The organism is Spirosoma liriopis (assembly GCF_023196085.1).
GTDB classification, from domain to species: domain Bacteria; phylum Bacteroidota; class Bacteroidia; order Cytophagales; family Spirosomataceae; genus Spirosoma; species Spirosoma oryzicola.
Genome location: NZ_JALPRF010000003.1, coordinates 747,726 through 978,411, shown reverse-complemented (window position 1 = coordinate 978,411; position 230,686 = coordinate 747,726). Strand labels below are relative to the sequence as shown.

The 230,686-nt window shown below is 50.9% G+C and carries 198 protein-coding genes (1 of these 198 running past the window's edge); 94 read left to right on the top strand and 104 right to left on the bottom strand.

What is annotated here, in order from left to right; all coding sequences use genetic code 11:
• Nucleotides 1-497 precede the first annotated feature (497 nt).
• The 3 genes from M0L20_RS21030 to lptC all read left to right on the top strand — a co-directional run bounded on the left by M0L20_RS21030 (nt 498) and on the right by lptC (nt 3,172).
• Nucleotides 498-1,268, top strand: coding sequence for a type III pantothenate kinase (locus M0L20_RS21030; RefSeq protein ID WP_232558564.1), 771 nt, complete (start codon nt 498-500; stop codon nt 1,266-1,268).
• Nucleotides 1,225-2,541, top strand: a complete 1,317-nt coding sequence (gene bamG / locus M0L20_RS21025) for a BamG family beta-barrel-assembly machinery protein (RefSeq protein ID WP_232558563.1) — start codon at nt 1,225-1,227, stop codon at nt 2,539-2,541. Before M0L20_RS21030 ends, bamG begins: the two co-directional genes overlap by 44 nt.
• 91 nt (nt 2,542-2,632) lie before the next feature.
• A complete protein-coding gene (gene lptC / locus M0L20_RS21020; RefSeq protein ID WP_248478902.1) occupies nt 2,633-3,172 on the top strand; it encodes an LPS export ABC transporter periplasmic protein LptC in 540 nt (179 codons plus the stop codon).
• 109 nt (nt 3,173-3,281) lie between these two features.
• On the opposite strand, the gene M0L20_RS21015 is transcribed toward lptC, so the two are convergent.
• The 10 genes from M0L20_RS21015 to M0L20_RS20970 all read right to left on the bottom strand — a co-directional run bounded on the left by M0L20_RS21015 (nt 3,282) and on the right by M0L20_RS20970 (nt 12,821).
• A complete protein-coding gene (locus tag M0L20_RS21015) occupies nt 3,282-3,704 on the bottom strand; it encodes a c-type cytochrome (protein WP_248478901.1) in 423 nt (140 codons plus the stop codon).
• The gene (locus M0L20_RS21010) at nt 3,701-4,396 is read right to left on the bottom strand and encodes an SCO family protein (protein WP_248478898.1); all 696 of its coding nucleotides are present in this window, start codon (nt 4,394-4,396) and stop codon (nt 3,701-3,703) included. The genes M0L20_RS21015 and M0L20_RS21010 overlap by 4 nt, the downstream gene beginning before the upstream one ends.
• Nucleotides 4,335-4,793, bottom strand: coding sequence for a viral A-type inclusion protein (locus M0L20_RS21005; RefSeq protein WP_232558559.1), 459 nt, complete (start codon nt 4,791-4,793; stop codon nt 4,335-4,337). Before M0L20_RS21005 ends, M0L20_RS21010 begins: the two co-directional genes overlap by 62 nt.
• Nucleotides 4,794-4,856: 63 nt before the next feature.
• A complete protein-coding gene (gene recN, locus M0L20_RS21000; protein ID WP_248478896.1) occupies nt 4,857-6,530 on the bottom strand; it encodes a DNA repair protein RecN in 1,674 nt (557 codons plus the stop codon).
• Nucleotides 6,531-6,651: 121 nt separating this feature from the next.
• Nucleotides 6,652-7,566, bottom strand: coding sequence for a type IX secretion system protein PorD (gene porD / locus M0L20_RS20995; protein WP_248478894.1), 915 nt, complete (start codon nt 7,564-7,566; stop codon nt 6,652-6,654).
• On the bottom strand, nt 7,563-8,813 hold the full coding sequence (gene coaBC, locus M0L20_RS20990) for a bifunctional phosphopantothenoylcysteine decarboxylase/phosphopantothenate--cysteine ligase CoaBC (RefSeq protein WP_248478892.1): 1,251 nt from the start codon (nt 8,811-8,813) through the stop codon (nt 7,563-7,565). Before coaBC ends, porD begins: the two co-directional genes overlap by 4 nt.
• A gap of 85 nt (nt 8,814-8,898) precedes the next feature.
• A complete protein-coding gene (locus tag M0L20_RS20985) occupies nt 8,899-9,204 on the bottom strand; it encodes a DNA-directed RNA polymerase subunit omega (protein WP_232558555.1) in 306 nt (101 codons plus the stop codon).
• 60 nt (nt 9,205-9,264) lie between these two features.
• Complete coding sequence (locus tag M0L20_RS20980; protein ID WP_232558554.1) at nt 9,265-10,158, bottom strand: outer membrane protein assembly factor BamD; 894 nt, start codon at nt 10,156-10,158, stop codon at nt 9,265-9,267.
• A 126-nt stretch (nt 10,159-10,284) separates the two neighbouring features.
• Nucleotides 10,285-10,944, bottom strand: a complete 660-nt coding sequence (locus M0L20_RS20975) for a T9SS type A sorting domain-containing protein (protein WP_248478890.1) — start codon at nt 10,942-10,944, stop codon at nt 10,285-10,287.
• Nucleotides 10,945-11,039: 95 nt separating this feature from the next.
• Nucleotides 11,040-12,821, bottom strand: coding sequence for an OstA-like protein (locus M0L20_RS20970; protein ID WP_232558552.1), 1,782 nt, complete (start codon nt 12,819-12,821; stop codon nt 11,040-11,042).
• A gap of 32 nt (nt 12,822-12,853) precedes the next feature.
• On the opposite strand from M0L20_RS20970, the gene tilS reads away from it, so the two are divergent.
• The 3 genes from tilS (at nt 12,854) to M0L20_RS20955 (ending at nt 17,609) form a co-directional block, all read left to right on the top strand.
• Nucleotides 12,854-14,230, top strand: coding sequence for a tRNA lysidine(34) synthetase TilS (gene tilS, locus M0L20_RS20965; RefSeq protein ID WP_248478889.1), 1,377 nt, complete (start codon nt 12,854-12,856; stop codon nt 14,228-14,230).
• A 231-nt stretch (nt 14,231-14,461) separates the two neighbouring features.
• Entirely contained in the window at nt 14,462-16,750 is a 2,289-nt protein-coding gene (locus M0L20_RS20960; protein WP_248478888.1) for a carboxypeptidase regulatory-like domain-containing protein, read from the top strand.
• Nucleotides 16,751-16,880: 130 nt separating this feature from the next.
• Nucleotides 16,881-17,609, top strand: coding sequence for an SDR family NAD(P)-dependent oxidoreductase (locus M0L20_RS20955; protein ID WP_248478887.1), 729 nt, complete (start codon nt 16,881-16,883; stop codon nt 17,607-17,609).
• A 59-nt stretch (nt 17,610-17,668) separates the two neighbouring features.
• Here M0L20_RS20955 and M0L20_RS20950 read toward each other — a convergent pair whose 3' ends face one another.
• From M0L20_RS20950 to M0L20_RS20925, 6 genes are all read right to left on the bottom strand, one after another.
• Complete coding sequence (locus M0L20_RS20950; RefSeq protein WP_232558548.1) at nt 17,669-17,854, bottom strand: hypothetical protein; 186 nt, start codon at nt 17,852-17,854, stop codon at nt 17,669-17,671.
• Nucleotides 17,855-17,963: 109 nt separating this feature from the next.
• On the bottom strand, nt 17,964-18,479 hold the full coding sequence (locus tag M0L20_RS20945; protein WP_248478886.1) for a DinB family protein: 516 nt from the start codon (nt 18,477-18,479) through the stop codon (nt 17,964-17,966).
• A gap of 179 nt (nt 18,480-18,658) precedes the next feature.
• Nucleotides 18,659-21,610, bottom strand: coding sequence for a glycosyltransferase family 117 protein (locus tag M0L20_RS20940; protein WP_248478885.1), 2,952 nt, complete (start codon nt 21,608-21,610; stop codon nt 18,659-18,661).
• Between the two features lie 154 nt (nt 21,611-21,764).
• Nucleotides 21,765-22,646: a bifunctional 5,10-methylenetetrahydrofolate dehydrogenase/5,10-methenyltetrahydrofolate cyclohydrolase gene (locus tag M0L20_RS20935; RefSeq protein ID WP_248478884.1), complete on the bottom strand. Its 882-nt coding sequence runs from the start codon at nt 22,644-22,646 to the stop codon at nt 21,765-21,767.
• A 98-nt stretch (nt 22,647-22,744) separates the two neighbouring features.
• The gene (locus tag M0L20_RS20930) at nt 22,745-23,245 is read right to left on the bottom strand and encodes a DUF4385 domain-containing protein (protein WP_232558544.1); all 501 of its coding nucleotides are present in this window, start codon (nt 23,243-23,245) and stop codon (nt 22,745-22,747) included.
• Nucleotides 23,246-23,291: 46 nt separating this feature from the next.
• Nucleotides 23,292-23,927 (bottom strand): pyridoxamine 5'-phosphate oxidase family protein, encoded by a 636-nt coding sequence (locus tag M0L20_RS20925; protein ID WP_232558543.1) that lies wholly within the window; start codon nt 23,925-23,927, stop codon nt 23,292-23,294.
• A gap of 237 nt (nt 23,928-24,164) precedes the next feature.
• Here M0L20_RS20925 and M0L20_RS20920 point away from each other — a divergent pair, with 237 nt between their 5' ends.
• Both M0L20_RS20920 and M0L20_RS20915 read left to right on the top strand, forming a co-directional pair.
• Complete coding sequence (locus tag M0L20_RS20920; RefSeq protein WP_248478883.1) at nt 24,165-24,908, top strand: SOS response-associated peptidase; 744 nt, start codon at nt 24,165-24,167, stop codon at nt 24,906-24,908.
• Nucleotides 24,909-25,053: 145 nt separating this feature from the next.
• Nucleotides 25,054-27,720: a TonB-dependent receptor gene (locus M0L20_RS20915; RefSeq protein ID WP_232558541.1), complete on the top strand. Its 2,667-nt coding sequence runs from the start codon at nt 25,054-25,056 to the stop codon at nt 27,718-27,720.
• A gap of 66 nt (nt 27,721-27,786) precedes the next feature.
• Here M0L20_RS20915 and M0L20_RS20910 read toward each other — a convergent pair whose 3' ends face one another.
• On the bottom strand, nt 27,787-28,707 hold the full coding sequence (locus M0L20_RS20910) for an ROK family protein (protein WP_232558540.1): 921 nt from the start codon (nt 28,705-28,707) through the stop codon (nt 27,787-27,789).
• 257 nt (nt 28,708-28,964) lie between these two features.
• Between M0L20_RS20910 and M0L20_RS20905 the strand changes: the two genes are divergently transcribed.
• From M0L20_RS20905 to M0L20_RS20885, 5 genes are all read left to right on the top strand, one after another.
• A complete protein-coding gene (locus tag M0L20_RS20905; protein ID WP_248478881.1) occupies nt 28,965-29,432 on the top strand; it encodes a redoxin domain-containing protein in 468 nt (155 codons plus the stop codon).
• An 81-nt stretch (nt 29,433-29,513) separates the two neighbouring features.
• Entirely contained in the window at nt 29,514-30,278 is a 765-nt protein-coding gene (locus M0L20_RS20900; RefSeq protein ID WP_248478879.1) for an SAM-dependent methyltransferase, read from the top strand.
• A gap of 208 nt (nt 30,279-30,486) precedes the next feature.
• Nucleotides 30,487-31,080 (top strand): TetR/AcrR family transcriptional regulator, encoded by a 594-nt coding sequence (locus M0L20_RS20895; protein ID WP_232558537.1) that lies wholly within the window; start codon nt 30,487-30,489, stop codon nt 31,078-31,080.
• Nucleotides 31,081-31,106: 26 nt separating this feature from the next.
• Nucleotides 31,107-31,634 (top strand): SDR family oxidoreductase, encoded by a 528-nt coding sequence (locus tag M0L20_RS20890; protein WP_248478877.1) that lies wholly within the window; start codon nt 31,107-31,109, stop codon nt 31,632-31,634.
• Complete coding sequence (locus M0L20_RS20885; protein ID WP_248478876.1) at nt 31,616-31,978, top strand: Rossmann-fold NAD(P)-binding domain-containing protein; 363 nt, start codon at nt 31,616-31,618, stop codon at nt 31,976-31,978. The genes M0L20_RS20890 and M0L20_RS20885 overlap by 19 nt, the downstream gene beginning before the upstream one ends.
• Here M0L20_RS20885 and M0L20_RS20880 read toward each other — a convergent pair.
• From M0L20_RS20880 to M0L20_RS20870, 3 genes are all read right to left on the bottom strand, one after another.
• Complete coding sequence (locus M0L20_RS20880) at nt 31,964-32,833, bottom strand: YitT family protein (protein ID WP_232558535.1); 870 nt, start codon at nt 32,831-32,833, stop codon at nt 31,964-31,966. The two genes, M0L20_RS20885 and M0L20_RS20880, sit on opposite strands and share 15 nt — an antisense overlap.
• A 194-nt stretch (nt 32,834-33,027) precedes the next feature.
• A complete protein-coding gene (cysK, locus tag M0L20_RS20875) occupies nt 33,028-33,936 on the bottom strand; it encodes a cysteine synthase A (RefSeq protein WP_248478875.1) in 909 nt (302 codons plus the stop codon).
• 111 nt (nt 33,937-34,047) lie between these two features.
• The gene (locus tag M0L20_RS20870) at nt 34,048-34,893 is read right to left on the bottom strand and encodes a serine O-acetyltransferase (protein WP_232558533.1); all 846 of its coding nucleotides are present in this window, start codon (nt 34,891-34,893) and stop codon (nt 34,048-34,050) included.
• 238 nt (nt 34,894-35,131) lie between these two features.
• On the opposite strand from M0L20_RS20870, the gene M0L20_RS20865 reads away from it, so the two are divergent.
• Together M0L20_RS20865 and M0L20_RS20860 are read left to right on the top strand one after the other, a co-directional pair.
• A complete protein-coding gene (locus M0L20_RS20865) occupies nt 35,132-36,433 on the top strand; it encodes a PQQ-dependent sugar dehydrogenase (RefSeq protein WP_248478874.1) in 1,302 nt (433 codons plus the stop codon).
• 80 nt (nt 36,434-36,513) lie between these two features.
• Entirely contained in the window at nt 36,514-37,506 is a 993-nt protein-coding gene (locus tag M0L20_RS20860; RefSeq protein ID WP_248478873.1) for a ComEA family DNA-binding protein, read from the top strand.
• Between the two features lie 61 nt (nt 37,507-37,567).
• On the opposite strand, the gene M0L20_RS20855 is transcribed toward M0L20_RS20860, so the two are convergent.
• Nucleotides 37,568-38,368 carry an LOG family protein gene (locus M0L20_RS20855; RefSeq protein ID WP_232558530.1) on the bottom strand — a complete coding sequence of 267 codons (801 nt, stop codon included), beginning with the start codon at nt 38,366-38,368 and terminating at the stop codon, nt 37,568-37,570.
• A gap of 265 nt (nt 38,369-38,633) precedes the next feature.
• On the opposite strand from M0L20_RS20855, the gene rpiB reads away from it, so the two are divergent.
• On the top strand, nt 38,634-39,068 hold the full coding sequence (gene rpiB / locus M0L20_RS20850) for a ribose 5-phosphate isomerase B (RefSeq protein ID WP_248478872.1): 435 nt from the start codon (nt 38,634-38,636) through the stop codon (nt 39,066-39,068).
• A 74-nt stretch (nt 39,069-39,142) separates the two neighbouring features.
• On the opposite strand, the gene M0L20_RS20845 is transcribed toward rpiB, so the two are convergent.
• The 4 genes from M0L20_RS20845 to M0L20_RS20830 form a co-directional block, all read right to left on the bottom strand.
• Entirely contained in the window at nt 39,143-40,357 is a 1,215-nt protein-coding gene (locus tag M0L20_RS20845) for a pyridoxal phosphate-dependent aminotransferase (RefSeq protein WP_248478871.1), read from the bottom strand.
• A 42-nt stretch (nt 40,358-40,399) separates the two neighbouring features.
• Nucleotides 40,400-40,885 (bottom strand): lipocalin family protein, encoded by a 486-nt coding sequence (locus M0L20_RS20840; protein ID WP_232558527.1) that lies wholly within the window; start codon nt 40,883-40,885, stop codon nt 40,400-40,402.
• Between the two features lie 76 nt (nt 40,886-40,961).
• On the bottom strand, nt 40,962-42,002 hold the full coding sequence (locus tag M0L20_RS20835) for an MBL fold metallo-hydrolase (protein WP_232558526.1): 1,041 nt from the start codon (nt 42,000-42,002) through the stop codon (nt 40,962-40,964).
• A gap of 3 nt (nt 42,003-42,005) precedes the next feature.
• Nucleotides 42,006-42,488, bottom strand: coding sequence for a methylated-DNA--[protein]-cysteine S-methyltransferase (locus M0L20_RS20830; protein ID WP_248478869.1), 483 nt, complete (start codon nt 42,486-42,488; stop codon nt 42,006-42,008).
• Between the two features lie 71 nt (nt 42,489-42,559).
• Here M0L20_RS20830 and M0L20_RS20825 point away from each other — a divergent pair, with 71 nt between their 5' ends.
• Nucleotides 42,560-44,044 carry a glycine--tRNA ligase gene (locus M0L20_RS20825; protein WP_248478867.1) on the top strand — a complete coding sequence of 495 codons (1,485 nt, stop codon included), beginning with the start codon at nt 42,560-42,562 and terminating at the stop codon, nt 44,042-44,044.
• 98 nt (nt 44,045-44,142) lie between these two features.
• Here M0L20_RS20825 and M0L20_RS20820 read toward each other — a convergent pair whose 3' ends face one another.
• A complete protein-coding gene (locus M0L20_RS20820) occupies nt 44,143-44,541 on the bottom strand; it encodes a LytR/AlgR family response regulator transcription factor (RefSeq protein WP_232558523.1) in 399 nt (132 codons plus the stop codon).
• Nucleotides 44,542-44,776: 235 nt separating this feature from the next.
• Nucleotides 44,777-48,781 carry a hybrid sensor histidine kinase/response regulator transcription factor gene (locus M0L20_RS20815; RefSeq protein WP_248478865.1) on the bottom strand — a complete coding sequence of 1,335 codons (4,005 nt, stop codon included), beginning with the start codon at nt 48,779-48,781 and terminating at the stop codon, nt 44,777-44,779.
• 155 nt (nt 48,782-48,936) lie between these two features.
• Here M0L20_RS20815 and M0L20_RS20810 point away from each other — a divergent pair, with 155 nt between their 5' ends.
• The 7 genes from M0L20_RS20810 (at nt 48,937) to M0L20_RS20780 (ending at nt 55,667) form a co-directional block, all read left to right on the top strand.
• Nucleotides 48,937-49,374 carry an SRPBCC family protein gene (locus M0L20_RS20810; protein WP_248478864.1) on the top strand — a complete coding sequence of 146 codons (438 nt, stop codon included), beginning with the start codon at nt 48,937-48,939 and terminating at the stop codon, nt 49,372-49,374.
• 201 nt (nt 49,375-49,575) lie between these two features.
• Nucleotides 49,576-50,823: a dicarboxylate/amino acid:cation symporter gene (locus M0L20_RS20805; RefSeq protein WP_232558520.1), complete on the top strand. Its 1,248-nt coding sequence runs from the start codon at nt 49,576-49,578 to the stop codon at nt 50,821-50,823.
• A gap of 103 nt (nt 50,824-50,926) precedes the next feature.
• Entirely contained in the window at nt 50,927-51,364 is a 438-nt protein-coding gene (locus M0L20_RS20800) for a chromate transporter (protein ID WP_232558519.1), read from the top strand.
• A 165-nt stretch (nt 51,365-51,529) separates the two neighbouring features.
• Nucleotides 51,530-52,441, top strand: a complete 912-nt coding sequence (locus M0L20_RS20795; protein WP_232558518.1) for an ABC transporter ATP-binding protein — start codon at nt 51,530-51,532, stop codon at nt 52,439-52,441.
• Nucleotides 52,442-52,536: 95 nt separating this feature from the next.
• The gene (locus M0L20_RS20790; protein WP_232558517.1) at nt 52,537-53,856 is read left to right on the top strand and encodes an ABC transporter permease; all 1,320 of its coding nucleotides are present in this window, start codon (nt 52,537-52,539) and stop codon (nt 53,854-53,856) included.
• Between the two features lie 92 nt (nt 53,857-53,948).
• The gene (locus tag M0L20_RS20785; protein ID WP_248478863.1) at nt 53,949-54,584 is read left to right on the top strand and encodes an ABC transporter ATP-binding protein; all 636 of its coding nucleotides are present in this window, start codon (nt 53,949-53,951) and stop codon (nt 54,582-54,584) included.
• Nucleotides 54,585-54,590: 6 nt separating this feature from the next.
• Nucleotides 54,591-55,667: a hypothetical protein gene (locus tag M0L20_RS20780; protein ID WP_248478862.1), complete on the top strand. Its 1,077-nt coding sequence runs from the start codon at nt 54,591-54,593 to the stop codon at nt 55,665-55,667.
• Nucleotides 55,668-55,727: 60 nt separating this feature from the next.
• Here the strand turns inward: M0L20_RS20780 and M0L20_RS20775 are convergent, their stop codons facing one another.
• On the bottom strand, nt 55,728-57,170 hold the full coding sequence (locus tag M0L20_RS20775; RefSeq protein WP_248478861.1) for a purple acid phosphatase family protein: 1,443 nt from the start codon (nt 57,168-57,170) through the stop codon (nt 55,728-55,730).
• Nucleotides 57,171-57,453: 283 nt separating this feature from the next.
• On the opposite strand from M0L20_RS20775, the gene M0L20_RS20770 reads away from it, so the two are divergent.
• Nucleotides 57,454-58,272, top strand: coding sequence for a hypothetical protein (locus M0L20_RS20770; RefSeq protein WP_248478860.1), 819 nt, complete (start codon nt 57,454-57,456; stop codon nt 58,270-58,272).
• 49 nt (nt 58,273-58,321) lie between these two features.
• Here M0L20_RS20770 and menB read toward each other — a convergent pair whose 3' ends face one another.
• Nucleotides 58,322-59,146, bottom strand: a complete 825-nt coding sequence (gene menB / locus M0L20_RS20765) for a 1,4-dihydroxy-2-naphthoyl-CoA synthase (RefSeq protein WP_232558512.1) — start codon at nt 59,144-59,146, stop codon at nt 58,322-58,324.
• Between the two features lie 73 nt (nt 59,147-59,219).
• Nucleotides 59,220-59,678, bottom strand: coding sequence for a DUF2452 domain-containing protein (locus M0L20_RS20760; protein WP_232558511.1), 459 nt, complete (start codon nt 59,676-59,678; stop codon nt 59,220-59,222).
• 133 nt (nt 59,679-59,811) lie between these two features.
• Here M0L20_RS20760 and M0L20_RS20755 point away from each other — a divergent pair, with 133 nt between their 5' ends.
• Genes M0L20_RS20755 through M0L20_RS20745 form a run of 3 tightly spaced genes read left to right on the top strand, consistent with a single transcriptional unit; the run spans nt 59,812 to nt 62,160 of the window.
• On the top strand, nt 59,812-60,240 hold the full coding sequence (locus M0L20_RS20755; RefSeq protein WP_232558510.1) for a QcrA and Rieske domain-containing protein: 429 nt from the start codon (nt 59,812-59,814) through the stop codon (nt 60,238-60,240).
• A gap of 36 nt (nt 60,241-60,276) precedes the next feature.
• A complete protein-coding gene (locus tag M0L20_RS20750; protein WP_248478858.1) occupies nt 60,277-61,386 on the top strand; it encodes an AMP-binding protein in 1,110 nt (369 codons plus the stop codon).
• Nucleotides 61,387-61,419: 33 nt separating this feature from the next.
• Complete coding sequence (locus M0L20_RS20745) at nt 61,420-62,160, top strand: hypothetical protein (protein WP_248478856.1); 741 nt, start codon at nt 61,420-61,422, stop codon at nt 62,158-62,160.
• Between the two features lie 24 nt (nt 62,161-62,184).
• On the opposite strand, the gene M0L20_RS20740 is transcribed toward M0L20_RS20745, so the two are convergent.
• Nucleotides 62,185-62,835, bottom strand: a complete 651-nt coding sequence (locus tag M0L20_RS20740; RefSeq protein ID WP_248478854.1) for a class I SAM-dependent methyltransferase — start codon at nt 62,833-62,835, stop codon at nt 62,185-62,187.
• A 165-nt stretch (nt 62,836-63,000) separates the two neighbouring features.
• Between M0L20_RS20740 and M0L20_RS20735 the strand changes: the two genes are divergently transcribed.
• On the top strand, nt 63,001-63,408 hold the full coding sequence (locus tag M0L20_RS20735) for a hypothetical protein (protein WP_232558506.1): 408 nt from the start codon (nt 63,001-63,003) through the stop codon (nt 63,406-63,408).
• A gap of 36 nt (nt 63,409-63,444) precedes the next feature.
• Here the strand turns inward: M0L20_RS20735 and M0L20_RS20730 are convergent, their stop codons facing one another.
• The 4 genes from M0L20_RS20730 to M0L20_RS20715 form a co-directional block, all read right to left on the bottom strand.
• Entirely contained in the window at nt 63,445-65,766 is a 2,322-nt protein-coding gene (locus M0L20_RS20730; protein ID WP_248478853.1) for a glycoside hydrolase family 65 protein, read from the bottom strand.
• 174 nt (nt 65,767-65,940) lie between these two features.
• Nucleotides 65,941-66,549, bottom strand: a complete 609-nt coding sequence (locus tag M0L20_RS20725; protein ID WP_262923970.1) for a nucleotidyltransferase family protein — start codon at nt 66,547-66,549, stop codon at nt 65,941-65,943.
• 113 nt (nt 66,550-66,662) lie between these two features.
• Entirely contained in the window at nt 66,663-67,439 is a 777-nt protein-coding gene (gene truA / locus M0L20_RS20720; RefSeq protein ID WP_248478852.1) for a tRNA pseudouridine(38-40) synthase TruA, read from the bottom strand.
• Nucleotides 67,440-67,678: 239 nt separating this feature from the next.
• On the bottom strand, nt 67,679-68,902 hold the full coding sequence (locus tag M0L20_RS20715; RefSeq protein ID WP_248478851.1) for a helix-turn-helix domain-containing protein: 1,224 nt from the start codon (nt 68,900-68,902) through the stop codon (nt 67,679-67,681).
• A 122-nt stretch (nt 68,903-69,024) separates the two neighbouring features.
• On the opposite strand from M0L20_RS20715, the gene M0L20_RS20710 reads away from it, so the two are divergent.
• Nucleotides 69,025-70,455, top strand: coding sequence for an aldehyde dehydrogenase family protein (locus tag M0L20_RS20710; protein WP_248478850.1), 1,431 nt, complete (start codon nt 69,025-69,027; stop codon nt 70,453-70,455).
• Nucleotides 70,456-70,554: 99 nt separating this feature from the next.
• Here the strand turns inward: M0L20_RS20710 and M0L20_RS20705 are convergent, their stop codons facing one another.
• A complete protein-coding gene (locus tag M0L20_RS20705) occupies nt 70,555-70,962 on the bottom strand; it encodes a DUF4332 domain-containing protein (RefSeq protein ID WP_248478849.1) in 408 nt (135 codons plus the stop codon).
• A 203-nt stretch (nt 70,963-71,165) separates the two neighbouring features.
• On the opposite strand from M0L20_RS20705, the gene M0L20_RS20700 reads away from it, so the two are divergent.
• On the top strand, nt 71,166-74,111 hold the full coding sequence (locus tag M0L20_RS20700; RefSeq protein ID WP_248478848.1) for a TolB-like translocation protein: 2,946 nt from the start codon (nt 71,166-71,168) through the stop codon (nt 74,109-74,111).
• Between the two features lie 48 nt (nt 74,112-74,159).
• Here M0L20_RS20700 and M0L20_RS20695 read toward each other — a convergent pair whose 3' ends face one another.
• The 4 genes from M0L20_RS20695 to M0L20_RS20680 form a co-directional block, all read right to left on the bottom strand.
• A complete protein-coding gene (locus M0L20_RS20695; RefSeq protein WP_248478847.1) occupies nt 74,160-76,268 on the bottom strand; it encodes a TonB-dependent receptor in 2,109 nt (702 codons plus the stop codon).
• 150 nt (nt 76,269-76,418) lie between these two features.
• Nucleotides 76,419-77,306 (bottom strand): cation diffusion facilitator family transporter, encoded by an 888-nt coding sequence (locus M0L20_RS20690; protein ID WP_232558498.1) that lies wholly within the window; start codon nt 77,304-77,306, stop codon nt 76,419-76,421.
• A gap of 133 nt (nt 77,307-77,439) precedes the next feature.
• Complete coding sequence (locus M0L20_RS20685; protein WP_248478845.1) at nt 77,440-79,326, bottom strand: heparinase II/III domain-containing protein; 1,887 nt, start codon at nt 79,324-79,326, stop codon at nt 77,440-77,442.
• A 133-nt stretch (nt 79,327-79,459) separates the two neighbouring features.
• The gene (locus M0L20_RS20680; protein WP_248478843.1) at nt 79,460-80,542 is read right to left on the bottom strand and encodes an L-dopachrome tautomerase-related protein; all 1,083 of its coding nucleotides are present in this window, start codon (nt 80,540-80,542) and stop codon (nt 79,460-79,462) included.
• Nucleotides 80,543-80,712: 170 nt separating this feature from the next.
• Between M0L20_RS20680 and M0L20_RS20675 the strand changes: the two genes are divergently transcribed.
• A complete protein-coding gene (locus M0L20_RS20675; RefSeq protein ID WP_248478842.1) occupies nt 80,713-81,747 on the top strand; it encodes an SMP-30/gluconolactonase/LRE family protein in 1,035 nt (344 codons plus the stop codon).
• Nucleotides 81,748-81,899: 152 nt separating this feature from the next.
• On the opposite strand, the gene M0L20_RS20670 is transcribed toward M0L20_RS20675, so the two are convergent.
• The 3 genes from M0L20_RS20670 to M0L20_RS20660 all read right to left on the bottom strand — a co-directional run bounded on the left by M0L20_RS20670 (nt 81,900) and on the right by M0L20_RS20660 (nt 85,240).
• A complete protein-coding gene (locus tag M0L20_RS20670) occupies nt 81,900-82,613 on the bottom strand; it encodes a CPBP family intramembrane glutamic endopeptidase (protein ID WP_248478841.1) in 714 nt (237 codons plus the stop codon).
• A 234-nt stretch (nt 82,614-82,847) separates the two neighbouring features.
• A complete protein-coding gene (locus M0L20_RS20665) occupies nt 82,848-84,143 on the bottom strand; it encodes a TraB/GumN family protein (protein WP_248478840.1) in 1,296 nt (431 codons plus the stop codon).
• A 164-nt stretch (nt 84,144-84,307) separates the two neighbouring features.
• The gene (locus M0L20_RS20660) at nt 84,308-85,240 is read right to left on the bottom strand and encodes a LytR/AlgR family response regulator transcription factor (RefSeq protein ID WP_232558492.1); all 933 of its coding nucleotides are present in this window, start codon (nt 85,238-85,240) and stop codon (nt 84,308-84,310) included.
• Nucleotides 85,241-85,314: 74 nt separating this feature from the next.
• On the opposite strand from M0L20_RS20660, the gene M0L20_RS20655 reads away from it, so the two are divergent.
• From M0L20_RS20655 to M0L20_RS20640, 4 genes are all read left to right on the top strand, one after another.
• Nucleotides 85,315-85,965, top strand: a complete 651-nt coding sequence (locus tag M0L20_RS20655) for a 7-carboxy-7-deazaguanine synthase QueE (RefSeq protein WP_248478839.1) — start codon at nt 85,315-85,317, stop codon at nt 85,963-85,965.
• Nucleotides 85,920-88,001 (top strand): OmpA family protein, encoded by a 2,082-nt coding sequence (locus tag M0L20_RS20650; protein ID WP_248478838.1) that lies wholly within the window; start codon nt 85,920-85,922, stop codon nt 87,999-88,001. The genes M0L20_RS20655 and M0L20_RS20650 overlap by 46 nt, the downstream gene beginning before the upstream one ends.
• A gap of 181 nt (nt 88,002-88,182) precedes the next feature.
• Nucleotides 88,183-89,139: a thioredoxin-disulfide reductase gene (gene trxB / locus M0L20_RS20645; RefSeq protein ID WP_232558489.1), complete on the top strand. Its 957-nt coding sequence runs from the start codon at nt 88,183-88,185 to the stop codon at nt 89,137-89,139.
• Between the two features lie 86 nt (nt 89,140-89,225).
• On the top strand, nt 89,226-90,296 hold the full coding sequence (locus M0L20_RS20640) for a peptidoglycan DD-metalloendopeptidase family protein (RefSeq protein WP_232558488.1): 1,071 nt from the start codon (nt 89,226-89,228) through the stop codon (nt 90,294-90,296).
• A 67-nt stretch (nt 90,297-90,363) separates the two neighbouring features.
• Here M0L20_RS20640 and M0L20_RS20635 read toward each other — a convergent pair whose 3' ends face one another.
• Nucleotides 90,364-92,928 carry a bifunctional glycoside hydrolase family 9 protein/polysaccharide deacetylase gene (locus M0L20_RS20635; RefSeq protein WP_248478837.1) on the bottom strand — a complete coding sequence of 855 codons (2,565 nt, stop codon included), beginning with the start codon at nt 92,926-92,928 and terminating at the stop codon, nt 90,364-90,366.
• A 276-nt stretch (nt 92,929-93,204) separates the two neighbouring features.
• Here M0L20_RS20635 and M0L20_RS20630 point away from each other — a divergent pair, with 276 nt between their 5' ends.
• On the top strand, nt 93,205-94,419 hold the full coding sequence (locus M0L20_RS20630) for a PQQ-dependent sugar dehydrogenase (RefSeq protein WP_232558486.1): 1,215 nt from the start codon (nt 93,205-93,207) through the stop codon (nt 94,417-94,419).
• Between the two features lie 60 nt (nt 94,420-94,479).
• On the opposite strand, the gene M0L20_RS20625 is transcribed toward M0L20_RS20630, so the two are convergent.
• A complete protein-coding gene (locus tag M0L20_RS20625) occupies nt 94,480-95,604 on the bottom strand; it encodes a glycoside hydrolase family 18 protein (protein ID WP_248478836.1) in 1,125 nt (374 codons plus the stop codon).
• Between the two features lie 266 nt (nt 95,605-95,870).
• Between M0L20_RS20625 and M0L20_RS20620 the strand changes: the two genes are divergently transcribed.
• The 3 genes from M0L20_RS20620 (at nt 95,871) to M0L20_RS20610 (ending at nt 98,602) form a co-directional block, all read left to right on the top strand.
• Nucleotides 95,871-96,527, top strand: coding sequence for an FISUMP domain-containing protein (locus tag M0L20_RS20620; protein ID WP_248478835.1), 657 nt, complete (start codon nt 95,871-95,873; stop codon nt 96,525-96,527).
• 334 nt (nt 96,528-96,861) lie between these two features.
• Nucleotides 96,862-98,028 carry a glycosyltransferase family 4 protein gene (locus tag M0L20_RS20615; protein ID WP_248478834.1) on the top strand — a complete coding sequence of 389 codons (1,167 nt, stop codon included), beginning with the start codon at nt 96,862-96,864 and terminating at the stop codon, nt 98,026-98,028.
• A 139-nt stretch (nt 98,029-98,167) separates the two neighbouring features.
• Nucleotides 98,168-98,602 carry a VOC family protein gene (locus M0L20_RS20610; protein ID WP_248478833.1) on the top strand — a complete coding sequence of 145 codons (435 nt, stop codon included), beginning with the start codon at nt 98,168-98,170 and terminating at the stop codon, nt 98,600-98,602.
• Nucleotides 98,603-98,797: 195 nt separating this feature from the next.
• Here M0L20_RS20610 and M0L20_RS20605 read toward each other — a convergent pair whose 3' ends face one another.
• On the bottom strand, nt 98,798-99,100 hold the full coding sequence (locus tag M0L20_RS20605; RefSeq protein ID WP_232558481.1) for a hypothetical protein: 303 nt from the start codon (nt 99,098-99,100) through the stop codon (nt 98,798-98,800).
• A gap of 142 nt (nt 99,101-99,242) precedes the next feature.
• The gene (locus M0L20_RS20600) at nt 99,243-100,475 is read right to left on the bottom strand and encodes a multidrug effflux MFS transporter (RefSeq protein WP_248478832.1); all 1,233 of its coding nucleotides are present in this window, start codon (nt 100,473-100,475) and stop codon (nt 99,243-99,245) included.
• Nucleotides 100,476-100,685: 210 nt separating this feature from the next.
• Between M0L20_RS20600 and M0L20_RS20595 the strand changes: the two genes are divergently transcribed.
• A complete protein-coding gene (locus tag M0L20_RS20595; protein WP_248478831.1) occupies nt 100,686-101,465 on the top strand; it encodes an arylamine N-acetyltransferase family protein in 780 nt (259 codons plus the stop codon).
• 79 nt (nt 101,466-101,544) lie between these two features.
• Here the strand turns inward: M0L20_RS20595 and M0L20_RS20590 are convergent, their stop codons facing one another.
• The 7 genes from M0L20_RS20590 to M0L20_RS20560 form a co-directional block, all read right to left on the bottom strand.
• Nucleotides 101,545-103,422, bottom strand: coding sequence for a M1 family metallopeptidase (locus M0L20_RS20590; RefSeq protein WP_248478830.1), 1,878 nt, complete (start codon nt 103,420-103,422; stop codon nt 101,545-101,547).
• Between the two features lie 216 nt (nt 103,423-103,638).
• Nucleotides 103,639-104,277 carry a YciE/YciF ferroxidase family protein gene (locus tag M0L20_RS20585; protein WP_232558477.1) on the bottom strand — a complete coding sequence of 213 codons (639 nt, stop codon included), beginning with the start codon at nt 104,275-104,277 and terminating at the stop codon, nt 103,639-103,641.
• Nucleotides 104,278-104,348: 71 nt separating this feature from the next.
• Nucleotides 104,349-107,264, bottom strand: coding sequence for a T9SS type B sorting domain-containing protein (locus M0L20_RS20580; RefSeq protein ID WP_248478828.1), 2,916 nt, complete (start codon nt 107,262-107,264; stop codon nt 104,349-104,351).
• A gap of 321 nt (nt 107,265-107,585) precedes the next feature.
• Entirely contained in the window at nt 107,586-108,284 is a 699-nt protein-coding gene (locus tag M0L20_RS20575; protein WP_248478826.1) for a DUF4097 family beta strand repeat-containing protein, read from the bottom strand.
• A 23-nt stretch (nt 108,285-108,307) separates the two neighbouring features.
• Nucleotides 108,308-109,087: a DUF4097 family beta strand repeat-containing protein gene (locus M0L20_RS20570; protein ID WP_248478825.1), complete on the bottom strand. Its 780-nt coding sequence runs from the start codon at nt 109,085-109,087 to the stop codon at nt 108,308-108,310.
• A gap of 118 nt (nt 109,088-109,205) precedes the next feature.
• Complete coding sequence (locus M0L20_RS20565) at nt 109,206-110,000, bottom strand: HEAT repeat domain-containing protein (protein ID WP_248478824.1); 795 nt, start codon at nt 109,998-110,000, stop codon at nt 109,206-109,208.
• The gene (locus M0L20_RS20560; protein ID WP_248478822.1) at nt 109,984-110,502 is read right to left on the bottom strand and encodes a GFO_1088 family ECF-type sigma factor; all 519 of its coding nucleotides are present in this window, start codon (nt 110,500-110,502) and stop codon (nt 109,984-109,986) included. The genes M0L20_RS20565 and M0L20_RS20560 overlap by 17 nt, the downstream gene beginning before the upstream one ends.
• Nucleotides 110,503-110,699: 197 nt before the next feature.
• On the opposite strand from M0L20_RS20560, the gene M0L20_RS20555 reads away from it, so the two are divergent.
• Entirely contained in the window at nt 110,700-112,430 is a 1,731-nt protein-coding gene (locus M0L20_RS20555; RefSeq protein WP_248478821.1) for a hypothetical protein, read from the top strand.
• 26 nt (nt 112,431-112,456) lie between these two features.
• Here M0L20_RS20555 and M0L20_RS20550 read toward each other — a convergent pair whose 3' ends face one another.
• From M0L20_RS20550 to M0L20_RS20535, 4 genes are all read right to left on the bottom strand, one after another.
• On the bottom strand, nt 112,457-112,927 hold the full coding sequence (locus tag M0L20_RS20550; RefSeq protein WP_248478820.1) for a lipocalin/fatty acid-binding family protein: 471 nt from the start codon (nt 112,925-112,927) through the stop codon (nt 112,457-112,459).
• Nucleotides 112,928-112,941: 14 nt separating this feature from the next.
• On the bottom strand, nt 112,942-114,168 hold the full coding sequence (locus M0L20_RS20545; RefSeq protein ID WP_248478819.1) for a DUF5009 domain-containing protein: 1,227 nt from the start codon (nt 114,166-114,168) through the stop codon (nt 112,942-112,944).
• 12 nt (nt 114,169-114,180) lie between these two features.
• On the bottom strand, nt 114,181-115,296 hold the full coding sequence (locus tag M0L20_RS20540; RefSeq protein ID WP_248478818.1) for a family 20 glycosylhydrolase: 1,116 nt from the start codon (nt 115,294-115,296) through the stop codon (nt 114,181-114,183).
• Between the two features lie 89 nt (nt 115,297-115,385).
• Nucleotides 115,386-116,711, bottom strand: a complete 1,326-nt coding sequence (locus M0L20_RS20535; protein WP_248478817.1) for a DEAD/DEAH box helicase — start codon at nt 116,709-116,711, stop codon at nt 115,386-115,388.
• A gap of 76 nt (nt 116,712-116,787) precedes the next feature.
• Here M0L20_RS20535 and M0L20_RS20530 point away from each other — a divergent pair, with 76 nt between their 5' ends.
• The 4 genes from M0L20_RS20530 (at nt 116,788) to M0L20_RS20515 (ending at nt 120,703) form a co-directional block, all read left to right on the top strand.
• Nucleotides 116,788-118,116 carry a DEAD/DEAH box helicase gene (locus tag M0L20_RS20530; RefSeq protein WP_248478816.1) on the top strand — a complete coding sequence of 443 codons (1,329 nt, stop codon included), beginning with the start codon at nt 116,788-116,790 and terminating at the stop codon, nt 118,114-118,116.
• A gap of 43 nt (nt 118,117-118,159) precedes the next feature.
• Nucleotides 118,160-119,302 (top strand): DEAD/DEAH box helicase, encoded by a 1,143-nt coding sequence (locus M0L20_RS20525; protein WP_248478815.1) that lies wholly within the window; start codon nt 118,160-118,162, stop codon nt 119,300-119,302.
• A gap of 129 nt (nt 119,303-119,431) precedes the next feature.
• A complete protein-coding gene (locus M0L20_RS20520) occupies nt 119,432-120,139 on the top strand; it encodes a YMGG-like glycine zipper-containing protein (protein ID WP_232558464.1) in 708 nt (235 codons plus the stop codon).
• 108 nt (nt 120,140-120,247) lie between these two features.
• On the top strand, nt 120,248-120,703 hold the full coding sequence (locus M0L20_RS20515) for a YybH family protein (RefSeq protein ID WP_232558463.1): 456 nt from the start codon (nt 120,248-120,250) through the stop codon (nt 120,701-120,703).
• Nucleotides 120,704-120,964: 261 nt separating this feature from the next.
• Here the strand turns inward: M0L20_RS20515 and M0L20_RS20510 are convergent, their stop codons facing one another.
• Nucleotides 120,965-122,287 carry a PQQ-dependent sugar dehydrogenase gene (locus M0L20_RS20510; protein WP_248478813.1) on the bottom strand — a complete coding sequence of 441 codons (1,323 nt, stop codon included), beginning with the start codon at nt 122,285-122,287 and terminating at the stop codon, nt 120,965-120,967.
• Between the two features lie 206 nt (nt 122,288-122,493).
• Between M0L20_RS20510 and M0L20_RS20505 the strand changes: the two genes are divergently transcribed.
• The 3 genes from M0L20_RS20505 (at nt 122,494) to M0L20_RS20495 (ending at nt 128,339) form a co-directional block, all read left to right on the top strand.
• Nucleotides 122,494-124,653 (top strand): hypothetical protein, encoded by a 2,160-nt coding sequence (locus M0L20_RS20505; RefSeq protein WP_248478812.1) that lies wholly within the window; start codon nt 122,494-122,496, stop codon nt 124,651-124,653.
• 636 nt (nt 124,654-125,289) lie between these two features.
• Nucleotides 125,290-126,543, top strand: a complete 1,254-nt coding sequence (locus tag M0L20_RS20500) for a DUF819 family protein (RefSeq protein ID WP_248478811.1) — start codon at nt 125,290-125,292, stop codon at nt 126,541-126,543.
• 32 nt (nt 126,544-126,575) lie between these two features.
• A complete protein-coding gene (locus M0L20_RS20495; protein ID WP_248478810.1) occupies nt 126,576-128,339 on the top strand; it encodes a purple acid phosphatase family protein in 1,764 nt (587 codons plus the stop codon).
• A 211-nt stretch (nt 128,340-128,550) separates the two neighbouring features.
• Here M0L20_RS20495 and M0L20_RS20490 read toward each other — a convergent pair whose 3' ends face one another.
• The 3 genes from M0L20_RS20490 to M0L20_RS20480 all read right to left on the bottom strand — a co-directional run bounded on the left by M0L20_RS20490 (nt 128,551) and on the right by M0L20_RS20480 (nt 133,447).
• Nucleotides 128,551-129,951 (bottom strand): FGGY-family carbohydrate kinase, encoded by a 1,401-nt coding sequence (locus M0L20_RS20490; protein WP_248478809.1) that lies wholly within the window; start codon nt 129,949-129,951, stop codon nt 128,551-128,553.
• An 81-nt stretch (nt 129,952-130,032) separates the two neighbouring features.
• On the bottom strand, nt 130,033-131,307 hold the full coding sequence (locus M0L20_RS20485; protein ID WP_248478808.1) for a sugar isomerase: 1,275 nt from the start codon (nt 131,305-131,307) through the stop codon (nt 130,033-130,035).
• Between the two features lie 19 nt (nt 131,308-131,326).
• Nucleotides 131,327-133,447 (bottom strand): bifunctional aldolase/short-chain dehydrogenase, encoded by a 2,121-nt coding sequence (locus tag M0L20_RS20480; protein ID WP_248478807.1) that lies wholly within the window; start codon nt 133,445-133,447, stop codon nt 131,327-131,329.
• Nucleotides 133,448-133,679: 232 nt separating this feature from the next.
• On the opposite strand from M0L20_RS20480, the gene M0L20_RS20475 reads away from it, so the two are divergent.
• Nucleotides 133,680-134,573 carry an alpha/beta hydrolase gene (locus M0L20_RS20475; protein WP_248478806.1) on the top strand — a complete coding sequence of 298 codons (894 nt, stop codon included), beginning with the start codon at nt 133,680-133,682 and terminating at the stop codon, nt 134,571-134,573.
• Between the two features lie 189 nt (nt 134,574-134,762).
• Here the strand turns inward: M0L20_RS20475 and M0L20_RS20470 are convergent, their stop codons facing one another.
• The 4 genes from M0L20_RS20470 to M0L20_RS20455 all read right to left on the bottom strand — a co-directional run bounded on the left by M0L20_RS20470 (nt 134,763) and on the right by M0L20_RS20455 (nt 141,580).
• Nucleotides 134,763-135,728 carry a YihY/virulence factor BrkB family protein gene (locus tag M0L20_RS20470; RefSeq protein WP_232558454.1) on the bottom strand — a complete coding sequence of 322 codons (966 nt, stop codon included), beginning with the start codon at nt 135,726-135,728 and terminating at the stop codon, nt 134,763-134,765.
• 354 nt (nt 135,729-136,082) lie between these two features.
• The gene (locus M0L20_RS20465) at nt 136,083-137,414 is read right to left on the bottom strand and encodes a TolC family protein (protein WP_248478804.1); all 1,332 of its coding nucleotides are present in this window, start codon (nt 137,412-137,414) and stop codon (nt 136,083-136,085) included.
• Nucleotides 137,415-137,426: 12 nt separating this feature from the next.
• Nucleotides 137,427-140,513 carry an efflux RND transporter permease subunit gene (locus M0L20_RS20460; RefSeq protein WP_248478802.1) on the bottom strand — a complete coding sequence of 1,029 codons (3,087 nt, stop codon included), beginning with the start codon at nt 140,511-140,513 and terminating at the stop codon, nt 137,427-137,429.
• On the bottom strand, nt 140,510-141,580 hold the full coding sequence (locus M0L20_RS20455) for an efflux RND transporter periplasmic adaptor subunit (protein WP_248478800.1): 1,071 nt from the start codon (nt 141,578-141,580) through the stop codon (nt 140,510-140,512). The genes M0L20_RS20460 and M0L20_RS20455 overlap by 4 nt, the downstream gene beginning before the upstream one ends.
• A 160-nt stretch (nt 141,581-141,740) precedes the next feature.
• Here M0L20_RS20455 and M0L20_RS20450 point away from each other — a divergent pair, with 160 nt between their 5' ends.
• Complete coding sequence (locus tag M0L20_RS20450; RefSeq protein ID WP_248478798.1) at nt 141,741-142,364, top strand: TetR/AcrR family transcriptional regulator; 624 nt, start codon at nt 141,741-141,743, stop codon at nt 142,362-142,364.
• Nucleotides 142,365-142,385: 21 nt separating this feature from the next.
• Here M0L20_RS20450 and M0L20_RS20445 read toward each other — a convergent pair whose 3' ends face one another.
• Nucleotides 142,386-143,006, bottom strand: a complete 621-nt coding sequence (locus M0L20_RS20445) for a cysteine hydrolase family protein (RefSeq protein WP_248478796.1) — start codon at nt 143,004-143,006, stop codon at nt 142,386-142,388.
• 291 nt (nt 143,007-143,297) lie between these two features.
• Here M0L20_RS20445 and M0L20_RS20440 point away from each other — a divergent pair, with 291 nt between their 5' ends.
• On the top strand, nt 143,298-143,654 hold the full coding sequence (locus tag M0L20_RS20440) for a hypothetical protein (protein ID WP_248478794.1): 357 nt from the start codon (nt 143,298-143,300) through the stop codon (nt 143,652-143,654).
• Nucleotides 143,655-143,906: 252 nt separating this feature from the next.
• On the opposite strand, the gene M0L20_RS20435 is transcribed toward M0L20_RS20440, so the two are convergent.
• The gene (locus M0L20_RS20435; protein ID WP_232558447.1) at nt 143,907-144,068 is read right to left on the bottom strand and encodes a lmo0937 family membrane protein; all 162 of its coding nucleotides are present in this window, start codon (nt 144,066-144,068) and stop codon (nt 143,907-143,909) included.
• A gap of 161 nt (nt 144,069-144,229) precedes the next feature.
• The gene (locus M0L20_RS20430) at nt 144,230-144,988 is read right to left on the bottom strand and encodes a DeoR/GlpR family DNA-binding transcription regulator (protein WP_232558446.1); all 759 of its coding nucleotides are present in this window, start codon (nt 144,986-144,988) and stop codon (nt 144,230-144,232) included.
• 368 nt (nt 144,989-145,356) lie between these two features.
• On the opposite strand from M0L20_RS20430, the gene M0L20_RS20425 reads away from it, so the two are divergent.
• From M0L20_RS20425 to M0L20_RS20380, 10 genes are all read left to right on the top strand, one after another.
• Nucleotides 145,357-148,422: a SusC/RagA family TonB-linked outer membrane protein gene (locus M0L20_RS20425; protein ID WP_248478793.1), complete on the top strand. Its 3,066-nt coding sequence runs from the start codon at nt 145,357-145,359 to the stop codon at nt 148,420-148,422.
• Nucleotides 148,423-148,430: 8 nt separating this feature from the next.
• Complete coding sequence (locus M0L20_RS20420; protein WP_248478792.1) at nt 148,431-149,951, top strand: SusD/RagB family nutrient-binding outer membrane lipoprotein; 1,521 nt, start codon at nt 148,431-148,433, stop codon at nt 149,949-149,951.
• A gap of 121 nt (nt 149,952-150,072) precedes the next feature.
• Nucleotides 150,073-152,373: a glycoside hydrolase family 20 protein gene (locus M0L20_RS20415; protein ID WP_248478791.1), complete on the top strand. Its 2,301-nt coding sequence runs from the start codon at nt 150,073-150,075 to the stop codon at nt 152,371-152,373.
• Between the two features lie 57 nt (nt 152,374-152,430).
• Nucleotides 152,431-154,077, top strand: coding sequence for an alpha-L-fucosidase (locus M0L20_RS20410; protein WP_248478790.1), 1,647 nt, complete (start codon nt 152,431-152,433; stop codon nt 154,075-154,077).
• An 81-nt stretch (nt 154,078-154,158) separates the two neighbouring features.
• Entirely contained in the window at nt 154,159-154,647 is a 489-nt protein-coding gene (locus M0L20_RS20405; protein ID WP_248478789.1) for a RidA family protein, read from the top strand.
• 111 nt (nt 154,648-154,758) lie between these two features.
• Nucleotides 154,759-155,982: an aminotransferase class V-fold PLP-dependent enzyme gene (locus tag M0L20_RS20400; protein ID WP_248478788.1), complete on the top strand. Its 1,224-nt coding sequence runs from the start codon at nt 154,759-154,761 to the stop codon at nt 155,980-155,982.
• A 70-nt stretch (nt 155,983-156,052) separates the two neighbouring features.
• A complete protein-coding gene (locus M0L20_RS20395; protein ID WP_435531843.1) occupies nt 156,053-157,333 on the top strand; it encodes an amidohydrolase/deacetylase family metallohydrolase in 1,281 nt (426 codons plus the stop codon).
• A gap of 247 nt (nt 157,334-157,580) precedes the next feature.
• Nucleotides 157,581-158,060 (top strand): RidA family protein, encoded by a 480-nt coding sequence (locus M0L20_RS20390; RefSeq protein WP_248478785.1) that lies wholly within the window; start codon nt 157,581-157,583, stop codon nt 158,058-158,060.
• A complete protein-coding gene (locus M0L20_RS20385; protein ID WP_248478783.1) occupies nt 158,060-159,175 on the top strand; it encodes a D-TA family PLP-dependent enzyme in 1,116 nt (371 codons plus the stop codon). The genes M0L20_RS20390 and M0L20_RS20385 overlap by 1 nt, the downstream gene beginning before the upstream one ends.
• A gap of 180 nt (nt 159,176-159,355) precedes the next feature.
• Complete coding sequence (locus tag M0L20_RS20380; protein ID WP_248478781.1) at nt 159,356-160,426, top strand: dipeptidase; 1,071 nt, start codon at nt 159,356-159,358, stop codon at nt 160,424-160,426.
• A 61-nt stretch (nt 160,427-160,487) separates the two neighbouring features.
• Here M0L20_RS20380 and M0L20_RS20375 read toward each other — a convergent pair whose 3' ends face one another.
• Nucleotides 160,488-161,063 (bottom strand): RNA polymerase sigma factor, encoded by a 576-nt coding sequence (locus M0L20_RS20375; protein ID WP_248478779.1) that lies wholly within the window; start codon nt 161,061-161,063, stop codon nt 160,488-160,490.
• Nucleotides 161,064-161,299: 236 nt separating this feature from the next.
• On the opposite strand from M0L20_RS20375, the gene M0L20_RS20370 reads away from it, so the two are divergent.
• The 6 genes from M0L20_RS20370 to M0L20_RS20345 all read left to right on the top strand — a co-directional run bounded on the left by M0L20_RS20370 (nt 161,300) and on the right by M0L20_RS20345 (nt 168,466).
• The gene (locus M0L20_RS20370; RefSeq protein ID WP_248478777.1) at nt 161,300-161,839 is read left to right on the top strand and encodes a heme NO-binding domain-containing protein; all 540 of its coding nucleotides are present in this window, start codon (nt 161,300-161,302) and stop codon (nt 161,837-161,839) included.
• Nucleotides 161,836-164,682, top strand: a complete 2,847-nt coding sequence (locus tag M0L20_RS20365; RefSeq protein WP_248478775.1) for a PAS domain S-box protein — start codon at nt 161,836-161,838, stop codon at nt 164,680-164,682. The genes M0L20_RS20370 and M0L20_RS20365 overlap by 4 nt, the downstream gene beginning before the upstream one ends.
• Before the next feature lie 3 nt (nt 164,683-164,685).
• The gene (locus tag M0L20_RS20360) at nt 164,686-165,378 is read left to right on the top strand and encodes a LytR/AlgR family response regulator transcription factor (protein WP_232558432.1); all 693 of its coding nucleotides are present in this window, start codon (nt 164,686-164,688) and stop codon (nt 165,376-165,378) included.
• Nucleotides 165,379-165,511: 133 nt separating this feature from the next.
• On the top strand, nt 165,512-167,134 hold the full coding sequence (locus tag M0L20_RS20355; RefSeq protein WP_248478773.1) for an NADP-dependent glyceraldehyde-3-phosphate dehydrogenase: 1,623 nt from the start codon (nt 165,512-165,514) through the stop codon (nt 167,132-167,134).
• Nucleotides 167,135-167,194: 60 nt separating this feature from the next.
• The gene (locus M0L20_RS20350) at nt 167,195-168,217 is read left to right on the top strand and encodes an ABC transporter ATP-binding protein (RefSeq protein WP_248478771.1); all 1,023 of its coding nucleotides are present in this window, start codon (nt 167,195-167,197) and stop codon (nt 168,215-168,217) included.
• 60 nt (nt 168,218-168,277) lie between these two features.
• Nucleotides 168,278-168,466, top strand: a complete 189-nt coding sequence (locus tag M0L20_RS20345; RefSeq protein WP_232558429.1) for a hypothetical protein — start codon at nt 168,278-168,280, stop codon at nt 168,464-168,466.
• Between the two features lie 69 nt (nt 168,467-168,535).
• Here M0L20_RS20345 and M0L20_RS20340 read toward each other — a convergent pair whose 3' ends face one another.
• The 11 genes from M0L20_RS20340 to mnmA all read right to left on the bottom strand — a co-directional run bounded on the left by M0L20_RS20340 (nt 168,536) and on the right by mnmA (nt 179,314).
• Nucleotides 168,536-169,498, bottom strand: a complete 963-nt coding sequence (locus M0L20_RS20340; RefSeq protein WP_232558428.1) for an AAA family ATPase — start codon at nt 169,496-169,498, stop codon at nt 168,536-168,538.
• 93 nt (nt 169,499-169,591) lie between these two features.
• Nucleotides 169,592-170,974 (bottom strand): peptidylprolyl isomerase, encoded by a 1,383-nt coding sequence (locus tag M0L20_RS20335; RefSeq protein WP_232558427.1) that lies wholly within the window; start codon nt 170,972-170,974, stop codon nt 169,592-169,594.
• A gap of 123 nt (nt 170,975-171,097) precedes the next feature.
• Complete coding sequence (locus tag M0L20_RS20330) at nt 171,098-173,461, bottom strand: peptidylprolyl isomerase (RefSeq protein ID WP_248478770.1); 2,364 nt, start codon at nt 173,459-173,461, stop codon at nt 171,098-171,100.
• A gap of 138 nt (nt 173,462-173,599) precedes the next feature.
• A complete protein-coding gene (locus M0L20_RS20325; protein WP_248478769.1) occupies nt 173,600-174,292 on the bottom strand; it encodes a putative manganese transporter in 693 nt (230 codons plus the stop codon).
• A 13-nt stretch (nt 174,293-174,305) separates the two neighbouring features.
• Nucleotides 174,306-174,644, bottom strand: a complete 339-nt coding sequence (locus M0L20_RS20320; protein ID WP_248478768.1) for an avidin-fold protein — start codon at nt 174,642-174,644, stop codon at nt 174,306-174,308.
• Between the two features lie 21 nt (nt 174,645-174,665).
• Nucleotides 174,666-175,733: an agmatine deiminase family protein gene (locus tag M0L20_RS20315; protein WP_248478767.1), complete on the bottom strand. Its 1,068-nt coding sequence runs from the start codon at nt 175,731-175,733 to the stop codon at nt 174,666-174,668.
• A 53-nt stretch (nt 175,734-175,786) separates the two neighbouring features.
• Entirely contained in the window at nt 175,787-176,467 is a 681-nt protein-coding gene (locus tag M0L20_RS20310; RefSeq protein WP_232558422.1) for an HAD family hydrolase, read from the bottom strand.
• A gap of 42 nt (nt 176,468-176,509) precedes the next feature.
• Nucleotides 176,510-176,761: a hypothetical protein gene (locus M0L20_RS20305; RefSeq protein WP_248478766.1), complete on the bottom strand. Its 252-nt coding sequence runs from the start codon at nt 176,759-176,761 to the stop codon at nt 176,510-176,512.
• Nucleotides 176,762-176,859: 98 nt separating this feature from the next.
• Nucleotides 176,860-177,546, bottom strand: coding sequence for a 3-keto-disaccharide hydrolase (locus tag M0L20_RS20300; RefSeq protein WP_232558420.1), 687 nt, complete (start codon nt 177,544-177,546; stop codon nt 176,860-176,862).
• Nucleotides 177,547-177,584: 38 nt separating this feature from the next.
• Nucleotides 177,585-178,172, bottom strand: coding sequence for a DinB family protein (locus M0L20_RS20295; RefSeq protein WP_248478765.1), 588 nt, complete (start codon nt 178,170-178,172; stop codon nt 177,585-177,587).
• The gene (mnmA, locus tag M0L20_RS20290; protein ID WP_232558418.1) at nt 178,172-179,314 is read right to left on the bottom strand and encodes a tRNA 2-thiouridine(34) synthase MnmA; all 1,143 of its coding nucleotides are present in this window, start codon (nt 179,312-179,314) and stop codon (nt 178,172-178,174) included. Before mnmA ends, M0L20_RS20295 begins: the two co-directional genes overlap by 1 nt.
• 220 nt (nt 179,315-179,534) lie before the next feature.
• On the opposite strand from mnmA, the gene M0L20_RS20285 reads away from it, so the two are divergent.
• From M0L20_RS20285 to M0L20_RS20270, 4 genes are all read left to right on the top strand, one after another.
• Nucleotides 179,535-180,386, top strand: a complete 852-nt coding sequence (locus tag M0L20_RS20285) for a sugar phosphate isomerase/epimerase family protein (protein WP_248478763.1) — start codon at nt 179,535-179,537, stop codon at nt 180,384-180,386.
• A gap of 116 nt (nt 180,387-180,502) precedes the next feature.
• Nucleotides 180,503-181,123: a phosphoribosylanthranilate isomerase gene (gene trpF, locus M0L20_RS20280; RefSeq protein ID WP_248478761.1), complete on the top strand. Its 621-nt coding sequence runs from the start codon at nt 180,503-180,505 to the stop codon at nt 181,121-181,123.
• Between the two features lie 189 nt (nt 181,124-181,312).
• Nucleotides 181,313-181,777, top strand: a complete 465-nt coding sequence (locus M0L20_RS20275; RefSeq protein ID WP_232558415.1) for a PspC domain-containing protein — start codon at nt 181,313-181,315, stop codon at nt 181,775-181,777.
• A 66-nt stretch (nt 181,778-181,843) separates the two neighbouring features.
• Nucleotides 181,844-182,866, top strand: coding sequence for a toast rack family protein (locus tag M0L20_RS20270; protein WP_248478759.1), 1,023 nt, complete (start codon nt 181,844-181,846; stop codon nt 182,864-182,866).
• Between the two features lie 114 nt (nt 182,867-182,980).
• Here M0L20_RS20270 and M0L20_RS20265 read toward each other — a convergent pair whose 3' ends face one another.
• From M0L20_RS20265 to M0L20_RS20230, 8 genes are all read right to left on the bottom strand, one after another.
• On the bottom strand, nt 182,981-183,433 hold the full coding sequence (locus M0L20_RS20265) for a hypothetical protein (protein WP_232558413.1): 453 nt from the start codon (nt 183,431-183,433) through the stop codon (nt 182,981-182,983).
• A 9-nt stretch (nt 183,434-183,442) separates the two neighbouring features.
• Complete coding sequence (locus tag M0L20_RS20260; protein WP_232558412.1) at nt 183,443-183,907, bottom strand: hypothetical protein; 465 nt, start codon at nt 183,905-183,907, stop codon at nt 183,443-183,445.
• A 69-nt stretch (nt 183,908-183,976) separates the two neighbouring features.
• Nucleotides 183,977-184,549, bottom strand: a complete 573-nt coding sequence (locus M0L20_RS20255; protein ID WP_232558411.1) for an RNA polymerase sigma factor — start codon at nt 184,547-184,549, stop codon at nt 183,977-183,979.
• A gap of 90 nt (nt 184,550-184,639) precedes the next feature.
• On the bottom strand, nt 184,640-185,593 hold the full coding sequence (locus tag M0L20_RS20250; RefSeq protein ID WP_248478757.1) for a transketolase family protein: 954 nt from the start codon (nt 185,591-185,593) through the stop codon (nt 184,640-184,642).
• 30 nt (nt 185,594-185,623) lie between these two features.
• Nucleotides 185,624-186,481 (bottom strand): transketolase, encoded by an 858-nt coding sequence (locus tag M0L20_RS20245; protein ID WP_232558409.1) that lies wholly within the window; start codon nt 186,479-186,481, stop codon nt 185,624-185,626.
• Nucleotides 186,482-186,555: 74 nt separating this feature from the next.
• Nucleotides 186,556-187,005 (bottom strand): thioredoxin-dependent thiol peroxidase, encoded by a 450-nt coding sequence (bcp, locus tag M0L20_RS20240; RefSeq protein WP_232558408.1) that lies wholly within the window; start codon nt 187,003-187,005, stop codon nt 186,556-186,558.
• 68 nt (nt 187,006-187,073) lie between these two features.
• Nucleotides 187,074-188,993 carry a M23 family metallopeptidase gene (locus M0L20_RS20235; RefSeq protein ID WP_248479163.1) on the bottom strand — a complete coding sequence of 640 codons (1,920 nt, stop codon included), beginning with the start codon at nt 188,991-188,993 and terminating at the stop codon, nt 187,074-187,076.
• 237 nt (nt 188,994-189,230) lie between these two features.
• A complete protein-coding gene (locus M0L20_RS20230) occupies nt 189,231-189,842 on the bottom strand; it encodes a fumarylacetoacetate hydrolase family protein (RefSeq protein ID WP_248478756.1) in 612 nt (203 codons plus the stop codon).
• A 202-nt stretch (nt 189,843-190,044) separates the two neighbouring features.
• Between M0L20_RS20230 and M0L20_RS20225 the strand changes: the two genes are divergently transcribed.
• A complete protein-coding gene (locus tag M0L20_RS20225; protein WP_232558406.1) occupies nt 190,045-190,881 on the top strand; it encodes a M48 family metallopeptidase in 837 nt (278 codons plus the stop codon).
• Nucleotides 190,882-190,944: 63 nt separating this feature from the next.
• Here M0L20_RS20225 and sucC read toward each other — a convergent pair whose 3' ends face one another.
• Complete coding sequence (sucC, locus tag M0L20_RS20220; protein ID WP_232558405.1) at nt 190,945-192,162, bottom strand: ADP-forming succinate--CoA ligase subunit beta; 1,218 nt, start codon at nt 192,160-192,162, stop codon at nt 190,945-190,947.
• 175 nt (nt 192,163-192,337) lie between these two features.
• Here sucC and M0L20_RS20215 point away from each other — a divergent pair, with 175 nt between their 5' ends.
• Nucleotides 192,338-192,997, top strand: a complete 660-nt coding sequence (locus M0L20_RS20215) for an ABC transporter ATP-binding protein (RefSeq protein ID WP_248478755.1) — start codon at nt 192,338-192,340, stop codon at nt 192,995-192,997.
• A gap of 430 nt (nt 192,998-193,427) precedes the next feature.
• Here the strand turns inward: M0L20_RS20215 and groL are convergent, their stop codons facing one another.
• Entirely contained in the window at nt 193,428-195,068 is a 1,641-nt protein-coding gene (gene groL / locus M0L20_RS20210; protein WP_248478754.1) for a chaperonin GroEL, read from the bottom strand.
• A 77-nt stretch (nt 195,069-195,145) separates the two neighbouring features.
• Nucleotides 195,146-195,442: a co-chaperone GroES gene (locus M0L20_RS20205; protein ID WP_012925587.1), complete on the bottom strand. Its 297-nt coding sequence runs from the start codon at nt 195,440-195,442 to the stop codon at nt 195,146-195,148.
• 248 nt (nt 195,443-195,690) lie between these two features.
• Here M0L20_RS20205 and M0L20_RS20200 point away from each other — a divergent pair, with 248 nt between their 5' ends.
• Nucleotides 195,691-196,398, top strand: a complete 708-nt coding sequence (locus tag M0L20_RS20200; RefSeq protein WP_248478753.1) for a hypothetical protein — start codon at nt 195,691-195,693, stop codon at nt 196,396-196,398.
• 81 nt (nt 196,399-196,479) lie between these two features.
• Here M0L20_RS20200 and secG read toward each other — a convergent pair whose 3' ends face one another.
• The 6 genes from secG to tamL all read right to left on the bottom strand — a co-directional run bounded on the left by secG (nt 196,480) and on the right by tamL (nt 204,124).
• Nucleotides 196,480-196,878 (bottom strand): preprotein translocase subunit SecG, encoded by a 399-nt coding sequence (secG, locus tag M0L20_RS20195; RefSeq protein WP_232558401.1) that lies wholly within the window; start codon nt 196,876-196,878, stop codon nt 196,480-196,482.
• A gap of 71 nt (nt 196,879-196,949) precedes the next feature.
• Nucleotides 196,950-197,780: a DUF8458 domain-containing protein gene (locus tag M0L20_RS20190; protein ID WP_232558400.1), complete on the bottom strand. Its 831-nt coding sequence runs from the start codon at nt 197,778-197,780 to the stop codon at nt 196,950-196,952.
• 107 nt (nt 197,781-197,887) lie between these two features.
• Complete coding sequence (lptE, locus tag M0L20_RS20185) at nt 197,888-198,460, bottom strand: LPS assembly lipoprotein LptE (protein WP_232558399.1); 573 nt, start codon at nt 198,458-198,460, stop codon at nt 197,888-197,890.
• Nucleotides 198,450-199,805: a sigma-54 interaction domain-containing protein gene (locus M0L20_RS20180; protein WP_248478752.1), complete on the bottom strand. Its 1,356-nt coding sequence runs from the start codon at nt 199,803-199,805 to the stop codon at nt 198,450-198,452. The genes lptE and M0L20_RS20180 overlap by 11 nt, the downstream gene beginning before the upstream one ends.
• A gap of 87 nt (nt 199,806-199,892) precedes the next feature.
• Nucleotides 199,893-201,317, bottom strand: coding sequence for a tRNA (N6-isopentenyl adenosine(37)-C2)-methylthiotransferase MiaB (gene miaB / locus M0L20_RS20175; RefSeq protein ID WP_248479162.1), 1,425 nt, complete (start codon nt 201,315-201,317; stop codon nt 199,893-199,895).
• 167 nt (nt 201,318-201,484) lie between these two features.
• Nucleotides 201,485-204,124, bottom strand: coding sequence for a translocation and assembly module lipoprotein TamL (gene tamL, locus M0L20_RS20170; RefSeq protein ID WP_248478751.1), 2,640 nt, complete (start codon nt 204,122-204,124; stop codon nt 201,485-201,487).
• Here tamL and M0L20_RS20165 point away from each other — a divergent pair.
• Complete coding sequence (locus M0L20_RS20165; protein ID WP_232558396.1) at nt 204,123-204,875, top strand: TrmH family RNA methyltransferase; 753 nt, start codon at nt 204,123-204,125, stop codon at nt 204,873-204,875. The genes tamL and M0L20_RS20165 overlap by 2 nt on opposite strands.
• On the opposite strand, the gene M0L20_RS20160 is transcribed toward M0L20_RS20165, so the two are convergent.
• Nucleotides 204,868-205,659: a queuosine precursor transporter gene (locus M0L20_RS20160; protein ID WP_232558395.1), complete on the bottom strand. Its 792-nt coding sequence runs from the start codon at nt 205,657-205,659 to the stop codon at nt 204,868-204,870. The genes M0L20_RS20165 and M0L20_RS20160 overlap by 8 nt on opposite strands.
• A gap of 75 nt (nt 205,660-205,734) precedes the next feature.
• Nucleotides 205,735-207,144 carry a hypothetical protein gene (locus M0L20_RS20155; protein ID WP_248478749.1) on the bottom strand — a complete coding sequence of 470 codons (1,410 nt, stop codon included), beginning with the start codon at nt 207,142-207,144 and terminating at the stop codon, nt 205,735-205,737.
• A gap of 39 nt (nt 207,145-207,183) precedes the next feature.
• Here M0L20_RS20155 and M0L20_RS20150 point away from each other — a divergent pair, with 39 nt between their 5' ends.
• The 3 genes from M0L20_RS20150 (at nt 207,184) to M0L20_RS20140 (ending at nt 209,079) form a co-directional block, all read left to right on the top strand.
• The gene (locus M0L20_RS20150; RefSeq protein WP_232558393.1) at nt 207,184-207,330 is read left to right on the top strand and encodes a hypothetical protein; all 147 of its coding nucleotides are present in this window, start codon (nt 207,184-207,186) and stop codon (nt 207,328-207,330) included.
• Between the two features lie 77 nt (nt 207,331-207,407).
• Nucleotides 207,408-207,788, top strand: a complete 381-nt coding sequence (rbfA, locus tag M0L20_RS20145; RefSeq protein WP_248478747.1) for a 30S ribosome-binding factor RbfA — start codon at nt 207,408-207,410, stop codon at nt 207,786-207,788.
• 82 nt (nt 207,789-207,870) lie between these two features.
• Nucleotides 207,871-209,079, top strand: a complete 1,209-nt coding sequence (locus M0L20_RS20140; protein WP_248478745.1) for an ABC transporter permease — start codon at nt 207,871-207,873, stop codon at nt 209,077-209,079.
• Nucleotides 209,080-209,269: 190 nt separating this feature from the next.
• Here the strand turns inward: M0L20_RS20140 and M0L20_RS20135 are convergent, their stop codons facing one another.
• The 4 genes from M0L20_RS20135 to M0L20_RS20120 all read right to left on the bottom strand — a co-directional run bounded on the left by M0L20_RS20135 (nt 209,270) and on the right by M0L20_RS20120 (nt 214,328).
• On the bottom strand, nt 209,270-210,394 hold the full coding sequence (locus M0L20_RS20135; protein ID WP_248478743.1) for a GHMP family kinase ATP-binding protein: 1,125 nt from the start codon (nt 210,392-210,394) through the stop codon (nt 209,270-209,272).
• Nucleotides 210,394-211,620, bottom strand: coding sequence for a sugar MFS transporter (locus M0L20_RS20130; protein WP_248478741.1), 1,227 nt, complete (start codon nt 211,618-211,620; stop codon nt 210,394-210,396). The genes M0L20_RS20135 and M0L20_RS20130 overlap by 1 nt, the downstream gene beginning before the upstream one ends.
• Nucleotides 211,621-211,720: 100 nt before the next feature.
• The gene (locus M0L20_RS20125) at nt 211,721-213,085 is read right to left on the bottom strand and encodes a Gfo/Idh/MocA family protein (RefSeq protein WP_248478739.1); all 1,365 of its coding nucleotides are present in this window, start codon (nt 213,083-213,085) and stop codon (nt 211,721-211,723) included.
• 136 nt (nt 213,086-213,221) lie between these two features.
• Complete coding sequence (locus M0L20_RS20120; RefSeq protein WP_248478738.1) at nt 213,222-214,328, bottom strand: MBL fold metallo-hydrolase; 1,107 nt, start codon at nt 214,326-214,328, stop codon at nt 213,222-213,224.
• A 265-nt stretch (nt 214,329-214,593) separates the two neighbouring features.
• On the opposite strand from M0L20_RS20120, the gene M0L20_RS20115 reads away from it, so the two are divergent.
• From M0L20_RS20115 to bioB, 15 genes are all read left to right on the top strand, one after another.
• Complete coding sequence (locus M0L20_RS20115; RefSeq protein ID WP_232558386.1) at nt 214,594-215,025, top strand: 6-pyruvoyl trahydropterin synthase family protein; 432 nt, start codon at nt 214,594-214,596, stop codon at nt 215,023-215,025.
• Nucleotides 214,988-215,770, top strand: a complete 783-nt coding sequence (folE, locus tag M0L20_RS20110; RefSeq protein ID WP_248478737.1) for a GTP cyclohydrolase I FolE — start codon at nt 214,988-214,990, stop codon at nt 215,768-215,770. Before M0L20_RS20115 ends, folE begins: the two co-directional genes overlap by 38 nt.
• Before the next feature lie 101 nt (nt 215,771-215,871).
• Entirely contained in the window at nt 215,872-217,155 is a 1,284-nt protein-coding gene (locus M0L20_RS20105) for an McrC family protein (RefSeq protein ID WP_248478736.1), read from the top strand.
• A gap of 53 nt (nt 217,156-217,208) precedes the next feature.
• A complete protein-coding gene (locus tag M0L20_RS20100) occupies nt 217,209-218,525 on the top strand; it encodes a GntT/GntP/DsdX family permease (RefSeq protein ID WP_248478735.1) in 1,317 nt (438 codons plus the stop codon).
• A 119-nt stretch (nt 218,526-218,644) separates the two neighbouring features.
• Entirely contained in the window at nt 218,645-219,310 is a 666-nt protein-coding gene (locus M0L20_RS20095) for an SGNH/GDSL hydrolase family protein (protein ID WP_248478734.1), read from the top strand.
• An 82-nt stretch (nt 219,311-219,392) separates the two neighbouring features.
• A complete protein-coding gene (gene pepT, locus M0L20_RS20090) occupies nt 219,393-220,655 on the top strand; it encodes a peptidase T (RefSeq protein ID WP_248478733.1) in 1,263 nt (420 codons plus the stop codon).
• 75 nt (nt 220,656-220,730) lie between these two features.
• The gene (locus M0L20_RS20085; protein WP_248478731.1) at nt 220,731-221,693 is read left to right on the top strand and encodes an MBL fold metallo-hydrolase; all 963 of its coding nucleotides are present in this window, start codon (nt 220,731-220,733) and stop codon (nt 221,691-221,693) included.
• Nucleotides 221,694-221,871: 178 nt separating this feature from the next.
• Nucleotides 221,872-222,510 (top strand): ribonuclease H1 domain-containing protein, encoded by a 639-nt coding sequence (locus M0L20_RS20080; protein ID WP_248479161.1) that lies wholly within the window; start codon nt 221,872-221,874, stop codon nt 222,508-222,510.
• An 88-nt stretch (nt 222,511-222,598) separates the two neighbouring features.
• Nucleotides 222,599-223,339: a tRNA1(Val) (adenine(37)-N6)-methyltransferase gene (locus M0L20_RS20075; protein WP_435531842.1), complete on the top strand. Its 741-nt coding sequence runs from the start codon at nt 222,599-222,601 to the stop codon at nt 223,337-223,339.
• An 82-nt stretch (nt 223,340-223,421) separates the two neighbouring features.
• Nucleotides 223,422-224,414, top strand: coding sequence for a glycosyltransferase family 2 protein (locus M0L20_RS20070; protein WP_232558378.1), 993 nt, complete (start codon nt 223,422-223,424; stop codon nt 224,412-224,414).
• A gap of 254 nt (nt 224,415-224,668) precedes the next feature.
• Nucleotides 224,669-225,316 (top strand): inorganic pyrophosphatase, encoded by a 648-nt coding sequence (locus M0L20_RS20065; RefSeq protein WP_232558377.1) that lies wholly within the window; start codon nt 224,669-224,671, stop codon nt 225,314-225,316.
• Between the two features lie 223 nt (nt 225,317-225,539).
• On the top strand, nt 225,540-227,312 hold the full coding sequence (sppA, locus tag M0L20_RS20060; RefSeq protein ID WP_248478729.1) for a signal peptide peptidase SppA: 1,773 nt from the start codon (nt 225,540-225,542) through the stop codon (nt 227,310-227,312).
• A gap of 101 nt (nt 227,313-227,413) precedes the next feature.
• Nucleotides 227,414-228,619: a helix-turn-helix domain-containing protein gene (locus M0L20_RS20055; protein WP_248478727.1), complete on the top strand. Its 1,206-nt coding sequence runs from the start codon at nt 227,414-227,416 to the stop codon at nt 228,617-228,619.
• Nucleotides 228,620-228,770: 151 nt separating this feature from the next.
• A complete protein-coding gene (locus M0L20_RS20050) occupies nt 228,771-229,979 on the top strand; it encodes an acyltransferase family protein (RefSeq protein WP_248478725.1) in 1,209 nt (402 codons plus the stop codon).
• 116 nt (nt 229,980-230,095) lie between these two features.
• Nucleotides 230,096-230,686: the 5' portion of a biotin synthase BioB gene (bioB, locus tag M0L20_RS20045; protein WP_248478723.1), read on the top strand. It continues 414 nt past the right edge of the window; 591 of the gene's 1,005 nt are visible here — the first part of the coding sequence; it begins with the start codon at nt 230,096-230,098; its stop codon lies off the right edge, out of view.

The window sequence follows — 230,686 nt, the reverse complement described above, 5'->3', positions numbered from 1 at the left end:
GTGACTACTATACGATAGCGAAAACGCTCGCCGATAGCCAAACTAAACTAACCTGGAAAGTTCAGAATACGTACGCAATGAAAACAAGTCAAATAAAATAACTAGGACGTAGTTTGTTTGATCCAAACACGAGAACCTGGTGGGGCCAGATACGGTGGTTAACAAAATGGTCGGAAAACCGGAAATCCGTCGCAACTATGAATTGCTGCTAGGAAGGATACTACCTGCCAACAGGCTTGATGAAGACAAAGGTAATGTATTAATCCGATTTTGTCAAGATAACACCCTATACGCAAATAATGTTTCTGCGATCTATTCCAGAAGCGATAAAAAGCTTTGCCAATTATCCGTAATTTTGAGATTCTTTACGTGACAACGGTCAGTCAGAGTCGTTAAAAATCCTTAAAACAACAATGTTTGACACTGTTTACACCCTAAACTGTCGTTACCTTTCGGGTGCAATAGTAGTGCGGAAGCTGGTCAACGAATCTGTACGCATGAATCTGGTTATTGATTGGGGGAATTCAAGTTTGAAAACCGCCTGGTTTCGCGACTCCCTGCTGGTTGAAACAGGTCGTTATGAGTCTGTCGACGTATTCTTAGCCGATTGGGATAAAAAAGGCGAGGCCTATAAACACCCTGAGCAGGTACTAGCGTCATCGACAAGTCGCTCGGCCGAAGCGATACGAACCCTATTGCAAGCTGTAAGCGATACGGTCTGGGTATTGGACGGACAAACGCCCGTACCTGTGCGCAAAGATTATGACACGCCTACTACGCTTGGGACGGATCGGGTGGCGGCTGCGGTAGGCGCTTCAAGCTTATTTCCGGGGCAGGATTGTCTGGTGTTTGATCTGGGTACCTGCCTGACCGCTGATCTGGTTGACCGGGACGCTGTTTTTAGAGGAGGACTTATTTCGCCGGGTCTACAGATGCGTTTTCGGGCAATGCACGAACAAACGGCGCGACTCCCGCTCGTGGATGTGCCAACGGACTGGCCGGACGTAACGGCCAAAAACACCCGGCAGGCTATGCAGAGTGGCGTCGTAAATGGGATGGCGTTCGAAATGAACGGTATCATAGAAACGTACCGCCGGGATCGCCCCGATCTGGTTGTTTTACTGTGTGGTGGCGACGCTCCGGTTTTTGAAAGTCGTCTGAAACAGCCGATATTTGCAGCGCCGGAACTGGTGCTGGTAGGATTGAATCGAATTTTACGCTATAATGTTGAGAATTTACACGCGGATAAGCCGGGTACTATTTGCTAGTTTGCTGGCCACTGCCGCGACGTCGCCGGTTGTACTGGCACAAGGATTAGGAAGCTCACCCTATTCAGCACTGGGTATTGGCGAACTTTACCCAACGGGCAACGTCACTAATATAGGCATGGGGGGCATCGGCATCAGCAACTCCAGTCCGTTTTATTTGAATTTACAGAACCCCGCGTTGCTGGGAAGCCGTCCGCCGTATACTGTTTTTGAAGTTGGCTTGCTGGGCGAGTCACGAACACTCAGTCAGAACGTCAGTAACCAGACGCAGGTTCAGCGGAATTTCGGCGGAAACCTGGGGTATCTGGCGCTGGCCTTTCCGGCTAGCTCCCGGTGGAGTATGTCATTGAGCCTTCGCCCTTATACGTACGTCAATTACTCACTCACGCAGTATAACGTGTTGCCTGGTAATTCGTCAGTCGTAGAATACAATTACAGTGGCCGTGGCGGTCTAAACAAAGGTGCGTTTGCCACTGGTTACCGGTTATTTAAAAATATATTCGTAGGTGCTGAGGCCGCCTTTTTGTTTGGAAACGTTACCAACTCGTCGGATGCGCGGATCATTGTCAATCAACTGGGTGTTGGTTCGCCGGATACGCGTGTCAATCGGTTGAGCCGGGCCAACTACAGCGATGTCGTCTGGAAATTGGGCGCTGCCTGGCGGCCTAAGCTGAGCAATGAATGGACGCTTAATCTGGGTGCAACCTATGATCCCACCACACGGGTTAAGGGAAGCGAAACAAACATTTATCAGCAGACTACGCTCGCCGGTGCGGACCTGGGCACAGCCGATACATTGCGTTATAACGCGACAGGAAAAACGACACTGCCTCAACAGATGAATTTCGGCGTGAGCATCGAACGGTCAAACCGGTTGCTCATTGGCGTTGATGTTGGTTTTCAGCAGTGGGGAAAATACAAAACGATCAATAACCAGTCGGGTGGATTAGTCGATGGAATGAACGTTGCGGCTGGTGTTGAGTACACACCCAAGCCTACCTCGAACAAATACAGCGATCTGATTACTTATCGGGCTGGCTTCCAGTACAATAAACTACCTTACGAAATTCAGGGAGCGCAGATCAATGACATCAACGGTAGCTTGGGCTTATCGCTGCCAGTAGGCGCTTACTTCGTCAATCGGATCACGTTATCGTTCGTTGGTGGACAGCGCGGTGTGCTAACAGGTACGCAGGTGCGGGAGCAATACGTACGCATTGCCCTTGGCTTCTCGCTAACGGACCGCTGGTTCCGTAAGCCCGTTATCGACTAATCGAACCTGTAAACTTACCGTCAGTATCAGGTGTTATTTCGGTAGCATTCACACTGCTTACCCAATGAACAGAATTTGCGTATTCATAAGAATGATTGCCGTGCCAGCAGTTGGAAGCTTACTGCTGCTGGCATGTGGTGAACCAAAGCAGGCCAAGAAAGTTGAACCGTATCAAGGACCAATCGAAGAAATTAACGATGTCCGTCTGCTGTACAGCGAGGCTGCTATGCTGAAAGTAAAGCTAACAACGCCTAAACAGTACCGCTACCTAAACGACAACCGCAAGTACCCCAAACCCGTAAATATCGTATTCTACGGGCCAACCGGCGAAGAGGCCACCACGCTACGCTCCGATTCAGGACGCTACGACAAAGCAAAGGATTTGTACACGGTGATGGGCCACGTTGTTGTGATCAATAAACTAAAGCAGGAAAAACTGCTTACCCCGGAGTTGAACTGGAACCCCGTTACCAAAAAAGTATTCACCGACAAGCAAGTTGCTGTGATCAGCCAGCTTACCGGCGAAAAATTATACGGGGTAGGTCTGGACGCCAATCAGGACTTTTCGCAGTATTCCATTCGTAAGCCAACCGGCGTTTTCAACGTCGAAGGAGGACCCGGTTTTAACTAAGCACTCATAAACGTTGCCCTTATCGCTAATTAATTGCCAACAATGAATCTGTTTGCTGGCGATCAATCAGCGATAAGGGCAAAATCTTTGCGGTAAGCCCGCCGTGCCGTTAAGGTTTCTTGCACTGCTCAAGGATGGGGGTTACCTGCTTGACATCAATTACTTTCTTTTCTCCGCCCCATTGGTTGTAGATGTAGGTCATTAATTCTGCCACTTCCAGATTGCTAAGTTGTGGCTGGGCAGGCATTGGTCGATTATACCGCTTTCCGTTAACCACAATGGGGCCTTGCTGGCCGTAGCGGATCAGGCAAATTACGTCGTTTTTATTGGCTAAGTAATCGGAGCCCGCAATAGGCGGGTAGAGGGCCGCGAGACCTTCGCCTTTGTTCTGATGGCAGTTCGCGCAGTAGTTTTTGTAGAGTAGAATCCCTTCCGTGATATACCGTTGTCGCTTAATTTCTTCTTCGCTCTGGCAGGATATATTACTGACAAGTAAACAAGCAAGAACTGTAAAACCCCAAAGCCGTTTCATTTTTTATACTCGGCCAACAGCCGGTCCATATCGTTCATTAAGTTGTCAACACCCTTCTCGGTTGTGCCGTCGTAAATTCCCCGAATGTGTTTGTCCTTATCCACCAAGATAAACGCACCGCTGTGAACAACGCCACCCGGCGCTGACGAGTCCTGTTGGGCGGTAACCATGTAGCTATTTTGACCGATGTCGTAAATCTTTTCTCGATCACCCGTGACAAACAGCCACTGCTTACCCGTTACACCAAGATTGTCGGCAAACTCTTTCAGCACCGCCACTGAATCGTGATCGGGATTGATGGTATGCGATAAGAGGGCTACATCCGGATTACCCTTAAATTTTTCGTAGACCCGCTTTAACTGAACCTTCATTTTCGGGCAGATCGTGGGGCAGGTTGTAAAGAAAAAATCGGCAACGTAAATTTTTCCAGCCAGGTTTTTAGCCGTGACCGTATCCCCATACTGACTGACGAACTTGAAATCGGGAATCGTGTGGTAAACGGAGTCGGTAACAGACTTACCATTGACCGTCTTTGTAATGGCTTCGCGCTGGCCCAGAATCGGTAATTTATCATCGCCCGTGCTACAACCCGCTGCGACAGCCAATAAACCTACTACCAAAAACCGGCTCTTATTTTTTCTGTAGATACTGACCGGCTTCTGTAAGGCTACCCGTAATCTTTGCTTTAACATCAGTTATTTTTTCTTTTTGCCCATCCAGATAGCGCAGTGCGTCTTCTGAGGGCAACTTGGCGATTGTATCCGTCTTGTACTGGTCCATCCAGTTCATCATAAGGCTGTCCGCTTCCGACAGGTTTCGGACAATTCGCTGCGCCTGATCACGTTCTTCGTCGATGCGGAGCGTGGTCGAAGCCGAGCCAGCCGCTTTGGTGCTATCGAGTGTCGTGATACGTGCTTTTACGCGCTTACGCAATTTCATGACGTCATCGATTAATGGCATGACTTCATCATGAATGGCAAAAACTTCATCTTCTGCTTCTTTGACGGTTTCATCGTCTGATTTGCCGCAAGCCCAGAACAATCCGCCTAAGGCTAACAATACGAAAACGGTACGAATAGGTTTAATCATAGAGAACGAAAAAATAAAAGATACGACACAGAAGTACGGTTCTCCTGTGTCGTACATCGGGTATCATTTGACAGTGGCGGTAGCTCGTTGTTTCAAGATCTCGCGGGCGTTTTTAACGGCGCTGGCCGATGGGTTGTTACCCCCAATCATCTGAGCAATTTCATTGACCCGCTCATCAAAGGTAAGCTTTTTGATGCGGCTGACGGTTTTGGAGGCCGAATGATCTTTGTACACGAAGTAATGTGCAGTCCCTTGTCCGGCGATCTGGTGCAGGTGAGTAATGGCTATAATCTGGTGACTATGGGCCATATCACGCATCATATTTCCCATCTTGATCGCAATCTCGCCCGAGACGCCGGTATCAATCTCATCGAAGACAATTGTCGGTAAAGAGCGCTTGCTGGCCAGAATGTATTTAATCGCCATCATCAATCGGGAGAACTCGCCACCGGAAGCTACGTTCTTCAGCTGCTGTGGTTTGACGCCCTTGTTCGCGCTAAACAGAAACGAGATTGTGTCAATGCCTGTCGGCGTCGGTTTACTAACTTCGGATCGAACGTTTAAAGAAGCGTTGGGCATGCCTAACTCTTTGAGTAAACCACCAATTTCGTTTTCGATAGGCTGTAACACGACCTGTCGGGCGTTCGACAGCGTTTGCCCGCTGAGTTGTAGCTGCTCACGGGCTGCATCAGCCTGCGCCTTGGCTTCGGCAAGTGTATCGTCCAGATTAAGCACCTTACCGACCTTCCGCTCTAGTTCATCGCGTAACGCAATCAGAGCCGCTACATCTTTGACTTGGTGCTTGGTTTGGAGTTGGTAAATCAGGTTGAGTCGCTCCCGAATGGTTTCGGCGCGGGAGTCGTCAATATCGACATTATCCTGCTCCGAACTGATTTCGTCAGCCAGATCCCGCAGTTCGATCAGACTGCTCTGCGCTCGCTGTAACAGTTGTTCGTACTGGTCCGATAGCTTGCTGATGTAGGCTAGGTTGCTGACGGTGCCTTTTAGAAAGTCAATGACCGACTGTTCGGTATTGTCTAAATATTCGTACGCGAGCTGCAACCGCTCTTTGATTTCTTCGGCATTTTCAAGAATATTCAGCTCTTGCTCCAACGATTCCTGCTCGTCAGGTAGTAGCTGCGCCTTGGCTAATTCTTCAAATAAAAAATTGTTGTAATCAAACTCCTTCCGCATGGCCGATGCTTCTGCCTGAAGTTGATCGTAAATCGTCTTTTTAGACCGGTATGCTTGATAGTCAACACGGTATTGCCGAAGCAGGTTGTCGTCCTGTGCGTACGTATCGACGATTTCCAGTTGATATTCATTCGAACCCAACAGAACCGAATCGTGCTGGGAGTGAATATCCATCAGCTGGCTGGTCACGCGCCGGAGCGTCTCCAGATTGACAGGCGTATCGTTGACGAAAGCCCGTGATTTACCACTCACACTAATTTCCCGCCGAACAATGCAGGTATCGGAAAAGTCTAATTCTTCTTCGTCGAAAATCTGTTCAATCAAATAACCGGACACGCCAAATACGCCTTCGATAACGCATTTCTGTTCGGGATTGAACAAAACGCGCGTATCGGCCCGATTACCTAATAACAGGCCAATTGCCCCTAACATAATCGACTTACCCGCACCCGTCTCGCCCGTAATGATGTTTAGCTCACGGTCGGGCGTCAGTTCGAGTTGATCAATCAGGGCGTAATTTTTTATGAGTAAATGCGATAGCATAGATGAAGCTCTTACTTAAACAACAATGCCTGTTTGAGTGCGGTTCAAAACCGACAGGGGTTTCTGGCATCAATTTGCATCCCTACCGTTGCTTCCCGGAAGGCTGCTAAAAAATTGGTGGCTATTGACCGGTAGCCACCAATTTTCGGTAGGCTTCAGTTTTACTAGGGTCCAGATACGACAGCAAATCAAACGCTTGTTTACGTTCCGCTGGTGTTCCTTCGTACAAGATATTCAGCAGCTCCTGCGACTTGGCGTCGAAGAACGAATTGATCAGTACCGAGTTAGGCAGTTGAAGTCCGATGGTGCGAATGGTAGTCAACAGCGAGAGCGTTTGCTTACGCACCTGTACTGGATTGGCGGCAAATACGTCCAATCCCAAGCGGTGGTAGGTATATAATCCATCACGAAACGGAAGCAATTGCTGATTTTGCAGATTCTCGACAAGCCAGTACCGATTGCGCCGATCACCGCCCGTTTGCCAGGCTCCGTTGGGGGAGCCCTGCTGAGCCAGGTTCATGATCGTAAAGGCTCGCTGAATAAACGGGTTGCCACCCCGCTTGCTGAAGGTATCGTAGTCAACCGCCAGGATTACATTGGCGTAAAAAGCTAGTAACGAGGTAAGATCGTCGGAAAATTGATTCTCTCGGTAGTAAACCGGTGTGGTGGGCAAATAAACGAAGTTAAAGGCCCGATCGACGTAGCTGAATGTCGTAGTCTCGTAGCTTGAACCATAAACCGGTCGGGTGACAACAATCTGCGCAGTTGCTTCAAATACCCCCTGGGTCAATGACTTGATGAGGTTAATATTGAGCGAACAATTGATTCGTTCAGAAACCGTGTACTGGTCGTTGGTCCATCGCCGGTTATTCATAAACTCGGTAACGATTCCCTTGAGCTGATTGACGTAGGAAAAATCCGTTTTCTGCTGGGCAAACAGCTGATCCGAGTTGATGGTAACCTGACAATTCAGCTCCTGCGCCTGTGCTGGAAGCATACCGCAAAGCAGGCTTATGATTACTAGTATTCGCTTCATACCGACAGCTTTTTTGCGACCAGATTTACCAGATCCTGCGCGACTTCATCTTTCGTTTTCAACGCAAATTCGTGGGTTTGCTCGTCTTTGTCAATAACCGTAATTTTATTTGTATCGTGTCCAAAGCCCGCACCCTGATCGCGCAATGAATTCAGGACAATCCAGTCCAGGTGTTTGCTTTTCAGCTTTTTCAAGGCATTCTCGCGCTCGTCGTTCGTTTCCAGCGCAAAGCCCATAAGGAATTGGTCGGACCGTTTCTGACTACCGAGCGTAGCCGCAATGTCGGTAGTTTTGGTCAGTTCGAGCGAAAACTGATTTTCTTTTTTTTTGATCTTTTGCTCAGCCACGTAGACCGGGGTATAATCGGCGACAGCAGCGCTTAAAACCACCACATCGGAGACCGGAAATACGGCCTGTGAGGCTTCAAACATTTCTTTAGCTGACCGTACATCGATGCGCCGAACGGATGGATGAGGAAGTGGCAGGGCTGTTGGACCACTAACTAATGTTACCTGTGCCCCTGTCTGCGCAAAAGCGCGGGCAATTGCATACCCCATTTTACCCGTCGAGTGATTGCTGATATAACGAACCGGATCAATCGCTTCTTGCGTTGGGCCCGCTGTAATCAGAACATGTTTGTTGAGCAGGGGGCCAGAAGCAATGGGAAAAGACGAATTACTATGGTCAGAATTAAATTGTTGGGCCTCCTGCTTCCAAAACGATTCCAGCCGTTGAACAATGGTTTCAGGTTCGGCTAATCGTCCTTCACCGACAAGGCCACTGGCTAATTCTCCGTGTTCGGCCCGGATGATGTGGTTACCGTATGATTCGAGTCGCTGAAGATTCTCGACTGTGGTAGCGTGGCGGTACATGTCCAGATCCATGGCTGGGGCAAAAAATACAGGACACTTTGCCGATAAATAAACGGCTGACAACAGATCATCGCAGAAGCCGTGGGCGCAGCGGGCGAGCGTATGAGCCGATGCGGGCGCAATCACAAGCGCATCCGCCCACAGGCCAAGTTCGACGTGATTGTTCCAGCTCCCGCTTGCGTCGTTCACAAAAGCGGATAAGGCCGGGCGTTTTGACAGTGTGGCTAACGTAAGCGGGGTGATAAATTCATGCGCCGACTGGGTCATAACAACCTGTACATCGGCCCCAGCTTTGACCAGTAGGCGGACGAGTAACGCTGATTTGTAGGCAGATATACTGCCCGTTACTCCCAGAAGAATACGTTTTCCGTTCACAAGAAAGTCTTGAAATCACAAATCAAAAAACCGCACGGCAAATGTACCGTGCGGCTATGAGAATATCATAAGGAGTGGCTAAAGACTACTCTTCGTCGTTATAGCGCCAGTATACCTTGCTTTCCAGAAATTCATCCGTAGCGGTCGATGTTGGTTTCGGCATCCGCTCGTAGAATTTCGAGATTTCGATCTGTTCGCGGTTTTCAAATACCTCTTCCAGATTGTCTACTGCTGAAACGAACTCAGACAGTTTATTGCTCAGTTCTTCTTTGTTTTTGGTTGCGATCTGCCGGGCGCGTTTTGAAATAATCGATACTGATTCGTATAGATTGCCCGTAGGAAGTGCGATTTTGTCGTTGTCGCGGGTAATGATCGATTGATTCGTTGCCATACTATTTTGGTTTTGGTTCACGGACAGCAGCGTTTACCGCTGCTATTCATAAATCATAAACTATTGATTTGCTGCTGTTACTTTAGCTGGACGGTTGTGCAGGTTCTTTAATTTTTCGCGCTCCTGCTCCAGTTTGTCGAGCCGTTCGATTTCCTTCTGACTGGATTCATACATCCGTTCAGCCTGTTTTACGTACTTGCTGCTAGGATATTTGTCAATGAATGCCTGATAGTAACTGATTGCGTCCTGATAGCGTTCCTTTTGCTTACTTTCCAGGCTATTATTGGCAAGGCTATATTCAGCATCCACTTTCATGAAGGCCAGTTCTTCGTTGTATTCCGAATCCGGAAATTCCTTCTGAAAGTTGTTGATGGCAATAACCGACGACTTATACGATGCGATGTTAAAACCACTGGTTTTGTAATAAAGCTTGGCTTTTTCGTACGCTTTCCGCTCCAGCTTACCGCGTAGTTCAAGAATGATTTTCGTGCATTCGTCGCGGTATTTGCTATCCGGGTAGGTGTTAATGAAATCCTGAAGAGCCGAGGTTGCAGTCAGCGTATTTGACTGATCGAGATTGTACTGCGGAGTATCTTTATACAGCGAGTAAGCATACATGTACATAGCCTCCTGCGCGTACTCACTGCGGGCAAATGTTTCGTAAAATTTCTTGAAGAGCGTTGCACTCAGCAAGTATTGCTGCTGGTGAAACTGCGTGTAAGCATGGTAGAACTGCGCCAGTTCTGATTCGGTACTACCTTTCAATACCGGAATCAGTTCTTCGAAGAGCAGGCCAGCATGATACCAGTCTTCTTTTTTGTAATACTCAACGGCTGCTTTATATTTTTGATCGTCATTTCCGCTCTTCTGCAATTTGGAGAACGGACTGCAAGACCCTAGAAAAAACACGATCAGAACTCCCAGCAGACTTCTACTGATATGACGTTGTTGCATAAGGTTGCAAATATACTAAAAAAATGCGGGCTACACCGACTTAACGTCAACGAAGCCCGCATAGTGCAGTGTAGTGTCTGGTTTTTGGACCCTATTTATGAATTTTTAACAAGCCTGTTTCGGTTGTTATTGATGCCGGACAAGCAGTTTCTTGGTCGCAACCTTCTTTCCTTCAAACGATAATTGATAGAAATAGTAACCACTTGCCAACGAGCGGGTTGCCACACGGACCTTCCGCTCGTGCTGTGACATGTCATATTCTTCAATGGGTGATCCTAGTACATTCAGCAGAATCAGCTTTGCTTCGCCAACGTGTCCCTTGATCTGATAATCAATTTCGGCTGACTCACTGGCTGGATTCGGATAGATGTTCGAAACCGTGATTTGGTCGTTGCTAAACAGTTGTTCGTCATCCCGTATCGCTATATCCGGGCTAGATTTAGCTTCAGTAGGCGAAGGGGTAGCGTCGGATGCAGATGAACGAGCCGTCGATTTTGTAGCTGGGCGTCCTACCAACAGCGACCGGTAATATTCGTTGATCGGTGCGTTTTTACGAATGGTCGCTGATCGGTCAAGATTTACTGCGGTAGTCGCTGTGGGGGGAGCAAGTGAAAAGCGTTGCTTAGACAGTGTTGGAGCGGTTTGCTTCCGACTTCCTGCTGTCCGGCCCAACTCCAGCCGACTTCCCTTTCGGGCGTCGGAATCGCGCGGGGCAACCTGTGCCCGTAGCGGAGTTGTGCCTGTCAGAAAGGCGGTGAGAAAACCAATAAGTATAATTTGTTTCATAAAAGTCAACTTCAGGGACACAAGTACTCACCACAAACGTATTCATTGACAAAGACAATGTCAACGGGTGACACTCTAAAAAATTGTTAAAACACTTATTTATTACCCCTTGGAACGAGTTTCTTAGCCAAAGGTTTAGTTGAACTCCTGATTTTTAATGGTTTTTTACTTCCGGGCTTAGCTTCCGGTGGTGTTTCGAGCCACAGAACTTGTCCTTTTGTTGGCTTTTCGGCCTCCCGCCAGCTGAATCCATCCAGTTCTTTATCGTCGCCGGTAATCTCCTTAGGTGGTATCAACTGCGCGTCCGGACGGCCATAAAATCGTATACGTCCAACTTTGCTTTCATTGAACTCAATGTTCATCCGGCTGCACTCGACGTGGTTAAGTCCAATCATTTTATTCTGGTCGTCAACAGCGTAATAAATGCTCTGGCCGTTGCCATCAACAAGAACGCGTTCCAGCGAGGTCTGTTCCTGCTGAGTAGCCGTTGTAGCAGATGGCGTGGTTTCTTTAGTCATTACGCTGCGGACGGGGGCATTCGTTGCAGTGACTGAGCGACTTGCTGTTAAAATTGGCTTGGCCGCTGGTTTGACCGGTGCCGTTTTCGTCGTAAAATAAGCCGTTATTGTCCTGCCTTTCACCTGGTTGAAATTCATCAGCGTGTCAAGCGAAATCACGAACGATTTGCTGCGTAGGTACATCGTATTAATGCGGTTGTTTTTCAACTGCGCTAAGATCGAATCCGCTTCCATCTGGTACCTGTTCTGACTCCAGACAATCGGCTTTTTGTAAAAATAAATCGTTGAGTCAGCGGTATTGTAAATCAACGAGTCGCACTTGCTTTGTAGATCCGATTTGTAGATGTACACGTTTTTGTGCGCCAGCAAACGACGTGTGTTCGTTACTTTGTCGTCGAAGGAAAACAAGGTGTCAGCGCGCAGAAAAAGAGTGTCCTTTGTCGTTTCGTTCGCGAGACTCTTCGCGACCGGATGGCCCGTTACCCGCGAAATGCCAATTTTACCATTGTAACGAACGTGGTCGCCCGTAATGATTGCTTTACGGTCCTTGGCAACCATGATGACATTGCCTTTAGCAACTCCCAGTTCGGAAAGGTTATCGTAATACAAGGAGTCGCCGGTGAGTCGGTATTTAGGTGTTTCGACGGTGGCCCGGCGCTGGAAGTTAGAAATACCGGTTGTGGTGTTGTACTGGCCTTCAACGGCAGTGAGAACCCCGTCTTTGTTGACGATGCGGGTCGGACCCTGGAAGGTGGCAATGCGGGTCAGTGAATTATACAGCAGTGAATCGGCGGTGAGCGTACCTTTCGGATTGACAAGCCGGACGTTTTGTCGGAACGTAAACAGTTTGCTACGCGTATCGTAGTACCCTTCGCGGCTGGTCAGTACGTTTTCTTTGTCAACAATGCGGCCGGGCGTCGGGTAGTGCGCAATTCCCGATAGCATGTCGTATTCGAGCTGACTGGTCGTCAGTGTCATCTTACGGTCGCGCATAATGACGCGCCCGCGAACGTTGGCCTGCCGGGTGTTTCCGTAGTAAAACATGGTGTCGCCCCGTACACTAATGGTATCGCCCTGCACCAACCGGACATTTCCGTAGGCTTCAATAATGTTTGTTGTCGCGTTTTGTATCGCCAGGTCGCAGTACATTAGCACGCCTTTTTGCCGGAAGCGCACGTTGTTGTATATTTTGCGGACAACCTGACCGGGCGTATTGACGCCAACAAGACTGTCAGCATGCAACAACTCCACCTTATCCGCCACAGGCGCTCCGCCTACCTGTGCCAGAGCATGATTGGACACGATCAGTGAACTGAATAGAACGAAAACGACAAGAAAGCGGACAAACAGACGAAACATGGGGCAAAACTACGGCTTGGCGCCGGAACCGGATGGTAGAGCGAGAATTTTTAGGATTTATTAACGACAATCAGCTGTTTGATCCGACTGACCGCGTGCTGCTGGCCGTAAGCGGTGGACTGGATTCGATGGTGATGACCGAATTGTTTCACCAGACAAAGCGATTATTTGCCATCGCTCATGTCAACTTTGGCCTGCGCGGAGCCGAATCGGACGCTGATGCTCATTTTGTCCAGAACAAGGCAGAGCAATATGGGGTTCCGTTTCACCAAATTCGTTTTGATACAGCAGCCATAGCCGAAGAACGTGGTGTTTCTATTCAAATGGCGGCCCGCAATCTGCGCTACGATTGGTTTCGGGAGTTAGCAAGACAGCATGATTACGACTGTATCGCTACGGCTCACCACAAGAATGACATGCTGGAAACGCTACTGCTGAACTTGACACGTGGTACGGGGCTGGCCGGACTACATGGTATAGCAGCAAAACAACAGCGTTCGGAACGCGAGATTATCATTCGACCGCTGCTCTTTGCCACGCGCGATCAACTGGCCGATTACGCGACGGAAAAAGCGGTGACGTATCGGGAGGATAGTTCAAACGCCAACGATAAATACGCGCGTAATCGAATCAGGCATCACGTGGTGCCCGTACTCACTGAACTGAATGCTGGTTTGTGGCAGACGCTTCCCCGAACGGTTGAGCGGCTTCGTGCCGCCGAAACGCTTGTGCAGTCGGAATTGAACCGTTCCTGGAATGCGCTTGTCGAACCGGTGGGGGAGCAGCTCTTTTTGCCTACGGTAAAACTTAAGAATCAAAATGAGTTGGCTTTTCGGCTGGCCGAATGGCTAAAACCGTTTGGCTTTGCGATCGCTCAGGTGGATGCTATGATCGACGCATTGAATCAGTCGGTCGGGCAGGTATTTGTTTCTACTACGCACCGGATCATGCACGACCGGCTGGCCGATGGAACGCCCGGCCTGCTGCTGGAGAAGCGTATAGCGGTTTTACCGTATACCATCACGTTGAGGGATTGGCCTGATACGCCAGTGGATGTAGCGGGTCAATTTGCCTTAACAATAGCGATCTTCCAAAAGACGGATGGCTTTAAGGTACCTGCCACCGCTGCGATAGCTTGCCTGGACGCCAGGTATTTAACCTTACCACTAACCATCCGGCCCTGGCAGCAGGGCGACCGCTTCCGTCCGTTGGGGTTGAATGGACATAAGCTGGTGAGTGATCTGTTGAACGACTTGAAACTAACCCGATCTGAACGCGAATCAACGGCTGTATTGCTGTCTGGTGACCAGATTGTCTGGGTCATTGGCCGACGGATCGACCATCGATACCGAATAACGAGTGAAACCCGTGATATCGTAAAAATTAGCTTGGCAGCGGATCTTAAATAGGCTTATAAACAGACTATAAAAGATTAATTGCGCCGTTTGCTGGTTGAAACACGACTTCGTTATCACAAATGAGTGACCTCAATCGCAGGTTACGATCTAATAAATTGTACTTTTATCGTTTGAGTAAATCGCTTGGCTAAGCGATTTGCGATTACTTCTTTTGGTTTTGAGTCTGGCATTTTTTTTGATAGATCTGCCATGAGTTCATAGTAAATAAACGGATTGACTCCCATGAACCGAATTATACGGGTTTTGCTCATCGTTGGAATATCGTTTGGTAGCCTTACCGTTCAGGCGCAAAGTGCGCGCCTGCGAGCGGCTAACAAACAGTTTGATAACCTTAGTTACCTCAGTGCCGTACGAGCGTATGAAGAATTTCTGCGAGCTGATAAAAAGAAAGATGCAGCCGAAAGCCAGGAAGCACTGACTAAACTGGGCTATAGCTACCGGAAGCTTCAAGATACTCGAAATGCGGAACGGATTTACGCTGAATTGGTGAAGGGCTATACCGATCTGGACAGCGAGATTTATCTGTACTACGCGCAGGCACTGGCCCAGAACGGGAAATACCGCGAATCGCAGAAAATGTACAGTCAGTACGGCGAAAAACAAGGTCAGGATTTGCGCGGACGCCGGTACACGGTTTCTTACATGGATATGAGCCGGTTCTATCAGGATTCGTCGTCGTATCGTCTTTCGAGCTTGCCCATCAACTCCCGTCAGGCTGATTTTAGTCCGATGTATTACAAAGGCGGCCTTGTATTTGTGTCGGCTCGTGACGAATCGGGGGTGGTAAAGCGGGTCTTTAGCTGGAACCAGACCCCATTTCTGGACATGTATTTCCATTCAGATACCAACCAACTGCACGTACCAAACGCCGACGTAAAGACACGTAGTACCAGCGCAGCCGTCCTGGGAGGAGGAGCTGAAGCGAAAGAAATGGCTACAAACGAAGCCGCTGATCCCAATCAGCCTTTGACCAAAGCCGAGATTTTCAGCCGCACGCTGAACACGAAATATCACGAAGGGCCTATGACCTTCACCCGCGATCAGAATACGATTGTTTTTACCCGGAACAATACTAGTAAAGGCAAAGCCGGAAAAAGCTCGGATGGTATCAAGAAACTGAAATTGTATTCTTCCGTAAACAGCGGTGGTAAGTGGGTTGACATCAAAGAGGTACCGTTCAATAGTAATGAATATTCTGTTGGACACCCTGCCTTTGCGCCTGACGATTCGAAGCTATATTTTGTGTCCGATATGCCCGGCGGATATGGTGGTACCGATTTGTATGTAGTCGAGTATAACAATGGCCAGTGGGGCACGCCCGTAAACCTGGGTAAAGAAATTAATACGGAAGGAAACGAGATGTTTCCGTTTGTGGACGCTAATGGGAATCTGTACTTTTCGTCGGATGGCCACGAAGGGCTGGGTGGTCTTGATGTTTTCTTCGCTGAGTTGAGAGATGGTATTGCCTACAAAGGCGTTCAGAACGTGGGTGCGCCGGTTAACTCCGAGAAAGACGACTTTGGATTTATCACGGACAAATACAGAACGACGGGCTACTTCAGCAGTAACCGGAAGAAAGGCGTCAGCGACGATGATATCTATGCCTTTCGTCGGGCCTGCAAGCAACTCAATATTCTGGTGTTTGATTCGAAAACGGGTTCGCCCATCGAAAGCGCCGATGTACGTATCCTACGTAACGGATCGAACCAGGATTTGCGGATAACTAACGTCGATGGCCGAGCGGAAATCTGCGTGGAAGCAAATACCGACTACGAGTTCCGGGCCGTAAAAGAAGGCTATGCACTAAATAGCGTCCGGTTTTCGACCCTTACCCAATCGGCGAAGCCCGTTTTAAGCGTATCAATCTACCTCGAACGAACCGAAAGTACGCTGGTACGGGGTGTTGTGAAAACAGAGGTCAACCAACAGCCAGCCGCCGGGGTTAAAGTAACCCTTCGTAACGAAAAAGATAAATCGGAACAAACCGTTATGACGGGACCCGATGGTGGCTATGAATTCAACATGAAGCCCGGTGCGCCGTACACGCTAACCGCTCAAAAAGACCGTTACGCGACTAAGCGAACCCAGTACAACAAGGTCAAGAAAAAGGATAAGATTGTTACCGACTCGTTGGGGTTATACGGTGTGGGCGACGTGTTTCAGCTGAAAAACATTTATTACGATCTAAACAAGTTCTTTATTCGGGCTGATGCAGCGAAAGAACTCGATCACGTTCTGGAAATTTTAAAGGAATACCCGCAGATGCAGATTGAACTACGTTCTCACACCGATTCGCGCGCTACGGATACCTACAACATTCGACTTTCTGAGAACCGGGCTCGGGCCGCACTGGATTATCTTGTATCGCGCGGGGTCAACGCTAAACGGTTGGTGGCTCGCGGTTACGGCGAAAGCGAAATTGTTAACGGTTGCATTGACGGTGTCAACTGTTCCGAGGATGATCACCAGCAAAATCGCCGGACAGAGTTCAAAATTCTGGCTGTTCAATAACAGAAACGTTTCTTAAGTGCTTGAAAGGTTAGCGTGGGTCATTTGACCTGCGCTTTTTTGCTATCGGTTGGGCTATACGCTCCATAAACAGTTCCATTCGGCAAGCAGTTAAGCTGGAAAAAGCTATTTCATGCGATTTAAGGATAAAGTATGCATTGTTACCGGCGCAACGTCGGGTATCGGTCGGGCTACGGCTGAACAAATGGGCCGGGAAGGCGGCAAGGTATTGGTTGTAGGCCGGGACGAAACAGAAGGTCAGGAGGTTGTCGAAACAATTAAGCGTAGTGGTGGCGACGCGCTGTTTGCGGAAGTCGATCTAGCTGATGCAAAGCGGATCGAAGCCGCCGTTGATCAGGTGCTGGCGGCCTGGGGAAAGGTCGACGTGCTGGTCAATGATGCCGCTATGATGACCTACACGCCCATTGTAGACCTGTCGATTGAAGATTGGGATAACGTGTTGGCCGTCAACCTGAGAGCCGTGTTTGTGTTCTGTAAACGCTGCATTCCTCACATGAACGGCGGAGCAATTGTCAACGTCAGTTCCGTTCACGCCCATCAGACAACGGCAAACGTAATTCCGTACGCTGCCAGCAAGGGCGCTATGGAAGCGTTTACACGGGGTGTTTCGCTCGAATACGACATTGCTAAAGTACGGATCAACTGTGTTGCGCCCGGAGCCATTGACACACCCATGCTGTGGGATAATCCGAATGTAAAAAGCGGTAAGGAGAAAATAGAAGGTGTGATCGGCAAGCCTGAGGACATCGCTTCGGCGATTTGTTACCTGGCTTCTGATGAAGCTCGCTTTATCAACGGAACGACGCTCGTTGCAGACGGGGGACGATTGAGTATTCTTTAGGGATATGTTTCCAGAGCGAAGTAACAGGAATCATTATTTCGCTCTGGGCGTACACGACTCTACTCCGACTTCTTGACGTGCTTCTTATGCACCGTCTTGGTTACCATTGTCTTTTTCGGAGCCGTCGTCTGCTTCGACGTAGTCACCGTTTTGCTGACTGGTTTATCCTGCGAAGGATGGTTGGCCAGAACGGCGTTTCCTCCGACAGAAAACAGAATGCAGGTGATCAATAAGGACGTTTTCATACGTATGTGACTGGTGTTTAGTGGTCGCGCCCGCTAACGTAGCAGGCGTTTCGGACGGAAAGGTCGAGGGTTGTCTATGAAAAGTCAACCAAGCAGGACATAAAGATTATCAAGCGGACAACACGCGTGCCGTTACCGATAGTTGACCCACATGCCGCATCGTGTGTTCGGCTGCATGAACGAATAAGCCTAACACCGTCGACGGAATCTGCGCTCGTCCAACACCCCGAGTTTCTGTCAGGGTACGCTCGTCTGTGCTGCGTAACTGCGCAAGGGCACTATCAATCTGCTTGTGAAAGCGGAGGACTAATTCCGAAACAGTCAACGGCGGTTCCGTTGGTTTGCCTTCCTGCGCAAGCGCGTCCAGTTGGGGCGCTGACAGGGCTTCGCCACGGGCGTAGGTGAACAACCGGTCTAGTACACCGGTGAGGTGTTGTAAATGAAATCCAACTGAAGCGACAGCAGCGGGCCGTTCCCAAAGCTGCGCTTCCGGGAAGTCGGCCAGTAGCGCGGTAACTTCTTCTCTGGCTTGCAACAGGGCGTGGGCGACGGGCTGTAGAAGCGAAGGCATATCGGGTAGCGGACCACGCAGCCAGACTTCACGGGTTTCAAGAGCGGGAGTCATATTTTTTCGTAATAAAGCTGTTTGCTAAACCTGTTCGAAGCACAATGAGTGCCCACAAGCCTAATGAATAAAGAGAATTGTTTGCCGGTTCCTTGAAGCGTTACGGATCAGAAAAAATAAAAAAAGCCTCGACCACATTGCGTAGTCGGGGCTTCTTTGTCCTCTCTTGGGCTTATCGATCAACCGAAAGAATTGATATGCTTTTGGAAAATCGCTTCGTATTTATTGGCGGCGGCCGTTTGGTTTGATTCCTTACACGCTTCAACAATCGTTTGCAGGATGTACAAATCAGCGTCAGGATTACCAAATCGGTTGCCGGTTTTGGCGTACGTCAGATTCTGGTCAGCGCGTTTCGCCATCGTGTCAGCAATTTCGAGCGCCTTTTTGTTATCGCCAACCGAGAACATGAACCGAACGTAGTTTGACGAAATCTGGTCGTAAGGAATGCTCTTATCCGGAATAACTTTCAGCGAATAATTCAGCACTTCATGCGCTTTGTCTTTCTTACCCTCACGCAATAGCTGATCGGCCAGTCGGAAGAACGCGATCCGGGCTGAAATAACCGGTGGTCCTTTATAGGTTTCATCGTAGTATACGTCCGGGTTGTTGAACTCACGCCAGAAGGTTTTGTGCAGCATGTTGTTATACATGATGTCGGAATTAACATAACCATCCGTAGCACCTGGTACTGCAACCGGCATTAGTCGGTAAGCATACCCTTCCAGCTGCATGTAATTTTTCAGGTTCAGGTAATTATCGCTCGCCAGTGTGCTCGAAAAATAAAGAGGACGCTTCCAGTTGTTGGTTGCGATCATATCGAGCATAATCAGATCCGGCTTGTACAGATCCTTTTTACCGATGGTCCACTGTAACGTATCTTTTACCAGTGGCCGTAGCATGGCAGGAACGAATTTTGCCTGATCAACAGCCGCCTGATCGATGGGCAGGAACAGCACCGACGAAGGCAGAACGCTCGTCATGTCGCCACTCGTTAGCGGAACCTGAATAGCAGGACTGCTGGTCTTGATCAGGTTGATGTACTGCTTCAGGTCAATGCCATTTTTCACACCGGGAACTTCGTAAAAGGGTACGATGTCGTTTTTACCCTTGTTGAAATTGTCCAACTCCAGCGAAATCGGCAGTGCGTCCGATTCGTACGTTTTCCGCTTCATCTGCTGAATGTACCACTCGGTGCCCAGCAGGCTTAGGTTACACACCCGAACGTCGCGACGGAATCCTTCTACCTCCTGAACGTACCAAAGTGGGAAGGTATCATTGTCGCCACCCGTGAATAGAACAGCATTAGGAGCGCAGGAATTTAGCAGATTCTTGGCGAAGTCAACCGACTGATAGCGGTGATTCCGGTTGTGGTTATCCCAGCTTTTCGCGCCCATCATCACTGGCACGAGCAGTGACAAACCAACGACCAGACCGTTGCGGGTCATGTCCGATTTGAGATAGGTTCGTATGCCTTCAGCAATCGCCATGACGCCCAGGCCAAGCCAGATTGCAAAGAAATAGAACGATCCTACGTAGATGTAATCGCGTTCGCGGGGTTCTGATGGGGGCGAGTTCAGGAAAACTTGCAGGGCAATACCCGTAAAGACGAACAGAAGACCGACAATCAGGAAGTCACGACGACGGCGGAAATACTGGAACGCGATGCCAAACAAGCCAAGCATAAACGGCAGCATGTAGAAGTTGTCGCGGGCTTTGTTTGTTTTTAGCAGATCGGGTGCATTCTGATCCGACGACCAGGGCAGCAGGTAACCCGCGCCTTCTTCGTCGCTTTCCCGACCCGCGAAGTTCCACATCAGGTAGCGCCACCACATATGACCCAACTGGTAGTCGAACATAAACTTGAGATTGTCACCCATCGTAGGCTTTTGCCCTTCGGCCAAGCCAAGCATCTGGCGATACAACTGCGGGTGATTTTGCTGGCTGCTGTATACCCGAGGGAAAAGCATTTCGTCACCGGGAGCGTAAACGTACTCAGGCTGGTGATCGAAGATAACGTATTTGTTGCCTTCTTTTTTCCACATCGGAGCGCCCTGTTTCTGATCAATTGGACGAGCTGTAAAGACAGGTCCGTAAAGCAGTGAGCGGCTTCCGTACTGCTCCCGACGCAGGTACGACAGGAAGTTCAGTGCGTCGCTGGGGTCGTTCTCGTTGATGGGCGGGTTGAAATCAGCCCGGACCAGTACCTGCATGTAGGATGCATACCCGATTAGTACGAAGGCAAGCGCTAACAGGGAGGTATTGAGGACCGCCCGTTTCTGCCGTACCGACCAGATGATACCATACGTTACGGCTCCCAGAAAAACGACAATAAAGAAAAACATGCCGGAGTTGAACGGAAGGCCGAACGAGTTGACAAACAGACGCTCAACCGCAAAGGCCATTCCAGGCAAACCCGGAATGATACCAGAGTTGATAATTGCCAGAATAACAAGGCCGACGCCAAAGGCTGTTGCACCACCCCAGAACGTTGGCTTCGGATACTTTTTAAAGTAATAGATCAGGGCGAGCGCGGGTAGCGTTACCAGGTTCAATAAGTGAACACCAATCGACAAACCTGTCAGGTAAGCAATAAAAATCAACCAGCGGTTAGCAGCTGCTTCGTCCTCGATGCGCTCCCATTTGAAAGCCGCCCACACGACAATAGCCGTAAAGAAAGACGACATCCCGTAAACCTCTGCTTCAACGGCTGAAAACCAGAAGGTATCCGAGAAGGTATAAGCCAGAGCGCCAACGGCACTCGTGCCAATCACCAGCAACGTATCGGTGGTGTTATACTCGCTTTCCGGTTTATCCAGTAGCTTTTGGGCCAGCATCGTGATCGTCCAGAACAGGAATGCGATCGTGAATGCACTGGCTAGTACCGAAGCCATATTGATCCAGTAAGCCACGCTGGTTAAATCACCGAACGAGAGCATAGAGAAAATCCGGCCCAGCAATAAAAAGAAAGGAGCGCCAGGAGGGTGTGGTACCTGGAGTTTAAACGAACACGCAATGAACTCGCCACAGTCCCAGAAGCTGGCCGTCCGTTCAACGGTGCTCGCGTAGGTAAACAGCGCGACCGCAAAAACGAACCAGCCTGTGAGGGTGTTCAGGCGTTTGAATGACTGCATATAGGTAAAGATTAACTGACTGCTTTTGTGTAAGTAGTTGCCAAAAATACGTAAAAAAGCAGCCCGACCGGGTTAGAGCGGGCTGTTAAAGTTTGTTAAGCGGACCTATGCGGTACAACTTTGCTAAAGAAGCTGTCCTTGTTGGGTATCGCAACTACGAATAAATTTCCTTACGCGCGGCTTTCAGCGTGTTCTGCATGAGTGAACAGATTGTCATCAGTCCGACGCCACCGGGAACGGGCGTTATGAAGCTTGTCTTGGGCGCTACTTCATCGAACTTGACATCGCCTTTGAGCGAGAAGCCGCTTTTCTTGCTGGCATCGGGTACACGTTCCAGACCCACGTCGATAACAACCGCGCCTTCTTTGACCATGTCTGCCGTAACAAATTCTGGTCGGCCAAGTGCCGCCACCAGAATATCCGCAGATCGACAGATTTCGTCCAGGTTCTGCGTGCGGCTATGGGTGATGGTTACGGTGCAGTTGCCGGGATACGTGTTGCGCTGCATCAGAATCGACATGGGTAAACCAACAATCTGGCTACGTCCTACCACCACGCAGTGTTTGCCCGCTGTTTGAATATCACAACGCTTGATCATTTCCAGCACGCCCTGTGGAGTCGCCGAAACGTAAGCGGGTAACCCTTTTGCCATACGGCCAATGTTGATCGGGTGAAAACCGTCCACGTCCTTTGCGGGATCAATGGTTTCCATAACACGGTCGGCAGAGATGTGGTCGGGGAGAGGAAGCTGCACAATCAGACCATCCATATCCGGGTTGTTGTTAACCTCCTGGACTTTCGCCAGCAGTTCCTCTTCCGTAACGGATGTATCGAAGCGAATCAGGGTTGAATGCATTCCCACTTCTTCGCAGTTTTTCATTTTAGACGCTACGTAGGTTTCCGATGCGCCTTTGTTGCCTACCAGAATGGCGACGAGGTGGGGGATTTTACCGCCCTGTTCGCGAATCTGCGCGACCTCAGCCGCGATTTCCTGTTTGATTTGTGCCGAAAGGACTTTACCGTCAAGGAGTTGCATAGATATCTTGGTGATCTTCGTGCTTTCTCTTAGGAACGCGTTTGTCCGTTACTACGACCAACCAGCGCTCGTAAAGAAGCCACAAAGCTACACAAAGATTAGCCGTACTGTTCCTGCCAGGCTTTTTTCAGCCGTTTATAGTCAGGATCTTCCCTCGCTTCCAGGTATTTGGCATAAAAGATTCGGGCTGATTCCGCTTTGACTGGATCTTCGTCGCGGGGAAGTTGGTCTCGCCCGTGCGCACCCGAACGCCCTTTCTGATCATCCGGTACGGGGCCGTCGTATTTTTGACCCGTGCGGTGGTTAGCATACCGACGAGAACGGGTGTAGCCCATTTGCAGAAATTTACGGGCCATGTCCATGCCAATAAAGTCGCCTTTCTGTTTGTAGTCCTGAAACAGCTGAAAAATCTTTTCCGACGATTCGCGGGCGATGTCAGGTGTCTTGAAGCGCCAGTAAGGCAGGATTTCCGATTTATACGGCTGAACCAGCAAAACACCCATTTCGCCTTTGCCAACCCGGTACAGTTCGGGCTGTTCGCGTAGGTTCAGGTGCCGATAATCAAGGTCGTAATTGAAAGCCCGGTCGTTGGTTGGCATGTAGTTCGTTTTCGTTTAGGAGAGCGAAACGGCAAGCTAAAAGCAATCAAGGAGCCAGCCACACCATTTTGGATTCTGGCTCGTACCGAAACTGGGCGCGGGTCTGCCCTTTCCGGCTGAGGTGCAGGTACTCCATGGATAAGACCCGGCATTCGATTACGGCAAAATTGTCTCGGCCTTCTTCGCTTTGTGCCTCGGTGGGTAGTTCTTCGCCCAGGGACTCCGGAAAGCCAGGGTAAGGGGCGGGTTGTTCGCTGCCCGGTTTACGCTCTGAAAGATACGTCTTTCGACCGCCAACCCAGAGCGCAGCCCACTGGTCATCGGCAACATAATCGTCCGTATGCAATCGGGTTTCGACGATTAACCGAAGCTGAATCTGCCGGTTTTCGTCCCAGAAAAGTAGCGTAGCCGTTGGAAAGGCTTCGAGTTGTATAACCTTTTCGGCACGAGCGTCGGTATGAAACCAAACGTATTTTCGGTTAGCGTCAACCTGCCGGAGTACAACCATTCGGGCATCGGCTCCGGCATCGGCGCAGGTTGCGACAACCATTGTTTTGAACGGATCTTTTTCGCTTTCAGGAGCCGAAGCCAATTGTTGCCAACTGGTGTGCTCAAGCTCCGCCAACGAAGGCGAGGTCGTTTGAACAGGTTCAGTGTTACTCGGTTGTTCAGAAGCAGGCATAAAGGAGTTATAATAGAGTCGGTTGATTAACGGCTTGTTAATTTTTTTGTTTGCGAAAAACAAGCCTAAAGCCATGACCCGGCTTTGTCCAAAAGCCGGGATAAGACGGATCAGCGAACGGCTCAAAAACGAAACTCTTTCCTTTGGGTAAATACTACTGAGTTGTATAACCGAAGCAGGGTTTTGGTGGTTAGGTTACCATAGAGACTAACATTTCACTGACTATCAAATCGTCTAATGTGTTTTCATAAATCACTGGCTATCAAAGCCGCCGAACTCGAAGCACGCTACGAAGCAGCCTTGCCCAGCGGTACCCACTTTCAGCCGGTTTATCATGCCAATGCCTATCAGTTTCCTGCCTGGCCCATCATAACCAAGCAGGAGCCGGCCCGTTTTCAAATGATTCATTGGGGACTGATTCCGCGCTGGACCAAATCGAGTACCGATGCTACGGAGATCCGTACAAAGACCATCAACGCCCGGTCGGAAAGTATCTACGAAAAACCGTCGTTCCGGGGGGCAGCGCAGAGTGGTAAGCGGTGTTTGATTCCGGTTACCGGTTTTTACGAATGGCATACGCTTGGAAGCAAAAAAATCCCGTTCTACATCACGACGAAGGATCAGAAGATTGCATCCATTGCGGGCTTGTGGGACGAATGGCCTGATCCCGAAACCGGCGAACTATACCCGACCTACACGTTGCTCACCACAGAGGCTAATCCATTGCTGGCGGCTATCCATAATTCGAAAAAACGGATGCCCTGCGTGCTGACACCCGATGAGGAACACGCCTGGCTGCACGAAAACTTGACCGAAAAAGAGGTACTGGCATTACTGGCTAAACCGTATCCGGCCAGCCAGATGCACAGTTATAGCATCAGTAAGCGAATCACGTCGCGGACGGAACCAAGTGATGTCCCCGAAGTGATGCAACGTGCGGAATACGCCGAGCTTAAAAACGAACCTGCACTTTTTACTTAAGTAATGGGCTCCGTCTGTCCCAACAGCGGTCCGTTTATGTAGTAATAAGCAATAAGTCGTTACCTGTTCGTTTTTTTGTGAGTTAAATTGTCTTTTTCCGGGACATTCTCCGGATAGATCACCTTTATTTTTGATTAACCTGACTATGAAAAAGGTTTTACGTGTTTTAGTAGTAGGTACTGCTCTGTTTACCGCATCCAACGCGGTTCGGGCGCAGTTCCCGACCTTGCCGGGTGGGGGAGGGCAGCGGCCTGCTACCGCTATTCCCGGTACGGCTAGTGATGATACACCCCGGGGTAGTGCCAAATTAACGGGTACCGTTGTTGATTCGACGACCAATAAACCCGTTGAATTTGCCAGCATTGCTCTGATTGAAACGAAAACGAAAAAAACGATTGACGGAACCGTTGCCGACGAAAAAGGAAAGTTTACGCTTACCAAACTGCCGGAGGGAGAATTTCAGATTCTGATCTCGTTCGTTGGTTACCGGAATAAAACGCTGTCGAGCGTTAAACTCAATCGTAAAGGTGATGTCGATTTAGGCGCGGTGAAACTGGCTGCCGATGTGCGGACGCTCAAAGAGGTTGAAGTAGTTGGGCAGGCTTCTTTGGTGGAAGAAAAAGTGGACCGGCTTGTCTATAACGCGGACAAAGATATAACGGCAAAAGGGGGTGATGCTACTGACGTCATGCGTAAAGTACCGCTGCTGTCGGTAGATTTAGACGGTAACGTTAGCCTGCGGGGTAGTAGCAACGTTCGGGTGTTGATTAACAACAAACCCTCTACCATTGTCGCCAGTAGCGTAGCGGACGCGTTGAAGCAGATTCCGGCGGACATGATCAAAACGGTAGAGGTGATTACCAGCCCCTCGGCGAAGTACGATGCGGAAGGGTCAGCGGGAATTATTAACATTATCACCAAGAAAACAACGTTACAAGGGTTTACCTTAAACCTAGATAGTGGCGTTGGAAACCGGGGTACTAACCTGGGGTTGAACGGTAACCTGCGAACGGGAAAAATGGGCTTTAGCTTAAGCGGCTTTGGCCGGGCCAACTACAACGTGATTGGCAAGTTCCAGAATACGCAGCGGACATTTGGCAGTAACGGAACTACCACGACCGAACAAACCGCTGATACACGCAACAACGGTATTTTTGGTCAGTATACACTCGGTTGGGACTACGATATCACGAAGAACAGTGCGATTACGGCGAGCCTGCGTTATGGTGCTCGGAACAACTATCAGAATCAAGACAACTTCCTGACCCGTACGACGTCGCCGAACGATTATTTTCCGCGCCTGAACAATCGCAATGTATTGACGAAAGATTTGTCCGGTACGGTAGATGCGAACATCGATTATACCCGCACCTACGCAAAGCCTCAGCAGGAGTTGAGCGTATCGGCGCAGTACAGTCGCAACAACCGGAACAACGACTTTACGGCAGACATCTTAAGTTCTTCGGATTTTGCCACGATAGTATCCCGCCAGCAGAACCTGAATAACAGCTACAACCAGGAAACGACCATTCAGGGGGATTACCAGACACCGATTGGGAAAAATCAACTGATTGAATTTGGGGGTAAAGGGATTTTCCGGCAGGTCGAGAGCTCGTTTACGTATAACCTGGGCGTCGGTACCGCTGAGCTTTTGGCGGACCCATCACGGTCGGGCAATACGCTCAACTACGACCAGACAATCGGAGCGGGTTACGTGTCGTACACCCTGACAACCAAGAATAAATACACCATCAAAGCGGGAACTCGTTTCGAACATACTACGATCAACGCCAACTACAGCCAAACGCAGCCTGGTGAGCAGGGTGGTGCTGCCGGACAGGATCTGGGCATTCCTAACTACAGCAATTTGGTGCCGAGCGTTAATATTTCAAAAGCGTTGAAAGGCGGCAAAACCGTCAAACTGGCGTACAACCGTCGTTTACAACGGCCAGGGATTCAATTCCTGAACCCAAACATAAATGCGGCCAACCCAACAAACATTACGCAGGGAAATCCGCTGTTGTCGCCCGAGTTGACGGACAACCTTGAGCTGAGCAGCAGCGCTTACATCAAAAGTGTTTACGTAAACATGTCGTTGTTTGCCCGGCAAACCAACAACTCGATCACCAGCGTTCGGGATACCGTACGGTCAAGCGTAGGCCAGGTGAATAACCCGGCTCTGGCGCAGGTCATCCGGACGACGTACCTGAACATCGGTAAAGAATCCGCTTACGGGGCTAACATATTTGGTAACGCGACGCTGTTCTCAAAATGGCAGATTGGCGGTGGTTTTGACTTGTACTACGCTTACCTGACCAACAACAGCGCAATGAGCATTTACAACGCGACCAATTCGGGTTGGGTTATCACCGGACGACTCTTTACAAACCTGACGCTTAAAAACGGGTGGGGGATTCAGGGTTTTGGCTTCGCACGAGGAAGGCAAGTTCAGTTGCAGGGCTACCAGGGTGGGTTTGCGTTCTACAGCCTTGGCGTGAAAAAAGATCTGAAAGACAAGCGGGGTAGCATCGGTATTGCGGGTGAAAACTTCCTGAATAATCCGTTTACCATCCGTTCGGAATCGTCATCGCCAATTTTCGCCCAGAACAGCATTACCAGCCTGTACAACGCGGGTATCCGGGTCAACTTCAACTATAAGTTTGGCAAACTAAGCTTCGATCAGCCACAGCGTCGGCGTGGTCGTTCGGTGGACAACGACGATATTAAAGCCGGAGAAGGTGGCGATGGCGGCAACCAGCCACAGCAGCAACCGGCTCAGGGAGGCAATCGGGGCGGTGGTCGTCCGCGCTAAGTGTAGAATATGAACAGCGGGCTGACGTGTTACGCCAGCCCGCTGAAAACCACAAACGATAAAGCGTTACAGCAGCGCTGCACCAAAGACGCCCGCGCTGTCGCCCAATTTAGGTTTTAGAAAACGTGTGTTCAATTCGCCCGAGTTGAACACATATTTTTTTGCCCGCTCAACACCCTCGGTGTACAGCAAATCAACATTACCGACGCCCCCGCCCAATACGATCGCATCCGGATCAAGGATGTTGACGATCACGGAAATCGCACGGCCAAAGTATTCCAGCAGTCGGTTGACCGTTTGGCTGGCAAATAAATCGTCACCGGCAGTATACCGTTCCATGATGTCTTTCATCGTCCGCTCTTCACCACTGATCTGGTGATAATACCGTTGTAGGGCAGGTCCTGAGATTACTTGTTCGTTACAGCCCCGTTTGCCACAATAGCAAGGATAGCCGTTTTCTTCCAGAATGTTGTGACCCCACTCGCCCCCAATACCCTGTAGGCCGTTCAGCACGAACGGAACGCCATCGCGTCCGCGAATAACAACGCCCCCGCCAACACCCGTACCCATGATCACGCCAAATACCGATTGAAAATTTGGGACAACATCGGGCACAATACCCATCGTGGCTTCGGCCAGCGCAAAGCAGTTGGCATCGTTGGCTACCTCGACGGGAACACCGAGCATCCGGGCCAGATCCTGTTTCATAGGGCGGCCATTCAGCACGGTGGTGTTGCAGTTTTTCATGGTTTGCCGGGCCGGATCATGCGTGCCCGGTGTTCCAAAACCGATCCGTTCCGGGGTCAAACCCGTTTCTGTTTTAAGAATATCGATGAGTCGGAGAATCTGGGCTAGGATATGATCATAGCCTTTGTGCGCTTCTGTGTCGATTCGTTTCCGGATAATAACGGCGTCGGGCGAAGGAGCACTTAAAATAACACCTTCTATTTTGGTGCCGCCCAAATCAATGCCCCAGTAGTTTTGCATTTAAAAAGATACGATTTCTGATTTACGTTCGAGTGTCTGTAAAGGTATAGTGTTTGAGTAACCGTTTATACGCTACCTTGGTTGACTAGTTGGCCAAAAACGATAACTAAAATAAGAGCCGTTGGGGTGATTTGTAAAAAGAACGAGTAGCGGTTTGCAGAATAATGCTTGTTTTCCCTTTGCTTTTTCGGAATTTCGGCCTCCAGACGGATTTTACACCAAAGCAACAATCCAAAATCCAAAATCAAAAATCGATTATGCCAACTCCCGGACAAAAAGCACCCGATTTTACCCTGTTCAACAGTGATAAACAGGAGGTATCATTAGGCAGTTTTCAAGGCAAAAATTTAATCATTTTATTTTTTCCAATGGCCTTTACGAGCGTTTGCACGGCTGAGCTTTGCGAAATGCGGGATAATATAACCACGTACGCTGATCTGAACGCTGATATTGTTGCTATCTCCGTCGATTCGCCATTCACACTGGCAAAGTTCAAGGAAGATCAGCAATTACCGTTCAATCTGCTGTCGGATTTCAACAAGGAAGTGTCGCAAGCCTACGATACGTATTACGAAACGTTTGTCATGAATTTGAAAGGAGTGAGCAAACGGTCTGCTTTCGTGATCGATAAAGAAGGCATTATTCAGTATGCCGAAGTGCTCGACAGTGCGGGTGACGTTCCCAACTTTCAGGCTGTCCGCGAAACACTCGCTTCTCTTAATTAATCATCACTATTGCCGAATTAAGAAACGGTGAATGGGCTGCTATATAGGGTAGTCCATTCACCGTTCGTAGTTCTTTTCCTCATGGCCTGGTATCATACTTTTTTTCACGGGTTGCCGCAAAATGCCTGGAAAGCCGCCCAAACTGACGAGCAGACACAACTGGATCTTGAATTGCTCGTCGAAACGCTGGATTTCGGTCCGGGCGATCGGGTACTCGACGTTTTTTGCGGCTACGGTCGTCATGCATTGCCGCTAGCCCGAATGGGTGCTCATGTTATGGGCGTCGATATTTCGGACGAATACATCGATGAGTGCAAGGCGGTTGCTAAGAAAGAAAAATTGGCGCTCGAAGCGATTCGTGGTGATTTTCTGACGATGCCCGTTTCGGATCTAGATCCGTATGCGCCGTATGATGCAGCCTACTGTTTAGGAAATAGCTTTAGTTTCTTTCCCCGCCAGGATATGCTTGCTTTTTTGAAGCGAATAGCGGATCTGTTAAAACCGGGCGGGCGGTTCCTGGCTCATTCGGAGATGATTGCCGAATCGGTGCTGCCCGACTACCAGGAGCGCAACTGGCAGCCTGTGGGTGAAGGCGACGATGCGATTCTGTTCCTGGTTGAAAATACGTATGATCCCCTTGAAAGCCGCATCGATTCTCACCTGACTTACGTCAGAAATGGCGAGACACATACCCGGACAGCGCAACACTTTGTGTATACTTTAGCTGAATTAAGTCACCTGTTTGTCGAAGCAGGCTTCGCCATCGTTGACTGTTATGGTACAGTTGAAGGAGAACCGTATGAACTTGGCGATGCTGGCGTATGGCTAGTAGCCGAACGAAGATAGCCTTGATTACCAAGGCTCTTTTAACAAACTTAACAGGTGTTAACTACCTTCCCTCTCGTCTCGTTTTCATTGCTCAGGGTTTAAAGCCTTTGGGAGAGTATATAATTTTTTTTATAATTTATGCATTAATCATAGATTATACGCGCATAAATACGTAGTTTTCAGGCGATTTAACACTGTTAACTAAGGTTAACCTTCTATATCGTTTATGGAAACCATCGAGCGCAAGCCCCGTTCCCGTGAAAATGCCCGTGCTGGCATACTGGGAACCGCAAAAGCTATCGCCCGCCGGGAAGGCTGGCAGGCCGTGTCAATCCGTAAAATTGCAGATGCCATTGAGTATAGTGCCCCCATCGTCTACGAATATTTTGACAGCAAAGATGTTTTGCTGAACGAAATTCGAAACGAAGGGTTTCGCCATCTGCATCAGGAGTACGAGCGTATTGTAAAATTATATAGAGACCCGGAAAAGCGACTTTACGAGATTTCGCTTATTCAATGGGAGTTTGCGCGGCAACAGCCCGAAATTTATCAGGTGATGTATAACCTGGATGGTGCTTACTGTACCATCCCCGTTGATCAGTCAGAGGCTATGCAGGCGGTTAGCGACGTGGTTAGCGCGACAATTTTCTCGTTTATTCCTAAAGCAAAGGAAAGCATTCAACGATTGTATTTCGAGTGGTGGTCGGTGTCGCATGGCATGATTACGCTGGCAATGCTGCTGAAAGACCAGCAGCCGCTCGATAAATCGGAGCAGGTTTACCGGGAAGCAATGCGTCGGTTTGTGCGGGGTCTGCGCTAATTTGTGCTTTTCAGCGCAGCCATTAAATGCATATTGCCATTATTAGTGCAACAGGAATGATTGGTAAACCTGTTACTCACGAACTACGTAAGGCCGGTTTCAGCATACGGATCATTGCCCGTGATGTGGACGCAGCCCGTCGTCTGTTTCCTGATATAGAGATAGCCGCCGGTGATTTGCGAACTACAGCTAGTCTCGTCGGTCCCTTGCAAGGCATCGATACGGCTTACCTGAACCTATCGATCAGGCAAACCGAAAAACCTGCCGATTTTCATACCGAAGAGCAGGGGATAGTTAATCTAATTGAAGCGGCCAAACAAGCTGGCGTACGTCGAATTGCGTATCTATCGTCAATTGTTATGCGCTATCAAGACATGGATGGGTTCAGCTGGTGGGTGTTTGCGATAAAGCAGAAGGCTGTCCGCCTGCTCAAAGCGTCGGGAATTCCGTACACCATCTTTTATCCGTCCTGTTTTATGGAGTCACTCAACACCACGCAGCGGGTTGGGCGTTTTGTGTTGCAGATCGATCTTCTGTGCGTCCGTGCTATATAGCCGCCGAGGATTACGGCAAACAAGTGTCCAGGGCGTTTCAGATTGCGCAGGAAGGACAACATCAGGAATACGTCATTCAGGGACCGGAAGCGATCACCCAGCATGAAGCTGCCGAACGCTTCGTGAAAGCTTACCCAACGAAAAAACTGGTGACACTTACGGTACCTTCTTCGCTGATAAGACTCGGACAGTTATTTTCAGCTCAGGCCGATTACGGCTGGCACATCACAAAAGCGCTCAACGGGTATCCCGAAGTGTTTGAGGCCCAGCAAACGTGGACCGACCTGGGTGTTCCACAAACAACCGTTGAGCGTTTCGCCGATAGCGCGTCAATGCAAGGGTAAACTTTTTACTTTTCCGCCCGCCACATCATCAACCGTGTGCTGAATGACAAAGGCCGTTGGGTCAACAATCGAGATCATGTTTCGTAAACGGCTGAGTTCTAGTCGGGTCAATACCACGTACAAGACACAGTCAAGGTCATGGTGGCTACCGTGCTTTCCATAGCCTTCTTCGGCTTTCAAGACGGTTACTCCCCAACCACACTCGATAATCTGTTCGCGAATGGCCACATGATTTTTAGAGACGATAAGGACCGCCGTGTATTCCTCGATACCGTGAATAACGAAGTCTACTGTTTTGGATGCGGCAAAATAAGTGATCATGGAGTACAGCGCAGGGTTGACGCCCAGGAAAAAAGCGGCAGCGCTGAATATGACTACGTTGAGAACCAGGATAACGTCACTTACCTTAAAAATGTGGCTGCTTCGGCTGATGAGCAAAGCCGCAATTTCGGTTCCGTCCAGAACAGCACCTCCCCGCATGGCCAGTCCGATTCCGGCTCCGATGAAAAATCCGCCAAAAACAGACGTCAACAGAAAATCCGGTGTTACATCCGGGAAAGGAATAACGGCCAGACTAAGCGAAAGACCCGCAATCCCAAGTGTGCTTTTAAGCGCAAATTGCCGCCCAAACTGTCGGTAACCCAACCCAATAAAAGGTAAGTTGATAAGCAATAGCCAGATGGGTAGGGGAATATTAAACAGGGAAGCGAGCAGCATCGATATGCCCGTGACACCCCCATCAATGAAATGACTTGATAACAGAAAACCTTTGATACCCATACCGGCACCAAGTACGCCTGCGGTAATAAAAAGTGTGTCTTTAATGATACGGTACGTTGCGGAATGTTGGATCATAGTGTCGCGTTAAACGTGAAAACTAAGTTATGGGTTACTGGTAGTTAGGAAGCGTGAGGTAAACAAGTAGCCGGGGTAACTAGTGACTTTGAGGGACAAAGCCAAATTACCCGTTTACCGTAATTCCCCACATGTACTTTGGTAGTTAAGCAGTTAATCGATGCAAACGGACAGTGTACTGTTTGCCTGCTTACTTAGTACAACCCATCAACCGACAAATATCGTTCACCCGTATCGTAAGAGAATGTCAAAATTCGACTGCCAGGCGTGATTTCGGGTAATTTTTGGTGAACAGCCGCCAGGGAAGCACCTGACGAGATACCCACGAATAAACCTTCTTCCCGTGCTGCTCGTCGCGCCCAGTCAAAGGCATCGTCGCGGCTTACCTGGATAGTGCCATCAATAGCGCTGAGTTGTAAATTCTGCGGTATGAAACCGGCACCAATGCCCTGGATAGGGTGTGGGCCTGGAGCCCCACCACGAATCACCGGGGAAGCCTCGGGCTCGACGGCATAAGCTTTGAGATTCGGAAATTTTTCTTTCAACACCTCCGATACGCCCGTAATATGACCGCCCGTACCAACTCCCGTGATCAACACATCGAATCCGTCGGGGAAATCGGCAAGAATCTCCTGGGCGGTTGTGCGTTTGTGAATTTCAATGTTTGCCGGATTTTCAAACTGCTGGGGCATCCAGGCGTCAGGTGTTGCCTCGATCAATTCGTGAGCGCGGGCAATTGCTCCTCTCATGCCTAACTCGCGTGGGGTTAGGTCGAAAGTAGCGCCGTAGGCCGCCATGATCTTACGCCGTTCGATACTCATCGATTCCGGCATGACCAGAATTAACTTGTACCCTTTTACGGCGGCTACCATCGCTAAACCAATACCTGTATTGCCCGAGGTAGGTTCGACAATTGTGCTTCCCGATGTAAGTAAGCCCTTTGCTTCGGCATCTTCAATCATCGCCAGCGCAATGCGGTCTTTGATGCTGGCACCGGGGTTGGCTCGCTCGAGTTTTACCCAAACCTCATAACCCGGAAAAAGGCGGTTCAGGCGCACGTGCGGAGTTTGGCCAATGGTATCTAGGATAGTGGTAGCTTTCATGAAAGTAGGGATTGGGTACGTGAACACTAAAGATAAATGGGTAATCAAAAAGATAGCCGTGTTCGCTAGCTCCTTAATTACCCATTTAACTTAATTTAAGGTTATTCTATTTTAGATGACAAAATTTATTGGCTCGGCATCGTCAAGCGATTTAAGCCGAACCTCGGTCTGGTGCTGGTTGTAAACCAGCGAATAAGGTTCTACACTACTAGTCAGCCAAACGTTACCGCCAATGACCGAATCATGCCCAACAACGGTGCGCCCGCCCAGGATGGTGGCATTCGCGTAGATAACCACGTTATCTTCAATCGTTGGATGCCGTTTCTTCTGAGCCATAGACTTGGCAACGTGGGTTGCGCCGAGGGTAACCCCCTGGTAAACCTTGACATTATTGCCAATAACGGTTGTCTCCCCAATCACGACGCCCGTGCCGTGGTCGATGAAAAACGACCGGCCAATCTGCGCGCCAGGGTGAATATCGATTCCTGTAAGACCGTGTGCGTACTCCGTGAGCATCCGGGGCAGAAGCGGCACGTTCAGGCCAAGCAGTTCGTGCGCAATGCGATACACGGCAATGGTGTAGAAACCGGGGTAGACCGCTACCACCTCTTCGACGCCAACGGCCGCCGGATCGTTGTCTACGATGGCGTGAGCATCCAAAAACAGCTTGTCATAAATAACGGGCAACTGCTCAAAGAACTTGTCCGCAATCGTTTCAGGATTAGTGGGCAGCGTGGCTGACAAGGGTTGAAACAGGCAAATAAGTTGCTGATGCAGCTTCTGGTAAGTTTCCTCGATATGCTGAGAAGCCGACTGGCAGTCCTGCGTAACGGGAAACAGCAACCGCATCAACTGATCAATAAATCGACCGGCATCGGGGCGGGAGGGAAGTTTATACCGATACTGCGACCGTTGGGCCTGTAGGTGGTCGAGGAAAGAAGTATTAGCAACAAGCATAATCGTATTGGCGAATAACTAAATAAGTAAGGTCGTTACGAGAACTCAAAAAGTAGAATAGTTGCCCCGCGATGAGGAAATCGTACGACACTTAACTGAGTATAATAATAGCAAATAACGTTCCTAATCCAAGGATTTTTGTCAATATCATAACAAAAGCGTAACGTAAAGTAGCTACGGTTAGTTTGGCGTCTATTTTGTTCGTGTTGAATTAATCAACAAACTACGATGAACAGCCATGTTTAGTAAGGCTATAAATGCATTTTTATTATCGCTGGTTGCTACAGCCGGGTTTTCCTGGTTTATGTGGTCGCTCTGTCAACCCAGTAAAAAAGTGGCTGACAATGCCGGCGTAGAGCACATAAAATCGCTGGTGAGCACCGGTGACGAAGGAGATGTCGAGGAGGCCGGTCTACTGCCTCCGATCTTCGAATCTGACAAAGCTACTTCAGCCAAGTCAGTTGCTTCAGTTCGGGCCGTGAACGCTTACCCAAAATTGACGTTTGACTCACCGGTTGAGTACACACACGCCAACGATGGCTCTAATCGGGTGTTTGTGGTCGAACAGGTTGGTCGTATCAAAATGTTTGATAACAACCCTGATGTTACGTCCTCCCAAACCTACTTGGACATTCGGAATAAAGTCGCCTATGGCGGGGAGATGGGGCTATTAGGACTGGCTTTTCACCCAAAATTTAAGGAGAACGGGTTTTTCTTTGTGAACTACACTAAGAATAATCCCCGCGAAACGATAGTAAGCCGGTTTAAAGCTTCTTCGACAAATGCGTCACAGGTTGATCCTAATTCCGAAGTGATCCTGTTCCGGTTCAAACAACCGTACTCAAATCATAACGGCGGTAAAGTGCTGTTTGGGCCTGACGGCTATCTGTACGTAGCAACGGGTGATGGCGGAAGTGGGGGCGATCCGCAGAACAACGGACAAGATCGGAGCAGTTGGCTTGGTAAAATACTGCGTGTCGATGTAAACAGCACCGAAAAAGGGCACTACGGTATTCCCGCTGACAATCCATTTGCCAACAACAAGGAGGGATTGCGTGAAGAACTATTTGCGTACGGTTTGCGCAATCCGTGGCGGATAAGCTTTGACGAAAAAGGTCAGCTATGGGCGGGCGACGTTGGTCAGAATGAAATAGAGGAAGTTGACATCATCACAAAAGGAGGAAATTACGGCTGGCGTGTTAAAGAAGGCCGTGAGGACTATAAGGCCGAAGGGAATTCCACTCCTAAGAACCTGATTGCCCCGATTTGGCAGTATCCGCATCGGGATGGCAATATCTCTATAACGGGTGGTATCGTGTACCGGGGAGCGCAGAATCCATCGTTGCGCGGCAAGTATGTTTATGCTGATTACGCGAGTGGCCGGGTTTGGGCGCTTACACCGAACGGTACGAAGTCAGCTTCGAATCAGGAAATCGTACCCAGGGCAGGGGCCATATCAGCTTTCGGCGAGGATCAGAAAAACGAGTTGTACTTGTGCGATCTGGGAGAAGGAAAGATCCTTAAACTCGTAGAGAACTAGGTTTAGTAGAGCTATAAGTAAATTGATTGTTTAATTTTGGTTACGTATTTTAGTCGTTCAATCGACAGGTACTCACCATTATGTTCAATCGTTTACAAGCGCTTATTCGTGATTATTTCGGATTTTCTCACAAAGAAGCCAGAGGGACGTTGGTACTGATTTCCCTTACATTGCTTTGCCTGCTAATCCCTTTTTTGTATCGCTTTGTTGCCGATCCCAAATCCGTCGATACATCCGTTGCTGATCAGCGCAAACTAGATAGTCTGGTGAGCCTGATGCAAGCGGAGGAAGCTCGACAACCCAAGTTTGGCGCAAGACCGGAAAACGAAAAGACCACTGCGGAGCGTTTCAGCGAGCCGAAACTCTTCGCGTTCGATCCGAATACTGTTAGCGTAGCAGGCTGGCAGCAACTAGGATTGCCCCGCTGGCTGGCCGAGCGAATCGAAAAATACCGTAGCAAAGGAGGGCAGTTCCGTAAAAAAGAAGATTTACTGCGTATTTATGACTTTCCTCCCGATCTGTACGATCAGCTAGAGCCATACATAACGTTGGCCGATCAGCCCGCAACGAAAAAATATGCGGACAGCCGGACAACCGATAAACAGGTTTCGGCCGGGAAGTCCTACGCCACCGATGGGTATAAGAGCAACAGTCACGCTTCTTTTGCAAAACCCGCACTACAACCATTTGACATCAACACGGCCGATACCACTCAGTTGATTGCCTTGAAAGGAATTGGCTCCAAACTGGCCGGACGAATCATTAAATTCAGGGATGCGCTCGGCGGTTTCGTCGCGACGGACCAGTTCAGGGATATATACGGACTTGACTCGTTAGCCTTGGAGGAGTTACAGAAGTTTGCAAAAATTCAATCCGCACCGCGCCGGATCGCAATCAACACGGCTAGTGCTGAAGAACTGGATCGTCACCCGTTTTTATCACGTCGGCAGGCTGAGGTCATTGTACGCTACCGGGAGCAGCACGGCGCTTACAGTTCCGCTGAATCGCTGAAGCCAATCCGGATTCTGGACGCGAAGACAATCGAAAAGATCGGTCCATATTTGGAGTTTTAACCAAAGAGTGGTTGAATTTTGACCAACCGCCAAGACGATCAGGTCAAAATTCAACCACCTATCAGAAGTTTGGTTTCAGCAGGTACTTGCTGTAAAAATCATCGATTGCCTTGACCGCTTCGGTAGGTGTGTCTACAACAGTCACCAGTTTCATATCTTCCGGGTTGATGTTGTGTTCCTGGCCCAACATGACGTCGTTGATCCAGTCCATCAACCCACTCCAGAACGAACGGCCTACCAGAACAATGGGGAAACGAGCGATTTTACGGGTCTGAATAAGCGTCATAGCTTCGAACAGTTCGTCAAGGGTTCCTAACCCACCGGGCATGACAACAAACCCCTGCGCGTACTTAACGAACATTACTTTCCGGACGAAAAAGAAGTCGAAGTTGATGCTTTTATCTGGATCGATGTAAATATTGCTGTGTTGCTCAAAAGGAAGTTTGATGTTTAAACCAACTGATTTCCCGCCTTGCTCAAAGGCTCCTTTGTTGCCCGCTTCCATAATACCCGGACCGCCACCGGTGATTACGCCATAACCGTGACGTACCAGCTTAGCCGCAATCTCTTCCGTCATTTTATAGTACGGATTATCAGGTTTGGTGCGGGCCGAACCGAAGATAGAAACACACGGCCCGATTTTGGCAAGTTTGTCGAAACCTTCCACAAACTCCGCCATTACTTTAAAAATTGCCCAGGAGTCGGCTGTTTTAATTTCGTTCCAGTTACGATCCTGAAAGGCGTCTTTGATACGTTGTTCGTCAGGAGTAAGCAGTAACTCGTCGCGCTTTGGTAAGTCTTGCGTAATGCGTTCGGTACTCTGCGTTTCAGAGCGGTGAACATTTTCTTTTGTTTCTTCCATTTGGGTAATAAAAAAGGCAGTGGGCGCGAAACGTACTCACTTCGTTAATAATCAGACTACTACCGTCCTGTGTTGAGTAATAAAATAAAGAGTCAGCAATGAGTCTAACCGCAATTTTTATTAGGGCGGATTCAAATAACGAATAATTTTGCCAAAACGTTTCGTCAGAAACTAGATAAATAAGCTATCCGAATGAATTGATAGCTGAGCCATAAGACCAGCATCAATCAATCCATAGCCAACTTTCTACTTATCGTATTGTACTATGCCTGAACACATTGCACTCGGTGCCGATCATGCCGGGTTTACTTACAAGGAAGCGATCAAATCGTGGCTTGAAGACCGTAACTACACTGTAACTGATTTTGGAACTTACTCAGCGGATTCGGCTGACTACGCTGACTTTGCTCACCCGGTTGCGTCAGCGGTCGAAACGGGGAAAGCAGAACGGGGAATCTTGATCTGTGGGAGCGGACAGGGCGTATCCATGACGGCTAATAAACACCCGAACATACGAGCGGCTTTAGTCTGGCAACCCGCCATTGCTCAGCTTACCCGCCAGCATAACAATGCCAACGTGCTTTGCTTACCGGAGCGCTTCATTTCGCTGGACGATGCGCTTCAGTGTGTGCAGCTCTTTCTGGCCACCGAATTTGAGGGAGGACGTCACCAGCAGCGGGTAGACAAGATAGCCTGCTGATTGACCGAACAATGCTAAAGAAGTTATTCGCCCGGATCGTCGCGCTACTCATGGCGGCTGTCCGGGCGAACTGTTTATTTTCGGCGGCTCTCCAGAAACGCTTCGATACGATCTAAGGCTACCGTCAACTCATCAACGCTTGGCAGGCAAACGATGCGGAAGTGATTTTTATCCAGGAAGTTAAATCCGGTTCCGGCTACGACCAGCACTTTCTGTTCCGTCAGCAGATCGTAGACAAACTGCTCGTCGTGGGCAATGTTGAACTGGGTTAAGTCGAGTTTCGGAAAAATATACAGGGCACCTTTCGGCTTCACGCACGATACACCCGGAATAGCCGTCATACGGTCGTAGGCCAGCATAATTTGCTTATAGAGCCGTCCCGCTGGAATAACCAGGTCGTTGATACTTTGGTAGCCACCGAGGGCCGTTTGGATAGCGTACTGCGTTGGTACGTTGGCACAAAGGCGCATACTGGCCAATAGCGTTAACCCTTCAATGTAGGATTTGGCCCGTTGTCTGGCCCCGCTCATAATCATCCACCCTCCGCGAAAACCGGCAGCCCGATAATTTTTTGATAAACCGCCCATCGTGATGCAGAGCGTATCCTGGATCATCTTGGCTATCGGGTAGTGCACCGTTCCGTCGTACAGAATCCGGTCATAAATTTCGTCGGAGAAGACAATCAGCTTATGCTTTTCAGCGATGCGAGCGATCCCTTCCAGAATACTCTTATCGTAAACGGCACCGGTCGGATTATTGGGGTTGATGACGACGATCGCCCGGGTTCTGGGCGTGATTTTGTTTTCCAGATCGATTAGATCAGGATTCCAATCGGCGGCTTCATCGCAGACGTAGTGGACGGGTTTCCCCCCACAAAACGCCACAGAAGCGGTCCAGAGTGGATAATCCGGGGTCGGAATAAGCACTTCATCGCCTTCGTTCAGCAATGCCTGCATCGATAACATGATCAGCTCGCTGACACCGTTGCCGATGTAAATGTCATTGATGGTAATGCCCGGCAAGCCAATGTTCTGGGTGTGGTGCATAACCGCTTTGCGGGCGGCAAACAACCCACGCGAATCGGAATAACCCTGGGCGTTGCGGATATTCAGGATGATGTCATGAACAATTTCGTCGGGAGCGTCGAAGCCGAACGTTGCCGGGTTACCAATATTCAGGCTAATGATTTTATAGCCCTGACTCTCAAGCTCAAGCGATTTTTCGTAAACCGGCCCTCTGATATCATATTTTAAATGCGTCAGCCGATCGCTCTTTAATATCTCATCCATGCTGCAAAGCTACGAGGCTCGTTTCCCAAAATCAACTGGTGATTAATAGCGCTTTCTGTAGAAAAACTCAAGCTGATAATTCACGGTCTCGGTTGCCTGGGTTGTCGGATTAACAACAGTTCCGGAGGATTTAAACGGCCCGGTAGACATTTCGCCCGTAGACCGTGCATACTTAAGTGTATAAGGAGTCACTTGACCAGAGGCTGGATTGGGGCGTAGCGTTAACAACGTATCGCGAAACGACCATCGACCTTCTTCGGTACTTTTGGACGAAGAATTATACGGGGAATACTCTTCCGAATACGTCGAATCGGATCGAAAGGTGTAGGTATCGGTGCCGAGATTGGTGCTGACCGTTCCATTCAACGTAGAGTAGGAAGCGGGCAGGTTCGAAATGGTGTAGCGGTTGATATCCCACTGGCCGACAATTGGGCCTGAGTCAGCCGCTACCTCATTTTCTCTTGAACAGGCGGCAAGAACGCTCGCGCAAAAGACCGCAAGCAGAAAAAGTAAGGATTTTTGTTTCACGGGATTGAAGGATTCATTACTCAATAGTTGCCTGATCGCGTTGGCAAGATTACAAAAAACGGAGCGAATTGTCTGCTTATCGTTTAAACGTAATTGCCCGGCCTTCCTGAGGTACTAAAAACTGGTTTTCTGGAATATGTTTTTCCTGGAGTGCTTTCCGCAAATCGTTCGCTGGCTCATAGAGGCCGTCGTCGCCCTGCTGGAACGTACCAAAGTGAATGCCCACGGCTTGCTGTGCTTTCGTATCCAGAAGGGCCTGGACAGCACCGGCTGGCGACACATGGACCGGAGCCATAAACCATTCGGGGCGGTACGAGCCAATCGGTAAGAGTGCCACTTTAATGGGACCGGTCGAACTACGCGATGCCTGTTCGCCAATGCGTTTGAAATGCGGACCGTAGCCACTGTCCCCGCAGAAATAAACCGTACCGAAACCTGTGTGCAGCAGATAACCGCACCAAAGCGTTTCGTCGCGGTCGCCCATGCCCCGGTTGCTGAAATGCTGCGCCTGTACGCAGGTCAATTGTAAGTTGTCGTTTACCCGTAAGGTGTCATTCCAGTCTAATTCGCGCGTTGTCCGACCGTCTACCGACTTTGGCAGATAGGATACACCAAGTGGTGTGACAAAAAGCGGGTTATGCGCTTTGACTAGTTTTTTTAGCGTCGGTAAGTCAAGGTGGTCATAATGGTTGTGGCTGAGCAGCACTACGTCGATGGGCGGTAGTTCGTCAAAACGTAAGCCCGGCGGACGTTTGCGCTTGACACCCAGCCACGAGGTGGGGCCAACGCGTTTCGACCAGACAGGATCGGTCAGAATATTAAGGCCGTTTGTCTGAAGCAGAAATGTAGAGTGGTTGACGAATGTAACGACCAGGCTATCGCCTTCGACGCGTGTGGCTGGTCGTGGCCCCACGAAGGCGTCGGGTTGCTCCGGCCACGGGCCTTTGTCGCGGTGCAACAGCCACTTTAGCACTCCCCCCGATGTTCGTTCGGGCATGTTCGGGTTGACAAACTTTTTGCCATTAAAGTGATCCGTAACCGGGCCTTTGTAGTGCGGGGCGCAGGCTGTCAGCGCCGACAGGAGCCACAGAAAGAGAATGAAGCGAGATCTGATCATTAGTTAAAATAAAACCAATTGTCCGGTACCACCCCGTTCGTGTTCCAGCAGCCACTTTTTACGCCAGAGGCCACCCGAGTAGCCAGTAAGCGAACCGTCGGAGCCAATGATCCGGTGGCAGGGAACGACAATCCAAAGCGGATTTTTTCCGTTGGCAGCGGCTACCGCCCGAATCGCTTTCTCGTCGCCGATACGCCGGGTTAGGGCCAGGTACGAAAGCGTTGTGCCGAAGGGTACGTTCAAGAGTGCTTTCCAGACCGTTTGTTGAAAGGTGGTACCCGCCGGGTTAATCAGGAAGTCGAACGTTTTGCGCGTTCCGGCAAAGTAATCTGCTAACTGCTGGACGGCCTGGCTGACGGGTTCGGGAATGGATGCCGAGACGGGTTCGTCAGCCGAAACGTTCACGCAGGAGATGGCCGAAACCCCGGCTTCATCCCCCGTCACCTGAACAAGACCCAGCGGTGATTCAAAAATGATGGTCGTCATTGTTATGGAAAGTTAGCCAATATCGGGGATTTTCGTCGTAAACCCTATCTTTGCGGACTCAGTAACTGATTATGACAGAGCAGAAAATTTCCTTACAAGACATTATTGCCCACGCTAAAGAATACGGTTTCGTATTCCCATCTTCCGAAATCTACGATGGTCTCCAGGCTGTATATGATTATGGTCAGAATGGCGTCGAGCTGAAAAATAATCTCAAGACATTGTGGTGGAAGGCAATGACCCAGCTCCACGATAACGTTGTTGGCATTGACGCGTCGATCTTTATGCACCCGCTCACCTGGAAAGCGTCGGGGCACGTCGATTCGTTCAATGATCCCATGATCGACAACCGCGATTCGAAAAAGCGGTACCGGGCCGATCAGCTCATTGAGCAGAAAGCTGAGATCTACGAAACCAACGGCGACGAAGAAAAAGGGAAAGCCCTGCGCGAAGAGCTGGCCCGGCTGCTGGGTAACGAAGACCTAGACGGTGTTCGGAATCTGATTATTGCGGAAGGAATCAAAGATCCGGTTTCGGGCAATGACAACTGGACGGAGGTACGTCAGTTTAACCTGATGTTCTCGACGCAGGTGGGTTCGCTGGCCGAAGATGCCAGTCTGATTTACCTGCGCCCCGAAACGGCACAGGGGATCTTCGTGAACTTTCTGAACGTACAAAAAACGGGTCGGATGAAAATCCCGTTTGGCATTGCTCAGATCGGGAAAGCGTTCCGGAACGAAATTGTAGCGCGGCAGTTCACCTTCCGGATGCGGGAGTTTGAGCAGATGGAAATGCAGTTCTTTGTGCGGCCTGGTACCGAAATGGAGTGGTACGAACGCTGGCGGGATACGCGCCTGAAATTCCACCAGGCATTGGGACTTCCTGCGGAGAAACTTAAATTCCATATTCACGAAAAATTAGCGCACTACGCCAATGCCGCCGTGGATATTGAGTACCAGTTTCCGTTTGGTTTTCGGGAAATGGAAGGCATTCACTCCCGCACGGATTTTGACCTGAAATCGCACCAGGAGTTAAGCCGTAAAAAACAACAGTATTTCGACAACGATGTTGATCCGGCAACGGGCAAGCCATATGGCAATTATGTTCCGTATGTGGTCGAAACGTCGGTAGGAGCGGACCGGTTGTTCCTGGCTATCTTCTGCAACGCGTTCACGAAAGAAACGGTCGGTGAGGGCGACGATCAGAAAGAGCGTACCTACCTCAAACTGCATCCGGCGCTGGCACCGGTAAAAGCGGCTGTATTCCCGCTCGTGCGCAAGGATGGCCTGCCCGAAAAAGCACAGGAAATTGTCAAGAGTCTGCGGTCGGAGTTTCGGGTTATCTACGAAGATCGGGATGCGATCGGCAAGCGTTATACCCGGCAGGACCTGATCGGAACCCCGTTCTGTATTGCGGTCGATTATCAGTCCCTGGAAGATAACACGGTTACGATCCGGTACCGCGACACCACCGAGCAGATCCGCGTTCCAATCAGTGAACTCAAAGCGCGCATCGGACAGGAAGTGTCGATCGAACGCGTTCTGGAAAAAATGTAATCACAAGTCAGCTTTTAGCGCATGAAAATGGGCTCCGTCACTATCGACGGAGCCCATTCTTTTAAGACAGGTGTTGCAAGAAGCGAAAAACCGCTGACTTAATTCAAGTGTGGCATATTATTGACTAACTGCCGGCGAACGCTGCTCCAGCGCCGACGTGATACGGGTAATACGTCGCCGGTGCTTAGGTGAACCAACCCACCTGTATCGGTGCGTTCCAGCCGCTCTACGTACCGACGGTTGACGACGCAGTTACGGTGCAACCGGATAAACCAGTCGGTTGGCAGTTTGGGCATGTAATACTTTAGCGTACGTGGCATGAGCATCCGACGTCCATCCATCCAGTTCAACCAACTGTAGTTGGCAACTGCCTGCATATAGACCAAGTCTGAAACAGGAAACGACTGCCGCCCTGTCTCACGCAGGTATAACTTCAAGGGGGGCCATTCAGCGGGTGTAGTACGGGCCGAAGCTGTGACGGAGGATACGTAGGTCATAAAAATTTACATTTAGCGGTGCTTGCCTGTTAGGCCAGAAAAGAAGATATGCAATGATACTACGTATGAATTCGAACGACTTGTTCATTCGTAACAAGTGCTATAAAATTTGTAACATACCCACTAATTGGCTCACTTTTACGAGCAAATGGTTACCTGCCGCTCAATAAAGAAAGTCCCGGATGCACATCCGGGACTTTCTTTATTGAGCGGTAAACGCAGGAGGATCGACTAGTTAGGTCGATTTGTGGCGGTTTTGTTCGACGTATTCGGAGGGTGTCAGACCGTGGTGCTCTTTAAATACCTTCGAAAAATAAGCGGGTGTATCGAAGCCAATGGCATAGGCAACATCGGAAATCGGAACATTCGTCAGCAGCATTTCGCTGGCCCGGTTCAGTCGCACCGCCCGGATTAGTTCATTAGGCGAAAGACCGGTCATCGCCTTCACTTTGCGGTTCAGGTGCATTCGACTCATGTTGACAGCCGCAGCCAGTGGCTCTACCCCAAAGGTTGTGTCTCCCAGCCGGGCGTTAAGGACTGCGTAGATTTTGTTCATGAACTCATCTTCGGGAACAGCACTGACAGTTGGTACGTGCCCTTCACTCAACAGCCTTGTTCGGAAGTGCTGGCTAAACCGCCGTTGCTGTTCCAATCGGTTGCGGACGCGCCAGCGAAGTTCATCGACTTGGAAAGGTTTGGCAATGTAATCATCAGCGCCAGCGGCCAGCCCTTCAACCCGGCTTTCGATGGACGATTTGGCCGTTAACAGAAGCACCGGAATATGGTTGGTAATGGGATTGCTTTTCAATCGTCGGCACAGTTCGTACCCGTCCATCTCGGGCATCAGCACGTCGCTGATCACTAAATCCGGACCATCGGCAAGAGCTGCTTCGATGCCTTCCTGCCCATTGCTAGCCCGCTGGACCCGCCAGTCGGAACGAAGAATGTCCGTTACAAACTCGGCGATGTCGTCATTGTCTTCTACCAGTAAGAGGTGGGGTAGGTCGGTTACGGCATTTTCCTCGTCCAACGGCTGCAATGACGGCTCGGGTAAGTGATTGACCAAGTCGGGCGTGGAGGCCGCAATTGAAGCTAGAGCGATTGTGGGCTGGCAGGGCAATTCGACGGTAAAGGTCGATCCTTTGCCGGGCTGACTTTCCACCTGAATCGTTCCCTGCATGATATCGACCAATTCTTTAACCAAGGCCAATCCAATACCCGAGCCAACCAGTTCGGGTTTGTCGGCTTGATTGATTTGGTAAAATCGGTTGAAAATCAAAGGTAATTTATGATTTGAAATACCAATACCCGTGTCTTTAACGATGATTCGTAAACTATTGATTGAGGTCGGTATGTCAGCCGGAGCGCCAGGATCTACCGCCGTGAATGTAAAGAAGTTGACGTCGATCGTGCCATTCTTGTCCGTGAACTTTAAGGCATTCGCCAGTAAGTTATTGATAATCTTCTCGACTTTGTCGGCGTCGAACCAATACATCCGCTGCGCCAGCTGGTAGTAGACGCGCAGCTTGATATTTTTTCGCTGCGCTTCCTGCTCAAAGGAACTGACCGTACGCTCCAGGAAATCGGGCAGATCGCCCTGGGTGGGTACAACGGTCAGGCTGCCGGTTTCTAGCTTTGCCAGATCAAGCAATTCGTTGATAAGACGCAGCAATTGGCTCGCGTTCCGGTACACCATGCCCAGTCGGCTATGCTGGTGTGGATCGTTAACCTCTTTGAGTAACTGCTCAAGTGGACTCAGAATAAGCGTTAACGGCGTGCGAAACTCGTGTGTAATGTTAGCGAAGAACCGGGACTTGATTTCATCAATGGTTTTTAGCTGGATGGATTCCTGCTCCCGTAATTCCATACGACTTTGAAGCCGAACCCGATTGATCCGTATTCTAACGAACGCGATGATAGCGCCTACCAAAAGAAGCGCGTAGAAGGCATACGCCCACCAGGTAGACCAGGGAGCTGGTTTGATGACAACGCGAATCTGATGGGTGTAAGGACTCCACACCCCCGATGTGTTTGATGCGTTGACAACAAAGGTGTAGGTTGCCGGTGGCAGATTCGTGTACGTAGCGGAAGCCTGGTTACCGTTATACACCCAATCGTTATCCAGTCCGATCAGTTTGTACCGATACTGATTTTTACTGCTGTGGTTAAACTGCAAAGCGGCAAAATCAAACGACAAAAAGTTCTGCTGGTGATTAAGGATGATCTCACGAGTTTCGTTGATGTCCTGCGTGAGCGGAGAGTCGGGGACGGTTGCATCGACAAGCTGGTTGTTAACCCGCAGGGCTGTCAGGGCAACAACGGGCTTGAAGGCATTATCGATGACACGGCGTGGATAAAAAGCAACGTAGCCATTTGAACCACCAAAAATAATACGGCCATCGGGCAGGGAAATGTCGTGGAATCGGTTGAACTCATCGCCGGGCAGTCCATCGTCGGTGGTGTAGTTGCGTACTTCGAACGTGCGCGTGTCGAATCGGCAAAGGCCCCGGTTGGTGCTGAGCCAGAGATGACCGTCCGCGTCGGGGCGAATGCCATAAATAACGTTGTTGGGTAGACCATTCCGAACGGTAAACGTACGAATCGTGCCGGTATGCTTATCCAGACGGCACAGACCGTTGCCGTAGGTCCCTATCCATAAATAATTGTACTGCTTCGGATCTTGGGCCAGGCTGAGTAACGAATTGATCGGGAGAGCGTTGGGATCTTCGGGGTTTACACGCCAGTGAATCAATCGCTTATCCGCCAGGTCGGCCCGAAGCAGACCATGACTTTGCGTAGCCAGATAAATGCGGCCACCGTCAACCTGCATGGCCATAACTTCATACGGGTGACCCGTTGGCAACGGCAAGGGAAAAGCGGTAAACGAGCGTTTGGCCGGATCGTAGCGTACAACGGCCCGTCCGTCGGGTGCCAGCAGCCCCCAGAATTCGCCTTCGGCTCCAACAGCCAGCGCCGATAGTCGAAAAGCGCCCTTGGTCAACCACTTGGCTTCGATACCCGTAGGCGGAATGGATTCAAACTTCCAGAGCGATGAATTATACCGGAACACGGGCGTTTTAAGTCCACCCACCCACAGGCTCTTACTACGGTCGAGTTGATACCGTAGTGTAAAAGGGTCCTGTACTCTGATTTCTGGTGGAATGGCGGTAACTGGCATACCGTACTGCTGGCTTATCCAGTCCGTCTGGAAATTGATCGCATAAGGCCGGGCCTGAAAAGGTCGTTTGTTGAGGTCATATTTAGCTACACCCTGACCGTTGGTACCAATCCACAGCACGTTTGACCGGTCAATCAGCATCGACAGCGGGAGGCTATGAACAACCGATGGAGCCGTCGGTATTTCCAGGGGCGTTAGCCCTGTTTTATCGCTGTAGCGATACAGATTTACATAATCGTTTCCGTGATGGTCAACCGTGAATAGGGGAGGGAACGTTGGCTGATCGGGTACAGCAACGACCTGCCGGGTTTCACCGCCGTTCGGGTTAAAAACGGCAAACTGACCCGGAAAGCTAAGCAGCAACTCGCCGTTTTTGCGTTCGTGTAGCGCCCGCACATCATTTCGCGGCAAGCCATTTGCCGTCCGAAAAACGGTAAACTGATGCGCTCTCGGGTCATAGCGGTGAAGGCCGTCGGCGGTTGCCAGCCACAAATATCCGTGGCGGTCAACGAGCAGAGCGTCAATCCGGTGCTGAACCGTGTCGTTTTTAATCGCCCAGTTGCGTTGACTGATTCCGCCGTCGGGGCCTAGCAGAAAAAAGCCATTGGATTGTGTAGCTACCCATACATTGCCCTGCTGGTCGGGGTAGATAGCCGTCAGCAGATGATGATTGACGATGCTGCGAAAAGCGGGAGAATCGGAAACCCGACGCGTTTGCTCGGTTGTCGGGTTAAACTGATCGACGTTGTTGTTTTCCGTACGGGTCCAGAGCGAACCCCGGCTGTCTTCCTTTATTTCGTAAATACTGCTGAAAGAAGGAGACTGCGCATTGTGAGGGTCGTGATGGTAGACCTTGAAACGGAGACCATCGAAGCGGCACAGCCCATCGCGGGTAGCCAGCCAGACAAAGCCCCGCCGATCCTGGAGCATTGATTTAATAAGCCCTTGCGGCAGGCCATTCTGCATAGACAGGTAATCCGGGCTTGGTCCAAAGGCCGAGCTTAACTGTCCAATCAATAGAAAGGACAGCACGAAAAAAACACCGCTGGAAGATCTACGCATACACCCGAAGGTTACCTGTTTACATAGGCTCACTGGATAAACGAGTAAAAAGGCTAAATTAGCGCTAGCAGCTGTGGCTTTTCGATGTTTATGTGCTATTCGTATCGGGTAGTTGTCTGCTCCCATTCGTTTCGTTTTAGGACCAAAATCCGCCTATGCACCTAGTGCTTAAAACCCATGTCAATCAGCCCATCGCAACGGTATGGAACGGCTTTGACCGGAGCCTGTTCAATCGGCTCAGTCCGCCTTTTCCGCCCGTTGAGGTCGTGCGTTTCGATGGTTGCCTTCAGGGCGATGTCGTTCATCTGCGGCTTAATTTCCTGCTTGTCAAACAGGACTGGGTCAGTTTGATTGTCGATCAGCAGTCAACGGATCAGGAAATCTATTTTGTTGATCAGGGCACACGCCTGCCTTTTTTCCTTACATCCTGGCACCACCGCCATCGCCTGTTGCGTGACTCCGGAAACGGAACGGTCATCGTTGACGATATCCGGTTCAAAACTCCGTTTCTGGTGGCGGATATCCTGCTGTATCCAGTAATGTGGCTGCTGTTTACTTATCGAAAACCGATCTATAAAAGGACGTTTAGGTAAGCGTTTGTTTATTAATTGGCTTATTAGTTTACCTGCATATTACGTCAATGAATCGGGTTTTGCAAAAAAAATGTATATTAACCGGTAGGTTTAGGATAAAAAAGGCGATAGGACTGAGCGAGGGGGCTTTTTAGGAATGGATGTTTTTATGAGTGCCCGGATTCTGCTACTTTTGTCAGTACGGCTACTTGACCTATTTGCATGAAACTCCCCAACTTGACAACCCGCATCTTTCTGGGTATGGTACTTGGTATCCTGATTGGCTATTTGTTTCCGGCCACCGATGCAGGATTTTCGGGAACTGATCTGAACATACTTTCTAAAATTTTTCTCCGGCTCATCAAAATGATTATTGGGCCGCTGGTATTTGCTACGCTTGTGGTCGGGATTGCCAAACTAGGCGATTTTGGTACGGTAGGACGTATTGGCTTAAAAACATTAGCGTACTTCTATTTTGCAACCATCCTGTCCTTAGTGGTTGGTCTTCTGGTGGTTAACATCATGAAGCCGGGTGAAGTGATGAGCTTACCCTTACCCGCTAAAGGTACCGATACGGGGGTTGAGGTTCAAAAACTCACGTTCGATAATTTCATTACGCACATCGTCCCGACAAGTTTTTTCGAAGCGATGGCAACGAATGAAATTCTTCAAATCGTTATTTTCAGCATCTTCTTTGGTATCGCTGTTGGTTCAGTAGGTGCACAGGGGAAGATTGTCATCAAAGCACTGGATGCCCTGTCACACATCATGTTCAAGGTAACCAGCTACGTCATGTCCTTTGCCCCGTTTGGTGTGCTGGGTGCTATTGCCGCCGTGGTGGCTCAGCAGGGACTGGGTATTCTGACGGGCTACGTTTATTTAATTTTCTGCTTTTTCGGCGGTCTTTTGTTTTTTGTTTTCGTCGTTCTGGCCTTGATCTGCGTGGTGGCTCGCATTCCGTACGTCGCGTTGCTGAAGGAAGTTCGCTCGGCTATCATCCTGTCATTTAGCACCGCCAGTTCGGAAGCGTCTTTCCCGCAAACCATCGAAGCATTGCGCCGGTTTGGCTGTTCGGAGCGGATTATCTCCTTTGTACTGCCGCTGGGCTACTCGTTTAATCTGGACGGGTCGATGCTATATATGACGTTCGCAACGGCTTTCATCGCGCAGGCTTATCACGTGCCCCTTAGTCTGGAGCAGCAAATTACGATGATGCTGACCCTGATGATTACGTCCAAGGGAATTGCCGGAGTGCCACGGGCATCGCTGGTCGTTATTGCCGGAACGATGTCTTTGTTTAATCTGCCCATCGAAGGATTGGCCTTGCTACTGGGTATCGACCAGGTGCTCGATATGGGCCGTAGCGCGACGAGCGTAGCCGGTAATGCCGTGGCTACCTGTGTTATCTCAAAATGGGAAGGTGAATTTCGGACACAACCCATTGATTCAGAAGAGACCGCTACCGTTTAATCAGTCGTTTGCCGTTCACACAGCCAGTTCAACGTCAAAAAATGACGCTATGTACTTTTGATTGTTCTAACCGATCTGTACAAAGGTACTAAGCCTTCTTTTTATGACTCAATCCGCCGTGCTGGAGACCGAACTGGCTCCTTTTTTCACTACCAAAGCTCCTTTTCAGTTCCCGATCAATTTTCGGGAAGGGTTCGTTAAATACTGGCCCATTGTTTCGCTGGTACTCCTGGTTATTGCCTTACCGGGTATCCTGGTCTTTCTGGGTCTGGGAGCTGCGCTGGTTCCCGTCGCCTACGTCGGTGGAATTGGTACCGGATTCGGCTATACGATTTCCATGGTCTTATCGCTAGTGGGTCTTGTATTAGGTATACTGGCCTTGCCGGGGTTGTTTAACCGGAAGCGGTCCGGTTGGGTATTCAGTTATTATGCCCAGCTTCTTAGCATACTGACCAGTGTGTTCGCCTTTAGCCTGCTGGGTATTTTGATCGGCTTGATTTTTCTGATGCTGCTGTTCCAGGTGAGAGATTATTACAACTGATAAAGAGTAACGGTAAAAGCCTTTTAAGGCCACAGCTTACGAGTTGTGGCTTTTTTTATTGCCGTCCGTACAGCCCGGTGACAGTTTATCCGTAATTTGGTTGATCTTACCTTGTCTATGTCCGTAGTTTGGCTGGAGAAAGTGTTAACAACTTACCTAAACGGAATGAATATTCTCGAAACCCACCACATTGTCAAGCAGTACGCCGAGCACCGGGCATTGGATGACGTCAGTCTGACCGTTCCTCAGGGGTGCATTTTTGGATTGCTTGGTCCGAATGGCGCTGGTAAAACGTCACTTATCCGGATCATCAATCAGATTACCGCTCCCGACTCCGGCGAGGTTATCCTGGGTGGTCAACGACTCAATCCGGACCACATCCGGCGAATCGGCTACCTTCCCGAAGAACGGGGACTGTACAAAAAAATGAAAGTAGGGGAGCAGCTGCTTTATCTGGCCCAGCTGAAAGGGCTAAGCGAGAAGCAGGCGATGGAGAAGCTCAAAATCTGGTTTGTCAAGTTTGACATCAAGACATGGTGGACTAAACAGATTCAGGATCTTTCGAAAGGGATGCAGCAGAAAGTGCAGTTTGTGGCTACCGTCATGCACGAACCCGATCTGATTATTCTCGATGAGCCGTTTTCGGGATTTGACCCGATCAACGCCAATCTGATCAAGGACGAAATCCTTGAACTACGCGACAGCGGCAAAACAATTATTTTCTCGACGCACCGCATGGAGTCGGTAGAAGAACTCTGCGACAACATTGCCCTGATCAACCGCTCGCACAAGGTATTGGACGGTTCTAAACGAGCGATCAAAGAGCAGTTCAAAACCCATACCTACCACGTCGAATACCAGGGAACACTAAGCGCTCTACCGTCGGCCTTCGAGGTGTTGGCTACCCGCCCGGTCGATGAGGGCTTTTACCGCGCCGACATTCGGATTCCGCCCGATGCCGCCGTCAATGAACTGATCCGTATTCTGCTCGATCAGGTTGCTGTTCGTTCGTTTGGCGAAAACATCCCAAGCATGAACGAGATCTTTATCCAGGCTGTGGGCGAAGCCATAGACTAATCAAACCAGCGATGCGGTTGGTCGATACGGGCTAGCTCAGTAATACGCTCAAACTACCTAATTACGAATCATTCTGACCTTTACTTTATTAAGCAATGAATATAATTGCCTTGATTATCAAGCGTGAATACCTGACCCGAGTACGTAAACGGTCGTTTCTGATCATGACGATTCTGGGGCCGCTGCTGATTTTTAGCTTCTACGCGATTATTGGCTGGGCAGCTGTCAGTTCGATCAACCAGAAGAAAATAGCGGTTGTTGACGATAGCGGTCGGTTTGTTAACAAGTTTAAAAACGACGACGAAACTGTCTATGCCTATCCGAAAGAATCTTTACCGGAAGCCAAAAAGTCATTCGTAAAACAAGGATACGACGCGCTGGTATTCATCCCGAAAAACGTCATTGAGGAACCAAAGTCCGTTCAGATTTTTGCGGAGAAAAGTGTTAGCTTGACCTTACAAAGCAACATTGAGAAGGCGATTTCAAAGGAAATAGAAACCATCAAACTAAGCCAGGCGGGGATTACCCAGCAAATCATTCAGGATGCAAAAGTAAATGTCGATGCGCAGACGATTAGCCTGAGCGAGGAAGGAGAGCGAAACAGTAATGCGATTGCCATGACGATCATTGGCTATTTCTGCGCCTTTATGATCTACATATCCGTATTTATTTACGGAACGCAGGTCATGCGCGGGGTTATGGAAGAAAAAACCAACCGCATCGTGGAAGTGATTATCTCGTCGGTGAAGCCCTTTCAGCTCATGTTAGGGAAAATTCTGGGCGTGGCGCTCGTTGGACTTACCCAGTTTATGCTGTGGATTTTGCTGACCGTTGGTCTTTTTTCGGTGGGGGGCGCTCTGGTTGGCGACAAGGCTGATCGGGGACGGCAGGCTATGCAAGCGTCGGGAGCCGTGACACAGGCACCTGCTATGGCCAGCAGTCAGGCATCGTCGGGCGCACTAACTAGCGTCGTTCGTGCGGTTGAGACACTTAATATTCCGTTGATTGTCGCTTGTTTCTTGTTTTACTTCTTGGGGGGTTACCTGCTTTACAGTGCCTTGTTTGGCGCGATCGGGGCCGCCGTTGACAACGAGACGGAAACGCAGCAGTTTATGTTTCCAATTACGCTGCCAATCATCGGTTCTATTGCTGTAGCGCAGTTCGTTATGCGTGATCCTGACGGGGCGCTGGCATTCTGGACATCCATTATTCCGTTTACTTCGCCGGTGGTGATGATGGTCCGTATTCCCTTTGGCGTACCAGTCTGGGAATTGGTATTGTCGATGATTTTGCTGGTGCTGGGCTTCATGGGAACAACCTGGCTGGCCGCTCGGATTTACCGCGTTGGTATTCTGATGTACGGCAAAAAAGTGACTTACAAGGAACTGTCGAAGTGGTTATTTTATAAAGCATAAGGAGGTCGTCTGTTCATCGTGTCGCCTTGCGCGCTCGTAGAGGAAAGCCAACCGGACACGATGAACAGTCGACTACAAACCAAACACCTTGCTTGCTCGCCGTTTCTAATCTTACCAAAGCCTATAATGGCCGTACTGTGCTGACGGTACCGGCGCTAACGTTGACGCCCGGCATCCATTACTTTCGGGGTGGCAACGGCTCCGGAAAAACTACGTTTTTTCGAACGGTAGCCGGGTTGCTGCCTTTTTCGGGGACGATTATTCTTGACAATCAGTACGAAATCAGCAAGGACCCGGTGGCTTATCGGATGCGTGTAAACTATGCCGAAGCAGAACCGCTGTATCCAGATTTTCTGACAGCCCGTGACCTGGCTGGATTTGTCGGCAAGGCGAAACAAGCACCTACCCAACAGGTCAATAGGCTGGCCGAACTGTTGGGCGTAGATAAGTTCTGGACACAGACCACGGGCACGTTTTCGAGCGGAATGCTCAAAAAGTTGTCGTTGCTGTTGGCTTTGCTGGGTAATCCCCGACTTGTTCTGCTGGACGAACCGTTGACCACACTGGACGTGGCTACGGGCGCTAAGCTATTCGATTACATACGGCAGCTTACGACAGACCAGTCCGTTTCGTTTCTGCTGACCTCGCATCAGGATGTTAGCTTAACCGGCTTGTCCATTACGCGTGTCTGGCAGGTTGGCGATGGAGTTATCCTTCCTGCAACCTGACCGGCTATGCTGACTACACTTAATCGGATTTTTGTCGTTCAGTTTTATAATCAAAACGCCGGTACGTTTCTGGTCGTTGTGCTGATCGCCTTTGGTTTCCTAAGTGGAAATGAACATAAAGCACTGATTACGGCAGCACTGGGATCACCCTTTTTCCTGACGCTGATCTTTCTGCTGTGGAGTTTTTATCTGCTGAAAACAATCGCATTTATCCGAGACCGATTAACCGCACCGGAGAATTTATTTCTGCAAACATACTGGCTCATTCCCACCCCGACGCGAGTAGGGATGTGGCTGGCTGTGCAAATTGCTGTGCTGCTGCCTGTCATAGCCTATGCGGGTTGGATGCTGCAAGTAGCGGCTTTCTACCAGCGATGGGACTCATTTGGCGCTATCATGCTTTTTATTTTCGTTCTGGTTGGGGTCGGAGCGGGAGCAGCTGATTATCGACTACGGCATCCGTCACCATCGTCAATCCGGCTGCCACAACTGGCTATTACCTTACCGTATGAATTATTTTTTCCGGTTTATTGGCTGCGTCACGAACCATTGTCCTTTTTGCTGACCAAAGCGTTTTCTGGTCTTTTGCTAGCGGGCGTTTGTCGACTGTACCCAACCGACGATTATGACCAGCGGCTGTTGCTCATCGGCTTGTTGCTAGCCGTAATCGCACATTCTCAGATAGGCGGGCAGGTCAGTGCGTTCGAGCGACGGTATTTGTTGGTACTGCCGAACCTGCCGCTGTCGTGGCTACAGCGATTCAGACGGTATGCCCTGACGTACGGCCTGATCTGGCTACCTGAATTGCTGATCGTCATCCGCAATTGCCCAGCGGATATACGGCTCGATTATGTCATCTGGCTTTGGCTGGCGGGCTGGGGCTGGTTACTTTTTTTGCACAGCCTGGCGTATAAGCATGAAGCCTTGCCCGAGCGCTGGCTTTCCGGTGTGTTTGCCGGATTTATCGGTGGTTTACTGTTTATTATGTTTGGGCTACCCGTAGGAGCATGGCTGACTGTAGGATGGGCAGGTGCAATCGGGTTTTGGTACCGCACGTTTGCTCAACAGGTAACAGATTCATAAAAAGAGCCCGGCAGGATAACCTAGCCGGGCTTACGTGCGAAATTAAACAAGGCCAGACAGCTATTTCCGTTTCGACCGGCTGTTTTCCTTGCTGATCGTAAATTGGTCCTGAATGGAGCCATCACCGGCAATCATGGTTGCTTCCAGCTTGTCGCCGTCCACTTCGATGTACATCGAGCCACCCGCTCCGTCGTACGAAACGTCCATTGCGTTGTGGGGCCACTGCGCCGTACCAGCTGATACGTGCCCACCACCGGCACCCCCGTCGCCGTTTACGACGTATATCGTTCCTTCATTGGCCGTTGCCTTCCGATGTTTGATGAAGTGCGTTGCCTTCACCGACGAAGTAGCGGTTGTCGTCTGCCCTGCGTTTACGCTGGGAAGGTTATGCGTACTCGCGTCGAAAGTGGGTTCGTCGCCATAATGCCCTTTCAGCAGGTCTGACCGCTCGTAAACGTGGCTGTGCCCGCACATAACCAGATCGACATTGTACTGTTCCAGAACGGGCAGCAGATTCATGCGCACATCTCGAAGCTGCTTTTCTTTGTCTGAATCATGCGTGCCTTTGGTGTACGGTGGATGGTGCCAGTAGGCAATAATCCAGGTGATGTTCGGATTGGTCTGAGCAGCTGTTAGATCACGCTTAAGCCAGTTAAGTTGTGGACTTGTTTCACCGAACCGTACGTTGGATGCTTTCGATGTGCTGTCGTCGTAACGGTCTGAGTCGAGACTGACAAAGTGAATATTGCCGTAATTAAACGAATAGTACGCTTCTGAACCGGATGGAATGCCGCCCGCTTCGGCGTTGGTCGGGTGAGAAACGACGCCAAAATAAGGGATATTCCAGTTTAGGCGTAAGTCGTTGTTACCGGCGTAGTCGTGGTTGCCGGGCGTGGCGAAAATGGGCGTTTGTCTCATGAACCGATCGCCACTGTAGCCGGTATCTGCACTGAAAACGTTTGTTTGATATTCCTTATCCAGCCCCCGATTATAAGCGTTATCGCCCAGCCACAGCCAAAGATCAATGTAAGGATCGCCCATTTGCTGGACGTAATTCTTGAACGCGTTTTTGACAGTATACTGCCGGGCCGACCGATTGCCGAAATCGCCCAATGACCAGATACGCGTTTTCTTTACCGTACCTTCGACCGGAAACGTGTAGAAATAATGCTGATCACTACCTGCCAGCGGTGTCGTTTCCGTACCAATCGAATAGAAGTATTTTGTGTTAGGCTTAAGGCCCGTCAGCGTAACTTCATGGTCGGTGCGGTTTTCCGCTTCCGGAGTCGATTTGTTTAATTTATCGGCGGAAGTGCCGTAGCGGACAACACCAACGGAAGCCGAATTTGTCCGCCACCGGAGGGTCATGCTGGTAGGGGTCGCTTTTTGCAAATAGGGCCCTCGCACCAGCGGACCTGTCTGTTGTGCAGAGGTAGCCGTCGCAAACCAACCGAGCAAACTACAAATCTGTAAAAGCCGGTTAAGTCGAGTTACATGTATCATACTAGCTTAAGAGGAAATTTCAGCACAAAGCTATCAGAATGGCCGTGAAGCTAGGTTAACGATGTGTAAACAAATAATCAGTCGAGTCCGCTATCAGGCTGGTAATAGTCACGTCGCAGGGAGAGGGATGCCTTTCCGTAAAAGTACAGAGCCTGGTTGGCCCACATCGTAAAAAAGTAGATTCCATAAATGGGAATGTTTCGTATAATCCTATATTTGATTTTGGTATACCAGGTTAACCTAAGTTCCTTAAAGTCAATTTAATCAGCACCATACCTACAGCATGAAAACAGCTATCAAAGCTCCTGTAACTTTATTTGTTTTGTTCGCTTTATTGTCGGCCTGTAGTAGTCCACAAAGCGACATTACTCCCGCTACATCGTCGCAACCCGCATCATCCGTTAATGCGCAGACGGCAGCTGTCGCGAAGCCGGGCCTGTTGATCCAGACAACGGAGTATTATCCAAGCACAACGGGTGGTAAAACAGTCATGTTGAACGGAAAAGAAATTCGGCTGGGGGGAGGGCTCAAAAATGAGTACGGATATGATACCCAAAAGCGGCTGATTCAGGAAAAAACCACGAATGCTACCTGGTGGAAGCAGCTTTCGTATGAATACACACCCGACCTCGTCCAGCGCTATTTGGATTCGGATCGGAAGGACTACCTAAACACATTATTGCTGAACACCAGCGGTTTTTTGAAAGGTAACCAGGAGGCCGGGGAATACGTCTATGACTCGGAAGGCTACTTGATTCGGTATACGGGCAATGGCCAGCAGGACACCTACACGATCAAAAACGGGAACGTTGTCGCCAAGGAAACGGTCTACAACTCGGGTCTTGTGCAAAAAAACACCTATGAGTATGACCTGACCAAACCGAGCATTCCATTCCCACTGACATTCCGGGGGAAACAAACCCAGAATTTGGTGACCAAACAAACGATGGTATCAACAACGGGCAATGCGGCAGCGTCGGAAATGACGGTCTTCTCGTTTTACTACGATTTTGACCAGCAGGGACGAGCTATTCGGGAGTTTATTGTGTCGAGTATCGATCCTTCTTCGCCGTCGAAAGTGCGGGAGTTAGTATACCAATAAAAAAACGGGTGGTATCTGGTTTACAAACCGGACACCACCCGTTTTTTTATTACGGAAACTTCGGAAACTTGCTGAAATCCGGTTTCCGCTTTTCGAGAAACGCGTCTTTGCCTTCCTTGGCTTCTTCCGAAAGATAGTAAAGCAGGGTTGCATCGCCCGCCAGTTGCTGAATACCAGCCTGCCCGTCAAGTTCGGCGTTGAACGAAGCTTTGAGCATCCGCAGGGCAATCGGACTTTTTTCCAACATTTTCCGGCACCAGGCTATCGTCGTTTCTTCGAGCTGATCGAGCGGAACGACTTTGTTGACCAAGCCCATATCCAAGGCTTCCTGAGCGTCGTACTGATCGCAGAGGTACCAGATTTCGCGGGCTTTTTTCTGACCGACAATGCGTGCCAGATACGAAGCGCCGAAACCACCATCGAAACTACCGACTTTAGGGCCGGTCTGACCAAACCGGGCGTTCTCAGCGGCAATACTCAGGTCGCAGACAACGTGCAGAACGTGACCACCACCAATGGCGTAACCCGCTACCATCGCGACAACCGGCTTTGGAATCCGACGAATCTGCATCTGCAAATCCAGCACGTTCAGGCGAGGAACCTTGTCTTCGCCTACGTAGCCGCCATGACCGCGTATCGACTGGTCGCCACCGCTACAGAACGCGTCGCCACCTTCGCCGGTCAGAATAATAACGCCAACGCGCTCGTCCTGCCGGGCGATTTCCATCGCTTCCGACATTTCTTTCACGGTCAGTGGGGTAAACGCGTTGCGTTTGTGGGGGCGGTTGATGCTGATTTTAGCGATACCGTCGTAGTAGCTGAACAGAATTTCCTGGTACTCTTTGATGGGTTCCCAGGGATAGTTACTTTGCATGATAGAGCGAGAAAGAGCGAACGTAAATGCGTGAGAAAGCAGCTCTTTCAATTCGCTTTTTCACGCATGCATTTTACTCACTATACGAAACGTCGTGATACTGCACATCCCAGGTATGGTCCGCCATCATGCGAACCGTGGCAAGGCAGCGTTCAAAGGGGAACTTACGGCCCCATTCGGTTGGACCGACCATCGAAAGCAGATCGGTACCATTTTTGCGCTGATAAAAGTGGTACGTGTGACCTACCACGGGCTCAAAACTCATCTGCGCTGCGTAAATCCGTTCGGATATTTCGACGCGGTGCCGAATGGCGGTTGCCTGTTCGGCCAGCAACTGCATCTGCTTGTAAAGCTGACTAAGCTGCATGTCGGTTTGCTCGCGCATGGCCGCCACAGCCCGACCGGTGATTTTGCCTTTGTCTTCGGGGCGAATAATAGCGCCACCTGCTGTGTGGGCATACTCCAGTAGTCCCGGTGCTTCGGCGACTTTGTCTGGCGAGATCGGATTGACAATTACTTTTGCTTCTTCCATACTGTTTGGGTAACCGCCCGGCGAACATGTTTGTTCGCTGTCGTTGAATGACAAAAAAAACTCATATTTACATCACGAAAGGATGTGGTTGGCAAAAGTACAACGAACCAGCATCTAAAACACCTTACGAACAATGGACCGACAGGAGTTTTTTCGAGTGGCCGCCACGGGTGTAGGCACTCTTTTACTAACGCGCGCCAGCGCAGGTTGCTCATCCAACTCGACGGAAGAACCCGCTCCGGATGCTGAGCAAGGGATTGATTTTCTGGTTGATCTGAATGCTGCTGACAATGAAAACTTAAAGCAGAAAGGCGGTTATGTCGTCGTCAACAAGGTTATTGTTGCCCAGACAAATAGTGGCGAATACGTTGCTGTCTCCTCGAAATGTACGTACCAGGGAACCGAATTAGTGTACCGGGCCAAGGAAAACCAGTTCTATTGCCCGCTTGATTTATCGCGGTTTGATGTTACGGGTAAAGTTATTTCCGGACCCGCTACGCTGCCGCTGAAACGATACGTTATCGAAGAGGCCGCGAACAGCACACTGCGCGTACAGTCTTAATTGAACCGATTAGCGCTCACTGGCTTTTCTGACGCAATGGTTTTAGACCCTACGTTCCCCGATAACTGGCCCGACCCCCTGACTGACTACGAAGCGCAGACACAGGCGTTTTGTCGGGCCTGGTTAAGCCACCAGTCGAGTTTCACGCTGCACACGTCGGGGTCAACGGGTACGCCTAAGCCAATTGTCCTCACGCGGGCGCAGATGCGGGCGAGTGCGCAACTAACGGGTCGTGTGCTTGGCCTTCAACCAGGGGACAAGGCGCTGGTCTGTCTGAATACGCGCTACGTAGCCGGGGTTATGATGCTGGTGCGCGGACTCGAACTGGGGATGCCCATGACGATTCAGGAGCCGTCGGGCAATCCGCTGGCTCTTTTTGATTCGCCGGGTACACACTTCGACTTTACGGCGCTGGTGCCTTTACAACTGCAAACGATTCTGGAAGCAACTCCGGAAAAGCTTTCCATCCTGAATACCATGAAAGCAGTTCTGGTTGGGGGAGCGGCTACCAGCCCTTTGCTTGAACGCGAGTTGCAGCTTATAAAAGCGCCTGTTCTTGCGACCTACGGCATGACCGAAACGGTGTCGCATATTGCATTGCGCCGGCTCAATGGTCAGGAGCGAAGCCGTTGGTTTACGGCACTGGACGGGGTCGAACTGGGTGTCGATGAGCGCGGGTGTCTACATATTACATCGGCTGCGACCAATTTTGAGCAGGTTCAAACAAACGATGTGGTCGAATTTCGTAGCCAAGCCAGCCCAACGCAATTTCAACTGCTGGGGCGGGCCGATACGATCATCAACAGCGGTGGCGTAAAAATACAGCCGGAACAAGTAGAGCGCGTGGCACAGGAAGCACTGGCGATATACAGCCAAGCTGGTACTGCCTCTCCCGGAGAGGACCAGGCTAGTTGGGTGCCCCGCTTGTTTGTTGCGGCTATGCCGGATGAGAGGCTTGGTCAACGGGTCGTTCTGGTGCTTGAACAACGCGCATTAAGCCCCGAGCAGTTTCAGACCGTTCAGGAGTCGATCCGGCTTCAGCTCGGACCGTATGCGGTGCCCAAAGACATGGTGGTTGTTCCTGAATTGGCCGAGACATCGACCGGAAAGATTGATCGCAATGCCACAATTGCCCGAATCCGTTAACTTTGCGGCTCGTTGTCCTGCGCACAAAAAAGCATGTCGTTCAATACTATTCAAATTCGCTACCAAACCGCCCGGTCGTTGCCCGCGCCTTACGCTTACTTTTACACGCTGACGGCGCGCTCGTTGGCGAACAAGTCGCTGGACATCAAACTGTCTATCACTTATCCCGATCGCGATAGTATTGATGATGATGAACTGATTGCCGAAGGATACACACGGGACGACGATTTCATGTGGTCGGGGCAGTTACCGAAGGCATGGCTGCAAACCGTAACGGAACTGGTCAACAAAACGAAACTGGATCTTTTTTCGGAAGAGGAACTGGACGAAGACGATGACTATTGGGAAATCTCGGTTGAACCAGATAATGGTAGTCTGCGAAGAGGACGGCCAAAAAATGCGGATAGCTGGCAATACCTGATGCAGGAACTGATTCAGGCATCCTACGAAGCGATTGAACGCGAGCGCCCCTTTGAGTTAACATACCTCGATTTGACGAACCGCCAATCGGAAACCGAGATTCGGCTAATTGCTTCATTTGTCGAACGGACGGTCAAGATCGTAACCAGTCAAAACCGGCGTGAATCCACGAAAACACTGCCCTGGACAACCTTACAGCACGTAATGGCCGAGGTATACAATCATGATTACGAACCCGATGAAGCTGAGACGAAGCGTCCCAGACGTGACGGACAGTGGCTTAACCTGGGAGACGAAGAATGGTACGATGTAGGCGAATTTACTTCATTGACAAAGATGCTTCGGACGCTGTAGTTTTTGCGTCGGAACAACGTAAAGTCAAGCCGTAATTCTCCAGACATCAGCGACAACCATACCCGCTACGTGTGTCTGGCGCTTTTCGAGCGCTAACCCGCTTTCGGCCAGAAGCCGCGGCCAATCCACTAATTGTTTTGTTTGAATGTTTGCCGCAAGCCGGAAAAAGTGGATCATCGTCCATAATAACACGATCTGCCACCAAACGCGGGTTTGCACAAAATCCGTAATAAGCCAGCGCCCGTTGGGTCGAAGCGCATGACGCAGGCGAGGAATTAACCACGACTGCACTGTTTTTTCGGTAAACAGATCGAGCAAAAAGGGCGTGATAACCACGTCAAATTGCTCGTTCGGGTGCAGGCTTAGCTGATCATCGACCCGGAATTCGACCGTACCCGGCAGGGGTTTCTGCGCCATTCGCCGACTCGCGAGGGCGACCATTTTTGCCGATGCTTCCAAGTAAAGAACTCGCCTGGGCTTACACTGAACCAGGATCTGCTCGAGTAACCAGCCCGTACCACCCCCAACCAAAAGAATCGATGCCGCTTCAGGAATGTCGGTCAGGAACGTTAGTTGAGCCTTTTGCAGCTTCTTGCCAAAAACAGCGGAGGCTAATTGATCGTAGATGGGGGCAACCCAATCAAAACCAACGTTGGATCTGGTGATTTTCTTCATCGCAGCAAAAAGACAAAAGCCGGTACTTTAAGGTTATAGGTAATGAATTTCGATTCTATGTATGTGACCAATTAGCCTACAAACAAACCGTACGCTAAAGCTATTTTGGTTACTTATGTAAACGATAATACATTACCACACCAAATCCTGTATCATTTTTCTTCCATGGCAACCTTCACAGCTGAAATTTCAACCTATTCCGTGCTTTTTGTGCATGGAAATAACCAAAGTCAAACACCGTATCGACAACGATTTATTCATTTGCGGTTTAAGGCTAATGCAGGACCGCTGGAATTTTACAGCCTGAGTTTCGTAGCTGAGGCTAAATACGCTTCAACCGGGATGATTGAGAAACTGAAAACGGGTGCTTTCCGGGGAAGTACTACGATTCCAATCGCCGAATTTCCGAATTATTACGACGTTTTGCGAAATGAAAAGCCCGTATCGATTCGGTTCGATTTCGACGAAGACCCAAGCATGACACCGGTGGGCGAACTGATACCGCTGACATCGTTTACAATTTTTACCAGTGACGAGCCACTTGGCGAAGGCTCGGAAGGGCTCAGCAAATAAATCAGCAGGGGCAGGATAAACCTGCCCCTGTGCGTGCTATGCGTCAACTGACGTTTTGACGGTGTGCTTACTTTGTCCTTTCAGGAGCGTCTCTTCGCCGTGTACCTGAAGCAATACGGGTTGTGCCGAAAAGTTTTGAACCGTTACGTCCGACTGTGTCGTGGTGATTTGAAGTAACGCCCCCCGGAACCTGATTTTAAAGGCCAGCGACTGCCATTGGTCGGGGCAGTACGGATTCAGCACCAGTTGGTCGTTTTCTACGCGCAGGCCGCCAAACCCTTTTACGACAGCGAGCCAGGTACCGGCCATACTCGTGATGTGGCAACCGTCTTCAGTGTCGTTGTTATAATCGTCAAGGTCGAGTCGGGCGGTGCGCAGATACATTTCGTACGCTTTGTCGCGCATGCCTAATCTCGATGCCAGAATGCTGTGTACGCAGGGCGAGAGCGATGATTCGTGGACGGTCATCGGCTCGTAAAATGCAAAATTACGCTGGATCGTATCGGTGTCGAATTCGTCTTCGAAGAAATACAGCCCCTGAAGAACGTCAGCTTGCTTAATAAAGCACGAACGCAGAATCCGATCCCACGACCAGTGCTGATTAATAGGCCGTTGTCCTTTCGGAATATCAGAAACGGGCATTAAATCTTTGTCCAAAAAGCCTTCCTGTTGCAGAAAAATGCCGCGTTCATCGTCTTGTGGCAGGTAAATCTTGTCGATGATCTGCCGGACGGTTGCCATTTCTTTCTCTTCCCGGAAGTGAATCCGATCAATCAGTTCAGCGTACTTTTCAGCGTCCAGTGATTTGACGATCTCGACGGCCTGAATGGTGTACCGTAGGGTCCAGGCTGCGATATAACTCGTATACCAGTTGTTGTTGACGTTGTTTTCGTATTCGTTGGGACCCGTCACGCCCAGCATAACATACTGCTGTTTCGCCTGCGACCAGTTAACGCGCTGGCTCCAGAAACGGCTGATGGCAATAAGCACTTCGAGGCCGTAATCAACAAGATATTGCTTGTCGCCTGTGTAGCGTACGTAATCGTAGATAGCGTAAGCGATAGCTCCATTCCGGTGAATTTCTTCAAAGGTGATCTCCCACTCGTTATGGCTTTCTTCGCCATTCATGGTTACCATCGGGTACAGCGCGGCTCCTGCCCGGAACCCCAATTTCTTTGCATTCTCAACGGCTTTACCCAACTGTTTGAACCGGTAGACCAGCAGGTTCTTGGCCACTTTCTGATCCGCCGTCGACAGGTAGAACGGTAAGCAATACGCTTCGGTATCCCAGTAGGTTGAGCCACCGTACTTCTCGCCCGTAAAGCCTTTAGGACCAATGTTCAGCCGTTCATCTTCGCCCGTATAGGTCTGGTTGAGCTGGAAAATATTAAACCGGATGCCTTGCTGAGCGGCAACATCACCGTCAATAATGATGTCGTTTGTTTTCCATTTGTCTGCCCATGCCTGCATCTGCTCGAATAGCATCTTGTCAAACCCTTTTCGGCTAATCCGTTGCAGGCTGTAGTGCGCTTCTTTAGTAATCGTATCCGGATCGTAGTTTAGGGACGACAGGTTGACGGCGTACTTGTAAATTACCGTCTCCTGGCCTTGCCGACAATCGAGCGTCATGCGATTGGCAACGTATTTTTCGTGCTTGATCGGCTGCGACTGGTAATCTACCTTGACGCCGTCCTGCTCGATCTCAACGCACATGCCAGTCGCTACGTGAAAGCCGGTTTTACGGGTCCGCAACTCGATGAACGCTTCGCCATAACCCGTTTCTTTGCGCACTTCATCCCAGAACGTTTCGTCGTAGTTGGCATCCCGGTTGCGAATGGCACCGTCGAGGTAAGGAGTAAGCGTAATCTTGGCGTCGAAGTTGAGCGGTTTGATGGCGTAGCGAATCGCCCCGGCTTCGTCGTCAACAATCGAGCAGAACCGTTTCGAGTTGACCTGTAATTCTTTGCCACTTTTGAGGACGGCCACGAAAGAACGTTCGAGGTAGCCTTCCTGCATGTTCAACACCCGCCGAAAGTTACGAACCTCACACTGGTTAAGATCAAGGGATTCGTATTCAATATCGATATCGATACCAATCCAGTTGGCGGCATTGAGCACTTTTGCGAAGTACTCGGGGTAGCCATTTTTCCACCAGCCGACGCGGGTCTTGTCGGGATAATAAACGCCCGCTACATAATTTCCCTGAAGCGTTCGACCCGTAAATTTCTCTTCAAAATTGCCCCGCTGGCCAAAGCGACCGTTACCCAGGGACATTACACTTTCACTTATTTCGTTGTACTGATGGTGAAACCCATCTTCGATAATACACCAAGGGTCTTGAGTAATGTAATTTTTCATTCAGTCACAGGTTAAAAGCAATCGGCTGCCAGGTAACGTACAGCCCACCGCTTGACGGCAAGGCGTCGGGGGTTTATGGTAGTTTACACGTATTTTATGGAAAATCGCCCAAGGGCTACCAACTCAAGCCGAGTCAGTTGTACCGGGCAAAAATAAGTAATTTCCGCATTTTCTCTACTGCGTAAGGCCCGACTGAGCTAAGCTGAACAGCTCGACATCGCGTTTGGAATCCAGGTCGATAGCGCCCGCTTCAAACGGCACTTCGACGCAATCCTGGCGGTGTTTGATAATCACCCATTTGGCTCCCTTGTCGCCTTCCAGTTTCAACATTTGCTCGATGTAACGCCGGTCGAAGAGTGCCGGGACTCCTAGCTGATCATCGTAACGGCAGGCTACGATCCCTTTGTTTTCGGCGGTATAGCGTTCGAGCATGTATTGCAGCAGTCCAACCGATACGAGCGGCTGATCGGTCAGCAGCACCATGACAGCCTTGATGGATTTATTCGTTAAATAAAGGGCCGCCAGCCCGGTTTTGAGCGACGAGGCCATACCCGTTTGCCAGGCTGCATTATCGACAATCGTTACGGGAAGACCCGCCAGTTCGGGCACAATGCGTTCGCGGTTAGCACCGAGAACAACAACGACCGGTCCCTTTTGTAGGGCCAGCGCGGTGTCCGTAATCCGGCGAATAAGCGATTGACCTTTATAGGTTAACAACTGCTTTGGCTCGCCACCCATGCGGGATGAAGCACCTGCCGCCAGTATAATCGTTCCAATCTCCAAGAGAATTTATGTTTGTAGACAAAGTAAAAGAGCCAAAAAGAGAAGTGAACAAGCACCCAGCTCAATTACTGTTGTCTCTTTGTGTATGTTTTTACGTTGCGTGTGTGCTTTACTTAAACAATGGTATTAGCCAAGAGGATTGTTCGCTGACCAAACACTTCGGCTGGATACCCAACTTCGACTAATGACAAGCCATCAGCGGGAGCCGCGCGTCCGGCTTTCTTACGATCTCTGTCGAGAATGATTGCCTCGAAACCGGCAACGCTGAGTCGGCCTTGTCCCACGTCCAGCAGTGTACCGACAATTGCTCGGACCATACCCCGCAAAAACCGGTTTGCTTTGATATGAAACATTAGATTCCCGGCTGCATCAGCGATCCAATAAGCAAAGTCAATTTGACAGTTAAATGTTTTAACGTCTGTTTTTACTTTACTAAAACTTTCGAAGTCAGTGTGGTGCAGGAGCCGTTCGGCCGCCTGATTCATTCGGTCAATGTCAAGCGGTAAGGTAAAAACATAGGCTAAACCGTCCCGAAAAGGGTCTTTACGGCGAATAATTGAATATTGATAATACCGATAGGTAGCCGTATACCGGGCATGATCGTCGGCCCGAACCGGGAAGCAGTCATAGACGGCGACGTCATTCGGGATGAGGCTATTCAGTGAGCGGAGCAAATTCTTGGGCAACGAACCCTCTATTTCGAAGTGGGCAAACTGCTGGCCCGCATGAACGCCGGTATCGGTCCGGCCACTGCCCACAATAGCGATCGGCTGCCGAAAAACGGTGGTCAGAGCTGTCTCCAGTACTTCCTGTACGCTTAAGCCGTTTGGTTGGCGTTGCCAGCCGTGGTATGTTGTACCCCGATAAGCTAATTCGAGAAAATAACGCATATGAAGGGCAAAAATACAAAGCGATCTGCGCTTTTGCCCCAATAGGAAAGGGCTTTAGTGTAAAGCCCTTTCGACCCCTACCTAAAGCCCTCATCAAAAGAGGAAAGAACGGAAGTTGATTGCGAATTAGTATGCATACCATACCACTGCACTCGGTAGTGCTAACCCTCCGCTCAATCATTGCGTTACGGAAGCGAGTCAAATAGACTCAATAGTGAGGTAACGGTACCGATGCGTTTTTACAGACGATCCACTTCAAAGCGTAACTCATCAACCAGCTGTTTTAGTCGGTCTGTGTTTGGTAGTGGGGCTGGCATCTGCTGACTCACGAAGGCCCGTATTTCCCAGACTTCCACCACATCTTTCAGCGCCACTTCCTGATTAGGAATCCCCGCCTTATCAACCGTGAGTAGCAATGTTCCCTTGATTTTCACCTGATTGTAGACCCGGCGGCATAAAACGCCGGTCCCGTCGGGGCGGGGGTGTTGGGTAAGCAGTACGTACAACTTTCCGTCGGCAATGTCAAACCAGTTCCGGACAAACTGACCCACCAACAGCGCACCCGGAAACACAAAGTCATCACCCGCTTCAAAAGCCCGGTAGTTTCCTTCCGGTAGTGTCGGTAAATGCATAGCCGGAAGCCGGTGCAGAAAATCGGATTGCTGGTACCGTTGACTGTATTCCGCAAACTGCGGTTGCATGACCACCGGGATCGTTGGAGCGATGGCTTGAGGAGGGACCGGGCGGCTGGCCGTCGTATCGCCAAAGCGTCCAGAGCCTTCGTAAACATTATTAAAGGTCAGCGGTTCCGAGGGGCGGTTCAACGCCGAGGTCGTGGTATGTCCGTCTGCGTTGCCAAACAACCGATCAACGGGCGAGCGGCCCGGTGCTTCGGTCTGAACGGGCTGGAAATTTACGGGTTGTGCCCGCTCATGAATTGGCCTTTCCTGCGTCGGGTGCACCGGGGGCGTAATGACGGGTGGAGTCGGAGCCGACCGAACGGCTTCCTGAGGTCGGTAGTATTTGTTCAGTACCGATGAAAGGGGTTGCGGTTCGGGCGTTTGGGGGGCAGGGTGGGCTACGCCACCGGGCTGAGAAAAAATATCGGGAAAGTCAGGATGCTGAAACGGATCGTCATCACCTGGATTGATATGACCGTCGGAACGAATGATCGGTCCCTCGCCCCGGCCCATGCTAGTATCGGCCAACCGGGCAGGCTGCCCGAGCGGAATACTCAGGTTGGGTGTTTCACGAATTTTGCGCAGGTCCTGGCGGGTAAGCAACTCAACTGTCGTGTTAAACGCTTTAGCAATCGCCTGTATATTTTGCTGATTCGGGTTGGCACGCCCTTCTTCGTAAGCGCCCAAGAGCGAACGTTTTATATTTATTTTTCGGGAAAATTGCTCCTGCGTTAGCCCGTTGAGTTTACGCAGATAGCGGATGTTTTCACTGACGAGCGTCATCCAGTTGGGGTGCTAAAGTTTTAGCTAAGATAGCCGATTCACGATATAAATGCCAATATCGGGCTTTCTGGCCAATTATTTGTACTTTTAGACTATCCTCTGGTTACTCCGCGCTCTTCCGCATGACTACTGTATTTTCTAAAACCGACCTCAGCAAAACGATTAAAACGGTTTTTACCCGGCAGCGCCAACACGCTCGTCAAATGGCGTTGACGACCGCCCAGCATCGGATTGAGCGAATCACACGAATCAAGACGTGGGTGATGGCGCATCAACTGGATATTCAGCAGGCTATGTACGATGATTTTCGGAAACCTTCCGCCGAAGTCATGATTGGTGAACTGATGTCACTGTACGCCGAGATCAAATACACGTCACAGCGTCTTCGGCAGTGGATGAAGCCACAGCGTTTGCCAACTCCTCTGAGTCTGATAGGCACTACGAGCTATCTGCATCATGAACCAAAAGGCAACGTATTGATCATCGCGCCCTGGAATTATCCGTTCGTGCTTACCATACGACCACTGGTGTCGGCCATTGCTGCTGGCAACGTGGTTATGATAAAACCGTCGGAGTTGACTCCGCATACGGCTGCCCTGATCAAACGGATGATTACCGATCTGTTTCCGCCGGAAGAGGTAGCCGTCTTTGACGGCGATGCGGAGGTGGCGCAGGCGCTGCTGGAATTGCCTTTCAACCACATTTTCTTTACGGGCAGTCCGGCTATTGGACGGGTGGTCATGGCTGCCGCAGCTAAGCATTTAGCGTCGGTCACGCTTGAACTTGGCGGTAAATCTCCCGCTATCGTTGATGAATCGGCCAACATCGGTCAGGCCGCCGAGCAGTTGGCCTGGGGAAAGTTTTTAAATAACGGTCAGACCTGCATTGCCCCGGATTATTTACTGGTGCATCAATCCATCAAAGAACCTTTCGTAAAAGCCTTTGGTGAGGCTGTTCGAAAAATGTACAGCCCAACGAACGATACGGTCGAAGCGTCGGATAGTTACGCCCGGATTGTCAATAAGCGCCATTTTGAGCGGATTCGGGCCTTAGTGAATGACGCTGTTGCCAAAGGGGCGCTTGTTACACTGGGCGGGAAGATGAACGCGGACCAGAATTTTATTGAACCCACTCTTCTCGACAAGGTGACCGACGACATGGGCATCATGCAGGAAGAAATTTTTGGCCCTGTATTGCCCTTGTGTACCTATACAAACCTCGACGAAGCCTTGCAGCGTATCAATCAGCGCGAGAAGCCGCTTGCCCTTTACATCCACAGCCGGAACCGCAACAACACGCAATACATTTTGGACCGAACGTCGGCGGGGGATACGGTTATCAACGATACGTTGCTTCAGTTTGGAAACGTTGAGCTACCTTTTGGGGGCGTAAACAACAGTGGTCTGGGTAAATCGAACGGCTATTTCAGCTTTCAGGAATTTTCCAATCAGCGGGGGGTGATGCAGCGTAACTTTGGTACGATGAAGTTTATCTATCCGCCCTACACCGATAAAGTAAAGAAACTCATCAACTTCATCGTGAAGCATTTATAGGCTGTAAAGGCTTGGACCAGTGCTCTTCGACGTTAAAAAAAATTGAGCCATTCACTAGCGAATGGCTCTTTGCTTAAAGTTACGGTGGTACTACTGTCATTAATAATCTAAACCAGCGGGTAAATGCCTGGCTTGCTCAATGAAGCCAGAAAGCTGCTCTAGTGTAGGTGGACGGTGGGTAAGCTGTTTATGAGTATTAATCTCAGTGACTTTGGCAAATAAGTTTTCGGGGACACGCCGAGCCAGTTCTTTGACCGTATCCACGCCGGCTTCTTCCAGCAAGTCGCTGTACACACCGCCAACGCCGTGAATGCGAGACAGATCGGCCCGGTTCGCCAGCTCTAAAACTACACTTACATCGGTCTCCAGCAGTGACGCCAGTTTTTTGCGGTCGCTGGGTGTTCGAGTTGCTTCCAGAAGCTCATGGCTATAGGTGATACCCTGTGCTTTTAAGGCATTGATCAGAACGTCTGTACTGCCTTTCAGTTCGTTTACTGCTACGCTCATTGGGGGTTACCGGTAAGATTTGCTGAATAACTATGGGTTAGACGAGAATTTATTGTAAAGTAACGAGCCTAAATACAAAATAATGTTTACTTATTTCAACGGTTGATTATTTTCCAATAATCTTCTTTATTTCCGTATCCGGGAGCAGGGTGACGAATTAGTGAGCAGGTGTTTTTCCGGTAAACTTCGTATCATTGACACGCATGTTACGAAGACCTGTTTTTACCGCTATCCTTCTGCTTGTCGTGCTCACGGCGGAAGCCCAAATTTTTCCTGTTCTTGACCAGAATCCAGCCAGTCTACGCTGGTATCGGCTGAGAACCCCTCATTTCAACGTACTTTACCCAAGGGGGCTTGACTCCACGGCTCAGCGAACGGCCCAACGAATCGAAAGCCTGTACGAACCCGCCAGCGCGTCGCTCGAGAAAAAACCAAGACGAATTTCGCTGCTGATCCAGAATCAGACCACCAACAGCAACGGCTTTGTCACGCTGTTTCCGCGCCGGTCGGAATTTTTTGCGATACCTCCCCAGGACCCTGGCTTGCTGGGAACGTTCAACTGGCTTGATCAACTGGCCGTTCACGAGTACCGGCATGTGGTTCAAAACGACAAAGCGTTGCAGGGGTATGGTCGATTTCTGTATACCGTATTTGGTAATTCGGGCTTATTTCTGCCGTTGCTGACGGTGCCCGACTGGTTTGCGGAAGGGGATGCGGTAAGCACCGAAACGTTGCTGAGTACGAGTGGGCGGGGTCGTATCCCTAATTTTGACGTAGGCATGCGGGCTAATTTGCTGGCTGGTCGTCGCTTCGACTACCCAAAAGCCGTTGGGGGTTCGTATCGGGATAACGTGCCGAACCATTACGTGCTTGGCTACTTCATGACAACTTATCTGAAGCGTACGTATGGTCCCGATGTGTGGAGCCGGGTGCTAAATCGAAACTACCGCCGGTTTCCCTGGCCGTTTGCGTTTTCGGCCAGCATAAAAGACGAAACGAAACTGCGTACCGAGGATTTGTACCGCAAAACGATGGATGACTTGACCGAAAGCTGGCAAAAACAGCAGGAACGGCTAACCATCACTCCCGCGACTCTGCTTCCGGTCGAAGCCGAAAAAGCTGATAGCAAACGGCCTGTATTCACCAATTACCAGTATCCGCAATTTCTGGCCGATTCAACGGTTCTATGCGTGAAAAGCGGGCTTGGTGACACCCCCCGACTGGTTATTTTAGGGAAAAACGGTACCGAGAAAACGATTTTTGTGCAGGGTTTTCCAAATGATCCGAGTATGCTGTCGGCAACTGCCAACAAGGTATGCTGGATTGAATTCGGTTATGATCCGCGCTGGGGGCAACGCATTTACTCAAACGTTCGGCTGCTCGACCTGACAACCGGTACGGTGACCCGCCTGACGCACCGCGCCCGGTACACTGCGGCTGCGCTGTCACCCGACAATTCAAAAATTGGGGTTGTACAAAATACGGAGCGGTATAAAACACAACTGCTCGTGCTGGACGGCAAAACGGGAAAGGTCGTAAAGATACTTTCCAATCCGGAAAACGAGTTTTTTCTCCATCCCCGTTGGTTGGCGGACAATAAGACGCTATCCGTCGTTGCGCTCAAAAATAACCGGAAAACAATTCTGACGATCGATACCGAAACCAATGCACGCACGGAGCTATTGCCGTACGCGAATGAAAACCTGAGTAATCCACAGCCCTGGCGCGATTATATTTTTTACAATTCGCCCCGCTCGGGTATCGACAATATCTACGCCGTGAATGTCCGTACAAAGCAGGTATCTCAGGTTACGTCACGACCCTTGGCCGCTTATCATGCAACGGTGTCGCCATCGGGAACCGCACTCGCCTTCGACGATTTTGCCGCAACCGGCTACCGCATTGCCCGTATGTCGCTGAATTCGTCTGACTGGAAGGCTGTTCCTACCAGCCCGAATGCGCCAGGGCAGGTGCAGCCCGTTCGCTTCTTTGGTTCGTTGCCGAGCATAGAACCGGGGGCAAGCCAGGGCCGCCAAATTTTAACCGACTCGGTACCCGTATCCGCGCCTTACCCGTCCACTCGTTTTCGACGGCTGGCCAACGCGGTCAACGTCTACAGCTGGGGACCAACTATCAGCAGTACCGGGCAGGCATTATCGGTCGGCTTGAGCTCACAGGACTTATTAAGTACTACCCAGATTGGGGTTGGCTATGGCTATAATCAAGCGGAGCGGGTCGGAAACTTCTACGCCAATCTAAGCTACCAGGGCCTGTACCCAATTTTTGACCTGAGTTTTCAGCACGGTAACCGCAACACATCGCTCTACATCGACCGGGTTGCCCCCGCTGATAGTCTGCGCTCCGATCAATGGCAGTACAACCAGCTTACGGCAGGGATTCGACTCCCCTTGCAACTAACCAATTCGAAATACATGCAGGGCTTAAACCTGTCCGCTTATTACAGCTATTTACAAGTTTCGGGCTATGATTTGCCCTTTCGGTACATAACCGACGTTGGTTCGGCAGGTTCGCTGAATGCGCTGACTTACGGCTTTAGCTATTCAAGAGTATTGCGCCAAAGTAAACGCGACGTAGCTCCGCGCTGGGGTCAGACCATTTCGGCCAACTGGCGAACGACACCTTTCGGGGGGCGCTTAACCGCCGAACAGTGGGGGATTCAGGGAAACGTGTATTTGCCCGGCATTGGAAAACACCAGGCTATCCGGTTGCGGGGTGGCTATCAGGAGCAATCCAGGGGTACATACCGGTTTAGCGCATTGGTGTTTTACCCACGCGGACAGTCTTATATTAGTGATGATCAAATCACGGCTGGTAGCGTTGAATACCGCTTGCCGATAGCCGATACGCACTGGTCGCTGGGGCGTTGGCTGTACGTTCAGCGTATTAAAGCGGCTGGGTTTTTTGATGCCGCAGAGGGGCAAAGCCTGATCGAAGTGCGCGATCGATTTGGCCGATTGAGCGGGTACCAAACCGAGCGTCAGGGCTATCGAACAACGGGTTTGGATGTGTCGTTTGTCTTCAACGCACTTCGGCTAAGGACGCCATTGGAGGCCGGTTTTCGCACGATTTACAACATCACTACGCAGCAATGGCTGGTTCAGCCGCTCGTCATAGATATTGGTTTCTAAACGATTATCGGGTTGGCAAATTATTCATTTGCCAACCCGATAATCGTTTTACCACTTCACACTCAACCGCACACCCCCGACACCGTTCCGGGTTGGCGCGGCATTGTAAAATCGATTGCCGACTGCATTCAGATCGTAGCCAAGCGAGTACGTTTGATTCAGCAGGTTATCGCCACTAGCGTAGATGTCCAGCGTCCAGTGTTGGCCCAGCGGTCGGCGGAACCCAACGGTAGCCTGTAACAACCGGGTTGGGTCGGAGGTGACGGTGTTGGCGTCCGTAAGGGGGAAGGGATCCAGAAACTGAAAAGTCACGTGGGCATAAACGCCCAGTCGGGTTTCGGCATCCAGACCCGTCACGAGCGTTGTTGGCGCTACACCCGGTACCCGGTTGTTCGATAAATCCGTAGTGCCCTGCTGGTAATCCCGGAACCGATAGTTGGTCAGCGTCATGCTGTGCCAGATGCGCAGGAGCGAAAACGACGAGGCTTTATAAGGGCTGATAAAATCGTAGGAAAGCTGTGCTTCGAGGCCACGTTGGTCGGTACGGCCCGCGTTGACAAAGAATTCAGCTCCGGCAGCATTGGACCGTCGAACAATGGTTTGGCGGAGGTAAAACTGGTATAGCGTTACATCGAACCGAAACCGACTGTTGAACGCCGAGCCACGTAGTCCCACCTCATAATTTGTTCCCAGTTCGGGGTCAAGAGTGGTATTGAAGCCACCCGCCGATGGCCGAACTTCCTGGCTGGATGGAGCCGAATAGCCGGTGCTGATACTGGCAAACGCGGATAAGTTATTGCCAAACGTGCGCAGTAACGCTACCCGAGGTAGCCAGACGGGCGAAAAATTGCGGGTAAGGGTTGTGGCCGGTAAAGCGCCTGCTGACCGAACCGGGAAGCGGGTGAAGCCATAGCGTACATCGTTTCGGCTTAATCCTGCTGTTAATCGGAAACGGGCAGGAAGTACCGTTTCGGCCTGGGCAAAAACGGTGCTCTGTCGGGCGGTCAGTTCTTCGTCCGTTTGAGTGGTATCGGGTGTGCCACCCCGGTTGCCAAAATTGCGGTCTACCGTAAAGTTACGCAACAACTCCGCCCCGACGGTGAATGTAGTCGGGAGCGGACCATTCGGGAATCGAATCTGGGTGATGGTCCGTCCGCCGATTCCCTGATCCGTCCGTTTTTCGTAGTTCGTGATGAAAGGGTTGGCAAAGTCCGTTGTCGAGCCGTAAATAACGGTTGTGTTTTGAATCCGGTCGTTCCAGCGGTATTCATGCGAAAAACCCAGGTAGCCGACTTTTTGATAGATACCTGCTTGCTGAGCCGCACTGCTTGGTAACGTCGCCGTTGCCGGGCGCGATGCCCGTGGGTTAGCCCGAAACTGCGCTTCTGTTAGTCCGCCCGGCGTCTGGTAGTGCAGATCCGAATAAAGACCGAGCACTGATATCGTTCGCTTCGGACTGACGCTGAACGAGCCGATCAAGCTTATGTTGTCACGTACTACGGCGCTTTGTTCCCGGTAGCCATCCGATTGAAGATGGTTGTAGCTCAGGCTGATGGCCGAATTGTTTTTGCCGGTTTGGACGGCGACCCCGTTGCCGTATAAGCCATAACTACCACCCAAAGCCGATAATTCGATGTTCGTCTTTCCCGCCGGAACCCCTAATCCGCTGAACAGAACCGTACCGCCCGTACCCGCTCCGTACAAACTTCCCGATGGCCCTTTAATGACTTCGATCCGTCCCAACGCCCGAACGTCGAGCGCATTGAGGGGAGTATTGCCCCCTGCATCCGTGAGCGGAAGTTCATTCCAGTAGGTTTTAACGTTTCGCACACCAAAGGGGGACCGAATGGCACTGCCCCGGATCGCCAGCCGGTAACTACCCGGTGACCGCTCATCGGCCCGTACGCCCGGCAGGGTGTTCAGAGATGGGACGATGGTAGGCGTTCCGAAGCGTTGATTCAGGTCACGTCGGGTCAATAAGCCGACGGAAGCGGGTGTTTCCAGCAAACGTCGGTTTGTCGCGTACCCACGCACTACCACTTCGTTCAGCTGAAGCGTGTCATCTAAGGAACTGGGCGTAGGGGTTTGCGCGAAAAGTAACGCAGGAGAAGTGATCAGGCCGCTTAAAATAACAGCGGACAGGTAGCGGTTTAACATAGAGTTGAGCAATAAAAAAAGGAAGGTACTGGCACTAAGCTGCAAAGGTCAGCACGTAATCGGACAAACGTGCTTGTTTGCTACATTTTTGTGAATGATTCCATGCACGAATGTTCTGCTTTTCCAACACGAGGGCAGAACGGAAAGGTTTCAGGCCGGTTCGATATGAACCAGCACATCGTACACGGCTGGTTTGGCTTCCATGATGGCGGCTTTCACGGCATGGGCAATTTCATGGCCCTGACTAACGGTCAACGTACCGGGTACGGTGAGGTGCAGGTCGATGAAATACTCAAATCCTGTTTTGCGAACCCTGAATTTTTCAATGCCTTTTACCTGAGGCACGGTCATGGCGATGGTTGTCAGTTCCTGTTCCCAGTCGCCAGCGGGTGCTTCGTCCATAATCTCGCCAAACGAAGGCCGGAAAATCTGGTAGGCGTTGAAAAAAATAAAGCCCGATGCCAGCAAAGCTGCCCAGTCGTCCGCACTTTCGTAACCCGGTCCACCAATCAGGGCGATGCTGATTCCCACAAATGCCGTTAAGGACGTAATGGCGTCGCTGCGATGGTGCCAGGCGTCTGCTTTCACGGCGCTGCTATCAACCTCGGCTCCCACTTTGGCAATGCGCCGAAACAACACCTCTTTGACCACCACAACCCCCGCCAGCACAAACAACGTAAATGGAGCGGGAATGGCGTGTGGCACCTGAATGTTCTGAATACTTTGGACCGCAATCAGAATAGCCGCTCCCACCAGCGCCATGGAGACGACAATAGCGGCCAGCGGTTCGGCTTTTCCGTGGCCGAAGGGATGGTTCTGATCGGGCGCTTTGGACGCCGTACGCAAACCTACCCACACAAAAAGCGAGGTGACAATATCCGTGGCCGATTCCATCGCGTCGGCGATGAGCGCGTACGAATGACCTAACCAACCCGCAAGCCCTTTCACCAGGACGAGGCCAATGTTGACAAAAATACCGACGAGTGTTGTTTTCTCCCCCCGTTTGGCTTTATGAGGTTCTAGCGTTGATGCGTCCATGAGGCACTTTGTATAAAACGATAAACAGCAGAAGCCAACAAAGATCACGGGAGAATTGCAAAAAATTAAGAAAGTAACCCGGATATTCGTGTTCAGCCTGGTTTTGTTCGTTAACCGGGCATGAATGCAGGGGCTACTTCGGCCATTGCTGTAATGGTTTTACGCCTTTGTTGACTTTGGAAGCTGACCGCTGGGGTACGAGCAGGACGGTCAGCGCTGTTTTTGCGTTTGCCGGTAGCTTGGTTTCAAAGCCAACCCGTGTTGTACCGGGGTTTGGCGCGTCGTAGTCATGTGGCGGATCGGTGGGCCAGGTCTTCAGCGTTACGCGGGCGGGTTCCTGTACCAGCAGCCTGAGCACTTTACCATCTTTCGTTAGCTCAACGGTCTTGTCGTCTATGATCGTAACGGTGGCCGGTGTAAGCAAGGTCCAGCGAGCCGTTGTTTCATTGGGCAGCGTTTCCAATTCATCCCGAACAACGGCGTAGGCTTTGTCGACAATCGCAATGCCGCGATTTGCTTTTGCCAGCGCCCCTTTGTAGATATCGGTAAGATCAGTTGTCACGTTCATAAACGAAGGCGTTTTTGAGGAACTGGTTAGGGGGGCTTTTCCCTCGACACGTTGTAGCTGATCGTTAATCGTTAAGGTGTTGTGCGCAAAATTGTTGTACCGAAACACTTGCCAGCGTTGCGAATCCTGCTTGCCATTCCACAGATCAACGCCTTTCGACTCCAGCGATTCGTAGTTCTGCATACCGAAATCCATCGCCCAGCGAACCCCGTCTGCCTCCATAACGAAGGAGCCAATATCCATGTGGGCGTGATTCGTTGACGCACTACCCCCTTTCATCGCCACGTAGATCGCGTTGGGGTCAGACCACGATGTTCGCATCAGGGCAACCGGTGTTTTACCCATGCCTACCCACATCGTCGATTTGGGTTCTGCGACGGTCGATACGCCAACACCGTTGCTCCACAGAATAGCCGCTGGCAGAAGTCGGTTTTTCAGGTGTTGCTTGGTGTCGCCATTCATCAAACGGCTGCGTTCTACCCAGAGTAAGGAAGGATCGTTGCACTTTTGGGCAAACCAGAACATGGCGGGTTGCAACTCACCACTCAAACCGGAATCCGAGAAGTTAAAGGCATTGTCCGATGGCCCGGTCATGTTTTCCATAAAACCAGCGGTTTCCAGAAAGCCCGGTTTAGCGGACAAGCCGAAGTCAGTGCCGAACGCTTTTTCCATTGCGCTCAGAAACATGACGTTGAAGCTGGTTCCGTAGCCCCAGTAGCCGTATCCTTCGGGGTAAGCACCGCTTGGGCTGTAATCGCCCATTGGCAAAACGATGGAGTCAATGGCGCGGTTGATAATCCGCTTCGCCAGATCAGGCTGATCTTCGTAGATCGCTAGTGCTCCGTAAGCCATGCCCGCATTGCAAACCTGGTTCCAGTTGTGACTTGCCTTGAGCCAGCTGTTGTATTGGTTATTCAGTGATGGCTCCAACCCTTTTTTGAGAATCGCTTCTTTGATAACCGAGCGTGACTGGTCCGATAAGTCATTGTGTAGCCAGTCGTAGCCAAGCGAAACGGCCATCGTCATTTCGGCCACGTCCAGAAAGTGCGACGGATTCCAATCGCTGAAAGCCGACACCGCTTGCAATTCCTGATCGGCGCGTTTCAGGTATTTGTCCTGATGGGTCATTCGCCAGGCGTAGGCAAGGAAAAACAACCGGCGCAGGGCTTCCCTAGATGTAGACAGCAACCGGCGACCAACCTGAATGCGTTCTAGCGGAGCGGCTGCTACCAATCCATCCGACTCGGTCAGGATCGCCTGATGAAGCTTGCCCCACGTTTTGTCGGCACCGACCGTTCGTTTGAGCGCGTCTTCTTCGCCCTTGCCCAACAAAATGCGTGGGTGATCGGCCAGTTTGGGCGTTGTTGCCAGATGATCGACCTGCGCGGAAGCGGAATTTTTTGTTAGCGGTATAAGGGCGACGAATACGAGAAGCAGCGATAGCGGTTTCATGCAGGAGCGCAGTTGAGAGTAAGTAGCTTACGGGTTATAAGCGGGTTGTATCCCTTTTTTTACTCACAACCAGTGCGTCCCAATGGCCACTCGTCGGTTTAGCACTGTATGCCGGAAGCAGCCCGGACTTCGGCTATTTAGGTAGCTTCATGCGGTATAAACGGAACGGGTAATCGACTTTGTCTTCGCCCTCATTGTAGCGTTTGGTGCGGTGAATTTGCGCGGCTGTCAGGTACAGATAGCCGTCCGAGCCGATTCCAAAGCTATCAGGCCAGAGCAGACGGCTATCGCGGACGAGCGTTTCGAGCTTGCGATCGGGGGTGAGGTAGCGCACCGCTTTGGTGGGCGAATCGGTCAGATACACGTTTCCCGCTTTGTCGGAATACATCCCGTGCGAAACGCCCGTTTCGGCCATCGTTTCAACGTGCGAAGAAACCTCCGATGGACTCAACTTTGGATCGTTAAGGTACTGCGTTTCAATGCGAAATAATTTTGTCTGCGTGATGGGTCGGTAATACAGGTATTTGAAATCGTCGGTCAGGGCGATGCCGTTGACGTTGCTACTGAAGTATTTTCCTTTAGTGTCGCGGACTTCTTTGCCGTCGATTTTAAGGTGAAAATCAGGGTCGGCTTTGGTCGATTTGTCACCTTCCAGCAATGAGCGGCTTTTCCCCGAGTTTAGATCAAGTACGACAATAGCCGCTCGACCAGGGTCTGACAGATACGCCACTTGCCGACGTGTATCGACGCGAACGTCGTTGAGCGCGCTTTTCTCGCGGGGAATGTCTTCGAAGCGATAAATCTTTTCTACCTGGTTTGTCGCCAGGTTGATTTTCATCAGTTTGATGCCCTGAATAAGCGGTGGCTGTTCGGCGGGATTCGCTGGGTCGAGTACCCAAAGTGCGTTATTCTGATCAACGAACAGCGCCTGCACGTTGATGAACCGATTCTGTGGATTGAGCGAATCCCACTTGTTCCACTCCTCATTCGGGTAAGGACGACGCTGTCCGTTCACGATTTCCGCCAGGCCGTAATCGTAATCGGTAGGGGTCTTAGGAAACGTAACAAAAATGCGGTTTTCCTTCGACACACCTACGCCAATAGGCTGATGTTTTCCGAATTCGGCAACGGTTTCGAGTTTTGGCGATAGAGCCGGTTGCGCGAACAAGCTGTAACTACTTGATAGAAGCAACGCAGTAAGGAGCGGAGTTTTCATATAAACCTCAGACGTAAAGAATACGGATGTAACGCCGGACAGAAGAGAAGGTTTATGGAATTTACGCCATCCTGGTCGTCCGTTCCATTCGCTAAGGTTCGGTCATATCGCCTAAACTTCGCCGTTCAGCAGACAGTTGAAGACCGACGTGCGTGAGCCTAATCAACGTTATGAACTATTCGAAATACACTACAATCATAGTAGTCAGTCAGCTCTTTATTGGTGGGCTGGCCGTGGCACAAAACCAGCCATACGCAACCATTGGTCAGGTTGTTCGGATCGATCCTCAAGTAAACCAACTTATTCCGTCCGATGCCAAAATAGAAATCATCGCGTCTGGGTTCGGGCATCTGGAAGGTCCCGTATGGGTACGCGACAGCAGCTACCTGCTTGTGAATGAAACCAAAGCGCAAACCACCTATAAGTGGTCGCCCAAAACGGGCTTGTCGAAGTTTGTCGAGCATAACGGCTACACGGGCCGACTGCCATACAGCGAAGAACCCGGCAGCAACGGTATGACCGTCGACTCAAAAGGACAACTAATCGTCTGCGATCATGGCGACCGGCGAATTGCGGCTATGCCGCTACGGGGTAAGGGTGGTAAACGAACGCTCACTGACAATGCGCAGGGTAAACGGTACAGTAGTCCCAACGACGTGGTGGCTCATACCAACGGCAGCCTGTATTTTAGCGATCCGCCGTATGGGTTGCCGCAGCAGGACAAAGATCCCCGCAAGGAAACAACCGTCAATGGCGTTTACCGCTATGCGCCGAACGGGACGGTAACGCTCTTGATCAAAGACCTGGCTTTACCGAACGGACTGGCTTTTTCAGCCGATGGCAAGACGCTGTTCGTGTCGCAGTCCGATTCGACAAAGCCGCTGATCATGGCTTATCCCGTAGTCGCTGATGGTTCCGTTGGCAAAGGCCGGGTTTTCTACGATGGGTCGTCACTGCCAAAATTTCGCCCCAAAGAAGTGTTCGACGGCCTTAAAACAGACCGGGACGGTAACCTCTGGACATCGGGGCCCGGCGGCTTATTGATTATATCGCCAGCCGGTAAACTAATTGGCCGCATCGACACGGGTGAGGTTATTTCCAACTGCGCCTGGGGTGACGACGGTTCGACGCTGTATCTGGCTTCCAGCATGTTTTTGTGCCGAATTAAAACCAACGCGAAAGGGATCCTGCCCGGATCGAAGTAAGGCGTTCGTCGTGTTCTTTTCTTCGGGTTAATTCGGGAACTAACGGCTCCTTATGGCCGAGTTTTGAACCAAAATAACGTACTGGAAACAAGCCGTTGTTGATAGCTTGGAATCGAACTGGATCTGCCGCGATTTGGGCTGGGTCCATGCTTTCACCGTAGACAAGTTACATTCGCTTTCTTGTTTTTACTTTCATGAAACGTCAACAGCCCAATTATTACAGCTAAAAAAATAATCAATGTTGGCAGGCTTGGCGGGTTCACATTAACGAGAGCGTGCGTAAGGGCCACAAGCATCCAGGATTTTGTTTTTCTGTAAAACTCGGCCATCCCTGCACTTCCTGCCGCAATCAGTACTAAGAATTGGAATGGGTTTGCCGTTATAAGCCGATTAGGAAATGAGTAATGCCAAGTAAACCAAAGTACCGTACTTATTAAAACTACAGTTAAAAATGAATATTTACTGAGTTCATTTCCTAAGAAAACTCGCCATCCCAATTCCTCTAACAGTGTGTAGTAGAGGGCATATACCGACCACAAAATAATCAGCGAATAATCGGTCTTACCTAGTACGATATTGTTGATGATTGTGCCGATGAAAAATAGGCCAAGTCCAACAAATTCAATTTTTCTAACCCATTTGGTTTTACTGAAAAAATCTACTTTTAGAGGGGTTTTATACAGGAAACTTACCACTATTGCTGATAAGAATGGTCCGAATCCGACATTCAAAATCCACTTGATTCCGTGTAAAGGCAAAATAGTTTGAAGTAGATGTAAGCAATAGGAAATGCCGAAGGCTAAAACAAAGTATAAGGTGATTTTTAGGGCGACTGCCTTGTCGAAGTTTAATTTGCCTGTTTTCATAGTGGATTGTTTTTGGCCTGCCTACGTTATTTTTGTTGTCTGGTGATACTACTGCCCCCACTTGCCGTCTGTCGAATGTCTACTGCGAAAGGTACACCGCACCAGTGTCCCGGTTCGCATTGTGTAGTACTGAACTGTGCCTGGCTTCCAGCATGTTTTATACCGAATCAAGAACCCGCGAAAGGCATTCTGCCCGGATCGAAACAGGGTGTTTGGCGTAACTCGTCTGGTTGATCAAAAAACCAACGGCTCTGTCATATCCGAGTTGCGGACCAGAATGACATACTGAAAATAAGCCGTTGTCGGTAGCTTGGGATCGAACTGGATCTGCTGCGACTTCGGCATGTAGGGAGCGTACTTTACACGGATAGGCGTCGTCCGGGCGAATGAACCGGGGCGGTCGATGGCAAAGAGCGTCAGGGTGTTTGGACGGGTAGCGGCTCGCATGGCACCGGTTCCTTCGGATTGCATTAACTCACTGTCGTTGTTGAACTTATCAAGGCGTGTGTAGGGCTTGCCTTTATCCTGCCAGAAAGGAGGCAGAAAAGCCGTTGGTACCATCGAGTAGGAGTCCAGGTAGCTAAAGGTGATTGATACAATCTTGTCGTGCAGATACAGGTCGGATTCTTTCAGCATACAGGCAAACGATTTTGCCCGGTTCGTCAGCGGACTTTGCAACACGTGAAAAAAGCCCCAGAATCCGTATAGCTTTTCGTTGTTCAGCGTTGGTAACAGCGTTTTGAAATTCGTGAAAATCGTTACTTCGCGGCTTTTGATGGTTTGCAGATAACCAACGTTCGTCAGCAGATGGTGAAGGGTAGGCGCTTGGGGACCAAACGTTTTCTGGTAGGCTTTTTCGTTCTGTTTCCAATCGTCAAGCCAGGTCAACGCCAGGTTGGCGGCCAAACTGTCGGCGTCTTTTTTCGTCAGCTTTTGAACAAGCGAGTCGGCCAGTGACTGGGCGGCTTTGGTTAATTTTTTACCGCGCATCAGTTCGGTCAGGTGTTCGGCTACCAGCGCGTTGTCGTGGATGCGGTCGATACCGACAAACTGAATCTGGCGCTGAGCGGGAAGCGTTTGGTTCAACGCCCGGATTTTCTGAATCTTCCGGAAGAAATCTTTATTCGCCCACTGAGCTGTCTGTTGCACCCAGCTCCGGAACACCTTCTTCAGTGTCGCGTCGTCGCCGGTTTTGAGGTAGTCGTTCATATAATGCGCTTTGGTCGCGTCTACCTCGGCAATGTAATAGCGGATGCCCAGCTTTTGATTCAGGTGTTTGAGCAGGTCAAAATCAACTTCCTGTGGCTTCTGGACGCCGTGCGATTCGCCCAGTAAAAAAAGTTGGTTCTGGTAAAAAGCGTCATCGAACAGCGTAAATTTTGGATCGTTACCCGTTGCGATTTCTTCCTGTGGGATAGTGCCGTACGAAAGGCTGTCGGACTGCGCCTGGACGAAAGACCTGGTTAAAAGGGTTAGGAATAAGCAGAAAAAAATGGGCGAAAGGCGGATTGGAAAGGCGAAAAACTGCATAGCTGAACTAGGTTTTGAATCGGTTGAATGATACAAAACTCAGTCAGCGGAAACGGCGCTGCAAGGGGGTGGGACACGCAGTACGGTACAGGGATAAAATGACGTTTCCGGGCCGTTTGGGACGGAAAGGGATGAATGGGAAGCCGAAAAATGGTTGTCTTTAGCTAGGAAAGAGCCGGACCGCCTATCAATGGCGGCAATGTCATACGTTGATCGAAGGCTTCCAGATAACTCCGGGAAACGGGGATCTTAACCTCAGCGCCGGTGATCGTTAACTGGTAGCCCCGTGCGTTGCCTTCCGTCTGGCTAACGGCTTTCAGATTGACCAGAAAAGCGCGGTGGGAACGAAAAAACTGCGGATAATTGCTGAGCGTGTCGGCGATTTCTTTGAGGGTGCTTCTCAGAACGGTTTTCTGCGGCTGAGCCAGATTTAGCCAATGCACATCGACATAATTCCCGACCGATTCAATATAAAGCAACTGGTCGGGTTGCAGACTCAAGCGCTCCTTCCCGTTTTCAGAGGTAAGCACAATCGGGCTGGATTGGACAAACTCCTGACCCTGTATCACGCTGACGGTAGGGGTGGCCGCAACGGTTACTGCCGTCTCCGCGCGTTGACTCACAAACTCGTTCAAGGTCTGCGCGTGGGCCAGATTTCGTTTAAGGCGTCGTTGTTCTGCGACAAATACCCCCAGCATGATCGGGAAGAATCCAATGACGGTAACGGAAAAATACATTTGCCCAAAACTTGGCCGGGACACATTCAACAAACTTAGAATAAGCTGATTACTGCAACTGATCAGGAACAGAACCAGTAGGACGTGCGGAATGTGCCGACCCACGGTCCACCGATCTTCGTTGTAAAAGGCAGGAACCAGCTTTGGTATAAGCACGTTGGCTAAGAGTACAACCCCAACAACGCCGACCGAAACCAGCGCCGTCATCATCAGTCGGTCGAGGTGGCTGAAACTACCGCTCAGTAGACTGGTAAATACGAAAACGTAAAGGCCACCCTGCCAAGCCAGTTTGACGTGGTTACGGAAGCTAAATTCTTCGGCAATGGGACGGTTCAGGAACGAGCGTACAGATTGAAGCATACCGACAAAAATAACAAGACGAGTACGGTTTCAAAAATCTTTACGCCTGGGTTATAAGTACGTATCTTTGTGCTATGCTTTTGGAACAGAAACAACAGGAACTAGATACCCTCGAATCCACACCGGCTACGCTGCCGGTTATGGAAGCTTTTTATACGCTTCAGGGGGAAGGCGCTCACACCGGACGGGCGGCTTACTTCATCCGGCTCGGCGGCTGCGACGTAGGATGCCACTGGTGCGACGTTAAAGAATCGTGGGATGCCGACGCGCATCCGAAACAATCCATTAAGGCTATTGTGGAAGGGGCCTTGCAGTACCCTGGCCGCATGGCGGTCATAACGGGTGGAGAGCCGCTCATGCACGATCTTACCGACCTTACAGCCGCGCTGCATCGCGCCGGTTTCCAGACCAACATCGAAACGTCGGGCGTGTGTCAGGCCGTTACCGGCTCGTGGGACTGGATCTGCTTTTCACCCAAGAAATTCAAAAAGCCCAACCCGGCTATTTTTCAGAAAGCCGACGAACTGAAAGTAATCATTTACAATTCGTCTGATTTTGCGTTTGCCGAATCGTTTATACCGCATCTGCGACCTGATTGCAAACTCTTTTTGCAAACAGAGTGGAGTCGTTCCAATGAAATGCTGTCCCGCATCGTTGATTACGTTAAAGATCACCCGCAATGGCAAATTTCGTTGCAGACACACAAATACATGGACATTCCGTAAAGGAAAAAGTTTGGCGCTTCTGGATGGGTACGTTTCGTAGTATAGATAATGAACGTGTTTGTGCGGACACGGTGTTGATATGCCGCACCACCGCACTACAGACGAGTAACCCCGAACGCTACGTTTCCCGCGCTTTACTTTATTCGCTGCTGATTAGCCTGTTGCTCTTTCCCTGCACATCGCTGCTCGCGCAGAACGCTAAAGCAAAGGAGCTTTATAATCAGGCAATCAAACTATTCGGCGAGCGCAAGGCGAACGAAGCGATTCCGTTCATGGAGCAGGCTGTCAAGCAGGACCCTGACTTTGTGGATGCGTACCTGAAACTTGGGCAACTTTATGAGTTTACCCGCCGGTACGAACCCGCCGTTGCCGCTTACCGGAACGCAATAAAAATTCAGCCCGACAGTCCGGCGTCAGGAGCGGCCTACCAGTCGTTGAGTAACACACTCCTTCGGTTGGGGCGTTACGCGGAAGCGTTGCCTTATCTGGAAAAGTTTCAGACACTGTTTCCGCCCCAGTCGGTGCAGGGAAAACGCATTGGTCGTCAGATTGAGTCCGCGCGGTTTGCGCAGGAGGCTGTTCAGCATCCGCAACCGGTTGATCCCAAGCCGCTGTCGCCTGTCTTGCAAACCACACCTTCGCAGTATTTTCCCGTACTGACCGCCGATGAGCAGACGCTTGTTTTTACGGCCCTCAAGCCCGAAGGGGACGAGGACCTGTTGACCTCAACCTTCAACGGCGAAACCTGGTCACCGCCGGTTTCGCTTGACGCCAGCATCAACACGCCCGACAACGAAGGTACCGCTAGCTTGTCAGCGGATGGACGGATGCTGGTATTTACGGCTTGTCAGGGGCGGAAAGGGTTCGGCAGTTGTGATCTGTATCTGAGTCGCAAAACCGGCAACGACTGGTCAGCTCCCGAAAATCTTGGTTCGTCAGTAAACACGCGCTTTTACGAGTCGCAGCCGTCCTTATCAGCGGATGGCAGACGGCTTTATTTCGTGTCGGACAGGCCGGGCGGAAAAGGGCGACGTGACATCTGGCGCAGCGATCTGGACGGCGAAGGAAACTGGCGGGAGCCGGTCAACATTGGCGAGCCGGTCAACACGGCTTTCAACGAAGCGTCGCCGTTTATTCACGCCAATGGGCAGAGTCTGTTCTTTGCGTCGGAAGGGCATGTCGGGATGGGCGGGTACGATTTATTCGTATCGGACAGCTCCGCAACGGGCTGGTCGTCACCTGCTAATCTGGGTTACCCAATCAACACCTCCGAAGACCAGGCTTCGTTATTTGTGGCGGCCAATGGCAAGCGGGCTTATTACTCATTTGAGGAGCAGAAAGACGGTGTTTCGCAAAAGTCGAGACTGTACGCGTTTGACTTGCCCGAATCGCTGCGGGAGCGGGTGAAGCCCGTAAGTTACCTCAAAGGAATTGTCGCCGATGCGAAAACGAAAAAGCCGTTGGCCGCTACGGTCGAATTGATTGACTTAGCCACGAACCAAGTCGTTTCACGCGTACAGGCCGATCAGCAGACGGGTCAGTACACCGCTGTGCTGCCCAGTGGTGGTGAGTACGCGTTGTACGTCAGTGTGCCGGGGTATCTGTTCAAAAGTCTTTCGTTCGACTTCACCCAGAAGCGGGACGCGGGCGCGGGAATGTCTATGAACGTACCGCTTGAACCTGCCATTGCGGGCGAAACGGCTAAAGAAACGCTGAACAACCTGTTTTTCGAAACGGGTCGCTACGACCTTGCCAACAAATCACGTACGGAACTGAATCGCTTATCGGCCTTTCTGAAAGCTAGCCCCGCCGTCAAAATCGAAATTGCGGGCCACACCGACGACCGGGGAGATGCGGCCGCGAACCTGACTCTTTCGCAGAAGCGAGCCCAGGCTGTTGTCGCGTATCTAACGAAAACGGGTGTTGATCCGGGTCGAATACGGGCCGCTGGATTCGGGAAAACCCGCCCACTTGTGCCAAATACGAGCGACGAAAACCGCCGGTTGAATCGCCGGATCGAGTGGCGCGTGCTTTGAGAAAGCTTTGGCGTATGGCTTTTGTATCGGGATCAACCAAAATAGATCGGTTGTTGCTTACACGGTTACGCTCTTTTGCTTTACTGCGGGATTTTTTTCAATTTTGTATATGTTGGCCTAATGCTCTCCTTTTTTAGGGAACGGTATTTTGTTAAAAAGAAGACAACGTAGTACCAATCACATGACTTCCGAACACGTTAAGTGCCTGATCATCGGCTCCGGCCCAGCTGGCTATACAGCGGCTATATACGCATCGCGGGCTAATATGCACCCTGTTATGTACCAGGGACCACAGCCTGGTGGTCAATTGACCATTACCAATGAGGTAGACAATTTCCCTGGTTATCCGGACGGTGTTCAGGGACCGCAGATGATGCTGGATTTAGAGAATCAGGCCCGTCGGTTTGGTACGGATATTCGCTATGGCATGGTCACCAACGTTGATTTCTCGGGTCCTGTACACCGGGCCATTGTTGATGACAAACACGAGATAACCGCCGATTCGGTTATTATTTCAACCGGGGCTTCGGCCAAATGGCTAGGTCTGCCATCTGAGATGCGGCTAAACGGTAAGGGCGTTTCGGCCTGTGCTGTTTGCGACGGCTTTTTCTTCCGGGGGCAGGATGTCGCGATTGTCGGGGCGGGGGATACCGCAGCCGAGGAAGCCAGCTATCTGGCTAACTTGTGCCGCAAAGTATACATGCTTGTTCGCCGGGACGAAATGCGGGCGTCGAAATTCATGCAGCAGCGCGTTAAAACCGCTCCAAACATTGAGATCCTGTATAATACCGAAACGGTAGAAGTGCTGGGCGACGATGAAGTGTCAGGTATCCGGGTAAAAGATACGGTAACGGGCGAAGAAAACGTTCTAGACGTGACCGGCTTCTTTGTTGCCATTGGTCACAAACCAAATACAGATATTTTTAAAGGGTACCTTCATCTAGACGAAAACGGTTACATTCTGACCGACAAAGGAAGTACCCGCACCAATATTCCTGGTGTCTTTGCCTGCGGAGACGCCCAGGATAACATTTATCGTCAGGCTATTACAGCCGCCGGAACCGGTTGTATGGCTGCCCTTGATGCTGAACGTTATCTTGTCACTGTAGAAATGCAGGAGCAACAACTTGTTCATTAACTTACTAGTTTGCAGCTACCCGTTGTCAGTAGGCTGATCCATAAGCGTACCGATAACGGGTAGCTGCAAACTCATCTTTGATACTGATGAGAAAAACGGCTGTTCGATGGCTCCTAGCCGTTGGCTGTCTGTGTGTTACCCTAACAACACAGGCACAGGAACGGGGGCGGTTTAAAAAGAACCTTACGATTACACCCAAAAATCAGGCTAACCCGAATGCACCCATCGTTGATCAGCCTCAGAAAGCGGACGAAGCATTCGAACAAGAAACTACCCAACTGCGATTTAATAACCAATTCGAACCCAAAAAAGAACTGAATAAGGTCGTCAGCGAAGACACCAGCACCATCGACCAGGGCGAATCCAGCGTGGTTGAAATAATTGACTCGGTCCTGGTCGGCAACGAATGGGTTAAAATAGCGGACTACTACGCCGTTTGGGACTCCCGCACCATTGACCCCTACAACATCAATCCACTGGAGTTTAACGAAGCTATCGATCTTAAGCTCTATGACCCACCAGCCAACCACTACTGGTCAGCGCCCTTGAACGAGGGAAAAATGACCTCTACGTTTGGGTATCGGTGGGGCCGCTGGCATACGGGTACCGACCTCGATCTGGAAACGGGTGACCCGGTCTACGCGGCTTTTGATGGGATCGTCCGGGTTGTAGGCTGGGATGGCAACGGGTATGGCCGCTACGTACTGGTTCGTCATTATAACGGACTGGAAACGCTCTACGGACACATGTCCAAACAAACCGTTGAAACGGGGCAGCTTGTCAAAGCAGGTGATCAGGTGGGGCTTGGTGGAAATACGGGTCGGAGCTTTGGCGCGCACTTGCACTTCGAAACACGTTACGAAGGCAACCCGTTTAGTCCGCTCAACATTTACTCATTTCCGGAGAATACAATTAACTCGGATCATTTCCTGCTGACCGGCTCGGTATGGGATTACCTGCGGGGAGGTCGCTCGTCGTCGTCGGAATCTGGCTCCCGACCGCACATCAAACGGACGGTGTTACACCGGGTCCGTTCGGGAGAAACGCTTAGCTCGATTGCCAGTCGTTATGGCATGTCTGTGTCGGCGTTGAGTCGGAAAAACCACCTTTCTTCCCGCTCGCGTATTCGTCCCGGTCAGAAACTGCGGGTCAATTAACGGAGTAGAAAATTGACGAATAGATTTTAAAATGCCTGCTTACACACAGTAAGCAGGCATTTTTCATTTATAGTTGGTTGATCTTGACCAGTTGGTATGGCTTCTGGCGAAGTTCGGTCAACAGCTCGTCCAGGTGATCGTATAACTTATCGGTACGACTTGGCGCTGTACCCAAGTGCATCAGTAGAATAAACCCGTTCAGGCCACTACTATTCCGTTGTTCGTACGTACGAATCGATTGCAGAATAGTCTCGCTGTCCCGGTAATTACCTGCTTCTGGTGTGGTATAGTCTGCGTGGCTTAGCGTTCCGGGTGTGTAATTGACTAGTTGTAAACCCGCTTGCCGAGTCCAGGTTGAAATGCTGTCATTGTACCATTCGTAAGGCGGAAGAAACCAGGTTGCTTTGCTGCGCTGAATACCGAATCGGCCTAAAGCGGTATAATTCGCCTTTAAATCCCGCAAAAATTGCTCGCGCGTGACCAGCAGACTATCGCGCTTGGTCCAGTCGCAGTACAGTAAATGCTGATCGGAGTGAGGGCCGATATAATGCCCATCGCGACGAAGCTGCTGCACGAGCGAAGCGTTGGCCCGGTTGCGCAGGAAACGTCCGGTCAGAAAAAAAGACGCCTTCACCTTATGGTTACGAAGCACCTTCGCAATGGTCATGCCACCATCGGCAAATTCGTCGCCCGTAAACACCAGGGAAAGTTGTCGGCTGCTGGTATCACCCTGAATTTTAGCTCCTTTATCGAAGGTGGCTTTTGAATCGGTAGTCGACGGTTGACCTGCTTTTTGCGTCAACCGGGTTAATTCTACGGTTTTGGGTCGCTTTTCGGACTGTTTGGCTGCCAGCAGGTAAATAAGCGAAGCGGTTCCGTCCATCGTGGGTTCGTTGGTGCTGTAGTCGCCGAAATCGTCGTGGTAGACCGCCAGATCACTCTGAAAAAGGGCGTACTCATCGGGCTCTTTGAGCGTGATACCGATCAGATTCTTGTAAATACTGCCACGTACGGGGCCATCCACCAAACCGCCATCGATCGGATAGTTTTTTAGGTGCGTAAAGGCAGAATGCGGGTCGGCGGGCGTGTCAGCCATAGCCGGTAAGCCGTATACAAAGCTCGTTCCCCAGGGATTGCAGCCAAATAGCCAGTCGAAATTCGCCTGTTCGAGCGCGGCATACTGCTGATCATTCGTTAACTGACGATACCAGTAACATTGGGTGGCGAACGAAGTAGTCAGGTTGTTACTGCACCAGATAAACGGCACACCCCGGTAAAAAGCGTTTTGCCTGGCTCGTTGCCAGACGGTTTCAATGCCGCGTTTGTAAAAATCGGTGACCGGTTTGCGCTGGCTGATCGGAAGTCGTTTAGCGAGTTCGGCGTGACCGATATTGACGAAAGGATACCACTGATAATGGCGGGCCGTATCGTTGTCGATCCAGGGTGTGACCGGTTCCTGACGCGCAAGTTTAAGGGCTGTGCTCCGCCACTGAACGGCCTGTTTGCTAGCCGAACCTGCTACATTCAATTGTTCTACGGCGGCCAATTCCATATCATCCGTATAATTATCCTCTTCGTAGAAATAAGGTGCGCGACCCGGTGCAGTCTGGCTATTGCCGGGCTTTTGAATGCCAAGCTGATAGGCTGATTGAGACCGTTGGCGAAGCCGGTTTACGCAGTCACGATCTACGTAGTCCGAGGGACGATTGCGCATGAGCTGATAACCGAGGGCCAGCGCACTGCTGACTTTGCCAGCGGTAGAGGCTACGCCCGTCGCCCGATTTTTGTACTTGAAAAGACCCTGCGGTTCGCCGGTTGCAAAATAAACGGGACGCTCGAACCCTTTACCGTATAGCTTATCTTCCTGAGGAATCCGCAGGCCAGCGTGATCGCGGTCATCGCCGAGTTGGTTGAACAGCCACTCGTCGGTCGGGTGCATTTTCAGGAGCCAGTCGAGGCCCCAGCGTGCTTCGTCAAGGACATCGGGCTGACCGTTTGCGCCCGCAAGTCCGTTGGTTTGGTGCTGATCCGCAAAAGCCGTTGGAAAGTCGCGCAGGGCGGCCAGCAGGTGATAGGTCGCGTTGGCCGATGTTGTGACATACTGCAAATAGTCCGACGCATCGTGCCAGCCCCCCGACGCGTCAATGTGCGTGCTATCGGGCATGGGACCGTACATCGTGTAGCCATCGTGGGTGTGACAGGAATCCTTTAAAAACGGATTGAAGCCGCTGCGCTGTTGCCGCATGTAACGCAGACAAAAATCGGCAGCTCCATCATACACGTCCTCGCCGATGCGAAACGCGGGCGAACGAGTGCCTTCATCGGTACGAAGGTAATAGCGGCCCGGTTGCCGGAAGGCCGAGAAATTGAGTCGGCAGGTTTGGCGAAAAGGCCCGTAAGCACCAAAGGCCGGGCTAACTTCCCGCTGCCAGACCACCTGATTCGTTTCCGCATTGACGATTTGAAAGCGAGCCGTTGTTTTGTCGGTAAGGCTGGCCCACACGGCGTTTTTGGAACTAGACGGACGGTAGCCTAACAGATTTATCCGAATAACAGCCGTTTCGTCGGAACGAAAGGCAAATGCCGCCAGCGTGATGACCACAGCCAGCAGAAGCAATAAACGATTGATCATAAGAGGAAGCCACGAATCAGAGAGCGTCTGATCTGCTCAGGCAAGATACGTGATTTTAACAGAGAAAGAAGAAAGAACGACGCAAGCCGCGCGAATGTCTGACACTTGCTGCCCGGCTTTATCCCATTCGATAGGATATATTTTTTCGCCTAAACTTGCTTGTTAGACGCCTGTTAAAGAAGTGTTACGTGTTGTAACATCAATCTATAGATCACGTCGAGTGTGATTTATAGATTGCAATTAATTCTTACTCAATGTTAAACAGTTGAAAAACGAATGAAAAATTTACTTACGCCTGTAGCGGGTGTTGTACTGGCAAGCCTTATTGTTGCCTGTAGCAAAGATGAAGCGTACAACACCCAGATTCCAGAAACAAACCAACAGCCAACGACGGCCCAGGTAACGGGTAGTGTGTTTGAGCCAGCATTGGTTCCTGCAACGGATGCGCGCATTGCCCAATTGACCGCTCCCGCTAACTTCACGGTAACCAAATTTGCGGATGGTTTGGGTAAACCCCGAATGCTGACCGTTGGTGCGTCGGGAGCCGTTTACGTGACCAGCCGGGATGCCGGAACGGTAACGTTACTCCGCGATACCAACAACGATGGTGTGGCTGAACAGAAGCAGGTTGTTGCCAACATCAAGAGCGTGCATGGCCTGACCATCAACGGAAATCGCATGTATCTGGTGTCCATCAACGATGTGTACGTAGCCAACATCAACGGCGACGGTACCTTGTCGGAGCCGCAGCGTATCATCAATGATTTGCCCGATGCCGGTCAGCACCCGAACCGCACGATTGCGTTTGGCCCCGATGGCAAAATGTACATCACCGTAGGCAGCACGTGCAATGCCTGTGCAGAGCCGAACGTAGAGCACGCGACTATATTACAGGCAAACGCCGATGGATCGGGCCGTAAGGTATACGCCAAAGGTCTGCGCAACACAATTGGCTTCGGCTGGCACCCACAAACCAAAGAAATGTATGGTTTCGACCACGGCATCGATTGGCTAGGCGATGAACAGCAGCAAGAGGAGATTAACCTGATCAAAGAAGGGGCTTTCTACGGCTGGCCGTACATTTATGGTGATGGTCGATACAACCCGCACCCACGGCCCATGGGCGACACGACCTACGCCCAGATCCTGGCTAAAACCACGTTGCCTGTGCTACAATACGAAGCGCACGCTGCCCCACTCGGTATGGTCTTTTATACGGCCAACCAGTTTCCAACGGAATACCAGAACGACGCGTTTGTAACCATGCGCGGCTCGTGGAATCGCACAAAGCCATCAGGTTATAAAGTTGTGCGGGTTCACTTTGAGAACGGTAAACCCGTCAGCACGCAGGATTTTGTTACGGGATTCCTCGTTGACGGTAACCAAGCCCAGTTTGGTCGTCCGGTTGGTATTGCCGTACAAACGGATGGCTCGCTTCTTTTCTCGGAAGACAACAACGGTGTTATCTATCGCGTAAGCTACCGTCGATAAGCGCACCGCGACAACCGCACACAGAAAAAGCGTAGCCAGGAATCTGGCTACGCTTTTTCGTTATTCTGCCAGCTGTTTGTCAATCTCGGTAAGTAAATAGCTTTTGGGATCGCTGAAATACTCCCAGAACATGACACCCGCCAAGCCGTTCTTTTTCACGTAGCGGCACTTTTCTTTCACGGATTGCTCGTCGTCGTAGGAGACAAATCGTTTTAAGTCGCTATTGTAAAGATAGGGCGCTTTAGCGCGTCGGTCCCAGTGGCGTTTGTAAGCCGGATTAGTCAACAGGCTGTCTTTGATAAACGTATAGCCACCACCCCGTTCAACTTTGGCGATGGAGCGTGGATGCACATCAGGATCGGCGTTCTGTAACTGCCACGCCCGACCGTAAAAGGCAATGCCCAGCACCAGTTTTTGGGCGGGAACCCCGGCCTGCTTGTAAAGCATCACCGCTCGGTCACCCGACTGCTCGTTGTCTGCTTTGCGCGATGGATACAGGTTGGTGTGGTGTCCCGCCAGTGGTCCGCCCGTAAAATGGTCGTACGACATGACATTGATGTAATCCAGGTACTGATGCGCCTGCGCCATATCCGTATGGGTGAAAATCTCGTTGAAGCCCGGCATGGCTGTCGTGACGAGGTAATTTTTGCCCGTCTGCTGCTTGAGACCGTTTAGCTGCTCGCGCAAGGCTTTGAACAGCAACGTAAAATTTTCCTTGTCCTCGGGCCGAAATACGTTGTCTTCTCCTTTCATACCGGGATATTCCCAGTCGATGTCGATGCCATCCAGTTGGTATTGCCGGACAATATCAGCCGCCGAAGCCGCAAAGGCCGTCCGGGAGGTATCGCTTAAAACCGCATCGGAAAAGTTTTCGCTCCAGGCCCAACCGCCAATTGAAATAAGAATTTTCAGGTCGGGATTACGACGTTTGAGCGCGTTCAACTTCCGGAAATTAGTGGAGTCGGTAGCGAGGTTGTGCAGCCACGCCCGGTTGTTTTTGATGTCCACGAAGGCATAATTGATGTGGGTCAGCTTTTCGGCAGCAATCCGGTCGGTATCGACCAAACCACGAAAACCGCCGACGTAAGCAAGTACAATCGGTTTGGTTTTGGGCGCGGGCCTGAAGCCAATAGCCAAAAAGGCCAGGCTGAACAGGGCAGGGAGAAAGAAAAGTAATCGAACCATGAGCTATAATGCGTTTGACTATAAAGGTAACTGGTTGGTGAAATCTCATGGTTTATCGGCATTATTCGGTAGCTAGCCTTACTTAACCGCCAGTAAGCAGTACTGATCATCCTTATTTTCGGTCAGTTCATGTACCGTTTTCTGAGCTTGGGGGATAATTGCCTGTCAATCTCCCTATCAATACGTTTGCTTTGCAGCGCATTTTCCGATTTGGCGTCGGGTCAAACCGGATCGGTACATAGGTGAACGTCTATTCTTGATAGGTTATGATCATAAAGTACTTACTGAAACAGCGCCGTACAGACACGTTACAAGCGCTTTTTACTCTTTTACTTCTTAGTAGTTTTACTGCTTGCAAGAAAGAGCAGGAGAGTCAACCCGCCCCCCAGGTACCGTCAGTGAGTGTGGTGCACGTTGGCGGTAGAGACTATACAACGCGTACAATCGGCAAGCACACCTGGACAACAATCAATTATGACGGTCCCGGTGGGGTACCATACCGCCCAGGAAACGAAAAACCGGAATACGGCAGATACTATACGCTAGAAGAAGCCAGCGCTATTGCACTGCCTGCCGGATGGCGATTGCCTACGAGACAGGACTACACCGCACTCGCCGAAAGTCAGGGCGTGGTCTTTACGAAAAACCGGGCAACTGGTCAGGAGGCTATCAAAAAGATGACATCTACGGCCAATTGGCGAACGGTTCGCGGGACAAACACATCGGGTTTTGATGCACATCCTGCTGGTTATAGCTTCCGGAACGGCGAACCTATGGACGGCGATATCAGTGAATTCTGGACTGCCGATGGCAGTACGTTTAGCATTCAGGAGAGGGCCACAGGCGACGCGTATACAATCTTATTTTATGCAAGTGATAGCCCTGCTTATCGTTTTAACTTGCGGTTTGTGAAAGACAATTAATCGTGCCTGGTTGTCCTGGTCAATTTTACCACTTGTAGAACGGCACCAAACGTTTTGTCTGGCGTTTTGTCGCTTAAGTCGCCGGTAGATCAAGAATTTGATTTCTTTAATGTCATCAGTAATTAAGGTTACTAACTTAGTGGAAAGTATAGGCATTGCCTTACCGTACTTTAGGCAATCAAACGTTTACATACGTTACTTTATAGTAGCCTACGAAAAAAAAGTACTTAGCATAGCTTACGGATTTGATGCTAAGCGCCGTAAGCTACATTCGTCTAGATACAATTAGTTACTGAATACAAGAACTGAATTTTTCATAGTCTCTCGGGCAAACATGAAAATTGTTGTTGCAAGCAAAGGCGATCCCAACGATATAAAAACTTGGTCTGGAATACCGTACTACATTTACAAAGCACTTGAAAAGAAAGGTCACCGAGTCTATGGCGTAAATTTACTCGCTCCCTCGGAGCCCTGGTACTATACGCTCTACAAACGAATCTATTACAAGCTTTATAAAAAATGGCTCTGGGTGGAGATGGAGCCTTATTACCTAAAAAAGATCGCTGAGCAGTTTGACCGGGAAGTAAACGCAATTAATCCTGACCTGGTCATCCTGATTCACGGGCACTTTCTGGCCTACACGACTTTTAAGCAGAACACAGTGGTCGTCCATGATACCACCTTTGCCCAAATCATTGACTATTACGCTGATTTCACGGTACTCACTCCCCGCAGTATCAAGAATGGCAATGCGGTTTATCAGCGGGGACTCGATCGGGCTACCGCTGCCGTTTTTTCGTCGGACTGGGCTTCGCAGAGTGCGCTTTCCCATTACAGGGTGGACCCGTCGAAAATTCATACCATTCCGTTTGGGGCCAACTTGTCCCAAATCCCGCATACCGATCACGTTGAGCAATGGATCAATAATCGGCTCGACGCAAACACCTGCAACTTTTTGTTCCTGGGTATTGACTGGGAGCGAAAAGGAGGACCTGATGCACTGCGGTTTGTAATCGAATTGAATCGGTTGGGAATCAGGAGTTGCCTTGTTATCGTAGGATGTCAGCCCGATATTCCGGAAACGAGTCGGCAATACGTGAAACTGCTTGGATTCTTGCGGAAAAACGTTGACGACGAAGCGCAAAAGCTGGAAGCGTTGTTTGTAAGCGCTACGGCTCTGCTGCTTCCCTCATTGGCCGAGTGCTTTGGTTGTGTTTACTGTGAAGCCAATGCTTATGGATTGCCTGCACTGGGCCGTGATACCGGTGGCGTATCCGAAGCCATCAAAGAAGGGGTAAACGGGCTGTTGATGAAAACCGACGAAGCGCCCGAAGCATTTGCACAGCGCTGGGCACGGATCTGGTACAATAAAAAAGTGTATTCCCGTTTGGCCGAAAGCGCGCGCCGTGAGTTTGACGAACGACTTAATTACGACGTATTTATTAACAAACTCGTGTATATCGTTGGTGAGGAACAGGGCGAACCCGCGTTGCCAGCCTAAGCAGCGGCTGCTTGTAAAACAGGGGTGATTGCGGTGAAAAAGTTGCCGCAATCACCCCTTTACATTGCCGGATATACCCCTCTTTGAAGCCGTCGCCAGTATGTATTTTTGTCCAGTAAACCTTAACAAACAAATACTCATGGCAACGCAAATCTTTGTAAACCTGCCCGTTAACGATCTGGATAAGTCAATCGCGTTCTTCACCGAGCTCGGTTACACATTCAATCCGCAATTCACCGACGAGAAAGCAACCTGCATGATTATCAGCGAAAACATCTACGTGATGCTGGTTGTCAAATCATTCTTTAAAACGTTTACGCACCTGGACATTGCTGATGCCACCAGCGTTACGGAGTCAATCATTAGCCTTTCTGTCGAAAGCCGGGAGGCCGTCGATAATCTAGTAAATAAAGCTGTAGCCGCCGGGGCAACGACACCAAACGATCCCGTGGATCACGGCTTCATGTACGAGAGTGGATTTCAGGATCTGGATGGGCATCTGTGGTCGCTCTTCTACATGGACCCCAGTGCGATCAACCAGGAGCAGCCTACAGCAGAAACCAATGCTGCGTAGCGTTATTGGCGATAAAAGTCTTATTTAAGAGTTATGTGTTTGACATTGCGGTGTCGGTTTTAAGAAACCGACACCGCAAGTACTCTTTCCCAATCAATTCACGGATTAATAAGCTATATAGACGACAGACATCTTACAGCGTCGGAAGCAAAGCCCGAACGGCTGTTGGTGTGCAATAGCTATCAGGTAGGCGCTCTAGTTTAAAGCCAGCGAAGAAAACCGGTTTGTGCGGTGGGGTGTCGATTTGGCCAGCAATAGTTCGGCGGTGCGAAGCGTCTGAGCCAGCGTGTACACCACTTCTCGCTCATAGGCTTCTACTACGGCATCAACCGTGAAGCCACTGACCTGAAACGTCAGCATGGATCGATTCAACGGCAAGCCTTCCCGAAGAGTCGGCTTGAGGACAACAATAATCGACTGATTGTCCTTGTACAGATAAGCGTCGGCTACAAAAGCCAGTTTGGCAACAGCAGAAATTTCACAAGTTACGGTAGGCATAATAACTATCGGTTTTGTTCTGCTAATATATAACTTATAACTAAATTGGTAACATTAAGTTTGCAAATTTTTTATAAAAAATTCTATTAAAAAATAGATTCATGCTAATTCGGCTGAAATTGCAGTGAATGGTCCGTTTGAACTACAAGGTTGCTTCCGAAACAGCACCGATTGTTTTCTGATGATTTTCGCCCTGAATGACGCGCCTGCCGATCAACAGAGCCACTAACCCGCTAAGGGCACAGCCGCACATAACCCCAACCATCGGTATTGCCGTATGATTATGCAGGACGCTAACTAGTCCGGACACAACAGCTCCAAATGCCATACGAAAGCTTCCCATTAGCGCAGCCGCACTACCGGCGTGACGGCTGAACGGAGCCAGCGATAAGGCGGTCGAATTGGGCCCGGTCAACCCTTGCCCGCATAAAAACAGGAATAGCATGACAATCAGACCGTACTGACCAAACCACCCCGCCCAGGTACCTAAAACCATGAGCAGCCCTACGGCGCATTGGTAGAGCAAGGTTACGTAAATTATTTGTTCACTAGTGAAGCGTTTCAACAAGAATCGGTTCATTTGCGTTGGGGCAATCAACGCGACCGCAAGGGCCGAAAAAAGCCAGCCGTACTGCTGCTCACTCATCCTGTAGAGGTTTATAAACACATCGGGTGATCCGGAAATGTAAGCAAACGAGGCCGATGTTGCCGTGCCGCTTACCAGCGCATACGTCAGAAACTGAGGCTGCTTGAGGACCATAAAAAAGTTGCCCAAAACGGCGGCTGGCCGGAGCGATAAAGAGTCGTCCGGGGCTTTCCCGTTGGGCAGTGCAAAATGGACACCTACCAGAATAAACACGGTTATTACGGCAAGGATCAGGAAAATCGAATGCCAGCCCCACGCGACGGTTGTGTAACTGCCGACGGTTGGGGCAATCATGGGCGATACGGCCAGTACAAGCGTCAGCAGGGACATGACCTGAGCGATTTCGCTGATGGGAAACAGATCGCGCACCAGCGCCTGAGCCGCTACCAGTCCAACACAGCCGCCCAGGGCCTGAAGGAGCCGCATAAGAATAAGCGTTTCTATGGAGGTTGTCAACGCGCAGCCAATGGAAGCCACCAGATAAAGAAATAAGCCCGCGTACAAAGGCAACTTCCGGCCAAACCGGTCCAGCAGAGGACCGTAGATAAGCTGTCCGACAGCAATACCGACCAGATAAGCAGTTAACGACAACTGGACCTGAGCGATGGATGTATGAAGATCTTTGGCAATGGCCGGGAAGCCCGGCAGATACATATCAATCGAAAATGGACTGATTGTCGTAAGCGTACCTAAGATCAGAATAATAACAAAATGTTGTCGGCGAGTCATAAACGCTCAGAGGATGTACTTTCTTCTAGAGACGTTCGACGGTAAGGGATTGTTCCTGAACCCGGTTGTTTGTGCGTATTCGCTACGAGTGCGCAACTCAAACATCGTAAAGAGCGGTTGATCAATCATTCGGGCTATTTTAGGAATGACCGTAGCGAATTTTGTCGGCGTTGATGCTACTTTAGGTACTCTATTGTTCGCACAACCGCTATGAACATCAATGCTTATCTAAATCGACTTCTTTACGCAGGACCGGTCGATACAAGCCTGATTACGCTACGAAAACTGCATTACCATCACCTACTGACCATACCGCTCGAAAATTTGTCCATCCATTATGGAGAAGCGATTATACTGGAACCTGATGCGTTGTTTACGAAAATTGTCCAGCATAAGCGGGGTGGGTTTTGCTACGAACTAAATGGCTTGTTCTACGAATTACTGCGCGCCATCGGCTTTCAGGTTCGGCGTATATCGGGTCGCGTCTACGATCCGGAAAAAGGTTTCAACGCTGAATTTGATCATCTGGCAATAATCGCCCACGTTGACGGCATCGATTGGCTGGTCGATGTTGGATTCGGACGCCGGTTTCCGTTCTATCCCATGCCGCTACGACTGAACCTGATTCAATCGGATGCGAGCGGTCGGTATCTGCTTAAGGAATACGATGCGAACTACTTCGCTATCAATCAGCGGGATAGCACGGGCGAATGGATTCCAGCCTATCTGTTCACGCGTACGGCCCGCGAACTATCGGATTTTGCGTCAATGTGCCACTTTCATCAAACATCTGCCGATTCGTATTTCACGCAAAACAAGCTATGTACCATCGCCTTAACGCACGGGCGCGTCACACTGACAGATAGCGCGTTGAAAATCACGAGCAACAATCAACTGATCAATAAAGCCGTTCGGGATAAGCCGGAATTTGAGCACCTGCTTTATCAATACTTTGGCATTCAGATGGCTCAGCCCGATGTTCTAGTTTAGCAGGGGCTGAAATAGACCCCGCTAAACCATAACCCGTGAACGAACAGGCATTGCCTAATCGTCCCGGTCTGTTAGTTTTTTACTTGGCTTTCCAGCTATTATTGCTGGGGTCGGCATCCATAAAAATGCCGCCTTGCAGCGTTACTGCCTGTACTTTCTTCTTCGTGGTCAAATTAACGGTCGCTTGCTTTTGGTTTGCTTTCCACAGGTTGGGCGTTTGGTGAAACGTCTCCGTCGTGCCATCGGTGTAGGTCACAACAATATCGACAGGAGCCACGTAGCCGCCGATATTTTCGAGCGAAATGGTACACTTGTTCGCTGAAGGGATAACCTGCCGAATGCTGTAGTCGATGTAGTGATTGCTGAAAAACCAGTTGTTCCAGAACCAGTTCAGATCCTGCCCCGACGCGTCGTTAAAGCTATAAAACATGTCCCAGGGCGTAGGGTGTTTGCCGTGCCAGCGGTCCATGAAGTCGTGCAGCGCTTTTTTGAACACAGCATCACCCAGCAACTCTTTCAAGGCGAGATAACCAATGGCGGCTTTACCGTATTCGTTGTTACCCAACGCAGCACCACTCAGGATATTAGCGGGAGTAATGATCGGCAAATCCTGTTCAGCGGAGGGGTCTTTGCTCCAATAGGCTACGCGAAACTGTTGGAAGTTTCGGGTGGCTGTCTCGGTACCCAGATCCGCCTGACTAATCAGGTATTCAAGCGCCGTAACCCAGCCTTCGTCCATGAAACCGTAACGGGTTTCGTTGATGCCCATGTAAAACGGAAACCAGGTATGCGCAATTTCGTGCTCGGCGACAAAGCGGGAGAAATTCAGGTCGTCCGTGGTGGCATCGTTTACCATCATGGGATATTCCATGTCGGCAAAACCCTGAACAATCGTTGTTTTGGGGTACGGATAGGGAATACCCGGCCAGTTGTTCGAAAACCAGTCGAGTGAGTGCCGACCAAAATCGACCATCTGATGAAAATCCTTGGCCGTATCCAGAAAAGCCGCCTGCACGCTGGCCCGTCGCTTGGTGGATTTATCGACCACCACACTCGACGCGTCCCAAACGTAGTGATTACTGATGCACAGGGCGACATCGGGAACGTAACTCGCGCTCCACTTCCAGGAATTTACGGCCTGTGATTTCGTTACATTTCCCGCCGTCATTTCAGCCAATGTCGCGATGTGGACAACCGAATCGGTGCGCATGGATTCGTTCAGGCGCTTGGCGTAGGTCGGTTGCAACACCTCGTCGGTATTTAATAGATTGCCGGTGGCCCAAACGACGTAATTTTTGGGCACATTAACCGTAAGGCTGTAATCATTGAAGTCGTTGTAAAACTCCTGCGCTTCCGTAAAGTCGGTTCGATCCCAGCCGTTGTAGTCATCATACACGGCAACGCGTGGGTAGAAGTAAGCCAGAAAGAACGTGGTGGAATCGAGCGCGCCCTCGCGGTTGCTTTCCACCGATATGTCGTAATGCCAGTCAAGTGATAGTTTTACCGAATCGCGGGGCAACAGCGGTTTGGTCAAGCCAACCCGTTTGACCGTAGAGCTACCCGCATCCTGCCAAGTTTTCGACGTATTGTTTTCGGCGTATTTGTCGATGTGAATCCCCGATGTGAGGTAGTTGGCCGAAACGGCTGATTGTCGTATTGCTCCGGGCTGGTGGCTGTTCAGAAACAATTTGAAAACGAGCTGCCGTAACGTGTCGGGGCTGTTGTTGACATACGTAATTTCTTCCGTTCCCCGAATCGTGCGGTTAGGCGGTGCTGCCGTGATCGTAATGGCGTAACGGGCGGAATTTTGCCAGTATTTTTTGCCGGGCTTCCCATCCATCGACCGCGTTCCTTTCTGGTACGCTTGTTTGATGTTACGGGGCATGTACAACTGCTGAGACTGAGCAGCAAATGCCATACCGACCATAAAACAGGAAAATAAAATTAGTTTTCTCATAAATAGACACTGGATCACTGATCCGGCGGATGCTGATTGAATCGGCTAAACTATCGAAAATCGTGCACTAAGAATTCAAGCTTTACACAAACGGTCAGTAGCGTTTGAGGGATAGTCGTATGAAAGCGTACGCAAGCGCTTTGTACTACGCAAAACAAAAACGTCCCGACTGTCAGAACAGTCGGGACGTTAGTAGAGAACCAGTAGTGAGTATCGTTAAACCCCCAGCGGACCACCGAGCGTTACGTCAGCATCGGAACCGTGAAGCGGATGGCGACTCGCATGGTGACTTCCCGGATGCTGCTCTTCCTCTTCTCTAGCGCGCGAGTTGACAAAGGATTCGGCCAGTGCCGTTAGTTTATGATCCGTCGTTTTCTCTTCCTCCAGCGTCATAGATAACAATTCCGCCGACTGCGTAAAGTCAAGGACGTTGGCCAGTGTCAGCAGAGAACCGTAGATCGCAATCTCGTAATGCTCGATTTTCTGAGCGGCAATAATCAAAGCCGCATCGCGCGTAAGCGAACCTTCTTCGGTTTCTGTAACGACCAGCCGGGCATCACTAATTAGCCCGTTGATGGCATCCGATGACTGCTCTTCGGTCTGGATACCGATTATTCTGAATATTTCTTCCAAGCGATCAACCTGATTGGCGCTCTCGTCCTGATGTTGCAGGAAAGCCGAACGAACTTCGTTGGTTGTACTGGCCTCGGCCTGTTCACCCAGCGCATCAACGGCTCTTTTTTCGATGTAATAAACACGCTTCAACTCGCTGATGAACAAGTCGCGTAACCCTTCATCGGTTGACGAGTCGTTACCACTAAAAAAACTAGCTATTCTTTCTGTCAGCGAAGCCATACAAGGTGATTGAGTTAAGTGATAAACTGATTGCTTAAACCGATCTTTTTATGAATTGTTCGCGTGATGCCCTACCGCATGCTGACCCCTTCGCGCAGGATTTGTACCCAACCTTTCAAGACCTGCGCCGGCGCAGCACGGTCCAGCACCGCATACCGCACACTCACCTGATAGTAGTACAGCCCGCTCGGCAGGTCCGTACCGTCACTCGACTTACCAGGCCAAGCTAGGCTTGCGCTGCTGCCTTCGTAGACCTTGCTGCCATTCCGATTGTAAACCACCAGGGCTACGCTCTCCACAAAACGAGGGCAACTCAAGGCCGCGAACACATCATTCTTGCCGTCGCCGTTGGGCGTGAATACGTTGGGCAACACAAACAACGGACACGCATCATTGCACACCCGGTTCGAGGGTAAACTCTCCACCCCCGAGCGGCTCACCGCCGTCACGTAGTAACAACCCGCTACGGTACTCAAGCTGCTGTGCTCGAAGCTAGTCGTTGGGGCGGGGATGCTCACTAACTCGGCGGGGGTGTCCTGCTCATAGCGACCGTAGTAGAGCTTGTAGCCTACTACATTTGGATCACAGGTGGGGCCGCTAGTGGGTGTCCAGCGCAGCTTGTTGGTAAAGCTGGTTTGGTTGCACAGGCTTTCGGGGCTTAGACTGGCGCAGTTCAGGCTATCCAGCCCCAGCCGGGGAGGGCAGGGCCGGGTCGTGTCGGTGGGCGTGGCGCAGAGAATCTGGCTGTAGTTCTCCAAGGGAGTCCGCACGGCCACCGCGAGCCGTGCATCGGTGTAGGTCCCCCGGGTCATCACCCGGTAGCAGTAGCTGCTGTCGGCGGATAGTACCCGGCTCGTATTACCATCCACTACGATGTTGTCCGTACCTGTATCTACATAGGTGTAACTAGCCGTTCCGCTGACACGTACCTCATCAATCTTGTTGAAAGGGCCGTTAGGGCCTGACCGACTCCGGTACACATCATGCACCTGATTGTCATTGCTCCAGGGCACACTTGCCTGCCAGCTCAAGGTGACCTGACGCTGAGCCGGAGCCGCCGACAGCCGCACACTCGAAGCGCCCTCGGTCACATCCAGCCGCGTCAACCCACCGCCCGCAGCCGTGTAGTAGAACTCCACCCGGTAGCGGTAGGCGTTGGCCGTCGTGTTTAGGGCGCTCGTCGAGCTGCCTTTGTCCACGTAGACCGTGTCAGCCAGCCCCGCTTGCAGATTGGTGTTGATGGTGGCTACGGTCACAAAGTCAGTACCCGTCAGGCCAGTGGCCCGCTGCAAGCGGTACTGGTAAGGAGCGCCCAGATCACCCGGTTGCAGGCCCAGCGGGCGGGTCCAGCGGACGGTGATTTGGCCCCGTTGGGTGTCGGTGCTGTCGACGGTGACCTGAGTCATGACCGGTGCCAGCAGGGGTAGTTCCAGACAGGCTTCGGTGGAGACCACGCTAAAGCCACCGTTGTTGCCGATGCCGGGGTTGCGGGCCACGATGCGGTAGGAGTAGCTCACTCCCCGACGCAAGGCACTGGTGTCAATGTAGCTGGTAGCCGTATAAGGAACCCGGGTTATCTCCTGGTAGCCGTAGCTAGGGTCTAAACCGGTGGTACAGCTCTGGGATTGAATAGGCGTACAACCTTCTTTGCGGTAGATGATGAGCTGGGTCGTGTCGTTACCTGCGCCGAGTGTTGTCACGCGTCCGCAGCTGTAGGCACTCCAGTTGAGCTGGATGGCTCGTCCGGCAGTGGTGGCGGTAGGTCGGGCGGTGAGGTTTTTGACCGAGGGAGCGTAGAGCCGGATGCGCAGAGTGGCGAAGGAGACCAGCGAAACAGCCCCGCGTCCGGGCACGTCGTTGACTTTGAGGGTAATGTCGTAGGGCTCGGCTCGGGCCTGATTGCAGTTGGTTTGCCAGTTGAAGGTTACCGTAGCGGGTTGGGCCTGGGCTACTCCTCCGTTGATCAGGCGGGCAAACTCGGGCGGAATACGCAGATCTGGGGGCAGCGGTAAGCCATCGTTGTTGACGTTCAGCGGCCCTCCGAATCCTCGGATGATAACCCGTTGGCCGTCGGGGTCGGTGGCCGTGATGGCTTGCTGAATCAAAGTGCCGGCTTCTACGCAGATCTCCGCTCCCACAATCAGGGGTCGTTTGTTGGGCTGATCGACAACCGTAAGCTGCATGTCCCGAATAATCTCCCCGATCTTCACGCCGTTGCGCCACTCTTCGATGATAAAGGCAAAGTTGAACTGACCCGCTTGGCCGGGGGCATCCCAGCACAAATCGCCCGTTCGGGGGTCAATACTAAAGGTAGCCGGTGAACTACCATCCTCCTTGGCGTTACTGAATTGAGTTGGGTCCAGGTAAGAAGGAATGATCTGACTTCGACAGCCCGAAACGGTAGCCTGCGGCCTATAGAGTCGATACGCTAAACTGTCGCCATCGGCGTCAAAAGCAGCCGGATTGTGGCAGAACTTCTGACCAACACGCGCCGAATCCAGTGGTGGATTGAGCATCACCGGCGTCGAATTGACCTGCAAGGCTGCGTTAATCAGAATGGTGGTCGACACGTAAAAAGAAAGTTGATCGGAGCTGGCAGCGGGCGGGAGGTTCAAGGTTCCTACGTTTCGGTTAATCAGGTAGCTACCTATAACGTACGTCCCCGGCCCCGCGTAGGTGTGAATAACGGTATAGGAGTTTACGGAGGATGTGTTGCCGTTGATGTACACGCGTCCTGAGCGAGGAACCGACAGGCTTGTACCGTCGCCAAAGCAGATCGGCGCTTCCGTGGCCGCAGTGGCCGCATCCCGACCTTTAGGGCTTTCGTCATAATAGGCCGTTAAGGTAATAAGGTAGGTCAAGGACGGACCGGGAAGGCGTCGGGTAGTAATTTCGCCAGCCCGCACGTGGGTAGCCTGGCTGACAGTTGGCCGCAGAAGTGCCAGCAGGCACAGTGCAAATAGCCCAATGTTGTAAACAAGACGCATAGAGTTATCGCATTTCAAGTACAACGCATTGGGCGGAGAAACGTATATATCTTTCTAAGATCGATTTAATCCGGTTGATTCGTATAAAGGCCAATGAATGGAGCTCCAAGTTGGAGATATTACGGCTTAAAAGGTAGATCTGTTTATTGGTATGCTCCTGTTTATCAGTGTGTTATTGTTGTGTGAATAACGTTCGCCGATTCGGAGTAGCAGAGTAGTCTACCGTTTAAGCAATAAATAGAACCTTTGCCGAAACGTAGCCGAGCCGGGTAGCCCGCACCGTATCGCAAAGATTCTATCTACCGGTCTGAGGAAATGGCGCTACTCTTTTCGGCGCAGGAAAATATTGTTACTGATCGATTCGAGGTGTACATCCGCACCCCCTCCATTGGTGGTTCCTTCGAGCAGGTAGCCTACCATCGGGTGTTTTTGCTTTTTGTTTTTGAAATCAATATTCAGATTGGAATAAACTTCTCCCGTGATGGTCTTTACTTCCAGATTAGCCCCCTGGCCTTTAGGCCAGTTCATATCCACGTAACCACTGATAGTTTTGGCAAAGACGGCCGCTGTAGCTCCCTCGATATCAATGTTACCGCTGATGGTTTCCACTTTTAGCCGGGCTTTGCGGGGTAGAAAAACCTGATAATTGATGTCACTGCACAGGTAGTGACTCTGGCCGTTGCGATCGCTGCGCCAGGTCGATGTTGCGCCGGGACAATCTTCGGCCTTGCCTTGTTTGATCAGCTCCTTGTCGAAGTCGGTCTTGACCGTAACCTCCTGTTCGGTACTGCCTGTGGTTACTAGCAGGGCGTCATTGAGTCGGCCGCCATTAACGGTTACCGCTATACGGATAGACACCTCTGATTTGTCCCAATACCGGATGCGAATGCTGTCACCAAACTTTAAATTAAGATTTACCCATTGGTCATTCGCTACGGAGAGCCTCTTTTCAATGATTTTCTGCGCAAAAGCAGAACTGACCAATAGGCTAAACAGGAATAGATACGACAGATTTTTCATAGTAGGAAAGGGTGAAGAAGTCGTTATTTTTGCTTGCGGATGTAGATGTTGCTGTTGATCGTCTTGAGTTGCATCTCAACACCACCACCGTTTGTTGTTCCTTCGATGATCTGGCCTCCACCAACCTTCGACATCCCGTCCTTTGTGCTTTTGACACCCAGATCGAAGTCGGTATACATCTCGCCACTAATGGATCGAAGTTGCAGATTCGCTTTCGAGTTAGCCGGTAAGGTGATGTCGATCGGGCCGTTGACGGTGGAAAGGGCTGACGGTTTCTCCTGACTCAGGGCGGAGAAGGTGATGTTGATCGGTCCGTTCGTGGTGTTGGCTACGACCGGGCCCGTTACATTGGTCAGGTCGATTTGAGCATTGTTGGTTTTTACTTCTAAGTCGCCATCCATGTTGCTGATGCTGATGGCAGAGCCCTGCCAGTTCGATTGCTCGTACAGCACGGCTACTTTACGGGGTAATCGAATCGTGTATTTTATCGACCTCCGGCTTGCTTTCTCAATTTTGAGTCCACCGTTTTCCTGCGTTACCGCCAGGCCAATGCCGGAATTGTCAACGGCGCTGTTGTAGAGCGGTTTGAGTCCTTTAGCTCGTTCGGGGGGGGCTTCGTAGCCGGAGGTAGCCTGAATCAGCACCTCGTCGCTGTTGTGCCCTTCGATTTTAATGTCGCTGGCCGACATTTCGATGATCACTTTGCGGTCTTTGGCATTCGCTAGCTTTGTTTTGTATTCTTGAGCCTGGGCAGCGGTTATGCACCATGCGATACTGGTACTCAGTAGGAGTAACTTTTTCATGATTCGGATTAAATGGATTTGAATTAAGTGGTCAATGGTTGTTTTACGGCTACGACGCAGCGTGCGCCCAATCGGGTACCTGTTACTAGCCATTGTCGAATGGTTTTTGCCCTAAAACCTACGAAGGCGAATGGCCGGTTTGATTCAGACGGTTAATGCTCTCGGCGGCTTTCGTGCGTACAATGTCCAGTACATGCTGATTTTGCGCCAATCGCTGCATTTCATTCACGGCCCGTTTCTCTTTGATCGCCACCAGGGCGTCGATGAGGGTTAGTTGTACGTTCGGATCATTCTGAATCTTGAGCGACTGGATGAGGGCTTCGCGGACGCCCGGCTCGTTTTCGAAGCGGATCAACGCCTGACAGGCCGCGAGTCGCACGTTTACGTTGGCATCAAAATTCAGGGTGTTAATGAGCAGTTGCGTAATGTCGCGATCCACCTGCGCTAGCTCATAACTTTGGTTAACAGCCTGAATTCGTTCGCTGGCCGATGTGCTGGGTGTCTGACCGAACGCCAGTACTTTTTTGATGTCGCGGGCTGGTGCCTCGTCGGTGCTTTCCCCATAGGCCGCTTCGGTGCCTGCCCGGTCCCACAACCGTCGGTCGTAAAGCCGACCGCTGGCAAAACCAACCAGTAGTAAGGTTACGCCGGCGGCTATTCGCATTGTCCAGCTTGTCAGACTCCGCACGCGACCCAGGGGGGGCGTATCCAGCTTTGCTGCCAGTTGGGTTGTGCTGGCGGCTGAGGGCTGTTGCTTCTGGGCTCCGGCGAAGTAGCGAAACTGGGCCGTATGGCTTCGTAGGTGTTCAGGAACGTTTTCCTGCTGGAAGAACTGCCGCAACTGGTTTTCTTCCACCACCGTCGTTTCTCCTTCGTAATATTTTTTCAGTAAGGCTTCAATGTCCAGCTTCATACGCATTGGCTTTTAAATAATTGTCCCGCAGACGTTGGCGGGCTCTCGACAAAATGACGCGGATGTTGTTGACCGTAAGGCCAGTAACCTGTTCGATTTCTTCGAACGAATACTCTTCAACATCCCGCAGATGGAGAATGAACTTCTGCTGCTCGGGCAGTTCGTCGATTAGCCGTCTAAGCAACGTGGCGCTATCGGTTAGCTCCGTCTGCCGATAGGGTGATATTCCCTCGGCCTGTACCGTCAGTAAGCTTGAATCGTCCGTCATCTTCTGTCTAGCCGGTGACTTTAGCCTGTCCAGGCACAGATTTTTGGTCATCTGTACCGCCAGGGCTTCGACACTCTGGTACGTATCCAGCTGTTGTCGGTTCGACCAAAGCCGCAGGAGCACGTCCTGCATAGCGTCTTCGGCTTCTTCGCGGTTGCGGAGAAACATACTCGCTAGTCGAAAAAGTCGTCCCTGAACGGGCAGTATCCGCTGCTTAAAGGCTTGTAAGTCCATTTCAGAAACAAAGACGAGCGAGTTCGTAAAACATTACAGCGATTGGCATTATTTTTTCGACGTAGCTATTTTTCGATGGGAAAAGAACACTATTTTCGGTTTATAAACTTTAGGTATACCTTCGCTTCGATCTCCTCTTTTTTGACAACTAACCGGTTAAGCTTTACTTCTTTACTATCGTCTTAGTAGTCTCTTTTATGAAATGTATCGTCTGCTTGGCGTTTCTGGTAGTCAATCTACTGTTGCGTCCGTCTGTGTCTGCTCAGTCCGTCAACGTAGCGATCAACGTCGACGCGGCAACGGCGGGGTATCGCGTTAATGAGGATTTTGTCGGATTCAGCATGGAGCAATACACCTTATCTACGGGACGGTGGGGTGTATTGGGCAGTTTCTGGAAAGGAGGGACGAACGGCAACAACCGACTAAAGAATTTACTGGCCAACATCAGCAATCGGTCCGTGATCCGGCTGGGTGGTTTTACCGCTGATGATCGGATGGTCTGGCAGAACACGACTCGGGGAAGCAGCACAAACGTTCGGGCTACCTATCAGGACGACACCGACAAATTCTTTACGTTTTTGTCGGAGATTGGCTGGAAAGGCATCTACACCATCAATCTGCCAAATAACACGCCCGCCAACGCCGTGTCGGAAGCTACGTATATCATGAATAAATACAGCGCTCAGCTGCATAGCATTAGCCTGGGTAACGAGCCGTATCTGTACGCTGGCGTATTCAGAAGTACCGCTTACACGCCCGATAGCTGCCTGATCAAGGATTACCTGCCCATGTACGATGCCATCAAAGCGGCCAATTCGGCGATACCCATCAGCGGTCTGGATTGCGGAGCCCGAAAATACTACGGGGCGATGAACCAGCGCTGGAACGACGTGTACACATCGTACCTAAACAATTCGGGGAGTAACCGACCTTTAGCCGCCCTCAATGTGCATAGCTACGGACTGGGTAACAACGCTACGACCTTGTCGCGGGATGCCGCAGCCGATACGCTTTTAAATTTTAACAACGCACCGCTTACGTTCAAAGCCAGCCTGTTGCCATACGTGACGCAACTGGCTCAGACCAAGAAAGTGTCGTTGCGGTTTTCGGAAACGAGCAGTGCCGCAACGGGTACGGCTGATACCACGAACGTATCGCACACGTACGTGTCGGCGCTGTGGGCTTTGAATTATCTGTACGAACTGGCGGCTAGTGGCGTCAGTGGTGTGAATTTTCACTCCTCGGGTTCCAGCGTTTACTCGGCCATCGACTGGGGAGCGAGCAGTACGGTGGCGTCGTACCGGGTAGCGCCTATCTACTATGGTCTGCTCGCGTTCGTAGACGGCGCAAAAAATGGGCGGTTGTTAACGGTCACGCCAACGACATCTGCCAGAAATCCACGAGCCAGCTATTTCGCTACTTCGTCCGACGACGGGAAAACGATAAAAATCACGTTGCTGAATAAAGACGTTACCAACACGATAAACGCGGGCATAACGATACCGGGTGTGTCGATCCGTACGGCAAGCTACCAGACGCTTTTGTCGCAGGCCGGTCGGTACGGGTACGCGGCCGATACGTATTACGCCAGCGCTCAGGTAGCCACCAGTGGCTTGTTCACGAAAGGAACCCCTACCGCACTGACGTTACCGAATTCATCCAGCCTTGCTATTACGGTTGCGCCGATGAGTGCCGTTGTCATTACCCTCGAAACCAGTTCTCGCACGATGTACACGGTTAAACCCGGCAGTTGGAACGACCCGTCGATCTGGTCGGGTAATCGGGTGCCGAACAGCAGCGATATTCTCCAGGTGAACCATACCGTGACCGTTCCGGCTAATACGAACGTGTATGCGTTGCGGATTATTTATTCCGCCAGTAATCAGCTGCAACTCGGTTCGAACGCCAAACTGCTGCTGGCTTTGTAAGGCTGAACGCGTCAGTTTTCATTACGTTAGCGGATAGGGAGTTCGTGCATCGTAGCCAGATGACTGGCTAACTCCGGCTTATTCGCAATCTGAGCCTTGATGTAATCGAGGGTTTCGGCAGGTAGTTGCGGAGTTCGACTGATGATGTCAATGCCTTCGGGCGTAAACAGCGTTTTCGAGAACTGAATAACCGCCCATTGTCCATTGGGATCTTGCAGGACAACGCTCCACCGGCTCCGTAGTAGACTTAAAACGCCTTTGCCCCGCCAGACGAAGGCCGATGCGTTTTTCGGATCGGGATAGTCAAAGCCGGTCAGCGTCTTGGTCTTTCCTTTTTTCTGGTACGTTACTTCGTCCAGCAAAACGTTGGTATTCCCGTTCTTGGTTGTTAGCGAATACGTGAACGTAGGGTTGATCTTGTCGCCCTTCAGCCACATTGGAAAGTTCGTACTGCAAATAAACCAGGTGCCAACCAGGGCGTGTATAATCGGTTTCATCGCCTAAGGCTTGGTTATAGCTTAAGTTTGATGCGTAGTTTGCCCAGGAGGGCCGTGATGCCCACAACCACTAACGCAAACAGTACACTTTTCAGCAAGCCGATAACGCCGACCGTGAGGCTTTGGGGCAACGAAATACCGGACAAATCAGCGACGCTGTAATACACGTACGGAATCAGATAGCAGGTCAGTGTGCTGGTTCCGGCGGGTCGGATCAGGTCAAACCAGTTCGCCTTTCCCCGCAAATCGACCAGCCAGTAAACGACCGCGTAAACCAGGAACGCAATGCCGCAGCAAAGAAATACCCAGGTTGGCGTTGCCTGAATTTTTGAGATGATAAAAAATTGCCGCGCAACGAAACCAGCCAGCAGAAGCAAGACGCCAATACCGGCAAAGAAGGTAGGCAGACGGTGGGCTTGTTCGGTTCGGTAAAGATGGGTCAGGAGTGTCGTGGCGAGAATGCCCGCGAAGGCGAACGAGTCAAACGCGCCGTTGCCCAGAATCCAGTCGCGGGGACCGTCGGGCCAAAGTGCGTGTAGCCAACCGGCATGACCTGCTATGCAAACCATCGTAAAGAACAGCCACAGACCGGCCAACAACAACGGCTGTTTGTGAGTGAACAGATACAAGATGGCGCAGGTCAGGTACGTCCAGCCGATCAGCCCCAAGATACCCCACCACTGCGCTGTCATCACCACGAGCTTGTCATCAGGGCCGCCCCGAAACACCACTGCCAGGTAAATGAGCAGGACAACGCCCAGTAGTTGTAGGCCCGTGAAAACGGCTTTGGTGGTTCCTTCGCGTTTAGGATACTGGTTCCAGATCAAGAAGAAACCCAGCACCATCAGAATTTGAAACCATTCGGCGCTTATGCCCGTTGCCCGCGCGTTCAGATCCGGTACGTTGACCGTAAACACGCCCATCACCAGTAGGGCAACCGACCGGATGACGATGTGCTGCACGATCTTTGCGTACGAATCGCCCTTGCTGAGCCGCTGCCGGATGGCGAACGGAATCGACATGCCCACGATGAACAGGAAACACGGAAAAACCGTGTCGGCAAAACCCAGGAAATCCTGATCGGAGCGGGCGTGTTCGAGCCAGACCGGAATACCAGATAAGGTCCAGAGGTCGTTCACAAAAATCATTGTCAGCATGGTCAGTGCCCGGAACACGTCGATGGAAAACACGCGTTTGAGCGACAGGTCTACCGCGCTAAGCTTTGGTTGAGAGGTTATCATAGCCAATGGACGTTAGTTCGCTTCGCCGAGTCGATTTATTTCGCCGTAAAGCGCTTTGAAGCAGTTTGTTTGCGTGTTTTCGCCCGAGTCAGGATTCGTCTTCACCCCATAAAATTCGTCCAGAAACTGCCCGGCTCCTGACCAGATCGTTTGCATCATGCCCTGAAGCCGTTCTTTCATCTGGGGGGTTACCGACTTTCTAAATTTGACCATGTCCTGCGTTTGGGTAACGGCAAAAGCCGGTTTGCGCCAGGGGCAGGTGATCACGCTAAGTCCTTTGGTCGCGAAATAAACGGCGGTCTGATCGGGCCGTTCGTAGTGCCAGTCGCAGATCATCACATCGGTGGGAATCAGGTCGATGGCGCGGTGCGTGTTGTTCATGCTGGCTTCCCACATGCCGATGCCCGTCGTTTTCCCGTCGAGAAGCCGGTCGCCCCAAATCCAAAGCTTCCGGTTTTTCTGTGCGAGGTGATTCCGAATTTCGCCCACTTCTCCGGCAAACAATTCAGCTTTGTCGCGACCCGAACAGCGCGGACATTTATCGTCGCCGATGTAAAACACTTCGTCCATCCCCGCGTGGAAAGCGTCGGCTTCAAACACATCGCAGATTTCGTCTACCAGTTCAAAAACAACCTTGTGTACGCCCGGATGCAGCGGGCAGTAGCTCTTGCAATACAAACCGTCTGGATTGGGCCACACGTATTTTTCGGGCATTTTGACGTGCGGGGTTTCGTCAAATTCGGGGTAAACGCGGAGCAGATTGTGGGTTGTGCTGGCCCAGGATTGGTGACCGAGCAGGTTGATCTGCGGAATCAGGCGGATGTTGTTTTTCTGGCAGGCTTTCACCAGCTTCTTTACGTCTCGTTTCGACAAGGCGACGCTGTCACGGAGTTCGGGATGGCTGTCGAACTGGTAATTGAAATCGATTCGCAGGATAAGCGTATTGACCTGACGCGGAGCAAGCTCTTCGTTGATAAATTTAAGGAATGTATCCAGTTGCTTAGGCTGCGGAGCGGCAATGCAGAAGCCACGAACGGGCAGCAAGCTATCCAGTTTTGTTTGCGCCCAGGACGTCTGATAAATCAGGCCGAAAAGAAGTGCCAGTAAACGTATCGAAAATCGGGTCATGAGGAAGGTTGTTGTAACGTACTCTTTAGAAAGAGAATCAGCAGGCGATTCTATTCAACGTTCAGGAGAAAAACCCAGCGGCTTGTCATTTACCGGGCTATTTCGATTTTATACTTCTTTCCCTTCATTTTCTCCTGACTGATCTTCTCCAGTAAATCCTCAACCTTGTCACGCTTGACGGCCACAAAGGACATAAAATCTTTGACCTCGATCAGCCCAAGATCGCCTTTGTCGAGCTGGCCTTTTTGCGAGAAGAAACCGACAATATCGACCTTGTTGAGCTTGTTTTTCTTGCCACCACTGACGTACAGCGTCACAAAGTCCGCTGGCTTCGGTAACGCTGGTTTTCCGGTTGGGAGCACTAACTCATCCAGGGACGGGGGCAGATAAGCGGGTATTTCTTCGTTCGGCGATAAAATAATATACGCCGTTCCGCTGGCGTGCATTCGGGCCGTTCGGCCATTTCGGTGCGTAAATTCCGCTTCGTGCAGGGGCAACTGGTAATGGATGACGTGTTTCATCTCGGGAATGTCCAGACCCCGCGCTGCCAGATCCGTGGTGACCAGATAGCGCACGCTGCCGTTTCGGAACTGAATCAAGGCTCGTTCGCGGTCGGCCTGCTCCATACCACCGTGGTAGACGAGTGATTGAATACCGCGTTCGGCCAACTGGTCGCTGGTTTGGTCGGCGGTTTCGCGCAGGTTGCAGAAAATCAGGGCTCCTTCCGAATTCAACGAACCAAGCAGCCGAAACAACGTGTCGAACTTATCCGCTGACTGAGCGTAAACAACGTGCGTCGTCAAGCCCGTTTGCTCTACATGCTCGGGGGTAAACGTCAGCGTGGTTGGTTTGTAAAGCCGGACAAAATCGGGAATGCTGATGGTGGAGGTAGCCGAAACCAGCACCCGCTTCCGCAGATTGCGCAGACCGCCGATAATAAACGCCATTTCGTCGTGGAAGCCCATTACCAGCGACTTGTCGAACTCATCCAGCACCAGCGTGTGAATTCCCTCCAGCGAGAACGTCCGGCGCGTAATGTGATCGGCAATTCGACCGGGTGTTCCGATCAGCAAGGCGGGGGGATTGCTTAAATTTTTGATTTCGGTTTCGACCGGATGACCGCCGTAGCACACGTTGACTTTGTAGCCCGTCGCCATCTTTTTCCAGACCTGTTCAATTTGCAGGGCCAGTTCTCGCGAGGGGGAAAGAATCAAACACTGCACCTGGGGCTGGTCGGGGCTGAGCAACTGAAGAATGGGTAGCAGAAAACCAAGCGTTTTTCCCGAACCGGTGGGCGCGATCAGAAACGTGTCGTTGTCGGCGAGAATCGCGTTCTGTGCCGCTTCCTGCATGGGGTTCAGCGTCGTGATGCCCAGCCGGGCCAGTATATCGGTTTGTTGTTCGGGAGTAATCATGCCGTAAAAGTAGTTCAAAATGCGGGGGCTACTAAAGATAAGCCCTACCTTCGTCCTTTGGTATACTGATACGACTATGACTTTCGACGCGCTGAATCTAAACAAACCGCTCCTGAACGCACTCAACGACCTTGGCTACACCACGCCGACACTTATTCAGGAACGGGTGTTTCCGGTGGTAATGTCAGGGCAGGATGTCTGTGGTATTGCCCAGACGGGAACGGGTAAAACGTTTGCGTATCTGTTGCCGAGTCTTCGACAGTATCAGTTTTCGAAAGAGCATCAGGTGCAAATCCTTATCATCGTTCCGACGCGGGAATTGGTGGTTCAGGTCGTTGACTCCATAAAGCAGTTGTCGACGTATCTGAACCTGATGGTCGTGGGCGTCTACGGCGGAGTCAATCTGAAAACGCAACTGGCCGAGGTGCAACAGGGGGCCGATATACTGGTGGCAACACCCGGTCGGCTGGTTGATTTTCTGACCAACGGTGCGTTGAAAATGAAATCGCTCAAGAAACTGGTGATCGATGAAGTCGATGAAATGCTGAACCTGGGGTTTCGGGCGCAGCTGAATGTCATTCTGGATCTGCTGCCACCCAAACGGCAAAACCTACTTTTTTCGGCCACGATGACGGACGAAGTCGAGCAACTCATCGGTAAATACTTTGCTAATCCGGTGCGGGTCGAAGCGGCTCCCGTCGGTACGCCACTGGAAAACATCGAGCAGAAAGGCTACGAAGTGCCTAACTTCTACACAAAGGTCAATCTGTTGAAGCTGCTCCTGGAGCAAAATCCAGCCATGACCAAAGTGCTGGTGTTTACCGCTACCAAACAACTCGCCGACGATCTGTACGACCAGCTTTCGGATGATTACCTAGACCAAATCGGCATTATCCATTCCAATAAATCGCAGAACGCCCGCTTCAACGCCGTCGATCAGTTCAAGGCCGGTACGTACCGGATCTTGATCGCTACGGATCTGGTTGCGCGTGGTATCGACGTGGCCGACGTATCGCACGTGATCAACTTCGATGCGCCGGATGCTCCCGAAAATTACATTCACCGCATTGGTCGAACGGGCCGGGCCGATAAAAAAGGTATTGCCATTACGTTCATCACCGAAGCGGATCAAGCGCCCATCGCGCCCATCGAAGCCCTGATGAAATACCAGATCCCGCGCGAACCGCTGCCCGAACAACTCATTATATCTACCGAACTGACGGAAGCCGAACAGCCGAAAGTTCACATGAAGATCGTTGAGGTCAAAGCGCCCAAGCGGGAGGATGTCGGCCCGGCTTTCCATGAGAAACTGGCGAAAAACCAGAAAGTAAACGTTCGCCGGGATTACGAAGCCGAGAAGCGTTTGAAATACGGTCGACCCATCAAGCGGAGCGGTAAGAAATAACCGTCGCTGGGCTCCCTCATAGTCATCACAAGCTACAATTTACATGCCTTTTTCGTCGCTGGGTTTATCGCCGTCGCTGCTGAAAGCGATCACGGCTCAAGAATACACAAAACCGTTCCCCATTCAGGAGACGGCCATCCCGGCCATTCTGGAGGGAAAAGATATTTTAGGAATTGCCAAAACAGGTTCGGGTAAAACGGCCAGTTTTGTCTTGCCCATTCTCGAACAGTTCATGCGTCGGCAACTGCCAAAAAACGACGAGGTGAAAGTGCTCGTGCTGGTGCCAACCCGCGAACTGGCCGTGCAGGTAGCGGAGGTTTTTCAAACGTTTAGCGCTAAACTGCCCCGGCCCGTGAAGACGTTGGCGGTGTACGGTGGGGTATCCATCAATCCGCAAATGATTGCCGTACGGGATGCTGAAATTGTTGTCGCTACGCCCGGTCGGTTGCTGGAGTTGATTTCTACGAATGCGGTTCGTTTATCGGCGGTACGCATTCTAGTCCTCGATGAAGCGGATAAAATGCTTGAACTGGGTTTTGCTGATGAGGTAAATCAGCTCATTGATCAGGTGCCGACCCGCCGACAGACGATTCTTTTTTCGGCTACGTTGGGCGACGCGATTGATACTATTCAGAAAAATCTGCTGCGCAATCCGACTAAAATTGAAGCGGTAGACGAGGAGCAAAACCTGGATTTGATCAAACAAATTGCTTACCGGGTTGACCCCGAGCGGAAAGGACCGCTGGTGCGCTACCTGATCAAGACGGGCGCGATGAAGCAAGTGCTCATCTTCGTTTCCTCGACCCGAACCGCCGATAACCTCGTCGTAAAGTTGAACAAAAACGGCATCCGGGCGGCTGCTATCCATAGCGGTAAAAGTCAGGGTGCCCGTACCGAAGCGTTAACGACGTTCAAAGCCGGTCGGCTCACGGTGCTGGTTGCTACGGATTTGATTTCCAGAGGAATTGATATTCAGTTGCTGCCGCATGTGATCAATTTCGAACTGCCCCGCTCGCCCAAAGATTACATTCACCGCATCGGTCGAACGGGCCGGGCCGAAGCCGAGGGGGAAGCCATTTCGCTCATTACACCCGATGACGAACATCACTTCAAAATCATTCAGAAAAAGATGGGCAAGCGCGTCGAACTAGTCGATACGGCTGAGTGGAATGTAGCGGTATATTGACCGCCTGAGGGCGTGGATTAAACCAATTTGCTCTATGTATGTCTTAGAGTAAAATGAAACAAGTGAATAGTAAGGTCGGTTGTTTCTAGTTGAAGTAATTAACCTATGAACGCACAAAAATCCACTGCTATGAAAACGATTCATCATAAGATTGGTCTGCTGTTTTTATTAGTAACCCTGTTGGGGCACACTAGCCAGGCGCAAAGTCGCTCCGGATGGGGACCCCAGACGACGGGAGCCGTAGTAGGAACAGGTGTTGGAGCTGTAGCCGGTGCTGTCATTAACAAACGCAATCCAGCAGTTGGGGGCGTGGTTGGTGGGGTATTAGGTGGCGCTTCGGGTTACGCCATTGGTAAGCAAAAAAAGAAGCGCTGGAGTCCGCAGGCGAAAGGTACGGCCATTGGGGCGGGTGTCGGTGGTGCTGCCGGTGCCATCATCAACCGGCGTAACCGAGTCGTCGGTGGCCTTATTGGGGGAGTAGCGGGTGGAGCCGCTGGTTACGCTATCGGGAAGCACGTTGACAATAAGCGCAAAAAAGAAGCCGCTGCCCGCGCTGCTGCCGAACAGGAAGCACTGGCCCGTGCCGAAGCTGAGCGTGAAGCCGCTGCCCGCGTTGCCAATACTGCCAATAACGACCTGGCCCCCTATGTGCCCACGGCTCGTACTCGATCGGCGGTAGCGGCCACCGCGACACCAGCGGTTCAGCCTCAGGCTTTGTACAATCCCAAAACAGCGCCAGTATCCTACATCTTACGGGAAGGCTTTCTGCCCAACGAATCCTACGGTGATCCATCTACGCCGTACGGTGAATCTGAATATCGGCGCAAAAGCTGGTAAGTAGTTTGTTTAAACACCATTTGTTTTACTGGACTTTGCCCCGTTCGTGTCATACGCTGTTAGCGTAGCGGACACGAACGGGAGGCAATTGTCACACTCACTAAAGTCATGAAAACACTTTCTTGGATTCTAATCGTTAGTAGCCTCCTCACCGCTTGTTCACGGTCAAATGATCTGGCAACGGTTCAGGATCTCAATCGGCAGTTTATTGACGCCTGGAATAACAAAAGTTCGGACAAAATTACGGGCTTTCTAGCCGAAGATGTGGATTTTGTCCAGGGAGGCACTCACTTCAAGGGTAAATCGGAAGTATCCAGAAAATGGGTCAACGAAACACTGCCAACGCTGGCCGACTTGAAAACCAACGTCGTCAGTTCCGGTATAGATAGCCAAATAGCCTACGAAGCCGGTACGTTTTCGGTCGATGTATTGCCCGCCAGTCCCGATCTACCACATGGCATCGGCGAAGGGAATTTTATCCTGCTCTGGAAAAAAGGGGAAGATGGTGCCTGGAAGCTAAGCTACGCTCAACTCGAAGATTTGCCCGTACAGGTAAAACGCTGATTGATAGCGAGTTGTATAAAATATTTTTATATTTTTTTGTCCTGGCTCCGGCCACCCGGCCCGAGGAACGACCGGGCCGGGTGGCCGGAGCCAGGACAAAAAATACCCGCTTCAGTTCGCCAAAATAAAATTTAGACAGTTAAGTTAAAGTACTACAGAAGCTATCTCCATTTAAACAAAACGTCGCATCCACACCGTCAGCTACTAAACTAGCCTGCTGGTGTGGATGCGACGTTTATTCGGTGAACTGTAATCGCTCGCTTACTTCGCTTTGGGGGCCGACGCTGCTTTCTTCGGACTCATCGAAGCGCCTTTGTAGGCAATCTTGAACAGCGTTCCGTTCATATCGTCAGTGACGTACAGCGACCCGTCCGGCCCTTGCGCTAACCCACACGGACGATGCTGAACAGGACCGGTCGGTTTCACCAGATCCGTGCCGGCGAAATTATCGGCGAAGATTTCCCAATTGCCGGAAGGTTTGCCATTTTTGAACGGTACGAACGCAACCAGATAGCCTTTGTGCAACTCCGCCGACTGGCTATGGAACGCAATAAACGCACCGTTCCGGTATTTGGCGGGAAAAGCGGTTCCGGTGTAGAATAGCAAGCCATTCGGACCCATATGGGCCGGGAAAGCCACGGCTGGATCGATGGTTTTTTCGCCACCCGTTTTTTTGCCATCACCGCCGTATTCGGGAGCCAGAATTTTCTTTTTCTGAATCTGATCGTAGTAGACATACGGCCAGCCCGCGTCGTCGCCCTTGTGTACTTCGTACATCGTTTCGGCGGGTAGTTCGGCGCTTTGCTTGGCCGTGTAATACTGCGGGTAAAAATCGTGGAACTGACCACGGCCGTGCTGCATAACAAACAACGAGTTGCTAACCGGATTCCAGTCCAGACCGACCACGTTTTTCAGTCCTCGGGCATACCGAACACCATCGGCGTAGGTTTGATTCGGCTTGTTGGCTTTGAACTGCCAGATGGCCGCAGCCGAGTCGAGGATAGGGCAGGGCATCATTCCTTTTCCCGTCCCGGCTTCCCGGCAGGCATCGTTATCCGACGCTACATTGACGTAAATGTTATCCTGGTTATCAACCGCAATGGATTTTGACTGGTCCCGCTCTTTAACAATCAGTCCTGACACCAGTTTTTCGGGTTGATCCGGATTGATTACTTCGCCGTTTTCATCCAGTTTATAGCGAAAAACGCTTGAATTTGAGGAAGTGTACAGGTAGCCGTTTTTGAGGTAAATCCCCGTACCCGGATAATCGCCGAAGCCAACGCGCTCATCGATGACGCCATCTTTGTCGGTATCACGAAGGCGATAAATGCCTTTGCCATCCTTCAATTTGGCCAGTTTCACGTAAATGTCGCCGGTTTTACTGATGGCGATGTGCCGGGCTGAGCCCAGGTCTTCGGCGACGATACTGGCAGAAAAGCCGGTCGGTACTTTTAGCTCCGATGCGACAATGGTTTTTGTGACATGACGAGATGATCGAGTTGGCGGGGTAGGCGTAGCGCCTGTACGCATACCCGTGGTTAACGCGGCCAGGAGGAAGGCAACCGCGAAGGAAGGTTTGTTCATACGAAAAGTAAACCTGAACGAAAAAAATAATTAGTTGAAGTAGTAAGCGGTTTTCGTCCCAAAAATACTAATCAATCGTACACGCAACCGTCAAAAAGGGCGATCTGACTTGTTTTTTGACGGATCAGCGGTCTATTTCTACTTCGCTTTTCGACCTACGGTATGAATCGGTTACCAGCGCCTTTATACGGCAATCTACTGCTTATATGCTGACTCGCTTATTGGTATTGGGTACGCTGGGCCTGCTCGGAAACCTGTTGCGTCAACCTACCGCTCACGACTTCTTACCGGAAGCGCGCATTGACCGTAAAGCCGTGGTCATGCGTCATAACGTCGTCGTTACCCGCTTTGATTCGATGCAGTCGCTGTCGGTCGGCAACGGCGAGTTTGCGTTCACGGTTGACCCGACTGGACTGCAAACCTTTCCCGAAACCTATCAACGGGGCGTTCCGCTCGGTACGCAGTCGCAGTGGGGCTGGCACAGTTTCCCGAATCCGAAGCAATACCGGATCGAGGACGTGTACAAAGACTACCAATCACACGGGCGAACGATTGCGTACACGTATGCCTATTCAGAACCGACGCGGAAGAAACAGGCGTCGGATTGGTTTCGGGAGAATCCGCATCGGTTGCAGCTAGGCCAGATTGGCTTCGGACTGACCAAAGCGGATGGGACAGCCGCCAAACCGCAGGATTTGGGGCACATTCGTCAGGTGCTGAACTTGTGGACGGGCGAGATTCGTAGTCATTTTGAATTTGACGGTCAGTCGGTGGATGTATGGACGGTGGCTCATCCGACTCAGGATCAACTGGCCGTTCGGGTCCAGTCGCCTTTACTCAAAACTGGTCATTTGGTGTTAACCATACGATTTCCGTACGCTGCGGGCGGGTGGGAAAACAACGTAGACTGGCAGAACCCGGAACGCCATACGTCACGACTTCGGCCAATAAACGCCAACGCAGCGGTTGTAGAACGAACGCTTGATACGACTCATTATTCGGCGGGTATCGTCTGGCGTTCGAAGGCTTCGCTTGAGCAAACGGAACCGCATACCTTCGTGCTGAAACCGTCCGGTCAGGAGACATCGCTGGACATGAGTTGCCGTTTTTCGAAGCGGCCAACCGGCGAAACAACTACGTCGTTTACCGAAACGCAGACCCGTAGTCATCGAAGCTGGGCGCAGTTCTGGGAGTCGGGTGGGGCCGTCGATTTTTCGGGGAGCACCGACCCCCGCGCGACCGAACTGGAACGACGCGTTGTGTTATCGCAATACCTGACCCGGATTCAGTGTGCGGGTTCGATGCCTCCGCAGGAAACGGGCCTGACCTACAACAGCTGGTACGGCAGACCGCACCTGGAAATGCACTGGTGGCACGCGGCCCATTTCGCCCAGTGGAACCGAATCGATCTGCTGGAACGAGGTCTGGGCTGGTATCGGTCGGTGCAAAAGAAAGCCCGCGCGATTGCCGAGCGGCAGGGTTTTAAGGGCGTACGCTGGCAGAAAATGACCGACGAGGGTGGCAACGAAAGTCCGTCAACCATTTCGCCGTTTCTGATCTGGCAACAGCCACACATCCTGTATTTTGCCGAATTAGCGTATCGGTATCACCAGAACCGGGCCACGCTGGAGAAATACAAAGAGCTGGTGTTCGATACGGCTGATTTTATGGCTTCCTATGCTTACTGGGACTCGACCCGTAATCGGTACATCCTGGGAAAAGCGTTGATTCCGGCTCAGGAGCGATTTAAGCCCGAAGAAACCTACAACCCAACGTTTGAACTGGCCTACTGGCGGTGGGGACTTTCTGTTGCGCAGCAGTGGCGCGAGCGGTTGGGGCTTCCCCGCAATCCAAAATGGGACGATGTACTGACTAAATTGTCCCTCTTGCCGGTACAGGACGGCTTGTATCTGGCGGCTGAGAGTGCTCCCGATTCCTACACGTTTCAGCCGTACATGACCGACCACCCAACCGTACTGGGTGCTTATGGGTTCCTGCCCGCTTCGGACAAGCTGGATATTGCTACGATGCAGCGCACCTTCGACAAGGTTATGGCGGTCTGGCATTGGGAAGATACCTGGGGCTGGGACTATCCGTTGGTGGCGATGACCGCAGCCCGGCTGGGGCGACCTAAACAAGCCGTGGATGCGTTGCTGATGAAGGTGACGAAAAACACGTATCTGCCCAACGGCCATAATTATCAGCGAGACAACCTCCGTGTTTACCTTCCCGGCAACGGCGGGCTGCTGATGGCCGTTTCGATGATGTGCGCGGGTTGGGACGGCTACGCGGGGCCCGCTTCACCAGGCTTTCCGCAGGACGGAAGCTGGAAGGTGCGCTGGGAAGGGTTCAACCGGATGCCTTGAGAGTGTTGTGTTCATTGACTGATCTCCCAAACCCCGCTGCGCCGGCTATTTCACGCTTTCGTGTAATCCGTACTGTCCAAAATCTGTAATGTAATACGGGCAGAGTGGTGTCGGCGGGTCCGTGGAGTCAGTTTCTCAAAACCGACTCCACGGACCCGCCGACACCACGACAAAAGGATAACTGATTAACGTAAGTCGAACCGGACAATGCTATTTCGTGTAATGTATCTCAACCAGAAGATGTCTCTTCCGTCCTGCTCCTTAAGGAATTGCACAGACCCGATGATATTGTCCGAAACAAACGTTTCATAAACGCTTCGTAGCCAAAGTCGCCTTCGGTGTACAGCCAGTCAATTTCGCCATGGGGTCCGGCAATGTAACTATCCAGGCGGGTAGCGATAAATAACGTGAACGATGTCTCAGCTTCCGTTTAATTTTTTGATTATCAAATGATTACGTATTATGTCGGCCCATTATTCACGTTAAATAGGTTTACCTGCTTCATCCCGGTGAAAGCGATTTGTCGAAGAAATCGAATCGCTCGCCAACTTCGCCGGTGATAAGCCTGGCCCGTGCCAAATTATTTCTGTAACTAGCTGCCAAGACCAGCGAATGGTCTGTGCTGTACCTACTCGAATGCCTAAACAACCCCTGATTGCCCACGATGCCATTGTGTTAGGCATCCTATTGGCCTTGCTGGCTTTAATCTTTCATACATCCCGCTCCGAAAACAAAAGCTGGCAGCGCTTTTACAATTGGGTTCCGGCTTTGCTGCTGTGTTACGTTTTTCCGGGGGCGCTGAACAGTTTAGGCGTTATTTCGGGCGAGCAATCGAGCTTGTACACCGTAGCCTCCCAATACCTTTTGCCGGCTGCGCTGGTCCTGCTCACATCTACCGCCGATTTACGCTCTATTCTTCGGTTGGGGAACAAAGCCCTGCTGGTTTTTCTGGCCGGAACGGTAGGCATTATTCTCGGTGGTCCCATTGCGCTGTGGATTGTCAGTACATTATCACCCGCTTTTCACCAACAGGCCGAAGAACAGCAGCTTTGGAAAGGTCTGGTTACGATTGCCGGTAGCTGGATTGGCGGAAGCGGTACGCAGATCGCACTGAAGGAAATCTATGGTTGTAGCGAAGCCCTGTTCGTCATCATACTGGTGGTCGATGCGGTTGTGGCTAATACCTGGACGGCCTGCCTGATCTACGGAGCCGCGTATTCGGAACGCATCGACCGTTTTCTGAAAGCGGATAGCCGCAGCATCGAAGAAGTAAAACAACGCATTTTAAACTACCGAGAGGAGCGCGACAAACCGACCGATCTAACCGATCTGACAACGATCCTGGCACTGGGTTTCGGGGGAGCTGCTATTGCCCACGCCCTGGCCATTTTTTTGACCAAAACGCTTCAACCCCACGCCGACTGGATGCGGGCGCATGGCCTGGAGCCGTTTCTGTCCAATTTCCTGTGGGTGGTTATTTTGTCAACCAGCCTGGGCGTTGGTTTGTCGTTCACCCGTGCCCGTAAGCTCGAAAAACTGGGTACGACCGATCTATCGACTCTGTTCATCTACTTCCTGATTATGACCATCGGAATGCGGCTCGACTTGTCGAACGTCAGCGGTAATGTTGGGCTGTTTGGTGTGGCCGTTATCTGGATGCTTATTCATATCATGGTCATGTTTGTGGCCGCACGCTGGCTAAAAGCGCCTTATTTCTTTGTGGCCGTAGGCAGTCAGGCCAACATTGGCGGGGTAGCGACGGCCCCGGCAGTAGCGTCTGTGTTTCATCCGGCGCTGGCACCCGTGGGCGTTTTGCTGGCTGTATTGAGTCATGTGCTGGGCACCTACGGCGGAATTGCCTGCGCCTGGTTGATGCAACTTGTCATATGATTTCTTAGTTTTAGTAGTTTTTACCACTACTCATGATCCGTAAATATACCGCACCTGTGCTGTGGCTGGTCTGCTTGTTCCTAAGCGAGGCTGCTGCTAACGCACAGACTGTCACCCGTTCGCCTTATCTGCAAGTCGTTACGCCGACGAGCATAACCGTCCGGTGGCGAACCGACCAGCCAACGAGCAGCCGGGTTCGTTTCGGGGCGAATGCTGACCAGCTTACGCAGGCGGTTTCTGATCCGGCTCTGACTACCGAACACGTCGTTACCCTGACGGGCTTGCAGGCGGCTACCCGTTATTTTTACGCCATTGGTACGAACACGAACGATTTGATGGCCTCCGGTGAACAGTATTTTCAAACGTCGCCAACGGCGGGTTCAACCGTTCCCGTCCGGATCTGGGCGCTGGGCGATTTTGGTAGTGGCACTGCCAATCAGTTTGCCGTACTGGAGAAATACCGGAATGCCACGAAAGACCGCCCCGCCGACATCTGGCTATGGCTCGGCGATAATGCCTACAATCAGGGTTACGATTCCCAATACCAGCAGAATGTTTTCAACGTGTACACCGACCTGCTGAAGCGTCTGCCGGTATGGCCTACCCCCGGTAACCATGAGTACGTGGACAATCCAAACAACCTGGATATTGATTATTTTCGGCTGGTCAATGTACCCCAACAGGCTGAGGCCGGGGGCGTTGCGTCGGGGTCGAAACGCAATTATTCGTTCGACTATGCAAATATTCACTTCGTGTCCCTCGATTCACAGGGTAATGACGGTGGCCGCGTGTATGACCCGAACGGTCGGCAGGCGCAATGGCTCGTAAAGGATCTAGCCGCTAATCGCCAGCCCTGGACGATCGTGTTTTTTCACCACCCGCCCTATACCAAAGGGTCGCATGATTCGGATAACGCCAACGATCTGATTCAAATCCGCCAGCAGCTATTGCCTATTCTGGAGCAGTATCAGGTCGATCTGGTCTTGTCGGGCCATAGCCATTTGTACGAGCGTAGCTATCTGATGAAAGGTCATTACGGGCAATCGACCACGTTCGACAAGAGTCAACACGCGGTATCGACTGGCAACGCCCGCTACGACGGTTCGCCCAATTCGTGCCCGATCATGAACAAACAGGCGGGTACGATCTACGTCGTAAACGGGAGTGGTGGGCAGCTGGGTTGGCAGTCCGTGGGGTATCCGCATCCGGCTATGGTGTATTCGGATAACCAGGTGGGCGGCTCGATGGTCATTGACGTTACCGACAACCGGCTCGATGCACAGTGGGTCGCTGCCGATGGGGTTGTCCGCGACAAATTTACCGTGCTGAAAAAAGTAAACCAACGTCGTTATTTTTTGACGACGCCCGGTAAGCCGCTTACCCTGACGGCATCGTGGCCCGGTAATTACACCTGGAATTCGGGCCAAACGGGTAGGACGATCACTGTAGCCCCGACCGCGTCAGCGACTTATACGGTTACCGATCAATCCGGCTGTTTGTTGGATGCTTTTGCGGTGGATGTCGATAATCCGACGAATACGGATGTGCGGTTTGAAGGGCAACTAGCCATTTACCCGAACGCAGCTACCGGTTCCGCCACGATCAAGGTAGCCATTCCAAGCCCAAAAACGATTGATGTGCACGTTACCGATAGCCAGGGTGTTGTCATGTTTGAAAAACAATATGTGAACACTGCCCAAATTACCGAGTCAATAACTTTACCCGCGTCGGGGGAGTACCGGTTTATCGCCCGCGTCGGCACCGACGTGCTTTCCCGAATTAGTTTCAGGTTGTAAGAGGCTGTCTAAATTTTGTCCTGACGAACCGAAGTGGACGTTTTTTGTCCTGGCTCCGGCGAACTGGCCCGACGACCCGGTCTTGGCGTCGGGCCAGTTCGCCGGAGCCAGGATGGAAATGGTATAAAACAAATTTTTGAATAGTCTCTAAAAAAGAGTCTGGGGCGATGATAACGGCTTGTAACGAGCTTTACCGGTTGGTTAATGGCGACTAACTAGCTATGGAGTCAGCGGTGTACAGTTTCAATTGGATGATTTCGGTCGGAATAGGCTGCTTGTTCCAGTGCTGGTGAATAGCCAGGGCGGCACCCAACGCGGTCGCCTGCGCTACCGAAGCGGCATACACGTCCGTTTGCGGAAAAGCCGTTGCCAGCAAAGCCATGTAAATCGGATTTTTGCTGAATCCACCATCCACAAATAATCGCTTAACGGGTGAATTTTCGAGCACCAGATCCGTCGAAATCAACTGCTGAGCCACGATGTCCAGCATCAGCTGGTGATACGCTTCTTCGTACGTTTGAAAATGAGCTAGATCCCGGTAGCCAAACAGCGATTCCTGCATGGGCGGGTTTTTCACCTGGTCGAAACTGGTGCCGGAATCGGGCCGGTTGGTGCGCAACGACTGGATGGTACCGGGATTGTAGGCAACCGTTTTGTAATAGTCAACGGGCGCGTTAAAATGCTCCGCCAGTCGTTTGGTCTGTTGTTCGTGTTCGTAGCCCGCAAACAAGCGCGATGCTTTCACGGGATGACCTTTGTAATGCAGGTAGCACAAACAATCATACTGCAATTCTTCGGGCGAGATCGGGCTGGCATTGAACGGGTTCATGCTGATCGACCAGGTACCGGTTGAGATCAAGATAAAGGGTGCATCCTGAAACGAAGCCAGGTACGGAATGAGAGCCGCCGAACTATCGTGCAGACCAATGCCAACCGGATATGGCAAGGTCGTATCGTCGGTCGATACCACGGCATCCGAGGGGAAAATCGGAGCCAGACGTTGGTCGATTCCTTCCGCTTTTACCCAGTCGTGGTACTCGTTTTTTACGAAATCCCATAGCATCGTGTGACAGCCAATGCTGGTCAGATCCGAGAAGCATTGCCCCGTAACGAGGTAGCTCAGGTACTGCGGTAAGTGCAGCGAACACGTGGTGCGCTCGAACAACGTCGGTTTATCGTGCTTGAGCCGATACAGCATCAGACCCGAATTCAGGCTATCCAGCGCGGGTGAGGCCGTTTGCACCGATAGGTCGCTTTCGCTGCCATAGGTTGCGTAAAATTGCCGCCGTAACGCTGCTGGAAATGGCTTGAGGTAATTGTACAGGTGACCCACTACGTTACCATCCGTATCCAGATGGACAAAACTGGCTCCGTAAGCGGAAAAGTTGACGGCTTTGATCGTGAATTCATTGAGTTTTTCAGCCTCCTGCAACAAATCGCGTACCCAATCCGCCAACCGCGCTACGTCTTCGCAGGGGTCACCGTCATCGTCGGCCGTTTCAGCAAACTGCGTCGTCTTTTCCCAGACAATGTCGTATTGCTCATTAAACAAAAACAGTTTTTTATTCGTCTTGCCAACGTCGAAAATGGCGATAACGGGCGTTGCAGGCATAGGGCGGGAGGTAGGCAATAAGAATGATCAAAAATACCGGTTACGGAACACAACCGACATGCGTTCCGTAACCGGTATCACTTACAAACCAGTGGCGATGGTTTTGGTGCCGCGTTCGCCGATAAGCTTCTGGCGGACGGCTAACTGGCGAAATAAAGCCAGCGGTTGGAGCGCACCGCCCGCCCGCCGACGGGCTTCGGCTACCAGCGGTCGAACGTCGGTACGGAACGCTTCCTGCAAGATCTCCTGTGCCCGAACGACATCGTTGGCTTCCCTTGCTTCTTCCAGGGCCACCCGATCGACCAGCAGCGCCTGCGCGTAGGCCAGTTGGATCGCTTCAACGGATTGGAGCAAATCTTCCAGCGGGTCTTTCACGTTGTGCGAAGCGTCGATCATCCAGCCCAGACTCGTCGCGTGATCCAGACCACGCGCGTCCAATCCGTCAACGAGTTCGTTGAAGATCAGAAACAGCTGGTAGGGTTTGATGCTGCCCGCCGTTAAATCGTCGTCCCCGTATTGGGAGTCGTTGAAATGAAAACCGCCGAGTTTTTTCTCGTTCAGCAGAATAGCAACGATTTGCTCAATGTTGGCATTGGGCAGGTGGTGTCCCAGATCGACCAGTGTGTAGGCTTTGGGACCGAGCTTGGTGGCGTACAGCAACGACGAACCCCAGTCGCCAATCGTAGTCGAATAGAAATTCGGTTCGTAGGCTTTGTATTCGACCAGCAGTTTCCAATCGTCGGGCAGGGCTTCGTAGATCGCCTGAAGGCTGCCTAATGTCCGGTCAAACGCCTTGCGGAAATTGAGCTGACCCGGAAAACACGACCCATCCGACAGCCAGACCGTCAGCGAATCGGAGCCAAGCGCAATACCGTGCCGAATTACCTCGATGTTGTGGTCGATAGCCTGCTGCCGAACCGCCGGATCGACGTGCTGCAACGACCCAAACTTATAGCTGAGCGGCTGGTCCGGCTGATCCTGAAACGTGTTCGAGTTCATGGCATCGAACCGGATACCATGCTGGGCGGCTAGTTGCTTGATTGCTTCGGGGTCCGTCGGGATGTCCCAGGGAATGTGCAGCGAAATGGCTCCGCTCGACTGGTTCAGGGCGTGCAGCAAACCGATGTCTTCGAGCTTTTCTTCCAGAGAACGCGGCTCACCACCCCCGGCGAACCGCCCGAAACGAGTGCCACCCGTTCCCAGCGCCCAGCTCGGAATAGCGATCTGAAAGTCGATGAGTTTCGCAATGATGGCTTCCGCGTTCGCCAGTTCTTCGGTCCAGTACGCCAATTTACGCTGGTGACTTTCCTGAAGGCTGTTGTTATGGTCGGCAATTTGATACGGTTCGAGTTGCATAAGGGTTTAGGATTGAAGTTTATCGAACAAAAGCCATTGCTACGCCACCGTCAACGTTCAGTACGTTACCCGTCGATTTGTTCAGTAGACCACCGACGAAGGCAAAGCACGCGTTGGCAATGTCGTCGGGCAAAATGATCTCGTTCAAGAGGGTGCGTTTGGCGTAGTAGGCAGGCAATTCCTCGACCGTTACGCCGTAGGCTTTGGCGCGACCTTCGGCCCAGGCTCCCGCCCAGATCTTGCTGTCGGAAATCACCGCGTCGGGGTTGATCACGTTTACACGAATGTGGTCTTTGCCCAGTTCGGCGGCATTCAGTCGGCTCAGGTGCAGCTGCGCGGCTTTGGCCGATCCGTAGCCCGCGTTGTTGGGGCCCGACACCAAGGCGTTCTTGCTGACGATGTTCAGTACGTCGCCCCCAATCGCTTGTTTGCGCATGATCTCGACGCCCTGTTGAGTAACCAGAAACTGGCCTTTTACGAGTACATCGTACAGCAAGTCCCAGTCTTTCTCGGTATGCTCTTCAATGGGTTTGGAAATCGACAGACCGGCGCAGTTAACCAAAATGTCTACACCACCGAATGCCAGTGCCGCTACATCGTAAGCTTTCCGAATACTTGCGCCATCCGTAACGTCGAGGAGCGCCGATGCGTAAGCGTCCTTGCCGTACTGCTGGTTGAATTCGTCATCGGCCCCTTTCAGCCGGTCGGCGTCGTTGTCGTTGATGACCACCACGGCCCCTTCGGCCTGAAACCGTTTGGCGATTGCTTTACCGATACCACCCGCACTGCCCGTAACCAAGGCAATCCGGCCCGTCAACGGCTTGGGTTTCGGCATCCGTTGCAGCTTGGCTTCTTCCAAAAGCCAGTACTCGATGTTAAACGCTTCCTGACGAGGTAGCGAGGTGTATTCCGAAATGGCTTCGGCCCCGCGCATCACGTTGATGGCGTTGATGTAAAATTCGGCGGCCACGCGAGCGGTCTGCTTGTCTTTGGCGAAGGTGAACATACCTACCCCCGGATACAGAATGACCACCGGATTTTTGTCGCGAATGGCCGGGCTGTTGGGATGCTTGCAGGTGTTGTAATAGTCCTCGTACATGGCCCGGTAGGCCTCAAACGCCGGGGTTAGTTTCGCTTTGACAGCCTGCGCGTCGGACAAGTCGTCGTTGGGAGCCAGTTCCAGCACGAGCGGACTGATTTTCGTGCGCAGGAAATGGTCGGGGCAGGAGGTACCCATCGGAGCCAGCCGGTCAAGATCCGCCGAGTTGATAAACTGCAAAACGCGGTCGTCGTCGGTAAAGTGGCCGACCATCAATTGCTGATTCGAGCAGAACCCGCGCAGGATGGGAGCCAGTGCCGCAGCCTGTTTCAACCGGTCGTCTTTTTCGACGGATTCCAATTTCGTACCCCCAAAGATCGGACCTTTTTTGCCGTAGTTTTCTTCGAGGTATTCGGCGCACCGTTCAATGACTTCCAGCGTGTTGACGTAACTTTCGTACGCCGTGTCGCCCCAGGTAAACAAACCGTGCGAACCGAGGAAAATACCCCGGATACCCGGATTCGCCTGAACGCACGCTTCCAGTTTCAGACCCAGATCAAAACCAGGACGTTGCCAGTCTACCCAGCCGAGTGTACCACCGAACAAATCCTGCACAATCTGTTTCCCGTCCTTGGCCGCTGCGATGGCAATGGCTGCGTCGGGGTGGAGGTGGTCGATGTGCTTGAACGGCAGAAAACCGTGCAGGGGGGTATCGATAGACGGCGCTTTTGACGACAGATCGAAAATGCAGTGGTTGAACAGCTCGACCATTTCATCCTCGAATTCGAGCCCCCGGTAAATGGTTTTGAGGCTCAGCAGACGGTCTACGTACAAAGCCGCCAGTCCGCTACGTTTGAGCGTACCCAAATCACCGCCTGACCCTTTTACCCACATCACTTCGGTGTCCTGACCCGTTAGCGGATCTTTAGCCGTCGCTTTGCAGGACGTATTGCCGCCCCCGTAGTTGGTCAGACGCAAATCGGCCCCGAGCAGGTTAGACCGGTAAATTAACAGCCCTACTTCGTCGCCAGCCAGTTCTGCCGCTTTGGCTTCATCCCATAAATAACTGACGTGCTGAAATGATTTTGTCGTGGTTGACATAGTTGATAAGCCGCCAGAAGCAGCGGTGTGTGTTTCGCTTTTTGATTCGACCAAATGTAGTAGACACACGGAGAAGGGCTTTCCTGTACTGTCCTACTGTTGGTATTTGTTACCGAACCGTTACGTCGTGTTTTGCAAAAAGAATTCAGGTGGGGAAAGCAGAACGAGAACAGAACAAATCCCGAATCGAGTTTGTATACCTGAAGCGGGTTTACTCCGTTCGCTTTCAATAATGACTTTCTTTCGCTTTTTCGCGCTTGCGCCCGTTACCCTGTTTGTACCATTGACCGTTTTAATTTTGGCGAATGAATACACGTTTGCCCGCGCCAGTCGGCGAACCAAGGATATTGCGTACGTGAACGCTGACTATCCCGACTATGATGCCGAGCGGCATCGGCTTGATGTGTATGCGCCTACCGATAAAGTGGTTTTGGGTCGCCCGGTTGTGGTGTTTATTCACGGCGGAAACTGGAATAGTGGCCGCAAGAGCCTGTACGCATTTATCGGGCGACGATTGGCTAAGCAAGGTGTGGTGGCTGTCGTGATCAACTATCGGCTTTCCCCTGATGTAGAAGTACCGGAGCAGGCGGACGACTGTGCCAGGGCGGTTCGCTGGGCAGCGCAGCACATCTCCGAATACGGTGGTGATCCGGGTCGGATTTTTGTGATGGGGCATTCGGCGGGTGGCGGACTGGCGGCCCTGCTCGCGACCGACGATGCGTATTTTACGAAACTTGGTTTGGATCGTAATCCCATCAAAGGGGCAATCCTCGATGATCCGGCGGGACTCGATATGTACGATTACCTGCAAAAAATGGAATATCCAGACGACGAAAAATACCTCATTCCGTTCGGGAAAGACCCGGTGGTCTGGCGGGCGGTATCGGCCCTGTACCATGTCGATGCCCGTACACCGCCCATGCTGCTATTTGTAGGGGAGCGTACGTATCCAAGTATTGCCCGAAGCACCCGCAAGTTCAGTCAGCGGCTCAAGGAAGTGGGTGTAAAGTATGAGTTCACGGAGTTGCCCCGCAAAAAACACATCGCGATGGTCACGCAGTTGTTCTGGAAGAAGAACATCATCTATCAGGATTTGCTTCGGTTTGTGGCCGCCACCCAACGGTAGAAAACGCCCTGAATTAACGTGAGTAATGGTTATTTTTTGTCATCCCGAGGAACGAGGGATCTTCGGTAGCAGGAAACTATCCTAGTAATTAGCGAAGATCCCTCGTTCCTCGGGATGACAAAAAAACGACACAAAAATGACTAGTAATTGATTGATTGTCAATGAATTTTATTCATTGTTTACGTTGAATTAACGACTTGAAGCCGCTTTCTGCTCCACGGGAATACTTTTAACATCCGTACGTTCCCGTTCGGTTTGCTCGACATACACAGCATAGTCCGCCGGTTCGATCCGAATGCCGACGTGGTTTGCGTAGGCCTGGGTGAATTCCGCGCCAAAGTACAGGATGGCTGCCGTGTAGTAGATCCAGGTCAGGATAACGATGAGCGAACCGGCAGCTCCGTAAGCCGAACTAGTACTGGTCGTTTCGATGTACAGACCGATGAGGTAGCGACCCAGCATGAACAGCAAAGCCGTAAAGAACGCACCCCAGCGCACGTCTTTCCAGGCAATTTTGGCGTCGGGTAATACTTTGAAAATAACGCCGAAGAGCACCGCGACGACCCCGGTGCTAATAGCCAGGTTAATCGCACTGATCAGGAAAACGCCAAGACCTGGAATGTAGCGAGTAAGGAAACCACTCAAGGCCAGTACAAGACCGTTGACAATCAACGATACCAGGAGCAGGAAGCCCAGGCTGATGATTAACGATGACGAAAGCAGACGATCCTTGACGAGTTTTAACCAGCCGCGTTTTGGTTTCGCCTTAACCCGCCAGATCATATTGACGGAATCTTGAATTTCTACGAAGATACTGGTGGCACCCAGTAACAACGTGACAATCCCGATAGCCAAGGCCGTGTTCGTTTTGCCTGATAGCTCTACACTCTTGATCATATCCTGAATCTGTTTGGCCGCTTCGTTGCCCACCAGTCCGTTGAGTTGCGAAAAAATTTCCCCCTGAATAGCTTCCTGGCCAAGAAAAACGCTGATCAGCGAAATAATCAACACCAGCAGCGGGGCCAGCGAAAACACCGTGTAATAGGCAAGTGCTGCGCTTAGTTTCAGGCAGCGATCATCCAGAAAGCCGTTAAAAGAGTCCTTGAGTATCGGGACAATGTTGGCAAAGAATTTTTTGTTTGTGTCCTTTTCCATAACGTTTCGGTAGTAGTAAAAGCCACATGGGTTTGATGCGTGTCCAGCAACGGACACAGTGGCCTCTATAAGAGTAACCCAAAGCGTCACCGGTTGTTGGCGAAAATAAGCGAAGTGGTATGCATTAGAACGGTATAAGCGGATGATCACTAGTAATTCGGTAAGAAATGAACTGGCTATTGGTTTCAGCTTCATCCGGGACCAAATCCTAACAGTTGATTGCGTTGACGGTCCTCCAAGTACGGGGAAAGCGTTTTAAGCGCATAAAGTCTAGGTGAATTGTTAACCAAATGGCCGCATCCTGCTGGGATGCGGCCATTTTTTTGGCTAGTCAACTGACTGACAAAAACCAGGTTAGCGGAGTGTGCCTGTTAACAGGTGCAAATCGGAGACAGCCAGGCGATAGGCTAGTTGTGCTGCGTACAAATCAACTTCGGCTTTGGTGAGGGCGGCCTGTGTTTCCAGCACATCACGCTTGAGCGCTAGACCAGCAATTAATCGATCATTCTTTAGCTTGAATTCATCGCGCCGGTATTGAGCCGCCTGAGCCGCAACGGGTAGCAGCGCTGCCGCCTGTCGGGCTTTTCGGTACGCTTTCTCGACTTCGCCGGTAATGTGTTCCTGGGTGTACTGCCGGTTTTCGTCGGCCTGCTTCTGCTGCGAAAGTCGCTGGTTAAGCGACGCTTTGCGCCGACCGAAATCAACGATATTATAGCTTACCTGCAAGCCCAGAAAGTAATTACTCTGCGGAAGGTCGGAAATAACATTCTGGAACAAATAACCACCAACGGCCCCGACGGTTGGAATGTAATCCTTCCGGGCGGCCTGTACGCCAAGCGACGCTTTCTGGCTGGTCTGGTCGGCCTGACGAACCTCTAGATTACCGCTTTTGGCCCGCTCTAAAAACGTTTCGACCGGGGGAAGTACCGGCAGCGAATCGGCTAGTGGTGTTGGGGTCAAGGCCGTTCCGGTGGGTTGCCCCATCAGTTCGTTCAGATCGGCGGTATAGTCTTCGATCTGGTTGTTGGTTTGCAGAAGCTGCTGCTGCTGGTTCGCCAGATCGGCTTGTAATCCTACTTTGTTGACTGGGTCGGTTTTACCAGCCAAAAGGGTACTTTCCAGATCGTACAGCTTCGCCTGCGTCAATGCAATGGTGGCTAAAGCCTGTTGCTGCTGCTTCTGAGCAATCAACAGACCGAAGTACAGTTTCTCTACCCCTTGCCGAATCGCCAGTTCTGCCTGGCTAACCTGCGTGTTGGCTAGATCAACGTCAGCCTGGGCTACTTTAATGCCGTCCTTAATTTTTCCGAGCAAGCTAATGGGTTGATACGCCAGCACATTGCCGAGAAATAGATGATGTTTTGCCCTGAACAAGGTCAGGTCCTGCTGCGGTAACGGGATGGGCGTTGCACCGGGTAATACGCCGATGGAACCGCGCGGCAAGGTCAGATCCTGCGTGACACCGTTGTAGGTGTACATGCCGTTGGCTACAATCAACGGGTAAAGCCGACTGCGCGCTTCCGTAATTTTATAGCTTGTTTCGTCCACCTTGTAGCGGGCAATTTTAAGGCGTCGGTTTTGCTGAATGGCTTGTTCCTGCGCCTGGGCAAGCGTGATCATCTGCGCCCGGAGCGATGGGCTGATGGATACGAAAATACAGAGTACGAATACGATACGACACTTCATAACTGACTGAATCTAGGTGGTGGCTATGGCAACCGCTTTTTCCTTTTTGACCGTCATCACAAACAGAATCGGTATGACAAGCAGCGCCATGACCATCGAGAAAATGACACCCACGGCAAGAACACTCGCCAGCGGACTCCACATCGGTGAACCCGACAAAATCATGGGGACAACCCCAATCGCTGCGGCCATCGTCGTCAGGAAAATCGGACGCAACCGTCGTTTTCCGGCTTCTATCGCTGCTGTACGAACGTCCATGCCTTTTCGCATCAGTTCGTTGGCGTAATCGACCAGGATAATGGCGTTGCGGACAACGATGCCCGATAAGCTGATGAGCCCCATGAAAGCGGTAAAGCCAAACGGGTTGCCGGTGAGTACCAGACCCAGCAAGGCACCGAACAGACTAAGCGGAATCGACGCCATGACGACCAGCGATTCTTTCAGGTTGCGAAACTGGAAAAGCAGAATCAGGAAAATAAGCACCAGGCTGATTCCCAGCGCGCCAACCATCTGGCTGAACGTGGCTCGTCGGTTTTCATCTTCGCCCCCGTATTGGATGCTGTAGCCAACGGGAAGATCAAGCTTGGCAATCTGGGGCTGGATGGCTTTCAGAATTTCCGAGGGTAGAACATTGCCGCTGGGCTCGCATTGAACCGTCAGCGTCCGAACGCCGTTGCGGTGCATAATGCGACCGGTTTGCCACTCGGGTTGCAGCGTGGCGATCTGCCGAAGTGGAACGCTGCTGCCCGTAACGGGCGACGACAGGTAGGTATTTTCCAGGTCCGAAAAATTCCGGCGGCTTTCTTCATCGAGCCGAAGGACCAGATTGATGGGCTGATCCCCTTCGTAAAGTACGGAGATCGGTGCGCCCGAAAAGCCGGTGTAAATACTCGTAGCAACGCCCGTTGTGGTAAAACCCAGCCGGTTGGCCTCGTCTTTTAGGTTGATGCCGACACCGTAGTAGTCTTCTTTGAAATCCGTGCGCACGAGCGAACTGCCCGGCGCATTGCGAACGATAGTCTGTACCTGTGCGCCAAGCCGTTTTAGTTCGTTGAGGTCGTTGCCGACGATCCGAACTTCAACCGGGGCGATGGTCAGCGAACCTTGCTGCATCAATCGGACGCGGGGCGTTCCCTCGGGAACAACAGCCGCCACTTTGTCGGTCAGTTCTTCGGCCAGCGTCTCGGTTTCTTCGGTCGTATGCGTATTGATCAGCATCTGACCGTAATAGGTGACGGGTGGCTCCGGCGAAAAGTTGTAGTAGAACCGGGGAGCGCTGGTGCCAAAAAAGGACGCATAATTGGTAACCCGGCTATCGTTTTTGATCAGGTTTTCCAGTTTGACAACGGCTTCTTTCGTTTTCTCTAGCTTCGTACCCGTCGGCATCCAGACGTCAACGACGAATTGATTGCGCTCAGCTGCCGGGAAGAATTTCTGCCGGATGGCCTTGAATAGCAGTCCCGACGCAGCGATGGACACAACGGCAAAAACAAGCGTAGCGGTCCGGTGATCGACGCACCAGCTAATGGCTTTGTCGTAGCCATCCTGCATGTAATCAAGCAGTGATTTCTTTTTGGGCCGGGCGTGTTGCTGAGTCGCATCAATGACCTGATGAAGTCCTTTCTTGATAAACGTGTAGCAAAGAAAGGGTGTCAGCAGCATGGCTACGATAAACGAGGAGGCCAGGGCAATGGAAACCGTAATGGGCAGTGAGAAAATAAACTCGCCCACCGAGCCGCTCAGGATGACCATCGGCAGAAACGACGCGATAATGGTGGCCGTGGCCGTCAGGACGGGAACAACCAGATCGCTCGCACTGCGCCAGGCGGCTGTCCAGCGGTCAACGCCTTCGTCCAGCAGTTCGACGTAGTTATCGGCAATGACAATCGCATCGTCAACCACCATCCCCAGAACAACGATCAGCGCAGCCAGTGACACCTGGTGCAGTTCGATATTAAAGGTGTGCAACAGGGCGAAGGTGACAGCAACGGTTACGGGAATGGCCATCGCGGCTACGGCGGCAATGCGGAACGGTAACAGAATAATGGTCACGATCACCACCGAGATGATCGCCAGAAAAAACTCGCGGATAAAATCGCTGACGCTGTGCTGAACAATCTGCGGTTGGTTGACCACGGTTGTCAGCTTGATGGAACTGGGCAGGTTGTGCTGAATCTCGGCCAGCTTGGCGGCTACGTTATCGCCGAACTGAACGATGTTATTGCCTTCCTGCATCTCTACCGACAACATCAGAGCGCGGTGACTGTTGACCGTAATGCTTGATGTCGGTTCGGTATACTCGCGTTTGATCGTGGCCACGTCGCCCAGCCGTACGACCGCGCCGGTCGAGCTGGTGCCAATAACCTGATTACTGATTTCCTGCTCGGTATTGTAATAGCCCTGCGCGTAAAGCGGGACTTGAGAATCTTCCGTTTTGACATTACCCGTCGCTTTGATGGCATTCTGAGCCTGCAACACCTGAACGACCTGCGTCCACTTAATGCCGTACTGCACCATTTGCGCGGAACGAGCCGTTATAGTAATCTGCTCTTTCTGTTCGCCGTAACGCCGGATTTTAGACACCGCCTTGATCGTACGCAGACCGTCTTCAATCTGTTTGAGATTCTGGTCCAGTTCCGTATACGACAGATCATCTGATTCGATGCCGATGAGCAGGGCTACCGTGTCGCCAAAATCGGTGTTGACAATGGGTCCCTGAACGCCCTGGGGCAGATCCAGCACTTTGGCCTGATTCAGATCGTGCCGCAGTTTCGACCAGAAAATATCTGGGTTTTTAACGCTTTCTTCCAGTTCAACGTTGATGACAACGGCCCCGTCGCGGGTGGTCGAGTACGTTTTTTCTTTTCGGACTTCGGCGTAGCCAAACAAGTACTGTTCGATTTTGCGCGTTACCTGATCTTCGACCTGAGCCGAGTTGGCACCAGGGTAAAAAGCAACCACCAGCCCGGAGCGAATCGTAATTTTAGGGTCCTCCCGGCGGGGCATGGTCAGCAACGAATAAATGCCAACCGCTACCGCCAGAAACACGACGCTAAGCGTCACTTGCGGATAGTGTAAAGAGCCTTTGATGGGATTCATTGTGCGGGCTGATTGAATTGAATCGACGAACCATTCTGGAGTTTCTGCTGTCCGCCCGTGACGATCAGATCGTTAGCCGAAAGGCCCGACGTGATTTCAACGTCGCTGGCGAAAACCTTTCCGACGGTTACTTTGCGTTTGAAAGCTTGCTTTTTCTGAGGGTCCGCCACAAATACGTAGGTGGACTGATCATCGTCGCGCAGGACGGCATTGCCTGCCAACGTGAGCGCTTTTGTGGTATGCGATGAGGTCAGGCGAGCGTCGGCGATCATGCCGGGACGAATCTGAAGTCGGGGGTTGGGTAAGTCGATCTTGACCGAATACGTACGCGACGAAGGGTCCGCCACGGCACCGATCAAGGATATTTTGCCCTTGTACGTTTGATTAAGGGCCGGAATCGTTACCTGCGCCAATTGTCCCAGCCGAAGCTGACCTACTTCGGATTCCGGTACGGCCACCCGAACCTTGATCGGCTGAATGTCGGCAATCTGAAAAAGCGGTTGACCCTGTGGGATGATTTCGCCTGGGTTGGCTCCCTTGCGGGCTACAATCCCCGAAATGGGTGCGTACAATTTCGTCTCTTTTAAATTTTTCTGAGCCAACTGCTGCCGCGCTTTGACTTCGTCCAGTCCCGTAACCACTTTCTCATAATCGCTGGGCGTCACGCTGCCGCGTTCTTTCAGAATGGTGAGCCGGTTGTATTCGTCCTGCACCCGCGCAACATTCGCGTTGGCGATGGCAACGCCCAACTGATAGTCCGTTGGCTCGATGGACGCAATCAGCTGACCCGCCCGGACGGTTTGGCCTTCCTGAATCGGAACCCGGTTGAGCTTGCCGCCTACCATAAAGCCTAAATTAACCGTCGTCTCGGATTCGGCAGAACCGCTCAGAACCAGTTGACCCCCTTCCTGTGTATTTTTGATCGGACTGACAACAACCGGAATAGGAGCGGGAGCTTCGGGCGCAGCCGAGCTGGCATGCTGCTGTTTATCGGACGCTGACTGGCAGGCCGTCAGACTAAAAATCAGTAGGCCGCTGATAAACAATTGACTAGGAGCGTAGTTCATGGCTACTATGGCGTAATAGAGTAATGGGTAAGAACCGTTCGGCGATAAACGCGGTTTTTATTTACTTGGCAATGGTACAGCTATTCGTTGCGCAAATATTACACTTTTTGGTGTATTTTAGTTTCCTCTTGACTTTTAAACAGTGTCTGTAAAAATTAAAATGAGTAAGCGGATTCTAGAATCCGCCCAACGGCTGTTTCTGCAACATGGCTACAGTCATGTGCTGATCGATGATATTGTGCGTGATTTATCGATTAGTAAGAAAACGATTTACAATCATTTCAGCAGCAAGGCCGACATCCTGATGGCCTGCATGGATCAGTTTGCCGCAGACTATCAGATCAAAGCCGAAGCGATTCTGAACGACGTTGATTTGTCGTTGCGGCAGCGGTTTGCGCAGTACCTACGCTTCATCGGCGTCAGTTTTGCCAATACACACCCAAACTTCTGGTCTGATTTAAGGCATTCAGAGCCAGAGGCTTGGGAGAAGTTATGCGTATACAAGCGCGAAATTCTATTGAAGCATTTCGGTCAGTTGATGGACGAAGGCGTGCGTGTAGGGTACGTACGGGATGATCCTACGCGGTACACAGCGCTGATTGTGTACATCAGCGCCATGCAACAACTGAACGATCCGGATTATTTAAAACAGTTTCCGGCTGAGATGGTAGCGGCATTACCGGTAGACATTGCTGATCAAGCCGATCAGGTTGTTAATCTATTGCTCAGAGGAATGTTGACGCCTAAGTTCTACGGAGAAGCTGAGCAATGTAAGGAAACTTAAATTTATAAAAAGTATAATATTCTATTCTTGCACTGATGATGACTCTTGAAGCAAACGGCTCAGATCAAGTTTATCCGAGGGCGTGGTATCCGCTCTAAGGACCCGTGCCATGTAATCGACCGCCTGCTTGGTGTTTTCCGCTGATTGACTGGCTACGCAATCGGCTGGAACGTACAAACCGAAATCACGCATGTAAGCATCATTCGCCGAAAACTGGACGCACACATCGGCGCTGATACCCATTATAACGAGCTGCTCAACGTGTAGGTAGGTCAGTAACGCATCAAGCGTGGTGGCGAAGAAAATAGAATGCTTCGGCTTCAGTACGATATAATCTTCGCGGTCGGGTTTGAGAAGTTCAACCAATCGCTGGCCTCGAACGCCGTCGTTCAGACAGTGATCAATGAGTTCGTTAAAATCAGAGCGCCATTTGCCAAAATTGTCATTGGCATAAATGACTGGTATCTTTAATTCTTTCGCCTGCTTTTTCAGGTGGGCAATTTTCTCGGCTGCTTTCTCGGCTGGCTCCAGTACGTTTTCGCCACCCGGAAATTCAAGGTCATTGATCATATCAATGATCAGAAGCGCTACCGGGGCGGAATCTGGCGCATTGCCGTGTAGATCATCGTTGTTCGTGGCCATAGGGACGTTGAGATAAGGCATTGTAACTAGTCTTTGGACAACGTAAAGGCGGAAGTTGTTTGGGGTTTTTATAATTAGGCTTACAAGCTTCGGGCACCGAATGGCTATATAATTAGCAGTCAGTTGGTTAGCTATTGTAGTGAGCGCCGTTGCCGTTCACTGCGTTTAGGTGTTGCCATCATAGCCCTGGTGTACTGCTTACGTTGCCGTCGCTCGCAGCATACGTCTATTTTAAAAACAGCGATGACTCTTACTCCGTTATGGTTGTAATCAGTCTGGAGGACATTCGCTATGGAAACGATTTATAACTGGCTTCTTGAAAATACCGGCAACGCTGGTAACTACTACACAATTCTAAATACCAACCGGGAAGGCGGGGCCGCCGAGTCGGCGACATTAACGATAAGGGTTCGTCGGACCGATGATTTTACCGTTTTGAACCTGCTTGTTTCTGACGGGCAAAAAAGGGACTCGCCGGAATTAGAACCCGGTAGCCAGGTTATAGAAAGGTATCACTTTGCCAATGAGCAGGCGGTCATAGCTTATCTGGCCAGCGGACAAAAACCAGACGAAGCTGATTCGGCAAAGGGTATCCAGGTGTCCGTACTTGAACCCACGGGTGAAGCCGGGGAGGTTACGTTTCCTTAAGTTTAAAGGGAAGCGGTTCGTAACAAAAAACGCCAGTCCCAGAAGGGCTGGCATTTTTGGATTATCTACCTTAAAATACATGTTAAACTAATACAACAAAGGTAGAGCGTTGGCCAGTTGGCCGGATTAGAAGAGCATTAGAAAAAAATTAGGTAAACGTTAGAGAACGCTAACGGCTAAAAAAGTCATTTGTATCCATAAAAAAAGCCAGCATCGGTTTGATACTGGCTTTTCATGTATTACTCAAATCCGCTACACACTTCGACCCTGAATCAGGCGAAGAACAACGGCAATAATGGCGATAACTAACAGTACGTGAATGAGGCCACCTAAGCCAAAACTGTTAAATCCTAAGAAGCCCAGCAGCCAGATGATGATCAAGATGACGGCGATGGTGTACAATAAATTTCCCATGACAAAGAAGCGTTAGTTTAGTATGAAATCGGAACTGCTTACTAAACAGCATTTGTCGGGCTGTGGTTGAAAATTTGAGCGAATGGGACGATTTTTGTATGGAAAAAAGGCCGATTGAACAGAATCAGAATGGTTTTTAGGCCGGAATTTAAAACAACTGCTTAAAGCACGTTTGTCTGTCCGGTCCGGTAAGGAGCCAGTTGTACGGAGTCAGCGGATAGTTCCGTAACCAGGTAATCGATCTGGTCTAAATCCGCAACTTTCATGCGCATGACGCTATTCATTTTCTCGGCGATGGCCAATACCGCTACCTTCTGAGCCGCCCGAATCATGGCTTTTTTCGCCTGTACCGTTTCCCAGTCTGAGTCGGTCAGCCCTTCTTTGGGGTCAATGGCGTTTGTTCCCATAATGCACAGATCGACCCGTAACTCAGACAGCCGCTGGTACACTTCGCCCCCAACGCTCATTCGGCTATAGCGGGAAATTTGCCCGCCAATCATAATGATTTCCAGATTGGGCTTGTCCAGCAGCTCAACGGCTGTCAGCGGGTTTACGGTGATGAAGGTGGCTTTCAGATCCGTTGGTATCATCTTGATAAACTCCCGGATGGTTGTTCCGCCACCGATCAGAATAAGCATACCGTCATGAAGTAGCGTCAAGGCTTTCTCCGCAATCGTTATTTTATTTTGATGTGCGTACGTTTCCTGCAACTGTGACGAGTGATGATACGCTTTTGACATAGCACCCCCACGAATCTTGATCAGCTTACCTTCTTCCGACAGATCATTGATATCGCGTCGAATCGTGTCTTCCGACACATTGAGTGTCGTAGCCAAATCCGTTAGGCTCATCCGCGTGTGGAGTCCTATCTGTTTAATAATTAACTCTTTACGCTCGTCCTTTAAGAAAGCAACTGACATGGGGCAATGAGGAAGTCATGTATTCGACGTAAAAGCAAAAATAAGGCTAAATCTCACCTATCGCTAGTTTGCTAAGTCTGCAAGGTACTTTTCTTCGTTGCATACGTTGCAAATGTAGTTTGTAATATTGCCAAATGCACTAACAAAAATAGAACTATGTCGTATATTTTGCATAGAATCGTCTATATGATGGCAGAAAAATAAAATATTATTTGCAATAGGAGTGTTTGATCAATTATATTGCGCAAAGTTTGCAGAATATATTGCAAAGTTTGCATAGTTAAGACTTGCGTCTCGATTTAACCTATCAGTTCTACCCTCAAAGTGGCATTCTTATGAAATGTATGTTACCACCTTGGCAAGCTCGTTTGAGTAAGCTTCTTGTGCTATTGCTGGTGCTCAGTGCACCGGCTCTGGCGCAGACGATTTCTGGAAAAGTGACAAATACAAGTGATGGGGCATCGCTGCCTGGCGTTACCATTATTGAAAAAGGATCAACGAAAGGAACGGTAACAGACAGCGAGGGTAAATACACGCTCCGGTTGTCGAGCCCTCAGGCAACCGTGATCTTTTCGTACATTGGTTTTGTGGCGCAGGAGGTTAGCGCTTCCGGCCGGTCAGTAATCGATGTCGCTCTGAAAGAAGACGCTACGCAACTGGGTGAAGTGGTCGTTACGGCGCTGGGTATTGCCAAAGACAAAAAGGCATTGGCTTACGCCGTCAGTGAAGTAAAAGGATCGGAGTTTACGCAAGCGCGGGAAAACAACGTAGCCAATGCACTCTCGGGTAAGATTGCCGGGGTAAACGCAACGGGTCTGTCAACCGGACCGGGTGGCTCCAGCCGGATTATTATTCGGGGAAATGGTTCGCTGACTGGCGATAACCAGCCGCTGTACGTAATCAACGGGATGCCCATTGACAATACGGTACCGGGCGGCAGCGCGACGCCAAACGGTGGTCAGGGAAACGTGGACCGGGGCGACGGTATCGCGGGTATCAACCCGGATGACATTGAGTCGATTAGCGTTCTGAAAGGTGGTACGGCTGCGGCTTTGTACGGCTCGCGGGCGGCCAACGGCGTTATCCTGATCACGACCAAAAAAGGAAAAGCCCAGCGCGGAATCGGCGTTGAATACAACTCGACGTTTACAATGGAAAATGCGGCTGTTTTCCCGGATTGGCAGTATGAATACGGTCAGGGCGATAACGCGAAGAAACCAACAACGCAGGCCGAAGGGATTGCCTGGGGACGGCGTTCGTGGGGTGCCAAAATCGACGGTTCGGATTTCGTAGCGGCTGATGGCAAAACCCATCCGTATTCGGCTCAGCGAAACAACATCAAAAATTTCTACCAAACTGGTAAAACGTTTACCAACACGCTGGCCTTTACCGGCGGTAGCGATAAAGTGAACTACCGTTTTTCGGTATCGGATCTGGATGCCAAAGGAATTCTGCCGACCAACACGTATAACCGGAAAACCGGTAACCTGAACCTGAACGGGGCCTTTGGTGAGCGAATTTCTATTGAAGCCCTGGCGCAGTACACCCTCGAAAAGGGCCATAACAAAACGGGAGCCGGTGATGCGTTGGGTAACCCGAACTGGACACCCTACATGATCGGTAACACATCGGATATCCGGTGGTTGAGCCCCGGTTACGACGCAAACGGCAACGAAATTGCCTGGAACGACGCCGATATTGCCTCCAACAGCTACTTTGTGGTGAACAAATACAAACAGGACGACAGCAAAAACCGCTTCATCGGCCAAGTCGGTCTGACGTATAAACTCCTAAAAAACCTGTCGGTAAAAGGAACGGTTAGCCGCGATTTTTACAACTACAATTATAAATACATCCTGCCAACCGGTACGCGCTACATTCCCAACGGTCAGTACACGCAGCTGAAAACAGACGTGAGTGAAACCAATACCATGCTCACGGCGAACTACAACACAACCTTCGGCAACTTTGGCTTGTCGGCACTGGCAGGTATGAACCGGCGCGATTTCAGCTATAACCAGTTGAACACGAGCGGTCAGACGTTTATTATTCCGTACTTCTACAGCTCAACCAACCTGGCAACGGTAAGCACCGTTCCGCTGAATCAGCAGACGCGCACCAACTCGGTCTTTGCATCGGCTGACCTTGACTACAAAGGCGTTGCGTTCCTGACCATGACAGGTCGTCAGGATTGGTTCTCGACGCTGAGTCCGAAAAACAACACGATTTTCTACCCATCCATCGGTGGTAGTTTCGTGCTGTCGCAGGCTATCCAATTACCCCGCGTCATTGATTACGCGAAAGTGCGGGCTTCCTGGGCGCAGGTTGGTGGTGCTACCCCCGATCCGTACGTGATCAACCTGAGCTATTCGATGGTGCCTAGCTCGGGACAGCCGCTTCAGAACGTAACCAGCAACGCCATTACCAACGCGGGCCTGAAACCATTAACGTCCACGACTTACGAAGTAGGTATTGATCTTCAGTTCTTTAACAAAAAAGTGGGTCTTGATCTGACGTACTACAACCGGGCAACGACCAACGACATCGTGCAAACCAGCATTTCGTCAACGTCGGGTTACAATTCGGTTTACCTAAACGTGGGTAAACTAAACAACCGGGGTATCGAAGCGCTCGTAACGGTGAATCCGGTTCGCACGTCGAATTTTGGTTGGAACCTGAGCTACAACGTAGCCTACAACGACAGCAAAGTTGTGAAACTGGCCGATGGGATCAATTCTATGCAGATGGCCACGTCGGTAGGTAACTGGGCGTACATCAACTCCATCGAAGGTCGCCCGTACGGGACCATCGTCGGTACCACCCGTGTTCGGGACGCCAACGGCAACATCGTCTACGATCCAACAACCGGTTTCGCGCAGAAATCAGCGCTTCAGGAGTTGGGCAAGGGTGTTCCCCCGCTGACGATGGGATTGACCAACGAATTCCGCTACAAAAACTTCTCGCTGAATGTGTTGCTCGACGGTAAGTTTGGCAACAAAGTGTTCTCGGTAATGGAAGTCTACGCCAACCGGATGGGCAAGTTGAAGCGGACGCTGGAAGGACGCGAAAACGGACTGACCGTAACTGGTGTGACGGCCAACGGCGATGCGTACACCAAGACGATTGCCAAAGAAAACCTGCGTAATTACTACGACAACGACAAAAACTACACCGAACTGTTCCTGCACGACGGTAGTTTCGTAAAGCTTCGTCAGGTGATTTTCAGCTACAACATTCCGGTAAGCACGCTTAAGTTCGTTCGGCTTCAGTCGGCCAGCGTCTCGTTCGTAGCGCGTAACCTGCTGACCCTGTACCGCCAGACCGACAACTTCGATCCTGAGCAAAGCTTCACCAACAGTTCCAACCAGGGTTTTGAATCGCTGGGTCTGCCCCGCACCAGAAGCTACGGTCTGAACCTCATCGTAAAATTCTAATGACACCCATGAAAAATCGATTCCATAAAATTGCCGCTTGTCTGGTTGCGCTTTGCCTGTTGCAAAGCTGTAGCCAGGGACTGGAAGAACTAAACGTCAATCCCGACGCATCCAGCGCGGCCAGCCCCGATTTCGTATTCACCAAGGCACAGTACGATGCCGTGGGCAACATGATCACGGGTTTACAGGGGACCATGCAATACACCACGAGCTACAACGACGTAGCCAGTTGGGGATCCAAGTACATTTTCAACCAGGGAACGGCACCGTATACGGTATTCAGTAATGCCTACCCGAACGAAATCAACGAGATCGGCGAAGTAATCCGGGGCCTGGAGAAAGATCCGGCCCTGGTGAACAAACTGGCGATTGCCAAAATCTGGCGCGTGTACAGCTTCTCGAAAGTTACGGACCTGTACGGCGACATTCCGTACACCCAGGCCGTGCAGGGCTACACCAGCAGTGTGTTCAAGCCAGCGTATGATCCTCAGAAAGACATTTACATGGATCTGCTGAACGAGCTTGACAAGGCGATTGCGATGTTTGACGCGTCGAAAGGAACGTTTGGCGCTGCCGATCTGATTTACGGGGGCGACATCACGAAATGGAAAAAGTTTGCGTATTCGCTGATGCTGCGGATGGGGATGCGCATGACAAAACCCGACGTTGCCCTGGCCGAAACCTGGGTAAAGAAAGCCATTGCCGGTGGACCGATTCTGGAAGATGCTGATCTGGCAAAGATTACGTACATGGCTTCGGGTCAGGTAATCAACCAAAATCCGCTGGCCTATTGGATGCTGAACAGCGATTACCTGAAAGCCGATGGCGTGAGCAACCCCGAAGGTGGCAAGTACTACGACACGTTTATCAATTACCTCAAGAAAACAAACGATCCGCGCCTGCCCGTTTTGTCGGTCGTGTATGTCAACGGTAAACCCAGCACGGACGTGTCGATCCAGAAAGGGATGCCCGCCAATATCGCCAACTCGAAACCAGCGGATTTCGTAACGTATTCGGAGCCGAATCAGAACACGATCCTGAAACTGAATTCGCCGATGCTGGTCATGACCAACGCCGAAGCGAATTTCTACCTGGCCGAAGCGGCTATGCGCGGCTGGTACACCACAAAATCGGCTGCCACGCTGTACGATCAGGGCCTAAAAGCGGCCATGCGGCAATGGGCGTTGTTCGGATCGGATGGCGTGATTTCGCAGGCGAACATTGATGCCTACGCGTCGGCCAATGCGCTGGTCACGACCGCTACGATGGCAAAGCAGATGGAGCAGCTGTACACGCAGTTCTGGGTGTCGATTTTCCCGAACTCACAGGAAGTTTTCCTGAACTGGCGTCGGACGGGCTACCCGGCTCTGGTGCCTAACAACTACGTGGGTAATATTACAGGCGGGCAAATCTTCCGTCGGATGCTGTATCCGGCGCTAGAGGAAAACCTGAACCGGGAGAACTATAACGCTGCCGTTGCCCGGCAGGGTGAAAACAACTTTCTTTCACGTATTTGGCTCGATAAGTAAGCCATCATGATTAGTAAAGTGCCTTATTTTTTCTTTCGTGTTATTGACTGGGCCGATCTTGTGCCCAGTCAATTTTATAACACTTGTATAGGCTAGTCGCTATACACATTACCCCTTTCCTATGCCCATTAGACTTACGATTTTGTTGTTACTACTCAATTTGGGAAAGCCTTTCGCGCAAAGTGGACTGATTCCCGAACCGGTATCGTATCGACAAACTTCCGGCGATTTACGACTTAATCAACTGACCGGTATTGTGTCCGGCGCTGGCGTTTCTAATCAGTTTATCGGGCTTGCTCAGGCGCAGATCAGGGCGAGCACCGGGTTGACGCTGCCAACCAAAAAAACAAAATCGACTCTCTTCCTGTCGATTGATTCCATCACCAGTAAACAGCCGGAAGGGTACGCGCTGCAAATCACTCCGCAGGGTATTCGCCTGACCGGGCACGACGAAGCCGGATTGTTCTACGGCCTTCAATCGCTGACTCAGCTATTTTCGCAGGCTACATCGGGCATCGTTCCTGCCTGTGAAGTGACAGATTACCCGCGCTTTTCGTATCGCGGTATGCACCTGGATGTTAGTCGGCATCAGTTCCCGATTCCCTTCATCAAGAAATACATTGACCTCCTGGCGCTGTACAAGTTCAACACCTTTCATTGGCATTTGACCGACGATCAGGGCTGGCGCATCGAGATAAAACGGTATCCCGCCTTGCAGCAAAAAGCCGCGTACCGCTCCGAAACGCTGATCGGTCACAAAAAAGAACTACCGCACCGTTTTGACGGCAAGCGCTACGGCGGCTACTACACCCAGGCCGAGGTCAAGGACATTATTCAGTATGCCACGCAACGGCACATTACCATTATTCCTGAAATTGAAATGCCGGGCCATGCACTGGCCGCGCTGAGTGCTTACCCAGAACTCGGTTGTCTGAAACCCAATGGGCAGCCCGGCGGACCGTATCAGGCGGCTACGTTCTGGGGTATATTTGACGACGTGTTCTGCGCCGGAAACGACAGCACGTTTACCTTTCTCGAAGGGGTATTGGACGAGGTTGTGGCCTTGTTTCCGTCAAAGTACATTCACATCGGCGGGGACGAATGCCCGAAAACGCGCTGGAAAACCTGCACCCGCTGTCAGGCCCGTATCCAGCGGGAACACCTGAAAAACGAAGAAGAATTACAACGGTACTTTGTCCGTCGGATGGATATGTACCTGATCAAAAAAGGGCGGCATATCATCGGTTGGGACGAAATTCTGGAAGGAACCGAACACGCGTCGTCGCCGTCGTTGCGCATGTCGCCGGAGGCTATCGTCATGAGCTGGCGGGGCATTCAGGGTGGTATCGAGGCAATCCGGCAGAAGCACAACGCCATTATGACGCCCGAAAGTCACGTGTACTTTGATTATTACCAATCGCTTTACCCCGAAGAACCGCTGGCGGCTGCGGGGTATACGCCGTTGAGCAAAGTGTACGCGTACGAACCAATCCCGGCGGAGCTTCGTCCCGATGAAGCGGTTTACCTCAAAGGCGTGCAGGGAACCGCCTGGAGCGAGTACATGGATAGCCCCGAAAAGGCTGAGTATATGGTTTTCCCCCGCGCGATGGCCGTCGCCGAAATCGCCTGGAGCCCGCGCGACAACCGAAATTACGCGGACTTTCTTCGTCGGCTTCGTCAGCAGGAAACGCTCTTAAAACAACGGAACGTCAACTACGCCAACCGATTCGACGAACTGACCGATACGGTGTCTGTCAACGCAGCCGGTGGCGTAGATCTGAAGCTATCAACCACCTTACCCGACGCTACCGTTCGCTATACGATAGACGGTACGACGCCCACCTTAACGAGTGCAGTCTATTCCAAACCCTTATCCATTGCTCAGACGAGTACCGTGAAAGCCGCCGTTTTTCGGGATAGTAAGCAACAGGGACGCGTCTTTCAAAAGGCATTCACGATCAGCAAGGCCACTGGAAAGCCTGTCACCTTTACCCCCGAACCGATGGGGGGCTACCGACCCGCAAGCCCACTCGTAGCTGTCAATGGTGTGGCCGGAACCAGCCGCTACAACACAGGCGAGTGGATTGGTTTTCAGGGAAAAGACGCCGAAGTGATCATCGATTTACAGGCAACGCAAACCGTGTCGAGCATCGGTACGCACATACTCAATTATCATTGGCAACGAATGTGGGCACCCCAAATGCTCCAGATGGCCGTGTCTGAGGACGGAAAAACGTTTCGGGAGGTGTACCAGCAAACGCAGTTTCCCGTCAACGGCATCAATCCGGTGCGGGCGACCTTTTCGCCGGTCCAGGCACGTTACGTGCGGATACGCGCCACCAACAAAGGAGTCATTCCGGCGAATGAATATGGAGCTGGTGGTAAAGCGTGGCTACTGCTTGATGAGTTTAGGGTCGATTAACGCGTGCTTTCTTTGCCAGATCGATTCGGTATATAGTTTATTCTAGTCTAGTTTCTTATGAAGTTCGTTAGCGTCTTTGTTTTTCTTTTCGTCAATCTGCTGGCAACCAGCCTCTGGGCTCAGATCGGGGCTAACCACAACAAACCACAGCGCGAAGAGTGGCTGAAAGATGCCGGTTTTGGCATGTTCATTCACTGGAACGTTGATACGCAGCTGGGCGTCGTGATCAGTCACTCACTGGTTGGTGCGTCGCCGGATTACGTTGAGCGGTACATCAGCGAACTGCCGAAAACGTTTTATCCGAAAGACTGGGATCCCGAACGGCTGGTCATTCTGGCGAAAAATGCGGGCATGAAATACATCATGTTCACGACCAAGCACCATGCCGGGTTCTGCATGTGGGATACAAAAACCACTGACTTCGGAGTGATGAACACGCCCTACAAAAAAGACATCGTGCGGCAGTACGTCGATGCTTGCCGTAAGTGGGGGCTGGCGGTTGGGTTTTATTATTCGCCCGAAGATTTTTCGTTTGCCTACCGCAATGGTATGAAAGACATTACCCGCGATGACCATTGGGAAAAAGCCAAGCCGTTTCAGGCCAAGTACAAGCAATTTGTCGAAGCCCAGTGTCAGGAGTTGATGACCAAATACGGTCAGGTCGACTTGTTTTTTATTGACAGCGATGTACTGCGCGAAGAAGTAAAAGCTACCGTCTGGAAATACCAACCTAATTGTTTAGTGACACGTGGAGTGCTGGAAACGCCCGAGCAGTACCTACCCGGCGAAACGCTCAATACGGCCTGGGAAAGCTGCATGACGATGGGAACGGCCTGGAATTACAAACCAACCAACGACCATTACAAATCGGGAACCGAACTGATCGATATTCTCATCGAGTCGCGGGCGAAGGGCGGCTCGTACCTGCTCAACATCGGACCAACGCAGTGGGGCGACCTCAACGAAGGCCAGCAGGGACGACTGATGGAAATTGGGGCCTGGCATTTCATCAATCAGGAAGCGGTTCATAACGTCCGTCCGTGGATCGTCCGCAACGAAGGAAATATCTGGCTAACCAAAAATAAAGATGAAAAAACGGTCTACGCCTACCTGACCGGAATGCCCGACTGGCCACGCGGTGAGCGCCGGACCTTTCTCCTGAAATCCATCAAAACGACGCCAACCACGGAAGTAAGCGTGCTGGGGCAGACCGGCAACGTGGTGGAATACCAGCCCAAAAACGATGGCCAGACGCGCTTCGAGCAAACGCCGGAAGGGCTTAAAATCTCGGTTGTAAGAGCGCAGCGGATCTACAACAACCACAAGTGGCCGAACCCGATCGTGGTCAAACTCAAAAACGTCGAAGCGGCTGTGGAACCCGCTCATTTCAAAACGGTTAAGGCCGAAAAATTGCCGAACGGTAACCTGAAACTAACGGCGGATCTGAGCAAAATGGGGAGCGGCAAGGACTACCGGGTTGGCTTCGAATACCGGCCTGTTCAGAGTTCGCTCAACGAGGAGTTCAATCAGAAATGGACCGAAACGGACGTGTACCCCGTCGCTAAAACGGGCGAGCAAAGTCTGGAAATCGTGCAGAGCAACATCAAGTCGTACGATGAGATCGAATACCGGGCCATTCTGTATCAGGACGGGTTGAAGATTGACGGCAATACGCAGAAGATCAGTAAGCTACGCTTGGAGTAAAGCGTAAAAATCGGAACGTAGGAGTAAGCCAAAAACGCGCAAAACCACAGAAAACAATAACCTCAATCAGTTAATTCTCTCATGAAAGCACAACGTCGATCCATTTTAAAACGTCTTTTCTCGTCCATTGCCGGTGTCGCCGGAATAAGCGCAGCGACCAACGCGGTTGCCGCCAATGAATCAATAGAACTGGTGAAAACCGAAGCCGCTCCGCAGAAAGAAGCCTTCAATGTCGTGACGCAGGACGATGTACCCTTGTTTTCGGGATCGACCAAGCTGGGCAATCTCGTTTTCGTCGCTGGAAAAGGCTACCACAAAGAAGGAGACATCAAGGTCCACACGGAAGAGGTGCTGAAAGAACTCGAGAAAGAGTTGATCAAAGCCGGTTCATCGATGGAGAAAGTCCTGAAAGTAAGCGTGTTCCTGCATGATCTGAACGATTACAAGGGCATGAACGAAGTTTACAAAGGCCGGTTTGGCAACAAGCCGCCGGTGCGCACGACCGTTGCCGTTTACGGGGGTGTACCGGGTAGCTCGCTGGTCGAAATGGATTGCATTGCCTATATCTAATAAACTGTTTTTGAAATTTATTTCTGTATCGTTTTTGTCATCCCGACCGGTCCGCCGGTGCGGCAGGAGGGATGACAAAAACACTCCTTCTTTCTTTTTTACCCTACTCACATGTTAAGCAGACGAAAACTCATCAAGCGGTTATCGAGCGGAACGCTCGTTGGTGGATTGGTCGGCGGTGGTCTTCCGATAGCCGTAACGGCCACTCCAACAGCCGCCCCTAAACGTGATTTGTTCAAGGAGTTGGGCGTACGCACCTTCATCAATGCGGCTGGCACGCTGACCTACATGACCGGCTCGCTTATGCACGACGAAGTGCTGGAAGCCATTCAGAGCGGTGCCAAGGAATTTTGTCTGCTCGACGAAATTCAGGACAAAGTAGGGGTTAAGATTGCGCAGATGGTTCATTCGGAAGCGGCTGTGGTTACCTCGGGCGCTTTTTCCGGTATGACGCTCGGACTGGCGGGTATTCTGACCGGCATGGATCTGAAGAAAGTGGAGCAGCTGCCCCACCTGGCAGGAACCGGTATGAAAACGGAGGTAATCTGTCAGAAGGCCCACGACATCGTGTACAACCACGCCCTGACCAATACGGGCTGTAAAATCATTCAGGTAGAGACCGCTGAGGATGTCGAAAAAGCCATCAACGAAAAGACCGCGCTCATGCACTTTCTGCACATCGAAGCCGACAAGGGGAAGATCATGCACGAAGAATGGGTAGCGCTGGGCAAGAAGCACAACATCCCAACGTCTATTGATATTGCCGCCGATGTGCCGCCGGTTGAGAACTTATGGCGTTTCAACGACATGGGGTTCAGTTTTGTGGTTGTGTCGGGTGGTAAAGCCATGCGGGGACCCCAGAGCGCCGGTCTGCTGATGGGTAAAAAAGACATTATTTCGGCGGCTCGTCTGCATATGCCCCCGCGCGGTTTCAACATTGGCCGGGGTATGAAGGTAAACAAAGAAGAAATTCTGGGCATGTACGTGGCGCTGGAACGATTCATCAATGAGGACCACGGTAAAGTCTGGAAAATGTGGGAAGACAACACGGCCCACATCGAAAATACGGTGAAAACCGTCAGCGGAGTTAAGACGGACGTACACGTTCCGCCGTTGGGCAATCATACGCCTACGCTCCGTATCTCGTGGGACCCCGGCAAACTTCATCTGACCGGAAAAGATCTACAGGAATCACTCCGGAAAGGCGACCCGTCGATTGAAGTAGGCGGCAGCGGACCCAGCCATATTGGCGTAACGGTCTGGATGCTGAAACCCGGTCAGGAAAAGATTGTGGCGCGTCGGATCAAGGAAGAACTGTCAAAAGCTGCTGTTTAGGTAGGTCTCTGGCGGGGTAGACCAAAAGCTGCCTCGCCGGGAAATCATTCGTTTATTCTAGAGAGATCCGATTGTGAAACAGGTCGTTCTTTGGCTGTTTATTCTTTTCGCCGGTAAACTGGCTTGCGCCCAGCCGTATAGTATTGTCATCAAAGGCGGACACGTTATCGACCCTAAAAACAAGATTGATGGCATCATGGACGTTGCCATCCGGGACGGTAAAATCAGTAAGGTCGAAAAAAACATCGATACGCAGGGCGTTGCGCAGGTTGTCGATGCGAAAGGGTTGTTGGTGACGCCGGGCCTGATCGACATTCACACCCACGTTTTTTTCGGAACGAACCCCGATCAGGCGTATAGCAATGGCCCGAACGCCTTGCCACCCGACGGCTTTACGTTTCGCAACGGCGTAACGACCATTGTCGATGCGGGCTGCTCGGGCTGGCGCGACTTCCCGACGTTCAAGAGCCAGACGATTGATCGCTCGCAGACGCGGGTGCTGGCTTTGCTCAATATCGTCGGAAGCGGTATGCGGGGCGGTAAGGTCGAACAGAATCTGGACGACATGGACGCCCGTCTGACCGCTGACATGGCAAAACAGTATCCCGATCTGGTCGTCGGTGTCAAGCTGGCGCACTACAGCGGCTACAACTGGACGCCTACCGAGCGGGCCGCTGAAGCGGGGAAGCTGGCCAACCTGCCGGTTATGATCGATTTTGGTGGGAGTACGCCAATGCTGTCCCTTGAAGAGCTGTTTACCAAATACCTGCGTTCGGGCGACATCTATACCCATTGTTTTGGGCAGCTAAAAACGCGTGAGCCGATTCTCGATGTGGCAACCGGTAAAGTAAAACCGTTTGTCTGGGAAGCGCAGAAAAAAGGCGTTTTGTTCGACGTTGGATACGGCGGTATCAGCTTCGCTTTTTCGCAGGCGATTCCGGCCCTGAAAAGTGGCTTTTACCCCAACACCATCAGCACCGATATTCATACGGGCAGCATGAACAATGCGATGAAAGATATGCTCAATGTTATGTCGAAATTTATGGCGATGGGGATGGATGTACCAAGTGTCATCAAGGCCAGTACCTGGAATCCAGCGCAGGCGATCCGACGACCCGAACTCGGTCATTTATCCGTAGGTACCGTTGCGGACATTGCGATTCTGAACGTTCGGGGAGGAGAGTTTGAGGTGCGTGATACGGGCTACTTTGGTTTCTTCGACTACACCGGCCATAAAATCGTCGGCAAGCAAAAACTCGAATGCGAAATGACCATCCGCAAGGGTAAGATTGTCTACGATTTGAACGGCATTGCCATCCCGGTCGTCGTAACGCAGACGCCCCGTTCGTAGCCCTGGGCGTCATCGATCTTAAGCGGAAAATCGGCTTTTGATCGGTGTATATCGGGGAAAAAACACGTAATAAAATAGGGCTGATGGTCGCATATGTTCACTAATTGATGATCGGTCCGCTGACCATTAAACAACTATTTTCCGTTAAGTTTGAGCGTTACAAGACCAATACCGTAGCGATTAGATGGCTATGACTGTTCTGGTAAAAGCCTCATTACTCAATTGTTTTGCTTAAAATCAAGTTATTATGCAAGCTGATGTATTAACACCCGAAATTGCTTTTGCACAAACGGGCCTTTCGTTGCCACCCGCTCCTCAACCGCTGGGTGTTTATAAACCGTATCTTATCGACGGAAAATATTTGTACGTATCGGGACATGGTCCGGTGCAGGATGATAAAAGTCTGATCATCGGTCGGATCGGTGCCGATATGGACATGGAAGCAGGTAAGTTAGCCGCCCGGCAGGTTGGCCTGACGATCCTGTCAACGATCAAAACGCACCTGGGGAGCCTTGACCGGGTTAAGCGCGTGATCAAAGTGTTGGGCATGGTGAACTGCGTGCCTGAATTCGAGCGTCATCCGTACATCATCAACGGTTGCAGCGAATTGTTTGCCGACGTATGGGGAACCGATAATGGGATCGGGGTTCGCTCAGCGGTGGGTATGGGCTCGTTGCCCGACAATATTCCCGTTGAGGTAGAAGCCTTGTTTGAACTGGCCGATTAATGGAGCAAACGCCCTGGTTTCAACTCGATGATGCCGATCAACTGGATACACCCGCGCTGGTTATTTATCCAGACCGCGTGCGGGAAAATATTCGACTACTCATTGACGGGATTGACGATGTTTCCCGGCTGCGGCCCCACGTGAAAACCAGTAAGTCGCGGGAAGCGGCCCAGCTGATGCTGAAAGCGGGTATTCAGAAATTTAAATGCGCGACCATCGCCGAGGCCGAAATGCTGGCCCTGTGCGGTGCGCGCGACGTGCTACTGGCTTACCAGCCCAATGTCGCTAAAATACACCGGCTGCTGGCGCTCATGAAGGCGTATCCCGACACTCGGTTTTCCTGTCTGGTCGATAACCTTACAACGGCGCGGCAAATTGCCGAACAAGCCGTCGAAGCGGGACTGATCGTACCGGTTTACATTGATCTCAACGTGGGTATGAACCGGACGGGAATACTTCCCGACGATGCCGTGCTGACGCTGTACACACAGCTTGATAAACTGGATGGCATCAAACCCGTCGGGTTACACGTGTATGACGGACACCTCCGAAACCCCGATCTGGCTGCGCGTACTGCCGATTGCGATAAGGCTTTTGCGCCTGTGCAGCAGCTACGCGATAAGCTGGTCGCACTTGGTTTCGAGTCACCCGTCATCGTGGCGGGGGGGAGTCCAACGTTCCCCATTTACGCCAAACGACCTGACGTGGAGTGCAGTCCTGGTACGTTTATTTATTGGGATAAAGGCTACCAGACCGGTTTGCCGGAGCAGCCGTTCTTACCCGCAGCGCTCGTGGTAACGCGGGTTATTTCCTTACCCGATGCTGATAAACTGTGTCTGGATTTAGGGCATAAATCCGTGGCCCCGGAAGGGGAACTGGCGCAGCGCGTTACGTTCCTGAACGCTCCCGATTTGAAGGCAATCGGCCAGAGTGAAGAACATCTGGTTGTCGAAGCAGGTGTTGGCCACTCATACCAGATCGGCGATGTGTTGTACGGACTGCCTAATCACATTTGTCCAACCGTAGCGTTGTACGAACGGGCCTTTACGGTCGAACATGGAACCATTACCGGCGAGTGGCTGGCCATTGCGCGCGACCGGATGATTTCGGTATAAAGGATGCTTTAGCCTTGCCGTGGTGTCGGTGGTGTCGGTTTTGCGAAACAGTATTGTCCGAGATCCGTAAAACTCTCAACGTAGTGCTGGTGGTGTCGGCGGGGCCGCCCGCGCGGTTCTCAAAACCGACACCACCAGCACTACTACAAGCACGAATACTTATAAATTACAGAAACAAGCATGTTTACAATTGACGCCCATCTCGACCTGAGCATGAACGCGATGGAATGGAATCGCGATTTGCGGCAGCCGGTCACTCGGTTGCGGGAGCGCGAGAAAGGCATGACCGATAAACCCGACCGGGCAAAAGCAACGGTTTCGCTGCCCGATTTGCGCCGGGGAAACATCGGGTTAGTCGTTGCTACGCAGATTGCTCGGTTCGTCGCTCCCGGTAATCCCTTACCGGGCTGGCAATCGCCGGAACAGGCCTGGGCGCAGACGCAGGCACAGCAGATCTGGTACAAAACCATGGAAGAAGCGGGGGAGATGGTTCAAATCCGGGATCTGGCGGGTCTGGAAAGTCATCTGGCGCTCTGGAACGATGGTACCCCTAACGAGCAAAAGCCCGTTGGCTACATTCTTAGTCTGGAAGGAGCTGACTCGCTGGTAACAACCGCTTATGTTGAGCGGGCTTACGAATACGGCTTGCGGGCTATCGGTCCTGCGCATTACGGTCCGGGGCGTTACGCACAGGGAACGGATGCCACGGGGTTCATGGGGGCCGCCGGGCAGGCGTTACTTCGCGAAATGGAGCGGTTAAACATCATCCTGGACGCTACGCACCTGTGCGACGATAGCTTCTGGGAAGCACTGAGTCACTTCAACGGACCCGTTTGGGCCAGCCACAACAACTGCCGCGCGCTGGTGAACCACAATCGCCAGTTTAGCGATGACCAGATTCGGGAGCTTATCGCCCGTGATGCCGTTATCGGGGGAGCCCTGGATGCCTGGATGATGGTGCCCGGCTGGGTGCGGGGTCAATCGACGCCCGAAAGCACGAACTGCAATCTGGCCGTTATGGTCGATCACCTTGATCATATCTGTCAGCTGGCGGGCAACGCCAACCACATCGGTATTGGTTCGGACCTGGACGGCGCTTTTGGAAAAGAACAATGCCCGTACGACCTGGAAACGATTGCTGATTTAGAGAAGATTCCTGATCTATTACGGCAACGCGGCTATACGGACGACGACGTTGCCAAGGTTATGCACGGCAACTGGCTTCGTTTTTTACGAAAGGCATGGCGCTAGTCGTTTTTAGGCCGAATTTTTAAATCGCAGTGGTTGACTAGTCAGCTACTGCGATTTGCTTTTATCGCGCGAATGCAGGCATTGCGCACAAATGTCTTACCTTGTCCCGCGAGCGTTTTAGGCGCATTTTCACGGCACTATCGTTTAATTGAAGGCGGCTGGCAATCTGCCGGATGTCCAGCCCTTCCTGGTATTTCAGGCGAAGAATCATGGATTCTTCGGGCGCTATTTTGTTCATAACCCGCGAGAGTTGTAGCAGACTCTCTTCCAGTTCTTCCGAGTCGTTTACGCTAACAAACTGATTATCCACCGCATCGGAGTCATCATCTCGGTTTTCGTCGATGGTACTAACTGCCATACGGCTATCTATGCGAAGCTGATCCATGCAGTAGTTATACGAAATGGAATATAGCCAGGTCGAAAAGGACGAACGCTGTTCGAAGCGGTCGAGATGAGCAAACATCTTGAGAAAAATGTCGTGCGTGAAGTCCTGGGCTTTGTCGGAGTCTTTCGTTAGCGAAAGACAGCGGTTGTAAACTTTACTAACGTAGCGAGTGTAAAGCGTTTCGAAGCAATCGTTAGGGCGGGTGGTGTAGAATTGACGAATTACTTCTTCGTCGTTAAGAGTAAGCTTCATGTCAATTACAGTGTGAAAGGTGAAGACCGGGCCAGCTTTTTTTGTTTGCTGACGATGTAAAGTTGGCTTACCCAGCTGGCATGAGGGCTTACATTTCGATGAACTGTAGATTTTGCCCGGTTTTTGGGAGAAATGAATGGGTTTGGTATCTATTAATTATAGATTAATATCATAAAGTACTATAATTGTTACCGAAAAATGAGTAATATTACCGTATATATATAAGTAATAGATCTATGAAGGGCATTGTGTTTACAGAGTTTTTAGAAATGATCGAAGATAAGTATGGCTATATAGTAGTAGATCAATTACTTACAGAAAGTAACTTGCCATCGGGAGGAACATATACTGCGATTGGTACGTACGATCACAGCGAAATGGTGACGCTGGTTAGTAACTTGAGCCAGAAGGCGCAAATTCCTGTATCTGAGTTGCTTCGGGCGTACGGTCGATACATGTTTGTTACCTTCACCAGAAGTTACCGTCCTTTTGTTGATTACTCGCATTCTGCTTTCGACCTGCTTAAGTCTATTCAGCATTATATCCACGTAGAGGTTAAAAAATTGTACCCGGATGCTGAATTGCCTCATTTTACGGTCGAGCAGCCATCCGACAATCAGCTGCATATGTACTACGAATCCGAACGTAAGTTGTCTGATTTTGCCCACGGTTTGATTGAAGGTTGCCTGGCCCATTTCGGCGAAAAAGCAATCATCAGGAAAACTAACCTCGTTGATGACGGCAGCCGGGTATTTTTTGAAATCGTGAAGGAATGACACAGGTAGACGATAGCAACCTACTGAGAAGGCGTCTGGAGCGCGAAAAGCGGGCCCGAGTTGAGGCCGAAGCTATTTTAGAGAAAAAAGCGTTGGAATTATACAACGCCAATGAGCAGCTTCAGCACCTGAATGAAAATCTGGAGCAGCAAATCCAGGCTAAATTAGCGGAGCTGCAAGAAAGCGAACAGCGGTATCGTCAGTTGATCGAGTCTGTTCAGGATATTATTTATAAAATATCACCCGAAGGCGTCTTTACGTTTGTCAACTCGGTCGTCGAAAAATTACTGGGCTATACCGAGCAGGAATTTGTTGGCAAACATTTTACCGATATTGTAGCACCCGGTTACCGGAAGGCCACCCTTGCTTTCTACCAGTCGATGCTGGAAGAGCGTATCGACAGCACATATAGTGAGTTTCCGGTGGTTGCCAAAGATGGGCGAACGGTCTGGATTGGTCAAACCGTTCGGTTTATCGAGTCGGAAGGCAATATAGCAGAACTCGTGGCGGTAGCGCGCGACATATCCGACCGGAAACTGGCCGAAAGTCAGTTGCAACGGACCCAAACCCGGCTTTCAACCCTGATAACTAGTCTGGAATCCGGCATTCTGGTAAAAGATGAACAGCAGCGTGTCATTTTGGCTAATCAGCTTTTTTGTGACATGTTCGGCATCCAGGATGCTCCCGAGCAACTAATCGGGCAGGATTACTCGCGGTCGGTTGAATTTATCAAGGGTTCGATGGAAGACCCCGAAGCCTTCGCGCAGCAGGTAGAACAGTTAATGCAAAACCGGCAGGCCGTCACTGGGGAAGAAATCAGAATGGTGAACGGCCGAATCCTGGAGCGCGACTATATCCCTATATTTTTGAAGGAGCAGTACATGGGACATTTGTGGAAATACACGGATGTTACCGACAAGTACCTGGCTCGCGAACGCATTCGCCGAAGCGAAGAAAAATACCGGGGTATTATGAATAATATGGAGCTTGGTTTGCTGGAGGTTGATCACAACCAGACCATTATTCGTTCCTACGAGCGCTTCTGTCAAATGGTTGGTTACGCCGAGGAGGAACTGGTTGGTAAACATGCCGCTGACCTGCTGGTTGCCCCGGAGTTTAGAAATGTTATCAATCAGCAGCAAATTACGCGAAAGCAGGGGAATGCCAGCTCGTACGAAATGCAGTTGATTCGGAAAGACGGTAGCCGGATCTGGGCACTGGTCAGTGGTGTGCCGATCCTGGACGAAGAGGGGAAGATTGTTGGCTCGATCGGCATTCATTACGACCTGACCGAACGCAAGCAACTGGAAGAGGAATTGGCGAGAGCAAAACGAATTGCGGATGAAGCACGGCTGGCCGAAAAGCAGTTTCTGGCCAACATGAGTCACGAGATCCGAACGCCCCTCAACGCAATCATTGGCATGTCGCACCTGTTGTTCGATACCAAACCTGATCAGCAGCAGCGCGAGTATATCGATATTTTAAAAACATCCGCTAATTTTTTGCACAGCCTGATTTCTGATTTATTAGATATGACCAAGATTGAAGCTGGACGGATTGAGGTTCACGCTCGGCCGTTCGATTTGACGGGCCTGCTGCGGTCCATCCAGAAAGTATTCGAGATGAAACTAAAGGATCGCGCCATTTCAATCGATGTCATGCTGGATGCCCGCATTTCCGGCGATTTTGTCGGTGATGACGTGATGCTGAACCAGATCCTGATGAATCTGGTCGGTAATGCCGAAAAATTTACTGAAGAAGGCAGTATTCAGATTACCGCCCGGCTGAAAAAACAGGAAGCTGCCAAATACTGGATTGAATTTGCGGTTGTTGACACGGGCATTGGCATACCGAAAGAAAAATTAGACTTGGTGTTTCAAAAGTTCAAGCAGGTAAATCCTCACGGGCATAAGCACAAAGGCACCGGGCTGGGTTTAGCCATTACCAAAGAACTGGTCGAAATTCAGGGAGGGACCATCGCCGTCAGAAGTCACGTTGGGGAAGGAAGTCAGTTCACGTTTACACTTCCTTTCGGCAAAAGTGAAACGCCATCGGAACCGGTCGTAGTAGCTCCGGGCAACGTACCCTTGTGTGATGATACGCTGGGGTGCCACGTACTGATCGTGGAAGACAACCTGATGAATCAGAAGTACATCACTAGTCTTCTTACGAAGTGGAACGTACCCTATACGCTTGCTCTGGACGGTAAACACGCCGTTGAGGAAGCAAAAAAACAACGCTTCGATATCATTTTGATGGACATACAAATGCCTATCATGGACGGGTATGAAGCCTCCGTGGCCATCCGCAGTTCTCATAACCCCAATCAAAATATACCCATTATTGCGTTGACCGCATCCGCTATGCTTGACCAAAAAAACCTGGCTCTTGAAGCCGGAATGAATGATTTCCTGACCAAACCCTTCGAACCAGCTCAGCTTCGGTCGTTGTTGCAGCAGTACGCCCCCGCCGAAATGGTACATGATGGCGATACGATGCTTGACTGGGAGCGGCTGAATCTTCTGTACGGGTCCGATATGGAATACACGGCTGAGATGCTTTCCATCTTTCTATCGGATATTGTTCCGGAGATTATGGAGTTGCCCGTTCTTTGCCAGGAAGATAAACGAACGGAATTAGGCCAGAAAGTGCATAAGTTAAAGCCGACGTTTGGGATGGTTGGCTTATCGCAGCTGGAAGGAAAAATGGCACAGTTAGAAAAAATAGTAAAACAAGGGTCTAAAGATGAGCTGTTAGAAATCTATTGTAACGATATAATCGTAAAGGTTAATGAAATGATTCCGGTTATAAAGAAAGAGATACAAAAGATTACTCCAGCGTAAATCATGGCATTGACCTGTATAATTGTTGAGGATGAACTGATGGCTCGCAAATCGCTTCAGCGGCTATGCGAGAACCATGGCTCGCTAGATCTGATGGGTGTATTTGATAACCCGACTGAAGCACTGAGCTTTCTGGCGGAACATAGCGTCGATTTGATCTGGCTCGATGTCGAAATGCCTGATTTGACAGGTTTTGACTTGCTGGAAAAGCTGCCGTCCATTCCGTTGGTCGTGCTTACCACGAGTAAAACGGAATACGCTTTCGACGCGTTTCAGTATCAGGTGACGGATTATATAAAGAAGCCGATTACGATGCCTCGTTTCAACCTGGCGGTCGAAAAAGTGTTGGAGGTGTACCACCGATCCAAACTGGCGTCGGCCACCGAGCGTCAGGAAATATACGTTAAGAGCGAAGGTCGTTATATCCGAATCCCGTTTGATGCCATCGCGTATGTCGAGAACATTGGTGATTACGTCAAGATCCATACGGACAAGCAAACGCACATTGTCTACACAACGATGAAGTACCTGGAAGAGAAACTGGGGTCGCAGTTCCTTCGCGTCCATCGGTCTTACATTGTTCATCTCGACAGGATTGTCGACATCGAAGAAAATACGTTGGTTATCAACAATAAAGTGATTCCGATCAGTCGCGCAAACAAACCCGAACTGATGAGCCGGTTAAATTTGCTGTAACGGAAGGCTAGCCAGCCAATTACTCGTTGGACCCAATTTTTAGGCGGACCAACGAGTAATTTTATGGGCTTCCTGTTTGATTTTGCTGGTCGAATAGCGACGTTTGCCCCGTCTTATCAGATGACATCACGCTATGAACGATCCGCAACTTACCCAACTGTTTCCCACCAACGACCAGATTCCCGCCGAATTTCGAATTGAACCTATTCACCAGCGTGCGTATTTGCTCAACGGTGAAATGAAGCAGTGGGACGGCCCTGTTTCTGAGGTGTATTCGCCTGTTTGTGTACCCGACGAGCAGGGTGAGCTACAGCGTCAGCTGGTCGGCAGTTATCCCGTAACGGGACCACAACAGGCCCTCGAAGCCCTCGACGCGGCCTACGCAGCTTACAACAATGGCCGGGGCGAGTGGCCCCAAATGGCCGTCGCCGACCGCATTGCCTGCATGGAAACCTTCGTGGGGAAAATGCTTGAGCAGAAAAAGCTGGTTGTCAACCTGATTATGTGGGAGATCGGTAAAAACCTCGCCGATGCGACCAAAGAATTCGACCGGACTGTTACGTACATCTACGACACGATTGATACCTTGAAAACGATGGACCGTAACTCATCGCGGTTCCGCATCGAAGAAGGAATTATCGGGCAAATACGGCGGTCGCCGTTGGGCGTGGTGCTAGCGATGGGACCGTTCAACTACCCGCTCAACGAAACGTACACTACGCTTATCCCGGCCATTCTGATGGGGAACACGATCCTGTTTAAAACCCCTAAGCATGGTTCGCTGCTGCACTATCCGTTACTCGAAGCGTTCCGGACCAGTTTCCCGAAAGGCGTCGTCAATTCGCTCTACGGGCGTGGTGCCGACGTGATACCCCCCGTTATGCAGTCGGGTAAGGTCAATGTGCTGACGTTGATCGGGTCCAGTCGCGTTGCCGATCAGCTCCAGCGCCAACACCCGAAACTCAACCGGCTTCGTTCCATTATGAGCCTTGACGCCAAAAATGCCGCTATCATTTTGCCCGACGCTGATCTCGACGTAGCCGTGAAAGAGTGCTTGCTTGGTACGCTCTCGTTCAATGGTCAGCGCTGTACGGCCATCAAAATTATCTGGGTGCATCGGTCCGTTGCGGATCAGTTTCTGAGCAAATTCAATCCCGAAGTCAGTAAACTAAAGCCGGGTATGCCCTGGGATGCTGGTGTACAAATTACGCCCCTACCTGAACCCGGCAAGCCGGATTACCTGACCGAGTGCATCCGTGATGCCGAAGCCAGCGGAGCAACGGTAGTTAACGAAGGCGGGGGCCAGGTGTCGGCTTCGCTGTTCAAACCAGCGGTGGTTTATCCCGTTCAGGAAGGCATGAAATTATATCGCGAAGAGCAGTTTGGCCCTGTTATTCCAATCGTACCCTTTGATGATGTGGAAGAGTTTATCGACTACCTGATTACGGACGACCACGGTATGCAGGCGAGTATTTTTGGGACGGATAGCAATGCAATTGCCCAACTGATCGACCCGCTGGTTAACCTGGTAAGCCGTGTCAACATCAATGCGCAATGCCAGCGCGGACCGGATACGTTTCCGTTCACGGGGCGCAAAGATTCGGCGGAGGGAACCCTGTCCGTAGAAGATGCCCTTCGGTCGTTTTCTATCCGGTCGGCAGTAGCCACGAAAGATACTGCTGCCAACAAAGAAGTACTAAACGACATTGTGGGCGACCATAAATCGACGTTTTTGTCAACGAATTTCATTTTCTAACGGAACTGGAAGCGCAGTTGACAACCGACTGGGTCATTTGGGCCAGTCGGTTGTTTTTTTGTGATTATCAACCCATATAAATACAACGAACGATTGCTCGAAGCTACTACACTTACTAAATCATTCGGCCCGTTGTCGGCGGTTCAACAGGTATCGTTTGTGCTCCAGGCAGGTCAGGTCATGGCGCTCGTTGGAGCAAGCGGTTCTGGAAAAAGTACGCTGCTGAGTATCCTGGCTGGCTTAACGGACGCCGATGGAGGAGACGTCCGGCTGGACGGAAAACGGGTGCCAGGTCCTTCCGAAGTGCTGGTGGCGGGTCACGCAGCGATCCGGCTTGTTCATCAGGAATACCAGTTGATGCCGAATGTATCCGTTCGGGAAAATATTACGTATGCGCTCCGCTTCTTCGCGAAAACGTACCGCGACTACCGGGTCGATGAATTGCTACGACTGTGCCGACTGGCGGAAGTGCAGAACCGGTTACCACGCCAGGTGTCGGGGGGCGAAAAACAACGGACGGCCATTGCGCGAGCTATCGCTGATAAACCCGCCGTGTTGCTGCTCGACGAACCGTTCAGCCATCTTGACTTACCAAACCGGCTCATCGTTCGTAACTTACTCTTCGATCTGGTGCGGCACGAAAATACGGCGTGTCTGTTTGTTACGCATGATGCCAGCGATGCACTATCAATCGCTCATACGGTAGGTATTCTGCGCGACGGGAAACTGATTCAACTCAGCAATCCCGTCGACATCTACCGACGACCCGAAACGGCGTATGCCGCCCAGATGACCGGCCCGGTCAACATCTTGCAAACGGAGCATCTGCCCTTGTTAGGCTTATCGGCTGTCGAATACCCTTCGGCGCTTTTTTGTTTGCGACCGGAGCAGGTCAGGCTAAGCGAAGCAGGTATTTTGGGAACTGTTCGAGCAGTGTTTTTTAAAGGAAGCCACTACGAAATCGAAGTAGAGCTAAACCCTGATTTTTGCTTGCGTGTACTGACGACCAATGACAGCCTGTACGTAGGGCAGCGCGTGAACATCCAGGTGACTGCCGATTCGGTCTGGCCGCTCCAACGCTAATTTTGTGGTAACTCCGCGCGTCTTTTTCGGTTATAGAGGGAAACAAACTGACAAAACGTTATGGAAAGTTCACAGCACGATCATGAAAAAGTAGGCGAGCCCGATTTTTCGGCCAAGCCCGACGTTGAGTATCTGGTGGGAGAAGAACACGATGATGTTGATGCTTCGGGCGTTGACGATCACTCGACGGGTATGGGGGAGGATGACTACCTGGGTAAAACAAATCGCGAGGGTAATAAAGACGAATAAACCTTTTTACAAAGTAAAAGGCCGATCTTCGAAAAAGATCGGCCTTTTACTTTACAGCTATCGCTTGGCTTACAGCATTCGTTTGATCAACTGCTCAACGGAGATACCTTCGGCTTCGGCCTTAAAATTGCGAACGACGCGGTGGCGGAGAATGGGCAACGCAACGGCTCGTATATCTTCAATATCGGGCGAGTATTTGCCATTTAACAGCGCGTTACATTTCGAAGCCAGAATCAATGCCTGCGAAGCACGCGGACCAGCGCCCCATTCTAAGTATTGATTTGCATCGGAAGAAGCCAGTTCCGTGTTAGGGCGAGTCTTGTGTACCAGCTTGACGGCATACTCAACGACATTATCGACGACCGGAACCCGGCGTACCAGGTGCTGAAACTCCCGAATTTCTTCGCCGGTAATGACGCGCTGTACTTCGGGACGTTTGTCGGTTGTGGTGCTCTTAACGATGTCCAGTTCCGATTGAAACGACGGATAATCCAGGTAAATGTTAAACATAAACCGGTCGAGCTGCGCTTCTGGAAGTGGGTACGTTCCTTCCTGCTCAATGGGATTCTGCGTAGCCAGTACGAAGAAAGGACGACCCAATCCGTATTTCTGACCGGCGATGGTAACGGAATATTCCTGCATCGCTTCCAGCAAAGCCGATTGGGTTTTAGGGGGCGTCCGGTTGATCTCATCGGCCAGGATAATGTTGGCAAAAACCGGTCCTTTAATAAACTTGAAATTCCGTTCCTGATCGAGTGTTTCCGAACCCAGGATGTCCGAAGGCATCAGGTCGGGCGTAAACTGAATACGGTTGAAATCGAGATCCAATGCCCCCGCAATCGTCTGGATAAGCAGCGTTTTGGCGAGGCCCGGCACACCGACCAGCAGGCAATGTCCCTGACAGAAGATAGCGGTTAGGAGCAAGCGAACCGTGTCGTCCTGGCCGATAACAACCTTCGAAATTTCCGCTTTTAACTTTTGGTAATAGGTAGTAAGGGCTTCCGCAGCCGCAACATCCGATGAGTAAGGCACAATAATACAGTTAAAGAGTTTATGGTTTACAGGTTTCCGCGTTGACCCTGACAATGCAAGTTAGCCGAAAACTGTAAACCTCAAAACGGAAAGCTATTCATTGCCGCCACCACTCAATGCTGCTGCGCTGTTTTGCGTTGTTCCAAAGATGCGACAGTTTTGAAACTCAGGATCTACGCTGATGTAAACATCCGCCACCGACTTCCGGAACCAGTCATCAATGGCCCGGTTCTTTTTGTTGGTCAGTACGATGTTCTGCAACTTTTCGAAGTCAAGCTTGAAGTCTGCCGTGTGTGGGGGAACTTTGCTTTTGAAATACAAAATCCGAACCGCACTTTTACCGTCCTCGGTACGATAGGGCAGGGGAGCCGAAACACTGCCCACTTTCATCGTGTCCAGCATCTGGAACATCGCGTATTCCATCGAACCATCCATTGCCAGACGGCTGCTTCCCGACTGTGCATCGCGGATCAAACCACCTGCATCTGCTGTGCTTTTATCTTCCGAAAAGTCGTGGGCTGCTTTGTCAAATTTAACCGAGTCAGCAACGATAAGTGTCCGCAGGCTGTCCAGATAGCGCGTTGGGCTACTCAGATCCAGCCGGTTGTAATCGGGGCGGAGCAGGATGTGCCGAGCGTGGTATTCCGCACCGCGCGTTTCCAGCAATTGAATAAGGTGAAGACCAAATTCCGATTCAACAACGTCCGAAATTTCGTTTGGCTTCATTTTCAAAGCCGCCCCTTCGAAAGGAGCCACCATCATGCCGCGTTTGGCAAAACCAAGATCGCCACCGTTCTGGGCCGAACCCACGTCTTCCGAATTATCTTTCGCTAACTTGGCAAAGTCTTCACCGGCCTGCACCCGTTTTTTGATGTCTAACAATCGCTGGCGCAGGGCTTCTTTCTGCTCCTTGGTCGGCTTGGCAAACCGTACAATCTGACCAACCTCAACGTCGGCGGGCATGTAGGGCAAACTGTCTTTTGGAATAGCATCGAAGAACTTACGAACATCGCGGGGGGTCACCTTTACGTCGGTCGTGATCTTCTGCTGCATCTTCTGCGCAACTTTCTGATCTTTCACCTGCTGGCGCAGTTCGCTTTTGAGCATTTCCAGGCTCTTACCATAGGCTTCAACAATGTTCTTTTCGGAACCGAACTGCTGCGCCATGTACTGCATCCGCTGGTCGAGTTCGCTGTCTACGATCTTATCGTCAACCACAACCGAGTCAATCTCGGCTTTGGCGAGCATCATCTTATTGATGACCAGACTCTCCAGCAACTGACATTTCTGGGGTGGTGTCTGGTTCTGGCCCACGTAGGACTGATAGGATTCCTCAAGATCGGACCGAAGTACGTAATAGTTATCGACCTTGGCAATGATCTTGTTCAGGCTTACCCCTTGTCCCTGGCCAAAAACCGGTGCGGTCAGGAACCAGCCAAGCAAGGCAATAAAAGCGCTACTGATTACTTTTTTCATGAGTTAAAGATACGCACAGAACAGAAACCGTCCTGCCTTTTTAGAAAAATTAAGAACTTGATTGTGAGTGCTGGACAACCTGCCTGGCAAGCTGAGCGCGTCCCCGATCTGCTGACTAGTGAATTACTTGCCTAACTTCCGAATCTCATCTTCATTCACCTTCACCGGGTATTTCTGACGAAGCTGAGCAAGCCACTGTTTTTCGAGCAAAGCCTGATAATCATTAATGACAGCGCCCCTGGCTTCGGCAAACGTTTTTGCCCGAGCGGGTTCAACGCGGTTTATCGTTACCGAAACAGCTTTGCCGGCCCGGTTGAAGGTAGTGGTACCTTCTTTCCACTGGTCGATACTGTCGAGGTAAGGGTTGATTCCCTGCGCAAAAATACCTTCGGTGATCGTCACCGCCGGATCAGCGGAGGACGATGGTTGCCGGCTGTTGAGAACTTTAGCAATGTCTGCTTTATCATTCGAAAAATACTGGAACGAAACCCGGCGTTGAGCGGACGCATCTTTAGGTGCATCGGCTGCCCGGCGGGGAGGAGCCCCCTGATAATCCTTTTCCGCAATGCGGTTCAAGGGAACACCACTCTTTTGCAGGTAACTCACAACGGCCCGAATCCGACCCGCCGATACCGAATCCCGCTCGGCGGCATCGTGCGCACCGGAAACTTCAACAACATATTCTGGATTACGGGCCATCGTTACGAGTACGTCGTACAAGGTTTCCCGCTGTTTAGGCGTCAGCATCGTCTGGTTACTGTCGTAGGTCAGGTCAGCCGCCGAGCGCTTGAGCTGGTAGGGCGGTTTGCCGGACAGCATCTGACGAGCCTGTTTCAATAAATCATCGTTCTGAGCGACAATGATCGTTGCGGCAGCCCGTTCCGGAAAACGGTATTTCTCCGCATTCTGGTCAAAATACTGGCGTTGTCCCGTTGAATCGGTCATCGAGCGTTCCCATACGTTTTGCTCCATCACCTGCGAAAGCAGAACACCATCCCGGATCTCGTTCAGCAGCGAACGGAACTCCGGCGATTTCTTGTCCAGATTAGCTTCCTCCGTTGCCATTAACTGATCCCCTTCAAACCGGTCGAGCAACCGGCGCATCGCTATCGCTGGTGAACCCGTGACTGATGCAACCGGCGCAGCGGGTGCCAGGGCAGGATTACGCTGTGGTTGCTGTTTCTGCCGGACGTAATCAAAAAACTGGTTTACGGTTACGGGCTTTCCGGAGACGGCGAACAACGATTTGCTTTGTAACGCCGGCTCCAGTGGCTCGGGGTAGCGCCACTGACCACGCAGCAGACTGCTATCGGCCTTGGCTAACACCTTCTCAACGGTTGCTTTTTCTTCCAGAACAGGATATTCTTTCTTCAAGCGTTGCACGGTTGCCTGGCGCAATACATCAGCACGCGTATCGGTCATAACGCGCTGGCGCAACGAAGGAGCTAAGTCAGCATAAGGTTCCAGCCCTTTCCGCTCGATGAGTTTGATGATATGCCAGCCGTAGTTTGTGCGAACCGGTTTCGATACGTCGCCGGGTTTCGTCAAGGTGTAAGCGGCCTGTTCAAACGACGGAACCTGCCTACCGGTTTCAAACGCCGGTAGCAGTCCTCCGTTCGCGCGAGAAGTAATGTCGTCTGATACGGCCTGGCAAACCGCTTCGAACGATTCGCCTTTCTGGAGCCGGGCGTACGCAGCGTCGATACGATCCTGCGCTGCTTTCTGACCGGCTTCATCGGCACTGGGGCTAAGCCGCACCAAGATGTGAGCCACCCGTAACTTACCGCGACTTGGCCGACGGTCGTTTACCTTGATCAGGTGATAACCCGACCGAGTTCGGATGGGCATGGAGACCTGACCGACGGGCGTGTTGTAAGCCGCTGTTTCGACCGGATAAACAAGTGAAAAAGCCGTGAAATAGCCTAAATTACCACCGTTGGCAGCCGTCTGACGATCTTGTGAATTGTCCTGAGCCAGCTGGGCGAAATCCGTACCGGCCAGCGCCTGCTTGCGAATGTCAAGTGCTTTCTGGTAGGCCGCCAACGTATCGGTGGGAGCCGCGTCTTCGGTTACAGGTACCAGAATATGGGACGCGTTGATTTCTTCCTGCATCCGTTGGTACGCTTCAGCGGCTATCGATTCCACCAGCACTTTGTCCGTCAGGTACGATTGCGCCAACTGGTTACGGTAGGTATTCATTTCCTCCCGAAAAGCCTCGGTTGTATCGCGTCCTTCGGCTTCGGCGGCTAGTACTTTCAGCTTCAGATTGGTATACAGATCGAAATAGTTCTTCACGTCGGTCCGCTGGGCGGAGTCGGACGAGAACTGATTTTTCGTAAACGACTGGAAAAAATCATCCGTAGTGAAAGCTTTGGTCCCCAGCGTCAGGATAACGGGCTGTGGGGGTGTTTGCTGAACCACGGGTGCGGTTGTTTTGCAGGCTGTTACGGCAAGAGCCAGCAAGATACCGCCGGTAAGTTGGCGCATAGCGTCGGAATGGAAAAGTAAGGTACTAAGTTACTGATTACTGGGTTGAGGGGGCATGCGTGCCTTGTCTCAATAGGTTGAAAACAGCGTTTTTTGTAAAAACATTCGCTCTGTTTAAGCAACGATTGAACGAAGGGCTTATTGGCGAACGGGCCGGATTTTCACCGATTTAAGCGTAATGTCATAGTCGAGTCGATAGTCGAAAGCGTCGCGAAGGTTCTGCCCCGTGAATACCGTTGGTACGTGCACGAGTTGCTGCTTTTTTTTGCGTAGTTCCGCTTCGTAAAGGTCGACGCTGCTTTGGCCCAATAAATCATCATCGTCAAACTGATCGACCAATTTCAGGCCAATGCCCGAAGCGGCCAGACCAGCGGCTACGTATTTGAGCGGAGTCAGGACTTCGGCTGCTGTGATCAGAAAAGCCGCCGGGCCAGCCACAATATTATGTACTTGCCGAACCCGATCCAGCATTTGCTTCGCCCGGTTGTAATCGTCCACTTCAATCAAGACCAGTGAGGCCACAATGCGCCCATTCTTCGGTAGTTCCAGGCTAATCGGCAGGGCTTTGTCGGGACCAGCCGCGCTAAGGTCCAACTGCTGGCCTTTCTGCACGGTTACGACGCCCCAACCGCCATTGACCACCGATACGGACTTGTTTTTAGCGTCGTAACTGGTCATTGAATACGCCATCATCAGCTCATCGCGTCGGCTCAGCGTTTCTTCGAGATTCACCGCTTTCAGCGAACGGGGAGCCAACTCCGCTACGAGCGATGTCGGGCGGGCGCATCCAACCAGCAGCATTAAACTCAATAGACTTACAATGACTCGCATAGCTTCAGAACACTTAATCAGCAACTTCCTCAACAACGGATTCGCCCGACGACTGATCTCCGCTCGTCCACTGCCAGCGTTCATGCAGCCGGATTCGTCCATCGGGCAACCGTTCGGGCGTTGACTGACAGTGGCCAGTCATCAGCTCACCCTGCACATTAACGTGCTGATAGCGCATGTCGAGCCGATGGTGACTATCGACTGTCGCAATCAGAAACCCCTTTACGATAGCCCCGCCACTGTATTCGGCCCAGACGATCTGATCCTGCTGGTGATAATGAAACAAGGTTTCTCCACCGACTTCACCATTCTCGGTGTTGGCAACGGAGCGAAAGGTTTTGTTGTCGTACATCGGAAGAACGTGGATAGGCAATTAGATGCTTGGCTCCTGTTGACTCAGGCAGTGAAAACTACCCAGACCCCACACAATATCGGTCGAGTCGATGCCGACGATCTTACGATCAGGAAAACACTGACTGATAATATCCAGCGCCGGTTGGTCAGCCGCGCAGCGGAACGTAGGTACGATAACCGATTGATTCGTAATCAAAAAGTTGGCGTACGAAGCTGGTAGCCGTAATCCATCGCTGACAACCGGGTCAGGCATAGGCAATTCTACAATGTTTAGTTGCTTACCGTTCAGAAGCCTCATCTGCTTTAGCTCGTGATGGATCTCCTGAAGGAACGGATAGTTAGCGTCGTTCTTGTCTGCTTCGTAAGCCGCGATTACCGTATCTTCGTTAACAAACCGCACCGTATCATCAATATGGCCATCGGTGTCGTCACCAACGATGCCTTCTTCTACCCAAAGCACCTGCTGAACGCCGTAATAATCGCACAGGTAGCGCTCGATGTCAGCCTGTTTCAGATGGCTATTCCGGTTTTGGTTAAGCAGGCAGGCCCGGCTTGTGAGCACTGTTCCGGCTCCGTTAAACTCGACCGAACCACCTTCCATAACGATGCCAGGCGTGACGTAATCGAGTCCACGATAGTGGGCAATCTCCACCGGAATCAGGTCATCGCGGTCGTAGGGCGGGTATTTCCCCCCCCAGGCGTTGTAGCCCCAGTTAACGATCATCCGTTGTTTCGTAGTCGGATTGATCAGAAAGGCCGGACCGTGATCGCGGCACCACGAATCGTTGGTCGGGTGGGGGAGCAGCGTCACGCGGTCCATATTCACGCCAGCGGCCAATAAGCGCAGTTTGGCCGCCTGCATCACAATCTCGTTATGCGCGTTGATGCAAACCTGTTCGCTTTCGGCGATGGCTTTGATAAAATCAATGTAGGCCGGAAACATCAGCTCCTGCCGCTCTTTCGTCCACGACGCTTCGGTATGGGGCCAGCTTAGCCAGGTGGCGACGTGAGGATGCCATTCTGCCGGAAAGAAAAAGCCCTCGCGGGCGGGAATCAGGGGGCTTTCAGATGAAGAGTTCAAAGACATGAACGTTGGTACCAAGACAAATTTAGGGGACAAAGATACAAAATCCGGGCGGGTCAACGGGGTGTTTTGTCGACTAATGCCTCAATAGTTGCTACCGAAAGCTCCGTAAAATCATTGACGATAAGAGCCGCACCGCTATTGACCAATTCCGCCTGCGTGTGCGTCGTGGCAAGCGCAACCACCTGCATTCCTCCCCGCAATCCGGCTTCGATACCCGCAAAAGCATCTTCAAACACAACACAACGCGCGGGGTCAACGCCTACCCGCTCGGCGGCTTTCAGGTAGATTTCGGGGTCGGGCTTGCCGTGACGAACCATGCTGGCATCAACGACCGTATCGAAATAGCGTCGGATTTGTAGCCCATCGAGCGTGAAGTGAACATTGCTCATGGGTGCCGATGTGCCAACGGCCAACTTGATATTCTGCGCTTTCAAAGCTTCCAGAAAAGCAATCAGACCCGGTGCCGGTTGCAAGTGCGAACGATAAAGCTCCCGGTAAATGGCTTCCTTTTCTTCCGTTAAGGTAATCAGCTCACCACCTTCAACGGGGCGCTGAAACACGTAAGCCATCGCATCGGCGGAGACGCGGCCATTGATATTTGCCACGTACTGATCGCGGGTAATCGGAAATCCTTTGGCTTGGGCAAATTGTAGCCAGGCATTGATGTGAAAGTCGGTATTATCGACCAAAACGCCGTCCATATCGAAAAGGGCGGCTAACGGAGCGTCGGTCATGTATAGCGTATGATTGGAAATGCAAAGAAAATAGATTGTGACTTATTCAGTATCGTCCGGTGCCGAGACCGAAGGGGCTTCGGGCAACACATCACCCGCCAGCACTGCCGCTTCGTGGAGCAATTCGGTCGAAACGAGTTCGTCAGTTACGGTTTCAATACGTTCATCAAATAGCTCCTGTCCCTCTTCAGCCGATTTCATACCCACCAGCAGCCGTCCCACATACAGCAGGTTGAGGGAAAAGCGCAGTTCAGGAAGGATGCGACTGTGACGGGTTTGAGGTTCGTTCTGCATAGCGTATACATAACAAAATCCAGGCGAAAAAGTGACTGGTTCGCCTACATCTGCGCTATTTAGTCTGGATAAGGAACAGCTACAAAGCAATGATGTGACTACAGCTCCTTGATCTTCAGGTTTCTAAAGTAGATCGGTGCTCCGGCATGTTTTCCCTGTAAGCCAACGTAGCCACGCAGCGGCAAATCGGCGGCTGGTTTGTTGAGCCATTCGGGTACATCCGAACCATCGGGATTTTTCTGAGCAGACGTAAATTTTGTCAGATCGATTGTATTAATCAGTTGATTGTTAAGCACGACATAAATTGTCTTGCCCTGGCACGTTACTGTGCAGCGGTTCCATTCGCCGGGGTTTTTAACGAGCTTTTTGGTAGGAGCCTGATGACCGAAAAAAGCGCCGGACTGCCCATTGGTCGGCGCGTCGGCCCACTGCTTGTTGTGATCGTCGGCAATCTGGATTTCGACGGCGTTCGGAATCCAGTTGGTTGTATCGCTGCAATGAACGACAATGCCACTATTGGTACCCTCGGCGGTTTTAAAGAACAAGTCAAGAATGAAATCGTCGTAGGGCTTAGCGGTCCAGATTGCTTTGTCGGCAGTGGCTGTTAGTTCGCCTTCGTCGTAGCTCCAAACCCCCTTGGGGTAATTGGCGTCGGAAAGGTCCCGCTCAAAAAGCGGTTTCCAGCCGGCACCGTTCGTATTCGGATGCCCGGTCGGTGGCGTTTGGGCGAAAAGAAACGTTGAACAGCTTAAAAAAAGTAGAATGATACCAGTCTGAATGCGCATCGCAGAAGAAGTTGGAAAACGGGTGATCGGTTCTTTCGTTAGGCTACTTGGAGAGCGAGTCGAATATGGGCGAGGTGATGCTCGGCGTGCCAGACGATAACCGACAGCGCCTGGGCCAGTGTAAGGTGGCGCTGGCGAACTGGGTGGTAATACGTGATGGCGAGTTGGTCGGGCAGCAAGGTGCCAACCAGAAAAGCGATGCGCTGATGAATTCCTTTTAACAAGATAAGCGAATCGGCAATTGGTGCATGTTGTCCTTCGATAAGGGCCGCCCAGGCATTCACATCGGCCATAACGCCAACGGTGTCGGGCGCTGTCAGGGCGTTTTTCAACCGCATAAAATGCAGCATGTGCGTATCCGCAACGTGGTGGACAAGCTGCTGGACGGTCCAGCTACCAGGTCGATACTGGCGGGACAGGTCAGCCGTCGAAACGTTGGCCAATACGAGGGCATAAGCATCGGGCAGCGTTGCGATCTGATCAACAAGCTGACGAATCTCCGCTACGGTGTAGGTATCCTGCGATTGCCAAAGACCAATTGGGTAACGAGTGGGATCGGTGGGTTCGGTCGTCATGGGTGAAACAAGAAGCGCAGCCCCGGTGGACTGCGCTGTGAATATAAGCATTAGGAAACAACTGCGTAGGCGGACTCACGGATCGGGTCATTCTGGCGGAAGCTTTTCATGATCCAACCGCCCCCCACTACGTCGTCGCCCTCGTAAAAAACGGCTGCCTGACCCGGCGCAATGGCAGAAACGCCTTCCTGAAACAGAACCTCTATTTTGTCGCCCGTTTGTGAAATGGTAGCGGGTGTACCCGGATCTTTGTAACGAACTTTCGTCACGGTTTCCAGCGGCCCATTGATCGAATCGTATTTTTGCAGGTTCAACTTGCTAACGATCATGCCATCGCGGTACAAATCTTTGTCAATGCCCAGTACCACTTCGTTGGTGTCTTTCCGGATTTCGGTCACGAACATGGGTTGCCCAAACGCCATACCCAGTCCTTTCCGTTGCCCGATGGTATAGAACGGATAGCCCAGGTGTTTCCCCAGCACTTTGCCCGTGCCTTCCATCACGAAGTTACCACCGGCTACTTCCGCTTCCAGCCCTGGCACCCGCCGTTTCAGAAAACCCCGGTAATCGTTGTCGGGTACAAAGCAGATCTCGTACGATTCCGACTTGGTGACCAGCTCAATGAAGCCCCGGTCTTTCGCCATATCGCGGATTTCCGATTTGCGCAGATGACCAAGCGGAAGTTTCGTCCGGCTCAAACTTTCCTGCGATACGCCCCATAATACATAGGACTGATCTTTCAGCGTATCAACTCCTTTCGAAATAACGAAGCGGCTGTTTTCTTCGCGGATATGGGCGTAGTGTCCGGTGGCGATAAACTCGCAGTCGAGCCGGTCGGCCCGGCGAAGGAGCGCATCCCATTTGATGTGGGTATTACACAGCACGCAGGGATTCGGTGTCCGGCCTTCGAGGTATTCACCCGTAAAATGATTGATTACATAATCGCCAAATTCCTCCCGGATATCCAGAATGTAATGCGGAAAGCCGAGACTAACGGCGATGTTCCGGGCGTCGTTGATGCTGTCTAGGCTGCAACAACCCGTTTCTTTTTTGGTACCGCCCGAAGACGCATAATCCCATGTTTTCATGGTCATGCCGATAACTTCGTAGCCTTCTTCGTGCAGCATAACCGCTGCTAGTGAGGAATCAATGCCGCCACTCATGGCGACTAAAATGCGTCCGTGTTTGCTCATAATGATCTGCCAGGATTCAAAGTCCTGCGATTGAATCGTTCAAATGCGTCGTTGCTTCGACAACGGCGCACAAAGATACCAACACGAATTAACTTCTGCTTAGTTTCGGCGGTACGAGATTCGCTGAAGTTTGCCGGTGATTTATATTGCCACCGGGCACCCAACCGTGAAATGGGTAAAGCAGGTTGTCTCTATCCTTTTGTCAAAAAGAATGGACTCTATGAACTATCGGACAAAATACCTGTTAAGCGGATTAATTGTCGTCATGAGCGTTGTTTCGGCGTTAGCGCAGAAAAATCCGGAAGACAAAGCGGGCTGGAAACTGGGTGCTCAAGCCTACTCGTTTCGGTTATTTCCGTTTACGGAAGCCTTGCGGAAAATTGATAGTTGTGGCCTGAAATACGTTGAGATTTATCCGGGTCAGACGATTGGCGGAGGGATCGACGGAAAGATGGATTTCAACATGGACGCAACAGCGCGACAGACCATTAAGAAATTAGTGAAAGATCGTGGCCTTACGATTGTGGCTTATGGCGTCATCAGCCCAAAGACCGATCAGGACTGGCAAGCCGTTTTTGAATTTGCCAAGGATATGGGTGTGTTAAACATCAACTCCGAGCCAACACCCGAACAAATGCCTTTGGTGCGCAAACTGGCCGAGCAGTATAAGATAAACGTAGCCTTACATAACCACCCCAAGCCGTCGCGCTACTGGCATCCCGATACGGTTCTGGCGGCCATCGGTGGTAGTAAGTACGTTGGCTCTTGCTCGGATATTGGTCACTGGGTGCGCTCTGGACTCGATCCGGTTGAGTGCCTGAAAAAACTAAACGGGCATGTACTCGGTATGCACTTTAAAGACGTGAAGCAGGATACGCCGGACGGAAAATACCACGATGTAGTTTGGGGTACGGGCGATAGTAAAGTGGAAGCCGTTATTGCGGAGTTGAAGCGTCAGCGGTTCAAAGGACCCATTTCAGCGGAGTACGAATACCACTGGGAAAACAACGGTCCGGAAATTGCCGAGAGTGTAAAAAACTTCCGGGCTATATACAACCAGGTGAATAAATAGTCAACCGGAGCCAGGATATTACATGAAGCGCGTGGTGCAAAGAGCATGGAGAAAACACCTGCTCCTTGCACCACGCTTTTTGCGCTCTTACCTTCGCAGCATCAATTGACTTTATCATGGCTCTCGCAACACTTGTTAAAATTTCCAACGTTACGAATCTCAGTGATGCCCGGTATTGCGCCGGTATGGGCGTTGACATGCTTGGTTTCTCGATGGACACCGAGTCGCCCGACTATGTTGATCCAAAGAAATTTGAAGAAATAAAATCGTGGGTGGCGGGTGTTCAGATTGTCGGCGAAACAGCGTCAACCGATCCAGAAACCATTGAATCGTTGCTCGAAACCTACCAGCCCGATCTGCTTCAGGTAGACGAAGCCGCGTTGCTTCCTTATCTGGGCACATTTGGAAAACCACTTATTCTACGGGTCGAGTTATCGCTCTTAACGCTTGATCAATTAGATAGCTTGTTGCAAACGGGTGCAGCCGGAGCGGAGTATGTCCTGCTTGAAAGTAAGGCTCCACTTCATCTTGATGCCGAATTAAAAGGGGCTCTTCAGCGAATAGCCAATCGCCATTCCGTATTGCTCGGAACCGGTATCTCCGCCCAGAATGTCCATGAATTGCTAGCTGAATTACCGGTTCGGGGTATCGCGCTCAGCGGTGGCGACGAAGAGCGTCCGGGCAACAAAGAGTTTGGGGAGTTAATGGATATTCTGGAAGCAATCGAAGAAGAGTAGCGAGTTCAGGCAATCGTGGACGGCTTAAGGCAAAGAGCGGCTATCATTTATTAGTCGTTACCTGCTACTATGTATTACCTACTATCATTGAAAACACACTTCCATCAAACCGCGCGTCCATTCTTCCTATTCTTTTTCCGCACTTCCGGCTTCGTGACTAGGTTTACATCGGTTTTAACAACGAAAGCCATGAACAAACGATTAGAACGAATTTCTGAACAAGCCCAGATAGGCGGGGTATGCGCTGGTTTAGCTGACTATTTTGGAATAGATCGCGCCTTGGTCCGGTTCATTTTTGTGATCGGAATTTTAATCCCTCATTTCCCGTCTTTTATCATTTACTGTATCTTGTGGATTGCTCTGCCTGAACGTCGATTTGGCGGATCAGTGGCTCAATCAACCGTTTATGCAAACCCCGTTTTTTCTATGAACCCCTACAATCCCAACCAACCTGCATCACCCGACCGTAGCGTTATCGGAGGTGCCGTACTGATCCTGCTTGGCGTGCTGTTCCTGCTGGATCGTTATTTCGACATCGACTTTGGTGATCTATGGCCTTTCGTCTTGATCGCAATTGGTTTATGGCTCATCTTCCGGGATCGTATCAAAACACCCTACGATCCCAATAACAACAATACAAATAACCCTTTGTAATAGAGGTATCATGCGAGGGTATAGGCTGTATAAACACACCTATACCTTTCCTAAATCTCCTTTGTCATGCAACGAAGAAATGGATTATTCTGGGGTATTTTTCTGCTCACGTTTGGCGTGCTGTTCCTGGCTCGTCGGGCTGGCTGGCTGGATGTTAACTGGCACTCGCTGGTCGATTTGTGGCCCGTGCTGTTGATTTTGGCGGGTGTAAACCTGATTCTCGAACGACGTGGCAATCCAGCGGCTTTTGTTACAACGGTTATGCTGGCCGTAGCGGTACCAACCACCTTGTTTGGCTTCTTTGCGCACGACAGAGATCGCGATGGGTTCGGTATCCACTGGAATCAGGATGATGACAACAATGATGACGCTAACGAGTCCAGCCGTGATGACGACGATGATAATGAAAGCGATTATCGTTCAGAACGGGAGCAGCGGAAGTCGACTACGGTGCAGACAAATACGTTTACGGAGTCGATGGAGGCCGATACCCGTGAAGCGGTATTCAAAATGGCCGGAGGGGCCGGTCGGTTTGTCATTAGCGATCCGACCTCGGAGCTGATCAAAGCGGATACCCGCCAAAACATCGGTAGTTATTCCATGTCCGTAGATCGCGATGCGGTAACCCACATTCCGACGATTGAATTGAAGCCCAAGGATGATAACCAGGATTTTAATCTGAAAGACGGTAAGTTTGAAAACCGGGTAGACGTTCATCTTAATCAGAATCCCGCCTGGACGATGGACATTGCTTTGGGAGCCGGTCAGGGTGATCTGGACTTAAGCGCTTATGCCGTGAAGAACCTCAAACTGGCCGCCGGAGCGGCTGACCTTGATCTTAAACTGGGGTCAAAAGCCGATATGTCGGACGTGAAACTGGAAGTAGGGGCCGCTTCGGTAACCGTTCATGTTCCCAAAGAAGTCGGTTGCCGTATCAAAAAAGATGGCGCGCTAAACATAGAGCATCTGGACGAATTTACCGAGGTCGGTGGGGGTGAGTTTGAAAGCCCCGGTTATGATGCTGCCAAAAAGAAAATGCTTATTCGCTTCGACGGAGGTATTTCCAGCTTTAAGGTCGTACGCTATTAAGCTGGTAAATAGAACGGATTATTCTGACTGACTTTGTCGTGCCGTTACTGTTTCTCAGAGCACCTAACTCCAATGAGACCAGAGTCAGTCAGGATAATCGCGTATGATCGGCTGCTAATTCTGGTTGTTCAACCGATTAAGCAGCATTTTATTAAACGTCTGCTCCGTTTTGTACAGCTCCGTTAATTGCTGTGCGCTGATAACTTTCAGGAACCGACTCATATACTCGTCATCAAGATCAGCCAGCTTTTGTTTCGTCGAATTGATTTCGCGTAAACCGTTGACCAACTGGTTGTCGTTGAGATTAGTACGGGACGGTTCGTTGTTAAGCTGACGAATCCGCCGGTTTAGTTCCTGCTTCTTCGCGTTGTATTCGTTATAAACCGCCCAGAACTGCGGGGCCTGATCGGTGCTTAGGTTCAGCCGGTTGGTGATCATACCGATCTTGGCGGCTTCTATCTTCTGGCGTCCGTTTGGGTCCTGTTGCGCGATAGTGACATTCGTTGTCATCATCATCGCTACTAGCCAACCAATCCATGCGTGTCTCATTGCGGTAAAATTAACCATTCTTTAAAGTCAGGAGCCGAGGCCCAGAGATTCCGATACGTTTTGTTCGTCAATGAGCTGCTGAATATCGGCGGGTTTCACGTTTAAATACTGAATTGCCGTCGTATCGCTGCCCAGTGATGAATGAAGTTGCTGATTGTCCGCTAATTCGTAGGGGTCGACTCCCTGGTCGTCAAGGTAAGCCGCAATCACCTCACTACTCACCCCCGTCAAGGCTTCATTTCCTAAAGACTCTTGTCGCTGCGGTAATGTTTTCCAGATCAGCACCGCAATTAAACTGGCTCCTGCCAGCGACGTAGCCGTTCGTTGCCAGGACCAGCTGATACTGAAGGCTGGTTTCGGTTTGCGGGTCACCCGAGCCTGTACGCGTGAAGGCAGCTGATCGAAGTAGCCGTCCGGAGCCCGAAACGGTTGCTGCCGAAGCGGATGCTCAGGGGGAAGTTCGTCAAGCCTGAAGTTGTTCATTTCGTTCATTGTCGTTCTGTGTACAAGTCACACAATTCGTTTCCTATTAGCGATTTGACAAGCCACGCGAGCTGAGGTTTAATCAGACGTGTCAGATTTATCCAGATAATCTTCGATTTTTTTTACCGCCAGGTGATAGGATGCTTTCAGCGCGCCAACTGATGTACCCGTGATCTCGGCAATGTCTTCGTACTTCATGTCGTCGAAGTACTTCATGTTGAAGACAAGCCGTTGTTTATCCGGTAGCTTCAGAAGTGCCTTCTGCAACTTCATTTGTATTTCTTCACCGCTGGGTTCATTGCCCGACGTGACAAAATCAGCATTACTTTCCAATTTTTCCATCAACTCACCCTCTACGTCACCGATGGGCAGGAAAAAACGACGACGTTTTTTGTTGAGAAAGTTCAGGCATTCGTTGGTCGCAATGCGGTATATCCAAGTATATAACTGACTATCACCCCGAAACTGTTCCAGGCTGTTCCAGACTTTAATAAATGTTTCCTGCACCAGATCATCAGCGTCGTCGTGGTCAATGACCATCTTCCGAATATGCCAATAAACTTTCTGCTGATACTGTCGTACCAACAGATTAAAGGCATAATTCCGGCTCGACGGATCGCGGTATTTGGCGAGGAGTTCTGCGTCAGTCATTCGTTGTTTAATATTCAGCCTTCAGTTCTCAGTTGGCTGACCTAAGCCTGCATGAGGGGTCAACCAACTGAAAGCTGAAAAACCGAACACTTATTTTCTTGCCATTACTTTCTTCACCTGCTCAACAATTTTGTCGGCGGTGAGACCATATTTCTGCATCAGCTGGTCGGGGGTTCCGCTTTCGCCGAAGGTGTCATGAACACCCACGTATTCCAGCGGAGCCGGATGATGTTGCGCCAGAACGTGCGCCACGCTATCGCCCAAACCGCCACTGATCATGTGTTCTTCTGCCGATACAGCGCAACCCGTTTTTTTCACGGAAGCGATAATTGCTTCTTCATCTAACGGTTTAATCGTATGAATGTTGATAATGTCGGCTTCGATTCCTTCTTCGGCCAGCATTTCGCCCGCTTTGATGGCTTCCCAGACCAGATGACCGGTGCAGAAGATCGACACATCCGAACCTTCGTTCACCGTCCACGCTTTGCCAATTTCGAATTTCTGATCGGCGGGGGTAAACACCGGAATAACAGGCCGTCCGAAGCGGAGGTAAACCGGGCCAACATGGTCGGCAATAGCGAGCGTAGCGGCTTTGGTCTGGTTGTAGTCGCAAGGGTTGATGACGGTCATGTTTGGTAACATTTTCATCATGCCCAGGTCTTCCAGAATCTGGTGGGTAGCACCATCTTCGCCAAGCGTAACCCCAGCGTGCGACGCGCAAATTTTAACGTTCTTGTTTGAATACGCAACCGACTGACGGATCTGATCGTACACACGGCCCGTCGCGAAGTTGGCGAAGGTCGTGGCGAAAGGAATATGGCCACCGATGGTCAATCCCGCCGATACGCCGATCATATTTGCTTCGGCGATCCCGCACTGCACAAACCGTTCGGGATTCTCTTTGATAAACGCATCAAGTTTAAGCGATCCCGCTAAGTCAGCCGTCAGGGCAACAACGTTCGGGTGGGTTTTGCCTAATTCGGCCATGCCCGCGCCGAAGCCCGAGCGAGTATCTTTCTTTTCGGTATATTCGTACTTTTTCATAATTTCTTCAGAGACAGCAAGGGCTTATGTTTAGTAATCAGAGTAGCCTACAGATAGCGGCAGTTGGTTGAGGGCCTGAGTAAGCTGCTCAGCATTTGGCGCTACGCCGTGCCATTTGTAGCTGCCAACCATGTAATCCACACCAAAGCCCATTTCTGTATGCATCAGAATCAACGTCGGAACGTCCGGGTTTTCCTGTGCTTTCTTGAGGGTTCTGATTACATCAGCCATGTCGTTACCCTGCATTTCGTCGACGTGCCAGCCGAAAGCTTTGTATTTGGCCGCCAGATCGCGGTTATCGTTGACGTATTCCGTTTTGCCGTCAATCTGAGCCAGGTTGTAATCGATTACGGCGGTCAGGTTGCCCAGTTTTTTGTTGGGTGCAAACTGAGCTGCTTCCCAGATTTGGCCTTCCTGCTGCTCGCCGTCGCCCATTAATACGTACACGTGATTCGTGTCGCCATTGAGTTTTTTCGAATAAGCCGCTCCCGCTGCCACCGATAAACCTTGTCCTAATGAGCCCGAAGCGATGCGAATTCCCGGTAGGTGTTCGGCGGTGGTGGGGTGCCCTTGCAGACGGCTATCCAGTTTGCGGAACGTAGCCAGTTCGTCGATCGGGAAGTACCCTGACCGAGCTAACACGGAATAGAAAACCGGCGATATGTGTCCGTTCGAGAGAAAGAACAGATCCTCATCGCGTCCGTCCATGTCGAAAATGACGGTGCCATTCTCATCCCGCTTGAGCTTCATTACGTCAAAATAAAGGCCGACCAGAAAGTCGGTGCAGCCTAATGAACCGCCTGGGTGACCAGAATTAACGGCGGCTACCATGCGAACGATGTCGCGCCGAACGGCGGTTGCAATGTGTTCGAGTTGTTCGAGTTCCATGTAGTAATGGTGCGGACGCCCACATCCGCATCAGGATTTAAGGAAACAGCACGGACGTGGGCATCCGCACTTACTTATTTCAAAATCTGATCGGCGTGTTGCTTAGTATCTACTTTGCCGATTATTTCCGTAATAATACCGTTTTCATCAATTAGAAACGTCGTGCGGACCGTACCCATGTACGTACGGCCATACATGGACTTTTCCTGCCATACGCCGTAGTCTTCAACGACTTGCTTGTCCGTATCGGCGACGAGCGTAAAGGGCAGATTGTACTTGTTGATGAATTTCTGGTGCGACTTCGTATCATCGATACTTACGCCCAGTACCTCGTAACCAGCTGCTTTGAGATCCGAGTAGTTGTCGCGAAGGCTACACGCCTGAGCCGTACAACCCGTTGTATCGTCTTTGGGGTAAAAATACAAAACCACCTTCTTTCCCCGATAATCGGACAGCTTAATAGGCTGACCGTTTTGGTCGGTGCTTGTGAAATCAGGAGCGATATCGCCAACGTTCAGACTCATATCTAAAAATCTATAGTTGCTGTTTTATACCAGTTCACACAAAAGAAAGAACCTTTCTTAAGCTACCCTTACCGTTTTTTTCGACGCTTTGGTGCGGCTTTAGGACGTGCCGCTGGTCGGGCGCGGGGGGCTTCAATCGTCGTGCTGTCGGAACCGATGTTGCCAGCCCGATCTTTCACCTGCACAAGTACTTCCGAGCCCGTATCAAAGGGTTCATCCGGATCGAGTTTATCCGACCAAAGCAACGCCCGCTTGTAATCGTACTGCATCAGCACCCATTCGCCGTTGACCAGCGCCCGGAAATCCGCAATACCCGACAGATCATCCCGGATCTTGGCCGTTATTCCCTTTGGCGTAGCGGACAGAATCTCGACCGTAGGCGGGTTCGCGTCCGTCATAAGCTGAAACCGGCCTAAGGAACGAGTCTTAAATTCGATTCGTCCTTTATTCCATTTGCCACCCAGGAAGCTGGCCCGTCCGCCACTGGTCCAATACGCTTTTGTGCGCATGGTATCGATGGCAATTGGGTAGTTCGGTTGGTACTGAATGGTTAAATAATCGTTGAGCGGAATCGTTGATTGGTTAATCTCTAATCCACCACCCGGTAGCGGTCGCATGGCCAGATGTAACGTGTCATAAAGCGTTTTAGGCGAAAAGGCCAAGCGAGTTGTGCCATCGACTACCACATCACCCCGTCCGGGAATAATGCGCTTTTTAAAATTAGTCCGCACAACACCCCGGCCAAACTGTACCGAATCGGGCAATGTCTGCCGCAAATCGATGAGATAAACCGCTTGATTGTTACGGACATAGCTAACCGCCTGTTCTGTTACCGTACGGCCCACGTGTAATTTTGCCATCGGAGGATTAGCCGCCGATATGTTCCTGACCGTCAGCTTTAGTACGTTTTCATCGGTCGTGATGGTGGCTGTTGGAATATCGCTCGTCTGATCTGATTCCGCCGGAAGGGTGGCTACCGAATCTGCTGGAAGCGGCTTTGTCGTTGTTATTTCCGGCAGAATCGTGAACGTCAGCTGGGCCGCATGATCGAATGCATCAAAAAGCGTCAGCGTTATTTCGTGCGGTTTGCCATCAAGCAAGGGTAACCGTCCTCGGTAGGCGGCATTGCTTTGTAACTTGTAGAGGTTCAGTATATTACCGTCCGCAATGTACGCGCGGTGGTAGCGTTGCCCGCTCATTTGCTCCACTTCGTAATTCTCGTGGATGTTCATGTACCGGGTTTGCTCATTGGGAAAGCTATTCATGTTGTACGCAAAAACCTCGCGCCCATCGAGCCGGATTTCCAGACAACTGATTCCATTGCGATAAGGCGAACCGCTGGTTTTGTCGTAGCCCAGCACTTCTAAACCGATTAAGCCCGATGCTGTGATGGGCTGCGTGAGCGTGTAAGTTCCGTCAGACCGGCGAACGGGTGCGTAGGTGATTCGCTGGTATTCACCGTTAACGCGCGAGGTCGAGGTCATGGTTTTCAGCGCAATTCGCTCAAAATAAGGCGGCACATCATCCTTCAGTTCAGAGAAACCGTAAAGCAGCGGATTGATGAGGTTGTCCTTCGCGTCGCGCACTTCGAAGTGCAGGTGAGGACCGCCTGATCCGCCTGTGTTGCCGGATGCTGCAATCACGTCGCCCTGCTTAACCGGAAATTGACCCGGTGCGGGCCGTAAATCAATCTCGAACGTTTTCTTCTGGTATTGCTGCTCGCGGAGGTAAGTGCCAAGCGTGTCTTTAAGCGTTTTCAGGTGCCCGTAAACCGTTGTCAGGCCGTTGGGGTGCTTGATAAACACGACATTACCGTAGCCGCCGGTAAAGACGGCAATGCGAGAAATGTAGCCATCAGCTGCGGCATGAACGTCCAAGCCTTCCTGACCTCCCGTTCGAATATCCAGACCCGCATGAAAGTGATTGGCTCGTAAATCACCCAATCCACCCGCCAGCGAATTAGCAGAACCCGGCCGGATTGGAAACATAAAATAACCGGCTGGGGCAATGGGCGGCTCTCCCAGGCGGCTCGCCGTAGCGGTTCCATTCTGTGGTGACTTGGCCGTGTCTATACTCGTCTGACCAAAGGTCATTCCAGCGGAGATCAGCATCGCCAGGACACTCGTAATACGTACTCGTTTCAATATAAAGGCATTGAAGACTTCTACTCCCCGTTTGCGATACCACAGAGGACTGTGTGATGCCAACAGGCAATAAAAAGTCGTTTATTTTACGTCAATCTCCAGCATTTTCCGATCTTCAATGTAAGCCGTCAACTGATCTCCGATTTGGACGGGACCAACTCCTTTAGGCGTACCCGTAAAGATAACGTCACCCTGTTGCAGCAGAAAATACCGCGAAACGAATGAAATCAGGTAGTCAATTTTGAACAGCATCAGACTGGTGTTTCCGTGCTGACGGGTTTCTCCGTTAACGTCAAGACGGAAGTTCAGATTCTGCAAATCGGCAAATTCTGTCTTTGGAATAAACGGAGAGATAGGAGCAGAGCCATTGAAGCCTTTAGCCAGTTCCCAGGGTAGTCCTTTGGCTTTCAGTTTGCTCTGTACATCGCGGGCCGTAAAATCAATTCCTATCCCGATTTCGTCGTAGTACTTATGAGCGAACTTCTCGTCGATGTTTTTCCCAACTCGATTGATTTTTACCAGAATTTCAACTTCGTAATGAACATCGTTCGAAAAGCTAGGGTAAAAAAACGGTTCGTTTTTAAGCGGTACCGCCGTTTCGGGCTTTAAAAAGATGACCGGATCGTCGGGCTGTTCGTTGTTGAGTTCCTTAATATGTTCGGCGTAATTGCGACCAACGGCGATAATTTTCATAGTGTAACGCGGACAGCGAGTCCGAGTTTTTGGCACAAAGGACAGTGATCGGCCCCTCGGCGTTTTTATTAAACTATTCTGACAGTTGCAAATCTAAGGACTAAAGAGGGCCTGACCGCACCCGTTTGTAAATATTTGAACAAATCCCGTATGTTGCGCGTCATATATCGTCAGAATAACCATTCAACAAAAACGCACAAAAATGAAAAAAGCCATCATAGCGATGTTGTCGCTTGTCTTTGCGGTAACCGCTTGCGAGAAAGTACCCCTAACTGGACGAAAGCAACTGATTTTAGTACCGAATAACGATATGCTCTCGATGAGCTTTACCCAGTATAAACAGTTCCTGGACACGAGCCGAGTTGTAAGCAACAGCGGAGATGCCCAGATGGTCAATCGAGTGGGGGATCGAATTCGACAGGCTGTTGAGAGTTACATGAACAGCAACGGCTATGGCAAACGCCTGGAAGGGTTTAAGTGGGAGTACCACCTGGTGCAAAGTAACCAGGTCAATGCTTGGTGTATGCCCGGCGGTAAGATTGTCGTGTATTCGGGTATTCTACCGTACACCCAAAACGAAGCGGGGCTGGCAACGGTACTTGGGCACGAAGTATCGCACGCTATTGCGGAGCATGGTAACGAGCGTATGAGTGAGGGACTAGTTGCCAACGGATTGCTCCAGGCTGGTCAGGTAGCGACGGGCATTGCTTCATCGGCCAGAACCCCTCAAACGCAGGCGTTGTTTCAACAGGCTTTCGGCGTCGTAGGACCTTTGGCATATCAATACGGAGTCGGTTTACCGCACAGCCGCAAGCAGGAATCGGAAGCGGATCACCTCGGGCTGATCTTTATGGCAATGGCTGGTTATGACCCTCGGGAAGCCATTACGTTCTGGGAGCGGATGGCCAAGGCAAGCGGAGGTAAAGCACCCGCTGAGTTTTTGTCTGATCACCCGTCTGATCAGCGCCGGATTGCCGACTTGCAGAAACTACTGCCTGACGCACAGAAGTATTATAATGGATCAAGACGGAACAGCTAACAAGGCTGACTAACAAAAAAGCCGGGTTCGTCCCGGCTTTTTTATTTTGTGCTTACTTGGTCTTTATAAAGCAGCTACAACCTGACGAACCTTCTCGGCAGCTTCTTTCAGCAACACGGCTGACTGAACCTTTAGGCCTGACTCGTCAATGATCTTCGCGCCTTCTTCGGCATTGGTACCTTGTAAACGAACGATGATTGGAACCGGAATGTCGCCAATCGCTTTGTACGCTTCCACGACGCCCGTTGCCACGCGGTCGCAGCGAACGATACCACCGAAGATATTGATCAGAATCGCTTTTACGTTTGGATCTTTCAGGATAATCCGGAATCCGGCTTCAACGGTTTTTGCGTTAGCGCCACCCCCTACGTCGAGGAAGTTAGCAGGCTCGCCACCCGACAGTTTGATGATATCCATCGTAGCCATCGCCAGACCGGCACCGTTTACCATACAGCCAACGTTACCATCGAGCTTAACGTAGTTCAGGTCATTGGCTGACGCTTCTACTTCGAGCGGATCTTCTTCTGAGATGTCGCGCAGATTGGCCAGGTCAGGGTGACGGTAAAGCGCGTTGTCGTCGAGATTAACTTTCGCATCAACGGCCAAAATCTTGTTATCTGATGTTTTCAGAACCGGGTTGATCTCGAACATGGAAGCATCCGTATCAACGTAAGCTTTATACAGCGACGTAACGAATTTTACCATTTCTTTGAACGCTTCGCCTTCTAAACCAAGGCCGAAAGCCACTTTACGAGCCTGGAAGGGCTGTAAGCCAACCGCCGGATCGATCCACTCTTTTACGATTTTTTCGGGTGTTTTCTCGGCTACTTCTTCAATGTCCATGCCCCCTTCGGTGCTGGCCATGATAACGTTGCAAGCCTTGGTACGATCCAGCAGGATGCTGATGTACATTTCTTTCGGCTCCGATGCACCGGGGTAGAAAACGTCCTGGGCAACCAGCACTTTATTTACTTTTTTGCCTTCCGGACCAGTCTGGTGCGTTACCAGTACATTACCGATCAGGTTTTTCGCAATATCGCGTACCTCTTCAACGGATTTCGCCAGAGCCACACCACGCTGTTCACTACCGACGACTTTACCCTTGCCGCGACCACCAGCATGAATTTGCGATTTTACGACGACGAACTTTGAGCCGGACTGCGCCATAATCTGTTTAGCGGCTTCAACGGCTTTCTCGGGCGATTCAGCTACGATGCCTTCCTGAATCCGGACACCGTACTTTTTCAGAATTTCTTTACCCTGATACTCGTGTATATTCATGGCAACTGCAACAAGGAGAATTGTAAATCGTATTTTTGTGCGGCAAGTTAGCTAATAAAACGAGTTTTTGGTTTATTGATTACGGTTTTTGGTGGTTTAGCGTTCGAGCGGCCTTATCCATCAGCGAATCGAACGATCATAAGCCATTGGCCATAAACCACAAATCACAAACCGCGTGTCGCTTCTTCAAACTACTGATATACGCCGAAACTACGGTAATCTTCCTGTTCTAAAAGGCATAAACTTAACCATCGAAGCGGGCGAGGTGGTCTCCATCGTTGGTGCGTCCGGCGCGGGTAAAACAACGTTACTTCAGATTCTGGGTACACTCGACCGACCCGATGGCGGGGAGTTGCACATTGCGGGACAGAACGTGTTTGCCCTGGGTGATCGACAGCTGGCTCAGTTCCGTAACGAGCGCATTGGATTCGTCTTTCAATTCAACAATTTGCTGCCTGAATTTACGGCCCTCGAAAATGTGTGCCTCCCGGGCTTTATTTCGGCGAAAGACGAGCGGGAAGTCCGGGAGCGGGCTGAGTCGTTGCTGACAACCTTAGGGCTGCAACATCGACTGAATCACTTGCCGTCGCAAATGTCGGGTGGGGAGCAGCAACGCACTGCGGTTGCCCGCGCGTTGATCAATAAACCGGCTATCGTTTTTGCCGATGAACCCAGCGGTAACCTGGATTCGCGAAACGCGGAAGAACTGCATCAATTGTTTTTTCGGCTTCGCGATGAGCTTGGACAGACCTTCATCATCGTCACCCATAACGAAACCTTGGCTGCGTTAGCGGATCGGACGGTCACCATTCATGATGGACTATTGTTTACCTAGACCATCAAAAAACAACGAAATAACTAAGGGGTTTTTCGTTGAGACACAGGTATATATACTTAAAATTCCGTAGAACTATTTTTAATAAATAGTTGATTTTTAATTGTTTAAAAATTTTCTGAAAAATTATTTTACGAAATAGAATGATTATTTTCTATTTTTGTTTTATAATTGTGTCGAAAAGAAAAGTTTTTCATAACGTTGAGTAAATCAGAAAGCCAAGAGAGTGTCTCGCTTGGCTTTTTTGTTTGTATAAAGTGAGGGTATTTTGCTAATAAGCCTCGTTGAACGTACCCACCTGCTCCTGACAAATAAGCGACTTTACAGAGAAACACGGATTAATAGATAAAAAAGAAAGGCTCCCGATCAGACGATCGGGAGCCTTTCTTATGAATGAACAGGCCGTTTGGCCTATTCATATCGGTTGATATTACATCATACCGCCCATGCCACCGCCGTGCATACCTGGAGCACCACCACCAGCTGGAGCTTCTTCTGGTTCGTCAGCGATTACACACTCGGTCGTCAGCAACAGACCTGCGATCGACGCAGCGTTTTCCAGGGCCAGACGGGTTACTTTTTTCGGGTCGATAATACCAGCTGCGAACAGGTCTTCGAAGGTATCGTTTTTAGCGTTGTAGCCAAAACCGTCCCGACCGTCTTTCACTTTGTTCACGATAACCGAACCTTCGCCACCAGCGTTAGCAACGATAGTACGCAATGGAGATTCGAGTGCTACACGGATGATGTTAACACCGGTTTTCTCGTCTTCGTTGCTTCCTTGTATGCTGTCAAGAGCCGAGATAGCACGGATCAGTGCAATACCACCACCCGTTACGATACCTTCTTCGACGGCAGCGCGGGTTGCGTGCAGTGCATCGTCAACGCGGTCTTTCTTTTCTTTCATTTCTACTTCGGTAGCAGCACCGATGTAGAGGATAGCCACACCACCCGACAGTTTGGCCAGACGCTCCTGCAATTTCTCGCGGTCGTAGTCCGATGTCGTGTTTTCGATCTGCGCTTTGATTTGGTTAACGCGACCGGTGATATCTTCTTTCTGACCTACGCCATTAACAACAGTTGTGTTGTCTTTGTCGATCAGGATTTTTTCGGCTTGACCTAAGTAATCGATCGACGCGTTTTCGAGTTTGAAACCGCGCTCTTCGCTGATCACCTGACCACCCGTTAGGATAGCGATGTCTTCCAGCATAGCCTTACGACGGTCACCAAAGCCCGGAGCCTTCACGGCGGCAACTTTCAGCGCACCCCGGATTTTGTTTACTACCAGCGTAGCCAGTGCTTCACCGTCAACGTCTTCTGCAATGATCAGCAGCGGACGACCGGTTTGAGCTACTTGCTCCAGAACAGGCAGCAACTCTTTCATCGACGATACTTTCTTCTCCGAAATCAGGATGAACGGACGATCCAGTTCAACTTCCATTTTCTCGGTGTTCGTCACGAAGTATGGAGACAGGTAACCCCGGTCAAACTGCATACCTTCTACGGTTTTTACTTCCGTTTCAGTACCGCGTGCTTCTTCAACCGTGATCACACCTTCTTTACCCACTTTCTTCATGGCTTCGGCGATCATCGTACCGATTTCCTCGTCGTGGTTAGCCGAGATGGTAGCAACCTGAGCAATTTTGCCGAAGTCGTCACCAACTGTCTGTGCCTGTTGCGCCAGGTTCGCTGTTACGGCCGTAACGGCTTTGTCGATGCCACGCTTCAGATCCATTGGGTTTGCACCAGCAGCTACGTTCTTCGCGCCGATCGAGTAGATCGCCTGAGCAAGAACCGTTGCCGTTGTGGTACCGTCACCCGCTGAATCAGCCGTTTTCGAAGCCACTTCTTTCACCAACTGAGCACCCATGTTTTCCATGGCGTCCTTCAGTTCAATTTCTTTAGCTACCGTTACACCATCTTTGGTGATTGCAGGCGAGCCGAATTTCTTATCCAGAATTACGTTCCGGCCTTTAGGTCCGAGGGTAACTTTTACCGCGTCGGCCAGGGTGTCAACACCCTTTTTGATACGCTCGCGGGCTTCGGTATCGAAGAAAATTTTCTTAGCCATTGTGCTTTAGAATCAGTTTGGATTACAAAAAACGTTGCCTTGATAATCCCGTTAAAGAATTATCGAAACGCTTAGAATTAAAGAATTGCGAAAATGTCCGATTCGCGCATGATGAGGTATTCTTTGCCATCAACGGTGATTTCGGTACCAGCATATTTGCCGTACAACACCGTGTCGCCCACCTGAACCGTAAGGGGTTCATCTTTCTTACCCGCACCAACGGCTACAACCGTACCGCGCTGTGGTTTTTCCTTTGCCGTATCGGGGATAATGATGCCGAACGAGGTTTTTTCTTCGGCCGGAGCTGCTTCTACCAGCACCCGGTCAGCCAGCGGTTTCACGTTCACTTTAACGCTTTCCGTTTCTGCTACCATGACAATGAGTTGATTAAGGTTATTAACTGTTTGTGCAATGCATTACACGCTGTTTTGTAAGTGCCAATTTCTGTGCCAAGCCGATAAACTGTCAAATTTTCAGACTTTAGCCTGACATACTGCCATTCGCTAACTTCTGGTCGATTCATTCGTGCATCAATCTTTTTTAGCAAACACTATTTGGTTATTCAAGCTTTCTTCGGTATGTTGAGGTACCAATATGTTGACTAAAGTGCAGGATTGAGTCTATGAAAAAATTACAGTCCGATTGGTTTACGCAAAATTGGCTTGATGCCGAGTACCAGAAATATGTCTTGATGGCATACTTACAGGCCGTCCGACAGAACTTTACAGAAAACAAACTTTGCCCCGATTTGCCGGATCTACGAAATCACTACGAGGCTGGCGTGCGCTTTTCGCGGGGCAAAGGTACGTTAAATGCCGCGTTTCCCAAGCGTGCAGAGCGAGTTACCGGACCACCGCCCCGAATTGAATACAAATCTGAGGTAACGGACGATGAGTTCATGAACGAGATCGACACGATCATGAATTTTGCGCTGCCCCGCTTTCAGACGATGCTGACAGAAGGGCAGCAGCAGTGGGCTGACATTGCGGGTTCGTTGACGCTGTCGCCGGTTGGTTTGCTGCCACTACGACCCGAAGAAGGCTACTTATTTCTGCAAGCCACTAATCAGGCCGAGACGCAGATTTACTATTTCTGCCTGACGCTTTATTCTGAACAGGAGCCAGGTGGCCGTCTGGTTCGTTTTCAATTTATAGAAGCAATTCGCCGAAGTTTTGTCAACACCGTTGAAAATATCAAACTCGATCTAATCCGGCGGCATCGGCATCTGCCTAATCCGGCAACATTCATCCTGGAAAGTCAGCGGACGTATCCGGTTCAGGAAACGCTTTTGCCCATTGCCCGTCAGTTGCTGGCGCAAGCGGTAGCCTAGTAACACCGACTCGTTTGCTGCCAAATAAAAACGGCTCTGGTAGACATGCTACCAGAGCCGTTTTAACAAAGTCTTTTTGTTTTATTTCTGTGGCGTCAGTGCAGACGTTGACGCGCCTGGTGTAGCGGCACCCGGTACCGCCTGGCTTGGTGCTGCACCCGCTGCCGGACTTGGCGTAGGCGCTGCGGAGCCAGGAAGTGTTTGGGTTTGAGCGCGATCTACGTTAACGCTGTTGATTCCACCGGCCTGGTTCCGATCAACCATGATGTAGGAAGCCAGGGATAATACCATTACGCCGATGCCAAGGCCCCAGGTGATTTGCTCCAACAGGTCAGTCGTTTTCTTGACGCCCATAAGCTGATTAGAACCTAGTCCGCCAAATTCACCGGCTAAGCCACCACCTTTTGAGTTCTGAATGAGTACAATCAAAATCAACAGGACGGTGAGGATACAAATGATGACAATAGTTGCCGTTATCATGAATGTTTAGTTATCACCGGAAGGCCGGTGCGTTTATCAGTAAAGAGTTATTTCAATGAATAAGAGTGGATTTATGAGTCGCTTGATTCGCTGGCTGCACTCGATAGTTCACTGATTTTTGCCGCAAAGTACGCTTTTTTCTCTGGATTTTTCACTATTAACTGTTCATAGATTTCGCGTGCCTTGTCAAGTTTACCTTGTTTTGCCAAGATTTTAGCGAAACTTTCCGTAACCAGACCGCCACCAGTAGGTTTGCTCCGCTTCGTTAAGTCTTCCTGATCAACGGGTTCGTTGATTTTGGCGCGTACGGGCGAAATGCGTGGCTCCTTCTTGATAAAGTCTTCGATCAGATCAAACTGGCGTTTGCGTTCGAGATCAACCGGGGCGGGGGCCGGCTCGACCGCTACTGGTTCGGCAATCTGAGCAAGGTCCTTTTGCAGGGCCGTCTCGGTAAGTGTTGGGTCTTCGGGGGTTGGAATTGTTTCGTTTTCGGACTGCGCTGGTTCGGGCAGACGGATCAGAGGCATCTTGGGAAATCCGCCACTAAGACCTGCTTTTGACTTGAACAAAGCATAGCTTTCCTGCTGGTAATCCTCCGGAATGGGGACGTGCTTGGTCGAGAGTTCGTTTAATTTGGTCAGCAGATTCTCCGACCACTGAAACTCATTGTCGATCAATTTGCGCAGCGCATTACGGCTCAAGGCGTGAGCGGCTGCCTGCCGGGTAAAAGGAACTGTCTGACCTTTGAGGTGAATGGAAGCCGCTTTTGCCGTCAGCGTGTGTAACGCCTGGCAGTACGGGTAGGTTTGCAGGCTTTCCTGCAACTGGACGAAGTCGGTCGAAGACAGGTCATCCGGATGCGTGACCCAGTAGGAAAACGTTTCTTTGTCGATTGGCAGCATATTAATTCGTGTGTTACGGTTGGTCAAAAGTAAGTACGGATGGTAAGTTACGAATGATAAACCTCGATAAATTTTACCGGTCGACGCTCATCATTCATACCCGACGCTTACCAGTCGGCAGCTGTCTTATTAAAAATATCCAGAACGATCTGATCCAGAATCTTTGGTATTAAACGGCTTTCGTTTTGGCTAAGCGTCTGATTCTGCGGGAAATCCTGGTAGAACGAAAACGACTGCTCAAAGTTTTTGCTTTCGTCTTTGTTGTTGTAGAACCGGGCCAGCACGGTGATTTGGAGCCGGTTGACGCCCGCCTGGTCCTGCGCTGTTGGGGCAACTGCCAGCAGGTCATAGCCGGTTATGTTTCCTTCCAGCACCATGTCGCCATTGTTGGGAACTACCTTAAGATTCGTGTACCGCTGGTAATATTCTTTCAGTCGTTCGTTAAAGGTCAGCGGCAAATTGGCCGGGCCACCGGCGGTGGCTAACACAAAATTGTTGACGGTCACTGTCTTGATGTCCGGCGACAGCGTCGTACCTGTAAACGAGTACACACCACAGCTGGTCGTGAACAGTGAACAGCCGACAACCAGCAGTAACCCGAGCCAATGCCTGCCGGATAGCCTGCCTAGGCTTACTGCTGGCCGCTGACTGGTCGCTGCTGGCTGACGTTTATTCTTCATCAATTTCATACTGCTTGATTTTGCGGTATAACGTTCGTTCGGAAATACCCAGTGCCTGCGCTGCGTATTTGCGTTTATTGTTGTTCCGCCGTAAGGCTTTTAGAATCATTTCTTTTTCCTGCCGTTCGAGCGAAAGCGAATCGTCTTCTTCGGTTTCGTGCGTGACATCCTCAACCGTCACGTCATTAATGTCCCGGTCTACGTCATCGAAGAGCTGCACCGGCGGATGCGTACCATACGTTTCCGAGGGCGGTGGACTGTCAGGCCGAGTCGAACCGTTGACAGCCGGTAAGAAACGCGTTACGCTTGTTTCGGCTGGTGGATGGTCTGCGTCGGACTGAATCGAATCGAACAGATCTTTGTGGTTATTCAGAATTTGCCGGCCATCCTGTTCATTACCCAGCACATCGCGAACCAGCTTTTTGAGATCATTCACGTCCCGGCGCATATCGAACAAGACCTTATAGAGCAACTCGCGCTCGGAAAAATTGTCTGCTCCAGACGTGCCTTGCGCTTGCGGAAACAAGGCCAGCGTGCGGTTACTTGGCTGCTGCTGAGGCAGGTATTTGTTCAACGTTTCGGCTTCAATCGGTTTGTTTTGCTCCGATTCGAGGATCGATACCTGTTCCGCAATGTTCTTTAGCTGCCGGATATTGCCCGGAAAAGGAAAGCTCATGAGCAGTTGCTTGGCTCCCTCTGTTAGCTGAAGGGGTCTGATGCGATAGCGCTCTGCAAAATCGGTTGTGAACTTCCGGAACAGTAACTCAATGTCAGTACCGCGTTCGCGCAGGGGAGGGACGAAGATCGGGACGGTATTCAGTCGGTAATATAAATCCTCGCGAAAATTCCCTTTGTCAACGGCGTCCATCAAGTTAACGTTGGTTGCCGCCACGACGCGTACGTCGGTTTTCTGCGTTTTGGAGGAACCTACGCGGATGAACTCGCCATTTTCCAGCACCCGAAGCAAACGAGCCTGGGTGCCGAGCGGCATTTCGCCAATTTCGTCGAGAAAGATAGTCCCCCCGTTGGTTGTCTCAAAGTAACCTTTCCGGGAATCGACAGCACCGGTAAAGGACCCTTTTTCGTGACCAAACAGCTCCGAGTCAATCGTACCTTCTGGAATAGCTCCGCAGTTAATGGCAATGAATTGACCGTGCTTGCGGGCGCTCAGGCTGTGAATGATTTTAGAAAACGATTCTTTACCACTACCGCTCTCGCCCGTAATCAGTACGGTCAGGTCGGTGGCTGCAACCTGCATCGCTACATTGATGGCGTAGTTGAGGGCGGGCGCATTACCGATTATACCGAAGCGTTGTTTAACGCTTTGAATTTCTTGATTGTTCATGCGTAGGGCATTTGTCGTTATTATTCGTCTGCAACGGTCATTTGTTGGGCCTATTTGCCAAACGGCAACGAATCACAGGAACGACAATTAACGACTAACTACTTCTCCCAGCAGGGTAGCCGAGGTGCATTCGGTAACCAGCACGTCGACGTACTGTCCTTTGGCCAGGTTTCCTTTCGGGAAAACAACCATTTTGTTCTGGTCATTGCGGCCACACAGGAAATCGTCCGAGCGCTTGGACGTTCCTTCGATCAGTACGCGCTGCACCTGACCGATGTGCCGCTGGTTGCGGATGGTAGAGTGTTCCAGCTGCTTGGCAATGATCTCATTTAGCCGACGCTTTTTGACGTCTTCCGGAATGTCGTCGGTGTATTTCTTCGCGGCCAGCGTACCGGGCCGTTCCGAATAAGCGAACATGTACGCGTAGTCGTACCGAACGTAGTCCATCAACGACAGTGATTCCTGGTGTTCAGCCTCGTCTTCGGTGCAGAAACCCGAGATCATATCGGTCGAAATGCCACAATCTTCGCCCAAAATCTCCCGAATGCGGTTGATTTTTCCGATATACCAGGGACGGTCGTAGGTCCGGTTCATGATCTTCAGCACCCGGCTGTTGCCGCTTTGGGCAGGCAAATGAATGTACTTGCAGATGTTATCGTACTTCGCCATCGTGTACAACACATCGTCAGTGATATCCTTAGGGTGGGAAGTCGAAAAACGGACGCGCAAATCGGGATGGATAAGCGCCACCATTTCAAGCAGATTGGCAAACGTGACAACCGGCTCGGATTCACCCTGCCATTTATAGGAATCGACGTTCTGACCGAGTAGCGTCACTTCCCGGTAGCCCTGATCAAATAAATCCTGCGCTTCTCGAACGACACTGTGGGCATCCCGGCTCCGCTCGCGACCCCGCGTGAAGGGCACGACGCAGAAGCTACACATGTTGTCGCAGCCCCGCATGATCGAAACGAATGCCGTTACGCCATTGGAATTCAGGCGAATCGGCGAAATGTCGGCGTAGGTTTCTTCGCGCGACAAAAACACGTTAACTGCTTTTTGACCCGATTCCGCTTCCTCAACCAGTTTCGGAATATCCCGATACGCGTCAGGACCAGCGACGATGTCGACGACCTTTTCTTCTTCCAGAAGTTTAGTTTTCAGCCGTTCGGCCATGCAACCGAGCATGCCGACGAGCAGCTCTGGTTTCTGGCGTTTCAAGCCCGTGAGGTGCTTCAGGCGATTCCGAACCTTCTGCTCGGCATTCTCCCGGATAGCGCAGGTATTTAGAAAAATCAGATCAGCATCTTCGGCGGAAGAGGTGGTGGCAAAACCGGCATTGCGCATGACGGCGGCTACAATCTCACTGTCCGCAAAATTCATCTGGCAACCATAGCTTTCGATGTACAGGCGTTTTTTACCGACTGCCAGCTCATCTTCCAGCGTGCGGGGCAGATCAATGGCTTCCTTATCAGCAGGTTGTAATATTGTTAGTTCGGGAATAAGCGTCATAAGTGTCAGTAAGTCAGTATATTGATGGAAATCAAGATGATGGAGCATCACATTGCGTGCTTCCGATCTCATCAACTGAGTTACAAAATTACAAAGAATGCCGCAAAGATGCTGTCATTTTGGCAGGATTTACCCGTTAAATTCTCTTAAACTGGTATGGTCGGTAATCAGAACGGATAGCCAATACCAAAATTGATGACCAGCGGATTTGGGCCGCTCGACAGTTGTTTCAAGGAGAACTTGGGTAAGATGAATCGTTCGTCACGACCGCCGTCCTTGATATCGTTCAGGTATTGTCTGGCCGGGTCCCAAACTTTGATCCCACCGTCAAAGCGGACGACAAAGAAAGAAAAGTCGAATCGTAGTCCGACACCGGTTCCAACGGCAATTTGCGGTACGAACGTGTTTAGCCGGAACACGGACCCCGGTCGGCTGTTGTTTAATGTCCAGACATTGCCTGCGTCAACAAAAATGGCTCCGTTGACATCTGCAAAGAGATGAAACAGCCGTCCTCGTAACTCGGCTGATCCTTCCAGCAAAATATTGCCCGGTTGTTCGAAAAGATAAACGAACTGGCCTGATTGTGTAACGTCTGGGAAGTTTGGATTACTGGAGAAGGGAAAAGCGGCTCCCGGTCCTAACCGGCGTGGTAGCCAGGCCCGTACACTGTTACTACCACCCGCAAAAAACAGTTTCTCGTAAGGAACCCCATTGGTAGGACCATACCCGTACACGAGTCCAGTATTAACCCGGAAAGCCAGCGTGGTACGTGAACGGATGGGATAGTAATGTCGGTAATCGACATTAAGTCGTAAATATTTATAATACTGTAAACCAGCCTGTTGTCCGTTGATGTCTCGCAAGCTGAAAAGCTGACGCAGTTGCTGATCCGAAAAGAAATTTAAGGTCGTTCCTCCCGACTCAACAACGGTACGCAGGAAATTAGCCCGCCGATTTTGGCCGACAGTATTGGTGTTATAGGTGTAGGCAAGGCTAATGCCCGAAGCAAACGACCGTCTGAAACCTAAATAAATTGTACTACCTAACCTGAATAGTGAATCGACTTGCTCATAAAAGCTGTTACTAACGAGTGGGTCAGTACCAGCGCCAGCATTGATCAGATTGATGTCAGCAATTAGAAAATTAAATTGCTTAGTCGGCGAAATCTGCCAGTTGTAAGCCATCGATGCCCGCAATAAGGATCGACGGAAATCGGGCCGAAAGGAATTATTGTAACTTATACTTAGCTGGGTTCTAGGATTATAAGTATTGAATAAAAACCGTAAACGACTTGGAAAGATAATCTGAGGAAAGATCAATGAACTGCTTATGCCCAGTTCCTGAGAGGAATACACTTGTCGTTCACTAATGGCTTTGGGCAAGAAGCCGGTTTGTGCTTCGAAACCGTAGCGAATGCTGGTTTCAAACGTTTCAAGGCCACCAAACAAATTACGGACCCGGAACGTCAGGTTACCAAACCCACCGGGATAACCTTGACCTTGGTACAGAACCGTTACCCCGCTCTCCGCAGTAGCTTCGTATTTGTCTAACGGAGTAGCAGTGACGAGCGCCCGCAAGCGTCGATTGGTGGTATCGATGAAATTCAGGTTGACAAATTTGAATTGGTTCAGCAGAAACAACGACCGTTGCGTTTCGCGGTAATTTGTCTGGCTGTAGAGTTCGCCGGGGCGAATCCGTATCTTACTGTCTAATATCCGGGAAGAGATATTGCGACCACCCAATAAGTAGGTAATACCATTCCGCTTAACCGTGTCCAGTTCGGTTGACACAACGGGTGACTGCTGCTCGTCGGGGCTGATCCGCACTTCTACGTCGCCAATCCGATAAATAGGATGAGCCGACTGGCCGGGTGGGTTCAGAATTCGTAGGTAAACGTCAATGTTTCGGCGTAGGGTGTCCGCCGTGGGCAACCGCTCAGTGCTGCGTCGGGTCGTATCCAGATCGGTTACGGGAATGTACTGACGCGAAAAAGTATAATAGCCCTGATCGCGCAGGAGCGACTCAATGCGCACTTTTTCGCCCGAAATATTGTCGAGATCAAACCGATCGCCCGATTTTAATTTTGACACATTGAGCGAGCTGCGCACCAGCGAATCGACGCGTGGGTCGTCAATTTCATACCGCACCGTTCGCAGGTAAAAGCCCGCATTTTCGGTGATCAGGTAGTTAACGCGAATCTGCCGTCGGCGTAGTGTATCCAGTTTGTAGGCGGTTCGGGCGTGGAAAAATCCTTTATCCGACAGATACTTTTGCATTTTAGCCGCGTTCGTCTGCGCATCGCGTTCTGCGAAGTACGAAGGCGGTTCACCCAGATTACGCATCAGCCAGTTTCCTTCTTCGGCCTTCAGGCGTAGTTTTTTAGCTTGACGGCTGAAACGCCGGTTTAGTTTCTTCAGCGCTTTGGGCTGGTTGGCCAATTGCTGGCTTTGCTGTTCAAATTCATTAGTTTTGGCCTGTAGCTCGCGCAACACCGCTTCGCGGTTGTAGGAGTGCAGACCCAGCTGATAAAACCAAAGGGGCGGTGTGATGGGTAAGCCCAGCGTACGGCGGTTGGGGCGCTGGGGAATAAGGCTCTCGAGTTGTTCGCGCGTGATCGTGCGGTTTCCTTTGACCGTTTGCGCGGTGAGCAGGTACTGATCGCCCTGTAACTTTTTAGAACTTAAACAGCCTGACAGTGCGACTGTCAGCATACATACGATAACGACGGACTTATGATGTAGGATGCATAATGTACGGCCCGCCAGCCAATCATACATCATACAGCGCACACCATCTATTTTTTTCATGCTTTCCAAAAATCAAATCAAATACATTCAGTCGCTACATCAGAAAAAATACCGTCAGCAGCATGGCGCTTTTCTGGTCGAAGGAGCCAAGAGCGTGCAGGAAGTGCTGCAATCTGATTTTCAGGTCGACCTGCTGGTGGCGACCGAAGCATTCTACAAAGAAAACACTCGACTGACAGACCGCCAACGAACGCCGGTCGAAATTGCGTCAGTGGCTGACCTGGAGCGAACGGGGACCCTCGAAAGCAACAACGCGGCTCTGGCTGTCGTCAGAACGAAAGAAAACCGTCCGCTATTGGCTGGACCCGACGAAATCGCGCTGATTCTGGATGATATCCGTGATCCGGGCAATCTGGGCACCATCATCCGCATTGCCGATTGGTACGGCATCCGTAAAATCATTTGCTCCGAAACAACCGCTGACGTGTACAATCCGAAAGTGATTTCGGCCAGTAAGGGTTCCTTCACGCGGGTGAACTGGTGGTACGGTGATATTGAGCAGTTTTTGAAACAGTCGGCTAAGGGGCAGATCGTGTACGGTGCATTTCTGGGTGGCGACGATGTGCATGCACTCGCTTTCAGTAAGTCGGGCTATCTGGTTATGGGCAACGAGTCGAATGGGATCAGTCCTGAGATCGGGCAGTACGTTACCAAGCGGGTAACCATCCCGCGCTACGGCGAAGCCGAATCATTGAACGTGGGTATTGCCACGGCAGTGTTGCTCGATAACTGGCGCCGTAGCCTTACATAAACGAACTCATGGCCGATTCATTCGCTAGTTCTTCGGCATGTTCTTTTCCGAGGTAACGGTCGATGAAGTAATGCGCTACGTACAACAAAGGCGTCAGTACGATGGCTGACGTTGCTTTGTAGATATAATTGATGATGCCTACTGCTAGTACCTGCGTCAGCGACCAGTTGCCGAAAACATAGAACGCTATACCCAGCACAACGAACGAGTCAACGAGCTGTGAAACAAGCGTAGAACCGGTAGCCCGAAGCCAGATTTTCTGGCTTCCTGTGATTTTGCGCAACGAATGGAATACGTACACATCCAGAATCTGACCAACCAGAAAAGCAGTCAACGAACCAATGATAATGCCTAGTCCCTGGCGAAAAATCATCTGAAAAGCGTTGTCAATGTTGATAGGGTTTCCGGCTCCGTCTTTCGCGTTCACGTCAAGCCAGAATTGCGCCGGAGGAAGGTTCGTAACCGCGTAGATAATCAGAAAGCTGTAGCCTACAAAACCTGCCGTCAGAAACGAAATTCGCCGGACGCCCGCTTTACCAAAATACTCGTTAATAATGTCGGAGGTGATAAAGACAAACGGCCAGATGATAGCCCCGGCGGTAAGATTAAAGTCCAGTACGAAATTGTCAAACAGATGAATTTGTGCGGGCCGGGTACCCAGTAACGTCTCAACCGAAAAGATTTTGACGCCGATTATTTCCGCAATCAGGGCGTTGGTCAGGAAAACAGCGCTTAGGAAGATGTAAAGATTCGTGCGTTTATTGGTGAACGAGTGGGAAGGCATGTCACTAAAAAATTTACGGTTTTCGTTCGCAGGCTATAGCTCTGTCAGAAAGAACAACAAGCTACAAATTTTTATCTATTTTCGCTTGTATACGCCCGCTGTTGCCGTTTTTTCGTAGCGGCTAGCCAGGGCCGGGGCGCGTTGAAACAATTTATCGATCACGTTTTCCCGATCAATGATGTAGTCGGGTGGGTCTTTTCGAAAATGATCGAATACGTTGATAACCGATTCGTAGTTATCCAGATTTTTCAGATCATACTTAGCCAGATCCCAGTTGAGGTAAGGTGTCGCCGGGCGATTTTCCCGATATGCGCTTAAGTCTTCGCCGATAATTAAAATATGCTGATTCCGAATGTTATCCGGAAGGGGCGAAGGGCGTACCTGTAAACTACTCAATCGGCCTAATTCGACGCCCGGAATAATTCCGAGAAGACCTTGGTAAAACAAGAGGAGAATCAGACCAAAAGCCACCGAGAAACCCAGTTCAGCGAGCCATTGTTTGCGAATATTTTCAAAGTAATAAATGGCAAAATAAGCCATCGGTGGCACAAAACTCAGGAAAGACATGGGAGCCAGGAACGGCATGAGCGCAATCGTCAGAAACGCCGTAACGAACCAGACCATCATGATCTGCTGAACGCGCTGCTGAAAGTTGACGTAGCGGCTTGTGCTACTGAATAAGCTAAGAAAACCCAGTACACCCAGACCCAGTGGAATAAACAACGAAGCAAACAGGGACTGAAAGTCGGACAGCGAATATTGCCGAACCCGGAATACAGACGCCAGCAGGTTGCGGTTAAAATCGTCCAGGCTGTTGTTGAGATAATAAAACAGCACGGTAGCCGCAATTGGGAACAGAAAGCCAAACAACGCCAGCGAGTGCTGCCGAAAACTTGCTCCCGTGTAGAAAAGAAGTGACAGGGAGGCCCAAATTATAAACAGCGCTGATGGGAGATAAAATAAAGCCGCAATGCCAATGTAAAAACCGACTTCAAAAACCTCGTCGGTAGCGCCCCGGCGTTCCATTTGTTTAATGAGCGTGCCGAAAGCAAGCAACAGAAAGCTGGTGGACATCAGCACGGGCGAAAGCGTCAGGCAATCGAAGGACAGGTGCAGAAACAGCATGTAGATCAGGCCCGGCCAGAACGAGCGGTCGGGATACACATCGCGGTTGTTGGTCAGGTAGTTGAAATACACAATCTGGAATACCGAAACCACCGTAGCCGCCACGTGGAGTGCCAGAGTGGACCGGCCAAACAGCGTGTGCAAACCCCAGTAAACCACTGCCGACAGGGGGCTGATACTATCCCAGATGTCGCGGTAGAGCAGATTCCCTTCACCAATCTGTTCGCCCACCAACAGCCAGTTTAGCTCTGGTATCAACAAAGGAAACGGGTGCAGTAACAGCGGCAGACGAATCAGTAACAGTAAACCGAGCAGGCTTACGTATTGATACGGAAAGTAAGAGCGAAAAAAACGTAACAAAACAGTCGGTAATTCAGTATGTTGGTGGTGAGCAGGCGCATGAATTCAAGCGACAAAGAGCCTGAATTGACCCACTCAGGCGCGAACTCACCCTGCGAATTTACGGTCAATTTCGGCAGAACCGAAAAAGGTACGGATATTTGCGGTCCGGGAGTCCAGTTGAGTTGCCGGATTGTTCGCGAATAAACAGGTAGTGGGCTTATATGTAAACGGAAAACTATTCGATCAGTTGCCCGTTCAACTAGATACCCAGGTAAGATAGTATGGAATCAAAACGACAACAGAAAGTATCCAGGCAGTTGCAGAAAGATTTAAGTGAAATTTTTCAGCGTGAGGTGCCGCATTTGTTCAATGGGGCCTTTATTACGGTCACCAGTGTGCGCATATCGCCGGATTTGAGCGTAGCGCGCGTGTACCTGAGCTTCCTGGCTACGAAGAATAAGCAAGTGCTGCTGGAAAGCATTCAGGAAAAAGGTAAAATTATTCGTCAGCATCTCGGCGAACGGGTTCGCCATCAGTTGCGCATTGTTCCTGATCTCAGTTTCTTCATGGACGATACGGCTGAATACGCCGACAAGATGGACAAACTATTCGCTGGTCTCGATATTCCGCCCGCACCAGAGGAGGATGAAGACGAAGAGTAAGCGAATTGGGCGTGAGTGAATGAGCGAATAATCGATCAGCGCTATTCACTCATTCACTTACCCACTCATTCACCCGTAGTATATGAACCTCCCCGCCTGGATCGCCCGACGCTATTTTTTTTCCCGCAAGAAACGCAGCTTTATCAGCTGGCTGTCTATTCTGTCTATGCTGGGCGTAGGCGTTGGAACGATGGCACTGGTTGTTGTCCTTTCCGTCTTCAACGGGATGGATGAGCTGAACCGCCAGATTTTTAAAACGTTTGAAGCCGACATGACCGTCTCGCCCAAGGAAGGGAAACGGTTCTTGGCATCGCCGGAACTCTTGAATCGGTTGCGTCAGACGACAGGCGTTAGCCTACTGACTACTGTAGCGCAGGATAATGCTCTGGCCCGTTACGCCAACGGACAAACCGTTGTCCGGCTTAAAGGGGTTGATGATAGCTATCTACAACGAAAACAGCTCGATTCGGCCTTACTCGAAGGACGGTTGCGGCTCCGCGATCAGGGCGTCAACTACGCGATCGTGGCCGACGGGGTTCGCAATGACCTGAGTATTTCGGCGGTTGATATCCTGACACCGCTGGAAATCCTGTACCCGCAAAGTGGTCAATCGTTTAGTGTGCTCAATCCGGATGCATTCAACCGGGAAGCTTTGACGGTCTCGGGCGTGTTTTTTATTGAATCGAAGTACGACAACTTCGTGCTGATTCCGGTCAATGTGGCGCGGTCGTTGTTAGGGTACGGGCCCAACGAAGTAACTAGCCTTGAGATTCAGTTAAAGCCCGGTACGGATGAAAATGCGGCTAAACAGGCATTGCAGGCGATTGTAGGCGAAAAGTTGCTGGTCCAGAGTCGCGATGACCTGAACGTTGATCTATACCGGACGATTCGGATCGAAAAGCTTCTGGTTGCGATCACACTCTCATTTATCATTCTGGTGGCATCCATCAACATCTTTTTTACGCTGTCGATGCTGGTTATCGAAAAGAAAGAAGATATCCGAATTCTTTACGCGATGGGGGCCACGACGGGGCTGGTACGCCGAATTTTCATGACCGAAGGAGCGATCATTGCGCTGACGGGGGCTTTTACCGGTCTGGTACTCGGCATTGTCATCTGTCTTGCGCAGGAACGATACGGATTTATCGGCATGGGGACTGTCAGTTCGATAATCGACGCCTATCCTGTTCGGCTTGATACCAGCGACCTTGTGCTGGTAAGTGTGTTGGTCATCCTCGTTACGTTTTTAACCTCGTGGTTTCCAGCGCAACGAGCGGCTAGTGTGAAATAGACCGAAAAAACGAGTAAGGCCCTATTCACCGAATAGGGCCTTACTCGTTTTTGGCGCTGAAAACAAACATTTTTTGTCATCCCGACGCCAGGAGGAATCTTCGAAAAAGGACTAAACACCTGTTCCCGAAGATTCCTCCTGGCGTCGGAATGACAAAAGCACATTTCTTGTATAAAAACCTAAAATAGCTTTAAGGCTTATTGGAAAAGGTCGTTGTTCCTTCGGCTACGGTTATGACGTACGCTTTGCCGCCCTCGCGCTCAATTGCTTCGGCAACCTTTTCGGGATGTTCAGGGGCGTACGCAAACATGCAGCCTCCTCCACCTGATCCGTTGATTTTGCCGCCTAATGCACCCGCTGCGAGTGCTGCGTCGAGCATACGGTCGATCTTTGGCGTGCTGATCCGCTGGGCATCGCGCAAATTAGTCTGGTGCTGGGTTAAGAGCTGCCCGAACCGGATGTGATCGATACTTGCCGATGTAGCGGAGGCATCCAAAACGGTTAGGGCTTCGCGAAGAATGTCCCGATTCTCCAGATTTCCTTTTAGCAAAATATATTCATCTTTGGTCAATATATCCTTGAACTCAGCCGCTTCGGTAAGTGTAGCCTCGTGCAGCGAAAAGGCGGGATTTACCGTTTTAAGCCTCTTGATGATATCGAGCATACCAAACTTGACCCGTGACAGAATACCAATTGTATCTTTCGGCTCCTGTGAGTCGCCCAATACGAACGTGCCAAGCATCGGGTGAAATTTACGAAGGGCGATTTTGGGTGTCGATTCCAGGTAGATAACGTCACCAACGGCGGTTGAGTAATGGTCCATCATACCACCTGGTTCCCCAAATTCAAGTACTTCGGCTACGTAAGCCAGTTCCGCCAGTCGCTCCTGCGGTAGCTGACGAGGTTCGTCAGCCAGTTGCGTGAGTACGTTCAGCCAGGTTACGAGCAGGGCCGACGAACTAGAGGTACCGGAGTTGATGGGAATATTGCCATGCACTTCGCCATCAATACCCTTGGAGAATTGAAATCCTTCGCGCAAAAGTATGTTGACCGCCGACCGAAAGTAATCCCGACTATTGGGATAAGCCAGTTCGGTACCATCAAACGGAATAGCAACGGTCGCATTAATGTCCGGTAGATTCAGTCGGAAGCCGGGATTATCGACCTGCTTCGCCTGAATCTGAATACGTCGGGAAATTGCAGCGGCAATCACCGGTAAACCCAGGTAATCCTGATGTTCGCCAAACAGGCAGATACGACCTGGTGTTGAAGCCGTCAGCGTCGACGCGACAGGGGTAGAGTCAATCGTGGGCATTACCAGCTTGTTTTCTTGTAGCCTACGGTAGCGTAGTACAGGATGAAACCAAACAAAGGCAATAGCATGGCATACGCCATTTTCGGGCTAATAGCATCCGTGAGGTAACCGTGCACCAGTGGCAGCAACGCACCGCCTGAGATGCCCATAATCAGCAAGGCCGATCCAATTTTGGTAAACCGACCTAAGCGGTTGAGAGCCAGCGGCCAAAGAGCGGGCCAGATCGGAGCCAGGCCAAAACCAAGCAAGGCTACGCAAAGTACCGACGTGAAGCCACTGGTTACCAGCGTTGCCGTTGTTAAGACGAGTCCGTAGATGGCTCCGAATCGCAGGGATGTCTGCTGAGAGATAACCCGTGGAATCAGCACAATACCCAGCACATAGCCAGCCAATAAACCATACAGGGTGTAGGTCGTGAAGTACTTCGCCTGATCGTTGTCAAAGCCAATGGCTTTACCATAGTTGATAATGGTATCACCGGCAATTACCTCCGCGCCAACGTAACAAAATAAGGCGATAACGCCCAAGACAAGGTTGGGGAACTGGCCTACGCTCGTGTGTGACGTAACATCGGCGGGTGCATCATCCTGCTCTTCCGATACTTCGGGTAGGCTCGAAAAGCGGATCAGCCCGGCTAGAACGACCAGAACACCCGTTAAAATCAGGTAAGGAGAAACTACTTTTTCCAGAGAAGCTGCACCGGCAACGGCATTGCCGCTGGTTAACAATAACCCACCGAAAATAATCTGGCTGATAATTCCGGCCAGTTTATTGGCAATACCCAGGAAGCTGATGCGCTGGGCCGCACTTTCGCGGGGACCAAGAATGGTCGCGTAGGGATTCGAAGCCGTTTGCAGCACCGTCAGGCCGATGCCGATCAGGAAAAGACCAACCAGAAACAACGGGTACGAAACCGATTTAGCCGCCGGAACAAAGATCAACGTACCAACCGCCATGACCAGCAATCCTAATGACATACCGTTCTTGAAGCCGGTTTTTTTCAGCAGAGCCGACGACGGAATGGCCATAAGCGTGTACGAAATAAAAAACGCAAAGGCCACTAGGTTCGAGCCGACCGTACTCAGATTAAACGCCTGCTTAAAAAAAGCGATAAGCACACTGTTGACCCAGGTGACGAAGCCAAAAATAAAAAACAAAGCGCCGATGATGATCAGCGGGATGGTGTAATTGGGACGAACCTGCGGAGGGGTGGCAGTTGGTGTCATGAGAAAGAGTCGCTTAGAAATGGAAAGAGCGCGCGATTGGTATATTTTAAATTTTTTTACAAATTAAGAATAGAAATTCGTTTCGTCGCTCAGAAGCTACCTAAAATTGGTCGTTAAGCCCGAAAATAGGTTTGTTCGTCTTCCACTTACCCCGCGTAAAATCAGGAATTTCAACGGGTTTACTGCCGCCCGCGATGCTTTCCTCCGACAGTGGGCTGATCGCGCTCCAGACGGCTGCATCGTACACGTCAATCGGCGGAGGAGTTTTGGTTTTGACGGATTCGATAAACGCCCGCATCACAAAAAAGTCGATACCACCGTGTCCGGCATTCTCGGCGGTTTGCGCGTGCCGTTTCCAGAGAGGGTGATCGTATTTTTCCTGATACGCAGCAAACGGCTCCCAGGTGTGAGCTTTAGGGCTGACGCCTTCCAGATAAATCATGTCGTTGTCGTCCATCCAGATGCCCTGCGTACCCTGCGCCCGGAATCCCAGCGAATAGGGGCGGGGCGAGTTGGTATCGTGAATAATAACGATATTTTCACCGTTGGCGCATTCGACAACCGTGGTAACCACGTCACCGAGTTTAAAATTGACTTTAGCGTTGGGGTGGTTGGCCCCGCCTTTATCGACGACGTATTTGTGCAAACCCCGGCTTTTGGTAGCGGTACTAGTCAGGTGCGTAAAGCGGTTCCCCCGGTTGATATTCAGCCAGTGAGCTACCGGTCCCAGCCCGTGCGTTGGGTAGATATCGCCGTTGCGATCCACCGAGTGTTGCGTACGCCAGTGTGCTTCCGAATAACCTTTAGCGCCGAACTCAACCCCACCGCCGTAGGCTTGTTTGCCATTGTTGAATTTTACCTCGCGTAGGTCGTGTTGGTAGCCGCAGTGCGCGTAGGTCATTTCGCCGAACATCCCTTGCCGGACCATGTTTAGGATCGCCAGTACGTCGCGTCGGTAGCAGACGTTTTCCAGAATCATGCAGGGGACCCCGGTTTTCTCCGATGTATCCACCAAATCCCACGACTCTTTCAGCTTCACGGTGGCCGATACTTCCACGCCCGCGTATTTCCCGGCTTTCATCGTCGCCACCGCCATCGGTACGTGCCATTCCCAGGGCGTTGCGATGATAACACCGTCGAGATCATCGCGCTTAAGCATCTGCAAAAACGCTTCATCGCCTTTCGAATACGCTTCGGGTAGTGGTTTGCCTTTCTTCTTGAAAATCTCGTTGGTCAGGGCAATGCTGTTCGGGTCAACATCACAAATGGCCGGAATGACCACGTCGTCGCGGTACATGGCCTGCTCCACATGACTACGTCCCCGAAGCCCGACGCCAATAAAGCCTAATCGAACTTTGGTATCGGCAGGCTTTGCACCGGTTAAGATGGATGGAAAAACCGTAGCCGCTGTGCCCGTTAACGCAGCGGTTTTGATAAATTGACGGCGGGTAGGCGTAAGATTCATGCAAAAGCAGTTTTTAGAACGGGAAAGATAAGGAATTCGGCTAAAATACGGACAGGATTGGCCCAATGAACGGAATGGATCGTCAAAAAATCCGGTTCGTTGGGCCAATCCTGTCTGCTAAAGAAGTTTATTTCGTTTAAAAATTCCACCAGACCGACCGTGGATAGCTCGCGTTGACGACTACCGGCTCACCGATTTGGGGCGTTGTTATGGGCAGGGCTTTTTCGGATGCCCGCGTTACAAGTCGTTGAATCGGCTCGTTCCAGGCGTGATAAGCCAGCGAGAACTTAGCCCAGTGAACCGGTAAAAGCGTTTTGGCGCGTAAATCCTCGGCCGCCGTAACAACCTCTTCGGGAAACATGTGAATGTTGGGCCAGTCTTTACCGTATTGACCGCATTCGAGAATAGCCAGGTCGAACGGACCGTACTTGTCGCCGATTTCTTTAAAGTGCGTACCGTAGCCCGAATCTCCACCCAGAAACAAGGTGTAGCCGTGCAGATTAAGCACATAGGACGACCAGAGTGTTTTGCCCCGGGCAAGGCTCCGGCCCGAAAAGTGTCGTGCCGGAACCGCCGTCAGTTGAATGTCACTCGCTACTTGTTTGCCTTCCCACCAGTCGAATTCGACAATGCGGTCGGCTGGAACGCCCCACCGTTCGAGGTGTGCGCCTACACCCAGCGCGGTGTAAAATTTCTTGACCTTAGGGATCAGTTCCGTGATCGTTTTGTAGTCGAGGTGGTCGTAGTGGTCGTGCGAAATGACCAGCATATCAATGTCGGGCATGTCGTCTACCCGGTACACATCCGAACCAGCGAATGATTTTCCGAAAAACGACACGGGCGACGCGTAGCCACTAAAAACCGGATCGACCAGTACGGTGGTACCGTTTGCTTTGATGAGGTACGAAGAATGCCCAAACCAAACGACGGTCGGTTTATCGTCGGCAAGTGACTTTAAATCGGTTTTAACGGAAGGCAGCGGCTGGGGCGGGGTATTGAACTTGTCTTTGTGGAAATAATCGTTCATCATTTGCCAGTAAGACCCGTCCTCGCGCATGACTGCTGTCGGTTCGAGGTTTTCAAAGACCCCGTTTTGGTAGTTTTTTGATTGCTTGATGCGCTCCAGACGAGTCGTGGCCGGGTCGCTGCCGAAGACGTCCTGTCGTAAAAAAAGAAAAGTGGAACCCGTGGCAATAGCAAGTATAAGAGCGAGTGTGATCATGGCGGTTTGTACGCGTTTCATGGTACGTCAACGGTAGCAATACGAGCCCGGTTCCGCAGAATGACGAGCGGAACAATACCGTGATGACAGGTGTTATGAAGGCGAATAGGGGGCTTTTTAGGTTGAATGTTTCGTTAAAACGGTCGAACAATTTTAAAAAACACCCTGTTACGAAGCAGAATAGCACACTGAGGAGTGTACTGGCTACACGCTCCGCCGTCTGCCTGTGTTGTACACAAACTTTGTAACGACAGGTTGATCGAATCCTGGTTTCGATTTTCTTTTTATGGATACACAACGGGCCAATGCCCCACGGGTTGCGGTGTTTCGCAAGGAACATTTCAACGCGGCTCATCGTCTGCACAATCCAAACTGGTCGGATGAGAAAAACACCCGCGTCTACGGTAAATGCAATAACCCCAATTATCATGGTCACAATTACGAGCTGATTATACAAGTTACGGGCCCGATTGATCCCGAGACGGGTTATGTGATTGACATGAAGTACCTGGGTGATCTCATCAAAGAACACGTTACGGAGCGCTTCGATCACAAAAACCTCAACCTCGACACCGAAGAGTTTGCCGACCTGAATCCTTCGGCCGAAAACATTGCCATCGTTATTTATACCATTTTACGCAATCAGCTAAGCGAGGGCTTAGATCTTAAAATCAGACTGTATGAAACTGAACGGAACTTCGTCGAGTACCCCGCTTAATGGCGCGAGTGCCAACCAGCAAGAGGGAGTGCACACGAATGGATATAGTCGTCACGAAAATTATTCCGCCACGGCAGATCAGGACGAACTCGTCGATGAAATTGGTGACGCGCACGGTGCTTCGTCCGTTGATACGCCTATGCGTCCCGATGCGTTTGACCTGGATGACGAGCTGAAAGTCGATCTGATCGAAGAGCATTTTCGGGAGATTATGAACATTCTGGGCCTTGACCTGACCGACGACAGCCTGAAGGGGTCGCCACGGCGCGTGGCCAAGATGTACGTGAAAGAAATTTTCCGGGGACTGAATCCGGCCAACAAACCCGCTCCGACGCTGTTCGACAACAAGTTTCGGTACAACGAGATGCTGGTCGAGAAAGATATTACCGTTCAGACCTATTGCGAACACCATTTTGTCCCGATCATCGGTAAAGCGCACGTAGCTTACATTTCCAGCGGTAAAGTAATCGGTTTGTCGAAGCTCAACCGCATTGTCGAGTATTTCTGCAAACGCCCTCAGGTGCAGGAACGGCTGACGGTACAAATTGCCGACGAGCTGAAAAAAATACTTGAAACAGAAGACGTTGCCGTGATCATCGACGCCAAACACCTGTGCGTATCGACGCGTGGGGTGCACGATGTCAACTCATCGACGGTTACGGCATCGTACAACGGGAAGTTTTCCGAAGAAGCGACCAAGCAGGAACTGCTGCGCTACGTAACGCAACCCAGTGTAACGATTTAAGACTGCATACAAACAAAGTGTCCGGGCGGGGTGGTGTCAGGTTTGAGAACCTGACACCACCCCGCCCGCTCTGTCACTACCTGTCCCAATCAACACTAGTTATGCCTTCCATCCTTTCCGTTGCTGAAAATGGCCTAATCGGCAAGGAAACCGACCGTGCCATTCGCCCCGGCCCATCGGCCGATGTGTTCGTAACGGACGCTGTTTTCGAAGCACTCCGGCAACTAGCCGTCGATGCGGAAGGGGTCGATGGATTGTTGACTTTTTTCGTACAAAAGGGTCGCGAATACGTTCGGGTTCGGAAATACGTTGGGTTGGTGACCTTGCCAGACGGAACCCAGCTAGAAATTCTACCGAAAATCCGGCGAGGTGCTACCAGCCGTTCGATGCTGCTTTCGATGTTGCGACACCTGCAACACGGCCCGTTTCGCACGCTCTCGTCGGCGCATACCAATGCTACGCACCTGCCGCTGTGGGAGGTGTTTGTCACCGCTTTTCTGGACGCATTGGAATCGCTGGTGCAGCAGGGTCTTCAGCGGTCTTACGTTTCGGTAGAAAGCAATGAGCGGTTTTGGAAAGGACGGTTTCAATCCACCCGTCAGCAACGCGAAAACGCGCAACATGCCGAACGGCTAGCGGTGGTGTATGACGTGCTAACCGCCGATGTAGCGCCTAATCGAATACTGAAAACGACGTTGCATTATTTGCAGCAGCGGAACCACAGCGCTCCGGTTCAGCAACGCATTCGGCAATTGGATGGGGCGTTGGACGGAATTTCGGCTTGTGGGTCCGTACAGGACGATTTGAAACTGGTAAAACGGTCGAATCGGCTGTTTGCCCGCTACGAACTGGCGTTGCGCTGGGCGGAAGCCTTACTAGGTCGGCGGGCGTATGGTGTCAAAGTGGGGCAGACTGCCGATTTGTCGCTTCTGTTTCCAATGGAGCGCGTTTTCGAGGATTACGTCTCGCATGGTATCCGCCGGTACTGGCCCGAGGCCGACAAGGTGACGGTGCAGGAATCGCTGGCACATTTGGTTGACGAACACGCTGGCATGCCCAAGTTTAAGTTACGCCCCGATATTGTTATTGAGCACAGCGACCGCAAGTTTGTGCTTGACATGAAATGGAAAGAAGTGACGGGCACCGACCATTCGGGAAGCTACGGAATCGATCATGCTGACCTATACCAGCTCTTTGCGTACGGCAAAAAATACGAAGCCAGCGATCTCTTTCTGGTGTATCCGGCCAACGAAACGTTTCAGCAGCCATTACCCGTTTTTGGCTACGATTCGACTACCCGACTGCACGTTGTACCCTTCGATGTTCTGAATCCGCTGGTCAATGAAGTAGAAAAATTAGCCGATTACGCTTTATCGTTTCAATGATATGTTTCCTTTGCAGTCGGAAACACGTCACCAACCCGAAGCCGTAACGTCTCATGCCCCTCTTTTTAACGCTGATTGGAATACTTACCCTTGTCTTTTTAGTTGCATTTGTTCGTTTAGATACCTTTATTTCCTTTGTTCTTGTTTCGCTCGGTATCGGCCTGGCTTCGGGCATGTCCGTGCAGGAAGTCGGCAAATCCATTCAAACCGGCATTGGCGGTACGCTGGGCGATCTGGTATTGATCATTGGATTCGGGGCCATGCTGGGCCGCATCGTGGCCGAGAGCGGAGCCGCCCGACGAATCACCAACGTACTCATCAAGCTGTTCGGTATCAAAAACATTCGGTGGGGGCTGGCCCTGGCGGGTTTTGTCGTCGGGATTCCGCTTTTCTATAATGCCGGTTTTATCATCGTCGTTCCGTTGATTTTTACCATAGCTGCATCGTCGCGGCTGCCCTTGCTGTCCATCGCGGTACCCATGCTATCGGCTCTTTCAGTAGCGCATGGTTATCTGCCTCCGCACCCGTCGCCCTCGGCGGTGGCTGGACAACTTAACGCCAATATTGGGCAGACGCTTCTGTACGGGTTGATCGTGGCCATCCCCGCCATTGTAATCGCCGGTCCGATCTTCGGAAAAACGCTGGTCAACATGAAAGTGACGCCGTATAAAGATCTATTCGATATTCGCGAAGTACCCGACGAGAATTTACCCGGTACAGGCATCAGCTTTTTTGTCGCGTTATTACCGGTGTTACTGCTAACCACGTTTGGTCCGCTGAAAACAGTCTTCCCTGACTCGTCGCCCCTGAAAACAATCGTTACGTTGATGGCCGAACCGTATATCGGGATGCTGATATCCGTTTTAACGGCTGTGTATACACTGAGTATCCGTCGGGGCCAGACCATGAAAGCTGTAACGAAAGATCTGGAAGAAGCCGTTAAAGCCATTGCGCCAATCCTACTGGTTATTGCCGGAGCGGGTGCGTTGAAGCAGATTTTTACCGACAGCGGCACAAGCAAATACATCGGTACCATGCTGGCTGACGTAGCCATTCCACCGCTGGTACTAGCCTGGGGGATTGCTGCCTTCATTCGGGTGTGTGTGGGTTCGGCAACGGTAGCGGGCCTAACTACGTCGGGTATTATCTGGCCGTTGATCCAGAATCAGCCGATCAAACCGGAGTTGATGGTGCTGGCCATTGGGTCGGGAAGCCTGATGTTTTCGCACATCAACGACGGGGGATTCTGGTTGTTCAAGGAATATTTTAACCTGAGTATCATGCAGACCATCCGAACCTGGTCGCTGATGGAAACCATCGTGTCGGTCGTTGGCTTGCTGGGCGTATTAGCACTTAATCTGGTCGTATAAGTAGTGTTTTTCTGTTTTGACCGTGGTGTCGGGTTTTCGAACCGCATGGACGGCTCCGCTGACACCACCACAGACAGAAGAATACAGCGATCAATCCATTTACAATTTCGTTTATTCGTATGACTACTTTTTTTCGCGTAATCGCCCTTTTTTGCGTTGGCGCCTTGCTGGCTATGACAACCGCCAACCCTACCCGTGTTGTGTTTTTCGGTGATTCGATTACCCAGGCGGGGGTTAATCCGGGAGGCTACATTGATCGCCTGAAATCGTTGCTGCCCGCCAATCAGTATGAATTAATCGGCGCGGGTATCGGTGGTAACAAGATTTACGATTTATACCTGCGGATGGACGATGACGTACTGGCCAAGAAACCCGATGTCGTTGTGGTATGGGTTGGCGTCAACGACGTGTGGCACAAAGCCTCGTCGGGTACCGGAACCGATGCCGACAAGTTTGTGCGGTTCTACGAAGCCGTCGTCAAGAAGTTACAGGCGGCCAATGCGCGTGTTGTGCTGTGTACACCCGCTGCTATCGGCGAAAAGACGGACATGTCGAACCAGCAGGATGGCGATCTGAACCAGTACAGCCAGCTTATCCGCGATATTGCTAAAAAGAACAATCTACCGCTGGTCGATTTGCGCAAAGCATTCCTGGACTACAACCTCAAGCACAACCCTGACAACAAAGAGAAAGGCATCCTGACGACCGACCGCGTTCACCTCAATGAGGCTGGAAATCAGTTTGTCGCCGAACAGATGCAGAAAGTCCTGGCTACGCTCAAATAAATCGTATTTCATAAGCCCGTTCTGAATATCCATCAGCTTACTAGCGCGGTTGTGGTAGGAACGGGCTTTTTTACTCAACCATATGCTAACCAATCGCTTCGCCAATTATTCCTATACCGCTGTTGATCGCTTTCTTCGCTACGTTCAGATCGATACCCAGTCTGATCCGCAGTCAACGACGAACCCCAGCACCGAAAAACAAAAAGACCTTAGCCGGGTACTCGAGCAGGAGTTGCGCGACATGGGCCTTTCCGACGTAGAACTCGATGCGTGGGGATACGTTTACGCCACCATACCCGCCACGACCGATAAAGCAAACGTACCAACCCTTTGCCTATGCTCGCACGTCGATACGTCGCCCGATGTAACGGGCGCGGGCGTGAAGCCGATTATTCATACCCACTGGAACGGTTCTGATATTGTGTTGCCTGATGACACTACGCAGGTGATTCGGGTGCATGAGCATCCTGATTTACAGCATCAGATTGGCAACGATATCATTACGGCCAGCGGAACCACCTTGCTCGGGGCGGACAACAAAGCGGGTGTCGCCGAAATCATGGATGCCGCCCATTTTCTGCTTACCCATCCAGACGTAAAACACGGACGGATTCGGTTGCTGTTTACGCCGGACGAAGAAGTGGGTCGTGGTACCGAGAAAGTCGATATGCAAAAGCTGGACGCTCGTTTCGGCTATACCATCGACGGCGAAGCCCTGGGGACACTTGAAGACGAAACGTTCTCGGCGGATGCCGTTACCATCACCGTTCAGGGCGTTAGTACGCACCCCGGTTTTGCGAAGGGCAAGCTCGAAAACGCCTTGAAAATTGCCGCTGATCTGCTGGCTTCGCTGCCCAAAGAGCACCTTTCCCCCGAAACAACCGAGGATAAGGAAGGCTTTGTGCATCCGACGCGTTTTGAAGGCAATCAGGATCAGGCCGTGCTGGAATTCATCATTCGCGATTTTACCGAAGTGGGTTTGCAGGAGAAAGAAACGTACCTGCAAAACAAACTAAACGATGTGCTGAAAAGCTATCCGGGCTCGTCGGCGCAACTGCTCGTAAAAGAACAGTATCGCAACATGAAAAAAGTACTGGATCAGCACCCCGATGTGGTCGAGAATGCGCTCGAAGCCATCCGTCGGGCCGGCTTATCGGCTGAACGGCGGAGTATCCGGGGGGGGACCGACGGCTCGCGGTTGTCCTTTATGGGCTTGCCCTGCCCCAATATATTCGCTGGTGAACACGCATTCCACTCCCGGCTGGAGTGGGTGTCGGTGCAGGATATGCACAAAGCCGTTGAGGTGATTGTCAATCTGGTTCAGGTTTGGGAAGAGCGTAGCTAGTAAGTCCGTTGCGTTTGTTCCCGTAAACAATCTATAAAAGGAGTAGGTTATTTTACCGGAACAAACGCAACGTATATGGAAAGCCAAACTGAATTCGATGCGCCAGTTGATGCTGGTACAAAGTCACCTTATGACGTTACGCACGACGTCGCAGGGCTCAAGACATTATTCGTCAACGTCTTTTTTATTGGTGAGCCAGGAGAAGGCAACCCCTGGGTGCTGGTCGATGCGGGACTTCCCGGTTACACGGGCCAGATCAAAAAGAAAGCGGAACAACTCTTCGGCGCGGGTACAAAACCCAATGCGATTGTACTGACCCACGGCCATTCAGATCATACGGGATCGCTAAAATCGTTGCTGAAAGAGTGGGACGTGCCGGTCTACGCGCACACGCTGGAACTGCCTTACCTGCAAGGTAAATCCAGCTATCCACCACCCGATCCGGCTATCGGCGGGGGAGCGATGTCCTATATGTCGTGGGTGTTCCCAATCGGGCCAATGGATTTCGGGGATAAGATTAAGCCCTTTCCCGAAAATGGTGTCATTCCTGAATTGCCGGACTGGCGGGCTATCCATACACCAGGTCATGCACCGGGGCACGTTTCGTTCTTCCGGGACAAGGACCGTACGCTCATCGCTGGTGATGCTTTTGTCACAACCAATCAGAACTCAGGCATTGCCGTAGCTACCCAGCGGGAAGAGTTTCACGGCCCACCCGCTTATTTCACCTACGACTGGGAAGCTGCTCAGAATTCAGTAAAAAAATTAAACAACCTCAATCCATCAGCTGCTGGAACGGGACATGGCGTATCCGTGCGGGGTCTTGATCTCGAATTAGGGCTGAACAAACTCGCGCACAACTTTGACGAGATGTCCATTCCGTCAAAAGGGCGATACGTCAAACAACCCGCTGTCACCGATGAGCATGGTATTGTCGATATGCCTACGCCCGTTTCGTTTCACGTAGCGCGGGTAATCGGTATCAGTGCCGTCGTTGGTCTGGCTTTGTATCTGTTCTGGCCTGATAACGACGAGTAGAAGAGGTGAATAGATAATCCATGTAAAAAAGGTTTGGTCCTGCGGGATTAAACCTTTTTTACGTAAAAGCTAAACCCTTGTCTAAAGCCACTTTAGCCAACTAGCCCAGCGGATTCCCGACGACCGGCGAAGGCAATAAACCGGATTGTCGCTACTTTTGCGGAAAAGATTAGTCGTTATGGCTCAGAAAAAGCCAAAATTTTATGTGGTCTGGCGTGGGCGCGAAACGGGTGTTTACGATTCGTGGGACGCCTGTCAGAAACAAACGGCGGGTTTCGACGGTGCGCTCTACAAATCGTTTGACAGCAAACCCGCTGCGCTGAAAGCCTATAAGGATAAACCCCACCAGCACATCGGTCAGGGAAAAAAGCCGGAAGCTACCAGTGCGAAGATACCGGGTTTGGTTGGCTCGCCCATTGAGGACAGTCTGGTTGTCGATGCCGCCTGGAACACGGCGACCGGCGATATGGAGTACCAGGGAATCTACCTGGCTACCAAGCAAAAGCTGTTTCTGAAAGGACCGTATGCCGATGGAACCAACAACATCGGTGAGTTTTTAGCAATCGTTCACGCGCTCGCGCTGCTGCATCAGAAAGGCAGTAATATCCCGATTTATTCGGACTCCCGAACGGCTATTAGTTGGGTAAAAAACAAGAAAGCCAATACCAAGCTCGAAGAAACGGCTCGGAACGAAGAACTGTTCGAGTTGCTTGACCGGGCCGAGACCTGGCTTAAAACGCATCGGTACGCCAACCCGATTCTGAAGTGGGAAACGACGGTATGGGGCGAAAACCCCGCCGACTTTGGCCGGAAATAACGTAAACCAGACGGTCTACAACCAGACGAAACGCCACTGAGAAGTGCTGCCAAAGCGGAAGCTCCCGTAAATCGTATCAATCAAAAAAATCCCGGTTCAGATCGTGTTTTCGTTCAAGCAGTTCACTATTCAGCAGGATCGTACGGCCATGAAAGTCTGCACCGATGCGTGCGTGCTAGGTGCGTATGCCGACGTAACCGGTTCCGAACCGGCGGGTTCCGAACCGGTGAATCGTATTCTCGACATTGGTACCGGGACGGGCTTGCTGGCGCTCATGGCTGCGCAACGAAATGCTACGGCTCTGGTCGATGCGGTAGAAATCGACGAGGCCGCTTTCGGACAGGCGCAGGAGAACGTGGCTGCCAGTCCCTTTGCCCAACGAATCAGTCTATTTCGGGAACGCATCCAGGATTTTAGCGTTGGCTATGGGCAATACGACCGCATCTTAACCAATCCTCCTTTTTATACTAACCATCTGCGCTCACCCGATGCCGCCGTAAACCGGGCGCTGCATACCGACGACTTACCGTTTGAAGAATTGGTCCAAGCGGTTCGGCAGTTGATGACACCTGAGGGTCTGTGGTGGGTTTTACTGCCGCCTTACGAAAGTGGGCGATTGGCCGAGCTAGCGCAGAAAGCAGGATTACAGCCTTTCAGACGGTTAATTCTGAGACATCACACGCGTAAGCCAGCGTTCCGGTTCGTAACCGGGTATTCATTCAAAACGGGTACGTGTGTGGAAGAAACGCTGGATATTTATGAGGTGGATGGACGGACTTATACAAGCGCATTCCGGGCACTGCTGCGTGATTTTTACCTGATATTCTGAATACCTTTGTGAAGTTCGTGGCAGTTTGAGCATTTTGCGGCAAAATTATGTTCACGAAGAAAGAACAAACGGTTCGAATTAAATGACTGAATTGCTTCAATTAACCGTTCTGATTCCGCTTTTCAACGAAGATGAGTCGTTGCCCGAATTGCACGACTGGATTGTGCGGGTCGTAACGGAACAACAGTATACCTACGAAATCCTGTTCGTTGATGACGGCAGCACGGACGACTCCTGGACGGTCGTTGAACGGCTGGCGGGTGTCAATCCGAACGTTCGGGGGATTCGCTTTAACCGGAACTACGGCAAGACGGCGGCTTTGCAAACCGGCTTTCAGGCCGCACGCGGGCAAGTTGTGATTACAATGGACGCCGACTTGCAGGACAGTCCCGACGAGATCCCGGAACTGTACCGAATGATCGTGGCGGATAAATACGATCTGGTATCGGGCTGGAAACAGAAACGCTACGATCCGATCACCAAAACGTTACCGACAAAGCTATTTAATTCCGTTTCGCGCTGGATTTCGGGCGTACAACTGCATGATTTCAATTGCGGGTTGAAGGCGTACAAACAGAAAGTAGTCAAATCAATCGCGCCAACGTTGTACGGCGATATGCACCGCAACTTGCCGATTGTCGCTAACTGGAACGGGTTCAGCCGGATCGGGGAGAAGGTTGTGCAGCACCGCGCCCGGAAATACGGTTCGACCAAGTTTGGCCTCGAGCGTTTCGTCAATGGCTTTCTGGATGTGCTGGTTATTGCGTTCGTTCATCGGTTCAGCAAACGACCTATGCACTTCTTCGGTACATTCGGCACCCTCTCATTTTTTGTGGGAACGGTGCTGGCCGTGTGGCTGATCGTCGAAAAGCTGATCAACATTGCGCAGGGCGCTAAATTTCGAAACGCGACCGATAACCCCCTGTTTTACTTCGGGTTGGTCGCTATCATTCTCGGTGTCCAGTTATTCCTGGCCGGTTTTCTCGGCGAAATGCTTGTGCGGCAATCGCTGAACCGCACGGGCGAGCACCAGGTAGCCGAGCGGATCGGGTTTACGGATCGAGTGTCGGTTTAAAAATAGTTTTATTGTTTACTATTGGTTGATTATTATCGAATAATAGTAACTTTGAAAACGTAAATACGTATAGTGTATCCGTTTAAAAGGAAAAATTTAGGGTATAACATTCCTTTTGTATTTTTGGCTGATGCTGATTATTCCGTCCGATTCTTTTGTCAGGCCCAGATGTATTTGACTGACGAAATTGGACGGAATGTTTATTTCGGGGCGTTAACAAACATTGATTATTCCAGTTTTTTATTTAAAATAGTATGCAAGCATTTCTTGAGCCGACACAACTCGATCCTATGGCAAAAACTCCTTCTAAAGCTCACCCCTGGCATGGTATCTCGCCAGGTGATAAAGCTCCTGAAATTATAACCGCATTTATTGAAATTGTCCCGACTGATACGGTTAAGTATGAAATCGATAAAGAGACGGGTTATTTAAAAATTGATCGGCCCCAACAATACTCGAATATTATTCCAGCACTTTACGGATTTGTTCCCCGCACGTACTGCGGTGACGGAATTGCTCAGTTAGCTTCTGAACGGTCAGGGCGTACCATCGAGTTAGGTGACGGTGACCCACTGGACATCTGCGTACTGACGGAGCGCGAGATCACCCACGGTGACATCTTGCTGCAAGCTATTCCCATCGGTGGTTTCCGGCTGATCGATAAAGGCGAAGCGGATGACAAAATTATTGCCGTTCTGAAAGGCGACTCCATGTACGGTCAGTACAATGATCTGAGTGAATTGCCAATCGCCGTAGTGAAGCGCCTGCAACACTATTTCTTAACGTACAAAACGTTGCCCGATGAGCCGGCTGTTATGGAATTGGCCAGCGTATACGGTCGCGAGGAAGCCCTTGACGTAATCCGTACGTCTATGGAAGATTACGCGAATATGCCCGCTTAGCCAGGCTTAGAAGTACACAAACAGATGGGTAGTTGGAAAAGCGGCAATGGCTGGCTTTTTCAGCTACCCATTTTCTTTTCCAAAAAGCGGACGGTGTGCCCCGTTGACTCAGGAAACCACTTATCCGTCCATTTGCGCATTCAACATTTTTCTAAAAAAACGGCAACTATGCCGTGTAAATTTGTTTACTATGCATATTAACCTAGCTTATAAACATTGATTCATGCGACAGTTTCTTAAATATGTTTTAGCCACAATTGTTGGCTTACTCTTGTTTTCTTTCATCGGCTTTTTGCTGCTGATCGGATTGAGCGCGGCTTTGTCGTCCTCATCAGATCAGAAAGCCGAGGTGAAGGAAAATTCGGTGTTAAAGATCGATTTAGATAAACCCATTGAAGAGCGCAGTTCCGAAAATCCGTTCAACGGGTTTGGACCAATCAGCACGTCTGGTGATGCCATCGGTCTGATTGAACTAAAAAAGGCGCTCAAAGAAGCGAAAGAAGACGATAACATTAAAGGAATCTATCTTCACACCGAAAGTCCGAGCGCTGGCTGGGCTTCCGTCGAAGAGGTTCGCAATGCACTGATCGACTTTAAGCAATCGAAAAAATTCGTGTACGCCTACGCCGAAACGATGAACGAAAAAGGCTATTACATCGCTTCGATTGCCGATAAAATTTACCTGAATCCCGCTGGTGATCTGGAGTGGAACGGTCTGGACGCTGAACTGTCTTTTTACAAAGGAACGCTCGACAAGCTGGGTATCAAACCCGAAATTTTCCGGGTCGGCGAGTTTAAAAGCGCCGTTGAGCCCTTCATCCGTGAGGACATGAGTGAGCCCAACAAGCGTCAGGTGACTTCCTTCATTAATTCGATCAACGACCATATGCTCGTTCGGGTGGCACAAAGCCGGGGGCTACGAGTAGACTCGCTGAAACGCTATGCCGATAAGCTCACCATCCAGAAACCAGCCGATGCACTCCGCACAAAACTTGTAACGAATGTTGGGTATCAGGACGAACTGGAAAGCGTAATCCGGAAGCAACTGGGCGTCGAAGAGAAAAAGAAAATCAATTACGTGTCGCTGGGCAAGTACCAAAGCTCCGAATCGACGGATTCAAAATCCGAAGGGTCAGGCAGCAACCGCATCGCTGTTATTGTGGCCTCTGGCGATATTCACACGGGTAAAGGCGAAGAAAACAGCATCGGTTCCGAAACCATCGTAGAAGAGATCCGGAAAGCGCGCATGGACGATAAAGTAAAGGCAATCGTGCTACGCGTGAACTCGGGAGGTGGCAGTGCACTGGCGTCGGATGTTATGTACCGCGAAGTGCAGTTGGCCCGCAAAGCAAAACCCGTAATCGGCTCTATGTCAGACTACGCGGCCTCGGGAGGCTATTACATGCTCATGGGATGCGACAAGATTGTGGCGCAGCCTAACACCATCACGGGCTCGATTGGCGTATTCTCGCTGCTGTTCAACACCGAAACGTTCTTTAAAGACAAGCTGGGCGTTACCTACGACCGGGTTAAATCAAACGAAAACGCCGATTTTCCGGCTGTGACGCACGAAATGACTCCGTTCCAGAAGCAGACGTTACAACGGGCAACGGAGCGAATTTATAACGAATTCACCAGCAAAGCGGCTGCCGGACGTAAACTGCCCGTTGACAGTCTCCGGGCTATTGCGGGTGGGCGCGTCTGGACGGGCACACAAGGGAAAGCCATCGGACTGGTTGATCAGTTGGGTGGTTTGGATGACGCCATTAAGCTGGCGGCTCAGTCGGCTAAGTTGAAAGAGGGAGACTATCGGCTTAAATACCAACCCCGCAAGAAACCATTCTTCGAGCAGTTGATGAGTTCGTTTGGTGGTGATGAAGAAACCAAGATCCAGGCTCAACTCGGCGAACTGGCTCCTTACGTGAAGTACCTGAAAAAACTAAAGACGATGGAAGGCGTTCAGATGCGGATGCCTTTCGAGATGACAATCCGATAAGTAAGTTAGGTTTGCAACCCGGTTGGCCCATGTAGTCTTACGACTGTGTGGGCCTTTTTTTGCCCCACTTTTTTTACCTTGCACCAAGTAATGCCGTTCCCATGCAGACTCTTCCTATACACCTCGATCTGTTTGCGCTCATTATTTTGCTGGGTGTAGCGCAGGGCGTTTTTCTGGGTGCGTTCTTTTTGACGGGGGAACGGCGTAAGAGCCTGGCAAATCGCTGTCTGGGTTTGTTTACCCTGGCCATATCCGCGATCTGCGGTGAGATATTTCTGAACTACACCAATTATACCTTTCGGGTGTTGTGGACCGGCGATCTGGCAGAGCCGTTCAACTTCGTGCTTGGTCCGTTATTTTACTTTTTTGTATTTAGTCGATTGTGGTACCGATTACCCAAGCACTGGCTCTGGCACCTGATTCCGTTTGCCATTTGGCTCGCCAATGCGGTGACGTGGATTTATCAACCTACTGAGTTTAAATACAATTCGTACGTCGATTCGCAGCATCCGGAACTGCCGTATATTCACGCCAAGCCCTACCTGAACGAAGATTTTACCGGGCTTCGACCGTATATCAACGAGATGACTTTGCTGAGTTGCCTTGTCTATGCGGTAGTAGCCTTGTTAACCATCCGGAATGCAAGCCAGCAGCAGGCTAATTGGCATCGGTCTACCGGTCTGACATCCTTGCGTACGCTCAGTTGGCTGTTTGCACTGGTGCCCCTGCTGATCATCCTCATTAAGCCCCAGTTTTACCATGATGTTGGTGACTACCTTCTGGCTACGTACATCGCGATCACGATTTACACGACCAATTATCTGGTCATGCAGGGATCAGATTTTTTGCACAGCAAACCTGCGCCTGTTTCCGACCCATTGCCTGTTGCGTCCGAACCTGTAGTTGAGCCAAAGAAAAAATACGAAAAGTCGGCGTTATCGGAAGAAGTAGAAGAGGCTGTTCTGGCTCGAATCAGCCGTTTGCTCGAAATGGAACAACCGTATCTGGAAAGTGATTTGTCGCTCCCTAAACTCGCCGACCGGTTGAACACGAGCCCACACCACTTGTCGCAACTACTGAATGACCGCCTTGGGCAGACCTTTTTCGACTGGCTGGCTACGCATCGGATTGCCGAAGCCCAACGGTTGCTGAATGACCCGGCAACGGCAAATCTGAAGATTGACGAGATCGCTGAACGGGTTGGCTATAATTCCCCGTCGGCGTTCCATACGGCCTTCAAGCGGCTGACCAATCAGACCCCCGCTCAGTACCGCGCCTTGCTGCGTACCAGCACAACCGGATCGTAACAAACCCAACTAAGCGATCTGCTGACATTGACGAAGAACCGAGACGACAGAACTTCGTCCCGGTCGGCAAGAACTTCGTAAGCATCGGGAGATAGGGCATTTAGAGCTTCCTGAGGCCAATTTTGGCCCATCGAACCAAACTGTCCTTACAATGCCCTCTGCTTCGCCACTACAGAATAAGCTCTCCTCTACGGAACAGGATTCTACTACTACACCGCCAACGCTGCGTCGATACGACCTCGACTGGCTGCGCATAATTGCCATTGTGACGCTGTTGTTTTACCATACGGGAATGATCTACGTCTCGTGGGGCTGGCACGTACAAAGCAATGAAACAAGTCCGCCGATGGAAGAAGTGATGCGATGGCTACACCGCTGGCGAATGCCGCTCCTGTTCTTTATTTCGGGCGCAGGGACATTCTTTGCGTTGAAAAAGCGCACATTTGGTACTTACGCGGGGGAGCGTGTCCGGCGGCTGTTTATACCGCTCGTGTTCGGGATGTTCGTGATCGTGCCCCCTCAAATTTATACGGAATGGATTTTTCGAGGGCGGTTCACGGGTAGCTATAGCGAGTTTTATCCTGAAGTTTTTGGGTTTCAGCCGTACCACGATGGCGGGACGGGTGGAGCTTTTAGCTGGCATCACCTGTGGTTTGTGTGTTACCTGTTTTTGTATTCAATTCTGAGCATTCCCGTATTCCGGTGGCTGAAAGGAGAATCTGGACAACGCTTCACGGACCGGATCGGACGGTTAGTGGCGCGACCGGGCGGAGCGATGTGGCTGGTTGGTTTGCTCATTGTGAACGATCTTGCTCTGGGTGGGCTCTTCCCCAATGAGACTCATGCGTTAATCAATGACTGGGCGTACTTTATGCAAAACCTAATCCTGTTCTGGCTGGGGTATGTGTTGATTAGCCGACGCGACTTCTGGCAAATCCTGACTGACCAACGACGTTATTTTCTGGTAGGAACAGTCGTCTGTACTCTTCTTCTTTACAGCGCCCGGGCATTTATAGGTCCCGACAGTATTAACGCTTCCCAACTGCTGACTACGTTATACAGCTTTAACGGCCTTAGCCTAACCTGGTTTTCGGTGCTGGCAACCGTGGCTTACGGCTATCGCCATCTAAACGTGAACAAACCTATTCTTTCGCAGTTGAACGAAGCCGTTTACCCGTTTTACATCCTGCACCAGACCGTCATTGTGATCATTGGGTACTTTGTTCTGACAAGAACTCAATTGGGTGTTTACGATGGATTTCTGGCAATAAGCCTTTCATCATTAGTGATTTGTGTCGCCATTTACCTGCTGTTGATCCGGCCCTTCAAGCTTACTCGTATCCTGTTCGGATTGAAATAAACGGGCTTAGTATTGATTTACCAGCGCCGGTTTACGATTTTTGACAAATAGAATCCATCATAGCACGGAAAATCATGCCGTACGATGGTTCCTCGCCAACATTAAAACCGAACGTTATGCTGCGCACCGATTGGACCCGTGCCGAAATTGCCGAAATATACAATTCCCCCGTTCTGGACCTGATGTACCGGGCCGCTACCGTCCACCGTCAACACCACGATCCGCAGGAAGTACAGGTCTGTACGCTGCTGTCGGTGAAGACAGGCGGTTGCCCCGAAGACTGTGCCTATTGTCCGCAGGCGGCTCGCTACCATACCGCCGTGAAAGTACATAAGCTGATGGAGGTTGATGAGGTGCTAACAGCCGCACACCGGGCCAAAGAAACGGGTAGTACGCGCTTCTGCATGGGAGCCGCCTGGCGTGAAGTGCGTGATAACCGGGATTTCGATAAGGTGCTTGAAATGGTACAGGGCGTCAACGAAATGGGACTGGAAGTATGCTGCACACTCGGTATGCTGACAGAAAGTCAGGCGCAAAAATTAAAAGACGCGGGTCTGTACGCCTACAATCACAACCTGGATACAAGCGAAGAGTATTACGGAGATATCATCAGTACCCGTACCTACGACGACCGGCTGGACACGCTGGGTCATGCGCGTAAAGCGGGTATTTCGGTTTGCTCGGGTGGTATTATCGGCATGGGCGAA

What these genes read in the sequence shown, in the direction of transcription:
- M0L20_RS21030 (WP_232558564.1), top strand. Translation starts at nt 498, where the DNA reads ATGAATCTGGTTATTGATTGGGGGAATTCAAGTTTGAAAACCGCCTGG.
- bamG (WP_232558563.1), top strand. Translation starts at nt 1,225, where the DNA reads ATGTTGAGAATTTACACGCGGATAAGCCGGGTACTATTTGCTAGTTTG.
- lptC (WP_248478902.1), top strand. Translation starts at nt 2,633, where the DNA reads ATGATTGCCGTGCCAGCAGTTGGAAGCTTACTGCTGCTGGCATGTGGT.
- M0L20_RS21015 (WP_248478901.1), bottom strand. Translation starts at nt 3,704, where the DNA reads ATGAAACGGCTTTGGGGTTTTACAGTTCTTGCTTGTTTACTTGTCAGT.
- M0L20_RS21010 (WP_248478898.1), bottom strand. Translation starts at nt 4,396, where the DNA reads ATGTTAAAGCAAAGATTACGGGTAGCCTTACAGAAGCCGGTCAGTATC.
- M0L20_RS21005 (WP_232558559.1), bottom strand. Translation starts at nt 4,793, where the DNA reads ATGATTAAACCTATTCGTACCGTTTTCGTATTGTTAGCCTTAGGCGGA.
- recN (WP_248478896.1), bottom strand. Translation starts at nt 6,530, where the DNA reads ATGCTATCGCATTTACTCATAAAAAATTACGCCCTGATTGATCAACTC.
- porD (WP_248478894.1), bottom strand. Translation starts at nt 7,566, where the DNA reads ATGAAGCGAATACTAGTAATCATAAGCCTGCTTTGCGGTATGCTTCCA.
- M0L20_RS20985 (WP_232558555.1), bottom strand. Translation starts at nt 9,204, where the DNA reads ATGGCAACGAATCAATCGATCATTACCCGCGACAACGACAAAATCGCA.
- M0L20_RS20980 (WP_232558554.1), bottom strand. Translation starts at nt 10,158, where the DNA reads ATGCAACAACGTCATATCAGTAGAAGTCTGCTGGGAGTTCTGATCGTG.
- M0L20_RS20975 (WP_248478890.1), bottom strand. Translation starts at nt 10,944, where the DNA reads ATGAAACAAATTATACTTATTGGTTTTCTCACCGCCTTTCTGACAGGC.
- M0L20_RS20970 (WP_232558552.1), bottom strand. Translation starts at nt 12,821, where the DNA reads ATGTTTCGTCTGTTTGTCCGCTTTCTTGTCGTTTTCGTTCTATTCAGT.
- tilS (WP_248478889.1), top strand. Translation starts at nt 12,854, where the DNA reads ATGGTAGAGCGAGAATTTTTAGGATTTATTAACGACAATCAGCTGTTT.
- M0L20_RS20960 (WP_248478888.1), top strand. Translation starts at nt 14,462, where the DNA reads ATGAACCGAATTATACGGGTTTTGCTCATCGTTGGAATATCGTTTGGT.
- M0L20_RS20955 (WP_248478887.1), top strand. Translation starts at nt 16,881, where the DNA reads ATGCGATTTAAGGATAAAGTATGCATTGTTACCGGCGCAACGTCGGGT.
- M0L20_RS20950 (WP_232558548.1), bottom strand. Translation starts at nt 17,854, where the DNA reads ATGAAAACGTCCTTATTGATCACCTGCATTCTGTTTTCTGTCGGAGGA.
- M0L20_RS20945 (WP_248478886.1), bottom strand. Translation starts at nt 18,479, where the DNA reads ATGACTCCCGCTCTTGAAACCCGTGAAGTCTGGCTGCGTGGTCCGCTA.
- M0L20_RS20940 (WP_248478885.1), bottom strand. Translation starts at nt 21,610, where the DNA reads ATGCAGTCATTCAAACGCCTGAACACCCTCACAGGCTGGTTCGTTTTT.
- M0L20_RS20935 (WP_248478884.1), bottom strand. Translation starts at nt 22,646, where the DNA reads ATGCAACTCCTTGACGGTAAAGTCCTTTCGGCACAAATCAAACAGGAA.
- M0L20_RS20930 (WP_232558544.1), bottom strand. Translation starts at nt 23,245, where the DNA reads ATGCCAACCAACGACCGGGCTTTCAATTACGACCTTGATTATCGGCAC.
- M0L20_RS20925 (WP_232558543.1), bottom strand. Translation starts at nt 23,927, where the DNA reads ATGCCTGCTTCTGAACAACCGAGTAACACTGAACCTGTTCAAACGACC.
- M0L20_RS20920 (WP_248478883.1), top strand. Translation starts at nt 24,165, where the DNA reads ATGTGTTTTCATAAATCACTGGCTATCAAAGCCGCCGAACTCGAAGCA.
- M0L20_RS20915 (WP_232558541.1), top strand. Translation starts at nt 25,054, where the DNA reads ATGAAAAAGGTTTTACGTGTTTTAGTAGTAGGTACTGCTCTGTTTACC.
- M0L20_RS20910 (WP_232558540.1), bottom strand. Translation starts at nt 28,707, where the DNA reads ATGCAAAACTACTGGGGCATTGATTTGGGCGGCACCAAAATAGAAGGT.
- M0L20_RS20905 (WP_248478881.1), top strand. Translation starts at nt 28,965, where the DNA reads ATGCCAACTCCCGGACAAAAAGCACCCGATTTTACCCTGTTCAACAGT.
- M0L20_RS20900 (WP_248478879.1), top strand. Translation starts at nt 29,514, where the DNA reads ATGGCCTGGTATCATACTTTTTTTCACGGGTTGCCGCAAAATGCCTGG.
- M0L20_RS20895 (WP_232558537.1), top strand. Translation starts at nt 30,487, where the DNA reads ATGGAAACCATCGAGCGCAAGCCCCGTTCCCGTGAAAATGCCCGTGCT.
- M0L20_RS20890 (WP_248478877.1), top strand. Translation starts at nt 31,107, where the DNA reads ATGCATATTGCCATTATTAGTGCAACAGGAATGATTGGTAAACCTGTT.
- M0L20_RS20880 (WP_232558535.1), bottom strand. Translation starts at nt 32,833, where the DNA reads ATGATCCAACATTCCGCAACGTACCGTATCATTAAAGACACACTTTTT.
- cysK (WP_248478875.1), bottom strand. Translation starts at nt 33,936, where the DNA reads ATGAAAGCTACCACTATCCTAGATACCATTGGCCAAACTCCGCACGTG.
- M0L20_RS20870 (WP_232558533.1), bottom strand. Translation starts at nt 34,893, where the DNA reads ATGCTTGTTGCTAATACTTCTTTCCTCGACCACCTACAGGCCCAACGG.
- M0L20_RS20865 (WP_248478874.1), top strand. Translation starts at nt 35,132, where the DNA reads ATGTTTAGTAAGGCTATAAATGCATTTTTATTATCGCTGGTTGCTACA.
- M0L20_RS20860 (WP_248478873.1), top strand. Translation starts at nt 36,514, where the DNA reads ATGTTCAATCGTTTACAAGCGCTTATTCGTGATTATTTCGGATTTTCT.
- M0L20_RS20855 (WP_232558530.1), bottom strand. Translation starts at nt 38,368, where the DNA reads ATGGAAGAAACAAAAGAAAATGTTCACCGCTCTGAAACGCAGAGTACC.
- rpiB (WP_248478872.1), top strand. Translation starts at nt 38,634, where the DNA reads ATGCCTGAACACATTGCACTCGGTGCCGATCATGCCGGGTTTACTTAC.
- M0L20_RS20845 (WP_248478871.1), bottom strand. Translation starts at nt 40,357, where the DNA reads ATGGATGAGATATTAAAGAGCGATCGGCTGACGCATTTAAAATATGAT.
- M0L20_RS20835 (WP_232558526.1), bottom strand. Translation starts at nt 42,002, where the DNA reads ATGATCAGATCTCGCTTCATTCTCTTTCTGTGGCTCCTGTCGGCGCTG.
- M0L20_RS20830 (WP_248478869.1), bottom strand. Translation starts at nt 42,488, where the DNA reads ATGACGACCATCATTTTTGAATCACCGCTGGGTCTTGTTCAGGTGACG.
- M0L20_RS20825 (WP_248478867.1), top strand. Translation starts at nt 42,560, where the DNA reads ATGACAGAGCAGAAAATTTCCTTACAAGACATTATTGCCCACGCTAAA.
- M0L20_RS20820 (WP_232558523.1), bottom strand. Translation starts at nt 44,541, where the DNA reads ATGACCTACGTATCCTCCGTCACAGCTTCGGCCCGTACTACACCCGCT.
- M0L20_RS20815 (WP_248478865.1), bottom strand. Translation starts at nt 48,781, where the DNA reads ATGCGTAGATCTTCCAGCGGTGTTTTTTTCGTGCTGTCCTTTCTATTG.
- M0L20_RS20810 (WP_248478864.1), top strand. Translation starts at nt 48,937, where the DNA reads ATGCACCTAGTGCTTAAAACCCATGTCAATCAGCCCATCGCAACGGTA.
- M0L20_RS20805 (WP_232558520.1), top strand. Translation starts at nt 49,576, where the DNA reads ATGAAACTCCCCAACTTGACAACCCGCATCTTTCTGGGTATGGTACTT.
- M0L20_RS20800 (WP_232558519.1), top strand. Translation starts at nt 50,927, where the DNA reads ATGACTCAATCCGCCGTGCTGGAGACCGAACTGGCTCCTTTTTTCACT.
- M0L20_RS20795 (WP_232558518.1), top strand. Translation starts at nt 51,530, where the DNA reads ATGAATATTCTCGAAACCCACCACATTGTCAAGCAGTACGCCGAGCAC.
- M0L20_RS20790 (WP_232558517.1), top strand. Translation starts at nt 52,537, where the DNA reads ATGAATATAATTGCCTTGATTATCAAGCGTGAATACCTGACCCGAGTA.
- M0L20_RS20780 (WP_248478862.1), top strand. Translation starts at nt 54,591, where the DNA reads ATGCTGACTACACTTAATCGGATTTTTGTCGTTCAGTTTTATAATCAA.
- M0L20_RS20775 (WP_248478861.1), bottom strand. Translation starts at nt 57,170, where the DNA reads ATGATACATGTAACTCGACTTAACCGGCTTTTACAGATTTGTAGTTTG.
- M0L20_RS20770 (WP_248478860.1), top strand. Translation starts at nt 57,454, where the DNA reads ATGAAAACAGCTATCAAAGCTCCTGTAACTTTATTTGTTTTGTTCGCT.
- menB (WP_232558512.1), bottom strand. Translation starts at nt 59,146, where the DNA reads ATGCAAAGTAACTATCCCTGGGAACCCATCAAAGAGTACCAGGAAATT.
- M0L20_RS20760 (WP_232558511.1), bottom strand. Translation starts at nt 59,678, where the DNA reads ATGGAAGAAGCAAAAGTAATTGTCAATCCGATCTCGCCAGACAAAGTC.
- M0L20_RS20755 (WP_232558510.1), top strand. Translation starts at nt 59,812, where the DNA reads ATGGACCGACAGGAGTTTTTTCGAGTGGCCGCCACGGGTGTAGGCACT.
- M0L20_RS20750 (WP_248478858.1), top strand. Translation starts at nt 60,277, where the DNA reads ATGGTTTTAGACCCTACGTTCCCCGATAACTGGCCCGACCCCCTGACT.
- M0L20_RS20745 (WP_248478856.1), top strand. Translation starts at nt 61,420, where the DNA reads ATGTCGTTCAATACTATTCAAATTCGCTACCAAACCGCCCGGTCGTTG.
- M0L20_RS20740 (WP_248478854.1), bottom strand. Translation starts at nt 62,835, where the DNA reads ATGAAGAAAATCACCAGATCCAACGTTGGTTTTGATTGGGTTGCCCCC.
- M0L20_RS20735 (WP_232558506.1), top strand. Translation starts at nt 63,001, where the DNA reads ATGGCAACCTTCACAGCTGAAATTTCAACCTATTCCGTGCTTTTTGTG.
- M0L20_RS20730 (WP_248478853.1), bottom strand. Translation starts at nt 65,766, where the DNA reads ATGAAAAATTACATTACTCAAGACCCTTGGTGTATTATCGAAGATGGG.
- truA (WP_248478852.1), bottom strand. Translation starts at nt 67,439, where the DNA reads ATGCGTTATTTTCTCGAATTAGCTTATCGGGGTACAACATACCACGGC.
- M0L20_RS20715 (WP_248478851.1), bottom strand. Translation starts at nt 68,902, where the DNA reads ATGACGCTCGTCAGTGAAAACATCCGCTATCTGCGTAAACTCAACGGG.
- M0L20_RS20710 (WP_248478850.1), top strand. Translation starts at nt 69,025, where the DNA reads ATGACTACTGTATTTTCTAAAACCGACCTCAGCAAAACGATTAAAACG.
- M0L20_RS20705 (WP_248478849.1), bottom strand. Translation starts at nt 70,962, where the DNA reads ATGAGCGTAGCAGTAAACGAACTGAAAGGCAGTACAGACGTTCTGATC.
- M0L20_RS20700 (WP_248478848.1), top strand. Translation starts at nt 71,166, where the DNA reads ATGTTACGAAGACCTGTTTTTACCGCTATCCTTCTGCTTGTCGTGCTC.
- M0L20_RS20695 (WP_248478847.1), bottom strand. Translation starts at nt 76,268, where the DNA reads ATGTTAAACCGCTACCTGTCCGCTGTTATTTTAAGCGGCCTGATCACT.
- M0L20_RS20690 (WP_232558498.1), bottom strand. Translation starts at nt 77,306, where the DNA reads ATGGACGCATCAACGCTAGAACCTCATAAAGCCAAACGGGGGGAGAAA.
- M0L20_RS20685 (WP_248478845.1), bottom strand. Translation starts at nt 79,326, where the DNA reads ATGAAACCGCTATCGCTGCTTCTCGTATTCGTCGCCCTTATACCGCTA.
- M0L20_RS20680 (WP_248478843.1), bottom strand. Translation starts at nt 80,542, where the DNA reads ATGAAAACTCCGCTCCTTACTGCGTTGCTTCTATCAAGTAGTTACAGC.
- M0L20_RS20675 (WP_248478842.1), top strand. Translation starts at nt 80,713, where the DNA reads ATGAACTATTCGAAATACACTACAATCATAGTAGTCAGTCAGCTCTTT.
- M0L20_RS20670 (WP_248478841.1), bottom strand. Translation starts at nt 82,613, where the DNA reads ATGAAAACAGGCAAATTAAACTTCGACAAGGCAGTCGCCCTAAAAATC.
- M0L20_RS20665 (WP_248478840.1), bottom strand. Translation starts at nt 84,143, where the DNA reads ATGCAGTTTTTCGCCTTTCCAATCCGCCTTTCGCCCATTTTTTTCTGC.
- M0L20_RS20660 (WP_232558492.1), bottom strand. Translation starts at nt 85,240, where the DNA reads ATGCTTCAATCTGTACGCTCGTTCCTGAACCGTCCCATTGCCGAAGAA.
- M0L20_RS20655 (WP_248478839.1), top strand. Translation starts at nt 85,315, where the DNA reads ATGCTTTTGGAACAGAAACAACAGGAACTAGATACCCTCGAATCCACA.
- M0L20_RS20650 (WP_248478838.1), top strand. Translation starts at nt 85,920, where the DNA reads ATGGCAAATTTCGTTGCAGACACACAAATACATGGACATTCCGTAAAG.
- trxB (WP_232558489.1), top strand. Translation starts at nt 88,183, where the DNA reads ATGACTTCCGAACACGTTAAGTGCCTGATCATCGGCTCCGGCCCAGCT.
- M0L20_RS20640 (WP_232558488.1), top strand. Translation starts at nt 89,226, where the DNA reads ATGAGAAAAACGGCTGTTCGATGGCTCCTAGCCGTTGGCTGTCTGTGT.
- M0L20_RS20635 (WP_248478837.1), bottom strand. Translation starts at nt 92,928, where the DNA reads ATGATCAATCGTTTATTGCTTCTGCTGGCTGTGGTCATCACGCTGGCG.
- M0L20_RS20630 (WP_232558486.1), top strand. Translation starts at nt 93,205, where the DNA reads ATGAAAAATTTACTTACGCCTGTAGCGGGTGTTGTACTGGCAAGCCTT.
- M0L20_RS20625 (WP_248478836.1), bottom strand. Translation starts at nt 95,604, where the DNA reads ATGGTTCGATTACTTTTCTTTCTCCCTGCCCTGTTCAGCCTGGCCTTT.
- M0L20_RS20620 (WP_248478835.1), top strand. Translation starts at nt 95,871, where the DNA reads ATGATCATAAAGTACTTACTGAAACAGCGCCGTACAGACACGTTACAA.
- M0L20_RS20615 (WP_248478834.1), top strand. Translation starts at nt 96,862, where the DNA reads ATGAAAATTGTTGTTGCAAGCAAAGGCGATCCCAACGATATAAAAACT.
- M0L20_RS20610 (WP_248478833.1), top strand. Translation starts at nt 98,168, where the DNA reads ATGGCAACGCAAATCTTTGTAAACCTGCCCGTTAACGATCTGGATAAG.
- M0L20_RS20605 (WP_232558481.1), bottom strand. Translation starts at nt 99,100, where the DNA reads ATGCCTACCGTAACTTGTGAAATTTCTGCTGTTGCCAAACTGGCTTTT.
- M0L20_RS20600 (WP_248478832.1), bottom strand. Translation starts at nt 100,475, where the DNA reads ATGACTCGCCGACAACATTTTGTTATTATTCTGATCTTAGGTACGCTT.
- M0L20_RS20595 (WP_248478831.1), top strand. Translation starts at nt 100,686, where the DNA reads ATGAACATCAATGCTTATCTAAATCGACTTCTTTACGCAGGACCGGTC.
- M0L20_RS20590 (WP_248478830.1), bottom strand. Translation starts at nt 103,422, where the DNA reads ATGAGAAAACTAATTTTATTTTCCTGTTTTATGGTCGGTATGGCATTT.
- M0L20_RS20585 (WP_232558477.1), bottom strand. Translation starts at nt 104,277, where the DNA reads ATGGCTTCGCTGACAGAAAGAATAGCTAGTTTTTTTAGTGGTAACGAC.
- M0L20_RS20580 (WP_248478828.1), bottom strand. Translation starts at nt 107,264, where the DNA reads ATGCGTCTTGTTTACAACATTGGGCTATTTGCACTGTGCCTGCTGGCA.
- M0L20_RS20575 (WP_248478826.1), bottom strand. Translation starts at nt 108,284, where the DNA reads ATGAAAAATCTGTCGTATCTATTCCTGTTTAGCCTATTGGTCAGTTCT.
- M0L20_RS20570 (WP_248478825.1), bottom strand. Translation starts at nt 109,087, where the DNA reads ATGAAAAAGTTACTCCTACTGAGTACCAGTATCGCATGGTGCATAACC.
- M0L20_RS20565 (WP_248478824.1), bottom strand. Translation starts at nt 110,000, where the DNA reads ATGAAGCTGGACATTGAAGCCTTACTGAAAAAATATTACGAAGGAGAA.
- M0L20_RS20560 (WP_248478822.1), bottom strand. Translation starts at nt 110,502, where the DNA reads ATGGACTTACAAGCCTTTAAGCAGCGGATACTGCCCGTTCAGGGACGA.
- M0L20_RS20555 (WP_248478821.1), top strand. Translation starts at nt 110,700, where the DNA reads ATGAAATGTATCGTCTGCTTGGCGTTTCTGGTAGTCAATCTACTGTTG.
- M0L20_RS20550 (WP_248478820.1), bottom strand. Translation starts at nt 112,927, where the DNA reads ATGAAACCGATTATACACGCCCTGGTTGGCACCTGGTTTATTTGCAGT.
- M0L20_RS20545 (WP_248478819.1), bottom strand. Translation starts at nt 114,168, where the DNA reads ATGATAACCTCTCAACCAAAGCTTAGCGCGGTAGACCTGTCGCTCAAA.
- M0L20_RS20540 (WP_248478818.1), bottom strand. Translation starts at nt 115,296, where the DNA reads ATGACCCGATTTTCGATACGTTTACTGGCACTTCTTTTCGGCCTGATT.
- M0L20_RS20535 (WP_248478817.1), bottom strand. Translation starts at nt 116,711, where the DNA reads ATGATTACTCCCGAACAACAAACCGATATACTGGCCCGGCTGGGCATC.
- M0L20_RS20530 (WP_248478816.1), top strand. Translation starts at nt 116,788, where the DNA reads ATGACTTTCGACGCGCTGAATCTAAACAAACCGCTCCTGAACGCACTC.
- M0L20_RS20525 (WP_248478815.1), top strand. Translation starts at nt 118,160, where the DNA reads ATGCCTTTTTCGTCGCTGGGTTTATCGCCGTCGCTGCTGAAAGCGATC.
- M0L20_RS20520 (WP_232558464.1), top strand. Translation starts at nt 119,432, where the DNA reads ATGAAAACGATTCATCATAAGATTGGTCTGCTGTTTTTATTAGTAACC.
- M0L20_RS20515 (WP_232558463.1), top strand. Translation starts at nt 120,248, where the DNA reads ATGAAAACACTTTCTTGGATTCTAATCGTTAGTAGCCTCCTCACCGCT.
- M0L20_RS20510 (WP_248478813.1), bottom strand. Translation starts at nt 122,287, where the DNA reads ATGAACAAACCTTCCTTCGCGGTTGCCTTCCTCCTGGCCGCGTTAACC.
- M0L20_RS20505 (WP_248478812.1), top strand. Translation starts at nt 122,494, where the DNA reads ATGCTGACTCGCTTATTGGTATTGGGTACGCTGGGCCTGCTCGGAAAC.
- M0L20_RS20500 (WP_248478811.1), top strand. Translation starts at nt 125,290, where the DNA reads ATGCCTAAACAACCCCTGATTGCCCACGATGCCATTGTGTTAGGCATC.
- M0L20_RS20495 (WP_248478810.1), top strand. Translation starts at nt 126,576, where the DNA reads ATGATCCGTAAATATACCGCACCTGTGCTGTGGCTGGTCTGCTTGTTC.
- M0L20_RS20490 (WP_248478809.1), bottom strand. Translation starts at nt 129,951, where the DNA reads ATGCCTGCAACGCCCGTTATCGCCATTTTCGACGTTGGCAAGACGAAT.
- M0L20_RS20485 (WP_248478808.1), bottom strand. Translation starts at nt 131,307, where the DNA reads ATGCAACTCGAACCGTATCAAATTGCCGACCATAACAACAGCCTTCAG.
- M0L20_RS20480 (WP_248478807.1), bottom strand. Translation starts at nt 133,447, where the DNA reads ATGTCAACCACGACAAAATCATTTCAGCACGTCAGTTATTTATGGGAT.
- M0L20_RS20475 (WP_248478806.1), top strand. Translation starts at nt 133,680, where the DNA reads ATGACTTTCTTTCGCTTTTTCGCGCTTGCGCCCGTTACCCTGTTTGTA.
- M0L20_RS20470 (WP_232558454.1), bottom strand. Translation starts at nt 135,728, where the DNA reads ATGGAAAAGGACACAAACAAAAAATTCTTTGCCAACATTGTCCCGATA.
- M0L20_RS20465 (WP_248478804.1), bottom strand. Translation starts at nt 137,414, where the DNA reads ATGAAGTGTCGTATCGTATTCGTACTCTGTATTTTCGTATCCATCAGC.
- M0L20_RS20460 (WP_248478802.1), bottom strand. Translation starts at nt 140,513, where the DNA reads ATGAATCCCATCAAAGGCTCTTTACACTATCCGCAAGTGACGCTTAGC.
- M0L20_RS20455 (WP_248478800.1), bottom strand. Translation starts at nt 141,580, where the DNA reads ATGAACTACGCTCCTAGTCAATTGTTTATCAGCGGCCTACTGATTTTT.
- M0L20_RS20450 (WP_248478798.1), top strand. Translation starts at nt 141,741, where the DNA reads ATGAGTAAGCGGATTCTAGAATCCGCCCAACGGCTGTTTCTGCAACAT.
- M0L20_RS20445 (WP_248478796.1), bottom strand. Translation starts at nt 143,006, where the DNA reads ATGGCCACGAACAACGATGATCTACACGGCAATGCGCCAGATTCCGCC.
- M0L20_RS20440 (WP_248478794.1), top strand. Translation starts at nt 143,298, where the DNA reads ATGGAAACGATTTATAACTGGCTTCTTGAAAATACCGGCAACGCTGGT.
- M0L20_RS20435 (WP_232558447.1), bottom strand. Translation starts at nt 144,068, where the DNA reads ATGGGAAATTTATTGTACACCATCGCCGTCATCTTGATCATCATCTGG.
- M0L20_RS20430 (WP_232558446.1), bottom strand. Translation starts at nt 144,988, where the DNA reads ATGTCAGTTGCTTTCTTAAAGGACGAGCGTAAAGAGTTAATTATTAAA.
- M0L20_RS20420 (WP_248478792.1), top strand. Translation starts at nt 148,431, where the DNA reads ATGAAAAATCGATTCCATAAAATTGCCGCTTGTCTGGTTGCGCTTTGC.
- M0L20_RS20415 (WP_248478791.1), top strand. Translation starts at nt 150,073, where the DNA reads ATGCCCATTAGACTTACGATTTTGTTGTTACTACTCAATTTGGGAAAG.
- M0L20_RS20410 (WP_248478790.1), top strand. Translation starts at nt 152,431, where the DNA reads ATGAAGTTCGTTAGCGTCTTTGTTTTTCTTTTCGTCAATCTGCTGGCA.
- M0L20_RS20405 (WP_248478789.1), top strand. Translation starts at nt 154,159, where the DNA reads ATGAAAGCACAACGTCGATCCATTTTAAAACGTCTTTTCTCGTCCATT.
- M0L20_RS20400 (WP_248478788.1), top strand. Translation starts at nt 154,759, where the DNA reads ATGTTAAGCAGACGAAAACTCATCAAGCGGTTATCGAGCGGAACGCTC.
- M0L20_RS20390 (WP_248478785.1), top strand. Translation starts at nt 157,581, where the DNA reads ATGCAAGCTGATGTATTAACACCCGAAATTGCTTTTGCACAAACGGGC.
- M0L20_RS20385 (WP_248478783.1), top strand. Translation starts at nt 158,060, where the DNA reads ATGGAGCAAACGCCCTGGTTTCAACTCGATGATGCCGATCAACTGGAT.
- M0L20_RS20380 (WP_248478781.1), top strand. Translation starts at nt 159,356, where the DNA reads ATGTTTACAATTGACGCCCATCTCGACCTGAGCATGAACGCGATGGAA.
- M0L20_RS20375 (WP_248478779.1), bottom strand. Translation starts at nt 161,063, where the DNA reads ATGAAGCTTACTCTTAACGACGAAGAAGTAATTCGTCAATTCTACACC.
- M0L20_RS20370 (WP_248478777.1), top strand. Translation starts at nt 161,300, where the DNA reads ATGAAGGGCATTGTGTTTACAGAGTTTTTAGAAATGATCGAAGATAAG.
- M0L20_RS20365 (WP_248478775.1), top strand. Translation starts at nt 161,836, where the DNA reads ATGACACAGGTAGACGATAGCAACCTACTGAGAAGGCGTCTGGAGCGC.
- M0L20_RS20360 (WP_232558432.1), top strand. Translation starts at nt 164,686, where the DNA reads ATGGCATTGACCTGTATAATTGTTGAGGATGAACTGATGGCTCGCAAA.
- M0L20_RS20355 (WP_248478773.1), top strand. Translation starts at nt 165,512, where the DNA reads ATGAACGATCCGCAACTTACCCAACTGTTTCCCACCAACGACCAGATT.
- M0L20_RS20345 (WP_232558429.1), top strand. Translation starts at nt 168,278, where the DNA reads ATGGAAAGTTCACAGCACGATCATGAAAAAGTAGGCGAGCCCGATTTT.
- M0L20_RS20335 (WP_232558427.1), bottom strand. Translation starts at nt 170,974, where the DNA reads ATGAAAAAAGTAATCAGTAGCGCTTTTATTGCCTTGCTTGGCTGGTTC.
- M0L20_RS20330 (WP_248478770.1), bottom strand. Translation starts at nt 173,461, where the DNA reads ATGCGCCAACTTACCGGCGGTATCTTGCTGGCTCTTGCCGTAACAGCC.
- M0L20_RS20325 (WP_248478769.1), bottom strand. Translation starts at nt 174,292, where the DNA reads ATGCGAGTCATTGTAAGTCTATTGAGTTTAATGCTGCTGGTTGGATGC.
- M0L20_RS20320 (WP_248478768.1), bottom strand. Translation starts at nt 174,644, where the DNA reads ATGTACGACAACAAAACCTTTCGCTCCGTTGCCAACACCGAGAATGGT.
- M0L20_RS20315 (WP_248478767.1), bottom strand. Translation starts at nt 175,733, where the DNA reads ATGTCTTTGAACTCTTCATCTGAAAGCCCCCTGATTCCCGCCCGCGAG.
- M0L20_RS20310 (WP_232558422.1), bottom strand. Translation starts at nt 176,467, where the DNA reads ATGACCGACGCTCCGTTAGCCGCCCTTTTCGATATGGACGGCGTTTTG.
- M0L20_RS20305 (WP_248478766.1), bottom strand. Translation starts at nt 176,761, where the DNA reads ATGCAGAACGAACCTCAAACCCGTCACAGTCGCATCCTTCCTGAACTG.
- M0L20_RS20300 (WP_232558420.1), bottom strand. Translation starts at nt 177,546, where the DNA reads ATGCGCATTCAGACTGGTATCATTCTACTTTTTTTAAGCTGTTCAACG.
- M0L20_RS20295 (WP_248478765.1), bottom strand. Translation starts at nt 178,172, where the DNA reads ATGCTTATATTCACAGCGCAGTCCACCGGGGCTGCGCTTCTTGTTTCA.
- mnmA (WP_232558418.1), bottom strand. Translation starts at nt 179,314, where the DNA reads ATGAGCAAACACGGACGCATTTTAGTCGCCATGAGTGGCGGCATTGAT.
- M0L20_RS20285 (WP_248478763.1), top strand. Translation starts at nt 179,535, where the DNA reads ATGAACTATCGGACAAAATACCTGTTAAGCGGATTAATTGTCGTCATG.
- trpF (WP_248478761.1), top strand. Translation starts at nt 180,503, where the DNA reads ATGGCTCTCGCAACACTTGTTAAAATTTCCAACGTTACGAATCTCAGT.
- M0L20_RS20275 (WP_232558415.1), top strand. Translation starts at nt 181,313, where the DNA reads ATGAACAAACGATTAGAACGAATTTCTGAACAAGCCCAGATAGGCGGG.
- M0L20_RS20270 (WP_248478759.1), top strand. Translation starts at nt 181,844, where the DNA reads ATGCAACGAAGAAATGGATTATTCTGGGGTATTTTTCTGCTCACGTTT.
- M0L20_RS20265 (WP_232558413.1), bottom strand. Translation starts at nt 183,433, where the DNA reads ATGGTTAATTTTACCGCAATGAGACACGCATGGATTGGTTGGCTAGTA.
- M0L20_RS20260 (WP_232558412.1), bottom strand. Translation starts at nt 183,907, where the DNA reads ATGAACGAAATGAACAACTTCAGGCTTGACGAACTTCCCCCTGAGCAT.
- M0L20_RS20255 (WP_232558411.1), bottom strand. Translation starts at nt 184,549, where the DNA reads ATGACTGACGCAGAACTCCTCGCCAAATACCGCGATCCGTCGAGCCGG.
- M0L20_RS20250 (WP_248478757.1), bottom strand. Translation starts at nt 185,593, where the DNA reads ATGAAAAAGTACGAATATACCGAAAAGAAAGATACTCGCTCGGGCTTC.
- M0L20_RS20245 (WP_232558409.1), bottom strand. Translation starts at nt 186,481, where the DNA reads ATGGAACTCGAACAACTCGAACACATTGCAACCGCCGTTCGGCGCGAC.
- bcp (WP_232558408.1), bottom strand. Translation starts at nt 187,005, where the DNA reads ATGAGTCTGAACGTTGGCGATATCGCTCCTGATTTCACAAGCACCGAC.
- M0L20_RS20235 (WP_248479163.1), bottom strand. Translation starts at nt 188,993, where the DNA reads ATGTTTCCAATCCGGCCGGGTTCTGCTAATTCGCTGGCGGGTGGATTG.
- M0L20_RS20230 (WP_248478756.1), bottom strand. Translation starts at nt 189,842, where the DNA reads ATGAAAATTATCGCCGTTGGTCGCAATTACGCCGAACATATTAAGGAA.
- M0L20_RS20225 (WP_232558406.1), top strand. Translation starts at nt 190,045, where the DNA reads ATGAAAAAAGCCATCATAGCGATGTTGTCGCTTGTCTTTGCGGTAACC.
- sucC (WP_232558405.1), bottom strand. Translation starts at nt 192,162, where the DNA reads ATGAATATACACGAGTATCAGGGTAAAGAAATTCTGAAAAAGTACGGT.
- groL (WP_248478754.1), bottom strand. Translation starts at nt 195,068, where the DNA reads ATGGCTAAGAAAATTTTCTTCGATACCGAAGCCCGCGAGCGTATCAAA.
- M0L20_RS20205 (WP_012925587.1), bottom strand. Translation starts at nt 195,442, where the DNA reads ATGGTAGCAGAAACGGAAAGCGTTAAAGTGAACGTGAAACCGCTGGCT.
- M0L20_RS20200 (WP_248478753.1), top strand. Translation starts at nt 195,691, where the DNA reads ATGAAAAAATTACAGTCCGATTGGTTTACGCAAAATTGGCTTGATGCC.
- secG (WP_232558401.1), bottom strand. Translation starts at nt 196,878, where the DNA reads ATGATAACGGCAACTATTGTCATCATTTGTATCCTCACCGTCCTGTTG.
- M0L20_RS20190 (WP_232558400.1), bottom strand. Translation starts at nt 197,780, where the DNA reads ATGCTGCCAATCGACAAAGAAACGTTTTCCTACTGGGTCACGCATCCG.
- lptE (WP_232558399.1), bottom strand. Translation starts at nt 198,460, where the DNA reads ATGAAGAATAAACGTCAGCCAGCAGCGACCAGTCAGCGGCCAGCAGTA.
- M0L20_RS20180 (WP_248478752.1), bottom strand. Translation starts at nt 199,805, where the DNA reads ATGAACAATCAAGAAATTCAAAGCGTTAAACAACGCTTCGGTATAATC.
- miaB (WP_248479162.1), bottom strand. Translation starts at nt 201,317, where the DNA reads ATGACGCTTATTCCCGAACTAACAATATTACAACCTGCTGATAAGGAA.
- M0L20_RS20165 (WP_232558396.1), top strand. Translation starts at nt 204,123, where the DNA reads ATGCTTTCCAAAAATCAAATCAAATACATTCAGTCGCTACATCAGAAA.
- tamL (WP_248478751.1), bottom strand. Translation starts at nt 204,124, where the DNA reads ATGAAAAAAATAGATGGTGTGCGCTGTATGATGTATGATTGGCTGGCG.
- M0L20_RS20160 (WP_232558395.1), bottom strand. Translation starts at nt 205,659, where the DNA reads ATGCCTTCCCACTCGTTCACCAATAAACGCACGAATCTTTACATCTTC.
- M0L20_RS20150 (WP_232558393.1), top strand. Translation starts at nt 207,184, where the DNA reads ATGAATTCAAGCGACAAAGAGCCTGAATTGACCCACTCAGGCGCGAAC.
- rbfA (WP_248478747.1), top strand. Translation starts at nt 207,408, where the DNA reads ATGGAATCAAAACGACAACAGAAAGTATCCAGGCAGTTGCAGAAAGAT.
- M0L20_RS20140 (WP_248478745.1), top strand. Translation starts at nt 207,871, where the DNA reads ATGAACCTCCCCGCCTGGATCGCCCGACGCTATTTTTTTTCCCGCAAG.
- M0L20_RS20135 (WP_248478743.1), bottom strand. Translation starts at nt 210,394, where the DNA reads ATGCCCACGATTGACTCTACCCCTGTCGCGTCGACGCTGACGGCTTCA.
- M0L20_RS20130 (WP_248478741.1), bottom strand. Translation starts at nt 211,620, where the DNA reads ATGACACCAACTGCCACCCCTCCGCAGGTTCGTCCCAATTACACCATC.
- M0L20_RS20125 (WP_248478739.1), bottom strand. Translation starts at nt 213,085, where the DNA reads ATGAATCTTACGCCTACCCGCCGTCAATTTATCAAAACCGCTGCGTTA.
- M0L20_RS20120 (WP_248478738.1), bottom strand. Translation starts at nt 214,328, where the DNA reads ATGAAACGCGTACAAACCGCCATGATCACACTCGCTCTTATACTTGCT.
- M0L20_RS20115 (WP_232558386.1), top strand. Translation starts at nt 214,594, where the DNA reads ATGGATACACAACGGGCCAATGCCCCACGGGTTGCGGTGTTTCGCAAG.
- folE (WP_248478737.1), top strand. Translation starts at nt 214,988, where the DNA reads ATGAAACTGAACGGAACTTCGTCGAGTACCCCGCTTAATGGCGCGAGT.
- M0L20_RS20105 (WP_248478736.1), top strand. Translation starts at nt 215,872, where the DNA reads ATGCCTTCCATCCTTTCCGTTGCTGAAAATGGCCTAATCGGCAAGGAA.
- M0L20_RS20100 (WP_248478735.1), top strand. Translation starts at nt 217,209, where the DNA reads ATGCCCCTCTTTTTAACGCTGATTGGAATACTTACCCTTGTCTTTTTA.
- M0L20_RS20095 (WP_248478734.1), top strand. Translation starts at nt 218,645, where the DNA reads ATGACTACTTTTTTTCGCGTAATCGCCCTTTTTTGCGTTGGCGCCTTG.
- pepT (WP_248478733.1), top strand. Translation starts at nt 219,393, where the DNA reads ATGCTAACCAATCGCTTCGCCAATTATTCCTATACCGCTGTTGATCGC.
- M0L20_RS20085 (WP_248478731.1), top strand. Translation starts at nt 220,731, where the DNA reads ATGGAAAGCCAAACTGAATTCGATGCGCCAGTTGATGCTGGTACAAAG.
- M0L20_RS20080 (WP_248479161.1), top strand. Translation starts at nt 221,872, where the DNA reads ATGGCTCAGAAAAAGCCAAAATTTTATGTGGTCTGGCGTGGGCGCGAA.
- M0L20_RS20070 (WP_232558378.1), top strand. Translation starts at nt 223,422, where the DNA reads ATGACTGAATTGCTTCAATTAACCGTTCTGATTCCGCTTTTCAACGAA.
- M0L20_RS20065 (WP_232558377.1), top strand. Translation starts at nt 224,669, where the DNA reads ATGCAAGCATTTCTTGAGCCGACACAACTCGATCCTATGGCAAAAACT.
- sppA (WP_248478729.1), top strand. Translation starts at nt 225,540, where the DNA reads ATGCGACAGTTTCTTAAATATGTTTTAGCCACAATTGTTGGCTTACTC.
- M0L20_RS20055 (WP_248478727.1), top strand. Translation starts at nt 227,414, where the DNA reads ATGCAGACTCTTCCTATACACCTCGATCTGTTTGCGCTCATTATTTTG.
- M0L20_RS20050 (WP_248478725.1), top strand. Translation starts at nt 228,771, where the DNA reads ATGCCCTCTGCTTCGCCACTACAGAATAAGCTCTCCTCTACGGAACAG.